At 72.2% G+C, this 230,686-nt stretch carries 178 protein-coding genes, 10 pseudogenes and 1 riboswitch (2 of these 189 cut by a window edge); of the genes and pseudogenes, 72 read left to right on the forward strand and 116 right to left on the reverse strand.

Annotation, left to right across the window (positions count from 1 at the left end):
* From AC0KTA_RS00765 to AC0KTA_RS00790, 6 genes and pseudogenes are all read right to left on the reverse strand, one after another.
* A protein-coding gene (locus AC0KTA_RS00765) for an MFS transporter (RefSeq protein ID WP_481053123.1) crosses the window boundary here: on the reverse strand, positions 1-602 show its 5' end (the start). It extends 619 nt beyond the left edge of the window; the window shows 602 of its 1,221 coding nt (coding positions 1-602); the start codon lies at positions 600-602; the stop codon falls past the left edge of the window.
* Between the two features lie 44 nt (positions 603-646).
* The gene (locus AC0KTA_RS00770) at positions 647-2,794 is read right to left on the reverse strand and encodes an RICIN domain-containing protein (RefSeq protein WP_481053124.1); all 2,148 of its coding nucleotides are present in this window, start codon (positions 2,792-2,794) and stop codon (positions 647-649) included.
* A gap of 94 nt (positions 2,795-2,888) precedes the next feature.
* Positions 2,889-4,935, reverse strand: a pseudogene (locus AC0KTA_RS00775) (beta-galactosidase).
* 65 nt (positions 4,936-5,000) lie between these two features.
* On the reverse strand, positions 5,001-6,341 hold the full coding sequence (locus AC0KTA_RS00780; protein WP_481053125.1) for an ABC transporter substrate-binding protein: 1,341 nt from the start codon (positions 6,339-6,341) through the stop codon (positions 5,001-5,003).
* Between the two features lie 89 nt (positions 6,342-6,430).
* Positions 6,431-7,372 carry a carbohydrate ABC transporter permease gene (locus AC0KTA_RS00785; RefSeq protein ID WP_481053126.1) on the reverse strand — a complete coding sequence of 314 codons (942 nt, stop codon included), beginning with the start codon at positions 7,370-7,372 and terminating at the stop codon, positions 6,431-6,433.
* A gap of 5 nt (positions 7,373-7,377) precedes the next feature.
* Positions 7,378-8,301 carry a carbohydrate ABC transporter permease gene (locus AC0KTA_RS00790; RefSeq protein ID WP_481053127.1) on the reverse strand — a complete coding sequence of 308 codons (924 nt, stop codon included), beginning with the start codon at positions 8,299-8,301 and terminating at the stop codon, positions 7,378-7,380.
* 238 nt (positions 8,302-8,539) lie between these two features.
* Here AC0KTA_RS00790 and AC0KTA_RS00795 point away from each other — a divergent pair, with 238 nt between their 5' ends.
* The 3 genes from AC0KTA_RS00795 to AC0KTA_RS00805 all read left to right on the forward strand — a co-directional run bounded on the left by AC0KTA_RS00795 (position 8,540) and on the right by AC0KTA_RS00805 (position 13,147).
* Complete coding sequence (locus tag AC0KTA_RS00795; RefSeq protein ID WP_481053128.1) at positions 8,540-9,622, forward strand: LacI family DNA-binding transcriptional regulator; 1,083 nt, start codon at positions 8,540-8,542, stop codon at positions 9,620-9,622.
* Positions 9,623-9,822: 200 nt separating this feature from the next.
* Positions 9,823-11,343, forward strand: coding sequence for an ABC transporter substrate-binding protein (locus AC0KTA_RS00800; protein WP_481053129.1), 1,521 nt, complete (start codon positions 9,823-9,825; stop codon positions 11,341-11,343).
* Between the two features lie 28 nt (positions 11,344-11,371).
* A complete protein-coding gene (locus AC0KTA_RS00805; protein WP_481053130.1) occupies positions 11,372-13,147 on the forward strand; it encodes an ABC transporter permease subunit in 1,776 nt (591 codons plus the stop codon).
* Between the two features lie 23 nt (positions 13,148-13,170).
* On the opposite strand, the gene AC0KTA_RS00810 is transcribed toward AC0KTA_RS00805, so the two are convergent.
* The 6 genes from AC0KTA_RS00810 to AC0KTA_RS00835 form a co-directional block, all read right to left on the reverse strand.
* Positions 13,171-16,446, reverse strand: coding sequence for an alginate lyase family protein (locus tag AC0KTA_RS00810; protein ID WP_481053131.1), 3,276 nt, complete (start codon positions 16,444-16,446; stop codon positions 13,171-13,173).
* Positions 16,443-17,948, reverse strand: a complete 1,506-nt coding sequence (locus AC0KTA_RS00815) for a glycosyl hydrolase family 28 protein (protein ID WP_481056722.1) — start codon at positions 17,946-17,948, stop codon at positions 16,443-16,445. The genes AC0KTA_RS00810 and AC0KTA_RS00815 overlap by 4 nt, the downstream gene beginning before the upstream one ends.
* Positions 17,949-18,032: 84 nt before the next feature.
* Positions 18,033-19,637 carry a glycoside hydrolase family 43 protein gene (locus AC0KTA_RS00820; protein ID WP_481053132.1) on the reverse strand — a complete coding sequence of 535 codons (1,605 nt, stop codon included), beginning with the start codon at positions 19,635-19,637 and terminating at the stop codon, positions 18,033-18,035.
* Between the two features lie 45 nt (positions 19,638-19,682).
* The gene (locus AC0KTA_RS00825) at positions 19,683-20,594 is read right to left on the reverse strand and encodes a carbohydrate ABC transporter permease (RefSeq protein ID WP_481053133.1); all 912 of its coding nucleotides are present in this window, start codon (positions 20,592-20,594) and stop codon (positions 19,683-19,685) included.
* 7 nt (positions 20,595-20,601) lie between these two features.
* Entirely contained in the window at positions 20,602-21,591 is a 990-nt protein-coding gene (locus tag AC0KTA_RS00830; RefSeq protein WP_481053134.1) for a carbohydrate ABC transporter permease, read from the reverse strand.
* Entirely contained in the window at positions 21,588-22,886 is a 1,299-nt protein-coding gene (locus AC0KTA_RS00835; protein ID WP_481053135.1) for an extracellular solute-binding protein, read from the reverse strand. Before AC0KTA_RS00835 ends, AC0KTA_RS00830 begins: the two co-directional genes overlap by 4 nt.
* Before the next feature lie 214 nt (positions 22,887-23,100).
* On the opposite strand from AC0KTA_RS00835, the gene AC0KTA_RS00840 reads away from it, so the two are divergent.
* Together AC0KTA_RS00840 and AC0KTA_RS00845 are read left to right on the forward strand one after the other, a co-directional pair.
* Positions 23,101-24,159, forward strand: coding sequence for a LacI family DNA-binding transcriptional regulator (locus AC0KTA_RS00840; protein ID WP_481053136.1), 1,059 nt, complete (start codon positions 23,101-23,103; stop codon positions 24,157-24,159).
* Entirely contained in the window at positions 24,156-25,067 is a 912-nt protein-coding gene (locus AC0KTA_RS00845) for an alpha/beta fold hydrolase (protein WP_481053137.1), read from the forward strand. Before AC0KTA_RS00840 ends, AC0KTA_RS00845 begins: the two co-directional genes overlap by 4 nt.
* A gap of 28 nt (positions 25,068-25,095) precedes the next feature.
* On the opposite strand, the gene AC0KTA_RS00850 is transcribed toward AC0KTA_RS00845, so the two are convergent.
* From AC0KTA_RS00850 to AC0KTA_RS00865, 4 genes and pseudogenes are all read right to left on the reverse strand, one after another.
* On the reverse strand, positions 25,096-26,778 hold the full coding sequence (locus AC0KTA_RS00850; RefSeq protein ID WP_481053138.1) for an RNA polymerase sigma factor: 1,683 nt from the start codon (positions 26,776-26,778) through the stop codon (positions 25,096-25,098).
* A 58-nt stretch (positions 26,779-26,836) separates the two neighbouring features.
* The gene (locus tag AC0KTA_RS00855) at positions 26,837-28,096 is read right to left on the reverse strand and encodes an alginate lyase family protein (protein ID WP_481053139.1); all 1,260 of its coding nucleotides are present in this window, start codon (positions 28,094-28,096) and stop codon (positions 26,837-26,839) included.
* Positions 28,097-28,173: 77 nt separating this feature from the next.
* Positions 28,174-29,085, reverse strand: a complete 912-nt coding sequence (locus AC0KTA_RS00860) for an arabinan endo-1,5-alpha-L-arabinosidase (protein WP_481056723.1) — start codon at positions 29,083-29,085, stop codon at positions 28,174-28,176.
* Positions 29,086-29,353: 268 nt separating this feature from the next.
* A pseudogene (locus tag AC0KTA_RS00865) lies at positions 29,354-30,055 on the reverse strand (lytic polysaccharide monooxygenase auxiliary activity family 9 protein); the annotation flags it as partial.
* Positions 30,056-30,262: 207 nt separating this feature from the next.
* Between AC0KTA_RS00865 and AC0KTA_RS00870 the strand changes: the two are divergent.
* Both AC0KTA_RS00870 and AC0KTA_RS00875 read left to right on the forward strand, forming a co-directional pair.
* A complete protein-coding gene (locus AC0KTA_RS00870) occupies positions 30,263-32,203 on the forward strand; it encodes a helix-turn-helix domain-containing protein (protein WP_481053140.1) in 1,941 nt (646 codons plus the stop codon).
* 171 nt (positions 32,204-32,374) lie between these two features.
* The gene (locus AC0KTA_RS00875; RefSeq protein WP_481053141.1) at positions 32,375-32,908 is read left to right on the forward strand and encodes a peptidase inhibitor family I36 protein; all 534 of its coding nucleotides are present in this window, start codon (positions 32,375-32,377) and stop codon (positions 32,906-32,908) included.
* Positions 32,909-32,986: 78 nt separating this feature from the next.
* On the opposite strand, the gene AC0KTA_RS00880 is transcribed toward AC0KTA_RS00875, so the two are convergent.
* Both AC0KTA_RS00880 and AC0KTA_RS00885 read right to left on the reverse strand, forming a co-directional pair.
* Positions 32,987-35,494, reverse strand: coding sequence for an alpha-L-arabinofuranosidase C-terminal domain-containing protein (locus AC0KTA_RS00880; RefSeq protein ID WP_481053142.1), 2,508 nt, complete (start codon positions 35,492-35,494; stop codon positions 32,987-32,989).
* Between the two features lie 158 nt (positions 35,495-35,652).
* A complete protein-coding gene (locus AC0KTA_RS00885; protein WP_481053143.1) occupies positions 35,653-36,678 on the reverse strand; it encodes a LacI family DNA-binding transcriptional regulator in 1,026 nt (341 codons plus the stop codon).
* A gap of 184 nt (positions 36,679-36,862) precedes the next feature.
* Here AC0KTA_RS00885 and AC0KTA_RS00890 point away from each other — a divergent pair, with 184 nt between their 5' ends.
* Genes AC0KTA_RS00890 through AC0KTA_RS00910 form a run of 5 tightly spaced genes read left to right on the forward strand, consistent with a single transcriptional unit; the run spans position 36,863 to position 41,379 of the window.
* Entirely contained in the window at positions 36,863-37,876 is a 1,014-nt protein-coding gene (locus tag AC0KTA_RS00890) for an ABC transporter substrate-binding protein (RefSeq protein ID WP_481053144.1), read from the forward strand.
* 20 nt (positions 37,877-37,896) lie between these two features.
* Entirely contained in the window at positions 37,897-38,727 is an 831-nt protein-coding gene (locus AC0KTA_RS00895) for an ABC transporter permease (RefSeq protein ID WP_481053145.1), read from the forward strand.
* On the forward strand, positions 38,724-39,518 hold the full coding sequence (locus AC0KTA_RS00900; RefSeq protein ID WP_481053146.1) for an ABC transporter ATP-binding protein: 795 nt from the start codon (positions 38,724-38,726) through the stop codon (positions 39,516-39,518). The genes AC0KTA_RS00895 and AC0KTA_RS00900 overlap by 4 nt, the downstream gene beginning before the upstream one ends.
* Entirely contained in the window at positions 39,515-40,312 is a 798-nt protein-coding gene (locus AC0KTA_RS00905) for an ABC transporter permease (protein WP_481053147.1), read from the forward strand. The genes AC0KTA_RS00900 and AC0KTA_RS00905 overlap by 4 nt, the downstream gene beginning before the upstream one ends.
* A complete protein-coding gene (locus AC0KTA_RS00910; RefSeq protein WP_481053148.1) occupies positions 40,309-41,379 on the forward strand; it encodes an amidohydrolase family protein in 1,071 nt (356 codons plus the stop codon). Before AC0KTA_RS00905 ends, AC0KTA_RS00910 begins: the two co-directional genes overlap by 4 nt.
* Before the next feature lie 21 nt (positions 41,380-41,400).
* Here AC0KTA_RS00910 and AC0KTA_RS00915 read toward each other — a convergent pair whose 3' ends face one another.
* The 8 genes from AC0KTA_RS00915 to AC0KTA_RS00950 all read right to left on the reverse strand — a co-directional run bounded on the left by AC0KTA_RS00915 (position 41,401) and on the right by AC0KTA_RS00950 (position 51,358).
* The gene (locus tag AC0KTA_RS00915; RefSeq protein ID WP_481053149.1) at positions 41,401-42,477 is read right to left on the reverse strand and encodes a rhamnogalacturonan acetylesterase; all 1,077 of its coding nucleotides are present in this window, start codon (positions 42,475-42,477) and stop codon (positions 41,401-41,403) included.
* 93 nt (positions 42,478-42,570) lie between these two features.
* Positions 42,571-45,294: an exo-rhamnogalacturonan lyase family protein gene (locus AC0KTA_RS00920; RefSeq protein WP_481056724.1), complete on the reverse strand. Its 2,724-nt coding sequence runs from the start codon at positions 45,292-45,294 to the stop codon at positions 42,571-42,573.
* A 74-nt stretch (positions 45,295-45,368) separates the two neighbouring features.
* A complete protein-coding gene (locus AC0KTA_RS00925) occupies positions 45,369-45,956 on the reverse strand; it encodes a hypothetical protein (protein WP_481053150.1) in 588 nt (195 codons plus the stop codon).
* Between the two features lie 5 nt (positions 45,957-45,961).
* Positions 45,962-46,822 carry a carbohydrate ABC transporter permease gene (locus tag AC0KTA_RS00930; RefSeq protein ID WP_481053151.1) on the reverse strand — a complete coding sequence of 287 codons (861 nt, stop codon included), beginning with the start codon at positions 46,820-46,822 and terminating at the stop codon, positions 45,962-45,964.
* Entirely contained in the window at positions 46,819-47,814 is a 996-nt protein-coding gene (locus AC0KTA_RS00935; RefSeq protein ID WP_481053152.1) for a carbohydrate ABC transporter permease, read from the reverse strand. The genes AC0KTA_RS00930 and AC0KTA_RS00935 overlap by 4 nt, the downstream gene beginning before the upstream one ends.
* On the reverse strand, positions 47,814-49,109 hold the full coding sequence (locus tag AC0KTA_RS00940; RefSeq protein ID WP_481053153.1) for an ABC transporter substrate-binding protein: 1,296 nt from the start codon (positions 49,107-49,109) through the stop codon (positions 47,814-47,816). The genes AC0KTA_RS00935 and AC0KTA_RS00940 overlap by 1 nt, the downstream gene beginning before the upstream one ends.
* A gap of 274 nt (positions 49,110-49,383) precedes the next feature.
* Positions 49,384-49,701 (reverse strand): L-rhamnose mutarotase, encoded by a 318-nt coding sequence (locus AC0KTA_RS00945; RefSeq protein WP_481053154.1) that lies wholly within the window; start codon positions 49,699-49,701, stop codon positions 49,384-49,386.
* A 235-nt stretch (positions 49,702-49,936) separates the two neighbouring features.
* Positions 49,937-51,358 carry an aldehyde dehydrogenase family protein gene (locus AC0KTA_RS00950; RefSeq protein WP_481053155.1) on the reverse strand — a complete coding sequence of 474 codons (1,422 nt, stop codon included), beginning with the start codon at positions 51,356-51,358 and terminating at the stop codon, positions 49,937-49,939.
* Positions 51,359-51,770: 412 nt separating this feature from the next.
* Here AC0KTA_RS00950 and AC0KTA_RS00955 point away from each other — a divergent pair, with 412 nt between their 5' ends.
* On the forward strand, positions 51,771-52,733 hold the full coding sequence (locus AC0KTA_RS00955) for a pectate lyase family protein (protein WP_481053156.1): 963 nt from the start codon (positions 51,771-51,773) through the stop codon (positions 52,731-52,733).
* 104 nt (positions 52,734-52,837) lie between these two features.
* Entirely contained in the window at positions 52,838-53,638 is an 801-nt protein-coding gene (locus tag AC0KTA_RS00960; protein ID WP_481053157.1) for a pectate lyase, read from the forward strand.
* Positions 53,639-53,702: 64 nt separating this feature from the next.
* On the opposite strand, the gene AC0KTA_RS00965 is transcribed toward AC0KTA_RS00960, so the two are convergent.
* Positions 53,703-55,217 carry an alpha/beta hydrolase gene (locus tag AC0KTA_RS00965; RefSeq protein WP_481053158.1) on the reverse strand — a complete coding sequence of 505 codons (1,515 nt, stop codon included), beginning with the start codon at positions 55,215-55,217 and terminating at the stop codon, positions 53,703-53,705.
* Between the two features lie 7 nt (positions 55,218-55,224).
* Complete coding sequence (locus tag AC0KTA_RS00970) at positions 55,225-55,677, reverse strand: DUF4190 domain-containing protein (protein ID WP_481053159.1); 453 nt, start codon at positions 55,675-55,677, stop codon at positions 55,225-55,227.
* 144 nt (positions 55,678-55,821) lie between these two features.
* Here AC0KTA_RS00970 and AC0KTA_RS00975 point away from each other — a divergent pair, with 144 nt between their 5' ends.
* The 3 genes from AC0KTA_RS00975 (at position 55,822) to AC0KTA_RS00985 (ending at position 58,437) form a co-directional block, all read left to right on the forward strand.
* Positions 55,822-57,108: a sensor histidine kinase gene (locus AC0KTA_RS00975; RefSeq protein WP_481053160.1), complete on the forward strand. Its 1,287-nt coding sequence runs from the start codon at positions 55,822-55,824 to the stop codon at positions 57,106-57,108.
* Positions 57,105-57,854 carry a response regulator transcription factor gene (locus AC0KTA_RS00980; RefSeq protein WP_481053161.1) on the forward strand — a complete coding sequence of 250 codons (750 nt, stop codon included), beginning with the start codon at positions 57,105-57,107 and terminating at the stop codon, positions 57,852-57,854. The genes AC0KTA_RS00975 and AC0KTA_RS00980 overlap by 4 nt, the downstream gene beginning before the upstream one ends.
* A 79-nt stretch (positions 57,855-57,933) precedes the next feature.
* Entirely contained in the window at positions 57,934-58,437 is a 504-nt protein-coding gene (locus AC0KTA_RS00985) for a GNAT family N-acetyltransferase (protein ID WP_481053162.1), read from the forward strand.
* A gap of 28 nt (positions 58,438-58,465) precedes the next feature.
* On the opposite strand, the gene AC0KTA_RS00990 is transcribed toward AC0KTA_RS00985, so the two are convergent.
* The 13 genes from AC0KTA_RS00990 to AC0KTA_RS01050 form a co-directional block, all read right to left on the reverse strand.
* Positions 58,466-59,752 carry a pectate lyase family protein gene (locus tag AC0KTA_RS00990; protein WP_481053163.1) on the reverse strand — a complete coding sequence of 429 codons (1,287 nt, stop codon included), beginning with the start codon at positions 59,750-59,752 and terminating at the stop codon, positions 58,466-58,468.
* A 2-nt stretch (positions 59,753-59,754) separates the two neighbouring features.
* Positions 59,755-60,555, reverse strand: a complete 801-nt coding sequence (locus AC0KTA_RS00995) for a rhamnogalacturonan acetylesterase (RefSeq protein WP_481056725.1) — start codon at positions 60,553-60,555, stop codon at positions 59,755-59,757.
* 68 nt (positions 60,556-60,623) lie between these two features.
* Positions 60,624-61,967 (reverse strand): ABC transporter substrate-binding protein, encoded by a 1,344-nt coding sequence (locus AC0KTA_RS01000; RefSeq protein WP_481053164.1) that lies wholly within the window; start codon positions 61,965-61,967, stop codon positions 60,624-60,626.
* 94 nt (positions 61,968-62,061) lie between these two features.
* The gene (locus AC0KTA_RS01005) at positions 62,062-64,107 is read right to left on the reverse strand and encodes a pectinesterase family protein (RefSeq protein WP_481053165.1); all 2,046 of its coding nucleotides are present in this window, start codon (positions 64,105-64,107) and stop codon (positions 62,062-62,064) included.
* 59 nt (positions 64,108-64,166) lie between these two features.
* Positions 64,167-65,750: a glycoside hydrolase family 43 protein gene (locus tag AC0KTA_RS01010; RefSeq protein ID WP_481053166.1), complete on the reverse strand. Its 1,584-nt coding sequence runs from the start codon at positions 65,748-65,750 to the stop codon at positions 64,167-64,169.
* On the reverse strand, positions 65,747-66,589 hold the full coding sequence (locus AC0KTA_RS01015; protein WP_481053167.1) for a DUF6807 domain-containing protein: 843 nt from the start codon (positions 66,587-66,589) through the stop codon (positions 65,747-65,749). Before AC0KTA_RS01015 ends, AC0KTA_RS01010 begins: the two co-directional genes overlap by 4 nt.
* Complete coding sequence (locus tag AC0KTA_RS01020) at positions 66,586-67,755, reverse strand: Gfo/Idh/MocA family protein (RefSeq protein ID WP_481053168.1); 1,170 nt, start codon at positions 67,753-67,755, stop codon at positions 66,586-66,588. The genes AC0KTA_RS01015 and AC0KTA_RS01020 overlap by 4 nt, the downstream gene beginning before the upstream one ends.
* On the reverse strand, positions 67,752-69,086 hold the full coding sequence (locus tag AC0KTA_RS01025) for a pectate lyase family protein (RefSeq protein ID WP_481053169.1): 1,335 nt from the start codon (positions 69,084-69,086) through the stop codon (positions 67,752-67,754). Before AC0KTA_RS01025 ends, AC0KTA_RS01020 begins: the two co-directional genes overlap by 4 nt.
* A 5-nt stretch (positions 69,087-69,091) precedes the next feature.
* Positions 69,092-70,000: a carbohydrate ABC transporter permease gene (locus tag AC0KTA_RS01030; RefSeq protein WP_481053170.1), complete on the reverse strand. Its 909-nt coding sequence runs from the start codon at positions 69,998-70,000 to the stop codon at positions 69,092-69,094.
* Entirely contained in the window at positions 69,997-70,938 is a 942-nt protein-coding gene (locus AC0KTA_RS01035; protein WP_481053171.1) for a carbohydrate ABC transporter permease, read from the reverse strand. Before AC0KTA_RS01035 ends, AC0KTA_RS01030 begins: the two co-directional genes overlap by 4 nt.
* Positions 70,939-71,044: 106 nt before the next feature.
* Positions 71,045-72,802, reverse strand: a complete 1,758-nt coding sequence (gene araD / locus AC0KTA_RS01040) for an L-arabinonate dehydratase (protein WP_481056726.1) — start codon at positions 72,800-72,802, stop codon at positions 71,045-71,047.
* A gap of 65 nt (positions 72,803-72,867) precedes the next feature.
* Positions 72,868-73,773, reverse strand: a complete 906-nt coding sequence (locus AC0KTA_RS01045) for a dihydrodipicolinate synthase family protein (RefSeq protein ID WP_481053172.1) — start codon at positions 73,771-73,773, stop codon at positions 72,868-72,870.
* A complete protein-coding gene (locus tag AC0KTA_RS01050; protein WP_481053173.1) occupies positions 73,770-74,426 on the reverse strand; it encodes a GntR family transcriptional regulator in 657 nt (218 codons plus the stop codon). The genes AC0KTA_RS01045 and AC0KTA_RS01050 overlap by 4 nt, the downstream gene beginning before the upstream one ends.
* 201 nt (positions 74,427-74,627) lie before the next feature.
* Between AC0KTA_RS01050 and AC0KTA_RS01055 the strand changes: the two genes are divergently transcribed.
* The gene (locus AC0KTA_RS01055) at positions 74,628-76,169 is read left to right on the forward strand and encodes a phosphatase PAP2 family protein (protein WP_481053174.1); all 1,542 of its coding nucleotides are present in this window, start codon (positions 74,628-74,630) and stop codon (positions 76,167-76,169) included.
* 34 nt (positions 76,170-76,203) lie between these two features.
* Here AC0KTA_RS01055 and pdxR read toward each other — a convergent pair whose 3' ends face one another.
* Complete coding sequence (gene pdxR / locus AC0KTA_RS01060; RefSeq protein ID WP_481053175.1) at positions 76,204-77,781, reverse strand: MocR-like pyridoxine biosynthesis transcription factor PdxR; 1,578 nt, start codon at positions 77,779-77,781, stop codon at positions 76,204-76,206.
* 28 nt (positions 77,782-77,809) lie between these two features.
* Between pdxR and AC0KTA_RS01065 the strand changes: the two genes are divergently transcribed.
* Both AC0KTA_RS01065 and AC0KTA_RS01070 read left to right on the forward strand, forming a co-directional pair.
* A complete protein-coding gene (locus tag AC0KTA_RS01065) occupies positions 77,810-78,409 on the forward strand; it encodes a LysE family translocator (protein ID WP_481053176.1) in 600 nt (199 codons plus the stop codon).
* A 261-nt stretch (positions 78,410-78,670) separates the two neighbouring features.
* Positions 78,671-78,997: pseudogene (locus tag AC0KTA_RS01070) on the forward strand (B3/B4 domain-containing protein); the annotation flags it as partial.
* Between the two features lie 203 nt (positions 78,998-79,200).
* Here AC0KTA_RS01070 and AC0KTA_RS01075 read toward each other — a convergent pair.
* Positions 79,201-80,556, reverse strand: a complete 1,356-nt coding sequence (locus tag AC0KTA_RS01075) for a cytochrome P450 (RefSeq protein WP_481053177.1) — start codon at positions 80,554-80,556, stop codon at positions 79,201-79,203.
* A 229-nt stretch (positions 80,557-80,785) separates the two neighbouring features.
* Here AC0KTA_RS01075 and AC0KTA_RS01080 point away from each other — a divergent pair, with 229 nt between their 5' ends.
* Positions 80,786-81,811: a 7-epi-alpha-eudesmol synthase gene (locus tag AC0KTA_RS01080; RefSeq protein ID WP_481053178.1), complete on the forward strand. Its 1,026-nt coding sequence runs from the start codon at positions 80,786-80,788 to the stop codon at positions 81,809-81,811.
* Positions 81,812-81,887: 76 nt separating this feature from the next.
* On the opposite strand, the gene AC0KTA_RS01085 is transcribed toward AC0KTA_RS01080, so the two are convergent.
* The 14 genes and pseudogenes from AC0KTA_RS01085 to AC0KTA_RS01150 form a co-directional block, all read right to left on the reverse strand.
* Positions 81,888-83,171, reverse strand: coding sequence for a cytochrome P450 (locus AC0KTA_RS01085; RefSeq protein ID WP_481053179.1), 1,284 nt, complete (start codon positions 83,169-83,171; stop codon positions 81,888-81,890).
* A complete protein-coding gene (locus tag AC0KTA_RS01090) occupies positions 83,168-83,788 on the reverse strand; it encodes a GTP-binding protein (RefSeq protein WP_481053180.1) in 621 nt (206 codons plus the stop codon). Before AC0KTA_RS01090 ends, AC0KTA_RS01085 begins: the two co-directional genes overlap by 4 nt.
* The gene (locus AC0KTA_RS01095; protein WP_481053181.1) at positions 83,769-84,143 is read right to left on the reverse strand and encodes a DUF742 domain-containing protein; all 375 of its coding nucleotides are present in this window, start codon (positions 84,141-84,143) and stop codon (positions 83,769-83,771) included. Before AC0KTA_RS01095 ends, AC0KTA_RS01090 begins: the two co-directional genes overlap by 20 nt.
* Complete coding sequence (locus AC0KTA_RS01100; protein ID WP_164317178.1) at positions 84,140-84,550, reverse strand: roadblock/LC7 domain-containing protein; 411 nt, start codon at positions 84,548-84,550, stop codon at positions 84,140-84,142. The genes AC0KTA_RS01095 and AC0KTA_RS01100 overlap by 4 nt, the downstream gene beginning before the upstream one ends.
* 4 nt (positions 84,551-84,554) lie before the next feature.
* Positions 84,555-86,135, reverse strand: coding sequence for a sensor histidine kinase (locus tag AC0KTA_RS01105; protein ID WP_481053182.1), 1,581 nt, complete (start codon positions 86,133-86,135; stop codon positions 84,555-84,557).
* 489 nt (positions 86,136-86,624) lie between these two features.
* Positions 86,625-87,704: a LacI family DNA-binding transcriptional regulator gene (locus AC0KTA_RS01110; protein WP_481053183.1), complete on the reverse strand. Its 1,080-nt coding sequence runs from the start codon at positions 87,702-87,704 to the stop codon at positions 86,625-86,627.
* Positions 87,705-87,920: 216 nt separating this feature from the next.
* A complete protein-coding gene (locus AC0KTA_RS01115; RefSeq protein WP_481053184.1) occupies positions 87,921-88,772 on the reverse strand; it encodes an ROK family protein in 852 nt (283 codons plus the stop codon).
* Positions 88,773-89,095: 323 nt separating this feature from the next.
* Positions 89,096-90,766 (reverse strand): annotated as a pseudogene (locus AC0KTA_RS01120) (class I mannose-6-phosphate isomerase); the annotation flags it as partial.
* Between the two features lie 26 nt (positions 90,767-90,792).
* A complete protein-coding gene (locus AC0KTA_RS01125; protein WP_481053185.1) occupies positions 90,793-94,008 on the reverse strand; it encodes a glycoside hydrolase family 38 N-terminal domain-containing protein in 3,216 nt (1,071 codons plus the stop codon).
* A gap of 26 nt (positions 94,009-94,034) precedes the next feature.
* Entirely contained in the window at positions 94,035-94,847 is an 813-nt protein-coding gene (locus AC0KTA_RS01130; RefSeq protein ID WP_481053186.1) for a carbohydrate ABC transporter permease, read from the reverse strand.
* Positions 94,848-94,862: 15 nt separating this feature from the next.
* The gene (locus tag AC0KTA_RS01135) at positions 94,863-95,840 is read right to left on the reverse strand and encodes a carbohydrate ABC transporter permease (protein ID WP_481053187.1); all 978 of its coding nucleotides are present in this window, start codon (positions 95,838-95,840) and stop codon (positions 94,863-94,865) included.
* Complete coding sequence (locus AC0KTA_RS01140; protein ID WP_481053188.1) at positions 95,837-97,147, reverse strand: ABC transporter substrate-binding protein; 1,311 nt, start codon at positions 97,145-97,147, stop codon at positions 95,837-95,839. The genes AC0KTA_RS01135 and AC0KTA_RS01140 overlap by 4 nt, the downstream gene beginning before the upstream one ends.
* Positions 97,148-97,697: 550 nt before the next feature.
* On the reverse strand, positions 97,698-98,246 hold the full coding sequence (locus AC0KTA_RS01145) for a GNAT family N-acetyltransferase (RefSeq protein ID WP_481053189.1): 549 nt from the start codon (positions 98,244-98,246) through the stop codon (positions 97,698-97,700).
* 379 nt (positions 98,247-98,625) lie between these two features.
* Positions 98,626-99,081, reverse strand: a complete 456-nt coding sequence (locus tag AC0KTA_RS01150) for a glycine-rich domain-containing protein (protein WP_481053190.1) — start codon at positions 99,079-99,081, stop codon at positions 98,626-98,628.
* A 535-nt stretch (positions 99,082-99,616) separates the two neighbouring features.
* On the opposite strand from AC0KTA_RS01150, the pseudogene AC0KTA_RS01155 reads away from it, so the two are divergent.
* Together AC0KTA_RS01155 and AC0KTA_RS01160 are read left to right on the forward strand one after the other, a co-directional pair.
* Positions 99,617-100,079, forward strand: a pseudogene (locus tag AC0KTA_RS01155) (transposase); the annotation flags it as partial.
* A gap of 44 nt (positions 100,080-100,123) precedes the next feature.
* Positions 100,124-101,005, forward strand: a complete 882-nt coding sequence (locus AC0KTA_RS01160; protein WP_481053191.1) for an IS5 family transposase — start codon at positions 100,124-100,126, stop codon at positions 101,003-101,005.
* A gap of 650 nt (positions 101,006-101,655) precedes the next feature.
* On the opposite strand, the pseudogene AC0KTA_RS01165 reads toward AC0KTA_RS01160, so the two are convergent.
* Positions 101,656-102,593, reverse strand: a pseudogene (locus AC0KTA_RS01165) (IS701 family transposase); the annotation flags it as partial.
* A gap of 457 nt (positions 102,594-103,050) precedes the next feature.
* Complete coding sequence (locus tag AC0KTA_RS01170; protein ID WP_481056727.1) at positions 103,051-103,650, reverse strand: DUF2637 domain-containing protein; 600 nt, start codon at positions 103,648-103,650, stop codon at positions 103,051-103,053.
* Between the two features lie 287 nt (positions 103,651-103,937).
* On the opposite strand from AC0KTA_RS01170, the gene AC0KTA_RS01175 reads away from it, so the two are divergent.
* Both AC0KTA_RS01175 and AC0KTA_RS01180 read left to right on the forward strand, forming a co-directional pair.
* Complete coding sequence (locus AC0KTA_RS01175; RefSeq protein WP_481053192.1) at positions 103,938-104,570, forward strand: LysE family transporter; 633 nt, start codon at positions 103,938-103,940, stop codon at positions 104,568-104,570.
* Between the two features lie 260 nt (positions 104,571-104,830).
* Positions 104,831-105,457: a histidine phosphatase family protein gene (locus AC0KTA_RS01180; protein WP_481053193.1), complete on the forward strand. Its 627-nt coding sequence runs from the start codon at positions 104,831-104,833 to the stop codon at positions 105,455-105,457.
* Positions 105,458-105,493: 36 nt separating this feature from the next.
* On the opposite strand, the gene AC0KTA_RS01185 is transcribed toward AC0KTA_RS01180, so the two are convergent.
* Positions 105,494-106,510, reverse strand: a complete 1,017-nt coding sequence (locus tag AC0KTA_RS01185) for a cation diffusion facilitator family transporter (protein ID WP_481053194.1) — start codon at positions 106,508-106,510, stop codon at positions 105,494-105,496.
* 257 nt (positions 106,511-106,767) lie between these two features.
* Between AC0KTA_RS01185 and AC0KTA_RS01190 the strand changes: the two genes are divergently transcribed.
* Positions 106,768-107,823, forward strand: a complete 1,056-nt coding sequence (locus AC0KTA_RS01190) for a P-loop nucleotide/nucleoside kinase family protein (RefSeq protein ID WP_481053195.1) — start codon at positions 106,768-106,770, stop codon at positions 107,821-107,823.
* On the opposite strand, the pseudogene AC0KTA_RS01195 reads toward AC0KTA_RS01190, so the two are convergent.
* A pseudogene (locus AC0KTA_RS01195) lies at positions 107,712-108,518 on the reverse strand (glycoside hydrolase family 16 protein); the annotation flags it as partial. The gene AC0KTA_RS01190 and the pseudogene AC0KTA_RS01195 overlap by 112 nt on opposite strands.
* Before the next feature lie 455 nt (positions 108,519-108,973).
* On the opposite strand from AC0KTA_RS01195, the gene AC0KTA_RS01200 reads away from it, so the two are divergent.
* From AC0KTA_RS01200 to AC0KTA_RS01210, 3 genes are read left to right on the forward strand one after another with little or no spacing between them, the layout of a single operon-like run.
* The gene (locus AC0KTA_RS01200; RefSeq protein WP_481053196.1) at positions 108,974-109,846 is read left to right on the forward strand and encodes a GntR family transcriptional regulator; all 873 of its coding nucleotides are present in this window, start codon (positions 108,974-108,976) and stop codon (positions 109,844-109,846) included.
* A gap of 40 nt (positions 109,847-109,886) precedes the next feature.
* A complete protein-coding gene (locus tag AC0KTA_RS01205) occupies positions 109,887-110,696 on the forward strand; it encodes an SAM-dependent methyltransferase (protein ID WP_481053197.1) in 810 nt (269 codons plus the stop codon).
* Between the two features lie 54 nt (positions 110,697-110,750).
* The gene (locus AC0KTA_RS01210) at positions 110,751-111,026 is read left to right on the forward strand and encodes a hypothetical protein (protein ID WP_481053198.1); all 276 of its coding nucleotides are present in this window, start codon (positions 110,751-110,753) and stop codon (positions 111,024-111,026) included.
* A gap of 23 nt (positions 111,027-111,049) precedes the next feature.
* On the opposite strand, the gene AC0KTA_RS01215 is transcribed toward AC0KTA_RS01210, so the two are convergent.
* Positions 111,050-112,432, reverse strand: a complete 1,383-nt coding sequence (locus AC0KTA_RS01215; protein WP_481053199.1) for a helix-turn-helix domain-containing protein — start codon at positions 112,430-112,432, stop codon at positions 111,050-111,052.
* A 284-nt stretch (positions 112,433-112,716) separates the two neighbouring features.
* Between AC0KTA_RS01215 and AC0KTA_RS01220 the strand changes: the two genes are divergently transcribed.
* On the forward strand, positions 112,717-114,066 hold the full coding sequence (locus tag AC0KTA_RS01220; protein WP_481053200.1) for a M64 family metallopeptidase: 1,350 nt from the start codon (positions 112,717-112,719) through the stop codon (positions 114,064-114,066).
* A 64-nt stretch (positions 114,067-114,130) separates the two neighbouring features.
* On the opposite strand, the gene secD is transcribed toward AC0KTA_RS01220, so the two are convergent.
* Together secD and AC0KTA_RS01230 are read right to left on the reverse strand one after the other, a co-directional pair.
* Positions 114,131-116,512 carry a protein translocase subunit SecD gene (gene secD / locus AC0KTA_RS01225; protein ID WP_481053201.1) on the reverse strand — a complete coding sequence of 794 codons (2,382 nt, stop codon included), beginning with the start codon at positions 116,510-116,512 and terminating at the stop codon, positions 114,131-114,133.
* Between the two features lie 185 nt (positions 116,513-116,697).
* Positions 116,698-117,147, reverse strand: coding sequence for a hypothetical protein (locus AC0KTA_RS01230; RefSeq protein WP_481053202.1), 450 nt, complete (start codon positions 117,145-117,147; stop codon positions 116,698-116,700).
* A 329-nt stretch (positions 117,148-117,476) separates the two neighbouring features.
* Between AC0KTA_RS01230 and AC0KTA_RS01235 the strand changes: the two genes are divergently transcribed.
* Together AC0KTA_RS01235 and AC0KTA_RS01240 are read left to right on the forward strand one after the other, a co-directional pair.
* On the forward strand, positions 117,477-118,046 hold the full coding sequence (locus AC0KTA_RS01235) for a helix-turn-helix domain-containing protein (RefSeq protein ID WP_481056728.1): 570 nt from the start codon (positions 117,477-117,479) through the stop codon (positions 118,044-118,046).
* 69 nt (positions 118,047-118,115) lie between these two features.
* Positions 118,116-118,910 carry an NUDIX domain-containing protein gene (locus AC0KTA_RS01240; protein WP_481053203.1) on the forward strand — a complete coding sequence of 265 codons (795 nt, stop codon included), beginning with the start codon at positions 118,116-118,118 and terminating at the stop codon, positions 118,908-118,910.
* On the opposite strand, the gene AC0KTA_RS01245 is transcribed toward AC0KTA_RS01240, so the two are convergent.
* The 4 genes from AC0KTA_RS01245 to AC0KTA_RS01260 all read right to left on the reverse strand — a co-directional run bounded on the left by AC0KTA_RS01245 (position 118,882) and on the right by AC0KTA_RS01260 (position 123,247).
* A complete protein-coding gene (locus AC0KTA_RS01245) occupies positions 118,882-119,487 on the reverse strand; it encodes a ClpP family protease (RefSeq protein ID WP_481053204.1) in 606 nt (201 codons plus the stop codon). The two genes, AC0KTA_RS01240 and AC0KTA_RS01245, sit on opposite strands and share 29 nt — an antisense overlap.
* A gap of 44 nt (positions 119,488-119,531) precedes the next feature.
* Positions 119,532-120,179 (reverse strand): ATP-dependent Clp protease proteolytic subunit, encoded by a 648-nt coding sequence (locus tag AC0KTA_RS01250; protein WP_481053205.1) that lies wholly within the window; start codon positions 120,177-120,179, stop codon positions 119,532-119,534.
* Positions 120,180-120,350: 171 nt separating this feature from the next.
* The gene (locus AC0KTA_RS01255; protein WP_481056729.1) at positions 120,351-122,246 is read right to left on the reverse strand and encodes a protein-arginine deiminase domain-containing protein; all 1,896 of its coding nucleotides are present in this window, start codon (positions 122,244-122,246) and stop codon (positions 120,351-120,353) included.
* Positions 122,247-122,452: 206 nt separating this feature from the next.
* On the reverse strand, positions 122,453-123,247 hold the full coding sequence (locus tag AC0KTA_RS01260) for an SAM-dependent methyltransferase (protein ID WP_481053206.1): 795 nt from the start codon (positions 123,245-123,247) through the stop codon (positions 122,453-122,455).
* Between the two features lie 249 nt (positions 123,248-123,496).
* Between AC0KTA_RS01260 and AC0KTA_RS01265 the strand changes: the two genes are divergently transcribed.
* Both AC0KTA_RS01265 and AC0KTA_RS01270 read left to right on the forward strand, forming a co-directional pair.
* Positions 123,497-124,075: a phosphoesterase gene (locus tag AC0KTA_RS01265; RefSeq protein WP_481053207.1), complete on the forward strand. Its 579-nt coding sequence runs from the start codon at positions 123,497-123,499 to the stop codon at positions 124,073-124,075.
* Positions 124,072-125,643, forward strand: a complete 1,572-nt coding sequence (locus AC0KTA_RS01270; RefSeq protein WP_481053208.1) for an alkaline phosphatase D family protein — start codon at positions 124,072-124,074, stop codon at positions 125,641-125,643. The genes AC0KTA_RS01265 and AC0KTA_RS01270 overlap by 4 nt, the downstream gene beginning before the upstream one ends.
* 64 nt (positions 125,644-125,707) lie before the next feature.
* On the opposite strand, the gene AC0KTA_RS01275 is transcribed toward AC0KTA_RS01270, so the two are convergent.
* Entirely contained in the window at positions 125,708-126,265 is a 558-nt protein-coding gene (locus AC0KTA_RS01275; protein WP_481053209.1) for a TetR/AcrR family transcriptional regulator, read from the reverse strand.
* A 114-nt stretch (positions 126,266-126,379) separates the two neighbouring features.
* Between AC0KTA_RS01275 and AC0KTA_RS01280 the strand changes: the two genes are divergently transcribed.
* Positions 126,380-127,051 (forward strand): molybdopterin-dependent oxidoreductase, encoded by a 672-nt coding sequence (locus tag AC0KTA_RS01280; RefSeq protein ID WP_481053210.1) that lies wholly within the window; start codon positions 126,380-126,382, stop codon positions 127,049-127,051.
* A 25-nt stretch (positions 127,052-127,076) separates the two neighbouring features.
* On the opposite strand, the gene AC0KTA_RS01285 is transcribed toward AC0KTA_RS01280, so the two are convergent.
* Genes AC0KTA_RS01285 through AC0KTA_RS01295 form a run of 3 tightly spaced genes read right to left on the reverse strand, consistent with a single transcriptional unit; the run spans position 127,077 to position 130,789 of the window.
* Entirely contained in the window at positions 127,077-127,742 is a 666-nt protein-coding gene (locus AC0KTA_RS01285; protein ID WP_481053211.1) for a hypothetical protein, read from the reverse strand.
* 57 nt (positions 127,743-127,799) lie between these two features.
* Entirely contained in the window at positions 127,800-128,477 is a 678-nt protein-coding gene (locus tag AC0KTA_RS01290) for a response regulator (RefSeq protein WP_481053212.1), read from the reverse strand.
* Positions 128,474-130,789 carry a sensor histidine kinase gene (locus tag AC0KTA_RS01295; RefSeq protein WP_481053213.1) on the reverse strand — a complete coding sequence of 772 codons (2,316 nt, stop codon included), beginning with the start codon at positions 130,787-130,789 and terminating at the stop codon, positions 128,474-128,476. Before AC0KTA_RS01295 ends, AC0KTA_RS01290 begins: the two co-directional genes overlap by 4 nt.
* A 122-nt stretch (positions 130,790-130,911) precedes the next feature.
* Between AC0KTA_RS01295 and AC0KTA_RS01300 the strand changes: the two genes are divergently transcribed.
* On the forward strand, positions 130,912-133,818 hold the full coding sequence (locus AC0KTA_RS01300; protein ID WP_481053214.1) for a carbohydrate-binding protein: 2,907 nt from the start codon (positions 130,912-130,914) through the stop codon (positions 133,816-133,818).
* 149 nt (positions 133,819-133,967) lie between these two features.
* Positions 133,968-134,654 (forward strand): S1 family peptidase, encoded by a 687-nt coding sequence (locus AC0KTA_RS01305; RefSeq protein WP_481053215.1) that lies wholly within the window; start codon positions 133,968-133,970, stop codon positions 134,652-134,654.
* Positions 134,655-134,749: 95 nt separating this feature from the next.
* On the opposite strand, the gene AC0KTA_RS01310 is transcribed toward AC0KTA_RS01305, so the two are convergent.
* Complete coding sequence (locus AC0KTA_RS01310; protein ID WP_481053216.1) at positions 134,750-136,261, reverse strand: LVIVD repeat-containing protein; 1,512 nt, start codon at positions 136,259-136,261, stop codon at positions 134,750-134,752.
* A gap of 217 nt (positions 136,262-136,478) precedes the next feature.
* On the opposite strand from AC0KTA_RS01310, the gene AC0KTA_RS01315 reads away from it, so the two are divergent.
* Together AC0KTA_RS01315 and AC0KTA_RS01320 are read left to right on the forward strand one after the other, a co-directional pair.
* On the forward strand, positions 136,479-137,171 hold the full coding sequence (locus AC0KTA_RS01315) for a DUF305 domain-containing protein (protein ID WP_481056730.1): 693 nt from the start codon (positions 136,479-136,481) through the stop codon (positions 137,169-137,171).
* Positions 137,172-137,191: 20 nt separating this feature from the next.
* Positions 137,192-137,662 (forward strand): hypothetical protein, encoded by a 471-nt coding sequence (locus AC0KTA_RS01320; protein WP_481053217.1) that lies wholly within the window; start codon positions 137,192-137,194, stop codon positions 137,660-137,662.
* A 441-nt stretch (positions 137,663-138,103) separates the two neighbouring features.
* Here the strand turns inward: AC0KTA_RS01320 and AC0KTA_RS01325 are convergent, their stop codons facing one another.
* Positions 138,104-138,901 (reverse strand): SAM-dependent methyltransferase, encoded by a 798-nt coding sequence (locus tag AC0KTA_RS01325; protein ID WP_481053218.1) that lies wholly within the window; start codon positions 138,899-138,901, stop codon positions 138,104-138,106.
* Positions 138,902-139,173: 272 nt separating this feature from the next.
* Here AC0KTA_RS01325 and AC0KTA_RS01330 point away from each other — a divergent pair, with 272 nt between their 5' ends.
* Positions 139,174-140,424, forward strand: coding sequence for an MFS transporter (locus AC0KTA_RS01330; RefSeq protein WP_481053219.1), 1,251 nt, complete (start codon positions 139,174-139,176; stop codon positions 140,422-140,424).
* Between the two features lie 104 nt (positions 140,425-140,528).
* On the opposite strand, the gene AC0KTA_RS01335 is transcribed toward AC0KTA_RS01330, so the two are convergent.
* From AC0KTA_RS01335 to AC0KTA_RS01350, 4 genes are all read right to left on the reverse strand, one after another.
* Positions 140,529-141,440, reverse strand: coding sequence for a LysR family transcriptional regulator (locus AC0KTA_RS01335; RefSeq protein ID WP_481053220.1), 912 nt, complete (start codon positions 141,438-141,440; stop codon positions 140,529-140,531).
* 145 nt (positions 141,441-141,585) lie between these two features.
* Positions 141,586-142,512, reverse strand: a complete 927-nt coding sequence (locus AC0KTA_RS01340; RefSeq protein ID WP_481053221.1) for an SDR family oxidoreductase — start codon at positions 142,510-142,512, stop codon at positions 141,586-141,588.
* A 180-nt stretch (positions 142,513-142,692) separates the two neighbouring features.
* Complete coding sequence (locus AC0KTA_RS01345; protein ID WP_481056731.1) at positions 142,693-143,613, reverse strand: NADP-dependent oxidoreductase; 921 nt, start codon at positions 143,611-143,613, stop codon at positions 142,693-142,695.
* A 300-nt stretch (positions 143,614-143,913) separates the two neighbouring features.
* A complete protein-coding gene (locus tag AC0KTA_RS01350; protein ID WP_481053222.1) occupies positions 143,914-145,245 on the reverse strand; it encodes a DUF6214 family protein in 1,332 nt (443 codons plus the stop codon).
* 225 nt (positions 145,246-145,470) lie between these two features.
* Here AC0KTA_RS01350 and AC0KTA_RS01355 point away from each other — a divergent pair, with 225 nt between their 5' ends.
* Positions 145,471-146,847, forward strand: coding sequence for an FAD-dependent oxidoreductase (locus tag AC0KTA_RS01355; RefSeq protein WP_481053223.1), 1,377 nt, complete (start codon positions 145,471-145,473; stop codon positions 146,845-146,847).
* A gap of 10 nt (positions 146,848-146,857) precedes the next feature.
* Positions 146,858-147,241 (forward strand): annotated as a pseudogene (locus AC0KTA_RS01360) (solute carrier family 23 protein); the annotation flags it as partial.
* Here AC0KTA_RS01360 and AC0KTA_RS01365 read toward each other — a convergent pair.
* Positions 147,164-147,517 (reverse strand): ArsR/SmtB family transcription factor, encoded by a 354-nt coding sequence (locus tag AC0KTA_RS01365; protein ID WP_481053224.1) that lies wholly within the window; start codon positions 147,515-147,517, stop codon positions 147,164-147,166. The pseudogene AC0KTA_RS01360 and the gene AC0KTA_RS01365 sit on opposite strands and share 78 nt — an antisense overlap.
* A gap of 190 nt (positions 147,518-147,707) precedes the next feature.
* Here AC0KTA_RS01365 and AC0KTA_RS01370 point away from each other — a divergent pair, with 190 nt between their 5' ends.
* Entirely contained in the window at positions 147,708-148,790 is a 1,083-nt protein-coding gene (locus AC0KTA_RS01370; protein ID WP_481053225.1) for an NADH:flavin oxidoreductase/NADH oxidase, read from the forward strand.
* Positions 148,791-148,950: 160 nt separating this feature from the next.
* Here the strand turns inward: AC0KTA_RS01370 and AC0KTA_RS01375 are convergent, their stop codons facing one another.
* Positions 148,951-149,418: a hypothetical protein gene (locus AC0KTA_RS01375; RefSeq protein ID WP_481053226.1), complete on the reverse strand. Its 468-nt coding sequence runs from the start codon at positions 149,416-149,418 to the stop codon at positions 148,951-148,953.
* Between the two features lie 212 nt (positions 149,419-149,630).
* Here AC0KTA_RS01375 and AC0KTA_RS01380 point away from each other — a divergent pair, with 212 nt between their 5' ends.
* A complete protein-coding gene (locus tag AC0KTA_RS01380; RefSeq protein WP_481053227.1) occupies positions 149,631-150,710 on the forward strand; it encodes a serine hydrolase domain-containing protein in 1,080 nt (359 codons plus the stop codon).
* A gap of 387 nt (positions 150,711-151,097) precedes the next feature.
* On the opposite strand, the gene AC0KTA_RS01385 is transcribed toward AC0KTA_RS01380, so the two are convergent.
* Positions 151,098-154,316, reverse strand: a complete 3,219-nt coding sequence (locus tag AC0KTA_RS01385; RefSeq protein ID WP_481053228.1) for an amidohydrolase family protein — start codon at positions 154,314-154,316, stop codon at positions 151,098-151,100.
* A gap of 334 nt (positions 154,317-154,650) precedes the next feature.
* Here AC0KTA_RS01385 and AC0KTA_RS01390 point away from each other — a divergent pair, with 334 nt between their 5' ends.
* From AC0KTA_RS01390 to AC0KTA_RS01405, 4 genes are all read left to right on the forward strand, one after another.
* Positions 154,651-155,949: a phosphatase PAP2 family protein gene (locus tag AC0KTA_RS01390; protein ID WP_481053229.1), complete on the forward strand. Its 1,299-nt coding sequence runs from the start codon at positions 154,651-154,653 to the stop codon at positions 155,947-155,949.
* 140 nt (positions 155,950-156,089) lie between these two features.
* The gene (locus tag AC0KTA_RS01395) at positions 156,090-156,284 is read left to right on the forward strand and encodes a hypothetical protein (RefSeq protein ID WP_481053230.1); all 195 of its coding nucleotides are present in this window, start codon (positions 156,090-156,092) and stop codon (positions 156,282-156,284) included.
* A gap of 207 nt (positions 156,285-156,491) precedes the next feature.
* Complete coding sequence (locus AC0KTA_RS01400; protein ID WP_481053231.1) at positions 156,492-159,335, forward strand: ATP-binding protein; 2,844 nt, start codon at positions 156,492-156,494, stop codon at positions 159,333-159,335.
* Between the two features lie 187 nt (positions 159,336-159,522).
* Positions 159,523-160,449 carry an AfsR/SARP family transcriptional regulator gene (locus tag AC0KTA_RS01405; RefSeq protein WP_481053232.1) on the forward strand — a complete coding sequence of 309 codons (927 nt, stop codon included), beginning with the start codon at positions 159,523-159,525 and terminating at the stop codon, positions 160,447-160,449.
* A 470-nt stretch (positions 160,450-160,919) separates the two neighbouring features.
* On the opposite strand, the gene AC0KTA_RS01410 is transcribed toward AC0KTA_RS01405, so the two are convergent.
* From AC0KTA_RS01410 to AC0KTA_RS01445, 8 genes are all read right to left on the reverse strand, one after another.
* Positions 160,920-162,272, reverse strand: coding sequence for a hypothetical protein (locus AC0KTA_RS01410; protein WP_481053233.1), 1,353 nt, complete (start codon positions 162,270-162,272; stop codon positions 160,920-160,922).
* 76 nt (positions 162,273-162,348) lie between these two features.
* Entirely contained in the window at positions 162,349-163,410 is a 1,062-nt protein-coding gene (locus tag AC0KTA_RS01415) for a caspase family protein (protein WP_481053234.1), read from the reverse strand.
* A 92-nt stretch (positions 163,411-163,502) separates the two neighbouring features.
* Positions 163,503-165,008, reverse strand: coding sequence for a hypothetical protein (locus AC0KTA_RS01420; protein WP_481053235.1), 1,506 nt, complete (start codon positions 165,006-165,008; stop codon positions 163,503-163,505).
* A 195-nt stretch (positions 165,009-165,203) separates the two neighbouring features.
* The gene (locus AC0KTA_RS01425) at positions 165,204-166,349 is read right to left on the reverse strand and encodes a serine hydrolase domain-containing protein (protein ID WP_481053236.1); all 1,146 of its coding nucleotides are present in this window, start codon (positions 166,347-166,349) and stop codon (positions 165,204-165,206) included.
* Between the two features lie 123 nt (positions 166,350-166,472).
* Entirely contained in the window at positions 166,473-167,033 is a 561-nt protein-coding gene (locus AC0KTA_RS01430; RefSeq protein WP_481053237.1) for a hypothetical protein, read from the reverse strand.
* A 98-nt stretch (positions 167,034-167,131) separates the two neighbouring features.
* Positions 167,132-167,950, reverse strand: coding sequence for a transporter substrate-binding domain-containing protein (locus tag AC0KTA_RS01435; RefSeq protein WP_481053238.1), 819 nt, complete (start codon positions 167,948-167,950; stop codon positions 167,132-167,134).
* A gap of 23 nt (positions 167,951-167,973) precedes the next feature.
* On the reverse strand, positions 167,974-169,596 hold the full coding sequence (locus tag AC0KTA_RS01440) for a M81 family metallopeptidase (protein ID WP_481053239.1): 1,623 nt from the start codon (positions 169,594-169,596) through the stop codon (positions 167,974-167,976).
* Positions 169,593-170,867, reverse strand: a complete 1,275-nt coding sequence (locus tag AC0KTA_RS01445) for an ROK family protein (RefSeq protein ID WP_481053240.1) — start codon at positions 170,865-170,867, stop codon at positions 169,593-169,595. The genes AC0KTA_RS01440 and AC0KTA_RS01445 overlap by 4 nt, the downstream gene beginning before the upstream one ends.
* A gap of 241 nt (positions 170,868-171,108) precedes the next feature.
* On the opposite strand from AC0KTA_RS01445, the gene AC0KTA_RS01450 reads away from it, so the two are divergent.
* The 9 genes from AC0KTA_RS01450 to AC0KTA_RS01490 all read left to right on the forward strand — a co-directional run bounded on the left by AC0KTA_RS01450 (position 171,109) and on the right by AC0KTA_RS01490 (position 182,114).
* Positions 171,109-172,947 (forward strand): peptide ABC transporter substrate-binding protein, encoded by a 1,839-nt coding sequence (locus AC0KTA_RS01450; RefSeq protein ID WP_481053241.1) that lies wholly within the window; start codon positions 171,109-171,111, stop codon positions 172,945-172,947.
* Entirely contained in the window at positions 172,944-173,903 is a 960-nt protein-coding gene (locus AC0KTA_RS01455; RefSeq protein WP_481053242.1) for an ABC transporter permease, read from the forward strand. The genes AC0KTA_RS01450 and AC0KTA_RS01455 overlap by 4 nt, the downstream gene beginning before the upstream one ends.
* The gene (locus tag AC0KTA_RS01460; RefSeq protein WP_481053243.1) at positions 173,900-174,805 is read left to right on the forward strand and encodes an ABC transporter permease; all 906 of its coding nucleotides are present in this window, start codon (positions 173,900-173,902) and stop codon (positions 174,803-174,805) included. The genes AC0KTA_RS01455 and AC0KTA_RS01460 overlap by 4 nt, the downstream gene beginning before the upstream one ends.
* A gap of 50 nt (positions 174,806-174,855) precedes the next feature.
* Positions 174,856-176,934, forward strand: coding sequence for an ABC transporter ATP-binding protein (locus AC0KTA_RS01465; protein WP_481056732.1), 2,079 nt, complete (start codon positions 174,856-174,858; stop codon positions 176,932-176,934).
* On the forward strand, positions 176,931-177,923 hold the full coding sequence (mmuM, locus tag AC0KTA_RS01470) for a homocysteine S-methyltransferase (protein WP_481053244.1): 993 nt from the start codon (positions 176,931-176,933) through the stop codon (positions 177,921-177,923). The genes AC0KTA_RS01465 and mmuM overlap by 4 nt, the downstream gene beginning before the upstream one ends.
* 131 nt (positions 177,924-178,054) lie before the next feature.
* Positions 178,055-179,140, forward strand: coding sequence for a WD40/YVTN/BNR-like repeat-containing protein (locus AC0KTA_RS01475; RefSeq protein WP_481053245.1), 1,086 nt, complete (start codon positions 178,055-178,057; stop codon positions 179,138-179,140).
* 131 nt (positions 179,141-179,271) lie between these two features.
* Complete coding sequence (locus AC0KTA_RS01480) at positions 179,272-179,949, forward strand: uracil-DNA glycosylase (protein WP_481053246.1); 678 nt, start codon at positions 179,272-179,274, stop codon at positions 179,947-179,949.
* Positions 179,946-180,920, forward strand: coding sequence for an N-acetylglucosamine kinase (locus AC0KTA_RS01485; RefSeq protein WP_481053247.1), 975 nt, complete (start codon positions 179,946-179,948; stop codon positions 180,918-180,920). Before AC0KTA_RS01480 ends, AC0KTA_RS01485 begins: the two co-directional genes overlap by 4 nt.
* Positions 180,921-181,169: 249 nt before the next feature.
* Positions 181,170-182,114: a sirohydrochlorin chelatase gene (locus AC0KTA_RS01490; RefSeq protein ID WP_481053248.1), complete on the forward strand. Its 945-nt coding sequence runs from the start codon at positions 181,170-181,172 to the stop codon at positions 182,112-182,114.
* A gap of 98 nt (positions 182,115-182,212) precedes the next feature.
* Here the strand turns inward: AC0KTA_RS01490 and AC0KTA_RS01495 are convergent, their stop codons facing one another.
* From AC0KTA_RS01495 to AC0KTA_RS01505, 3 genes are all read right to left on the reverse strand, one after another.
* A complete protein-coding gene (locus AC0KTA_RS01495) occupies positions 182,213-183,253 on the reverse strand; it encodes a lactonase family protein (protein WP_481053249.1) in 1,041 nt (346 codons plus the stop codon).
* Positions 183,254-183,477: 224 nt separating this feature from the next.
* Positions 183,478-184,986: an FUSC family protein gene (locus tag AC0KTA_RS01500; protein ID WP_481056733.1), complete on the reverse strand. Its 1,509-nt coding sequence runs from the start codon at positions 184,984-184,986 to the stop codon at positions 183,478-183,480.
* Between the two features lie 249 nt (positions 184,987-185,235).
* Positions 185,236-185,931: a L,D-transpeptidase family protein gene (locus tag AC0KTA_RS01505; RefSeq protein ID WP_481056734.1), complete on the reverse strand. Its 696-nt coding sequence runs from the start codon at positions 185,929-185,931 to the stop codon at positions 185,236-185,238.
* 237 nt (positions 185,932-186,168) lie between these two features.
* On the opposite strand from AC0KTA_RS01505, the gene AC0KTA_RS01510 reads away from it, so the two are divergent.
* Positions 186,169-186,675, forward strand: coding sequence for an Lrp/AsnC family transcriptional regulator (locus tag AC0KTA_RS01510; RefSeq protein WP_481053250.1), 507 nt, complete (start codon positions 186,169-186,171; stop codon positions 186,673-186,675).
* A 17-nt stretch (positions 186,676-186,692) separates the two neighbouring features.
* Entirely contained in the window at positions 186,693-187,388 is a 696-nt protein-coding gene (locus AC0KTA_RS01515) for an HAD family hydrolase (protein WP_481053251.1), read from the forward strand.
* Between the two features lie 6 nt (positions 187,389-187,394).
* Here the strand turns inward: AC0KTA_RS01515 and AC0KTA_RS01520 are convergent, their stop codons facing one another.
* The 6 genes and pseudogenes from AC0KTA_RS01520 to AC0KTA_RS01545 form a co-directional block, all read right to left on the reverse strand.
* The gene (locus AC0KTA_RS01520; protein WP_481053252.1) at positions 187,395-189,161 is read right to left on the reverse strand and encodes a complex I subunit 5 family protein; all 1,767 of its coding nucleotides are present in this window, start codon (positions 189,159-189,161) and stop codon (positions 187,395-187,397) included.
* Positions 189,158-189,505 carry a sodium:proton antiporter gene (locus tag AC0KTA_RS01525; protein WP_481056735.1) on the reverse strand — a complete coding sequence of 116 codons (348 nt, stop codon included), beginning with the start codon at positions 189,503-189,505 and terminating at the stop codon, positions 189,158-189,160. The genes AC0KTA_RS01520 and AC0KTA_RS01525 overlap by 4 nt, the downstream gene beginning before the upstream one ends.
* 10 nt (positions 189,506-189,515) lie before the next feature.
* Positions 189,516-190,304 (reverse strand): MnhB domain-containing protein, encoded by a 789-nt coding sequence (locus AC0KTA_RS01530; protein ID WP_481053253.1) that lies wholly within the window; start codon positions 190,302-190,304, stop codon positions 189,516-189,518.
* A 92-nt stretch (positions 190,305-190,396) separates the two neighbouring features.
* Positions 190,397-190,654: pseudogene (locus tag AC0KTA_RS01535) on the reverse strand (hydrogenase subunit MbhD domain-containing protein); the annotation flags it as partial.
* A complete protein-coding gene (locus AC0KTA_RS01540) occupies positions 190,647-191,180 on the reverse strand; it encodes an MrpF/PhaF family protein (protein ID WP_481053254.1) in 534 nt (177 codons plus the stop codon). The gene AC0KTA_RS01540 and the pseudogene AC0KTA_RS01535, both read right to left, overlap by 8 nt.
* Complete coding sequence (locus tag AC0KTA_RS01545; RefSeq protein ID WP_481053255.1) at positions 191,177-191,359, reverse strand: hypothetical protein; 183 nt, start codon at positions 191,357-191,359, stop codon at positions 191,177-191,179. Before AC0KTA_RS01545 ends, AC0KTA_RS01540 begins: the two co-directional genes overlap by 4 nt.
* Before the next feature lie 306 nt (positions 191,360-191,665).
* Between AC0KTA_RS01545 and AC0KTA_RS01550 the strand changes: the two genes are divergently transcribed.
* Both AC0KTA_RS01550 and AC0KTA_RS01555 read left to right on the forward strand, forming a co-directional pair.
* On the forward strand, positions 191,666-191,914 hold the full coding sequence (locus AC0KTA_RS01550; RefSeq protein ID WP_481053256.1) for a hypothetical protein: 249 nt from the start codon (positions 191,666-191,668) through the stop codon (positions 191,912-191,914).
* Positions 191,915-191,969: 55 nt separating this feature from the next.
* Positions 191,970-192,338 carry a hypothetical protein gene (locus AC0KTA_RS01555; protein ID WP_481053257.1) on the forward strand — a complete coding sequence of 123 codons (369 nt, stop codon included), beginning with the start codon at positions 191,970-191,972 and terminating at the stop codon, positions 192,336-192,338.
* 30 nt (positions 192,339-192,368) lie between these two features.
* Here the strand turns inward: AC0KTA_RS01555 and AC0KTA_RS01560 are convergent, their stop codons facing one another.
* On the reverse strand, positions 192,369-192,578 hold the full coding sequence (locus AC0KTA_RS01560) for a hypothetical protein (RefSeq protein WP_481053258.1): 210 nt from the start codon (positions 192,576-192,578) through the stop codon (positions 192,369-192,371).
* 240 nt (positions 192,579-192,818) lie between these two features.
* On the reverse strand, positions 192,819-193,430 hold the full coding sequence (locus AC0KTA_RS01565) for a DUF1707 SHOCT-like domain-containing protein (RefSeq protein WP_481053259.1): 612 nt from the start codon (positions 193,428-193,430) through the stop codon (positions 192,819-192,821).
* A gap of 153 nt (positions 193,431-193,583) precedes the next feature.
* On the opposite strand from AC0KTA_RS01565, the gene AC0KTA_RS01570 reads away from it, so the two are divergent.
* Positions 193,584-194,804 carry a hypothetical protein gene (locus AC0KTA_RS01570; RefSeq protein WP_481053260.1) on the forward strand — a complete coding sequence of 407 codons (1,221 nt, stop codon included), beginning with the start codon at positions 193,584-193,586 and terminating at the stop codon, positions 194,802-194,804.
* A gap of 30 nt (positions 194,805-194,834) precedes the next feature.
* Here the strand turns inward: AC0KTA_RS01570 and AC0KTA_RS01575 are convergent, their stop codons facing one another.
* The 6 genes from AC0KTA_RS01575 to AC0KTA_RS01600 form a co-directional block, all read right to left on the reverse strand.
* The gene (locus tag AC0KTA_RS01575; RefSeq protein WP_481053261.1) at positions 194,835-197,597 is read right to left on the reverse strand and encodes a discoidin domain-containing protein; all 2,763 of its coding nucleotides are present in this window, start codon (positions 197,595-197,597) and stop codon (positions 194,835-194,837) included.
* A 113-nt stretch (positions 197,598-197,710) separates the two neighbouring features.
* Positions 197,711-198,502 (reverse strand): enoyl-CoA hydratase, encoded by a 792-nt coding sequence (locus AC0KTA_RS01580; RefSeq protein WP_481053262.1) that lies wholly within the window; start codon positions 198,500-198,502, stop codon positions 197,711-197,713.
* Positions 198,499-199,491 carry a 3-hydroxyisobutyrate dehydrogenase gene (gene mmsB, locus AC0KTA_RS01585; RefSeq protein WP_481053263.1) on the reverse strand — a complete coding sequence of 331 codons (993 nt, stop codon included), beginning with the start codon at positions 199,489-199,491 and terminating at the stop codon, positions 198,499-198,501. The genes AC0KTA_RS01580 and mmsB overlap by 4 nt, the downstream gene beginning before the upstream one ends.
* A complete protein-coding gene (locus tag AC0KTA_RS01590) occupies positions 199,488-200,573 on the reverse strand; it encodes an enoyl-CoA hydratase/isomerase family protein (protein ID WP_481053264.1) in 1,086 nt (361 codons plus the stop codon). The genes mmsB and AC0KTA_RS01590 overlap by 4 nt, the downstream gene beginning before the upstream one ends.
* On the reverse strand, positions 200,570-201,718 hold the full coding sequence (locus AC0KTA_RS01595; RefSeq protein ID WP_481053265.1) for an acyl-CoA dehydrogenase family protein: 1,149 nt from the start codon (positions 201,716-201,718) through the stop codon (positions 200,570-200,572). The genes AC0KTA_RS01590 and AC0KTA_RS01595 overlap by 4 nt, the downstream gene beginning before the upstream one ends.
* 8 nt (positions 201,719-201,726) lie before the next feature.
* Positions 201,727-203,226 (reverse strand): CoA-acylating methylmalonate-semialdehyde dehydrogenase, encoded by a 1,500-nt coding sequence (locus tag AC0KTA_RS01600; protein ID WP_481053266.1) that lies wholly within the window; start codon positions 203,224-203,226, stop codon positions 201,727-201,729.
* Positions 203,227-203,479: 253 nt separating this feature from the next.
* Positions 203,480-203,658, reverse strand: a riboswitch (cobalamin riboswitch).
* Between the two features lie 136 nt (positions 203,659-203,794).
* Here AC0KTA_RS01600 and AC0KTA_RS01605 point away from each other — a divergent pair.
* The 7 genes and pseudogenes from AC0KTA_RS01605 to AC0KTA_RS01635 all read left to right on the forward strand — a co-directional run bounded on the left by AC0KTA_RS01605 (position 203,795) and on the right by AC0KTA_RS01635 (position 211,430).
* Positions 203,795-205,471: a serine/threonine-protein kinase gene (locus AC0KTA_RS01605; protein ID WP_481053267.1), complete on the forward strand. Its 1,677-nt coding sequence runs from the start codon at positions 203,795-203,797 to the stop codon at positions 205,469-205,471.
* Positions 205,472-205,775: 304 nt separating this feature from the next.
* Positions 205,776-206,551: pseudogene (locus AC0KTA_RS01610) on the forward strand (polysaccharide deacetylase family protein).
* Positions 206,552-206,744: 193 nt separating this feature from the next.
* Positions 206,745-206,864 (forward strand): keywimysin-related RiPP, encoded by a 120-nt coding sequence (locus AC0KTA_RS01615; RefSeq protein ID WP_481053268.1) that lies wholly within the window; start codon positions 206,745-206,747, stop codon positions 206,862-206,864.
* Positions 206,865-206,927: 63 nt separating this feature from the next.
* Positions 206,928-208,952 carry an asparagine synthase-related protein gene (locus tag AC0KTA_RS01620; RefSeq protein WP_481053269.1) on the forward strand — a complete coding sequence of 675 codons (2,025 nt, stop codon included), beginning with the start codon at positions 206,928-206,930 and terminating at the stop codon, positions 208,950-208,952.
* Positions 208,946-209,215, forward strand: a complete 270-nt coding sequence (locus AC0KTA_RS01625; protein WP_481053270.1) for a lasso peptide biosynthesis PqqD family chaperone — start codon at positions 208,946-208,948, stop codon at positions 209,213-209,215. The genes AC0KTA_RS01620 and AC0KTA_RS01625 overlap by 7 nt, the downstream gene beginning before the upstream one ends.
* Positions 209,212-209,628 (forward strand): lasso peptide biosynthesis B2 protein, encoded by a 417-nt coding sequence (locus tag AC0KTA_RS01630; RefSeq protein WP_481053271.1) that lies wholly within the window; start codon positions 209,212-209,214, stop codon positions 209,626-209,628. Before AC0KTA_RS01625 ends, AC0KTA_RS01630 begins: the two co-directional genes overlap by 4 nt.
* Positions 209,625-211,430: an ABC transporter ATP-binding protein gene (locus tag AC0KTA_RS01635; RefSeq protein WP_481053272.1), complete on the forward strand. Its 1,806-nt coding sequence runs from the start codon at positions 209,625-209,627 to the stop codon at positions 211,428-211,430. Before AC0KTA_RS01630 ends, AC0KTA_RS01635 begins: the two co-directional genes overlap by 4 nt.
* Positions 211,431-211,484: 54 nt before the next feature.
* On the opposite strand, the gene AC0KTA_RS01640 is transcribed toward AC0KTA_RS01635, so the two are convergent.
* From AC0KTA_RS01640 to tsaD, 5 genes are all read right to left on the reverse strand, one after another.
* Positions 211,485-214,805 carry a CHAT domain-containing protein gene (locus AC0KTA_RS01640; protein WP_481053273.1) on the reverse strand — a complete coding sequence of 1,107 codons (3,321 nt, stop codon included), beginning with the start codon at positions 214,803-214,805 and terminating at the stop codon, positions 211,485-211,487.
* 46 nt (positions 214,806-214,851) lie between these two features.
* Entirely contained in the window at positions 214,852-215,340 is a 489-nt protein-coding gene (locus AC0KTA_RS01645) for a hypothetical protein (protein WP_481053274.1), read from the reverse strand.
* A gap of 89 nt (positions 215,341-215,429) precedes the next feature.
* The gene (alaS, locus tag AC0KTA_RS01650) at positions 215,430-218,090 is read right to left on the reverse strand and encodes an alanine--tRNA ligase (protein WP_481053275.1); all 2,661 of its coding nucleotides are present in this window, start codon (positions 218,088-218,090) and stop codon (positions 215,430-215,432) included.
* A gap of 69 nt (positions 218,091-218,159) precedes the next feature.
* The gene (locus AC0KTA_RS01655) at positions 218,160-218,735 is read right to left on the reverse strand and encodes an N-acetyltransferase family protein (protein ID WP_481053276.1); all 576 of its coding nucleotides are present in this window, start codon (positions 218,733-218,735) and stop codon (positions 218,160-218,162) included.
* Complete coding sequence (tsaD, locus tag AC0KTA_RS01660; RefSeq protein ID WP_481053277.1) at positions 218,735-219,799, reverse strand: tRNA (adenosine(37)-N6)-threonylcarbamoyltransferase complex transferase subunit TsaD; 1,065 nt, start codon at positions 219,797-219,799, stop codon at positions 218,735-218,737. Before tsaD ends, AC0KTA_RS01655 begins: the two co-directional genes overlap by 1 nt.
* Before the next feature lie 193 nt (positions 219,800-219,992).
* Here tsaD and AC0KTA_RS01665 point away from each other — a divergent pair, with 193 nt between their 5' ends.
* Positions 219,993-220,550 (forward strand): pyridoxamine 5'-phosphate oxidase family protein, encoded by a 558-nt coding sequence (locus AC0KTA_RS01665; RefSeq protein WP_481053278.1) that lies wholly within the window; start codon positions 219,993-219,995, stop codon positions 220,548-220,550.
* 16 nt (positions 220,551-220,566) lie between these two features.
* Here the strand turns inward: AC0KTA_RS01665 and AC0KTA_RS01670 are convergent, their stop codons facing one another.
* From AC0KTA_RS01670 to AC0KTA_RS01680, 3 genes are read right to left on the reverse strand one after another with little or no spacing between them, the layout of a single operon-like run.
* Entirely contained in the window at positions 220,567-221,136 is a 570-nt protein-coding gene (locus AC0KTA_RS01670) for a TetR/AcrR family transcriptional regulator (RefSeq protein ID WP_481053279.1), read from the reverse strand.
* Between the two features lie 30 nt (positions 221,137-221,166).
* On the reverse strand, positions 221,167-222,576 hold the full coding sequence (locus AC0KTA_RS01675; protein WP_481053280.1) for an amidase: 1,410 nt from the start codon (positions 222,574-222,576) through the stop codon (positions 221,167-221,169).
* Positions 222,563-222,772, reverse strand: coding sequence for a hypothetical protein (locus AC0KTA_RS01680; protein ID WP_481053281.1), 210 nt, complete (start codon positions 222,770-222,772; stop codon positions 222,563-222,565). The genes AC0KTA_RS01675 and AC0KTA_RS01680 overlap by 14 nt, the downstream gene beginning before the upstream one ends.
* A 168-nt stretch (positions 222,773-222,940) precedes the next feature.
* On the opposite strand from AC0KTA_RS01680, the gene AC0KTA_RS01685 reads away from it, so the two are divergent.
* Both AC0KTA_RS01685 and AC0KTA_RS01690 read left to right on the forward strand, forming a co-directional pair.
* A complete protein-coding gene (locus AC0KTA_RS01685; RefSeq protein ID WP_481053282.1) occupies positions 222,941-223,852 on the forward strand; it encodes an MBL fold metallo-hydrolase in 912 nt (303 codons plus the stop codon).
* Between the two features lie 97 nt (positions 223,853-223,949).
* Positions 223,950-225,047 carry a chitinase gene (locus AC0KTA_RS01690; RefSeq protein ID WP_481053283.1) on the forward strand — a complete coding sequence of 366 codons (1,098 nt, stop codon included), beginning with the start codon at positions 223,950-223,952 and terminating at the stop codon, positions 225,045-225,047.
* A gap of 58 nt (positions 225,048-225,105) precedes the next feature.
* Here AC0KTA_RS01690 and AC0KTA_RS01695 read toward each other — a convergent pair whose 3' ends face one another.
* Together AC0KTA_RS01695 and AC0KTA_RS01700 are read right to left on the reverse strand one after the other, a co-directional pair.
* Positions 225,106-227,910 (reverse strand): tetratricopeptide repeat protein, encoded by a 2,805-nt coding sequence (locus AC0KTA_RS01695; protein WP_481053284.1) that lies wholly within the window; start codon positions 227,908-227,910, stop codon positions 225,106-225,108.
* 144 nt (positions 227,911-228,054) lie between these two features.
* A protein-coding gene (locus tag AC0KTA_RS01700) for an NACHT domain-containing protein (protein WP_481053285.1) crosses the window boundary here: on the reverse strand, positions 228,055-230,686 show its 3' portion. The gene runs 296 nt beyond the window's last position; the window shows 2,632 of its 2,928 coding nt (coding positions 297-2,928); its start codon lies beyond the right edge, outside the window; its stop codon occupies positions 228,055-228,057.

Consider the following 230,686-nt stretch of genomic DNA (forward strand, 5'->3'; position numbering starts at 1 on the left):
GTGTCGGCGTCGGCGTCGGCCTCGTGCGGTGCCCGGTCGCGTACGCCTCGCAGGCACAGCAGCAGCGGGAGATTGGCCAGCGCGAACCCGAGGAAGACCGCCGGGTAGTGCTCGGCGCCGATCGCGCCGATCAGTGCGGGGCCGAGGATCGCGCCCACGCCGAAGTGCGCGTTGAGGATGTTGAGCATCGCGGTCGAGCGGTGGCCGAAGCCGACGGCGAACAATTGGTTGAGGCCGTAGTCGATGCCGCCGAAGCCGAGTCCGGCGAGCAGTGCCATGGCGAGGCCGACGGGCCAGTTCGGTGCCAGGGCGAAGCCGGCCGCGCCCACCCCCATCAGGACGTACGAGCTGCCGAGAACCTTCCGGTTGCCGAGCCTGCCGTACAGCCGGTCGAAGAGCAGTACCCCGGCGACCCCGCCGACGAAGTGGGCGCTGAGCCCGAGTCCGGCCGCGGAGGGCGAGAGCCCGAACTCCTCGCGGAACGCCGGGATCGCGGGCCCGTACAGCGCCTGGAGCGCGCCGATGAGGACGAAGCCCGCACACGACGCGACCACGGCGGCCGGGCTGAACAGCGGCGCGTGCGCCCCCTCTCGGGAGGGCACCCCCTCTCGGGAGGGCGCAGCGCGCCGCAGGGTCGGACGGTCGGTCACCTGGAGTCCGGGTCCGCGGGACGGCCCGTCACGTCGACCACCCGCCAGCGCTGGTGGGCGCCGGAGTTCGGGGTCCACGTCGTGACGGCGGCTCCGTCGTGGGTGGCCTCGCCGCCGACCTCCAGGAGCCTTCCGGTGGCCGCGTTGACGAGGGTCCAGGTGCCGTCGCCCGTCGTCGACATGATCCACTGGGTGGCGGCGTCGTGGCGGCCCCGGTCGGGTTCCAGGACCGGGGCGCCGTCCCGGACGGCCAGACGCTTGCCGTCCGCAGGGTTGGTGAAGACGTACCGGCGCCGGTCGGCGGTGTCGCCGCCGCTGATCCGGCGCAGCTGCCACCGCTGACCGGCCCCGGCCGCCTCGGTCTTCGCGGCCTTCGCGGCCTTCGCGGCCTTCGCGGCCTTCGCGGCCTTCGCAGTCTTCGTGGCCTCCGTGGACCCCGTGGCCTTGATGACCAGGCCCTTGCCGTCCTCGGCCACGCCGAGCGCCTTGCCGCTCTGGACGCCGGTCAGCTCGTACGTGTGGCCCTCGCGCAGCAGGGACGCGTCCTGCGCGACGCCGGACACGCCCTCGACGACGAAGGACGTCACCGATTGCGCGGGCACGGTGAAGGTGGCCCGTGCGCCGCTCACCTTGATCGCGTCGTGCCGTTCGAGCTTGCCTTCGGCGCTGGTCACCACCGGAGTGACGGTGGCCTGCGGGCTGATGCGGCCGAACTTGGACAGGTCGACCGTGACCGTGCGCGCCGAGGTGGCGCTGTTGACGTGGACGACGGTTGCCCCGTTGCCCTTCCGCGAGACGGCCGCGGCGCTGGAGTTGTCGTCGACCTTGATCAGGCGGTCGCCCGGCTTGATGTAGTGGGTGAAGTTGCGGGCCGTGTCGAACTTCGTGTTCGTACGGATCGGGCAGGTGGCGAGGGTGTCCTTCGAGGTGCAGCTGAAGGGGAGCTGGATGCTGCCCCAGTTGCCGCCCTTGGCGGACTCGCCGCCGGGCTTCATGTTGTCGTAGTCCTCGACGGGCTGCCAGAACACCCAGGCGCGGGGCTCGAGTTCCCGCAGGTCGTCGACCATGTGCTGGGCCAGACCGAGACCGGGCCGCATGTCGTCGAAGTCCTGGCCGTCGCCCCAGTCGCCCTCGACCTCGCTCATCCACAGCGGCTTGTCCGCCGCCTTGGCCAGGTCGCGTACGGTCGTGCGGCCGCCGGTGCCGTAGGTGTGGACGTTCATCTGGCCGACGAGGTCACGGACGTCGGAGGGGTAGCTGTTCCAGTTCTGCGCGAAGATGCCCGGGTTGGTCTCGTCCATCGCGGAGATCTTCGCGTGGGTCTTCGACTTCTTCAGGGCGGGGGCGAGCGCGCGGATCACCTTCTGCTGGAGGCCGGGGCCCATGTGCGCCCCTTCCTGGCGGCCCCCGACGGGTTGGCCGTCGGGGCCGAGGCGGGTGCTCCAGTAGCTGGTGTTGGGCTCGTTGAACGGGTCGACGGTGTCGACCTTGATGCCGTGCGCCTTCTCGAGGCGCTTGGTGGCGCCCGCGACATAGGCGGCGAAGTCGTCGACGGAGCCCGTCTTGAGCTGGTCGGCGGAGGCGTCGAAGCCGCCGGAGACATATCCGCTCCCGGTCATGAACCAGGGCGGTGAGTTGCTGAACGTCTCCCAGTGGTCGATGTCGTTCTTGATCCGGTCGACCCACCAGCGCTGGGTGGCGTCGGCGTCGGGGTTCCAGTCGGCCTTGTCCTTTGGGTCCCACCAGTCGGTGTCGTCGCGGGTGGTGCCCTCCGGCGCCTTCCACCAGCCCTCGACCGCTCCCCCGGGACGCAGGTAGTCCTTCACGTCCGGGGCGTTGCCGCCGCCGATGTTGTAGCGGGCGATGTTCAGGGCGAGGCCGCCGTCGTCGAAGAGGAGACGGGCCAGCTTCTGGCGTATCTCCTCGGGATAGTCGCCGGTGGCATTGGCGAACCAGGCGAGGCTCGTGCCCCAGCCCTGGAACTCCTGCTGCCGGTAGGAGGGGTCGGGCCGGACGGTGACGGCGGCGGCCTCACCGGCCGCCGTGGCTGTCGGTGGTGGGGCGGTGAGCAGGGCCGCCCCGGTGGCCAGGGCGGTGATGCCGACGGCTCCCAGGAGCCGTCGCGTGCGGGCGCGGTGTGTCATGGTGCGCTCCCAACTGGTCTGTGGTCGATGCGGCGCCGTGCAGGAGAGTGCGCTGTACGGAAAGCAGGAGAGTGCGCTCTACGGGAAGGGGGTGTCAGCGTGCGGGCTGGCGCAGGACGGCGACGTCCCGGGGCGGCAGGGCGAAGCCGTTCTCGGTGACTGCCGGGCCTATCAGGAGTTCCCCGCTGAGTCCGGGCAGCGGCACCGTCTCGTCGGTGCGGTTGACCAGGAACAGATAGCGGCCGTCGGCGCCTCGGCGCACGGCGAGCTCGACACGGCCGCGGGCCACGGCGGGCAGTTCGCTGTCGACACCGGCGGCGGCGAGGAGTTCGGGGAGCAGCACGGTCAGGCCGTCCGCCCCGAGGCGGGTGGAGACGTACGCTGCCGAGCCCCGGCCCGCGGCGCGGCGCGTGACGGCGGGGCGGGCGGCGTAGGCGCCGGTGCGGTACCGGGCGAGGACCTCGACGGCCGGGCCGGTGACGGTGATCCGGTCGGTCCACACCGTGCCGGTGGTGGCGTTGTCGAGGGCGACCGTCTCGTCGGCGGCCAGCGGTCCGAACTCCTCGATGCGGATGCCGAGCAGTTCGCGCAGGGCTCCGGGATAGCCGCCGAGCCAGATGTGGTCGTTCTCGTCGACGACACCGGAGAAGTAGGTGGTGACGAGGTGGCCGCCGCCTTCGACGTAGCGCGTGAGGTCCTTGGCGAGGGCCTCGGGGATCACGTGCAGGACGGGCGCGATCAGGAGGTCGTACGCGTCGAGTCCGGTCCGGGTGGTGACGACGTCGGCCCGGATGCCGAGGGCGAGGAGGGCGGAGTACCAGTCGAGGGCCTCCTGGCGGTAGTCGAGGCGGGAGGTCGGGTGGGAGTCCTGTTCGCTCGCCCACCACGACTCCCAGTCGAACAGGACCGCGACGCGGGCCGGTTCGCGCCCCGCCCCCGCGACGGGCGCCAGCGCCTGAAGGGTCCGCCCGAGGCCGGTGACGGCGCGGAAGACCTCGCTGTCGGGTCCGGCGTGCGGCACCATCGCCGAGTGGTACTTCTCGGCGCCGGCCGCCGACTGCCGCCACTGGAAGAAGCACACGGCGTCGGCGCCGTGCGCGACGTGCAGGAGCGAGTCGCGGGCGAGGTCGCCGGGCCGCTTGGCCAGGTTGACGGGCTGCCAGTTGACGGCGCTGGTGGAGTGCTCCATCAGGAACCACGGGCGGTGGCCCGCGATGCCGCTGGTGAGATTGGCGGAGAAGGACAGCTCGTCGCGGTCCTGGGGGCCGGGGTGGACGTAGTGGTCGTTGGAGACGAAGTCGATCTCGTCCGCCCAGTCCGGGTAGTTCATGCCCTTGGTGTTGCCCATCACCATGAAGTTCGTGGTGACGGGGACGTCGGGCGTGAGCTCCCGCAGGACGTCCCGTTCCGCGCGCAGGTACTCCTTCAGCGCGTCCGAGGAGAAGCGCTTGAAGTCCAGCTGCTGGGTGGGGTTGGGGTGGGAGGCGGCGAGCCGGGGCGGCAGGATCTGCTCCCAGTCGCTGTAGCGCTGGGACCAGAAGGCGGTGCCCCAGGCGTGGTTGAGGGCGTCGAGCGTGCCGTGACGGGCCCGCAGCCAGTCGCGGAAGGCGCGGGCCGCGTCGTCGGAGTAGTCGTAGATGTTGTGGCAGCCCAGCTCGTTGGAGACGTGCCAGGCCACGAGGGCCGGGTGGTCGGCATAGCGCTCGACCAGCTTCCGCACCAGGCGCAGCGCGTGGGTGCGGAAGACGGGCGAGGTGGGGCCGCCAGTGCTGGCGCGCCCCCGGCCACACCGTCGCCCCGGAGGCGGTCACCGGAAGGATCTCCGGGTGGGCCGTGGTGAGCCAGGGCGGCGGGGAGGCGGTGGCGGTGGCCAGGTCGGCCCCGATGCCGCCCGCGTGCAGCAGGTCCATCAGCTCGTCGAGCCAGCCGAAGTCCCAGGCGTCCTCGGCGGGTTGGACGCGGGCCCAGGAGAAGATCCCCACGGAGACGGTGTTCACCCCGGCCTCGCGCATCAGCCGGACGTCCTCGTCCCAGACGTCGCGCGGCCACTGCTCGGGGTTGTAGTCCGCGCCGTAGGCGATGCGCGGGGTGCCGTCGCTGCCCGGTGCGTACGGGAAACGGGACGGGGGGCGAGAGGTCATGCACGTCCTTCCAGTGCCATGAAATTCCGGGGCCATGAAATAAGAGGGAGCGAAGTGGACGAGGGCTACTTCTGGACGGTGAAGCCCTGCTCCGTGCCGTACTTGACGGAGGCGTCCTGCCACGCCTTCAGGCCCCGCGACAGCGGCGTACCGGAGACGTAGGCCTTGCCGACGGTGTCGTTGAAGATCGAGTTGGCGTACACCTGGTACGGCAGGTACTTCCAGTCGGTGGGGACGTTCTTGGCGGATTCGGCGAAGACCTTGTTGGCCTTCTGGCCGCCGAAGTACGGGAACGGGGTGTCCTGGAACGCCTTGGAGTTCAGGTCCTTGGTGGTCGCCGGGAAGGCGCCGCCCTTGATGCGGGTCTGCACGCCCTCACCGGAGTTGGCGTACTCGACGAAGGCGTAGGCGAGTTCCTTGTTCTTGCCGAGCGCGGGCAGGGCGAGGGAGCTGCCGCCGTTCTCCGCGCTCGCGTGGGCGCCCTTGGTCCACTGCGGCAGCGGGGCGACGCGCCAGTCACCGGACGCGTTCTTCACGCCGGACGCGAAGTTGGCGGGCATCCAGGCGCCGATGGGCAGGGTGGCGATGGTGCCGTCGCCCAGGCCCTTGTACCAGCCGTCGCTCCAGCCCACGACGGGTGCGACGAGCTTCTCGTCGATGAGCTGCTGCCAGGTGTCGGTGTACTTCTTGGCCCCGGCGTCGGTGAAGTCGATCCCGACCTTGGTGCCGTCGACCTTGTACGGGTGCGAGCCGGCCTGCCACAGCAGGCTGGTCGTCATTCCCGCGTCACCGACGTCGCTCGCGATGTACGCCTTCGGGTTCGCCTTGTGCAGCTTGCGGCCGGCCTCGACGTACTCGTCCCACGTCGTCGGCACGGCGATCTTGTACTTGTCGAAGACCTTCTTGTTGTAGAACAGCGCCATCGGGCCGGAGTCCATGGGCAGGCCGTAGATGCCGTCGCCGGACTTGACGGAGTTCCACGGGCCCGGCGAGTAGGCGCGGGCGAGCTTGTCGGCGCCGTACGCCTTGAGGTCGGTGATGTCCTTGGTCAGGGCGTACTGGCCGAGCGCGTAGTACTCGATCTGCGCGACGTCGGGGACGCCCTTCTTCGCGGAGATGGCGTTCTGCAGGGCCTTGTACTGGTCGTTGTTGGTGCCGGCGTTGACCAGCTTGACGTCGACCTTCGGGTACTTCTTCTCGAAGTCGGCCTCGACCTGCTTCAGGGTGGGCTCCCACGCCCACACCGTGACGGTGCCGCCCTTCTTCAGCGCGGCCTTGATGTCGGCCGCACTCACCTTGTCCTGGCTGGAGTTGTCGTCGTCGGAGCCGCCGCACGCGGTCGCCCCGAGGGCGAGGGCGCAGACGAGGCCGAGGCCGCGCAGCAGGCGGCGGGGGTGCTTGGGCATGGCGATGCTTCCACTTCTTCGTGGTGGTGCTCGGGAATTCTTCGTGGTGGCGCTCGGGAACGGGACGGGTGACGGCCTGCCGCGTGGGCCTACTCCTTGACGCTTCCGGCGGCGAGTCCGGACTGCCAGTACTTCTGCAGCAGCAGGAAGGCGGCGATCAACGGCACGATGGTGACCAGGGAGCCGGTGATGACCAGGTTGAAGACGGCTTCGCCGCCGGCCGTGGACGCCTGCTTGTTCCAGGCGTCGAGGCCGAGGGTCAGCGGATACCAGTCGGGGTCCTTCAGCATGATCAGCGGCAGGAAGTAGTTGTTCCAGGTCGCGACCGTGGTGAAGAGGAGCACCGTGACAGTGCCGGGTGCGAGCAGCGGCAGGGCGACCTGGAAGAAGGTGCGCAGTTCGCTCGCGCCGTCGATGCGGGCGGCCTCCATCAGCTCGGTGGGGATCGCCTCGGTCGCGAACACCCACATCAGGTACAGGCCGAACGGCGAGATCAGGGACGGGACGATGATCGCCCACGGGGTGTCGGTCAGGCCCAGCTTGCTGAACATCAGGAACGTCGGGACCGCGAGCGCCGTGGTGGGCACCGCGACCGCCCCGATGACGACCGCGAACACGCCCCGCTTGCCGGGGAAGTCGTACTTGGCGAGCGCGTACCCGCCGAGGACCGCCAGGAAGGTGGCCCCGCCCGCGCCCACCACCACGTACAGCAGCGTGTTGAGGAGCCAGCGGACGAACACACCGTCCTGGTACGTGAACGTCTCGCTGATGTTGTCCCACAGCGCGAAGTCCCCGTCGAACCACAGGCCGAACGAACTGGCCAGGCCGCCCTGGGTCTTGGTGGCGCTGATCAGCAGCCACAGCAGCGGTACGAGGCTGTACAGCACGAAGACGCCGGTGAGGACGGTCAGCAGGACGCTGCGCCTGGGGCGGCTCGGCGTGTGGCGGCGCGGTGTCCGCAGGCGCGGGGCGGCGGTGTGCGGCTTCGTCGCGGGCCGGGAGGCGGCGGCGGTGCCGATCGGTCCAGTCATCGGGCTCACGCTCCCTTGCGCATGCCGCGCAGCTGGACGATGTAGGCGACGATCATGGTGATCACGCCCATGACGATGGCGACCGTCGCGGAGTAGTTGTGCTGCTGTCCGGAGAAGGACAGTGAGTACGTGTAGTAGTTGGGGGTGTAGTCGGTGGTGATCGCGTTGGGCGCGAGCTTCTGCAGGATGGCCGGTTCGTTGAACAGCTGGAAGCTGCCGATGATCGAGAAGATCGTGGCGATGACGAGGGCACCGCGGATCGCCGGGAGTTTGATGGCCGTGATGACGCGCCACTGTCCTGCGCCGTCGATCTGCGCGGCCTCATACAGGGAGTGCGGGACGACGCGCAGCGCCGAGTAGAAGATCAGCATGTTGTAGCCGACGAACTCCCAGGTGACGATGTTGCCGATCGACGCGAGGACCAGATCCGGTGAGAGCGGGTCGGGCAGCGAGACACCCAGGCCGTCGTTGATGTCACCGACGAGCCCGAAGCGGCTGCCGTACATGAAGCCCCACATCAGCGAGGCCACCACGGCGGGCACCGCATAGGGCAGGAAGATCGAGATCCGGAAGAAGTCCTTGCCGTAGAGGCGGCCGCTGTCCAGGGCGAGGGCGACGAGGAGCGCGATGCCCAGCATGATCGGCACCTGGACCGCCAGGAACAGCGCGACCCGCTCCAGCGAGGCCCAGAACTGGTCGTCCTTGAGGGCCTGTTGGTAGTTGTCGAGGCCCACGAACGTGGTGCCGCCGATGAGCCGGTCGCGGAAGAGGCTGAGATAGACCGAGTACGCGAGGGGCGCCATGAAGACCAGGGCGAAGACCGCCACGAAGGGGCCGATGAACCCCCATCCCGTCCAGGAGCGGGCCCGCCGCCACGGCGGTCGGGAGGGGCGCCGTCCTGTGGCCGCCGGTGGTTGAAGCGTCGTCATGTCGTTCCTCGCTCGTCCATCTCGGGACCGGCGTGCGCCGTGCGCGGTGCGTTGCGCCATGGGCGGTGCGCCGTCGAGATGTTTGCGTAAACATCGTGCGCCGTAAGGACCCTGGGGTGTTATGTTTGCGTAAACATCCCGGTGGCGGAATGTCTACACTCCTCCGATGACGGTGGTCAAGGGTCCCGTGGACCGTGACGGAAAACGCGGGCCACCGCAGAGAACTGCGGCTCATGCGATGAGGGAGACGGTGGAAGCAGCGGACAAGTCGCCGACGGGCGCGGCGCGCACACGTGGCAGGGCGCGGGCCGCACGCCGTTCCCAGAGCGCGTCCATGGCGGACGTCGCCCGCCTCGCCGGGGTCTCCTCCCAGACCGTCTCCCGTGTGTCCAACGGCTATTCGGGCGTCACGGAAGAGACGCGGCGGCAGGTGCTCGCCGCCATGAAGGAGCTCGGGTACCGGCCCAACAGCGCCGCCCGCGCCCTCAAGCGCGGGGAGTTCCGCACCATCGGCGTCATCACCTTCAGCCTCTCCAGCACGGGCAATGTGCGCACCCTGGAGGCGATCGCCACGTCCGCGGCGCAGGAGGGGTACGCGGTCACGCTGCTGCCCGTGGCGGTGCCGACCCAGGACGAGGTGCGCGGCGCCTTCTCCCGGCTCGGGGAACTCGCCGTCGACGCCGTCATCGTCATCATGGAAGTACATCTCCTCGACGCGGCGCGGCTTTCGCTGCCGCCCCACGTCCAGGTCGTCGTGGCGGACTCGGACGCCGGCGACCGCTACACCGTGGTCGACACCGACCAGGCGGGCGGCACCCGCACCGCGGTGGAGCACCTGCTCGGCCTCGGCCACCGCACGGTGTGGCACCTGGCAGGACCCGAGGAGTCCTTCGCCGCACAGCGCCGCGCCGACGCCTGGCGCTCGACGCTCACGGAGGCCGGGCGCGTCCCGCCGCCGCTGGTGCGCGGCGACTGGTCGGCGGAGTCCGGCTACCGGGCCGGGCTCCGCCTGGCCGAACACGCGGACTGCACCGCGGTGTTCGCCGCCAACGACCAGATGGCGCTCGGACTGCTGCGGGCACTGCACGAGCGCGGCCGGAGAGTGCCCGACGACGTGAGCGTCATCGGCTTCGACGACATCCCCGAGTCCGGCTCATTCCTGCCGCCCCTGACCACCGTGCACCAGGACTTCGCCGAGGTGGGCCGCCGCTGCGTGCAGGGGGTCCTGCGCCAGGTGCGGCAGGGCGCGGCCGAGCGGGGTACGACGCTGGTGCCGACGCGGCTGGTGGTGCGGGAGAGCACGGCGCCGCTTGTGCGGTAGGGGTGGAGGGTGCGGGCGGGCGGGGCCGGGAGCCACGCACCTCGTGTCCGCCGGGTCCCTCGCGTCCGCCGGGTCCAGTAGTTGAGATTTCACCCACCCGGCTGAAGTTCGGTAAGCCTTGCCTTATACGCTGTCGCCACCTTCGCTGCCGTACACGTCAGGCCGGGGGTATCTCCATGCCCCACGACAGGACCACACGCATGCGCACCCCTTCCCGCGCCCTCCTTGCGGCGCTCGCCCTCACCCCTGTGCTGACCGGCTGCTTCGTCTCGAGCGAGAGCGGCGGCTCGGGCAGCGAAGCGGGAAATGGGGGCCGCCTGCGGGTCGCCCTCGCCGTACCGCCGGTGCAGGCGCTCTCCCCGTACAGCAACGACGCCACCGTGCTCAGCAAGCTGTCCGTCGCCGAAGGCCTCACCGCCCTCGACAAGGACGGCGCCGCGGCGCCCGCGCTCGCGAAGTCCTGGAAGCAGAACACCGCCACCACCTGGACCTTCGAGCTGCGCAAGGCCTTGTTCCAGGACGGCACCGAGGTCACCGCCACGTCCGTCGTCAACGCCCTCGACCAGGCGGGCAAGGCCAGCACCAGGCCCCGCGTCCTCAGCGACGTGACCCTGACCGCCGAGGCCAAGGACGCCGACACCGTCACGATCACCACCAAGAGCGCCGACCCGGTGCTGCCGCTGCGCCTGGCCAGCCCCGCGCTCGCCGTCCTCTCCCCGAAGGCGTACGCGAAGGACGGCGCCGTCAGCCCGGTCGGCACCGGCACCGGACCATTCGAGATCACCCGGCTGACCGGCAAGACGAAGGCGGCCCTCGATCGATTCGACGGCTACTGGGGCGGCAGGGCGAAGGCCTCCGGCGTCGACGTCGACTGGATCGCGGACGGCACCGCCCGGGCCAACGCCCTGCGCGGCGGCGACGTCGACATCGCCGAGTGGATCCCCACCGCCCAGGCGAAGCTGCTCGACCGGGACACCCGTCACGAGGTGCCCTCCGTCCGCACCGACAGCCTCGTCCTGAACACCGGCAGCGGCCTCTTCACCGACGCGTCCCTGCGCGCCGCCACCCGCGAGGCCGTCGACGGGTCCGCGCTCACCGACTCCGTCTTCGGGGGGTACGCGGAATCCGCGCAGGGCCTGTTCGGGCCCGCCGTCCCGTGGGCCGCCGACCAGCGCGTCAAGGTGACGGGCCGCGCGAAGGCCGCGACTCCCGCACAGGTCACGGCCAGGGCCGAGGGCAGGACGCTGCGCCTGGCCACCTACACCAACCGCGCCGAACTGCCCGAGGCCGCGACCGTTCTCCAGCAGAAGCTGGAGAAGGCCGGGTTCAAGGTGAAGCAGGACGTACGCGAGTACACGCAGATGGAGGCCGACCTCCTCGCGGGCCGGTACGACGCGCTCGTCTTCTCCCGGGTCACGCTCCTCGACACGGGTGACGCGGTCGCCTACCTCGCCGGCGACTACACGAGCGACGGCGTCTACAACATCGCGGGCCTGAAGGACGCCGCGGTCGACAAGGCCATCAGGGCCGCCGCCGAAGAGGGCGGCACGAAGCAGCGGCAGCAGAAGATCATGCGGGCGGAGGCGGAGATCCTGCGCACCGACGCCGTCGTGCCGCTGGTCCACGAGGAGGCCGTGCAGGGCATCGCCACCGATGTCGAGGGAGTACGCCTCGATCCCCGCGAGCGCTCCCTGATCGACGTCGACACCCGCCTCAAGTGACGGCGGCCACGGACGGAAACACCACGGGATGAGCATCACTGACGGCCGCGCCCCCGTCCGCCTCCACCGGTGGCGGGCCGGGGCCGGCCGCACCGTCGCCGGGGCCGCGCTGCTGACGGCCGTCGCCCTGCTGCCCTGGCTCTCCGGCACCGACCCGGCGCGGACGGTGCTGCGGGCACGCTCCGCCGATCAGGACCCGACGCCCGAGCAGTTGGCCGCCGTACGGGAGCAACTGGGCCTGGACGAGGGGCCCCTCACGCATCTCACGCACTGGCTGGGCGGCCTGCCCCGCGGTGACGCGGGCACCTCCTGGGTGTCGGGCGAACCGGTGCTCCCCCACGTGACGGCCGCCCTCGGCGTCTCGGTCACGCTCATGCTGGCCGCGCTCCTGGTCACCGTCCTGGTGGCCGGCCTGGTCTGTGCCCGCACGGTCTTCCTGGGGTCCCGGCGGCGGCTGCGGCACGGACGGGCGGGCACCGGGGCCGCTGTCCTTGCCGCCCTTCCCAAGTTCCTGCTCGCCTCACTGCTGGCCACGGTGTGCGGGGTGTGGCTCGGCTGGTTCCCTTCGAGCGGCTGGGAGGGGCCGCAGTCGATGGTGCTGCCCGCGCTCGCACTCGGTGTCCCCTCCGGGGCGATGATCGGCGGGCTCCTCGACCAGTCGCTGCCCGCCGCCTTCCACGAGCCCTGGGCACGGACGTGGTACGCCGCCGGGTTCCCGCCCGGCCACACCGCCCGGCACGCCCTGCGCCGGGCGCTGCCCGGCGTGCTTCCCCAGTTCCTGCCGACCGTCGTGGCACTGGTCGGCGGCGCGGTCGCCGTGGAGAAGATCTTCAACATCCCCGGACTCGGCCGACTCGCCCTGGACGCCGCCGTCGCCCAGGACCTCCCGCCCCTCCAGACCACCGCGCTCGCCCTCGTCCTGCTCGGCACGGCCGCCGGTCTCCTCGTACGAGCCCTGCGGCACGCGCTGCTCGGCCGCGCGCTCCGGGACGGCGCCCTGCCCGCCCTGCATCGGCCCGCACTCCCCCGACCGCGCGCCCTGCGCCGGATCGCCGGGTGCTGCGCCCTGGCCCTGGTCGCCCTCGTCGTGGCGGGGCTGCTGCGCGACCCCTTGCAGGTGGACACGGCCGCGCGGCTGCTTCCGCCCTCCGCCGCGCATCCGCTGGGCACGGACTCGCTGGGCCGCGACCTGCTGGCCCGGCTCGGCCACGGGGCGCTGCGCACGGCGGGCGTGGCGCTCGTGGTGACGGCGGTCAGTGCCGTCACCGGTCTGCTGCTCGGCATGGTGCCGCAGGCGAGCGCGGGTCTGACGGAAGTGGTCTCGACGCTGCCCGCCGTCCTCGCGGGACTGCTGGTGACGGGGGTCACCGGTCCTTCGGTCTGGGGCGCGGCGTGCGCGGTGTGCGCGGTCGGCTGGAGCCCGTACGCCGCCCAGACCGCGGCGCTGCTCGAACAGGAACGGGCCGGCGGCCACATCGCCGCGTCCGTCTCCCTGGGCGCCGGTCGACTGCACCTGCTGCGCCGCCACCTGCTGCCCGCCGTACTCCCGGCCGTGCTCCGCAACGCCCTGCTCCGCCTGCCCACCACCGTTCTCGTCCTGGCCTCCCTCGGCTTCCTGGGCCTCGGCGAACAGCCGCCGACCCCGGAGTGGGGACGGCTCCTCTCGGAGAACCAGGCCTACGCCGAACTGGCGCCCTGGACCGTGCTCGGCCCGGCCTGCGCGCTCGTCCTGCTCTCCGTCCTGGCGGTGCTGGGCAGTGCGCCGGGGCGGGCGAAGACGCGGGGGAAGACCGCGCGTCGCTGACCCGCCGGGGCGTGCCGTATTGATCAGCGTGGCGCCGCTTCTGTGACCCTCACGTGGTCGAAGCGCGTGGTGCTGAGTGCCCGCGGGTCGCCCGAGCAGACCACGAGGCCCACGTGGAACGAGGCCTCGCCGAAGCCGGGGACGGTGCCCTCGGCGAGCGGGGTCCAGCTGTCGCCGTCGGTGGAGACGGCCGCGGCGAAGACGGTTCCGGTGCGCTTCAGCCGGAGCCACAGCGGGAGTTGGGGTGCCTCGCCCGCTGTCCCCGCTGACCGCGTGGTCCCCGTGCTCCGCGTGTTCCCCGTGCTTCCCGTGAAGACGGAGGCGCCCGCGACCGTCGGGCGGAGCATGAGCCGCGGCCCGGCGCCGCCGGTGAGGATCACCCCGGCCGCCTGGTCGAAAGGGGAGAGGGACTTGGCCATCAGGAGCCCCACCCGGTCTGCCGCCGCCGCGCCCGACCGGGACACGACACGGGCCACGATCTCGCAGGTGTCACCGCCGACCGACTGCCGCGCGAACTGCCCGGTCATGCCCTGCCCGTTGACATTCAGGTCGGTGCCCGCGCCGCGCACGGTGAAGGTTCCGCCTCCGTACGAGGTGATCCCGGGCCTCAGCACGAACACCACGCCGTACGTGCCGAGGTCCCGCTCGTCGAGGACGACCTCGCCGAGATCGCCGTACGTCCACGGAGCGGGCGGCGGCGTCTCGACCGCCACCTTCAGGGCGCCCTCCCCCTCCCCGGACGCGTTGGCCGCGGTCACGGTGACCGCGAACCGGCCCACCGGCTTCGGCATGCTCGCGGTCACCCGGGGCGAACGCGGGCCGCGGCCCGAGCAGTTGGTCTTCGCGACCCGGTAATGGTAGGTCGCCGCGGGAGTTCCGGCGGCGTCGGCGTACCGCAGCCGCGTCCCGAAGCCGACCGGGGCCACGCCGGTGGGGATCGTCTCGTACGGGCCTTCGGCTCGGGCGGCGCGCAGCACGGTGTAGCGGGCCGACAGGTCGGGGTCGGTCCAGGTGAGCTCGACGGCGTCGGGGCCCGGCCGCGCGCGCAGACCGGTGGCGGTGGCGACGGGGCGCGGCACCGCCCACACCGTGCCGGTGGCGTCGCGCACGCTGACGTTGTCGAAGGCGGCGGTCCCGGTCTCGGCATACGAAGCGAGCATGGCATCCGTGGAATCCGCATCCGTGGGATCCGTGGCATCCGTGGCATCCACGCCCAGGCACGAGGAGAGGACGAGTCCGGCATACACGCCGCGTCCCAACTCGACCTTCCCTGCCCCGACTTCGGTCCACGTCTCGCCGTCCGGGGAGAGGAATCCGGTGCAGCGACTGCCGCGTCGCTCGACGCGCACCCAGTACGGCGCCCGCAGCCGGTATCCGTCACCCGCGCCCTCCACGTACGGCGCTTCGAGGGGCGTCGCGGACGCGGGCAACGTGCCGAGGTCGGAGATCGGGAAGCCCGCGTCCGTCGTGATGGCCCGCTGCTGGGTGGGCGGCACCGGTGTGCTGCCGGTCGCCGTGGTCTCTTCCTCCGGCACGTCGCGCACCGTCCACACCCCGCTCCAGGTGTGCAGCGGCAGCCCTTGGATCAGCATCGACGCGTGCGCGGCCCCGGCGGTGAGCGCGCCGCGCACCATGACGCCGACCTTGGAGTACTGCGAGCTGAGCGGCCACACCACGCGCGCGGTGACCGTGCCGTCGCCGCGCAGCGGCACGTACGCGAAGTGGCAGGCGTCCGCGGTGGAACCGATGTCGTCGCCGCCCGCCTCGACGGCGAACCGCTCGCCGTCGAAGACCGCCGAGCCGATGCCGCGCACCGCCCCGATGTCCCGTGCCGCCCACGGCTCGGGCAGCCCCGCCGTCGCGGCGGCGACGGCCGAGACCGGGCCGTCGGAGCAGGACACCGTGTAGTGGTAGGTGCGGCCCGCGCGGACGCTCCGGTCGGTGTGCGTGGCGGCCCGGACCGCGTCGGCGATCGTCTCGTACGGGCCTTCGGGGTCGGTGGCCCGGTGCACACGGCAGGTCAGCGCGCCGGTGGGCGGCAGCCAGGTGAGGGTGACGGCGCGGGCGGTTCCGCGCGCCGCGAGGGCGGCGGGCGCCGTCAGCGGGGTGGCCGGGTGCGGCGTGGCGCCGGCGTAGGTGAAGGTCCCGAAGGACGGCAGGTCGTCGTTGCTGCCCTCGATGACGCGGGCCCCGCCGCTGCCGCGGAAGAGCGCCGCCTTCGTGTACGGCGCGTCGAGCCCGCGGACGCCCGCGTAGTGCGCGTACGCCATCTCGTAGATCGGCGGGAACGCGCCGCGCACCTTCGCGGAGACGGTCGTCTTGAGGTATTTGCCGGTCCGGTCCAGGTCGGGGGTGAAGTCGACGTCGTGGCCCAGGTTGTAGCGGGCCGCGTACTCGACGTTGGCGAGGATGCGGTGGTCCAGGTGGCCGTACAGGTCGACGCCCTGGTTCCAGGCGACCTGGGCGGCGTCCAGGGTGAGGCCGACGGCGAGCTGTTCGTGGCCCTGGTCGCGGCCGGACTCCTGGCCCTGTCCGGCGGCGGTGACGACGCGGTGCGGCACGCTGCCGTTGCCGGCGCCCGACACCGCGTACCGCAGCGCGTCCTCGAAGAGCACGCGCTCCTCGCAGAAGACGCCGATGGCGAGGATCGTCTGGAGGGCCGTCAGGTCCCAGTTGCCGTTGGCGTACGGCATGTAGCCGGAGACCGCCGGGTACCAGACACGCAGGAAGGACTCCTCGCAGCGCGCGATGTCCGCGGCCGCCCAGCCGTCGTAGCCGCTGTGGCGGAGCAGTTCGGCGGCGTTGGCGAACTTGAAGCCCTGCAGGCCCGCGCCGAGCGGGCCGTCGGCGCCGGTGACGGCGGTGAGCGACGCCGACCAGGCGTCGAGGATGTCACGGGCCTTGTCGGCGTGGGCGCGTTCGCCGGTGACGCACCACATGAGGGCGTTCTGGTAGGCGGCGGCCGAGTCGGCGACGGCTTCGTTCATGTGGTTGCTGGGGCCGCGGCCCCACGAGGTGATCTGTCCGGTGTTGCGGACCGGGTACGCGGCCGAGGAGCGGGCGTGGGCCGCGAGGGCGAGGTACCCCTCGTACTGCGGGGACCGCTTGGCGGCGACCGCGGCCTGCATGCGGGCCACGTCGTCGGAGGTGTGCAGGAGGCCGGGGTGGGCGAAGGAGAACTCCTCTGCTCCACCGGGCGGTTGGGCGCGGGCGAGGGAGGCGCCGAGGGTGCCCGTCCCGGCTGCGGCGAGCAGCGACGTGGACGTCCGGAGCAGGGTCCGGCGGCTGAGGGGTGTCACGACGCGGCCTCAGCGGTGGTGCGGAACTTCAGGTTCGTGACGTGCTCGTTGGCGTGCAGCGGGACGAAGTCCCCCGTCAGGTACCAGCCGGGCTTCTGCATGGAGTCGGCGATGACCTTGCCGTTGACGACGAGGTTCTCGAAGGTGACGTCCTTGATGGCGTGGTCGGCGTCGTAACCGAGCAGCAGGCAGGTGTCGAGGGCCTTGCCGGTGTAGCTGAGGTCCTTGACGTACACGTCCTCGATGCCGCGCCCGACCGAGGTGTTGTACTTCGTGTTGTACATGACCCGCAGGTGGATGAGCTGGCCCTGCCGGAAGTCCTCGACGCGTACGCCGTCCACTCGCACGTGCCGGATCAGGTTGGAGTCGCCCGCGTTGAGGGCGATGCAGCCCTGGTAGCCCATTTGGGGTTCGCGGTGGTCGCAGATGTCGAGGTTGGCGAAGGTGAGGTTCTCCAGGACCTCGGGGGCGTCGGTGTTGCCGTGGGTGCCGACGTTGATGGGGTGGGCGACGTCGGCCCAGAGGGTGGAGTTCTTGACGGTGATGTCGCGGGTGTCGCCGTAGTACTCCCAGCGGTGGGTGTAGAGGGCGATGCAGTCGTCGGCGTTGCGCATGAAGACGCCGTCGATCGTGACGCCGGTGGAGGAGAAGACGTCGATGCCGTCGCCCCATCCCTTGGAGCTGAAGGAGCCCATGCCGCCGCGGATGGTGACGTCGTGGGACTCCCCGACGGTGACGGCGTAGCCGTCCGGGTTGAGCATGGTGACCGCGCCGATGGAGATGTCGCGGGATCCCTCGACGGTGACGCCGCCGCCGGGCGCCGCCCAGATGACGCCGCGCCCGGTGAGCCGCGCGTCGTGCACGTCCTTGAAGACGACGCGCGACTTCAGCACCGCGCCGCCGTGCAGGTACACGGTCTTCCCCGACGGGACGGTCACCGTGCCGTCGGCGGTGGTGTGCACGCCGGGGCCGAAGTAGAGGACGTCGGGGTCGTCCTTGTCCGGGCGGTGCGTCTCCAGGGGACGGGCGAACAGGTGCAGGCAGTCGAAGATGTCGTCGTTGATCTGTACGACGACGTTGCGGGGCCGGTCCAGGGTGAACCGGAGGGTGTCGGCGACGACCTCGGGCTCGATGCCGTACGAGTCGGGACGGACGCGCACCTTCTCCGTGCCGCCCTTGATGTACGTCACCTCGACGTCCACCGTGCCCGCGAAGTCGAAGAAGGCGAGGGTCGACTTCTGCTGCCGGCCGCCGCCCGTGGTGGTGTCGACCAGGTTGAGGGTGGCGAGATACGTGCCGAGCTTCCGCCAGGTGCCGCCGGGGGTGCGGACCTTGACGGCGAAGCTGTCGGTCTTGACGGGGGCTCCGGCAGGAACGGGGTGGACGACGAGCGGCTCGGCGCCCTCCGCGTGCGCGGTGTTCACGCCGAGGGCACCGGTCGCACAGGCGGAGAGGGCGACCGCTCCGGCGGCCTGGAGGGTGCTGCGGCGGGACAGGTTCATGCTCACGTACGGCTCCTTGTCTGCGGGAACGTCTGCGGGAACGTCTGCGTGCACTGCGGCTCGGAGTGGGTCACCGGTCGCGGGTCACTCGTCGAGGTCCCGCAGCTCGAACCAGTCGAAGTCGGCGGGTGCGCGCGTCCCGCCCAGGTCCTGCGCGCACACCCCGACGTACGCGCCCGTGAACCGCAGCCGGTCGCCGTAGTCGTCGGACAGGCGGGTCGCGTCGAGCACTGGGCCGACCTGCTGCCAGGACCGTCCGTCCGGGGAGGCCGACAGCAGCAGTCCGGGTCCGTCGAAGCGGGCCCGCAGGTGTACCGACGGCCAGTCGTCGACGTCCAGTTCGGCCTCGGGCAGCTCGCCGTAGGTGCCGTCGTCGGTGAACACGACGCCGAGGGTGCGGCCCCGGCCCTCGGTGTGGGTCAGGCGCAGGTAGTAGTGGGTCGTCGTGTCGTACCAGCAGATCAGGCCCGCCGCCTGGCTGAAGTGGGCGGGGCGGAAGTCGACGACGGTCGTCGCCTCGCAGCGCACCGAGGTGAGGCGGCGGGCGAGCAGGCTCTGGTCGAAGCGGGAGTGGAGGCTCTGCCGGCCGCGCAGCCGCAGGTGGCCGGGGCGTTCGGTGAGCGTCAGCCAGTCGGGGCGGGCGGGGGTGCGCAGCGTGTTCCAGCGAGGGTCGAGGCGCGGGGCGTCGAAGTCGTCGCGGGCGGGCGGCGTGCGGGGTTCGGCGGCGACGGCCGCGCGGGGCGCGCGGGGAGCCGGGACGTCGGTGTCGGGCAGGTGTCCGCCGCCCGCAAGCCGCGGCCGGCCGTCGTCGGTCCACGTCACCCGCTGCAGGCAGGTCTCGCGGCCGAGCACACAGCGCGGGTCGCCGTCGGGCGTGCGCACGGGGCGGGAGGCGAGATGCGCCAGGTACCACTCGCCGTCAGGCGTCTCCACCAGCTCCCCGTGCCCGGCCTTCTGCAACGGCCACGCGGGATCATGACGGGTCGTCAACAGCGGGCCGTGGGCGTCGAGTTCATAGGGTCCGGCGAGGTCGCGCGAGCGGGCCGTCAGGATGCCGTGGTGCCAGCCGGTGCCGCCCTCGGCAATCATCAGGTGGTACCAGCCGTCCCTGCGGTAGAGGTTCGGGCCCTCGATGAGGGTGTCGTGCGTGAGGATCGTGCGGGGCTGTCCGATCAGGTCCTGCTTGTCGGCGTCGTACTCCTGGAGCAGGATGCCCGCGAAGGAAGGATGCGCCTCGCGGTGGTCCCACTGGATGTTGAGGAGCCAGTGGCGCCCGTCCTCGTCGTGGAAGAACGACGGGTCGAAACCGGAGGAGTTCAAGAAGACCGGCGCCGACCAGGGGCCCTCGATGCGCTCGGCGGTCGTCAGGTAGTTGTCGACGTCCTTGTACGGGCGCCCGACCGTGCGGACGATGCTGTAGACGAGCCAGTACCGGCCGTCGTGGTACGAGAGCGACGGCGCCCACACCCCGGCCGAGTCGGCGACGCCCCGCAGGTCGAGCAGGTCGGTGCGGTCGAGGATGTGCCCGGCGTGCTCCCAGTGCACCAGGTCCGTGGAGCGGTGCACGGGGACGCCGGGGAACCATTCGAAGGTGGACGTCGCGAGGTAGTACGTGTCGCCGACGCGCAGGATGCTGGGGTCCGGGTGGAATCCGGGCAGCACGGGATTGCGGATGGGGCCCGCGGACAAGGCAGGTCCTTTCGTACGGAGAAGGTGTTGCCGAACGGGAAAATGTCAGCCCTTGACCGCGCCCTGCATCACACCGGCCACGATGTGCCGGGACAGCAGCACGAAGACGAGCAGGAGCGGCAGCACTCCGATCGCCGCGCCGGACAGGATCAGCGTGTAGTCGAGCGCGTAGCCGCTGGCCAGCGAGGACAGGGCGGTCTGTACGGTCGGGGTGACCGAAGGGTCGAGGACGATCAGCGGCCACATGAAGTCGTTCCAGGTGGCCATGAAGGTGAACATGGCGAGCACGGCGGCCTGCGGGCGGATCGCGGGCAGGGCCACGTGCCAGAAGGTGCCGAGCGTCGAGCAGCCGTCGACGCGGGCCGCCTCGACGAGTTCGTACGGGACGGACTCCTCGCAGGCCTGGCGCATCCAGAACACGGCGAACGCCGACACCAGCGCGGGCACGACGACCGCCTGGAGCGTGGCGATCCAGCCGAGCTTCCCCATCAGCATGTACAGCGGGATCATGCCGAGCTGGGTGGGCAGCATCGCCGTCACCACGACGGCGACGAAGAGCAGATTGCGCCCCTTGAACGGCAGCTTGGCGAAGGCGAAGCCCGCGAGCGAGGCGAGCAGCACGCAGCACACCGTCACCGTGGTGGAGATGACGAAGGAGTTGCGCAGCGCGAGCCAGAAGTCGACGGTGTCGAAGACGCGCCCGATGTTGTGGAAGAGGTTGCCGCCCGGCGTCAGGGTCAGGGCCGAGTCGCCGATCGCGGAGTTGTCGCGGGTGGGCAGGACGAAGGAGTAGTAGAGGGGGAAGAGCGAGGCGGCCATGACGCCGACGAGGGCGGCGTACACGAGGTACGGCTTCTTGCGCTCGCGGGGTCGGCGGTTCTTGTCCTCGCGGGTGCGGCGGTTGTTGTGACCGCCGGTGCGGCCGGTGTCTGCGGGTGTCGCCGTCGGTACGGTCATGGCGTCGTCAGTCCTTCGATGCGATGCGCCGCGACAGCGCGTAGTTGATGCCGGAGACGATCGCGATCAGCAGGAACATCACCCAGGCGAGCGTGGCGGCGTAGCCCGCGTTGAACTCGCGGAACCCCTTCTCGTAGAGGTACATCATCAGCGTCTGGAACTGCCGGTCGCTGCCGCCGGTGCCCTCCGTGGTCTGCGGGTCGAAGAGCTGGGGTTCGGTGAAGGTCTGCATGCCGCCGATCGTCGACGTGATGACCGCGAAGATGATGGTGGGGCGGATGCCGGGCACGGTGATCGACCAGAAGATGCGCCGCCTGGACGCGCCGTCGAGCATGGCGGCCTCGGTCAGTTCGCGGGGGACGCTCTGCATCGCGGCGAGGAAGATCAGCGCGAAGTAGCCCGCCCAGCGCCAGATGATGACGGTGGAGATGGCGAGGATCGCGGACCAGCGGTTGGCCTGCCAGTTGACGCGGTCGATGCCGAGCAGGCCGAGGGCGTCGTTGACGAGCCCGGTGTTGAAGCCGTAGAGCTGCGCGAAGACGAGCGAGACGGCGACGACGGAGATGACGTGCGGCAGCACCACGCCGGCCCGCCACCAGGCGTTGCCGCTGAGCTTGCGGTTGAACAGGTTCGCCAGCCACAGGGCGACGAACAGCTGGACGCCGGTGCCGAGGACGAGCAGGAGCGAGGTGTTGAGCAGGGCGTTCCAGAAGTACTCGTCGGCGAACAGCGTCCGGTAGTTGTCGAATCCCGTCCAGCCCTGATCCCCGTCGATGATCGCCCAGTCGTGGAACGAGATCCAGCCGGTGTACAGCAGCGGCCACGCCGCGAAGACACCGAAGATCACGAAGAACGGGGCGATGAAGAGGTACGGCGTCCAGCGCTGGTCGAAGCGGGAAAGACGGCTGCGCCAGCCACTGCGGGTGCGGCGCGGTGGCCGCCGCACGGCCGAGGGGTCAGGTGCCCCGGCCGTGCGGGGCAGTTCGGTGAGGCTCATTCGCCCGCGACCTTCTCGGCGTCGTCGACCGCCTGGTCCCACGCGTCCTCGGGATCCTGCTTGCCCTGCTCGACGCGGAGCAGCGCGTTCATGAACGCCGTCGCGACATCGCTGTCCTTGGTGCCGCGGTAGATCGGCTTCATGGCGTCCGCGGCCTTGGCGAAGATCTCGCCGGTGGGGGCGTTCGAGAAATACGGGTCCTTCTTGGCCTGCACCGCCTTGTCGTTGTAGACGGACGGGTGGCTGGAGAGGTAGCCCTTGTTCAGGAAGAGCTTCTTCTGGACCTTCGACGACGTCAGCCAGCGGGCGAGCTCCACGGCCTCCTCGGCGTGCTTGCTCTGCTTCGGTACGAGGAGGTAGGAGCCGCCCCAGTTGCCGCCCTGCGGGGCCGGGGCGACGGACCACTTGCCCGCGTTGGCCGGTCCCGAGGCCTCCTTCGTGCGGTCGACCTTCCACGCCGGGCAGACCGCCGTCGCCGCCTTTCCGGTCTTGAGAGCATTGGCCATTTCCGGGGTGAAGGGCGGATATCCGCCGCTGACCTTCTTCTCGGACATGGCGGCCGCGGTCAGGAAGTCCCGTTTCAGGTCGGTGTTCTTGTCGGCGATGAAGGAGTCGTCGGATTCCGCGAAGAACGTCTCCTTGTGCTGGTTTCCCATGCCGACCCAAATATCGCCGGTGTTCGCGGTGAACGACGCGTCCCGCACCTTCGCGGTGAACTTCTCGCCGGTGGTAGTGAACGCCTCCCAGGTGGGCCAGAGCGCGCCCACCTTCTCCGGGTCTGTCGGCAGGCCCGCCTTCTTGAACAGGTCGGTGCGGTAGCAGATGCCGAGGCCGCCGATGTCGGTGCGCATTCCCATGACGTACTTGCCGTCGTCCACGGTGCCGTAGTCGTACGCCCACTGCGCCCACGGGTCGTCGGTGTTGTTCACGCCGTGCTCGGCGAGGTTGAGGAAGCGCTGGTGGCTGGGCTTGAACTTGCCGATGGTGTCGTCGCCGAGGCCCACCACGTCGGCGGCGCCCCGGTTGGCGGCGAGCTGGGTGACGAGCTTCCTCGGCAGGTCGTCGACGAGGACTTCCTTGACCTTGATGCCGGGATGCGTCTTCTCGTACTCCTCGTAGAGGTCGCGGTAGCCGTAGTCGACCTGGGTGGTGACGGTCAGCGTGATGTCGCCGTCGCCCGAGCCGGAGGTGCCGCCTCCGCAGGCCGTGGCGAGCAGGGCGACGGCGCTCGCCGCGGCCGCGACGGACATTCCTCGGCGCGCACGCCGACTCCCCTGAATGGCACGGTGATTCATGCCCCTACCCCTCTGCCGGTTCTGCCGGTTCCGCCGGTCCGCCGTCTCGTTCGGCATTTCGAAAGTTTTCGCCTCACGCAGCAGCGGTGAATACCGAGGACTTCACGGTTCGTTGAGGCGGCCTTAATGTAGGAACCGGTTGCTACGCGGTCAATGTTTTCTGCGCGTAAGCGACGGCATTCGAAACTTTCGCTCTCACGGTGGCAGGTGACGCATGACCTCGACGCTCCGTACGCCAGGCGCGAGTTCGGCCGGCGGGCCGACCCTCGCGGTCGTCGCGCGTGCGGCCGGGGTGTCCGTGCCGACCGCCTCCAAGGTGGTCAACGGCCGCGAGGACGTGGCTCCCGAGACCCGGCGCCGCGTCACCGAGGTCCTCGACCGGCTCGGCTACGTCCGCAGGCGCCGCGTCGAACCGGCCGGGGCGTCCGGGCTCGTCGACCTCGTCGTCCACTCGCTCGACAGCTCCTGGTCGGGCGCGGTCCTGCACGGGGTGGAGGCGGCGGCGCACGAGTCGGGCCTCGAGGTCGTGGTGTCGGCGGGCCTGACCCGGACGCGCGGCGGCCGGCCCGAGCGCGGCTGGCTCGACAAGCTCACCGCGCGCGGCTCCTCCGGAGTGCTGTTCAACCTGGCGGAACTCACGCCGTCGCAGTACGCGTGGCTGGAGCAGCACCGCATCCCGTTCGTGATGATCGACCCGGTGGCCGACCCGCCGCCGGGCGTGGTGTCGGTGGGCGCGGCGAACTGGCAGGGCGGGGTGAGCGCGACCGAGCATCTGCTGGCCCTCGGGCACGAGCGCGTGGCGGTCATCGGCGGCTACCGGCACAAGATGTGCAGCAGCGCCCGGGTGGCCGGCTACCGCTGGGCGCTGACGACGGCGGGCCTGCGCCCCCGCTCGGCGTACGTCCGCCACGCCGACTTCGACGAGACCCGCGCCCGGCGCCGCATGCTGGAACTCCTCGATCTGCCCGAACCCCCGACGGCGGTGTTCGTGTGCTCGGACAAGATGGCGCTGGGTGCGTACGAGGCGCTCGCGGAGCGGGGGTTGCGGGTTCCGCACGATGTGAGCGTGGTCGGTTTCGACGACCTCCCGGAGGCGCGCTGGGCCGCTCCGGCGCTCACGACGGTCCGCCAGCCGCTGTCGGAGATGGCCTCGACGGCGCTGCGGCTCCTGGTGCGGCTCATGGACGGCGAACGGCCCGAGGGCACGCGGACGGAGCTGTCGACGCGGCTTGTTGTGCGGGGCAGTACGGCGGCACCGGCGGGCGCCGCGTGACGCACCCCGACGGCCCGGTCCCTCGCCCCGGCCGTCAGGCCCCGCTCCCCGGCCGCTCGGTCCTCCTCCCCGACCGCCGGGTTCCTCTCCCCGGCCGCTCGGTCCCCCTCCACCACCGCGACCGCCCCGGCACCGCCCCCGCCCTGCTCCTGGTGCACGGCTGGGGCGGCGACGGGCAGGACTGGGCGCCCACCTTCCCGTACTGGACCCACCGTGTGATCGTCCCCGACCTGCGCGGCCACGGCCTGTCCCCCAAGCCCGCCACGGGATACGGGCCCCGGGACTTCGCCGCCGACCTCGTACGGGTGCTGCGCGCCGCGGACGCGGGACCGGTGGTCGCCGTCGGGCACTCGATGGGCGGTCAGGCCGTCACCGCGCTGGCCGTCGAACATCCCGGTCTCGTACGGGGGTTGGTGGTCGTCGACCCCGCGTACGCCGCCGACGAGGCGGAGGCGGCGCGGCTTCCCGGCGAACAGGAGGCGCTGCGCCGGGAGGGCGCCGCGTGGGCGGTGCGGTTCGTCGGGGAGGCGTTCGGGCCCGGCGCGTCCGGGCCCGGGGGCGGGCTATGGGAGGCGCGTCGGCGGCAGGAGCGGCTGATGGCCGGGATGAACACGCGGGTGCTGTTGGAGTGCCGGGACGGCATGTATCTGGCCCGGGACGCCTTCGGGCTGCGGCCCGCCACCCGGGCCTACCTCGCGCGGCGCCGGTGCCCCGTGCTTGGGGTGTACTCGTCCCGGGACGGCGCCGACTTCGAGCGCTCCGCGTGCGCGGACGGCCGCTCGCGTGTCGAACTGTGGCGGGAGTGCGGGCACTTCCTGCACCAGGAGCGCCCCGGGGAGCTGGTGGCGCTCGTCGAGGAGTGGGCGCAGGGGCTCGGGCAGGACGGCACTTCCTTCGAGAACGAGTGACGCCCACCCCCGGTCCGGCCACCGTTTCTCAGCGTGCCGAGCCGCCTGGCTCCGGCTCCAGGTCCTGTGGCACGGGTGCCGCGTCGGTGCCCGTGTCGCGGACCCGGCCGTAGCGGACGATGCCCCGTGCCGGGTCCGGCGCGTGCAGCAGGTCCTCGGTGACGTATTCCCGGTCGACCGGCATGACGGCGAGGTTGTAGTCGGCGCCGCGCTCGTTCTGGCGCAGGGTGACGGTGCCGTCGAGGTAGTAGTACTCGTTCTGCCACATCTGCTGGGCGCCGGGCGGCAGTTGGATGAACCCGGTCTCCTTGGAGCCCATCCAGGTGTGCGGGCGGTCGGGCGCGCCCGGCACCTGGTCGTCCATGCGGCGGCCGCCACCGGACGCGGCGTGGAAGAGCTTGCCGTCGAGGCCTGTCCAGGTCGGCATGACGAGGGGGCCCGCGCGCTCGACCGACGGCACGAGCTGCCAGCGGACCAGGACATAGCCGCGGCCGGTCAGGGTGACCGTGTCGCCGCGGTGCTCCATGACCGCCTTCGCGCCGGCCGTGCTGGTGATGCCCGACTCGGGGCGCCGGGGCAGCGGGCCGGGGCGCGTGCCGGGGTCGGGGGCGGGCTCGGGGGCGTCGACGACGCTGCCGTAGCGGGGTGCGGAAGACTTCTCCGGTTTGCTGGATTTGCTCGGCTTTCGGGACGGGGCCGCGCGGGAGACCGGCGGCCGCGGGCTGGGCGACGCCGTACTCGCTGTGGGGGTGGGCGCGGTGGCCCGGGGCGGCCGGGGCGCGTCCGGTTGGTCGAGGACCACATAGGCGCCCCCGGCCGCCAGGGTCGCCCCGGCCGCGGACACGACCAGCGGCTTGGCGAGAAGCCCCTTCAACAGACCGCTGCTGCCCGCCAGTTGGACCGAAGGCCCGGCGGCCACCGAGCCGCCCTTGAGCAGCGCGGCGAGCGTGAACCCGGCGGGTACGGGCACCAGAGCGAGCCCGGCGAGCAGCCGGTCGGCGGGGACCCGGTCGGCGGCCCGCCCGCCGCAGACCGGGCACCCCCGCACATGCCGGGCGATGCGCTTGCGCCACACGGACCCCGGCCTGCCGTCCCAGTCGGTGGTGCGGCGGGCCAATTCCCGGCAGCCGGGGTCGGCCTCGAGCGCGCGCACCAGGACCCGGGCGTTCTCCAGGCGCTCCTTGAGCCGCTGGACCCGCACGGCGGTGTGCTGCCGGGTGAGACCGAGTGCCGCGGCCAGCTCGGCCCTGGTCAGCCGCCCGGTGACTTCCTGCCACCACAGGGCGAGGATCTCCCTGTCGTCCTCGTCGAGCCAGCGCGTGGCTTCGGCCACCTCCCTGCGCTGACCTTCCAGGCCGAGTCGCAGGACGGTCTCCCCGACGAAGTCGGCCGCCGGGTCGGCCTGCTCCCGTGCCGCGGTGGCGGCGGGCGGCGGGGTCTGCCGGGCGCGGGCCCGGCCGCGGTCGCGGATCCGGCGCATCGCGATGGCCACCAGCCAGGAGCGGAACGCGGCGGGGTCGCGCAGCTCCGCGATCCCGCGCAGGGCGTCGAGCACCGTCTCCTGCACGACGTCGTCGACGTCCAGATGCCCGTCGAGAGCCCGGCCCACGATGTTGTACAGCAGCGGCAGGTGCGCGGCGAGGAGCTCGTCGCGGGCCGCGCGGTCGCCGTCGACGGCGGCCTGGACGAGGCCGCTCGGCGTTGTGCTCACTGACTCCTGCCCCTGCTTCACGTCACGTGCCGCACTTGCCCCGCTTGCCGCACTTGCTTCACTTCGCGAACGCGAGGGTGCCGAAGCCGAGCTGATCGTAGCCGCCGCTGTTGGGGCCGTAGTCGCCGCCTCCACCCTCCGCGCGGCCCTTCTCCGCGATGGCGGTGATGTACGGCACGGACAGGCGCCGGCGGCGCGCGTAGTGGTAGTGGAGCATGTCCCACACCGGGCGGGTCTGGCCGCGCCCGGTGCCGGAGACAACCGTGTGCTCCCGGTAGGCGCAGTTCTGCCCCGTCCCCCAGGTGTACTTGGTGAAGGGCACGTTCTGGCCGAGGTTGTACTTGGCGACGTACTGGGCGGCCTTCATGAAGCGGTTGGAGTCGTAGCCGTACAGGTCGTCGCCCTGGTTCCAGGCCATCTCGCAGATCGCGCCCATCTGCCCCATGCCCATGACGGTGTGGCCCTGGTCGCGCCCCGACTCCTGCCACTGGCCGAGGCCCTGGTCGTCGTACAGGAAGGGCACGGCCTTCTTGATGGAGCCGTTTCCGGCGCCGTTCTTGAAGTACGCCACGGCCTGGTCGTACTTGGCGGTGTCGTCGCAGAGGATGCCGATGGCCATGACGGAGGCCATGTTGCACAGGTCCCAGTTCGCCCAGTAGTTGGTGATGCAGGCGTCGTTGTGCTCCTTCAGGAACTGGTTGTTCATCGGGTAGAAGACGTCGAGCATCATCTTCTGGAAGCGGGCCAGGTCGAAGCCCGCGTAGCCGCGCATCAGCTCGGCGGCGTTGGCGAACTGCCAGCCGTAGATCCCGGCCGCGAGGAACCGGTCGGCGTTGCCCGTGACCGTCTTGAGCGTGCCCGACCAGGCGTTGAGGATCGCGACGGCCGTGTCGGCGTGGGCGGCGGCGCCGGTGACCTTCCAGCGCAGGGCGTTCTGGTAGGCGGCGTGGATGTCGCGGTAGAGGGTGCCGTAGTTCTGGCCCTCGCCGCCCCGGATGATCGTGTCCCTGGGGCTGGGCTTCCAGGTGGCGGCGGAGTGGCCGTTGGCGGTGAGCCGGTCGTAGCCGGACAGCCAGGGCTGGCTCTTGGCGGCGACCCGCACCTTGGCGCGGTTGAGGTCTCCGGCGTTGTGCAGCATGCCGGGGTGGGCGAAGGTGCGCTTGACCTTCGCCTTGGCCTCGGGGGTGGCCGCGGCGCCCGCCTCGCCGCCGGAGAGGGCGGCCAGCGTGCCGCCCGCTCCGGCCGCGACGGCGAGGCCGCCGCCGATCCCGAGGAGGGTGCGGCGGCTCATGGCGCGGTGCTTGTTGCCGTGGCTCATGGGGGGCTCCTGAGTGGTTGGGGGGAAGGAGTCGTTCAGGAGTCGTGGGAAGCGCTTGCGGATAACAGAAATCTTGCTCAGCGGGCGACGGGCCACCCGGTGCTCCAGTCGAGGAGGTTGACGCCCAGCTTGGCCGTGCCGCCCGCCTGGCCGTCGTAGTAGTGGTAGACGAGCAGGTCGCCGTCCGTGTCCTTCATCACGGACTGGCCGCCGGGGCCGATGAAGCGGCCGTGCGACTCCAGGACCGGGGTGCCGCCGTTGTTCGTCATGGCGACGCCGTTCTTGTCGCGGTACGGACCCGTGGGCTTGGCGGCCCGACCCACCTTGATCTTGTACGTGGAGGCGGTGCCCGCACAGCAGGTGTCGTACGACGCGAACAGGTAGTACGAGCCGCCGCGCTTGACGACGTACGGAGCCTCGACGGCCTTGGTGCCGGTGGGCCGGGACGCGAGCGAGTGCCGGGTGGTGTCGCCCGCGTACTGCTTGCCGGTGGCCGGGTCGACGCGGATCATCTTGATGCCGGTCCACCAGCTGCCGAACGACAGCCACCAGGTGCCGTCGTCGTCGACGAAGAGGTTCGGGTCGATGGCGTTGTAGTCGCTGGCGGAGTCCGAGGTGTAGACGATGCCGCGGTCGGTCCAGCTGCCCGGCTCGCCCGTGGTGGAGGTCGCGAGCCCGATCGCGGACGTGTTGGAGCCGAACCGGGAGACCGAGTAGTACAGCAGGTATCTGCCGCCGTGGAAGGAGATGTCGGGCGCCCAGGCTTCGGGCACGGACGAGTACCGCGACCACCAGCCGGGACGGTTGGTGAACGCGTCCGCGCCGCCCTTGAAGGCGATCCGGTCACCGGACGCGCGGTGCCCGATGCCGCCGCCGGTGGCGTACAGCAGGTACTTGCCCGCCGACGTACGGATCATCGTCGGGTCGTGCACGCTTGTGTCGCCCGTGACGGTGCCGGGGTTGGGGTAGGCGGACGCCGTCGACGGCATGAGGGCGAGCAGGGCGGCGGCGGGCACGACGGCCGCCGCTGTGCGGCGTCGGAAGGGTGACCGGGTACGGCTGGTGCGGCTCACGTGGTACTCCTCGGCTGGCGCGAGAGTGGGGACGGACCGGGCCCCGGGCCGGTGTCCCGCCGACCGGAGGCCCACTGGACAGTCGCCACCGCTGCCGCCCGGGTTGCCGCCCCGTTTCCTCCCACTTGTGGTCGGACACGAAGGTGCCGCCCGGGCGGCACAAGGGCTAGCCCTTTGGTACCTCCACTTCGCCGTTGCCGCCGTCGAACTCCACGTCGGCACAGCTGTAGAAGGTCTCCTTGCTGTCGGAGCGCTCCCAGACGGTGTAGATGATGTGGCGGCCCGACTTGCCTTCCGGCAGCTTGCCGGTCCAGACGTAGGCGCCGTCCTCGGTGCCGACGCTGCCTTCGAGCGGCGGGTCGGTCACCGTGTTGAACGGCTGGTCCTCGATGTCGTTCCAGGTGAGCAGCTTGTTCGGGTCGTACGTGTCCGCGGTGACGTACTGGCGGAACGAACCCGGGTGTGCCGCCCAGGCGTTGTAGCGGAACTGCATCTGCGCGCCGGCCGTCAGATGCGTGAACGGCCAGTCGTCACGCGCCAGGTTGAAGCCGGTGAAGTCGTACGGCCCGCCCGTGCCGCCGCTGCACTGCTCGCCGTCCGGGATGAAGCCCTCGGTGCGCCCCGCCCCGTCGGAGCGGAGCACGGCGAACCAGTTGTAGAACGGAGTGGCCCCGCTCTTGTCGAGCGCCGCCTTGCAGGCCGGGTTGGTGGGCTTGATCTCGCCGGTGCTGCTGAGGCTGTGCTTCCAGCACAGGTAGGTGCGGCTGCCGGGCTTGAGGGGCGCGCCGTGCGCTTCCGCGCTGCCCGCGAAGGCGTAGAGGCTCAGCCCCGGCAGGGCGGCGAGCAGGGTGATCAGGACGCGTCGTCTCCGTGTGCTCGAGGTCATTACGGATGTCCCTTCGGCTCGAATGGGGGGAACATGACGGAGGACAGGGCCGAGAAGTGGGAGCGCTCCCATACGTAACTGACCGTACTGCCGGGGCAGTTGAGTGTTAAGGGCCCGCGTAGCCGAAGGTGAGCAGGGCGAGCCCGGGTGAGCGCTTCGTGCTCGCGACACAGCTGTGGGAGGGAAGCGATGCTCACGTTGGGCAGCATGTGCGGCGAACCCGACTTCTGTCTCCGTCTCGTCTCGGGGAGCCGGGCTGCCGCCGACCGGCCGGTGGACGGGGTGCGCGTCCTCACGGGCGGCGACTGGAGCGGGGGCGGTGCGGAGAGCGGGCAGCGGTTCGGCGACGTACGAGACGTCCTGGTGGTGATCGCCGTGCCCGGGCAGCCCGCCGGCGCACGAACGGCCGAGGCCGCCGGCGAGCGATTACTGCGCGAGCTGTCGCGGCAGCGGGCCGCCGGTCTCGTGGTGGCCGCCGAGCGGCACGGGGCGAGTGCCGTGCCGCTGGAGATCCGCACCGCGGCCGCCCGCCTCGATGTGGCGCTGCTGACCACGACGAAGTCGCTCCAGGCCTGGCGGGAGCTGAGCCCCGCCCTGCGTGCGTACCACTACCGGCACGCCGAGCGGCACGCGGACCAGCTCACCGCGCTCCTGAACCGGCTTCCGGAGCGGCTCGCCGACGCGGACGCGGGCGCGCTGCAGCGGGTCACCGACTGGCTGGCGGCCGCCCTGGAGGCCGAGGTCCTGGTCAGCGACCCGCAGCGAGGCATCCTCGCCGCCTCCCCGGAGACCGCGCCCGGCACCCTCGCTCCCCTGCTCGCCCAGCAGGCCGCGCACCCGTCGCCCGCCACGACGGCCGCGGGCCCGGCGGCCTCCAGGACGGCAGCGGAATCGCCGCCGCACTCCCGGCTCGTCCCGCTGGCCACCCCAGGGGCCGACGCGGTCCTTTCGGTGGCCGCGCGCCACCCGTTCGACGACTTCGGCACCGACCTGGTGCGGCACGCGGCCAAGGCCCTCGGCCTGATCGACCAGGCCCGCCTCCAGGACCGGGTCGCCGACGCCGGGCGTGCCGTACGACTGAGCGCCCTCCAGCTGCTCCTGGTCGGCGAGGAGAGCGCCGCCCAGCGGGTCATGGCACCGATCGCGCCGGGGCTCCTCGCGGCGGAGCACGTGCGCGTGTACGTCATCGACTGCGCGGGCGAGGACCGGGAGGTCACGCTCAGGCAGTGCGAGAGCGCCGTCGCCGACCGGGTGCTGCTCGCCCGGTGCCCGGCCTTCAACCACCTGATCGCGGTGGCCCCTTCGCATCGGGCGCACGACGCCGACCGCGACGTGCGCGAGGCGCTGCGCCGGATCGTCGCGGCCCGGCCCCGGCACGCGATGAGCGGCAGCCGCGAACACCCGTCGGCCGACGTCGCGGACGCCTACACCGAGGCGGCCGCGGCCCTGGCGACGGCCCGGCGGTCGCCCGGACGCGTGACGCTCGCCGAGGAGCGGGCCACCCTCGTGGACGTCCTGCCCCCGCGGACCGCGCGCCGCTGGGCGGGAACCCTCCTGCGCCCGGTCCTCAGCCTTCCGACGGGCCGCCGCGATCAGCTCCTGCACACGCTCGACCTCGGCCTGGAGTTCCAGAACAAGGCCGCGGGCCGCCTTCTCGGCATTCACCGGAACACGGTGGCGCACCGCGTCAACACCGCCTTCGACCTGCTCGGCCTCGACCGCGGCCGCGTCCTGACCCAGGTGGTCGCCTCCACGGCCCTCAAGATCGTCCTCAAGTACGGGCACGACGACGTCTCGGCCGATCCGGCCGCCGACTTCCACGCGATGGTGTCCGGGCCCGAGGTGCGGGCCTGGGCCGAGTCCTTCCTCGGGCCGCTGGCGGCCGACCGCCGCGATCTCCTGCGCACGCTGCGCAGCTGGCTGGAGAACGACACCCATACGGAACGGACGGCCGCCGCGCTCGGCCTGTCGCCCGTGACGGTGCGCGGCCATCTGCGGGCCGCCGCGCCGCTGATCCAGCGCGAGTTGACGGCGGGCCTCGACGGGCCCGACCGGCCGGACGAGGACGATCACGTACTGGGCGGGGTGCGTCCGCTCGCGTTCGCCCTGCACGCGAGGGGCGATCTGAAGCTGCCTGTGCACGGGTGAGCGGGCGCGCACGTCCCGTTGTGCACGGCTTCCGCGCCGCGACGGCCCCCTGTGCGCCGTTGCGGCGCGGGGCCGGGAGGTTGTGCACGCGTGACATGGCGCGCGGCGCCCGGACCTCTTAGCGTGCTGCCCCTTACAGCCCAACTTTCTTCCACAGACGGGGGTTGTCCCATGACGTCCATCCACCTCACCAAGAGAGCCGGACTCGTCAAGAGAGCCGGAGCGCCCATTGCCGCGCTCTTCCTCGGCGCCGCGTTCGCTTCACCCGCGTACGCCTCCCAAGACGCCGCGGCAGCGGACGGCCGGGCGGATCAGACCTGTGTGGTCACCTTGCACAAAACGTCGGAGGTCACGTCCGTGGACTGCTTCGGCAGCCACCGCGAGGCGTTGTCCGCCACGTCCGCCACCGCCAACCCCATTCTCTCCGTGTCGTTCCAGCACCCGGGCTTCGACGGGGCGGACATGATCATCACTGGCGGGGACGGCCCGTGCGACGACGACACAGGCGTGGAGTACGAGCTCGACGACATCGACTCGGTCTCCTCGGAGTGGGACGACCGGGTGTCGTCCTTCATCGGCGACTCCAATTGCCAGGCGAACTACTACGAGCACCCCAACCACCGCGGAGCGCGCACCAGCTACCACAGCAGCATGGAGGACATGGGCGCGATGGAGGACGAGGCCTCGTCCATCAGGTGGCGCTGAGCACCGGAGGATGCGGGGTGCGTGAGGGGGACGCACCCCGCATCCCCGGTCAGCGCACTTTGCCGGTCACTCGGCCGGTCACTCGGTCTTGATCCTCATGAAGGTCACCGAGTGCGCCGGGAAGGTGTACGAGAAGGTGTCGTCGACCCCGTCGAACGTCGACGTCACCGGTTTGACCGGCTGGGTCTCCTTGGTGTTCTCGGCGGCCGGGTCCGCGGCCAGGGTGGTCACCCGTGCCTTGGGCGCGACTCCGGTCGCCCCGCCGAGGCCGACCTTCGTACGGGCCTCGGACGCCTGGGCGTTGACGACCTTGACGATGAGGTCGCCGGTGGCCTTGTCGCGGGTGACGACCTGGCGGAACGGCTCGGCCTGCTTGTCGTCGGTGAACTCGCCCCACTTCTTGCCGTCGAGGAAGAGCGTCACCTGCCGGCCGCGCACCTTGACCTCCAGGTCGTAACTGCGGCCCGCCTCGATCTTCGTGTTGTCCTGGATCACCGTCTGCTTGGCGCCGTCGACGGTCTTCTCCACGGCGGACTGGGTGTTGTTCCAGCCGCCCAGGTTCCACCAGTAGTGGTTGCCGGTGTCCTTGACGCCGAAGGCGACCATGAAGCCCTCCTTGCCGGACTTCTTGGTGGCCTTCACCTTCAGGTCGTAGTTCTGCCAGGCCTTGTCGCCCGCGGTGACCAGGGTGTTCTCGGCGGCCTCGTCGGACTGGACGTACGCCCCGTCCTGGACCGCCCAGGAGCCGCGGCCCGCCGCCTTGGTCCACTGTCCGTCACCGGACGAGAAGTCGTCCGTCAGCAAGGTCTTGCCGTCGGCGCCGGTGACCTTCACGTCGTCGTACGCGGCGCTGGTCGCCCACGTGGACAGGCCGACGCCGCCGGTGATGGGGCCGGAGGACGAGCCCGGTGTGGCGGAGGCCTTGGACGGGACCACCTCGTCACCGGCGTTGGTCATGAACAGCTTCTGCACCTCGTAGTTGGCCGAGCCCCACGACTTGGTGTTGTCGAACCAGATCATGTCGGGCTTCCACTGCACGTCGTCCTCATGCGCGAACAGCGGGGCGTACGAGGCGAGCTTCACGACGTCGGCGTTGCGTTCGAGGCCGGTCATGAACGCCGCTTCCGCAAGGGCGTTGGAGAACTTGTTGCCCTGTGAGGCGTATTCACCGAGGAAGACCTTAGGGCCCTTGCGGTCGTAGGAGTCGTAGCGCCCGTTGTTCTCCAGGAACCACTGCGGGCTGTTGTAGTAGTGCTCGTCGACCATGGCGACGTTCGCCTCGCGGTTGAGCTGCCAGGCCCGGTCGAAGGTCGCACCCGCGTCGTCGGGACCGGAGTTGGAGATCACCGTGATGTCGGGGTACTTCGCCTCGATGGCGGCCCTGAACTGCTTGAAGCGGGCGAAGAACTCGTCCGGCAGGTTCTCCTCGTTGCCGACTTCCAGGTGCGTGAGGCCGAACGGCTTGGGGTGGCCCATCTCGGCGCGCTTCTTGCCCCACGTGCTGGTGACGGGGCCGTTGGCGAACTCGATGAGGTCGAGGGTGTCCTGGATGTGGCGCTTGAGCAGGGCCGGGTCGTCCGTGACCTTGTTCTGGCCGCAGCCGGTGACCAGGGCGGGCACGACGGGCAGCGCCATCGCGCCGATGTCCTCGGCGAACTGGAAGTACTCGTAGTAGCCGAGCCCGTAACTCTGGTTGTAGCCCCAGAAGTTGGAGTTGACGGCACGCTGCTCGACCGGGCCGACGGTGTCCTTCCACTGGTAGGAGCGCTTGCGCTGCCAGTTGGACTGCTCGTCGTACCCCTCGTGGCTGCCGGTGTTGACCAGGCAGCCGCCGGGGAAGCGCAGAAAGCCGGGCTTCAGGGCCTCGACCTTCTCCGCGAGATCCTTGCGCAGGCCGTTCGCCCGGCCCTTGTAGGTGTCGCGGGGGAAGAGCGAGACCATGTCGAGGGCGGCGGCACGGTCGGCCGCGACCGTGAGGCGGCCCGTGGTGGACGTGCGGTTGGCGGTGAACGTAGCCGTGTACTTGGCCCAGCCGCCGCGCGCGGTGACCCGCCGGGCGGTGGCCAGATCGCCCGCCGCGTCGCGCAGGGAGACCGTCAGGGTCGCGGCCTGGTCGGCGCGGGCCCACACGGAGAAGTCGTACCGCTTGCCCTTCTCCACGGCGATCCCGGCGCTGTACCCGGAGTTGGTGACGGACGAACCGCCGCTCAGGGCCAGGTAGTTGCGGTTGCGCGCGTTGAGGCGGCCGCCGTCGTTCACGGCCTTGGCGGTGCCGGAGGCCTGCCAGGACGTCAGCGGCGTATAGGAGGCGTTGTCGGCCTTGTCGAACTCGAAGGAGCGGTTGCGGACCAGCTCGGCGTACAGGCCGCCGTCGGCCGCGCGGTTGATGTCCTCGTAGAACACGCCGTACATCGAGTCGTCGATCTTCGGGCCGGTGCGAGCCGCGTCGACGTCGATCGTGTAGTCGACCGGGGCCGCCCGGTCGGACCGGTCGGCCGCCGCGCCGGGGCTCACGGCGAGCGTCCCCGCAATCAGGGACCCCAACGCCCCCAGGGTGAGCCCGATTCTCCATTGTCTGCGTGCCATGTCCACCTCTGCCATGTTCGAGATTTCAGACATCGATCAGGATTACGAACGGCAACTTAGGCAGCGTGGGAGGGCACGTCAACGCATCGCACAAAGACGGGACTTGGGTTCGTGATGCCGAACAGGGGGGTTCGTGATGCCGAACGAGTGAGGCGCCGTCACCTGGTCGATGTGCGGCGGGCCGTGGTTTCCCTGGGAACGAGCCGGTGGCTGAGCGTGGTGGTCGGGGCGTCGTCCGCGTTCTCGCCCGCCGCGGACTCGACGATGTGCCGGGCGGCCATGGAGCCCATCTCGTACAGCGGAAGGCTCACCGTGGTCAGACCGACGTGCTGGGCGACCCTGAGGTCGTTGATGCCCGCGACGGAGATCTCACCGGGCACGTCGATGCCCGCCTGCCGCAGGGCGCTCAGCGCGCCGACCGCGACCTCGTCGTTGGCCGCGAGGACGGCGTCGGGCAGCGGCGGGCGCGCGGCGAGCCGCACGGCCGCGGCGTGCCCGGCCTCGAAATCGAAGCCGCCCGGCACGCAGTGCGCGCTCCCGGCGAGGCCCGCGGCGCTCATAGCGGCGAGGAATCCGTCCCGGCGCTGCTGGGTGACGGTCATGCCGGGCGGTCCCTCGATGAACGCGATCCGGCGGTGGCCGAGCGAGACGAGGTGATCGGTGACGTCGTGGGCGGCGGCGCGGTTGTCGACGGTGATCGTCGGGCAGCCGAGGTCGCGGTCGGCGAGCGACACGGCCCGGATGCCCTGCTCCCGCGCCCGGCGGACAGCCTTGACGAGGTCCGGCATCCGCGGGTCGTCGACGTAGCCGCTGCCCGCGAAGATCACTCCGGCGGCGCGGTAGTCCCGCATGGCCTGCAACCGGCCGATCTCCGTGTCGGTGCGCCGGTCGACGTTGGACAGCATGGTGACGTAACCGGCGCGCGTCGCCACGTCATCCACGCCGCGGGCGATGACGGCGAAGTACGGGTTGACGATGTCGCTCACCAGGACGCCGACCAGGCCGCTGTGGGGCGAGACCATCGCGCGCGCCAGGGCGCTCGGCGAATACTCCAGCTTCTCGGCGGCCGCCAGGACCTTGGCGCGCGTCCTGGCCGCGACGGGATGGTCGGATCCGCTCAGCACTCGCGACGCGGTGGCGACGGCCACGCCGGCCTCCCTGGCGACGTCCACCAGTGAACTCACAGCCCACCCTCACAGATCTGGGAAACGTTTTCCTCAACTTGCCACAGGTCACAGCCGATTCGCAACGCCCGCGCGCAACTAACGGGCGATTAGCCGGACTTGGGACTTGACGATTCCGCGTCCCGAGTCGCTAGCATCCCCCGAAAGGAAGACGTTTTCCTAACCAATGACCTTGGAGAAGGCCATGCGCGCCTGGAAACATCCACACGCCTGGACTCGTGCGAAACGGCTCACCACCGCCGCGGTCCTGTCCCTGGTGACCGCGACCGCCACCGCCTGCGGCGGCACGGGCACCCACACCCGAGCGGACGGAACGCTCTCGTTCACCGTGGCGATCGTTGAACCGGACCTCACGACCGTGCCGATCCTGGCGGCCCTCGACGCCCTCCGCCGCGAGGGGCACGAGGTCGATGTCGTCGAACTGGCCGAGCCCGAGCTGGCCGTCGAGGGCCTCGCCAAGGGCGACTACGCGATCTCGGCGGAGGCGACGGGCCCGGCGCTCAGCGCCATCGAGCAAGGCGCCCCCATCAAGATCATCGCCGATGCCGTCGGCAACCAGTGGGCGCTCTACGGCAGGCCCGGCATCACGTCCTGCCCTGACCTGGAAGGCCGCCCGTTCGGGATCTTCAGCCAGGGCGCGGTGGCGACCGCCATCGCCAAGGACTGGGTGGGCGCCGAGTGCGGTGCGGGCGAGCGCCCCCGCTACCTCACGATCGGCGGCTCGGACGTGCGCGCCCAGGCCCTCGCCTCGGGGGAGATCGACGCGACGCCGCTGGAGATCTCCGACGCGGTCGCCCTGGAGTCGTCGGGCACGTCCGGCCTCACCAAGGTCGTCGACTTCGCCGAGACGTTACCGGACCTGCATCCGCAGACCGTGTACGCGAACTCCTCGTTCCTCTCCGAACACCGCGCCGTGGCCCAGGCGTTCGTCACCGCCCTGGTGCGGGAGCACGCCAGGATCAACGCCGACCCCCAGCACCTCGTGGACCTGGTGGACACCTACCTGCCGGAGGAGGACCAGGAGGACGTGGCCCGCGTCGCCCGCCGGTACAGCGACGCGAAGCTCTTCGACGCGGCGGCCCTGACACGGCGGAACGTGCAGGGCACCATCGACTTCTTCGCCCGCGCCGGCGTGATCGGACGGGGCATGACCGCGCGGGACGCGGCCGACCTCAGCTTCGTGCGGGAGGCGGCATGAAGCCTCGTGCGGGAGGCGGCATGAAGCCTCGTGCGGCAGGCGGCATGAGGGCCCTGCCGACGCCCCGGGCGCCGCTGCGGCGGATCCTCGACGCCAACTGGCCCTACCAGCTCCTGACGTTCGCGGTCTTCGCCGCGGGCTGGGAGCTCTACGCCCGAGAGCGGGGCGGACTGCTCCTGCCCGGCTTCGCCGAGACGGCCCGCGCCACGGTCGACCTGCTCGGCGAGGCGGAGCTGTGGCGGGCTCTGTACGTCAGCAACCAGGCGCTGGCGCTCGGCTTCGGCATCGCCGTCGTCGCCGGTGTCCCCGCGGGGATCCTCCTGGGCCGGTTCCGGCTCGTCGAGCGGTACGCCGACGTCTACCTCAACATCCTGCTCGTCACGCCGATGGCGGCGATCATTCCGCTGCTCGTCATGTCGGTGGGGGTCGGCCTCGCCTCGCGGGTCCTGCTCGTCGCCGTCTTCTCGATCGTGATGGTGGTGGTGAACAGCCGTACCGGCGTCCGGCAGATGGACCCCTCGCTCATCGAGATGGCCCGCTCGTTCGGTGCCGGCGAGCGGCAGATCTGGGCGCGGATCCTGCTGCCCGGCGCCCTCCCGGCGATCATGACCGGTGTGCGGCTCGGCATCGGCCGTGCGGTCACCGGCATGGTCATCGTCGAACTGCTCATGGTCTCCGACGGCTTGGGCGGACTGATCCTCACCTACCGCGGCCTGCTCAAGGCGCCGCTGCTCTACGCCACCATCGTGATCATTCTGGCGGAGGCGCTCCTGCTGATCTCCGTCGCGCGGTGGGGCGAACGAAAGCTGACCCGATGGGCCCGTACGCAGACGACAGGGGGCACCCAGTGATCAAGATACGTGGATTGGGCAAGAGCTTCGCCGGACAGGACGGCAGCACCGTCGCGGCCCTGCGCGACGTCGACCTCGACGTGGGCGCGCAGGAGTTCCTGACCGTGCTCGGCCCCAGCGGCTGCGGCAAGACGACCCTGCTGAAGGCCGTCGCCGGGCTCGTCCCCTGGGACGACGGCGACATCCACGTCGACGGCGCACCGGTGCGCGGGCCTGGGCCCGACCGCAGCGTGGTCTTCCAGGACTTCGCGCTGCTGCCCTGGGCGACCGTCCTCGACAATGTCGCCTTCGGCCTGCGGATGCGCGGCGTCGGCCGGGCCGAGCGGGAGGAACGCGCGCGCTCACTGATCGCCACGGTGGGCCTGAAGGGCTTCGAGTCCAAGCTGCCCGGCGAGCTCTCCGGCGGCATGCAGCAGCGCGTGGGCATCGCCCGCGCCCTCGCCGTACAGCCCCGGGTGCTGCTCATGGACGAGCCGTTCGGCGCGGTCGACGAGCAGACCCGGCGGCTGCTCCAGGAGGAGTTGCTCGCGATCTGGGAGGAGCACCGGCCGACCGTCGTGTTCGTCACCCACAGCATGGAGGAGGCCGTGCTCCTCGGCGACCGCGTCGTCCTGATGAGCGCCCGCCCCGGGCGGATCGCCGACATCGTGCCCGTGGACCTGCCACGGCCGCGTGCCGGCGACGTCGGAACCCTCGGGAAGTCCGGCGAGTACGCCGAGATCACGGCGTACTTGTGGGACCGGCTGCGGGCCATGCACGCGGAACACCGCCCGTCCGGAGCGGCGTCGTGAACGCCCGGGGCGGCGTCGTGAAGGTCCGCAGCCGCTTCGTGAACGTCCCGGCCGCGCCGGTCGCCCTGGCCGCGGGGGCCGGGGCCTGGGAGCTCACCGGACGGCTCGCGGACGCGTCCTTCTTCCCTCCGATCACTACGGTCCTCGCCCGCCTCGCCGAGCTGACGGGCGAAGGACCGCTCCTCGACGGCCTGCGCGACAGCCTGGTGAACCTGGCCATCGGTCTTGCCGTTTCCCTCGTCGGCGGTCTCGCCGTCGGCGTGGCCATGGGCCGTTTCCGCAAGGTCGAGGCCGCGCTCGGCGTGTACGTGTACGCGCTGCTCACCGCGCCGTCGCTGGTCTTCGCGCCGGTCTTCTTCTCGCTGTTCGGGGCGGGCCGCGGCGCGATCGTCGCGGTGGTGGTGACGTACGCGATGTTCGTCGTCATCGTCAACACCGCCGCCGCGATCAGGGCCGTGCCCAAGCAATTGGTCGAGATGGCGCGCTCCTACGGCGCGGGCGAGGGGCAGGTGCTGCTGCGCGTCATGCTGCCGGCCGCCGCGCCCATGATCATGGCCGGTGTGCGGCTCGGCGTCGGCCGCGCCGTCACCGGCATGATCAACGGCGAGATGTTCATCGCCGTCGTGGGCCTCGGCCACATCGTCACCGAGGCGGGCGGGCGCTTCGACAGCGCGAGCGTCCTCGCCGTGCTCCTGGTCGTGATCGCGGTGGCGCTCGGGGCCGTCGCCCTGGTCCAGGCCGTCGACCGCAGGGTCACCCGCTGGGTTCCGAAGACGTCGAGGGGATACCGATGAACGGCAACGAGGGGACACCGATGGACGGCAGCGATGGGATACCGATGAACGGCCGCAAGATCGACGCGTACAGCCACATCCTGCCCGCGCCGTATTTCGCGCGCATGCGTGAGCTCGCCGTCGACCCGGGCGCGCTCAAGCGCTGGCTCGAACTGTCCGCGCTGCACGACGTCGACGCGCGGCTGCGGATGATGGACGAGTTCGGCGACGGCTACCAGCAGGTGCTCACCCTGTCCTCACCTCCGATCGAACTGCTCGCGGGGCCCGCCGAGTCCGCGGCCCTCGCCCGCCTCGCCAACACGTCGATGCGCGAGCTGTGCGAACGCCACCCCGACCGCTTCCCCGCGTTCGTCGCCTCGCTGCCGATGAACAACCCGGACGCGGCGATGCTCGAACTCGCCCACGCCATCGACGACTTGGGCGCACGGGGCGTGCAGGTCTTCACCAACGTCAACGGGCGGCCGCTGGACGATCCGGCGTTCCGGCCCGTCTTCGACGAGATGGCGCGGCGGGACCTGCCCATCTGGATGCATCCGACCCGCAGCGCCGCCTTCGCGGACTACGCCACCGAGGACACCTCCGCGTACGAGATCTGGTGGGCGCTCGGCTGGCCGTACGAGACCAGTGTCGCCATGGCCCGTCTCGTCTTCTCCGGCCTCCTGGAGCGGCACCCGGACATCAAGATCATCACCCATCATCTGGGGGCGATGATCCCGTACCTGGAGGGCAGGATCGGCCTCGGCTGGAGCGACCAGCTCGGCAGCCGCACCGCGGGCGAGGAGTTCGCGCGCCTGCGCCGCGAGCGGCTGCCGCGCCGACCGCTGGACTACTTCCGCCGCTTCTACGCCGACACCGCGCTGTCGGGGTCCGCCATCGGCACCCGGTGCGGCCTGGACTTCTTCGGCACCGACCACGTCCTGTTCGGCACCGACTGCCCCTTCGACCCCGAGGGCGGCCCGCTGTACATCCGCGAGACGATCCGCGTCCTCGACGAGCTCGACCTGACGGATGCCGCGCGTGCGCGGATCTACCACGGCACGATCCGTCGCCTGATGCGGCTGCCCTGACCGCCCCTAAGTATCATGCCGTCAGTTGCTGTTGTACGCCGATGAGTTGCCGCCACGCGGAACCCGCGCGAGGCCTTGGGCGCGCAGTTCCGCGTGGACCATGGCGGCGAACTCGGTGGCTCCGCGCACCGAGGTGTGCGTGTTGTCCCGTGCCTCGTCGTACAGGTAGAGCGCCTTGGACGCCTGCGGGCCGAGCTGTTCGACGCGCCGCTTGGTGAGCGCCGTGAGGTCGATCAAGGGCACGTCGAGCTGTGCGGCCAGGGCGCGCATCTGGGCGGGCAGGTCGACGCCGAGTCCGTTGACGTGGAGTGCCGTGCCGTTGTCGAGGGTGCCGTCGGCGTTGAACCAGCGGCGCACCACCGGGGTGACGAACACGGGGCGGCCGCCGCGCTCCCGGGTCCGCTCGGCCATGGCGGTCAGGTTGGCCCGGTAGACGTCGGCCGGTGTCTGCTTGTCGTTGTGCCCGAGCTGGATCAGGACCGTGTCGCCCTTGCGCAGCTCGGAGAGCAGCGCAGGGAACAGCTCCGGCTTGTCCAGGAAGGACTGGGACCCCTCCCCCGAGTCCGCATAGTTGGCGACAGAAAGACGCGCGTCGGCATACTGCGGCAGCTGCTGTCCCCAGCCCGAGTACGGCGCGGCCGGCTGGTCGCAGACGGTCGAGTCGCCCGCCAGGAACAGCTGCGGGGCCAGTGGTGCAGGCGTGACTCTCAACTCCGTGAGCAGGGGCGCGGACCCGTCGGCGTACAGGTCGAGGCCCGGGCTCCCGACGGGTCCCGTCGGCTCGCCTTCGGGTGCGCGGACGTTCACGGTGAAGGTCCGGCGCAGGGTCTGGCCCGGCGCCGTCACGGTCGGCGCGAGCAGCGTCCTGCGGGCCTCCGCCGTGATCCCGGTGCTCCCCGCCGCTGCCCCGCCGATCAGGGCCGACACACGGTACGTGCCGGGGGCGACGTCGAAATGGCAGACGATCGGCGCGGTTCCTGTGCAGGAGGCGGGCAGCGCCCGGTGCGGCCCGCGTTCGGGCGGGTCCGCGTGGGCGGGAACGGCGGCGGACAGGGCCACGGCGAGGGCGCCGAGGGCCGTGATGCGGGCACGTCTCATGGTGCGGGGTCCTTCCGGCTCGGCTGGTCGAGGAGGCTCAGGTGGTCGGGACTCCCGGCTGGTCGAGGAGGCCCGACTCGTCGGAGAGCTCGGCTAGTCGGGGAGCTTGTCGCCGATCAGGGCGAGGTTCTGGATGGCGGCGAGTCCGAACAGGGCCGTCTCGTTCGTGTTGATCCGGGGGTGCTCCCAGCCGGGTTCCAGGACGTCCGGGCCGTCCAGCTTCGTGCGTTCCCAGCTCATGGAGCGGGTGTAGCCGTCGCTGTCGTAGAACTTCCGCCAGGCCCGCGCGGCCAGCTCGTCGTCCTTCAGGCGGGCGGCCGCGTAGGCGTCCTGGCGCGAGTGGCCCTGGAACAGCAGGAGGCTGCCGAAGTCCTTGCCGTAGCGCTCCTTCTGCTCGGCCTTGGTCGCGTTGAAGAAGCGGCAGTAGTCCAGCCAGGCGGCCTTGAAGTCCGGCAGGTCGACGAGGTCGATCAGCTCGGCGCACATCTCGACCAGGCCGAACATCGCCGACAGGTGGGAGACGTCCACCTTCGGTTCGGCCGCGACCGCGAACTTCCCGGTGCTGAGGTCGTACAGGCCGCTGCCCTGCACGAAGCCGTTGGGCTGCGCGGCGATGGTCTTCATGGTGGAGCGCAGGCGTGCCTCGGCCTTCGCGGCCTTCGGGCCCTTGCGTTCCCACTCGGTGAGCCAGGCCGCGGCGAGGCCGCTCCAGTCGGTGCCGAAACCGATGGACAGGGCGTGCGGGTCGGGCTCGTACGGCTCGGTGCGGATCTTGCGGAGCGGGTCGAGGACGAGGAACGTCTCGTCCGAGTCGACGAGGGCCCGCATGAGGTCGCCGGTCCGCTCGTCGGCGGTGAGGTAGTAGTAGGCGCGGCGGTAGACGGCGGTGGAGATGCGCTGCTGCTTGGCGCTGTCCGCGAAGTGCTGGACGCCGTGCCGGGTGCCGAGCCCGGCCCACTCGCCGAGGTGGTAGACGTCGACCTCGCCGGTGTGCCGCGTCATGGCCTCGGCGAAGCGGAAGACGTCGGCGCGGCCCGAGCGCAGGTAGGCGTACCACAGCCACAGGTCGGGCGAGAGTTCGGAGTTGTCCCAGGCGTAGCCGCCGACGTCGTAGCGCCACTGGTGCCGGTCGGTGTCGTAGGTGTGCATGATGTCGCCGTAGTCCCAGAATCCGTACCAGCGGCGCTGCTCCACCTGGTCCTTGTAGTAGGTGAAGAGGACGTCGAGCTGGTCCTCGATCCTCGCCCTGGCCGGGGTGGAGCGGTCGACGGGTGCGAAGAGCCCGCCGAAGACGCGGGCGCGGGCCAGGTCCTCGGGGGCGGCGGCGAGTTGGGGCGGGGTGCGGACGGCCTCCGACTGGGCGAGGAGGGTCGCGGCCGACGGAGTCGCGGTGTTGGCCCAGAACATCAGCTCGCTGGTGCGGGCGATGCCGTAGGGGGTGCCGAAGCCGGGTTCGTGGTCCTCGTAGGTGATGTTGAGGCCTTCGAGCTGCTCGGGGTAGGTGTCCTGGCCGAGGCCATCGTGGTAGAAGCGCAGGTCCATGGGCTGGGCCTCGGGCGACCAGAGCCACAGGGTGACCTCGGCCTCGTCACCGGCGGCGCCCCTGATGTCCAGCTGGGCGGGGTGCTTCTGCCAGAAGTCGCGCAGGCCGAAGGAGAGTCCGCCGCTGACCCCGCCGACGTATCCGAAGCCGTTCGCACGGCCGCCGCCGCCCGCGGGAATCCAGCCGTGGCCCGGCTTGGTGCGCTTGCGCAGCGTGAAGCCGTCGGCGGACAGCTGGGCGAGCGTGTAGTCGCCCCAGGTGGGGACGTACTGCAGGCGGCTGGTGACCCGCTGGTCCCAGGTCGCCGGGTCGGGCAGCTTCTCGCCCCTGACCTGCGCGGCGCGCACCGCCGCCCCCGGGTCGCGGCGCAGTCCCGTGATGCCCTTGACCGCCTCTGTGAGGAAGCCCTTGCCCTCGCCCGCGATGCGGATGTGCCGGTCGTACGCGGCGTCGCGCATCGGCACGGTGAAGCGCACGCCGAGGCCGCGGACGAAGTCCTTCTTCTGGTCGCCGTCGTAGGTGAGGGTGTGCACCATCCGGAACGACTCGGCGCCCGCGTAGAAGTACAGCCGGATGCTGAAGGGCAGCCAACTGCGGCCTCCCTTGCGGTGCTTGCCGTCGATGCGGACCACCGCGCGGCCGGGCCCGTCCTGTTCGACCTTGGTCCCGGTGATGTCCCCGTCGAAGCGTTCCCACCGGGCACCGCCCGTGTCGCCGTCGTCGAGGTCGCCCTGGCGCAGCAGCACGAGTCGCCCGTCGGCGGCGATCTCGGTGCCCCCGCGGGTCACGGACCGCACGAGCCGCCGCCCGTCCTTGCCGAGGACCGCGGTGATGACGCCGGTGTCGACGGTGATCCGGCCACCGGTCTCGGTGACGGTGACCTTCTCGTCGTACGGTGCCGGGGTTCCGGGCGCGAGGGTGAACCGGTCGGCCTTCGCCGCCCCCGGACCGGCCGCGTGGGCCGTCCACTTCAGGGAGCCGTCCGGCCAGTAGGCCAGGGGCCATGTCTGTACGGGGACGCCCTTGCCGTCCTCCGTGGTGAGCGCGAAGGCCGTGTCCGCGTCATGGGTGCCCTTGGGCCAGGGCACGCCGAAGGTGGAGCCGGGCGCGGCGCCCAGGCGGCCGGGTTCGAGCCAGGTGACGGTGGCGGGTTCGGCGGCCGCGGGCCGGGGGGCCGCCTGCGCCTGGCCGCTGGTGAGCGTCCAGCTGAACTGGGCGGCGGCGCCGGCCGCGGCGGCGGCCTTGAGCAGGGATCTGCGGGGAATCGGAGACACCATCGTTCCCTTTCATGAGCATGACATTCACGGGTGGAGAGCAGGCACGCGGCACGCTCGGCGAGGTGCGCGTGTCAGGAGTGCGCGCGCCGCCGCTCCACCGCGAGCGCCGCCGCCGTGACGACGCCCAGTGCGGGTGCGGCCAGCGGTGCCGCGAACCAGGCGGAGGCCAGGACGACGGCGAACCCGCACACGATGACGAGCGACCCGGCGGGGTCCCGGACCGTACGCCGGGACGCCGCCCCGAGCAGCGACCGCCACGAGCACCCGGGCCGCCAGCACACGGCGGCGCGCATACCGCACACGACGGAGCCGAGCAGCGCGAGCACGCCGACCGCGCCGACGAACGGACCACCGGGCAGCCCCGCGCGTACGGCCGACAGATCCACCCACAGCAGGACGAGCGCCCCCACCGCGGCCACCCCCACGAGCCAGCCGCGCCGGGCGGCCGCCCTCAGGTCCGCGACGAACTCCCGCCACGTCGAGGCCTCTTGGGCGAGCCCGCGGCGCAGATGCCCGGCCCCGGCGGCGACCGCCGCGGGCAGCGTGACCACGGGCAGGGCCGCGAGAGTGATCCATACGCCCGTGAGCAGGCACTCGGCGAAGACTCCGAAGCGTTCCCAGAAGGGCTTCACAGCCGTACTCTTCACAGCCGTACTCATGGCGCTCAGCCCTTCAGTCCCGAGGTGGCCATGCCGTCGATCAGATAGCGCTGGAAGGCCAGGAAGAACGCGAGCACCGGAAGCAGCGCGATCAGCGACATGGCGATCATTCCGCCGTAGTTGGCGACGCCCTCCTGGTCGACGAACATCTTCAGGCCGAGCGACACGGTGTATTTCTCGGGCTCGTTGAGGTAGATCAGCGGGCCCATGAAGTCGTTCCAGGAGTTGATGAAGGTGAAGATCGCGCTGGTGATCAGGGCGGGGCGGCACAGGGGCAGCACGATCGACCAGTAGATCCGGAAGTGCCCGCAGCCGTCGAGGCGCGCCGCCTCGTCCAGCTCCTTCGGCAGATTCCGCATGAACTGCACCATCAGGAACACGAAGAACGCGTCGATCGCCAGGTACTTGCCGAGCAGCAACGGCGTGTACGTATTGATCATTCCGAGCTTCTGGAACAGCACGTACTGCGGGATCAGGAGCACGTGGTACGGCAGCAGCAGCGTGCCGATCATCAGCGTGAACAGCAGATTGCGGCCCGCGAACCTGATCCGGGCGAAGGCGTAGGCCGCGAGCGAGCAGGAGACGAGCACGCCGAGGACCGAACCGAGGCCGAGGAAGAGCGAGTTGGTGAAGAAGGTGGTGATCGGGATGTCGGCGATGCCGTCGGCGAGACCGGTGTAGTTGTCGGTGACCGGGTCGGTGGGGAACAGCTCCAGGCTGCCGACGACCTCGTCGTTCGGCTTGAACGATCCGCCGATCACCCACACCACGGGGTAGAGGACCACGGCCAGGACGGCGAGGGCCGCGACGTGCCAGACGAGCGAGCCGGTGCGCCGCCCGCGCCGGATGGTGGACAGCACACTCATCGGGCGGCCTCCTCGTAGTGCACCCAGCGCTTCTGCGACCAGAACAGCACCGCGGTGACCAGGGCGACCGCGAGCAGCAGCATCCACGCCATCGCCGAGGCCAGGCCCATCCGGCTGTTCTCGAAGCCCTGGATGTACAGGTAACAGGTGTAGACGAGCGTGCCGTCGGCCGGCCCGCAGGTGCCGTTCGCGCCGCCGAGGATGTACGCCGAGCCGAAGATCTGGAACGAGTGGATGGTCTCGAGCAGGACGTTGAAGAAGAGCACCGGGGAGATCATCGGCAGCGTGATGCTCCAGAACCGCCGCCAGGGGCCCGCGCCGTCGACCTCGGCCGCCTCGTAGAGCTCACGCGGCACCTGCTTCAGGCCCGCCAGGAAGATCACCATCGGTGCGCCGAACTGCCAGACGGTGAGGGCCACCAGGCTGTAGAGGATCCAGTCCGGGTCGCCGGTCCAGCCGCCCACGTCGACGCCGAACAGGGCGCGCTGGGTCCGGTCGACGATCGCCTCGTCCGAGAAGATCGCCTTCCACACGACGGCGATCGAGACGCTGGCGCCGATCAGCGACGGGGCGTAGAACGCGGCCCGGTAGAAGGCCTGTCCGCGCCGCTTCTGGCTGAGCAGCAGCGCGACGCCCAGTGCCGCGGCCAGCTTCAGCGGGGTGCCGATGACCACATACCAGAGGGTGACCTCGACGGACTTGCGCCAGCGCGGGTCGGCGAACATCTCCGAGAAGTTGTCGAGCCCGACCCACTTGGGGGCGTCGAAGAGGTTGTAGTCGGTGAACGCGAAGTACAGCGAGGCGACCATGGGCCCCGCCGTCAGGACCAGGAACCCCGCGAGCCACGGCGACATGAACAGATAGCCGGCGAGGTTCTCCCTGCGGGCCCGCTGCCTGCCGGTACGGTCCCGCGGCGCCGCCGGGCCCGCCGGCGCCCCGGTGCCCTTGGCGGCCGTCTCCCCGGCGGCTGCGTGTGTCACGGCGGTCTTCATCAGGAGCCGAGCGCCGTCTTCGCCTCGGTGAAGAACTGCTCCACCGCTTCGTCCACCGACCGCTTGCCCAGGGCCAGTTCCTCGGCGATCCGCAGGAAGGCCGCCTCGGAGACGTCCGCTCCCGCCGGGTGCGGCGTGATGGGTTCGAGCACCCGGGCGTCGACGAGCTGCTCCTCGTACGCGGCGATCTGCTGGTTGACCTCGGCGAGCACCTTGTCGGGCTCGTCGGCGGGCTTGTACGCCTCGTACTGCGCGGTGGTCGTGGGCACCCCGCGGTCGTACCCCATGATCTTGGCGACCTCCGGGTCGTGCACCATGAAGTCGATGAACTGCGCCACTTCCTTGGGGTGCTTGGTGCGCTTGGAGCCGCTGAGCATCAGCGATCCCAGGTACTGGGCGGTCCGCTTGCCGTCGGTGGTCGGGATCGGCGCGAGACCGTAGCTGCTCTTGCCCTCCGAGGTGTAGCGGACGGTGAAGTTGTCCCAGGTGAACTCGGCGGCCGCCAGTTCACCGGCGAGCGCGGACTTGGGCCGGATCTGGGCGACCTTCTTGGGGTTGGCGTAGATCCCGTCCTGCACGCCCTTGTATCCCTTGGTCCACCAGTCCTTGAGGTCGGCCTCGGTGAAGCCGAGTCCGTCCTTGGTGAAGAACGCCTTGTCGTGCTGGCGCAGATACAGGTCGTACAGGTACATGACGCCGTACAGGCCGCTGTCCCCCGGCCTGCCCCGGTCGCTGATCTTCTCCATGGCGTCGTGGAACTCGTCCCAGGTCCAGCCCATCTTCGGGGCGACGCCCGCCTTCTTGAAGACCGGCTTGTCGATGACGAGAGCCAGGGAGTTGCTGCCGACCGGTACGCCGAGCAGCTTGCCGTCGACCTCGCCGAACTTCTCCAGGCCCGCGCGGAAGCCGTCCATGCGCAGCGTGCCCGCCTTCGCCTGCTCGCGCAGGTCGAGCAGCACGTTGCGCTCGTCGTACTTGCGCAGGAAGCCGATGGCGTTCTGGAACACGTCCGGCGGATTGCCGCCGGACGCCTGGGTGTTGAACTTCTTCCAGAAGTCCAGATAGGGCTGGAAGTCCGTCTTCACCTTGATCTTCGAGTACTTCTTCTCGAAGAGCGCGATGGTCTTGTTGATGCGCTTGGCGCGGTCGTCCGATCCCCACCACGCGTATCGGATCGTGACCGTGCCGTCTCCGGATCCGGAGCCGCATCCGGCAGCGGTCAGGCCGAGTGCGGCCACCGAACCACCCGTGATCTTGAGCAGGCCACGCCGGTCAACTCTCCCAGTCGTACGCACAGTTCGACCTCCAGGCGTGAGGGGATGGGATTGAATCGTTTTAAGAAAGCGCTTGCCGGGCCAAAAATAGGAAGCGCCGTCAGGTACGTCAACGGTTCGGACAGCAATCTTTCGAAGCGCTTCACCCGCTCCGCGGCAAGATCCCTGCTCAGGGCGGCGGGAGGACTTTTCCGCACACCGGCAGATGGCACCCGGGTCCGGCAGCTGGCGGGCAGATGACGGGCCGTCGTCGGCACCCCGTCTCGCGTCAGCCGGGTCAGTCGCGTCAGCCGGGTCAGTCCAGGTGGAAGACCTCGGCGAGCGGCGCCATCGCCGCGTCGGGCGGGCCGTCGAGCGCTTCGAAGAACGGGGCCATCTCGGCCTGCCACCGCGCGTTCACGTCGGTGGCGGCCATGGCGGCGCGGGCGGCCTCGAAGTCCTCGGTCTCCAGATAGCCGACGAGGAGGCCGTCCTCGCGCAGGAACAGCGAGTAGTTCCGCCAGCCGGCGTCCGTGAGCGCCTCGCGCAGGGCGGGCCAGACGGCCTCGTGGCGCGCGCGGTACTCGTCGAGGCGGTCCTCGCGCACCTTCAGCAGAAAGCAGACGCGTCGCATCACGGTCCTGTCGGGTCGTCCGGGCTGGAGTGAATGGTTTCAGAGCTTGAGGAAAGCTAGCCAGCGCGGGCCTGAGGGGTCAACACCGCGGCGTGGAACCACCGTTGCCGCGCCTCAGCACCACCGTTGCCGCGTGTCCGCACCGCGGTTGCCGCACCGCCGTTGGCCCACCTCGACACCGCGGGTGCGCGGCGGCCCGGACGCGGCCGCCGCGCACGCGTTCATTTCTGGCGGTTCAGGCAGTGAAGTGGGCGGGCAGCAGCTCGGCGGGGACGTCCTGGAGGACCAGCGGCACCTGGAAGCGGCGTACGGATTCGGTGCCGATGGAGGTGTGCATCGCTCCGGTCGTGGCGGGCCACGGTCCGCCGTGGTGCATCGTGCGGTTCACTGCCACGCCGGTCGGCCAGCCGTTCCACACCACGCGCCCGACCTTCCGCGCGAGGACGGGCAGGAGCCCGGCCACGAGGTCGCTGTCGTCCGGCTCGGCGTGCAGCGTCGCGGTCAGCGAGCCGGGTACGTGCGCGGCGAGGGCGGGCAGTTCGTCCTCCGCGTCGTACTCCACGACCACCGAGGCGGGGCCGAAGCACTCCTCCCCCAGCTCCAGGCTCGACAGGAACTCCTTCGCGGTGGCGCGGAACAGGTGAGGCCCGTCGGGGACGGCGAGCAGCGGCTCGGCCGACCGGGACAGGCGCTCGGTACGGTCGCGGTACGCGTCCAGGATCCGCTGGTTGAGCATCGGCGCGGCGGCCACGTCCGACAGGGCTTCGGCCAGGGCCTCGGTCACCCCCTGGCCCGCGGGTACGAAGAGCAGCCCCGGGTTGGTGCACAGCTGGCCGACATAGCGGGTGGCCGACGTGGCGTAGCCGGAGACGATCGCCTCGCGGCGGGCGTCGAGCGCGGCCCGCGTGACGATGACCGGGTTGACGCTGCCGAGTTCGCCGTAGAACGGGATGGGCTCGGCCCGTGCGCACGCCGTGTCGAACAGGGCGCGCCCGCCGGCGCCCGAGCCGGTGAACGAGGCGGCCTTGATGTGCGGATCGGCGATCAGTGCCCGCCCGGCGTTCATGCCGTGCACCACGGTGAACGTCCCCTCGGGCGCGCCTTGCTCCTGCAGCGCCCGCGCCACGGCCTCGGCGGTGCGCCGGGAGGTGAGGGGGTGGCCGGGGTGCGCCTTCAGGACGACGGGGCAGCCGGCGGCCAGGGCGGAGGCGGTGTCGGATCCGGCGACGGACAGCGCGAAGGGGAAGTTGCTCGCGGCGTAGACGGCGACGGGGCCGATGGGCACCAGTGTCCGGTGGAAGCGGGGTGCCCCGCCCGCGCCCTCCTCGGTGCGCACGGCGAGGAAGTCCGGCCGCAGCACCTCGTCGGCGAGCAGCCTCAACTGGCCGGTCGTGCGCTGGAGTTCGGCGCGCATCGCCTCGACGCCGAGCGCGGTCTCGGTGTCGGCGAGCCGGACCAGGTCCTCGCCCTGGGCGTCGAGCTCGGCGGCCACGGCCCGCAGCAACTCGGCCCGGGCCGGGCGGGGCAGCGCGGCGAGCGCGGGCGCCGCCCTGTCGGCGGCGGCGCACAGGGCGGCCACTTCGACGGGGGCGGTCTCGGTGACCGGGGGTTCCAGACGTGCGCCGGACCGGGCGTCGACACCGTACAAGTCCGTCATGGGATTCCTCGCCTTTCCCCGCAACGTCCGATATCTCGAACGTTGTTCATTTCTTCGAACGTACGCCTGGGATCGTAGGCAGCCGCCGACCAGAGGGTCAATGGCCGGTCGCGAGGGCGCCGTCACCCACCCCGCAAGTGGGCCGAGTGGACAGTTGGCTCGATGTGTTCGGTGAGAGCCGTTGACGCGGAAGCGCTTCGATTCTACGGTCCGTTCAGAAACATGACCCGTATACAGCATCTCGTATATGAGGTGGGTTACTTCGGGCCGACACGAGCAGGGAATGTGCACTTCCCTGGTCCGGCGCCGACGCCGTACGGGCAGCACCGCGCAACGCCATGCGATCGCACTTCCGAACGACGTTCATCAACGTGAAACACGTTCGAGGACTCCGCGAAGGGACCCCACCCGCATGCGTACCCACCCCCACAAGCTCACCCTCGCCGCAGCGGCAGCCGCGCTCGCGGCCGGCGTCGCCGTCACCGTCCCGCAGTCCGCCGCGGCCGCCGATCCCTCCCCCGTCGGCTTCGGCGCCGGAACCACCGGCGGCGGGAGCGCCGCCCCGGTCACCGTCGGCACGCTCGCCGCCTTCAAGTCCGCCGTCAGCGGCGACACCGCCAAGGTCGTGCGCGTCAACGGGATCGTCTCGCTGTCCGGGCAGGTCGACATCGGCTCCAACACGACGGTTCTGGGCGTCGGTTCGGCCTCCGGCTTCACCGGCGGCGGACTGCGCGTCAAGGAGGAGACCAACGTCGTCGTCCGCAATCTGAACATCTCCAAGCCCGTGGCGCCCGCCGACGGCATCACGGTGCAGAAGTCCACCAAGGTGTGGATCGACCACAACTCGTTCTCCGCGGACCGCGAGCACGACAAGGACTACTACGACGGCCTGCTCGACATCAACCACGGCTCGGACCACGTCACCGTCTCGTGGAACACCTTCAAGGACCACTTCAAGGGCTCGCTCGTCGGCCACAGCGACAACAACGCGGGCGAGGACACCGGGCACTTGAAGGTGACGTACCACCACAATCACTTCAGCAACGTCCACTCGCGCATCCCCAGCCTCCGCTTCGGGACGGGGCACTTCTACAACAACTACGTGCAGGGCGCCGACACCGCCGTGCATTCGCGCATGGGCGCCCAGATGCTCGTGGAGAACAACGTCTTCCGGACGACGAAGCTGGCCGTCACCACCAGCCGCAGCAGCGACGTCGACGGCTACGCCAACCTGCGCGGCAATGACCTCGGCGGAGCCGCCACCGAGGTCTCCCAGGAGGGCTCGTTCACCAAGCCGCCGTACGGCTACAGCGCCGAACCGGCCTCCTCCGTCGCCGCCTCGGTGACCTCCGGCGCCGGCGCAGGAAAGTCCTGACGCCCGCACACCCGCCGACCGCCGACACCCCCACATCGGCCGAAGGACCGGCTCCCCCCACATCAAAGGGCCGGCTCCCCCACATCAACCGAAGGAAACGGGACATGACTTCACGCATACCCCTGCGCCGCCCAGCCGTCGGCGCGCTCGCCGCCCTCAGCCTGGCCTCCGCCGCCCTCGTCACCGGCGGTGCGTCGCCCGCGAGCGCGGCGCCCGCCTGGCCGACGCCCAACGGCAGCCAGCCCGTCACCAAGACCATCGACGTGTCCGGCCCGTACGACGGCGGGCTGAAGCGCTTCTACGGCAGCGGCGACCTCGGTGACGGTGGTCAGGGCGAGGGCCAGGACCCGATCTTCAAGCTCAAGGACGGCGCGGTCCTCAAGAACGTGATCCTCGGCGCCCCCGCCGCGGACGGCGTCCACTGCATGGGCAGCTGCACGCTGCAGAACGTGTGGTGGGAGGACGTCGGCGAGGACGCCGCCAGCTTCAAGGGCAAGTCGTCCGGCGCGACGTACACCGTGACCGGCGGCGGCGCCCGCAAGGCCTCCGACAAGGTCTTCCAGTTCAACGGCGCGGGCAAGCTGACCGTCACCGGCGGCTTCCAGGTCGCCGACTTCGGCAAGCTGGTCCGCTCCTGCGGCAACTGCTCCACGCAGTACAAGCGCACCATCGTCGTGAACAACGTCGACGTGACCGCCCCCGGCAAGTCGGTCGTCGGCATCAACCAGAACTACGGCGACACCGCCGAGCTGCGCAGCATCCGCATCCACGGCGACAGCAGCAAGAAGATCAAGCCCTGCGTCCGCTACGTGGGCAACGACAACGGCGACGAGCCGGACGAGGTCGGCAGCGGCCCCGACGGCACGTACTGCCGCTACTCGGCGTCGGACATCTCCTACGACTGACCGCCACCCCCCATCGCCGCGGGGGCGGGGCGCGGACACCCGGCAGCCGCCCCCGCCCCCGCGGCTACTTCTGTCCGGCCGGAGCCCGGCAGGTCAGGTCCTTGGCGGGGAGCCTGCCCGTGGTCAGGTAGAACGTTGCGGCCCTGTCCGCGCAGGGATTGCCGTCGGGCGCGTAGAGGACGCCGTGTCCCTCGCCGCCGGCGACGGTGAGCATCCGGGAGCCGCGCAGGGCCCGGTGCATGGCCTGACCGGAGAAGAGGGGCGTCTGGGAGTCCCACTCGTTCTGCGTGATCAGCGCACCGGCCTTGTTGTCGATCCTGGTCTGCGGCTCGCTGCCCCGCTCCCAGAAGGCACAGGGTGTGATGTTGGCCGCGAAGTCGCCGTACAGCGGATACCGGGCCTTGTCGCGGATCGCCTCGCGGCGGTACCGCTCGGGGTCGTGCGACCAGGTGCGGGTGTCGGCGCACATGAAGGACCAGGCGGCGGAGGCGAAGTTGTCGTCGGGCTCCTGGGCCTGACCGGGCGTGCCGGACGGAGCCGGGTTCCTGCCCGCGGCCGCGTCCTTCAGCCCGGCGATCCGTTCGGCGGCTTTCCGTACGTGGAAGAACGTGCTGTTGTCGGCGCGGATGTCGTCGCCGGTGAGGGCCTTCCCCTCGAAGTGGATGGGCTTGCGGTTCGCCCGCGCGATCAGGTCCCAGTAGGTCTTGCGGACCTTGGCCGGGGTGTCGCCAAGGCCGTAGGCCGTGTGCCGACGGGCGGTCCATGCGGTCCAGCGCGTGAAGGCCTGTTCGGCGGCCTTCGCCATGTCCTGGAACATGCCCTGGTAGATCCGGGTGGGGTCGGACGCGCTGTCCAGCACGATCCGGTCGGCCCGCCGGGGGAACAGCTGCATGTAGACAGCGCCGAGGTAGGTGCCGTAGGAGGCCCCCAGATAGGAGATCCTCTTCTCGCCCAGCGCTGCGCGGATGACGTCCATGTCACGGGCGCTGTTGCGGGTGGTGAGGTGCGGCAGCTTGTCACCGGCCCTGGCCCGGCACTTCTCGGCGACGGTACGGGCCCGGTCCCTGACCTTCGCGAAGGTCTCGGGCTTGTACGGGGTGTCCTGTTCGTCCGCGGTAAGACCGCAGTTGACGGGGGTGCTCCGCCCGACGCCCCGCAGGTCGAAGCCGACGAGGTCGTAGCGCCGTTTCACTTCCGCGGGGAACTTCATGACCGGGTCGACGGGCAGACGCAGTCCCGGTGCGCCGGGGCCGCCCGGATTGAGCAGCAGAACGCCGCGACGTTCCTTCGTGCTGCCCGCCTTCAGCCGGGATATCGCGAGGCCGATCGTCTTGCCGCCGGGGTCGCTGTAGTCCAGCGGCACCTTGAGGGTCGTGCACTGGAAGGTGTCGGGGCCCTTCGCGTCGCAGCGTTTCCACTGGAGCTTCTGCTGCGTGTACTGCCGCAGGGGGTCCTTGGCGGTAGAGGTGCCGGATGCCTTGGACGGGGCGAGGAGTGTGTCGGGCGCCAGCGCCGCGAGGGAAGCCGCTGAGAGGCCGGCGGTGAGCAGGGCGGCTATGTAGGGCTTTCTGTTTCGCACGGTGATGTCAGTTTCCGTTCAGGTGCTCGCGGACGCACTGCGTGTACTGGTGGAAGCTGTCGGGCTGGTAGCACTCCTGCGTCTTGTTCGCGTACCAGACCATGAAGACGGCGACCAGCCCGGACACCACGATCGCGAGGGACGACGTCACCAGGGCGGTGACGGCCTTGCCCCGGCCCACGCCGGTCCGCCTGGCCGTCATCAGCGCGGCGATGCCCAAGATCAGGCCGATCACGGCGAGCGGGCCGCCGATGAAGACGACCGAGGTGCACAGGCCGATGATGCCCAGTGTCATGGCGGCCGTGGCCAGGCTGTTCTTCGGTGCCGTCAGTCCCGGTGCCATTCCGTTCGGTGCCATTCCGTTCAGTGCCATTCCGTTCGGTGCCGTCCGGGTCCGTACGGCCTGATCCTGAGCGGACGCCGTGTGGTTCGGCGGCGTCTCGATTCCCTGGGCGTTCATCAGCCCGTCCTTCCGTCCCGTCGACTGGTGAGGCCCCGATTCTGGTTTTCGGGGGCCCACGCGCACATCGCGGGAAGGCGGGAGAATTCGCTCCCTCGATCGGGGGAGGCCGCCGGTGGGCCGTCCAGTCATACTGGCCTGGATATGTTCAGGGGAATCCGGCCGCTGTTGCGCGGCTCCACGTATTCGGGTGCGCTTTTCGCCTATTGCGGCGCGTTGGCGAGCCTTCCGTTGCTGCCTTTCGCGGCGCTGCCGGCGGTGGCGTGGTCGTCCGCCCCGGTGGGAGTGCAGTTCGCTCTGACCGTGCTGGTCTGGTCCGTACTGATCGGCGTGGTCGGGCTGGCCCGTACCACGCGGCGGGTGCTGATCGCGTGCGCCCGGCGGATGCTGGCGGTGCCGTTGCCGGATCCCGTGGGCGAGCGTCGGCGCGCGGGCTCGCCCGGTGACGGGGCGGCTTCTTCCACGGCATCGGGCGCCGACCGCCTGCGGACGCCGCTCTGGCTGCTGGCGCATGTGGTGCTGGGGTGGGCGGGGGCGCAGCTGAGCATCCTGCTGTTCATCGCGGCCCTGCTCCTTCCCGGCGGCTGGGCCGGGGCCGAGGCCGGGGTGAGTGTGAACGGCTGGACGCTGCGGGCGGAGAGCGGCTGGCCGAGCTGGGCGGCGGCGCTCGGCTGCCTGCTGCTTGCGGCGGCTCTGTGCCTGGCGGTGACGTACGCCCTGCGGTGGCTGGCGCCCAGGCTCCTTGGCCCGTCGGCGGCCGAGCGGCTGGCGCTGGCGGCCGAGCGGGAGCGGGTACTGGCCGAACGCAATCGGCTGGCCCACGAGCTGCACGACTCGATCGGGCACACCCTGACGGCCACCACCATCCAGGCAGCGGTGGCGGGCGAGGCGCTCGGCGCCGACCCGGTGGCGGCGCGCGCCGCCCTGCGCAGCATCGAGGAGTCGACCCGGGCCGCCCTTGAGGACCTGGACTATGTGCTGGGCATGCTGCGCGAGGAGAAGGCGGGCACGGCACCGGCCCGGGCCCTGGCCGACCTGCCCGAGCTGCTCGACCGGCTGCGGCACGCGGGCGCGGTGGTGGAGCCGGAGCTGTCGGGCGACTACGCGCAGGTGCAGGGGACGCTCTCCCGCGCGGCGTACCGGATCCTGCAGGAAGGGCTGACGAACGCGCTGCGGCACGGAGCGGGCGGTCCGATCCGGGTCACGGTGACGGCCGCGCCGGACTCGCTGGAGCTCGACGTGGTCAACCGGACCGGAGCCGGGAGCGGAGCAGGGAGCGGAATGAGCCCGGGTACCTTCCCGACGTCCGGGCACGGCCTGCCCGGCCTCTTCGAGCGTGTGCGGCTGCTGCACGGCGAGATCGAGGCCGGTCCGGACGGACCGGAGCACTGGCGGCTCGCGGTCCGGCTGCCGGTACGCTTGCCCGCATGATCGGCTCACAAGCGAGCGCAGCGGTCGCGACCGGCCCCGACGCGAGCGCAGCCGTCACCACTGACACCACTGGCACCGCCGGCGCCGCCGGCTGCACCACCCTCCTGATCGCGGACGACGACGAGGTGACCCGCAGCGGCCTGCGCACGCTGCTCGCCATGCAGCCCGGGATCGCCGTCGTCGGGGAGGCCGCCGACGGCATCGAAGCAGTCGAGCGGGCGCGGCAGCTGCGGCCGGACGTGGTCCTCATGGACGTACGGATGCCGCGCCGCAACGGCATCGAGGCCACCCGGCAGCTCCTCGCCGGGCCGGCCGACCCGCCGAAAGTCGTGGTGATCACCACCTTCGAGAACGACGACTACGTCACCGCCGCACTCAGCGCCGGGGCCAGCGGCTTCGTGCTCAAGCGGCTCCCCGTCCCCAAGATCGCGGAGGCTGTGCGGGTGGTCGCGGCGGGCGAGGCGATCCTCTTCCCGGCGGCCCTGCGGCAGCTGGTCACCGCCCGTCCACTGGGATCCGCCGAGGCGCTGCCGCAGGCGGCGCTGACGGGCCGGGAGGAGGAGGTGCTGCGCCTGATGGCCACCGGCCTGTCCAACCCCGACATCGCGGAGTCGTGCAGGGTGAGCCTGGAGACGGTGAAGACGCACGTCGGGAACGTGCTGACCAAACTCGGCGCGCAGAACCGGACCCACGCGGTGGTGATCGCGTACGAAACCGGCCTGGTCGTGCCCGGGGTCACGGGCTGACGCAACATCAGGTGGTCCGACCCGGCCTGCCAGTAACCCAGCCGTAGTCCGTGGTGACCCGTGGGGCAGAGTAGGGCCCATGCCCGCGTACGAGACGATGTCGTTCAACCTTGAGACCGAGCGGCTGATATTGCGGCCGTGGGCCGAGTCGGACGCCCCTGAGTTCCGTGCCCTCCTTTCCGAACGCGGCAACGGGACGCCCACAGTTGAGTACGCCCGGGAGGGCATCGCGGAGTTGCTCACCGCGACGGCGACAACGGGGATCGCCCTGCTGCCCATCCAGCGCCGCGACGAAGGCGACTTCATCGGCTATTGCGGGTTGGTCATCGGCCGCTCCACCGTGGAGGAGCCTGAAATCGCGTACGAGTTGTTCCAGCGCGCGCATGGACGTGGCTACGCCACCGAGGCGGCCCGCGCGGTGCTCGATGCCGCTGCCGCGACCGGGCGGAAGCGGCTCTGGGCGACCGTCGGCGCGTGGAACACACCGTCGTTCCGTGTCCTTGAGAAGCTCGGGTTCGAGCGGGATCACGTTTCCACGGAAGACAGCGGTGAAGTGGTGTGGCTCACACGCTCGTTGCCGTGAGGGCTCCCGGGGGCTTTCCGGTCGGCGGTCAGCACACCTTCCCGGCCCCCGCCCGGCGCCCCACCAGTCCCGGCACCGCGCGGGGATCGTCGACCCTCGCCCGCAGTTCCGGCGTCCAGCCCGCGTCCCGCTGCAAGGTCTCCTCGGGGATCTCCGCGTTGTGGACGGCGATCAGGTCGGTCGCGGCGCCGTTGACGCGGTTGTCCTCGGCGGTGACCGGTGCCTCCTTCCACTTCTTGAGGATCCGCGCGGCGCTGACCGTGTCCGGCAGCGTGAACGCGTTCTTCTCGGCGACCAGTTGGGACTGGTGGCCGATGCCGAAGGCGTACACGTAGGGCTGCTTCTCGGTCACGACGTAGTGGTTGTTGTACGTGTCGACCTGGCCGAAGCGCACGCGTGGGGCGCGCTCGACGATGCCCTCGAAGCGGTTGTGGTGCAGGGTCACCTTCAGCTTGCCCGCGTCGGTGGCGGCCGCGCTGTCGCTGTTGCCGATCATCAAAGTCTTGTCGTGGTCGCGGAAGGCGTTCCACGACACCGTGACGTGGTTGGCGCCGCGCACGATGTCGAGCAGGCCGTCGTGCCGCTGGTACAGCTCGCCGTAGTGGGAGGGCAGCGCGCTGTCGGGGTGGCGGCCGTCGGTCAGCGTGTTGTGGTCGATCCACACGTGCGTGGCCCCGGAGGCCACCACGGCGTCGTACGCGGAGTTCCAGGCGCCGCGCGCGCCGTCGGTCGGGTCCCACTGCGGGAAGCAGTCGAGCGGGGCCTCGATGGTGAGGTTGCGGACGATGACGTTGTCCACGCCCTTGATCTGCAGGCTCGCGCCGGTGATGCCCGCGTTCCTGCCGACGCCGATGATGGTGGTGTTCGCGGGTACGTTCACCTGGATCGCCTTGGCCTGCCGCGCGGCCGACGCGGCCCGCAGGTCCTCCTGTTCGCCGCTCACCGGCTTGTCGCGGCCCCACACGGCGGGGTCGTAGTCGGCGAGGTACCGCTCGAAGTCGTAGCCGTCGGCCGCGAAGGCGGCGCAGCCCGCGGCGGTGGCGGACGCGGCCTCAATGACTCCCTCGACCTTGATGATCCTCGGTGCGTCGCCGCCGGCCGCGAGGGCGGCCCTGAACTCCGCCCAGGTGGTGACGGTGACGACGTGCGCGGCGTCCGCCGCCGCCCCGCCGGTCGTCCCCGGCCCCTGCGCCGCCCAGCCGTCGTTCCGGGCGAGGACCTGGCGGGCCGGGTCGGGGGGCGCGGCGTGGGCGGGCCCGGTCGCGGGGAGGGCGAGCAGGGTGCCGGTCACGGCTGCCACCCAGGGTGTTCGCATGGTCAGGCCCCTTCCGGCCAGGTGATCCACGATTCGGGGATGTCCTCGTCGAGACGGCGTACGTCGCGTGGGGCGAGGACGCGTCGGTGCAGCAGTTCCGCGGCGACCAGGCGGGCCACCGCGATGGCGCCGGGCGGGTTGAAGTGGGTGTTGTCCTGCTCCGCCTCGGTCCAGTTGAAGTACCGCTTGGTCTCCTCGGCGCCGAGCCGCTGCCACACGGCGATCGACAGCGCCTGGATGTCCAGCAGGGGGACGTCCTCCCGCTCCGCGAGGGCGCGCATGGCCGCGGGATAGTCGCCGTGCGTGGGCTGGGCGCGGCCCGCGTCGTCGAACCTGCGCCGCTCCACGGAGGTCGCGAGCACCGGGTGGGCCTGGTAGGCCCGCGCCCCGGCGACGCACAGGCGCAGATACTCCTGGTACGTCGACCACGGCTCGGTGTAGCGGGCGGGGTCGGCGGACTTGGCGTCGTTGTGGCCGAACTGGATCAGGAGCACGTCGCCGGGCTGAATCTGCTCCAGGAGCTCCGCGAGCCGCCCCTCGTCGACGAAACTCTTCGAACTGCGGCCGTTCACCGCGTGGTTGGCGACGCCGATTCCCCGGTGCAGGAAGAAGGGCAGCGCCATGCCCCAGCCGGTCTCGGGCGCGACACCGGTGTACTTCTGCGCGGCGGTCGAGTCACCCGCGATGTGGAGCATGCGTCGGGACCCTTCGGACGAGGCCTGCGCGTCCGACGCGGCGGGCGAGGCGACGGCGGCGGGGGCCGCGGCCGCCGCGAGGGGGAGCCCCGCGAGGGCCGCGACCACCCGGCGACGGGCCGGCGCCGCCGCTGCGCGGCGATCCGGCCCTGCCGCGGCGCACTGCTGTGACCGCCTCACTGCTGCCGCTTCTTCCACTCCGCCTGAGCCTCGTTGAGCTGCTCGGCGAGGGTGTTCAGGAAGTCCTTCGCCGACATCTTGCCGAGCAGCACCTTCTGGAAGTTGGGCTCGTTGTCGGCCTTGGAGATGGTGTTCCAGTCGGGCAGGTAGTACGGCAACTGCACGATCTTGACGTCGGCGTCGTTCAGGGCCTCGGCGCCGAGCCTGGTCGGTTCGGAGTCCTGCACCCACTTGTCCTTCGCCGCTTCGGTGTTCGACGGGATGGCGCCCGCCGACTCGTTCCACTTGCTGTTGGCCTCGTGCGAGGCGGCGTACTCCATGAACTTCCAGGCGGCCGCCTTCTTCTTGCTCGACTTGAACAGGCCGAGCCCGTCGACCGGATTGGACAGCTGCACGCGCGTGCCATTCGCCGTCGTGGGGTTCGGAATGCCGCGGAACTTCCCTTCGCCCAGCGCCTTGAGGTGGTCCTGGTAGGAGCCCAGGTTGTGGCTGAGCATGCCGATGTCGCCGCTGTCCCACTGGGCGACCATCTTCTTGAAGTCGTTGTTCACGTCGGCGGACGGCGTGCTCTTCTTGTAGAGCGCGACGTACTTCTCCAGCGCCTCGACGTTCTTCGGTTCGTTGACAGTGGTCTTGTCGCCGTCCCAGAAGGACGCGATGCCGGACTGCCCGTACGTCGCGTCCAGGGCCTGGGCGATCGAGCCCTCGCCGCCGCGGATGGTGTAGCCGAACCTGTTGTTGTCCTTGTCGGTCAGTTTCTCGGCGGCCTCGTAGAACTTCGGCCAGCTGGTCGGCGCGTCCAGGCCCGCGTCCTCGAACAGGTCCGTGCGGTACCACAGCGTGCCGTTGTTGGCGGAGGTCGGCACCGTGAACAGTTGCTTGCCGCCGCCCGCCGCGCGGACGTTCTCGACCATGCTGGAGCTCAGCTTCTCCGCGAGGGGGCCGCTGTCCAGGCGCTTGTCCAGGGGTTCGAGCGCGTCCTGGGCGGCGATCCCGGCGAGCATCGCGGCGCCCACGCCGCCGACGTCCGGGAGGCCGCCGCCCTGGATGGCGGTGTCGTACTTGGACTGGACGCTCTCGGCCGGGATGCTGACGTACTTGACCTTGATGTCCGGGTTCTTCTTCTCGAAGTCGGCGATGATCTCCTTCCAAATGTCGGTGCGGACACCGCCGTTGTTGTCCCAGAAGGTGATCTGGCCCTTGCCCGACCCCTCTTCGCCCTTGTCTCCGCCGGCGCCGCTGCCGTCGTCGCCGCAGGCGGTGGCGGTGAGCGCGAGGGCGGCGGTCAGGGCGAGGCCGACGGCTGGGCGGCGGCGTCTGCTGCTGCGGGTGCTGAACATGGTCGGCTCTTTTCTGCTCGGGAACTACTCGGGCTTGTTCTGATGTGCTCGGGTGTGCTGGGCCGTGCTCGTCGGGAGAGGCGGGCGGGGAGGTTCAGCGGCTGCGCTGCGGCTGCCAGTTGTCCGCGCCGCGCAGATAGTCGGCGGGTTCGTGGTCGGCCGCGGCGGCGTCCGACATCTGCGGCCGGTCGGGGGTGACCGCCGCGCCGGGCCCGGTGTTGCGGTACTCCGCGAAGCGGGCGTCCCGCCACGAGAAGCCGCCCATGTCGGTCCACGGCGACGCCTTGACGGCGGCGGGCAGTCGCGTGTCGCGGATCAGGACCTGGCCGACGGCCGCCGGTTCGCCGCCCGGGTGCCAGGGCCGCCCGAGGTGGAAGGACCCGGCGGGCGCGTCGCTCACGACCTCGGAGCGGGTGATCAGGAAGCCGTACGGATTGCCGTTCCAGGTCGAGGCGGCGGTGATGTAGCCGTTGTTGGTGTCCGATCCGCGGCTGAGCGCCTTGATGAGGCAGCGGTCGAAGACGGCGGTCGCGCGGCCGTAGAGGAAGTCGACGTCGCCTTCGATGTACGAGTCCCGGACGTAGACGCGGGCGGGCGTGGTCAGTCGGGGGGTGTCCAGCATGAGGGTGTCCTGGTTGCCGAGGAACGCGGTGTTCTCGAAGCGCAGCCGGTCACCGGTGGTCTTGACCGCGAGCGCCTGCTCCCCGTTGATCTCGTGCGCGGCCTCGTCGAAGTCGTTGGCGAAGGTGAGGTTGCGCGCGGTGAAGTCGTCGCCCTCGACCGCCACGGTCGCGCTGCCCCACGAGCCCTGGGTGCCGCCGCCCGGCTTGGGCGCGCCGGCGGGGGTGTCGAACACGATGAGCGTGTCCGAGCGCCGCTCGCCGGTCCCGACGAGCGTGATGTGGTCGCGGTCGCGGCCCACGCGGACCTGCTCGCGGTAGGTCCCGGCGGCGAGGCGAATGGTGATCGGCCGGTCGTTGCCCGTGGGTACGGCCTCGACCGCGGCCTGCACCGTCGGGTAGTCGGCGGGCACGTTCAGGGTCGTGCGGCTGCCGATGGTCTTCTGCGGCCCGGAGAACTTCCCCACGAGGGCGGGGACGGCGGCGGCCGGGTCGAGGCGGTAGTCGTAGAAGTCGCGCGGGTCGAAGGCGGCGCCCCGCTCGTCGTGGCGTCCCGTGGTGTTCTTGAGGATCGAGCCCCGCTGCACCAACTCGGCGCTCTCGTCGGCCTGGTAGGGGTGCTGGACGTCTTTGTAGTAGCTGTTCTCGATGACCATCCTGGTCTTGCCCCGCGACCAGTTTCCGTACGTCCACACCGGGTCGCCCGGATCGGCCTGCGCCGTCAGGTGGTTGTTGTAGAGGTGCGCGTAGGCGGCGTTGTCGACGGAAGGATTGCGCTGCTTGGTGTCGGCGAACAGGTTGTGGTCGACGGTGATCTGCGTCTTGACGTTCGGTGTCCAGCCGATGCCGAACGTCTTGTTGTTGTCCTCGAAGCGGTTGTACGAGACGGTGACGTACTCGCTGTCCTTGCGGATGTCGAGCTGGCCGTCGCAGATCCGTGAGAAGCGGTTGTGGTCGACCCAGACGTGGTGGACGGAGTCCATCTGGATGCCGTCGAAATCGGTGGTCTTGCAGTCCCAGTCGCCCTCGACCGCCGAGTCCCGGATCGTCAGATTGCGGATGACGACGTTGTGGGTGCCGGGCCTGAGGTTCAGCTCGCCGTGGACGAGTTCCCCGGTGTCCCCGACGCCGATGACGGTCTTGTTCGACGTGACGTCGATGGCGGCCCCGAAGGGTTCGACGGCGATCTGGCCCGCCACGCGGATGATGTACGGCTCGTCGGCGGCCGCGTAGCGTTCCAGCGCCGCCTGGTCGGTGACGGTGACGACCTTGCCGCCCGCACCGCCCGTGGTGCCTCCTGCCAGCGAGGCGAAACCGTGCGCGGTGTCGGACCACTTGGCGGCGGCCGCTGCGGACGCGGGCGACGCGGACGACTCGACCGCCTCGGACGCCTCGGGCGCCTGGGCCGCCTGGGCCGAGGTCGTGGCCCCCAGGACGCAGGACGCCACCAGGGCGCCGACCGCCCCGACGACACGGCATCTGCGCAGCAAGCGCTTGCTCGAAAGGGAAAGGTGCGTCATCGGATGCTCCTCACAGACGTACGACGACGAGGGACGAAGTGCCAGGAACTGACGGGGCGTCAGCCAGTGATGCGGAACCGTGTGAACGTGGCCGTTCCCGGATGCCGTCCGCCGGACGGGGTGAGCGCGAACAGGCCCAGCAGGGCGCCGACCCAGCGCCACGGGGTGGCGGCGAAGACCGGACCTGAGGGCTCGAAGCCGTTGCCCGTGTCGGCGAGGAACCGGCAGCGGGCGCCCGCCCCGGCCTCGATCCGCAGCCGGGCACGGCCTCGCGGTGCCGGCCGCGGGTGTGCCGCGTCGCGCTCGTGGTCGGCGACGGCCTCGGCGAACCGGTGCACCAACTGGACCGTCCCGTCCACCCCGCGCTCCAGGCCGATCCAGGAGTACGCGTCGCCCAGGACGGCGAACCCGGCGCGCGCCCCCGGCTCCTCGGCGGACAGGGTGAGCTCCACCTCGGCGGCGCACGGGACGGCGGGCAGCCGCTGGGTGAGCACATTCGGCAGCCCGCGCAGGTCGTGCGCGTCCGCCGACTCCACGCACACCAGGCGCAGGCCGTCGCCGGAGTGGTGCGGGGCCCAGCCGTCCTGCGGGTTGGCGGTCCACTGCCACTGCCGCCCGAAGCGCCCGCCGGGAAAGTCGTCGTCGGTCGCGGGCGCGGACGGCGGCTGCCGGGGCAGGGCCGGCTTGCGGTGGACGCGGACGGGGGCGCCCGCGTCGCCGACGACCGGCCAGCCCGCGCCGTCCCAGCGCATCGGCTGGAGGTGCACCACCCGGCCGTACGCGCCGCGCTGCTGGAAGTGCACGAACCAGTCCTCGCCGGACGGGGTGCGCACCCAGCCGCCCTGGTGGGGGCCGTTGATGTCGGTCTTGCCCTGCTCCAGGACGATCCGTTCCTCGTACGGGCCGAAGAACTCGCGTGCGCGGAAGGCGCCCTGCCAGCCGGTCTCCACTCCACCGGCCGGTGCGAGGATCCAGAACCAGCCGCCGTGCCGGTACAGCTTGGGGCCCTCCAGCGTGAACCAGCCGGGGATGCGGTCCGCGTCGACGATCACCTTGCCCTCGTCGAGCAGGTCGGTCGCGTCGGGCCGCATGCGGTGCCCGGTGAGCCGGTTCTTGACGCCGGCACGGGACTTGGCCCAGGCGTGCACGAGGTAGGCCTCGCCGGTCTCCTCGTCCCACAGGGGGCAGGGGTCGATGAGGCCGCGGCCCGCCTTGACCAGGTGGGGGCGGGTCCAGGGGCCGCGGATCTCGGGCGAGTTGACCTGGTAGACGCCGTGGTCGGGGTCGCCCCAGAAGATCCAGAAACGGTCGGCGTGGTGCCGGAGCGACGGCGCCCAGACCCCGCGGTCGTGCCGGGGCCTGGCGAACTCGGCGGCGGGTTCCAGGCGCTCCAGGGCGTGGCCGACGAGCGTCCAGTTGACCAGGTCGCGCGAGTGCAGGAGCGGCAGTCCGGGGGCGCGGCCGAAGCTGGAGGCGGTGAGGTAGAAGTCGTCGCCGACGCGGATCACGTCGGGGTCGGACCAGTCGGCCGCGAGGACCGGGTTGCGGTAGGTGCCGTCACCGAGGTCGGGGCCGACGGGGCCGGGGTCGGATCCGGTGGTGCCGGTGCCGGGGTGGGTCGTCTCAGGGTCGGGGCCGGTCATGCGGTCACCGCCTTGCGTATCAGGGTCGCGGCCTCGGTCCGGTCCAGGCGGCCGTCGGCGACGACGGTGACCACGCGGCGTACGACGGTTTCGCCGGCGGGGATCGGCAGGCGCTCGGCGTGTGCGAGGGACGAGCCGACGCCCGGGTAGTCGGCGGCGCGCACGAACCACGGGTCGCGGCGGGTCTGTTCGGTGGCCCCGGCGAACACCAGGGTCCAGTCGCCGCCCGCGAGCGCGAGCCAGTCGGCGCGGCTGCCGTGTGCCGCCGCCTCGCCCTCGGCGTCCGGCGTGAACACGTCGGGCACCGCCGCCTCTTTGGGCGCTCGCCAGAAGAAGCCGCCGTACCCCGCGCCGTGGCGGCCGTTGGTGGCGGGGCTGCCGCAGGAGAGGTCCCGGCCGCTGGTGTTGGTGAGCGAGAAGGTGAAGTCGAGGGCCCAGGCGGCGCCGGTGAGTTCGGTGGCGGCGACCGTGCGGCGCTCGCGCAGGAGCTCGCGGCCCGCGGCGGTCCAGCGCAGCTCCTCGACGAACCCGTCGGAGTCGCGCAGTTGGAAGCCCACGTGCTGCTGGGTGCCGTGGTTGTCGAGCTCGGTGGGGCCCTGGTCGCGCACGAAGGTCCGGCCGCCCCAGAAGTTGTGCCCCTCGACGTCGGGAACGGCGACACCGACGCCGAGGTGGTGCGGGTGGTCCCCCGGCGCGCGTTCGGTGACGGCGGTGCCGCGCAGGGTGGTGACCGGGTGGAGATAGGGCCGGGGCGAGAGCTCGGCGGGCAGCTCGGGCCGGACGGTGTGGGTGCCGACGGGCCGGCCGGCACAGCGCAGGACGAGGGAGTCGTCGTTCACGAGGTGGTCACCTCTTCGGCGGGCGCCCAGGCGGCGCCGAGTTCGGAGTACAGGGCGAGGGTGTCGGCCGCCGTGGCGACCAGGCCGTCGATGCCGTCGACGACGCGGCGGGGCGCGCGCTCCCCCGGTGCGGCGTGCCAGGCGCTCGCGGGCAGTGGGACGGGGTCGGGTGCCTGCCGTACCGCTTCGACGACCTTCATGAAGGCGCTCGTCGCGGCGGCGGGCACCAGCAGCTCCGCGCCCCGGGTCAGGTGGTCGACGAGGTTCTCGAGGAGGTCCGTGCGGTCGTGCAGATACTCCTCGGGTCCGTGTTCGGCGCGCTGGACCAGGACGCGGTCCTGCTTGTACCAGAAGGTGATCCGGCCGCGGCCGCCGTGCACTTGGACGTACGGTTCGTCGGGTTCTTCGGCGCACAGGGTCGCCGCGACGGTGACGTGGCGACCGCGTGCGGTGGTGACGCGTACGCAGGAGGTGTCGTCGCATTCGATGGCGTTGGCGCGGAACAGCTCGGTCTCGATGCCGGTGACGTCCTCCGCCCGGGTGCTGCCGTCGAGGGCGAGCGCGGTCGCGACGGCGTGCGCGAGGGGGTTGGTCAGGACGCCGTCGACGACGTCGGCTCCGTTCATGCGGCGGCGTCCGGCCCAGGGCGCGCGGCGGTAGTACGCCTCGTCGCGGGCCCAGGCGCCGGCCGCGCCGACGCCGAGGACCTCGCCGACGGCGCCGGAGTCGACCAGGGCGCGGATCGCGGGCACGGCGTGCGAGCCGAGCGACTGGAAGCCGATCTGGCAGGCGACGCCCGCTTCGGCGGCCGCGGCGGTGATGCGGGCGAACTCCGCGTACGACGGAGCGGGCGGCTTCTCCAGGAGCAGGTGGACGCCCCGCTGGGCGGCGGCGAGCGCGAGCTCGGTGTGCGTGGGGATGGGTGTGCACACCACGGCGAGCCGTGCCCCGGTGGCGTCCAGCAGGCCCGCGAAGTCGGCGGACTGCGTGAGCGGCGCGAAGCCGTCGAGCTCGGCGGGCGTCAGGGGCTCGAGTTCGCAGATGCCGACGAGGCGTACCCGGCCTGCGCGGTGCAGGCGGCGGATGTTCTCCAGGTGCCAGCGGCCGTGGCCGCGGGCGCCGGCGAGGACGACGGGCAGAGCGGTGTCACGGAGGGACGTGGTCATCGGATCCTCCCGGCTCCCGCGCCGCGCGCGACGTCGTGGTCGGCCCGCGCGGCGCTCTGGACGGTGCCGTGCAGCGTGGGCGTCCAGCCGACGTCGGCGGTCAGGTCGCGTTCGCTGCCGGAGTTGTAGGCGCTGTTGATGGCGAGCAGATCGACCGGGTAGCCGTTGAACAGCGTGCCGGTCTGGTGCAGGGCCGTGCCGTTCCAGCTCTTCACCAGGTCCGCGGCCTCGACGTGGCCCGGCGTGGTGAACGCGTTGTTCTCGGCGTACACGGCGGACTCGGTGGAGATGCCGAGCGCGTAGCGGAAGTCGTGGGCGTCGGCGGGGACGACGTGCCGGTTGTTGTAGACGTGCACCTGGCCGAAGCGGACGCGCGGGGCGCGCTGCACGACGCCCGTGAACTCGTTGTGGTGCAGGGTGACGCGGAGCTTGCCGCGGTCGCCCGTGGCCGTGTCGCTGTTGCCGATGAGCATGGCCTTGTCGTGGTCGGCGAACCGGCTCCAGGAGACGGTCACCAGGTCGGAGCCGTTGGTGATGTCCAGGAGGCCGTCGTGGCGCAGGAAGTTGCGCCCGAAGTAGGTGGGCTCGTCCGCGTCGGGGCGGCCCTTGTCGCTGAGGGTGACGTGGTCGATCCACACGTGCGTGGCGCCGCGCAGCCAGAGGTTGTCGTAGGCGGTCTTCCAGTCGCCGAGGCCGCCGCTGTTGGGCTGCCAGACGGGGAAGCAGTCGTGGGCGTCGCGCACGTCGAGGTTGCGCACGATGACGTTGTCGGCGTCCTTGATCTGGAGCGACGCGCCCTTGAGTACGGCGCCCGAACCGAGCCCGACGAGGGTGGTGTGGGAGCCGACGGTCAGCTCGACGCGCTCGGCCTGGCGGGCGGCGGACGCCTGCCGGGCCTCCTCCTGCGGGCCCGACGGCTTGGCGGCGCCCCAGGTGCGCGGGTCGTAGGCGGCGAGGTACTTCTTCAGGGAGTACCCGTCGGTCGCGTAGTCGGCGCAGTCCAGGCGCTTGCCGCGGTCGTCGGTGTTGGCGTCGATGGTCCCGGCCACCTTGATGATCTTCGGGGTCGCGCTGCCGCCGTCGAGGGCGCGGACCAGCTCGGCCCGGGTCCGTACGGTGAACACATGGGCGTCGTCGGCCGCGGCGCCGCCGGTAGTGCCGCCCTGGGCGGCCGCCCAGCCGTCGTCGGGCGCGAGCGTGTCGCGGCTGATGTCACGGCCGATGTCGCGGCCGGGGTCACGGGGTTCTGCGGCGGCGGGCACCCCGAGGCAGGCCAACAGGGCTGCCACAGCGGCGAGTTGGGCGGCCCATCCGACGGATCGTCTACGCATGGAGGTCATCCCTTCACCGCCCCCGCGCTGAAGCCGGTGATCAGCCACTTCTGGATGAAGGCGAAAACGATCACGACGGGTACGGCGGCGACGATGCCGCCGGCCGCGAGCGCGCCCAGGTCGACGCTGTCGGCGCTCATCAGGGTGTTCAGGCCCACCGGGATCGTCTGCTTGCCCTGGTCGCTGAGGAACATCAGGGCGAACAGGAAGTGGTTCCAGCTGTGCACGAAGGCGAAGGAGCCGACGGCTATCAGGCCCGGGCGGAGCAGCGGCAGCACGACCACGCAGAAGGCACGGAAGCGCGAGCAGCCGTCGACCCAGGCCGCCTCCTCCAGGGAGGGCGGCACGTTCTTGATGAAGTTGCTGATGAGAATCATCGACAGCGGCAGCTGGAAGACGGTCTCGGCGATGATGACGCTGCCGATCGAGTTGATCATCTCCAGGTTGGCGAAGATCTCGAAGAGCGGTACGAGGAGCAGCGCGCCCGGCACGAACTGGGAGCACAGCAGGGCCAGCATGAAGCCGCGCTTGAGGCGGAAGTCGAAGCGGGCGAGGGCGTAGCCGCCGGCCAGTGCGACGACGGTGGTCATCACCAGCGTGGCGACGCCGATGAGGACGCTGTTCTGGAAGTACGTGCCGAAGCTCCGCTCGGTCCACACCTTCTCGAAGTGCTCGAAGGTGACGGGCCAGGGCACCAGGGAGGTCGAGCCGGCGGGGCGCAGCGCGAAGAGCGCGATCCAGTAGAACGGGATGAGCGTGAAGACGAGGTAGACCCCCAGCGGGAGGTAGATCTGCCAGCGCGGCACCTCGTCCCAGGAGCGCTCGCGCTTCTTCGGCCGCCGTGGGCCGCGGGTGTCGAGGGGGTTGCGCGGGGTGGAGGTCACGGTGGGCGCTTCCGCATCCTTGGTGATCACTTGCTGTCGCCTCCGAACTTGCTCAGGCGCAGATAGAGCACCGAGCAGAAGAGCAGGATCACGAACGCCACCGTGGTCAGGGCGGACGCGTAGCCGAAGTCGTGGGCTTCGACGCTGGTGGTGGCGACGTACAGCGGCAGGGTCGTCGTCTCGCCCGCGGGCCCGCCGCCGGTCAGGGTGTAGAGCAGGTCCACGTTGTTGAACTCCCACACCATGCGCAGGAGGGTGGACAGGATGATCGCGTCCTTCAGGTGCGGCAGGGTGATGTGCAGGAACTGCCGCAGCCGGTTCGCGCCGTCGACCTCGGCGGCCTCGTACAGGTCCTTCGAGACGGACTGGAGGTCGGCGAGGATGAGGATCGCGAAGAAGGGGACGCCGCGCCACAGATCGGCGACGATCGCGGCGGAGAAGACCGTTCCCGGGTCGGAGAGCCACGAGGTGCCGTACTCGCCGATGCCCAGGTCGGCGAGGTAACGGGTGATGCCGGTCTGGGAGTTGTAGAGCAGCACCCAGATCACGGAGGTCAGCACTCCGGAGACCGCCCACGGAGAGAACACCAGGGCCCGGCCCAGGGCGCGTCCCGCGAAGGTCTGGTTGACGATCAGCGCGAGCGCGAGCCCGAACAGGAGCTGGAGGCCGACCTCGACGAACACCCACTTGGCGCTGAAGGCGAGGGTGTCCCAGAACAGCGGGTCCTCGGTGAAGGCACGGGTGAAGTTGTCGAGGCCCGCGAAGCCGTTGCGCCAGGGCTTGGTGGGGTTGTAGTGCTGCAGGCTGTAGTAGAAGACGCTGATCACCGGGTAGGCGATGAAGCCCAGCATCAGCAGCGCGGCGGGCGCGATCAGCAGATAGGGAAGCCTGCGCGGGGTGGCTCCGGCGCGGCGCCGGGGGCGCTTCGCCGGCGGCGGCTTCTCCGCCACGGCTGCGGCTTGGGCCATGACTGGCTCTCCGTTCTGGGATGGTTCGGGTGAAGCGCTTCGCAGACGATGTTCGAGATTTCGTACAAAGAGAAGCCTGGGGGCGTTCGGGTGGCGGGGTGTGCGGTCAGCCCGCGTACGGGTCCGGCACCTGGCCCGGCCTGGCCAGGAACGCGAAGTCGCAGCCGGTGTCCGCCTGGGTGATCTGCTCGCTGTACAGCGCCCCGTAGCCGCGTTCGTACCGCTCGGGCGGCGGTGTCCACGCGGCCCGCCGCCGCGCCAACTCGTCTTCCGGTACGTCGAGGTGGAGGCTGCGCGCCTCGACGTCGAGGGTGACCGGGTCCCCGGTGCGCACCAGCGCGAGCGGCCCGCCGACGTACGACTCCGGCGCCACGTGCAGCACGCAGGTGCCGTAACTCGTGCCGCTCATCCGGGCGTCGGAGATCCGCACCATGTCGCGCACCCCTTGGGTGAGCAGGTGGTCGGGGATCGGCAGCATGCCGTACTCGGGCATGCCGGGGCCACCCTTGGGTCCGGCGCCGCGCAGCACGAGCACGCTGTCCGCGGTGATGCCGAGGTCCGGATCGTTGATGGTGCGCTGCATGGTTCTGTAGTCGTCGAACACGACGGCCGGGCCGGTGTGCTTCAGCAGGCGCGGGTCGGCGCTGATGTGCTTGATCACGGCGCCGTCGGGGCACAGGTTGCCGCGCAGGACGGCGAGTCCGCCCTCGGCGGCGACCGGGTTGCCGCGCGGCCGGATCACGTCGTCGTCGTGCACGAGCGCGCCCGCGAGCTGCTCGCGCAGCGTGTCGTGGGCGACCGTGGGCCGGTCCAGGTGCAGCAGGTCGGGGATGCGGGACAGGAACCCGGGCAGGCCGCCCGCGAAGTGGAAGTCCTCCATCAGGTATCTGTCGCCGCCAGGGCGGACGTTGGCGAGGACCGGGACCGTACGGGCGATGCGGTCGAAGTCGTCGAGGGTGAGCGTGACTCCGGCGCGCCCGGCCAGGGCGATGAGGTGGATGACGGCGTTGGTCGAGCCGCCCAGGCCGAGGACGGTGGTGACCGCGTCGGCGAAAGCCTCTGGTGTGAGGAGGTCGGACAGCTTCCGGTCGCGGTGGACGAGGTCGACGACGCGCAGTCCGGACGCGGCGGCCATGCGGTCGTGCCCGGAGTCCACGGCGGGGATCGAGGAGGCACCGGGCAGCGTGACCCCCAGGGCTTCGGCGGCGGCGGTGAGCGTGGAGGCGGTGCCCATCGTCATGCAGTGGCCGGGCGAGCGGGCCAGACCGCTCTCCAGTTCGGCGAGCTCGCAGTCGCCGATGAGCCCGGCCCGCTTGTCGTCCCAGTACTTCCACATGTCGGTGCCGGAGCCGAGGACCTCGCCGCGCCAGTGGCCCGGCAGCATGGGGCCCGCCGGCACGAACACGGCCGGCAGGTCGACGGAGGCCGCGCCCATGAGCAGCGCGGGCGTCGACTTGTCGCAGCCGCCGAGCAGCACCGCGCCGTCCACCGGATAGGAGCGCAGCAGTTCCTCGGTCTCCATGGCGAGGAGGTTCCGGTAGAGCATGGGGGTGGGCTTCTGGAAGGTCTCGCTCAGCGTGGCCACCGGGAACTCCAGCGGGAAGCCGCCCGCCTGCCACACCCCGCGCTTGACCGCCTGGGCGCGGTCGCGCAGGTGGACGTGGCAGGGGTTGATGTCGGACCAGGTGTTGAGGATCGCGATGACCGGCTTGCCGAGGTGCTCCTCGGGCAGATAGCCGAGCTGGCGGGTGCGGGCGCGGTGGCTGAAGGAGCGCAGGCCCGACGAGACGCTGCTGCCGTACCACTGGTGGCTGCGGAGCTGCTCCGGCGGGCGGGTCGTGGGCCCGCCGGGCGGGCGGGCTATGGACTCGCCCGGGCGGGTTATGGACTCCCCCGGCGGGCGGGACGCGGGGTTCCCCGGTGGGTGCGTCACAGCGACCACCCCGCGGCGATCGCGGCGACCTCGGCCCGCTCGGCCTCGGGCAGCAGGCGGCTGGGCGGGCGCACGTCGCGGCGGCACAGGCCGAGCGACGCGAGGGCCTCCTTGACCACGGTGACGTTGTTGGCGTGGGCGTTGGCGGCCCGCAGCTCCTCGAAGCGGCGGATCTGCGCCCACACCTTCATCGCGGCCGGATAGTCGCCGCTGCGCAGCGCTTCGATCATGGTCAGCGAAACGCGGGGGCTGACGTTGACGAGCCCGGAGGTGAAGCCGGTGGCGCCCGCGGAGAAGTACGAGGGCGCGTACGGCTCGGCGAGCCCCGCGACCCACACGAAGCGGTCCAGGCCCGCGTCCCGGGCGAACGCGGCGAACCGGGCGGCGTCCGGGACCGCGTACTTCACGCCGATCACGTTGGGGCAGTCGTCGGCCAGTTCGGCGAGCCGCGCCCCGGGCAGGAGCGCGTTGCGGAGGTAGGGGACCACGCCGAGCTCGGGCACGGCCTCGGCGATCGCCCGGTGGTAGTCGACCCAGCCCGCTTCCGACACGTACGGGTGCACGGGCTGATGGACCATCACCATCTGGGCCCCGACCTCCCGGGCGTGCCGGGCGGCGGCGACGGCGGTGGGCACGTCGTGCCCCACGCCGACGAGGATCACGGCCCGCTCCCCCGCCTCCTCCATGGTCGACTCTGTGACCAGGCGGCGCTCTTCGGGGGCGAGGGCGTAGAACTCGCCGGTGTTGCCGTTGGGTGTCAGGGTGCGCACGCCGCCGTCGAGCAGCCGGCGCAGCAGGGTCCGGTGCGCGTCCTGGTCGACGGTGCCGTCGGCGGCGAAGGGGGTCACCGGGATCGCCACCACGTCGGCGAGGGCGGCCCGCTGCGTCTCGTACGTCGTCACTTCTGACCGCCTTCTTCCTCGGCCTCGGGGAAGGCCCGGGCCACGAACGACGCGATGTGCGCGTGCAGGGCATGCGCCGCGCCGTCACCGTCACCTTCCAGGGCGAGCCGCAGGATCTCGCGGTGCTCGGCGGCCTCCCGCTCCCAGGACGGCTCGGCGGCCCAGGCAACCGCCGACACCAGAGCGGCCTGGTCCCGGACCTCGTCGAGCATCCTGCCGAGCAGCGGGTTGCCGCACGGCAGATACAGCGCGCGGTGGAACTCCCTGTTGGCGAGGGAGCGTTCGGCGGTGTCCGCGGCCTCGTCGGCGCGGGTCAGCGCCTCGTCCGCGGCGTCGAGGGACGCGCCGTGCCGCACCGTGCGCCGCAGCGCCTCCGGTTCGAGCAGCAGCCGCACGTCGTAGACCTCACGTGCCATGTCCGCGTCGACCATGCGCACCGTGACGCCCTTGTACTGGTTCATCACGACGAGCCCGGTGCCGGCCAGCGTCTTCAGCGCCTCGCGCACCGGGGTCTTGGACACCCCGAACTGCTCGGCGAGTTCGGTCTCCACCAGGGCCTGTCCCGGGCTCAGTCGCCCGGTGAGGATGCGGTGCTTGATCGCTTCCTGGACGTACTGGGTGCGGGAGGGGATCGGTATGGGCACGGAGGTCATGCACGCCTCTCGGATCTCGCGTATCACGTCTCATATATGACGTACGCCTTCAACGGGTCGAAGGTAAGAGGGCCGTGATGTTCCGTCAATGCCTACGACACAGAAGACGACGCGGAGGACAGAAAAAGAAGCCGGAGAAAGACGACCGGGAAACGGCGGATCCGACAGGAGAAAGGGCGGCCCGGCACGTATAACGGGGTCATGAGCGATCACCGTCCGGGCCGTGTCCGGCGTCTGCTGCGCTCCCTGGACCACGCCGCGTTCGACAAGGTCGCCACGCGGTCGTGGCCCGGTGCCGAGCGCGCCCTGCCCCGGCTGAGCCACAGCGCCAACCATGGGCTGCTGTGGTTCGGCGTCGCGGCCGGCATGTGGGCGGTCGGCGGCACCCGGGAGCGGCGTGCGGCCGTGCGGGGCGTGGCCTCGCTCGCCCTCGCCTCGGCGACCGTCAACACCTTCGGCAAGCGGGCCGTGCGCCGCACCCGCCCCGTGCTCGACGCGGTCCCGGTGATTCGTCATCTGCCGCGTCAGCCCATCACCAGCTCCTTCCCGTCCGGCCACGCCGCCTCCGCGGTCGCGTTCACCGTGGGCACGGCCCTGGAATCGCGCCGCTGGGGTGCGGCGCTCGCGCCCGTCGCGGCGTCGGTCGCCTTCTCCCGCGTATACACCGGCGTGCACTTCCCGAGCGACGTCCTGGCCGGCGCGGGCCTCGGGGCCGGTGCCGCCTTCGCCGTACGCGGCCTCGTCCCCTCCCGCGCGCAGCTCCCGCCGCCGGCCCGGCCGCGCGCCGACGCCCCGGCGCTGCCCGACGGCGAAGGCCTGTTCGTGGTGGTCAATCCGTCCTCCGGCGCGCAGCCTCAACTCGCCGATCCGGTACGGCAGTTGAAGATCGCCCTGCCTCGCTCCGAAGTGATCATTTACGAGCCCGACGCGGGGCCGCTGCCCGAGGTGATCGCGGAAGCGGCGCGTGACGCGGCCCGGTGCGGCGGCGTGCTCGGCGTCTGCGGCGGCGACGGCACTGTCAACGCGGCCGTGCTCCCCGCCCTGGAGTACGGCGTGCCGCTGATGGTGCTGCCCGGCGGCACCTTCAACCACTTCGCCGCCGACCTCGGCACCGAGTCCGTCGCCGAGGCCTGCGCGGCCGTGGCGCGGGGAACGGCCGTCCGCGTGGACGTCGGCCGGGTCTCCCCGGTCCCGGCCCCGCACTCCCCCGCCGGGGCGGAGGCGCACCCCGTGTACTTCCTGAACACCTTCAGCCTCGGCTCGTACCCCGACCTCGTACGGCTGCGGGAACGGTGGTCGCCGAAGATCGGCGGTCCCGCCGCCACCCTGCTCGCCGTCGGCCGGGTCCTGCGCACCACCGAGCCGCTGCGCGCCGTCGTCAACGGGCGGCCTCGCGCGATGTGGCTGCTGTTCGCGGGCAACGGCGCCTACCGCAACGTGGGCATCGCGCCGGTGCGCCGCCACGACCTCGCCGACGGCCTGCTGGACGTCCGCATCGCCCACGGCGGCCACTTCGCCCGCACCCGCCTGCTCGCCACCGCCCTCGCCGGCGGCCTCGCCCGGACCCGCTTCTACGCCTCGGCGCGCTCCCGGCACCTCGTCGTGACGGGCCTGCCCGACGGGACGCAGATGGCGTACGACGGCGAGGTGCGGGACGCGCCCACGGCCCTGCGCGTCGACAAGCTCCTCGAGGCCTTGACCGTGTACCGGCCCCTGGAGGAGCGGCCGACGCTGGACCACTGAAGCCCCGCTCTCTCTCGGCAGGCCGGCGCGGCGCTCAGCCCAGCAGCTCCCCCAGCACCGCCACGCCCTCCCGGATGTCCGACGGCGTGCTCGCCGCGTAGCCGAGGACGAGGCCCGGCCGCTCCGGGCGCTGGGCGTGCCAGGACAGCGGCTGCACCTTCACGCCGCGCTCCAGGGCCGCGGCGGCCAGCGCGGTGTCGTCGCGGCCCGACTCGAAGGTGACCATCAGGTGCAGGCCCGCGGCGGCGCCGTGGACGACGGCGCCCGGCAGCCGCGCCCCGATCGCCTCGATCATCGCGTCGCGGCGGCCGCGGTGGCGGCGGCGCAGGAACCGTAGGTGCCGCTCCAGCTCGCCGGACTCCATCAGGTGGGCGAGGACGAGTTGGGGCAGCGCCGCGTTGCCGAGGTCGGCGAACCGTTTGGCGTCGACGAGGGCGCTCCGGTAGCGGCGGGGCGCGAGCAGCCAGCCCACGCGCAGGGCGGGCGCGAGGAGCTTGGAGACGCTGCCCGCGTACGCGACGTGGTCGGCGAGAGTGGAGCGCAGGGCGGGCACGGGCGGCCGGTCGTAGCGGTGCTCGGCGTCGTAGTCGTCCTCGATGATCAGTCCGCCGTCCCGGGCCCAGCCCGCGAGCTCGCGCCGCCGTCCGCCGTCGAGGACCACGCCGGTCGGGAACTGGTGGGCCGGGGTGAGCAGCGCGACACGGGCTCCGGTGGCGCGCAGCGCGTCGACGCGGATGCCCTTCGGGTCGACGGGTACGGGCGGTGACTGGAGGCCGGAGTTGTGCAGGTGCTGTCGTATGCCCAGCGAACTGGGGTCCTCGATCGCGACGCTGGTGACGCCCTCGTCCCGGAGCACCAGCGCGAGCAGCCCGAGCGCCTGGGCGGTGCCCGCGACGATCAGGACGTCGTCCGGGTCGGCGGCGATCCCCCGGTTCCGGGCGAGCCAGCGCGCGACGGCACGGCGCAGCGCGGGGGTGCCGCGGGGGTCGCCGTAGCCGAAGTCGGACGGTACGAGTCCGGCGAGCACCGACCGCTCGGCGCGCAGCCAGGCCGCGCGCGGGAAGGCGGCCAGGTCCGGCAGGCCGGGCGAGAGGTCGATGCGGGCGGGGGCGGCGCGGAGCGCGTCGAAGATGCCGGTGCCGGGCGGGGCCGTGAACAGCCCCGGCGATCCCGGCACGCCTGGCCTCCCTGGCGCCCCTGGCATCCCAGGCAGTCCTGACGCGCCGTCATCCGTCGTCACCCGGCGCTCCGTCGGCCGCGCGAGCGGCGCAGCAAGGACGACGGTCCCGCCCCTCCCCCGCCCCGCCACGTGCCCGTCCTCGGTGAGCCGCCGGTACGCCTCGGTCACCACGCCGCGTGAGACGCCGAGTTCCCCGGCCAGGACGCGGGTGGCGGGCAGCCTGCTCCCGGCCGGCAGCAGCCCGTCCGCCACCGCGTGCCGGATCTGCCGGGCCAGCCAGTCCGCCATGCCGCCCTTCGGGGCCTCGGCGGGGTTCAACTGCAGGAAGTCGGAGGCGGCGACAGCGAGGGCGGCCGGGCCGACGGCAGCGTCCGCGGGCAGGGCGACGGCAGTTATGGACCTGTCAGAAGGAGATCCATTGGACCTGTTCATGGATCCATTGTGACGGGAGAGTCAAGCCATGGAGTTCCTGCTGACCTCGCTCGTCCTCACCGTGACGCCGGGCACCGGGGTGCTGTTCACCGTCGCGGCCGGCCTTTCGCGGGGCACCCGCGCCGGTGTCGTCGCGGCCGTGGGCTGCACCGTGGGCATCGTTCCGCACATGCTCGCCGCGATCACCGGTCTCGCCGCGCTCCTCCACACCAGCGCCCTCGCGTTCCAAACGCTCAAATACCTCGGTGTGGCGTACCTCCTCTACATGGCGTGGAAGACGCTGCGCGACAAGAGCGCCCTCGCGGCGGAGCGGGACGGCGCACCGCGCTCCGCGCGCGACGTGATCCTGTCGGCTGTACTGATCAACCTCCTCAACCCGAAGCTCACCCTGTTCTTCTTCGCCTTCCTGCCGCAGTTCGTCGCCGAGGACGAGCCGTACGCCTTCCTGCGCATGGCCGAACTCAGCGCCTACTTCATGCTGGTGACGCTGGTCGTGTTCGCCCTCTACGGAGTGTTCGCCGCCGCGGTGCGCGATCACGTCATCGGGCGGCCGCGGGTCATGGCGTGGCTGCGGCGCGTCTTCGCGGGGGCGTTCGCGGCGCTCGGCGCCAAGCTGGCCTTCCTCTGACGCCGCCGCAACCGTTCTCCCCCCTCCCGTCCCGTCTCCCATCTCCCGATCGGAACCACCGTGCACTTCCAACACGCGAGCGACCTCTGGCAGGACTTCCCCCACCTGGTCCCCGGATTGATCTTCGCGCGGGGCATCACCCCCGACGCGGCGGTCGACCGGCCCGTCGCCGAGTTCGGTGCGGCGGCCGCCGAGCGGCTGACCGCGACGCAGGAGAGCGGCCTGCCCGAAGTCCAGGCCTGGCGGCGCGCGTTCTCCGCGATGGGCCTGAAGCCCACGCAGTACCGCTGCGCGTCCGAGTCCCTCCTGCGGCGCTTCCGCAAGGAGGGCTCCCTGCCCCGCATCCACCCCCTGATCGACCTCTGCAACGCCGCGTCCCTGGCGTACGGCATCCCGGTCGGCGTCTTCGACGTGTCCCGCATCACCGGGAACCTCGAAGTCCGGTACGCCGACGGGGACGAGGCCTACGAGACGTTCTCGGGCGGGACGGAGCACCCCGACCCCCGCGAGGTGATCTTCGCCGACGACGCCCGCCGGGCCCACGCCAGGCGCTGGACCAACCGCCAGAGCGGCCACTCGGCCGTCCGGGACAGCACCTCGGACGTCCTGATCATCGCAGAGGGCCTGCACGAAACCGCTCCGGCGGACGTGGCCAAGCTGATCGGGGCGCTCGCGGAGGAGCTGCGCGCCCACTGGCCGGTCACGCCGGAGACGGCGGTGCTGACGCGGCCTCGCCGCGGTTCGTGTGGTGAGGACGGGGCCCGTCAGTCGTGTGGTGAATGCGGCGCCCGTCAGGGCTCGCGGCGCGAGGGCCGCATCAGCAGCGTGCTCGGCCGCACGGTGGCGCGGGCCTCGGGGCGGACCTCGCGGTCCGAGGCGAGGTCGAGGCGCCACATCCTGGTCAGCGTGGCGATGGCCGTGGTGAGTTCCGTCATCGCGAAGTGATCGCCGATGCACTTGTGCTTGCCCGCTCCGAAGGGGAGAAAGGCTCCCTCCGGAAGTGCGGCCCTCCATGGCTCGTCCAGCCAGCGGTCGGGGTCGAAGCGCAAGGGGTCCGGGAACAGGGAGGCGTCGCGGTGCAGGGCGTGCTGGCAGTACGCCAGTTCCGTGCCGGGCGGGATCTCCCAGTCCCCGAGGCGGACCGCGTCGAGCGTGCGACGGGTCACCAGCCACCCGGTGTGGTGCAGGCGCAGGGCCTCGGTGATGACGTTGCGGAGGTAGGGGAGGCGCGGCACGTCCTCGAAGGTCACCGCGCGGCCCGCGAGGACGTCCGTCAGCTCCTCCTGCAGGCGCGCGTCCACCTCCGGGTTGCGGGCGAGTTCGTACAGCACCCAAGAGAGGACCGACGCCGTGGTCTCCGTGCCGGCCACCGCCAGCGTCAGGACCTCCGAGCAGATCTGGTGGGCCGCCATCGGCCGGCCCGTCTCCTCGTCCTCGGCCCGCAGCAGGGTGGAGAGCATGTCCCCCGTGTCGTGGCCGGACGCGCGCAGGCCAGCCACGGCGTCGCCGATGACGGCCCGCACCGCCGCGCGGGAGGAGTTGAACCGCCAGTTGGCGGGCAGCGGCAGCCGCTCCACCCAGTCCGGCAGCATGACGCGTGCGCCGACGCCGTTCATCACCACCGACAGATCCCGCCGGAGGCGACGGAACGCCTGCTCGTCCAGGCTCGAGGCGAACACCGTCGCGGCGAGCATGTCCAGGGACAGCTTGACCATGGCCTCACGGACGTTGAGCGTCGCGCCCGGCCTCCAGGCCTCGGCCGTGCGGATCACCTCGTCGCGCATCAGGTCGACGTACCGCGCGATCTCGTCGTGCCGGAAGGCCGGCTGCAACTGGCGCCGCTTGCGGACGTGCTCGGAGCCCGCGGCGGTCACCACGCTGTCACCGCCGAGGACTTGGCCCATCTTCTCGAAGAACCGCCCCTTGTCGAGCCCGGGGGCGAGGTCCACGAGCATCGTGCGGATCAGCGCCGGGTCGTTCACCACGAGGGTGGACTGCCGTGGCTGCAGATGGATTCTCACCACCGGGCCGTAGTCCCGCAGCGAGGCGACGAAGGCCAGATTGTCACGCAGGAGGGGTATCGCGTGGCCGAGCAGCGGGAGGGCTCCCGCCGCCGTGGGGATGGGGGGCGCCGCAACGGTGGTCACGTCGGCTCAGAACTCCTGAAGCGGTAGGGACAGTTCCGCCCATCACTTCCCGTCCCGACGCCTGAGCAATCTGTGATCTGTGTGGCACGTGAGCCGAGTTGGCCAGATCACAGCATAGATCGTTTGCGGCCGGGGCAGCCTCGGAGCGCAACTCGATCAATGAGCATGCCAAGCGTCCGCTCGTGGGCGCCGGGGGGAGCCGTACGAGCACACCCCTAGGAGAACGTGAATGCCCCAGGACGTCCGGTTCGAGATCCCCTTCTCCACCCCGGTCAGCGACCATCTCGACTACGCCCGGGACCGGCATCTGCGCTGGGTGCGCGAGATGGAACTCGTGCGCAGCCAGGCCGGTTTCGACGAATACGTGACCTGGGACCTCCCTCAGGCGGCGATACGCACCTACCCGTACGCGTCGGCCGACGACATGGTCGTGCTGATGAACTGGTTCTCCCTGGCCTTCCTCTTCGACGACCAGTTCGACATGGCGCAGCCCGGCCGCGCCGATCGCATAGCGGAGGTCGCGCGGGAGCTCGCCGTCACTCCCCTGCGCCCCGCGGGCAGCGCGCCCCGCGTCGTCTGCCCGATCACGAGGGCCTGGGCGCAGGTGTGGGAGCGGTTGTCCGACGACATGTCCCTGGCCTGGCGCACCCGGTTCGCCGCGTCCTGGGGCCGGTTCCTGGTCGCGCACTCGGAGGAGATCGACCTGGCCGCAAGCGGCGTCACGCTCGAGCTCGCGGAGTACACGGCGTTCCGGCGGCGCACCGTGGGCATCCACCACAGCATCGACGCGGGTGAGCGCAGCCGGCGCTTCGAGGTGCCGGCGCAGGCCCAGGCCCACCCGGTGATGATCCGGCTGCGCGATGCCGCGGCGGACACCATCGGGTTCATGAACGACATCCACTCCTTCGAGCGCGAGGCACGGAGAGGGGACGGCCACAACCTCATCGCCGTGCTCCGCCGCACGCACGACTGCGGCTGGGAGGACGCCACGGCGGAGGCGATCCACCGGACCGAGGAGCGCCTGCGGGACTATCTGCGGCTGGAGTCCCAGGTGCCGCAGCTGTGCGACGAACTCCGGCTGAACGACGACGAACGCGCGCGTGTGGGCATGGGTGTGGAGGCCATCCGGCACTGGATCAGCGGCAACTACGAGTGGTCGCTGACCACGGGCCGCTACTCGGCGGTCAAGAACACCCCGGCGGCCGCGGCCGAGAAGCGGGGGCACGGGTCCGTCGACGACTTGCTGAGCGTCTGACCCGTACAGGGCGTACGACCCGGCGTGACGGATGACGGACGCCGGGTCGCGTGCCCCGTACACGGCGCCTCGTGGGCTACGCCTCCTGAGCCGTGAACTCCACCGGCAGGCGGTCGAGCCTGGCCTCCCAGGAGGACGCGGTGGCCGTGAGGTCCTCGGGAGCGGCGGCGAGGCGCAGCCCGTGCAGCCGGTGGATCAGGGCGTCGACCGCCGTCTCGATGATGGCCTGGCCCACGCCTTGTCCGGGGCACTCGTGGGAGCCGCCGCTGAACGCCAGATGGGCCTTGTTGCCGTGCAGGGCCGCCGTGGCGTCGGGCCGGACCTCCGGGTCGCGATTGCCGGCGGCCAGGCCGAGGACCAGCAGATCGCCCGCCTTCACCTCTTGGCCGCCGAGCTCCAGGTCGGCCGTGGCGAAGCGCCCCGGGCAGACGGCCAGCGGCGGGGTGTTCCACATGACCTCTTCGACGACCGCCGAGATGTCGAGACGGCCACTCACCAGGCCGGCCATGTGGGACGGGTGGGTCAGCAGCAGTTGGAGCACCCGGGCCAGCAGGTTGCTGGTGGTGGTGTGCGCGGCGATGAGGACGAGCCGCAGATGGCTGAGGACCTCGCCTTCGTCCAGGTCCGCACGGTGCTCGAGGAGGCCGGTGGTGAAGTCCGACCCCGGCTCGGCGCGCTTGCGCTCGGAGAGCTCACCGAGGATCTTCATGATGCGGTCGTTGTGCGCCAGCGCCTCCTCGCCGCCCTTGATCACCTGGGCGCAGGAGACGGCCAGTTGCCGTCCCTCCCCCTCCGCGAGCCCGAACAGCCTGGTCAGCACGAGCATCGGCAGATACTCGGCGTACTCGGTCACCAGGTCGGCCCGTCCGGTGGACACGAAGGCGTCGATCTGCTTGTTGGCGAAGTGCGTGACATGGCGCCGGATCCCGCGGCCCGCGATCGCCTGCAGATTGTCCGTCACGGCCGCGCGCAGTCGCCGGTGCGCCTCGCCCTCCTGGGAGACGCAGTCGGGGCGCCAGCCCACCATCTGGATCAGCGGGGACGACTCCTCGATCCGGCCCTCCTTCCAGTCCCGCCAGATCCGCGAGTCCCGCGTGAACTGCCGCGGGTTCTCGAGCACCCGACGGTTCTCCCGGTAGCCGAGGACCAGCCAGGCGGGCACGTCGCCCTCCAGCAGGACGGGGGCCACCGGGCCGTACCGCTCCCGCAACCGCTCGTAGATGTCCTGGGGATCGCGCGCAGCGTCAAAGCCGTACAGGCGGGTGAGGGAGTCGGGACCGCCGTGTGCCACGGGGCAGCCCGAGGCGGCGGCCTCCTGCGGGGCGGCGCCGGGCGGGCCGGTGGGACCGGGGGCGTTCATCGGGGCTCCAGGGTGGCGGCCGAGCGGTCCTTCAGGTGGTGTATCAGCGCGATGAGCACATCACGGCTCGACGCCCGGTCCCGGGCGTCGCACGCGACGATCGGGGTGTGCCGTGGGACGTCCAGCGCGTCCCTGACCTCGTCGATCGGGTGCTCCTTGGAGTCGGGGAAGACGTTGAGGGCGATGACGAAGGGCACGTTCTGCCGCTCCATCTCCTCGATGGCGCGGAAGCTGGACGCCAGGCGCCGCGTGTCCACCAGGACGATCGCTCCCAGGGCTCCCTTGAACAGGCCGTTCCACAGGAACCAGAAGCGTTCCTGGCCCGGCGTGCCGAAGAGGTAAAGGACCAGTTGGTCGTTGATGCCGATCCGCCCGAAGTCCAGGCTGACCGTGGTCTCCTGCTTGTCCGCGATCCCGATGAGGTGGTCGACGTCGGCGCTGGCCTGCGTCAGTGTCTCTTCGGTGGTGAGCGGCCTGATGTCGCTCACCGAGCGCACCATGGTGGTCTTGCCGGTGCCGAAGCCGCCGGCGATCATCACCTTGACCGAGCGGCTTCCGGCGGGCAGGGCGCCCGGTGTCGCCGACCGGTCCGGACGGTCAAAGCCTTTCCAGGCCACTGAGTACCTCCTCAAGGAGCGCGAGGTCCGGCCCGCGACCGGATACGGATGAAGCCGGGATGGGGTCACGGGCCTCCACCCGGCCCGCTGCCAGCAGGTCGGTCACCAGCACCGCGAGAATGTTGAACGGCAGCCCGAGGTGGGCGCCCAGCTCGGCCACCGACAGCGGGTCGCGGCACCGGCGCACGATCTCCTCGTGCTCGTGCTGCATGCCGGGCGCGGGCGCGGCACGCGAGACGATGAGCGTCGCCACGTCGAGCCCGGCGGCCGGCCCGTCCGGCCCGCTGCGGCCGCCGGTGAGGACGTAGTAGCGCTCCAGGCCGGACGGGTCGGCGGGCCGCTGGGGGCCGCTCATCCAGACTGCTCCTCCCGGCGCGGAGTGGTGCCGAGAAGCTCACCCATCCTGCGGGCCAGGTCCCTCATCTGATGGCCGAGCAGCCCTTGGTCGAGGCCTTCCTTGGCCAGTACGCCGAGGTACGTCTCCACGCCGGCCCGCACCACGAACAGGTGCCCGCCGTCGACCTCGATCATCGCGAGGCGCAACTGGCCGCCGTATGCGGGGAATTGCTCGGCGACGGGCTGGGCCAGGGCCTGGAGGCCCGCGACCACGGCGGCGAACCGGTCGACGTCGTCCGGGTCGTCGGCTCCGTACGACGTGATGGCCTTGCCGTCGCTCGACGCCACCAGGGCGAAACGGATCTCCTGGATGCTGTCCGTCAGATCACGCAGGGCCCAGCTCACGTCGGTCTCGTGCTGCGTCATGTGGCTAGTCCTTGTCTTCCGTGTCTTCCGTGCGGGGCTCGTCGGTCGCCCGTCCCGCGGTGGCGAAGGCCGCCAGGCCGGTGAAGGACGCGTCCGGCGGCACGACGGGCTTGGCCACGGCCGCCGCCGGGGCCCCTTCCGGGCGGCCCGCCAGGTCCGTGGAGGTGTCGCGCGCAGAAGTCCTGCGCCGCTTCGGCAGTCCGCCCGGAGTGGTGTCGGCGTCGGCCGCGGCGGCCGCGAAGCCGTCCTGAGGAGTCGGCTGCGGCATCGGTGCGGCACCCTCCGACGGCTCGGGCGGGGCGGCGGGCGCCGCCTGCGTGCCGGGCACGGCGGAGGCCGGCAGCGGGCTGAAGTACTTGTGGGGGACGACCACGACGACCGAGGTGCCGAGCCAGGGCGAGTCCGCGAACGTCACCCTGATCCCGTACCGGCGGCCCAGCGTGCCCACGACGCGCAGGCCGAGGTGTGCGTCCTCCGACAGGCCGCCGAGGCCGGGGCCCGCCGCCACTCCGTCGAGGGAGTCCAGGGCCTGCTGTTTCTTCTCCTCGCTGAGGCCCTTTCCGGCGTCCTGGATCTCGATGCCCACGCCGTTGGGCACTTCCTTGCCGGACACGATCACCGGCTCGGTGGGCGGCGAGTAGCGGGCCGCGTTGTCCAGGAGGTGGGCGAAGATCAGCGTGAGGTGGTCCACCAGGCCGCCGTCGACGCCCAGTTCGGGCAGCTGGCGGACCTGGACGCGGTCGAAGTCCTTGATGCGGCCGATGCCGCCGCGCACCACGCTCAGCAGACGCTGCGGCTCCTGCCACTGCCGTCCCGGCCGGTCCGTGCCGCCGAGGACGCCGATGCTGGCGGCCAGACAGTCCGCGGGGCCGATCGCCTGGTCCAGTTCCATGAGCCCCTGGGCGATCACGGGCGAGCGGCCGTGCTCGCCCTGCATCTCGTGCAGGCGGCCGCGGATCTTTCCGGTCAGTACGTGGAGCCTGCTGCCGATGCTGATGACGGCCTGCTCGGCCGACGTGCTGCGGTTGAACTCCTCCTCGACGGCGATCAGGCCGGTGCGGAGGACCTTGCGCAGCGACTTCCTGAACTCCGGTGACACCTCGGTCTCTTGGGTCAGGTCCGGCAGCACGTCGTCGATCGCCTCACCGGCGCGCAGCCCCTCCAGGGCCGTGGGCAGGAAGTCGTCGCTGAGCCGGGTGACCAGTTCCTGCTGCCGGTTCAGGCGCCACTGCCACGCCTTGACCTCGTCGGCGAGCCGGGCCTCGACGGCGGCGCGCTGGGCCCCGTGCTCGCGCTCGAGCGCGGCGACGTGCTGCTGCCACTGCTGGGTCTGCTGGATCCGGACCGCGTGCACCTCGGCGGTCGCGCGGCCCAGTTCCGCCCGCGAACGCAGCAGCAGGCGGACGCACAGCGTGGCGGTCACGGTGGCGCCGAGTCCCGCGAGCGCCAGGGGTATTCGCGTCTCACCCGAGTCGGCCACCGCGCCGGCGACCGTGCCCGCTCCCAACCCGAACGGCAGCAGCCACCAGGAGCGCCAGGCCTTTGATCCTTCGGCCGCCGCCGGTGGCGGAGTGGCAAGTTCCATCTGCATCCTCAAACCAACGCGATCGGACAGGAGACAACCAGCAACATGGCCGCGCTCGTGCATCAGAAGCGCGCCCGAGATCAGCGACGCCCTCCTTGTCACCTGCGTGTTCCCCCGTACGGAAGCGCGACGGCACGGCGTGCCGCGACGGACAGCAATCGCGTCAACACGCCACGCCGTCACGGAGCTTATCGGGTGAACGGGGATGTGGATCAACCCGGTCCGGTACTCACTACTGGGCAGTACACGGACTTTCGGCCGAGATCTTTCGGTGGCTCCTCGGGGTGCCGTTCAGCGCCGTCCACCTGTGCCACGAAGGCTCAGAGGGCCTTCCCGCCGGGGCTCTTGTCCCCTTCCGGGACCGGCGGCGGGGTGTGAGAGGCCTGATTCACCAGGGAGTGTGCGTCCGCAAGCTTGTCCATTTCCAGGCGGTCCCGAACCGGTTGGCGCTACCGTGTGCGGTTCCACTCGGGCCCGGGCAGGGCGGAATCATCTCCCGTACTCGACAAGGCCGGTGGCCGCCACCACCCGCCGCGGCGGCACCGGCTCGCCCGGCACGCCGGCAGCCGCTCGCCCCTCGCCCGCCGCACCCTCGCCCGCCGCACCCTCGCCCCTCCGCTCCCGCATCCGCTCCACCAGCAGCCTCCCCGCCGTACGCCCCAACTCGTCGCTGTCGTACGTGACGAGGGTGAGCGGCAGGCCGAGGGCGTCGGCGAGTTCGAAGTCGTCGAAGCCCGCCAGGGCGGTGTCCGTGCCGGTGGCGCGGATGGCGCGGAACGCCCCTATGGTGTTGCGGTTGTTGGAGCAGAACAGCGCCGTCGGCGGGTCGGGCAGGGCGAGGAGCCGGGCGGCGGCGCGCTCCGCCTCGGCCGGTTCGGTCTGGCCCTGGCGTACGAGGCGGGCGTCGGCCGGCAGGCCCGCGTCGGCGAGGGCCGCCCGGTAGCCGCGCAGCCGCTCCGTGCCGGTGTAGACCGCGGGCGGTGAGCCGAGGAAGCCGACGCGGCGGTGGCCGCGGGACAGCAGCCGGGCCGTCGCCTCGCGGGCGCCGCCGAAGTCGTCGACCAGGACGCAGTCGGCGTCGAAGCCGTCGGGCGGGCGGCTGGCGAGGACCACCGGGACGCCCTCGGCCGCCGCCGCGGCGAGGTGACGTTGGTCGGAGCCCGCGGGCACGGCGATGATGCCGTCGACGCGGCGCGCGACCAGGTCCGCCACCAAGTCCCGTTCGCCGTCCAGGTTCTGGCCGGTGTTGCCGATGACCGTCTTCAGGCCGTCGGCCGCCACCACGGAGTCCACGCCGAGGGCGAGCCGGGAGTAGAAGGGGTTGGCGAGGTTGGTGACGACCAGGCCGACGAGGCCCGTGCCGCGGCCCAGGCGGAGGCTGCGGGCCACTTCGTTGGGCCGGTAGCCGAGGGCGGCGGCCGCCGCGCGGACGCGGTCGCGGGTCGCGGCCAGCACGCGCGGGTCGTCGCGCAGCACGCGCGACGCCGTCATGGCGCTGACCCCGGCGCGCTCGGCGACGTCCCGGAGGGTGGGGGGCTGCCCGGCCCTGGAGTCCCGCGGTGCGGGCATGGGCTTGCGTTCCTTTCGTTCTCGCGGCGCGACGGCCTTTTCGTTCTCGCGGGGCGCGTCGGCCTGTTCGTTCTCGCGCGGGCGCGTGGGCCCTGTCGTTCTCGCGCGGCGCGTCGGCCCCTTCGTTCTCGCCGGAGGGCAAGCGGCTCGTACGTCACGTGCCCCGACCGCACGCCGGTGCGGGCGCCCGGTGGCGGCTCCCGCCACCGTGACGGCTCACCCCGCCCCCACGTACACCCCCGCCCCCACGAGCCCCGCGTCCTGACCCAGCGCGGCCGCGCACAGCGTGACCGGAGTATCCCCCAACGCGCCGCGCAGCGGGGGCTCGACCAGGTCCCAGGAGCGGGCCAGGCCGCCGCCCACCACGAGTGCCGTGGCCTCGAAGGCCCGCAGGTGCGGGGCGAGGGCCCGGCCGAGCGCGGTCAGGGCCTCGTCGAGGACGCGGGCGGCGCGCGCCTCGCCCGCCCGCGCCCGCCCGGCGATGTCGGACACCTCCGCGTCCCGGTCCCCGTACCGGGCGAGCAGCGCCCGCCGCGACACCACGTCCTCCAGCGGCCGCCCTTCGGCCTTCAGCAGGTCGACGCGGCCGAGCGGCGGCACCCCCGGCCCGTCCCGGCGCACATCCCCGTCCACGAGGAACGCCGAGCCCACACCCGTACCCAGGGTGATGCCCACGCAGCGCCGGTGCCCGCGCGTGGCGCCCGCCGACCACTCGCCGAGGGCGAAGGCGTGCGCGTCGTTGAGGAAGACGGCGCCGGAGGGGCGCGGCCACACGCCGTCGAGCAGGACCGAGCCCACGTCGATGCCGTACAGGTCGTCGAACTTCCCGACGCCTTCGAAGCGCGCGACGCCCTTGTCGTAGTCGAAGGGGCCGGGGACGGCGACGCCCCACACCGCGGCGGCGGGGGCGTCGATCTGCGTGGCGCAGCGGACCACCGTGCCGAGGACGTGCTCGGCGGTGCCGCGCGGATTCAGGGTGCGGTGCGCGCGGCGGAGCACGCGGGCCCGGCCGGCGTCGACGAGCGCCGCGGTCACGTGAGTGCCGCCGATCTCAAGGACCGCCGTCATGAGCGCCCCACGTCCGGACGAGCCACATCCGAGCGGGCTGCGTCGGGACGGACCGAGCCCGGGCGAGCCGCGTCCGGGCGAGCCGCGTCCGGGCGAGCCGCGTCGGGACGAGCCGCATCCGAGCAAGCTGCGTCTGGACGGACCACGCCCGGACGAGCCGCACCCGAACGAACCGCATCCGAACGAACCGCATCCGGACGAACCGCGCCCGGGCGAGCCGCGTCGGGACGAGCCGCATCCCGACGAACCGCGCCCGGACGGACCGCGTCCGGTTCCGCCCCCTGCGTAAGGGCCGCCGCCGTACCACCCGCGTCCGCCGTCAACCGCACCAGCGCCTTCACCACCTTCGCACCCCCGCCCCGCGCCACGATCCGGTACGCCCCGACGGCCGCCGGAACCGTCAGCGTCTCCGCGTAGGCCAGCGCGTGCCGGTGACCGGTCGCCGTCCGGATCTCCACGCCCTCCCCCTCCACGACGTTCAGGACGTGGAAGCGGCCCGCCGTGTCGTCGTCGGCGACGGCGCCCGCGTCCAGGGCGTACCGCCGTACCTCGTAGAACATCTCGTCGAGGGCGCCGATGACGTCCTCGTGCCAGCCGTCGCCGGAGCGCAGGAGGCGGGGCTCCTGGACGAGGTCGCGGGCGACGGCCTCGCCGCGGCGGCGGGTGTCGAGGTTGGCGAGGCCGTGTTCGTAGGGGAGTTGGCGGGGGCGGCCGTCGGCGTCGGGGCGCAGCCAGTCGTAGAAGCGCAGGCTGTAGAGGTAGGGGGTGGCGCTGATCTCCAGGACGAGGTTGCCCGCGCCGCTGGCGTGCGGTGTCCCGGCCGGGATCATGAAGAGGCGGCCCTGTTCGGCGGGGAACGTCAGGACGTGGTCCGCGGGGTCCATCGGCACGCCGTCCTCCGCCGCCTCCTCGACCTCCTTGCGGAACAGGTCGACGTCGGCGTCCTCGCGCAGCCCGAGGAACACGCGGGTGCGGGGGCTGCCGAGCGTCATGTAGTACGTCTCGTGCTGGGTGTAGGACCAGCCGAACCGCTCGCGCATGTACGGCTCGCGCGGGTGGCAGTGGACCGACAGGTCCCCGCCGTCGACGGTGTCCAGGTAGTCGAAGCGGATGGGGAAGGACGTGCCGAAGCGGGCGCGCACGTCCGCGCCGAGGACCTGGTCGGGGTGCAGGACGCACAGGAGCTGGAAGGGGATCTCGGCCTGGAGTCGGGGGCCGGTCCCGATGAGGACGCCCGACTCGGGGGCGATGAGTTCGTAGCCGAGGGCCGTGTTGCGGGCACCGGGGCTGAAGCCGAGCGCGCGCTGCGCCCAATGTCCGCCCCACGGCGTCGAGTTGAAGTACGGCCGGGTGCGCACGGGCCGACGGGCGAGGACGGCGAGGGTGGACCGCAGGCCGGGGCCGTCGACGTACACGGGACGGTCGGGATCCTGGACGTCGAGCCAGGCGTCGACGCGCGGGGCGAGGGCGTCGCGGTGGCGGTCGAGCATCGGCCAGTCGATGTAGAACAGCCGCCGCAGGCCGGGGGCCGCGTCGGGCAGTCCGAGGTTGCGTCCTGTGCCCGCGGCGACGGCCGCCTCCGCATGCCGCTTGGGTACGTCGGCGTACCACAGGACGTCGTGCGGGACGAGCGAGGCGCCGGGGCCGTGCACGAGCAGCAGGCCGTCCTGGGGTCTTTCCCCGCCCGGGAGTCGGTCGAAGAGGTCGCTCAGGGGGTTGGTGGCGAGCTTGCAGTAGTAGGGGTCGCCGGTGCCGTCGTCGGTGCGGCGGCGCACGTCGTGGGGGGAGGCGTAGTGCGCCTGGACGTCGAGGGTCCGTACGGGGACGGCGAGGTGCTCGGTCAGGCGGGCGGCCAGGTGGGGGAAGTCCACCGACGGTGGCCCCTCCACGGCCACGGTCGCCGGACCGTCGGGCAGGTGCGCGGCCACGGCGGACCAGCCGGCGGCCATCACGGCCCCCGGCGCCGGGCCGTAACGCGGGTCGAGCCGGTACACACGTTCTCCTTACCGCTGACAGCTCCTCAGGCGCGTACGAACAGCACCGCCGCCGTACCGAGTGCGGGCACGCCGACCGTCACCTCCCCTTCCTCCAGCGGCAGTTGATCCCCACGGTCGCCCAGATAGCCCGCCCGGTACGCGGCGCGCGCCGGGAAGCCGATCCCGACGGCGCACTCCACCCGCTCCTCGGCGAAGGACTGCAGCCGCAGCAACATCTCGCCCGCGCGGGGCGTGGTGGCGCCGACCAGGCGGACCCGGGGATCGGCCAGCCGGACGAAGGAGTGGCCGGCCGGGACCGGGGCGTCCCCCCATGCGCCCCGGGCCCGGACCGCCCGCAGTGGCCTGCTCCACGCCGCCGCCGTCCGGGTCCCGAGCCCGGTCGCCGTCGGCGCGCACGCGACGCTGTAGCGGAAGGTGAACTCGAAGCCCTGCTCGCTCGGAAAGTTCGTGTCCCACAGGTTGTTGTGGATCCAGGAGAAGACGGTGGCGGACTCGTCGTGGCCCATCGTCTTCGGGAACGGCGCGTACGGCAGGGCGACGTTGCCGAACTGCACGAGCGGCGCGTCCTGCGTGGACCAGGCGACCGCGCACCCCGCGTCCGCGAGGGTCACCCAGCGGCGCACGGCCCGCATGTGGCGCGCGGATCCACGCACCACGGGCAGGCCGGTGCCGGTGACGCCGCCGGAGGCCTCCATGCGCACGGCCGGGTCTTCGAAGGCGAAGGGGAACGCGAAGTAGGCGCTCTCCTTGCCCAGGGTGCGGTCCTTGTCGAGGCGGTTCTCGATGTCGAGGCGCGGCACGCCGCGCGGCAGGGTCAGGGTGACGCGCAGCCGGTTGGCGCCCGCGGGGCGCGTCTCGTACGTGAGCGACTCGGCGGTGGCCGTGGAGGTGCGGGCGATCAGCGCGGCGGGCGGGGCGACGGCGCGCTTCCCGAGGTGTTCAAGGCGGTCGGACGCGGTGGTGCGGCTGGAGTTGTGGTTGAAGCCTCCGGAGGTGGTGTAGCTGTCGTGGAAGTAGCCGTTGAAGCCGACGACGGGGTCCGCGCGGACGAGTTCACGACCGGTCGACTTGTCGATGACCGAGGCGACGCAGGCGTGCGCCAAGTCGACGCGGACGGCGAGGTGTTCGTTCTCCAGGAGGGTCGGCTCGGGGTGGGCGAGGGCTTTTGCGGCGGTCTCGGCGGGGTCCTCGCGTTCGGTGCCACCGGTTGGGTTCCAGCCGGTGGCGGCCTCGGCCACAGTGGTGTCGCCCGCGTCGTGGGCGGCCGTGTCGTCGGCGGCGGTGTCGTGGGCCGCCGTTTCGTGGGCCGCCGTGTCGTCGGCGGTGACGTCGAGACGTACGGAACCGGCGGCGGGCACGTCGTCCACGCGCACCACGAGGAACCGCCCGGCGTCGCGGTGGTCGTCGTTGCTCTGCGGCCGTTCCTCGTGGGCGAGCCGGGCTCCGGTGCGGGCGTCGCGCACGGCCACGGACCGCTCCAGGGGCACGCTGCTCTCCGGCAGGAAGATCCGTACGGCGTCCGTGCGCGGCCATGAGCAGGTGTTGACCACGTGGTACGTCGCCAGGGCGTCCGGCGCGGCGGCGAGCCGCTGGCCGAGGCGGGCGCTCGCCCGGTGCAGGAGCGCGATCCCGTCGTCGTGCGCGCGCATGGCCTGCCCGTACTTCCAGTGCCACTGGTGCTCTCCGGAGTGGCCGCCCTCGTCCCCGTGCGTCCACGGGTCGCCGGCGCCCCAGGTGTGCTCGTCGAAGAGCGACACCGCTTCATAGACCCCGGCGGCGTCACGCGTGTCGTCCTCGGCCCCCGTGGCGTCGAGGAGGGACGCGAACGCGCCGATGGTCTGGGCGTCGGCGACCACGGACTGGGCCGTGCGGGCCAGGGACAGCGGCCGTGCTCCCGCCCCCACTCCGTCGACCCACCAGTCGGTCCAGTCGCCTTCGAAGGTGGCGATCTCATCGCCGAGCCTGGCCTCGGCGTCGCGGAAGAAGTCCTCGTTGCGGGAGAGCCGCAGCCGGGGGTACGCCCAGGTCTCGTTCCAGCGCCGCACGGTGGCGGCGATGACGCGGCGCGGCGGCGCGTTGTCCCCGAACTTGCCCTGGACGCGCAGGTGCAGGACGTCCCAGGGGTACGGCTCACGCTTGATGTCCTCCTGGTCCATGGCCCAGCCGAAGATGCCGCCCCGGTAGGGGTAGGGGTGGCTCGCCAGGGCCGTCAGATAGGCGGGCAGCAGGTCGTCGACGTCGGCGTACGCGGTGTCGAAGCCGAGCAGCGGGCCCTCCATGTAGGCGAGGCCGTGCGGGGTGTCGGTCATCCACACCAGGACGCTGTTGCCGCTGGGCGCCCCCCAGCGGAACAGGCGCGGCAGCTTCTCCCCGCCGACCAGGTGCGGCACCGAGCGGCCCGCCCAATTGTGCGCGACGGACAGGTACTTGACCCCCGCACCGGCCAGCGCGTCCACCAGGCCCACCACCGCGCCCGGCACATCCGTCTGCATCGCGGAGGTGAAGCGCACCCCGTAACGGTCGCGTACGTCGTGGGCCGGGCGCAGCAGTTCGTGCAACTCGTCCGTGGAGCAGGTCTCGGTGTGCAGGTTGAACGGCAGCGCCGTGAGCTCGATACGCCCCTCCCCCACCCGGCGTATCAGCTCCGCGACCTGCTCCACGGGACGAGCGTCCGCCCACTGCCGGAAGGACCACAGCGACTCGACGCACCAGCGGAACCGGGACTCGTCCGGCCAGTCGTCCGTCTCCCGGGTCAGCTCCAGGCAGGAGTCGAGGAAGGACAGGTGCTCGTCGAGGACCTGTCCCTGCGGGTCGGTGTATCCGATGTCGAGGTGCGAGTGGTGCACCAGGTGGATGGTCCACCGGCGCTGCGGCGTGAGGGGTACGCCGATGCCCTCGCCGTCGCCCGGCAGGCCCACGGTGACGCGAGTGGGCGCCTCGACGGCGGGCAGCAGCAGCCGCACGGCCTGGCCGGGCCCGGCCAGGCGCTCGGCGCGCAGGACCGTGCCCGACTCCGTCCGCACCTCCAACTGGCCTGGAACGGCCGCCCCGTTGACGGGATCGACGCGCAGTGACTGGAGGAGCGTGCCGTCGTCGGCGTACCGCAGGAGGGGTTCCTCGGTGAGCCGCAGCACGCGGCCGTCGAGTGTGCCCTCGGCGCCGACCACCGAGGCGTGCAGGGCGGCGTGGATCCGGTCGTTGTCCCAGTCGGTGGTGCGGACCAGGGCGCGTGTCGTCATGCGGGTCTCTCCCGGGTGGTCGTGGGTCAGCGGGCGGAGGCGGTGATGCCGCGCAGGAACAGGCCGCGGAACACCAGGAAGAGCACGAGGGTGGGCGCGGAGACGATCAGCGCCCCGGCGAGGATGACGGGCGGGCCGGAGGAGGAGTAGGCGTTGTTGAGGGTGGTGAGGGCGGCCATCACGGGCTGGACGTCGGCGCTGCGGCTGAGGGTGATACCGAGCAGCAGGTCGTTCCAGACGGCGGTGAACTGGAAGATGAAGGCCGCGCCGAGCCCCGCCCGCATCAGGGGCACATGGATGCGCCAGAAGATCCGCCCGAAGGACGCGCCGTCGATCAGCGCCGCCTCCGTCAACTCCGGTGGCATCGTGGTCATCTGATTGCGGATCAGGAAGAACGCGAACGGGACGGCCCAGGCCACGTACACCAGCATCAAGCCGAGCCTGGTGTCGTACAGGTTGGCGTCCGCGTACAGGCCGAAGAGCGGCGCGAGGAACATCTGGAGCGGGAACAGCGTGCCCGAGTAGATCAGCCAGAACCAGAACGCGGGCCTGGGGATGGGCAGGACCACGACCGCGAAGGCCGCCATCGCGGCGACGAGCACCGCCACGAGGCCGCACACCACGGCGTACAGGAGCGAGGCCTGGAAGCTGTCCCCGATGCCCGCGTCGTCCCAGGCCGTCCGGGCGTTGTCGAGGAGGTCGAAGCCCTGGAAGGTCCAGCCGGGCTTGCCCTCGTACGCGGTCGACGGGGTCAGCGCGTTGACGACGAGCAGATACAGCGGGATCAGCCAGAGCAGCACACATCCCGCGACGAAGAGGTTGCGTACGACACGTCCCATGGCCCGCTCCCCCCCTCAGCCCCTGGCCCAGCCGGTGTCGGGCATCTGGCGGCGCAGATAGGCCCAGGACGAGGCGACGACGATGACGGAGAGGACGAGGGCGATCGCCGAGCCGTAGCCCACGTGGAAGAGCCGGAACGCCTCGCGGTACATGGTCAGGGCGAGGGTCTCCGAAGAGCGCGACGGGCCGCCCTTGGTGAGGATCCAGATCAGGTCGAACGCCTTGAGGCTGTTCACCACGGCCATGCCCACGACCACGACGGTCACCGCTCTCAGTTGGGGAAGCGTGATGTACCGGAACATCCGCCAGCCGCTCGCCCCGTCCAGTTCGGCGGCCTCGACGGTGTCCCGGGGGATGGCGCGCAGTCCGATGGCGAACAGCACGACGTTGATGCCGGTCGCCTGCCAGGTGCCGGCGACGATCAGGGCGAGGGTGTTCTGCGGCCACTCCAGGAGCCAGGTCTGCGCCCACGAGTCGAGGCCGACGCCGCGCAGGACCTGGTTGACCGCGCCGTCGGAGGTCAGCATGAAGTTCCACAGGACGGCGGTGGCGGCGGCCGAGATCGCGAACGGCAGCACGATCACCATCCGCGCGACGCCGCCGAACCGCATCCGGTGCGTGGCGACCGCGATCAGCAGACCGAGCAGGACCGGAAGCAGCAGCGTCCCGGCCACCCACATCAGGGTGTTGAGCAGCGAGCGGCCGAAGACGGGGTCGTCGGCGAGCCGCGTGTAGTTGTCGATGCCGGTGAAGCTGCTCGTGAAGCCGTTGTCCTCGAAGAAGCTGCCGTACACGCTGCGGAAGAACGGGTAGACGAGCAGGACCCCGACGAAGGCGAAGGCGGGCAGCGCCCAGGGCAGTGCGGCAAGGGGCCCGCCGAGCCGGGCGCTCGGCCGGACGGCCTGGTGGGGCGTGCGCGTGGGCACCCGGCGGCGGACGCGGCGCGCCTTGACTGGCGCGGAGGCCGGGGCGGGGGTGGCGATCTCCGTCATGTCCGCTCCGCCTCCCGCCACACCTTCCAGGCCTCGTCGGCGCGGTCTTGCATGGTGCGCAGGACCTTGCGGTACGAGGACGGGTTGAGCAGGAAGCCCGCGAGGTCGTCGACGGTAGCCTCGACGAGCTCGGGCGGGCCCTGCTCCCAGAACCGGTTGAGCAGCCACAGCCGGTCGCCGCGCACCTGCTTCGCCAGCGCGCCGACGACCGGATTGGCGGCAGGGACCTTCGGGTTGGGGCAGCCGTCGCCGAGCGCGTGCGAGAAGGCCTTCATCACGGCCGGGTGCAGCCAGTTCCTGGTCGCCTTCAACGCCTCGGCGCGGTCGGGGCCCTTGACGGTGGCCACCAGGGCGCTGGACTCGAAGACGACGGCCGGCCGGGCCTTCGGGTCGGCCATGGGCAGCACGAAGGCGCCGACGTTCTTGCCCGGTTTGCCACCCGCCGCGGTGAGCGTGGAGCCGAGCCAGGTGCCGCAGGGCAGCATGCCGACCTTGCCGTGCACGACGGCCGCCGCGGCGTCGTTGTGGTTCATGTCCATCGGCGTGAACCAGTCCTTGTCGAAGAAGGAGGCAAGGGTGCGCAGGGCGCGTTCGGCACGCGGGTCGGTGTACTTCTCGCGGCCGTTCATCAAGTCGTCGTAGAACCGCGGGTCCTGGCGGCTGAGGATCTCCTGGAACCAGATGAACGAAGGCCAGCGGCCGTCGGCGGTGCCGTGCAGCGGCGTGACCTTGTTCCGCTTCAGCCGGTCCGCGGCGGCGAGGAAGTCGCCCCAGGTCCGCGGGGGTTGGAGACCGTGCTCCGCGAAGACCTCGGGGTTGTAGAAGAACACCCAGTACGCGAGGTTCATCGGCAGGCCGTACACGCGGCCCCGGTACGTGAACACCTTGCGCAGCGACGGGTCGGCCCAGCCCTTGGCGGCGGCCGCGTCCCACTGGCGGCTCAGGTCGACGATGCCGCCGGTGCGGGCCAGGTCCTGGAGCCGGTAGCCGGACGCGTACTTCAGCATGTCCGGGGTCTTGTCGGTCCGCAGCGAGGACTTGACGACCTGCTCGAACGACTCCAGGGACGGATTGACCTCCGGTACGAGACGCAGCCCCGCGACCGACTTCATGGCCGCCCCGGCCGCAGCCATCGGCGCCGACCAGGCCACGCTGTCCCCGAACACGGCGACCCTGCCCGGCGGTTCGCCCTCGGCGGTGCCGCAGCCGGTGGCGAACGTGCCGGCCGCGGCGGCCGCAGCGGTGAGGAGGGTGCGGCGAGCCACGGTGGAGTGTGCGGGGTGTGCGGTGGGCGTGGTACCTGGCATGGGTGCCCCCACAGGTGGGTCCCGGGCGTCCGTCCCGGCCGGTGTTAGCGTTAACACGAGCGTCATGGAGCGTCGCGGCGGCGGGGGTGGTTGTCAAGGGAGCGGGGGCGAAGTGGGGGGTGGATCGGGCCAGTTGGGGGGCGGGGGTGTGCTGGGCGGGGGCGAGGGCCGACCGGGCAGGTGCGGCGGGGGGCCGCCGGGCGGGGGCGGGGCGCGCGGGTTGGGGTGCGGGGTCCTGGCAGGGCACCCATGTGACGGCGGCGCCCCTGCCTGGTGTGCCGGCACCGTCTCGGGCCGGGCCTCGGCGCGTACGTCGCCGCGAGCATCACCGCTAACCCGGGTGTCACCTGCGTCCCGTAGGGCGGGGCGTCACCAATGTCCGGGGTCGCAGAAATGAGTAGTTCTGAGAGACCACGGACCCTCGCTGAGCCGTGTCCAGTTTGCACCCGATTACGACGTTCGGAGCTTCACGGCGCCAAATCTTCAGCGGTATCTGGCGCAGTGGACCGGCAGAATCGGTGGCCTCGTGGATCCGTGCTGCCAAGCACGTTCAACCAGACAGCGTGGCCGAGGACCACACGCCGAACCACTGCTCGGCGCCGTACTCCTCGAACCGCTCCACCTCGGTGAACCCCAGCTTCGCCGCGAGGCGCATCGAGCGGTCGTTGGCAGTCTGGGTGCAGAGCACCACCGGCTCACCGGGAAGCGCGTTGGCGAACCAGTCGAGTGCCGCTGCGCACGCCTCGGCAGCGTACCCGCGGCCCCACGCTTCCGGCAGGAGCATGTAGCCGAGCTCAGCCTCACTGGCATCCGGACGGACGTGCCCCGGACGCTCTGCGTCGCGCCGATCGAGGTTGATCGAGCCGATCATCGCTCCATCGATATCGATCACGAAGACGCCAGGGCGTCGCCCGGGTACCTCTGGGACCGCGCGTTCGAGCTCGTCGCGCGGTCGAGGGCCACCGAGGTAGGTGCGCACCTCTGGCGAGGCGAACAGCTCGACGAATGCCGCACGATCCCGGGCCTCGGACTCGCGGAGCACGAGCCGTTCGGTGCGTATCGGGGCAGGTGGCCAGGCGACGGCTCCAAGGTCAGTCATGGCGGGCAACCTATCGAACGACGGCCGAACGGCACGCGCCCAAGCTCACGAACACAGCCGCAACTCCTCAAGGCATGACCGAGGGGCCAGGAACCCGCCGGAGGTGCGCTTGGGCGAACTCGCTTCGGCGGCTACAGCGCACGGTGCTCGCGGAGCTTGCCGCGCTCCTTGGGCAGTTGGTCGCCGAGGGAGAGGTCAAGGGTGGGGAACCGCTCGGCGACTTCATCGGGGGCGAGCGGCGAGATGACGGGGGTCTCCCAGGGCCTGTCCGACGGATCATCGTCACGGCAGGTCAGCCTTGATCAATGATCCGCGGGACGCGACTGCGGACTGGTTGTCCGGTCATCGCGAACTTGGCGAGTCCACTCAACTTGTCATGTCATGCCCCGCCGCCACCCGGACGGCAGCTCGACCCGCCCCCGGTGCAGTCGGCCGCGCTGGCGTCCGCGTAGACCTCGGGAGCCGCGCCATAGCCGACCGCCTGGAGGGCGGCGACGGTCTTACGGATCTTGTCGGGAGTGCCGTAGTTGTCGGCAGGCTCGTGATGGATGAACCAGCCGCCGGTCAGACGGGACGAAAAGGCGAAATTCCTGCGGGTGCGCCGTAGAGCGGCGTGCCAGACCTCATCCATGTCGCTGGTGAGCGCGTAACCAGCGTCGGGGTTGTCGGCGACGAGGGTGGCCCAGTCGGCCCAAGCCGTCACCAGCAGGCCGATGTACTCGGCGCTGAAATCGAGATGCTCCTTGGCGACGTCTGCGGCGAGGTCGGCCGCGAAATCGGAGAACTCGCCGGCCAGCAGCTCGGCGCCGCGGGACCTAGTGAGGGTGCCACTCATATACTCCTCCTCGATCTCCACTCGTGGATAACACCGACCCCTCGGTCCCCTTGATCGTCTCACCAGCAATTGTGAGCAGGGCACAACACTTGGGACCACTACGAGGCAGGCCCTACTTCTGAGTGTCAGTCCGCAAAATGTGAGATCACAATCAATGATCGCGAAAATGACCGAAAGCAATAGACTCCAGCGGGAGTTCGGCCACCCGAAGTGAGCTGCAGGGCGGCTCGCTCTCCGGCCAACCCCATCAGGCGTGGCCCTGAACCTGACGTTTGAGACGTGTCCGACGGATCTTGAGTGATGTCGATGAACCTCGCGGTCATGAGGAGCGGAGCCAGAGCCGGATCGCCGCCACGGTGACCATGCCATGGAACACGAAGGCTCTCTAGGGCCTGTCCGGTGAATCGGTGACTGGTTCATGCGCCGCCCGTTGTACGCCTCGTGGCGCGGGGCGACTTATCGAACGACGAGTGGGCACGACTGCGGCCTCATGTGCCCCGGAATGGCAAGCGTGGTGGCTGCTCGGCGCCAATCACCTCGTATCCCGGGCCGGACCCGGGCTCGGCCGATGTGGCATAGGGAAGATGAGGCCCTGGGCCGCTCCCGCGGCGGGTGGACGACGAAGATCCATGTGGCCAGCGAGGGCGGACTGAGACCATTGGCCGTACTGCTCACCCCAGGCCAGTGGGGAGACGCGCCACAGATGATCCCGGTACTGGACCGCATTCGCGTGCCACGACCAGGCGGCGGGCACCCGCGCACGCGCCCGGACCATCTGAGCGCGGACCGCGCCTACAGTTCCCGGCGCAACCGCCGGTATCTGCGCAGACGGCAGATCAAGCACACCATCCCGGAGCCGAAGAACCAGCGAGCCAACCGCCTGCGGCGGCAGCCGCGGCGGTCGGCCCAGTGGCTTCGACCACACTCAATATGCGCGGAGGCACGAAGTCGAGCGCACCGTCGGTGCTTTAAAGGCATCTCGCGCAGTGGGCACGAGGTAGGCGGGTCGGTGACGCGATGCGGTGAAGGTCGTTGCTGCGGTGTGGGGCGGGGTGACCTTACGGACGATGAATGGATGCGGCTAGAACCGCACTTGCCGCGGAATGTAGGGCGGGGAGGGCGTTGGAAGGACCACCGAGTGGTTGTCAATGGCATCCTCTTCCGGCTGCGGACGGGTATTCCATGGCGGGATTTTCCGGAGCGCTTTGGGAGTTGGAAAACGTGTTACGACCGCCATCGGCGCTGGTCAGCGGACGGCACCTGGGACGACCTCCTGCGGCTCGTGCTGGCTGACGCTGACGTGGAAGGCCGCATCGACTGGAGCGTGGTCAGCGTGGACTCGACGGTGTGCCGTGCTCATCAGCACGTTGCTGGGGCTTGTCAACGACCGCCGCGCACCACAAGGCGGCGCAGACGGCCCGCCGAACATCGCGCGGATGAGGCGATCGGCCGCTCCCGCGGCGGACTCACAACCAAGATGCATCTAGTGGCTGAGGGTGGCTGCCGCCCACTGGCCCTCCTGATCACGCCTGGCCAGTGGGGTGATGCCCCACAGCTGATCCCTGTCTTGGGCCGTGTCCGAGTCCCCCGCCCAGCTGGCGGACATCCGCGAACGCGCCCTGACCACCTGTGTGGTGACAAGGCGTATAGCTCGTTGCGTATCCGCCGCTACCTGCGGCGACGGCAGATCCCGCACACCATTCCCGAGCGCCGCGATCAACGGAACCACCGCCGTCGACGCGGCCGCCAGGGCGGTCGGCCCGCTGGCTTCGACAAGGCGCAGTACGCCCGGAGGAACGAGATCGAGCGAACGATCAACCGGCTCAAGGCATCGAGGGCCGTGGCAACGCGCTTCGACAAGAGGGCATACGTCTTCCATGGAACCGTTACCGTGGCAGCGGTCTATCTTTGGCTCCGGTCCTGACGGGCGGACGGCTTATAGGGTGCGGGCATGCCCCTAGCGATACCCACCCGCTTCGGCGGTGCTCCTGACCGTGTGGCCCTGGTACTGCCCGGAACTGGCTACTCGCCCGCCCGGCCACTGCTCCATTTCGCTCGAGCCGTACTCCTGCGCCACGGGTGGACCGTTCAGGAACTGTGGTGGAGCCCACCGGAGGACTTCCCTCGATGGGCCGAGAAGGACCAGATCGCCTGGGTGGAACGGCAGGCTGCCGAGGCCATCGATGCCGAGAACGGAGCTTGCCGTCTGCTGGTCGGGAAGTCCTTGGGGACGCTGGCCTGCGGCAGTGCATCGGAACGGTCCCTTCCAGCAGTGTGGTTGACTCCGCTGCTGACGAGCAGCCATGTTGTCGACTCGCTCCGGAGAACCACCGCCCCGACGTTTCTTATCGGCGGTTCCGCTGATGACATGTGGGACCCACAGATCGCGGACTCCCTGCCGCACGCTGTCCACGAGGTACCCGCCGCAGATCACGCTCTTGAACTCCCTGGCGATGTTGCCGGGTCCATCGACGTGCTTCAACGAGTCATGTCACGGCTCGATCAGTTTCTGAGCGAAATCCCGACGCCTCCCAGTTAGGGCCGCCTGAAGGCTTACCCGTCGGACAGGCCCTAGTCGAGCCCGGTGAAGCCCTTGGTGAGTTGGGAGGTCTCCTCGATCCGCCATCTGCGGGAGATCACTTCCACGAGTGTGCCGAGCGAGACGGAGCCGGGAGCCCAGCAGCGGAAATGGGACACCTCGCCGGTGTAGCAGTGGCGGCGCGCGACCAGCACGCTCGTGCCGGCTTCATTCTCGTCGTCGGGTGCCGTCGTGACGGACGTCGAGCCAGGCCCAGTCATACTCACGGGTGCCTTTCGTACCGTGTCCGGTCTGGCGGCGCATCCACTGCTCAGGTCGCACCTTGTTGATCAGTTTGCGGGCCTCCCACCGGCGGCCCGCTCCGTCGGTGACCTGGTACGTAGCGGCGAGACCGACTGTGTATCCGACCCCCAACGACCGGATCTCTGTGCGTAGTTCGTGCCCGCAGTGCACCTCTTCACCGGCGAACCAGCGGGCTTCGAGCCCCGTGGCGAGGGCGTTGGTGACCATGGCCCTGCTGGGGCTTCGTCGCGAAGACGATCTCCTCGGGCACCCCGGTCATCTCGCGGCGTTCCTCGTCCGCGGCCCAGTCCGCCGGGAGATACAGGAGCCGGTCGGTGATCACCTTCACGGTCGCGCTGACCGCCGCCAGGTGCACCGCTACCTGGCACAGGCCGACACCACCGATCGCACCCGAGTACTGCCGCCCGGCACCCACGCAGTCCGTGGAGGACTTCGCGTCGCCCGTCTCGTCCACCACCAGCACCACGTCCTGCCCGGCGAGATCATCGACAACCAGGCGAGCGATCTGAGCCCGGGCCCGATCGTGGTCGAACCGGGTGCGTGACAGCAGATGCTGCAGCCGGTGCGGGCCCGGATGCCTCAGCGCCTACCCGAGCGTCCAGCAGTTGCGGGTGTCCACCTCCAGCAGCAGTCCCGCGACCAACTCCACCGCAGTCGCCCGAGCTTCACGACCGTCAGCTATTGGCCTGCGCTCAAGGAGATGGAGACACGCCGCGTCCTGTCCATGGCTAGGGCCCGCCGTCGAGGCGAGGGCTGTCAAGGAGCATGAAACTGAAACGCAAGAGACATGGGGCATCCCAGATGCAGCCAAGCGACTGAAGGATGAGCCGACGGCAGACGACAGGGACGGCACTATCGGCTATTACCCCTCGGGCAACCGGGGCGGCAACCAGCCATAGCTGTCCTGGAAGGCATTCGAATAAGCCCCGAAAGAGGATTGCGGGTGCGTGTCAGTCTTCCTCAATGTCCTCGACGGCGTCCGGGTCCCGGAAGGGCGCAGGCCCTGACCCGTACCGAGGATGTGGGGTGCTCTCGGAAGGAGGGCGGAGGGGAAGCCAAGAACCCGGCCCGGTGGATGTGCTGGTCAACGTGCGAAAGGCAGACGAATGGGGCCGTACGTCGGCTACTCAACCTCCCATCTCGCCGTTACGGCTTGCGCGGACCATCGCCACCAGTTGACTCGAACGTTCGGCACCAATCCATAGCTCTTTGCGCAGGGATTCAGCCGAGACCAGCCGCTGATGCAGCTCCTGATGCCGTGTGTCCACGCGCCGGGCGCGTTCCAACAGCGGGTCTCCGTTGGGCGCATCATCCCGCTCCGACGGCTTCTCAGCAGGACGATCGGAGTCACCACGGGGGCGGTCGGCGAGAAGTTCGACCGCCAGCAACAGCGCCACCGGCGGCCAACCCGCCACCAGCACCGGCTTCCACGCCACGGCGGGTGCCGCAGCGATGTTCGCCGCGAGGGAGACGGCAATTCCGAGCAGAAACGCCAGCCACACCACGCTCCGTGCCCGGCGGTCGCCGCCACGGGGCCGCTTCAGAACACCGACCGTTGCCAACAGAAGCAGCACGTCGACCGACAACGGCCAAAGCGTCGCGCTGGTCCGGTCCGCGCCGCCCTGCAGCGCAAACTCGCGCTGATGAACGTACGAGGCGTACGCCGCAACCCCAGCCACGACCACCGCCCCAACGCGCCGAACCCACACCTCCGAACCGGCACCCATCCGCACGACGGGGCGCCTCACCGCCCCGCCCTCCCCCGCGCCGTAGGGAAGAAGCTCCCCTCGACGACAAGCTTCCCTGCCAAAAGGCCCTGGTCAGACCGTCCGCCTTCTGCGCCGCGTCCCGCCGGGGGCGCGGAAATTCGGTTGCCCGGGCCGCCGTGCCGGCAACACGATCTGCCCATGTTCACCAACATCTTCGCCGCCCCGCTGCCGACCGCCTCCGCCGACCGTCCGGCGAAGGTCCAGCAGCAGCCCGGCCGACCGTGGAGGCCCACGCTTCCTCGCCGGTGACCGGGTATCTGGTCGCGGGGCTCCTCGCCGGTTATGGCATCGCCATGCCGGTGGGCGCGGTCGCGGCCCACCTGGTGGCGCTCACCGCCCGCACCTCGCTGCGGACCGGCGCCTGCGCGGCGCTCGGGGTCGCGACCGCCGACGGTCTGTACGCCCTGGTCGCGACGGTCGCGGGCGCGGCGGCGGCACCCGTCGTCACCCCGCTCATGGGCCCACTGCGCTGGGTCTCCGCCTGCGTCCTCATCGCCTTGGCCCTGCGCTCGGCCGCGACGGCCCTCGCCCACCGCCGCCGACCGCACACGGCGGCGCAGGACGACGCGGACCCGCCGTCCCCGGCCCGGGCGTACACGAGCCTCCTCGGCATCACGCTCCTCAACCCGACCACCGTCCTCTACTTCACCGCGCTCGTCGTCGGCGGCCGGACCGACACGGAGCCCGACCGTCTCGGGCAGGCGGTGTTCACCCTGGCCGCCTTCGCCGCGTCCGCGAGCTGGCAACTGCTGCTCGCCGGGGGCGGAGCACTCCTCGGACGCGCGCTGACCGGCCGCCGGGGGCGCCTGTGTACGGCGCTGGCGTCCAGCGCGCTGATCATCGCGTTGGCGGTGCATCTGGTGGTGGCGGCAGGGTGAGTAGGGCAGGGCGTCGGCTACGCACGGCGTTGGCCACGGCAGGGCGTCGGCGGCCGTCCGCCGAGTGTGCCCGCACCCGCACCCGCACCCGCACCCGCACCCACGGAACCGTCCCCCGCCGCCCCGGCGTCCCTCCGCACACCACCATGATCACCGCCATCCGGCGGCAACCGCCCCGGACCGGTCACGACCGAGCACCGCCCGAGGGAGAAACCCACTGCCCCCGAGGGAGAAGCCCCCTGACAAGGAGAAGCCTTCCAATGACGGGACCCGCCGCCCGCCACCTCTACCTCGCCCGGCACGGCGAGGCGACCCCGGACGAGTCCGGGCTGACCGACCGCGGCCGCCGCCAGGCCGCCCTGCTCGGCGACCGCCTGCGCGGCATCCCGCTCGCGGAGGTCAGCCACGGCCCGCTCCCCCGCGCCGAGCAGACGGCCCGCCTGATCCACGCCCAACTCGACAGCGACACCACGCTGACGTCGTCCGAAGCCGCCGGGGATTACGTCCCCCATCTGCCCGCCCGCGACGAGCTGCCCGAGGACGCGGCCGAAGCCGTGCTCGACCGCCTCGCCGCGTTCCCCGCGGACGAGCGGGACCGCGGCCCCGCCCTGGCACAGGCGGCGCTCGACCGCTACACCGGCCCTGTCGCGGGCGACGAACCCCGCCACGAACTGTTGGTCACCCACAACTTCCTCATCGGCTGGCTGGTTCGCGCCGCCCTCGACGCGCCGCCGTGGCGCTGGCTCGGCCTCAATCACGCCAACGCGGGCCTCACCGTGATCCGTTACGCGCCCGGCCGCCCGGTGTCCCTGCTCCTCTACAACGACACCGGGCACCTCCCGCCCGAGCTCCGCTGGACCGGCCTGCCGCCGGAACTGCACGTCTGAGTCCGAGCCGTACGCCCCGTACGGGACCGCGTCCCGTCAGTGGGCGTGCGGCTCGCGCCGGTGCGTGGGGCCGTGCCCGTTGGCGCAGTGGGGCGTGGTGCCGGACCCGGATGGCACGGGCACGGCGGCGTGCGGGGCGTCCTCGTGGTCGATCTGCAGCGTGGTGTGCGTGAGGCCGTACGTCTCGGCGAGGAGCGCGTCGAGGTCGCGGCGTACGGCGTGGCAGTCGCCGCCGGGGTGGACCATGACGTGGGCGGACAGGGCGGGTTCGCCGGACGTGATGGTCCAGATGTGCAGGTCGTGGACCTCCGCCACGTCGGGCGCCGCGGCGAGCCGGTCGCCGATGGCGTCGGGGTCGAGGCCCGCGGGTGCCGCTTCGAGCAGGATGCGGCCGGAGTCGCGGAGCAGTCCGCAGCCCGCCTTCACCATGAGGACGACGACGAACAGCGTGGCGATGGTGTCGGCGCGGGCGAAGCCCGTGGTCATGACGACGACACCGGCGACGGCGGTGCCGATGAACGCGAACAGGTCGTTGAGGATGTGCTGGTAGGCCCCCTCGACGTTCAGCGATGCACGGTTGGCCTTGGACAGGCACCACGTCGCGGCGAGGTTGACGGCCACGCCGGTGAGCGCGGTGGCGAGGACCATCCAGCCGGTGACCTCCGGCGGGTGCAGCAGCCGCACCACGGCCTCGTACCCGAGCCAGACCGCCGCGAGCAGCAGGGTGAGGCCGTTGGCCTGGGCGGAGAGTATCTCGACGCGCTTGAGCCCGAATGTGTACGTGCCCTTGGCGGGGCGCGCGGCCAGTCGCATCGCGACGAGGGCGAGGACGATGGAGAAAGCGTCCGTGAGCATGTGGACGGCGTCCGACAGCAGCGCCAGCGAACCGGACACGAAGGCAATCGCGGTCTCCACCGAAATGAAAACGCCAATCAATACGAGTGCCAGCGAAAGCCAGCGCCGGTCGGCGTCGGCGGAGACGCCGTGGCTGTGCCCACCATGACCTCCCGCCTGGTGGTCGTGCCCGTCGTGGTGCGTGTGAGCGTGCCCCACAGGAATTTCCCCCAAAGTGTCGCGGCGGCCAACTCACGGCAGTCAAGCGCAATTTGACGAAGCCCGCAAAGGCTGCATCGGTGACCGTTTTCAATGCCGGAAATAGCGACCGCCGGGCCGTCGTCGCGGACAGCGGAATTCGCCCCCGGACAACGGCCGATTAATGACGTTTGGTTGGGCGTCCCGACATATTGCGCGGGCTCGTCGCTCCCTGACGCGACCGAACCCACGGCCGTGGGCTCCGTACCCTCTCCCGCATGGGACACGTACCTCCGGAGCTGCCCGTCCTGTGGCTGGGCGGGCCGCCCGGCGCGGGCAAGACCACCGTCGCCCGGCTGCTCGCGCGCCGTCACGGCCTGCGCTGGTACAACGCCGACGCCCGCACCTGGGAGCACCGGGACCGGGCCCTCGCGGCCGGGCACCCGGCGGCGCACCGCTTCGAGCGGCTGCCGCGCGAGCGGCGCTGGGCGGGGCCGCCCGCCAAGCTGCTGGCCATGTCGCTGCACCACGAGCGCGGGCCGATGATCGCCGACGACGTGCGGGCTCTGCCGCCGTCCCCGCTGACGCTCGTGGAGGGCACACCCGTGACGCCGTCCGTCACCGGCGTCTCGGATCGGGCGGTGTGGCTGCTGCCCACACCGGAGGTGCAGCGCGCCCGGCTGATCGAGCGGGGCCTCGCCCCGGACGGGGGCGCGCTGCGGCTGTACGAGTCCCTGCTGCGCGAGATCGAGGCGGAGGTCACGGCGTACGGCGGCCGGGCGCTGCCTGTCGACGGAACGCTCGGCCCGGCGGAAACGGCTGCCGCAGTCGCGGAGCTGTTCGGTGCGGCCCTCTCCGACGGGCCGACGGCGGCGGGCGTGGAGGAGCGGCGCGGGCTGCTGCGGTACGCGAACCGCGCGGTCGTCACGCAGCACGAGCAGTTCCAGGCGAGACCGTGGGCGCCCGGGGACGCCCTCGCGACGGTGTACGCCTTCGCCTGCGAGTGCGGGCTCGCCTCCTGCACGGCGGACGTCGAACTGGCCGTCCGCGACTTCCCCGCACCGCCCGACGCCGGGTCTCCCCCGGTCCTGGCCCCGGGTCACACAGTGGCGCCGGACCGGACGCCCACCGCCGGACCGCCGGTACCGGCTACGACGCCCCCGCCTGCGCGGGACCGTTCCGGACGTGACGCGCCATCCCATCCGACGGCCCCCACCAGCGGCTACGGCGCGGGCACCGTGTCCTCGAACGCCGTGCCCGCGTCCCGGTACGCCGCGACCCGCTGGGCCACCTGGCCCGGGGTGAGGGTCTGGTCCTTGACGTGCAGGACGTAGTCGACCTGCTGGTGGTAGGAGCGGGGCTGGGTGCCGGGCTGGCCCGCGAGGTCGATCAGCCATTGGTTGAAGTTGATGGACATGGGGCGCTCGGGCAGGTACTTGGCGTCGTGGGTGCCGAAGTGCTGGCCGTCGATGTAGTACGTGATGGTCCGGTCGTCGATGGTGAACACCAGGTCGTGCCAGCCCGCGTAGCTCTGGCGGCGCTCGGTGTGCTGGTTGACCGCCTGCCAGGGGTCGGGGTTGTACGTCTCCCAGGACGTGGTGTAGAGGATGTTGCCGGTCTCGCCCCAGCCGCCGTTGGGGAGGTACTCGAAGTCGTACTCCGCATAGTCGTCCGCCATGGGCGCCTTGAGGTCGTTGATGGTGAAGAACGTCTGGACGACGCGGTCGCCGTCGGGGCCGGAAGGCGGGGCGTCGCTGAACTTCACGCGGGCCGCGTAGGTGCCGTTCTTGAACTTGGTGGACCGGGTGAGGACTTCGGTCTGCTCGGTGCTCGCGGCCGTGCCGGCGGTCTTCGTCTCCAGGTTCATGACGGTGTTGCCGCCGGCCGAGGGGAACGTGACGTTCCGCGGGACCCAGGAGGCGCCGGGCACACCGGGGCCACCGGCGTTGGAGCGGACGCTCCAGCCGTGCGCGGAGAGGCGCGGGTCGTCGTGGGCGGTGTAGGTGAAGTCGTCGAACAGGACGGCGTCGGCGGCAGCATCGCGAGGGCCAAGATCCCCGGCCGCTCCGGAGTCGGCGCCCGCAGGGAGGGCCGTGAGGGCGGCGCAGCCGAGGGCGCAGGTGAGAGCGACGGCGGCGCGGAGGCGTGGGCGCCTGGTGGGGGCGGGCGTCACGGGCCGGGTCATGGGCTGGGTCATGGGGTGTTCCTCTCCGGAACTGTGGGGGGAATCCGGGCGCGGGGGGCCGTCGTGCCACGTGCGGGCGACGGTCCTCGACTTGACCAGTTGCCACCAACTGGTCAAGTGACCACTTGACGGTGAATGAAGGTGGCACGGCCCCACAGAGCCGTCAACCCTCGGCGCGCGAGCCGAAACCGGCTCCCAACTGACTTGACTTCCTGTGGAGTTGGTCGACTCCGATGGGGTCCGGGACTCGGTTCTCCTGGCTACACTCGCTTGACCAGCGAGGCGGCGGAGGGCGCGACATGGAGACCGACGCACCGGGGACGGTGCTCAAGCGGGAGCGTGTGCGCGACTTCGTCCTGGAACTCATCGAGTCGCGGGAGCCCGGGGACGGCATCCCGTCCGAGCGGACGCTGTGCGCCCGCCTCGGCGTGTCCCGGCCGACGCTGCGGGCCGCGGTCGACGAACTCGTGGCGGCGGGTCTTCTCGTACGCGAACACGGCCGCGGCATGTTCGTGGCGCCCGCGAAGATCACCCAGGAGCTGGTCTCCGAGCGGGCGACGCTGACGGTCCCGCAGGCGGCGGGCACCTGGTCGAGCCGGCTGCTCGAGTTCACCACCGTCGCGGCCGGGGCCCGGGTGGGGCGCAGGCTGCGGATGTCCCCGGCGGGGCGGATCGTGTACGTGGCGCGGCTGCGGCTCGTCGACGGCGTCCCGATCGCGGTCGAGCACCTGCACCTCAAGGCCGACCTCGTGCCGGGGCTTTCGGCGCGGGAGTTGGAGGCGGGCGATCTGTACGCGCACCTGCGCGAGCGGCACGGAGTGCGGGTGCACGAGGCGACGCAGACGATCGAGCCGACCGTGGTCACCCGCTCCGAGGCGCGCCTCCTCGACTTGCCCGAACTCTCACCCGCGCTGCTCTTCGAACGGCTCACCACGGACGCGTCGGGACAGCCCGTGGAGTACGTCCACTCCCTGTACCGCGGCGACCGCTACCGCATCGTCTCCCGCCTCTCCCTCGGCCCCGCGACACCGCCCGGCCCCGCGACGGGCCCGGCGTCCGATCCGGCGTCCAGGGGCCACCACCCCGGCATCCCGCCCTGCGACTTCGCCGGCGGAGACCCCGTGGCATCGTCCACCCTGGGGGACGTGCAAGATACGCAGGAGCAGCGGTGACCCCGGCCGCGACTCCTCCGACCCCGCAGTGGAGCCACGTATGACGGCAGAGCACGACCCCCTCGTGATCGACACCATCGACACCAGCAAGCCGCATCCGGCCCGGGTCTACGACTGGCTGCTCGGCGGCAAGGACAACTACCTCGTCGACCAGGAGCTGGCCCAGAAACTGCCCGCGGAGGCCCGGGGCAACGCCGCCCGCAACCGCGCCTTCATGCACCGCGCCGCCGCGTACCTCGCCCACCAGGGCATCGACCAGTTCCTGGACATCGGCACCGGCATCCCCACCGAGCCGAATCTGCACCAGATCGTGCAGGCGATCACGCCCTCGGCCCGGATCGCGTACGCGGACAACGACCCCATCGTGCTGCGCCACGCCGAGGCGCTGCTCGTGAGCACGCCGGAGGGCGCCACCACCTACATCCAGGGCGACGTGCGCGAACCGCAGGCCATCCTCGAACACGCCCGCGGCTTCCTGGACTTCGGGCGCCCCGTCGCCCTGTCCCTCATCGCGCTGATGCACTTCATCACCGACGACGAGGACCCGTACGCCCTGACCCGCACCCTGCTCGACGCGCTGCCGCCCGGCAGCTGCCTGATGTTCTCGCACGGCACCCCGGACGAGCACCCCGAGTTGGAGAAGTCCGTCTCGACCACGTACAAGCAGGGCCAGGTGCCGCTGCGGATGCGCACGCGCGCCGAGGTCGCCCGCTTCTTCGACGGCCTGGACCTGGTCGAGCCCGGCCTGGTGAGCGCCACCGACTGGTACCAGGAGGGCCCGGCTCCGGCGCGCGAGCGGAGCGGCTTCTACGTGGGCGTGGCCCGCGTCCCCGGGGCCCCGCGCGAGTGACGCCCGCGGTGCGGCCGCCGCCCCGTGGCCGCGCCGCCGCCTAGGGTGCGGGCCATGGACCTGGACGAGGACCTGCGCGAGCTGACCCGCGAGGAACTGGAAACCGAACTGCGCCGCCTCCGCGCGGCCGTCCGAACCCACCGCGACAGCACGGGACACGACCTGTGCTGGCACCATCCGCAGCTCTGGGACCTCCTCCCGGAGCGGGTCGACCCCGCCGTGGCCGTCCCGCCGTGGCCCCGCTTCATGCGCGGCTGCGTGCGCTATCGCGAATCCCTGGAAGCCCAGCTTCCGGATGCCCCGGTGGACGACCGGGAGTACGGCGGGTAGTGCCCCGACCGGCGCCCCGTCGCTCACATCGGCGGTGTCGCCGGGGCCGGGCCCAGGGTCGTGGTGCCGGGGGCCGCGCGGTGGCCGAGGCCGGTGCGGTAGGCGTCCAGGGCGGCCTCGACGCGGCCGGTGCGGCGCAGCAGGTCGCCGAGGAGGCGGCACAGGTCGGCCAGGTCGCCCGCGGCGCTGGAGCGTTCGAGGAGGGAGAGGGCGGCGCAGTAGTGCTCCTCGGCGCTGTCGGTGTCGCCGCGCTCCTCGGCGATCAGGCCGAGCAGCCGGTGGGCGCCCCCGGCGTGCACGGCGCCGCGTTCGGCGCCCAGGGTGCCGGGCTCCTCGCCGGAGGTGAGCAGCGGCCGCAGCAGCGCCTCCGCCTCCTCGGCCTTCCCGCGCCGCCGCAGGACGTCCGCGAGTTCGACCTCGACCTGCTCGGTGAAGAGCGCGGCGCGCTTGGAGGCGAGCATGTCGCGGGCCGTGCGCAGCTCGCTCTCGGCGCCCTCCAGGTCGCCGTCCTGGGCGTGGACGTAGCCGCGCATCCAGTGGCAGTGGGCGAGTTCGGTGCGGATCTGGAGGTGCCGGTAGAGCTCCTGGGCCTTGGCGAGGGACGCGTCGGCCTCCGCCGTGCGGCCTTCGGCGATGAGGGTGCGGGCGACGCCGCGGTGCATGTGGGCGACCAGCGCCGGATCGCTGACGCGCGGGGCGAGAGCGAGGGCCAGCTCGGCGGCGTGCGCGGCCCGCGCGTGCGCTCCCATGTCCATGTACGGCGCGATGGACGCCGTATAGAGGAGCAGCAGCGCGTCGGGGTCGTGCAGGCCGGAGGCGTTGAGTTCGTCGAGGGCGGTTTCCAGCAGGTAGCAGGAGTACCGCAGTTCGCCGGTGAGGAGGTGGGCGGTGGCGCGGCCGCGGATGGCGGGGACGCGCAGCGGCAGGGGCTGGTCGGCGAGGAGGCGTTCGACGGCGGCGAAGCAGTCGCGGGCGTCGGTGAGTTCGCCGGATTCGAGCAGGCAGTCGCCGAGTCCCTGCAGGGCGGCGGCCTGCTCGTCCACCAGGTCGTGCGCCACGGCTTCCTCGCCGAGGGCGCGGAAGAGGGCGGCGGCGTCCTCGGGGTCGCCGGTGGCGAGGGCGCGCCGCGCGTCAGTCAGGCGCAGCCGCAGGTCCGTGGCCAGGTGGGCGGGGCGTCCTGTGGCCAGTTCCTCGTAGCCGACGCCGAGGCGTCCGGCGAGATGGCGCAGCGCGGACTCCGACGGCCGCACCTTGCCCGACTCCAGTGTGGAGACGTACGCGGCCGTGTAGGCGGGCTCGGCCAGCTGCCGCTGGGTGAGCCCCCGTTCGGTACGCAGCCGCAGCACGCGGCGGCCGATCTCGACGGGGTCGTCGAGCCGGGCGCCCTCGGGACTGTTCTCCGCCACCTCTCCCCCTCCATAGGTCAGGTCCCGAGCTAAGTCGATGTCGGCGGTGGTGCATAGATGCCGGAGGGAAATCGGCGTCCGGTCACCCGTGTGGGGGTCGGGACCTGCGGTGCGGTGAGCGGCCGCCCCCGGCCCGTCTGGCCGCTGTCCGGCGTGAACTCACCTGGCTCGTAAGTATCTTGTGCCTCACCATTGCCGGACGCCCCCGGAGCCTCTACGTTGAGCGGCGCCTTAACCAGGCTTAACTCGCCACTTACACGGCGGACTTCGGAAGGACCCCCACCATGCGCAGACGCAAGTCCGGCATAGCCAGACGTACGCCGCTCAAGATCGCCACGGCCGCCGGGATCGCCCTGGCGGCGACGCTCGCCGCCACGGCGGGTGCCACCGCGGAGCCGGAACCCGGCCCCGCCGCCCGGGACACCCAGCACGTCGAGTCCGCCCGGGACACCCAGCACGTCGAGTACTTCACCGGCCCCGGCGGCCACCCCCGGCACACCGAGGTACCGGCCCCCGACCCGCTCTCCGCCAAGGAGCGCAAGTCCGTCGCGGACGACGGCACCGTCGTCCCGATCGTGCAGAACGGCCCCGTCGGCTCCAAGGCCGACGTCGTGTTCATCGGCGACGGCTACACCGCCGCCCAGCAGGAGGACTTCCACGCCGACGTGCGCGCGAAGTGGGCGGAGGTGTCGGCCGTCGAGCCGTACGCCTCGTACAAGAACCTCTTCAACGTGTGGGCGGTGGACGCGCACTCGCGGCAGTCGGGCGTCTCGGGCGACCCGACGAGCGACGTCCGCAAGGACACCGCTCTCGGCTCGGCGTTCTACTGCGACGGCATCGAGCGGCTGCTGTGCGTCGACACCAACAAGGTGGAGGCGTACGCGAGCAAGGCCGCCGACCCGGATCTGGTGATCGTGCTGTCCAACTCCACCAAGTACGGCGGCGCGGGCTACAACGACATCACCTCGCCGTCCGGCTACGACGGCATCGCCACCGCGTCCTCCGACCACGCCCAGTCCTCGCAGGTCGTCGTGCACGAGACGGGGCACTCGCTGGGCAAGCTGGCGGACGAGTACTGGTACGACGAGTACGGCACGTACACGGGCGCCGAGCCGTGGGAGTCGAACATCAGCAAGCTCACCGCCGCCCAGCTCACCGCGCAGAAGAAGAAGTGGTACCGCTGGATCGGCCAGTCCTCGCCGGACGGCGGCACCGTCGGCGCGTACGAGGGCGGCGGCTACTACCCGCGCGGCCTGTACCGGCCCACGGACGACTCGATCATGCGCACGCTGGGCCGGGAGTTCAACTCGCCCGGGCGTGAGGCGATGATCGCGGGCTTCCACCGGCACGCGCCCGCCGTCTCCGCGGTCACGCCCACGGACACCGAGGTGCGGCGCGGCCAGCGCGTCAAGGTGCTGGCCGCCGAGGGCGTGCGGCTGCGGTGGTCCGTCGACGGGCGGTCCGTGAAGAAGGGCGCCGACGCCCGGTCCGTCACGCCGCGGTCCCTGGGGGTGCCCGCCGACGGGCGCGCCCACACCGTCACGGTGCGGGCCACGGACCCGACGCGGGCGGTCCGCGACCCGGAGCTGCGCAAGCTCCTGACGGGTTCGGTGACGTGGCGGGTGGCGCGCTGACGCGTCGCGACCCGCCCGCACCCGGCCGGTGACCCTCCCCCCAGGGTCACCGGCCGTCGTGCGGTCAGACCACCGCGCCCGTTCCGCGCTGCCGCCGCCGGGCCTCCAACGGGCTGGCGGGCCGGTCCTGTTCCCGCCTCGTGGACCGCCCCTTCGGTGCGGCCGGTTTGCGGTTCTCCAGGAGCACGGCGACCGGCACCGCCACGGACACCGTCGACACCATGCCGAGGACGACGCCCGCGATCAGCGCCACGGAGAAGTCCGCGAGCGAGTCGCCGCCGAGCGCGGCGAGGGCGGCCAGGACGAACAGCGCGCCCATGCCCGTGTTCACGGTGCGCGGCAGCGTCCGGACGACGGCCTTGTTGGCGGTCGCCGCCAGGTCGGCGCGGGGATCGCGGCGGCGCGCCTCACGGATGCGGTCGAAGACGACCACGGTGTCGTTGACGGAGTAGCCGATCACGGTGAGCACGGCGGCCAGGAAGACGCTGTCGACCGTCTTGCCGAGCCAGGCGAACAGGCCCACCACCAGCAGGACGTCGTGGACCATGGCGACGACGGCGGCCGACGCGAAGGTCCAGCGGAACCGGGCGCTCAGATAGATCAGTTGGGCGGCCACGGCGATGCCGAGCGCGATGAGCGCCTTGTGGCGCAGCTCGTCGCCGAGGCTCGGGCCGATCTGCTCGTCGCGTTCGACGGTGGCCCGCCCGCCGCCGTGCTCGGCCAGGGCCTCCTTGATCTGCTGCTGTTCGGCGTCGCTGAGTTCACCGGTGCGTACGGTGATGTCGCCTTCGCCGGACTCCTGCACCACGGCGCGCGGGAAACCGGCGTCGGCGACGGCCTTGCGGGCCGTGTCGGCGTCCACCTGCTTGCTGGTGGAGTACTCGACGAGCCGCCCGCCGGTGAACTCGACGCCCAGGTCCAGGCCGCGCACGACGATGCCCGCGACGGCCACGGCGACCAGCAGCGCGCTGGCGCCGAGCCAGCGGCGCCGGTGGTGCACGATGCGCGGTTCGCGGCGCGCGAGCAGAGCGCGGACGCGGCCGGTGGTGGCGAGGCCGGTGAAGCGCGGGCGACGGCGTACGAAGCCGCGGCGGACGGCGGTTTCGGCGAGCACCCGCGTCACCACGAACGCCGAGACCATCGACACCAGGACGCCGATGGACAGCGTCACGCCGAAGCCCTTCACGGGACCGGTGGCGAAGTAGAAGAGCAGGCCGGCGGCGAGCAGTGTGGTGACGTTGGAGTCGACGACGGCGCTCCAGGCCTTGGCGAAGCCGGTGTGCAGCGCCTTGGGCAGGCTCTTGCCGGTCGCACCCCGCGTGCCGCGGCCCGCCGGTCCCTCGGCGCGCGGGCCGAGGTACTCCTCCCGCGCGCGTTCGAAGACCAGCACGTTGGCGTCGACCGCCATGCCGATCGCGAGGACGAACCCGGCGAGGCCCGGCAGCGTCAGCGTGGCGCCGACGGCGAGCAGGGCCGCGTACGCCATGAGTCCGTACAGGGCGAGCGCGAGGGTGGCGAGGGCGCCGAGGAGCCGGTAGACGACGGTGATGAACAAGGCCGTCAGGGCCAGGCCGATGAGGGCTGCCTGGGTGCTGGCGGCGATGGCGTCGGCGCCGAGGGTGGGGCCGACGGTGCGCTGTTCGACGACGTCGACGGGCACGGGCAGGGCGCCGCCCTTGACGAGCGCGGCCAGGTCGCGGGCCTCGTCCTCGTCGAAGCCGCCGGTGATCTGGGTGCTGCCGCCGGTGATGCCGGTCCCGCAGGCGACGTCCGCGTTCACGCCGGGCGCCGAGATGATCTTGTCGTCGAGCACGATGGCGACGCGCCGCTCGGGTGCGCCCTGGGGTGCGCACGCGGCCTTGCCGGTGACGCGGGCCCAGTCGCCGCCCGCCTTGCCGCGGAAGTCGAGCGTGACGTACCAGCCGTTCATGGACTGCTGGTCGAGGACGGCCTCGGCGTTCTTGACGCCTTCGCCGGTGAGCACGGTCGGTCCGAGCTTCAGGTGGCCGCCGGGGCGGTCGGGGTCGGGCAGGGTGCGGGAGCCGTCGGCGGCGGGCCGGGGCGGGTCCTTCCGGCCGGTCCCGGCGGTCTCGGTCTCGGCGGTCACCGGGTGCACGGAGAGCTGTGCGGTGCGGCCGATCACCTGGGAGGCCTCGCGGGGATCCTGCACTCCGGGCAGTTCGACGATGATCCTTCTGTCGCCGGACTGGGCGAGGCTCGGCTCGGACACGCCGAGGGCGTCGACGCGCTGCCGCAGGACTTCGACGGCCCTGCGGGTGGCCTCGGCGTCGGCTTCGACGGTGGGTGAGTCCTTGGTCTCCAGGACGATCTGCGTGCCGCCTCTCAGGTCGAGACCGAGACGGGGCGACTGGGTGAGGGCGAGGTACAGCGAGGCGGCGACGGCGACGAGCGCGACGATCGCCCGCCACCAGGGTGCGCGGGGCATGGGAGTTCTCCACATCCACGAGGAAGGCGTCACGAGGAGGCCATGAGGGCCTCACGGAGACGCCATGGACGCCTCACTAGGAGGCCATGACGAAGGGCGGACGGGCCCCGGCATCGGGTCCGGGCGCGGGGCATGCTCGCGCCCCGGAGGCTCCGGCCGGTCGGGCGGCGTCCGGTGAGGTGTCGTCAGCTCCGTCGTGAAGGGGGGCCGCGCGGCTCGGGCGCGGCGTGCGCGAACTGCGCGGACGGTGTGGAGGGGAACAGGCGGGCGTCCGGGCCGCCGAGGGGCCGGTGCGGTGCGCGCTCGGTGCCGGGGCCTGTGGTCCCGGGGAACGGCGGATGCGGGAGGTGCGCCTGGTGAAGGTGGGCGACGGTCGCGTGGACCGCGCGGGGGCCCGCCGGGCTCTCTGTGCCGTACGAGGCGTGGGTGCCGTGGGCCCTGACCCGCTGCTGGCTCGGGGAGTTGGTGGAGTGCGTGCCGCTCTGCTGCGCCGCGGCCGGTGTCACCCAGGGCTGGGCGGCGGCGCCGGTCGCCGTGGCGGCGGCCCGGGAGGAAGGAACGGCGAACGCCAGGACGGCTATGACGGCCGACAGCAGGGACGCGGCCAGGCGCGCCGACCGGGTGCGATACGGCACGCGGGGCCTCCTGGTCGGGTCGGTCTGCGGGTGGTCGGTTTGTCTCGGTGCGGCGGTCGCGTGGATGTCCGATAGAGGTGGGCGCCCGGGGCGCCAATCGCTTCAACGTGCGGGCGAATTGATTAGGTTCCCGACACGACCGCTCCTCGAAAGCAGCGACGCTCGCGTTCAGTTCCGGGGTTCCCCGGACTACCCGGGGCGTTCCTGCTTCGCCGCAGGCAGAACGCACTTCGCCCTCGGCAGAACCCGCTACGCCAACGGCAGAACGCCGAGCGCCGGCGGATCACCGCTCCTACCCTGAAGCCGTGAGCAGCCACGCGACGAACCCGATGAACCCGGCGGTCCCGGCCACTCCGGCCCCGCGCCCTCCGCACCCGACGGGCCGGGCCGCCCGCGTCATCCCCCTGCGCCCCGCGCCACCGACCGCGGACGCCGCGGCGCCGACGGCCGCCCCCGCCTCGCCCCCCGCCTCGGCCCCGGCCGCAGCCCCGGCCCCCAGGGAACCGCTGTGGCGCCATCTCGTCGGAGACGTCCTGCGCCGCCAACGCCGCGCCCAGGAGCGCACGCTGAAGGACGTCGCGGACGCGGCGCGGATCTCCGTGCCCTATCTCTCGGAGGTGGAGCGCGGCCGCAAGGAGGCGTCCTCCGAAGTGCTCGCCGCGGCGGCTGCCGCCCTCGGTCTCAGCCTCGCCGACCTGCTCGCGCTGACCCACGGCGAGCTGGTCGCGGCCACGCGCCGCCCGCATGCCCGGGACCGGCGGGCCACGGCACCCACCGCGCTCGCTCAGGAGCGCGCGGTGTCGGTGGTCACGGCGTCGGTGGTCACGGCCCCCCTCGCGTCCACGCACGGCGCCGCGCGGCCCGGCCCGTTCCAGGCCCGGCTCCGGCTCGCCGCCTAGGTGCCCTCGCACGGGACGGCCGGGACACCCGGTCCGTCCCCGCACGGCCCGGTCCCCCACGCGTCCGGCGTGGACCTCTTGGACGTACGCCGTATCCGCCTCGTCGAGACACCGGCGCCGCAGCCGCCGCCCGGCGAACGGCTGGCCATGGACCGCGTCTGGGACGCGGCGGTCCGAGCCAACCCGAGCCTCTTCGACGGGCCGGTGGCGGCGTGCGCGGGGCTGTCCTGGGAGGGGCCGCGGAGCCTCAGGCTCGCCTGGGCCAGGACGACGTACCGGCGCTATGCGCTGCGCCGGGTGCCCGGCGCCACCTCGTGCCTGCCTTCCTTCTTCGTCGATGTCGTGCAGCCCACCGGGGGCGGGCGGCTGCTCGTGGGACGCATGGCGCCGTCCACATCCACGCCCGGCCGCTGGCAACTGCCGGGCGGATGCGTCGAACCGCCCACCGGCGACCGGTCCCTCGATCTGGCCGCCCTGCGCCGGCACGCCGCCCGTGAGCTGGCCGAGGAGACCGGCGTCGAGACGGTGCCCGACGACCTGGCCCTGTGGGTCGTCACGCGCGACGCCCAGGGCAGCGTCGGCGTCCTGTTCCTCGCAGCGTGCCGTCCGGAGCCGGAATTGCGCGCGCGGTTCGCGGCCCTGGTGTCCGCCGAGACGGCCCGGGGCCGCGAACCGGAACTGGACCGGATCGCCCTCGTCGGCTCCCGGGCCGACCTTGCGCGCCTCCCCGGGCCGCACGCGGACTACCTGGAGCCGGTCGTGACCCGCTACGCGGAGACCGCGCGCCCCAGTTCGCGCTCGCGCGGCGGCCTCGGTCCACGGTCGCCCGGGAGCGTCAGCCCACCGTCGCGCGGCGGCGGCTGACGACCTCGTCGGCGAGCCCGTACTCCACCGCCTCCCGCGCGGTGAACACCTTGTCCCGGTCGGTGTCGGCGCGCAGCGTCGCCACGTCGTGGTGGGTGTGCCGGGCAAGGACCTCCTCCACCTGGGAGCGGATGCGGATCATCTCCTTGGCGTGCAGGCTCAGGTCCGACACGGTGCCCTGCTGGCCGCCGCTCGCGGGCTGTCCGAGCAGCACCCGGGCGTGCTCCAGGACGAACCGCCGCCCCGGGTCGCCGCCCGCGAGCAGCACGGCCGCCGTGGAGGCGGCCTGGCCGACGCAGAACGTCGAGATCGGCGCGCCGACGAACGTCATGGTGTCGTAGATCGCCATGAGTGAAGTGACGGATCCACCGGGCGAGTTGATGTAGAGCGCGATCTCGCGCTCCGGGGCGGCCGACTCCAGGTGGAGCAGCTGGGCGATGACGACGTTCGCGACGCCGTCGTCGATCTCGGTGCCGAGGAAGATGATGCGCTCGGACAGCAGCCGGCTGTAGACGTCGTACGCGCGCTCGCCCTGCGGGGTGCGTTCGACGACGGTCGGAATCGTGTACTGGCTCATGGTCATCGCCTTCGGTCCCATGGCCGTCGCGTGGTATCCCATGTCTACAGTCCCATCCGTCGCTTCGACGCGGCCGGGCGGACATCGGCGAGCGACGTGACCACGTGGTCGACCATGCCGTACTCCTTGGCCTGTTCGGCCGTGAACCAGCGGTCGCGGTCGCCGTCGCGCGCGATGGTCTCCGGGGTCTGCCCGGTGTGTTCCGCGGTGATGGCCTCGATGGACCGCTTGGTGAACTCCAGGTTCTCCGCCTGGATCGCGATGTCCGCGGTGGTGCCGCCGACACCGGCCGAGGGCTGGTGCATCATGATGCGGGCGTTCGGCAGCGCGTGGCGCTTGCCCGGGGTGCCGACGGTGAGCAGGAACTGGCCCATGCTGGCGGCGAATCCCATGGCGAGCGTGGACACGTCGTTGGGGATCAGCCGCATCGTGTCGTAGATGGCGAGGCCGGCGTGCACCGAGCCGCCGGGGCTGTTGATGTACAGGCTGATGTCGGTGCGCGGGTCCTCGGCGGACAGCAGCAGGAGCTGGGCGCAGACCCGGTTCGCGGAGACCTCGTCGACCTGGGTGCCCAGGAACACGATGCGCTGGCCGAGGAGTTGGGCGGCCAGTTGGTCGTCGAAGCGGGTGGCGGGGGTGTCCCCGTCCTCGGCGCGCGGGGGCGCCGGCCAGTCGGTGCGCGGCGGTGTCATCGCGGGGCCTCCTCGTCGTGGTGCGGTCGGTGGGACCACTCGCTTGGTGGGCCCACTCGGTCGGTGGGACCACTGTGGATCGCGACGAGGGGGATCGGCCGGTTTCTTGGCCGTCGGCAGATTCGCCCAGGGCAGAGCCCCTTCGGCAGGGGCCCTGCCCTGGGCGGTGTCTTACGCCTTGGGCCACCAGGGCGCGGTGGCGTCGCGCAGCGTGTTGGTGCCGCAGTGCACCTCGCCCATGCCGATGTGGTACGTGTACCAGTCGTCGACGTAGGACGTGGTGAAGCCGGCCTTCGCGTACACGGAGTTCACGGCCTCGGTGAAGATGTCCCGGCCGCCGACGACCGGGCCCCACTGCTGGGGCGCGAGGTAGCGCGTCGGGCTGAGCAGGACGCCGTTGACCGCGCCCGGTATGTAGGCGCTGTTCTGCCAGGCGGCCGCCTTGCCCGTGGCGCCGCCGCCGGAACCCCGCTCGGAGCGGCTGTCGTCGCCGCGCAGCTGGCTGAACTTGCGCAGCGTGTCCGGGCCCATGCGCCGCAGCTTGCGGCTGTCGCTGAGGCCGCTCTCGTCCCCGTCGCGCGCGTAGAGGCCGGGCACCTTGACGATCTCCTCGTCGGTGATGCCGGTCTCGCGCTTGAGGATGTCCAGGTTCGCCTTGATGCGGTCCGCCGCCAGCTTGTTGTCGGCGTGGAACTTGGCCTTGGCGAGGACCTGGTCGATGGTCTCCTTGGGCGCCGGGATGTCGGCGGAGCCCGGCACGGAGAACATCTTGTTGCCGCCGTGGCCGTCCCGCTTGGCCTTGCGCAGCAGCTCCACACCGGCGGCCGGGTCGGCGACGCCGATGCGCCAGCCGCGCGCGGTGTCGGCGGGCAGGAACTGGATGAACTCGTCCACGTGCCCGACCGAGAGCCACGACGTGTCCAGCAGCAGCGGCGCCTGCGCGCCCTGGGAGGACAGGAACGTACGCATCGCCTTGGCGGGCTTGGAGCCGTTGTCCTTGCGGTAGCCCTGGATGATGCGTCCGGCGGGGTAGCTCTTGCCGCCCTGGGTGTACGGCGGGATGGTCTCCAGGTTGCCCATGGAGTTGAGCGTCCACTCCTCGTTGTCGCGCACCCCGCTGACCTGGACCACGCCCACGTCCGGGCCGCGCAGCTTCTCGAACAGCTCGCGTCCGGCGTCCCGGTCCGGCTGCGCGGAGCGGATGAGGATGCGCATCGTGCGCTGCTTGCCGCCCGGGCCCGGCATGCTCGCGTAGGCGGGCTCGACGAAGTCCTGCGCCCAGACGTCGTCGTACTTGGTGAAGGTGGTCAGGGGCTTGCTGATCCCCGCTTCCTTCGTCTGCTTGGCCAGGTCCTTGACGAACTTGCGCTGGGCGCGGCCATAGGCGCCGCCGCCCTTCACCTTGGTGACGAGGACTTCCTCGGCCTTCTGCAGGTGGTGGTGGGTGAGCACGGGGGCGGTGCGCAGCACGACGTCGTCGGAGCGGGACGTGCCGCCGCCGGTGACGGTGAAGCGGACCTTGACGTCGCCGTTCCACTTCGCCGCGTCGCGCACGACGTCGGTCGCCTCGATGCCCAGCTCGACGCCGGAGCGCAGCTCCTTCGTGGTCAGCCGGTCGGTGGGCCGCAGCAGGGACCAGCGGCCGTCGCGCTTGATGAAGAGGCGGGACTTCTTGGCGCCGGTGCCGACCGCCTTGACGGTGCCGTGGCTGCCCGCCGGAGTCTTGGGCAGCGGCACGGTCTTCAGCCGGGCCAGGTCGGCGGCGTCGCGCGCGCCGTTGACCTTGGTGTCCGACGCGTCGTTGCACTTCGCCAGCTTGGCGTCCGAAAGCGGCCTGCCCCGTGCGTCCTTGACCGGGCAGCGCTTGGCGTCGTCGTCGACGTTCGGCAGCACGATCGCGCCGCGCCGCTGCGTCCAGGTGTTCTCGCCGTCCGTGTCGGTGCTGCCCTCGACGTCGACGGCGCCGTCCCGGTTCACGTCGGCCCGCAGGTCGGGCGCCTGGGGCGTGGCGGTGGTGCCGGTCTCGGCGACGGCGCTGGCACCCGTGGCCGCGAGGACCCCGGCCATGCCGGTCGCCAGGGCGATGTTTCTCCATCTGTGCGTGCGCACAGTTCCCCTCCTTGTTCCCGGCCCTCTGGTCAGGTGGGCGGGCCGTTGAACAGGAAGAGGGCTGCGGGGGCCGGGAGGTTGACGCGACGGAAGTAAAGAGACAGCGGAAGGCGGAAAGGAGCCGCAGGAAGGGACGGTGGGACGGATTCGGTGGGCGGCCGTGGTCAGGGCTTGCGCGCGACGCCGCCGAAGTCGTCGACCTCCGCGGGCGGTTCGGGGCCGTCCGGGTCGGGGCGCCACCGGGACACCGAGACCAGGCCGGGCTCCACCAGGTCGAGCCCGTCGAAGAACCGGGCGAGCTGCTCCGGGCTGCGGTTGACGCGCGGGTTGCCGCCCGACTCGTTCCACTGCCTGATCATCTCGCGCATCCGCTCGGGCCGGACCACTTCGGTGTCGTCGCAGAGCACCAGGTGGCTGCCGGAGGGCAGGGCGTCGGTCAGGCGGCCGACGACGGCGTAGACGGAGTCGTCGGTGATGTGTGCGGTGATGCCGAGCAGCATCAGGGCGACGGGTCGCGTGAAGTCCAGGGTGCGGGCGGCACGTTCGAGGATGGCTTCGGGCGTGCGCAGGTCGGCCTGGATGTAGTCCGTCGCGCCCTCCGGCGTGCTGGTGAGCAGGGCCTCGGCGTGGGCCAGCACGATCGGGTCGTGGTCGACGTACACGATGCGGGCCTCGGGGGCGCACCGCTGGGCGACTTCGTGGGTGTTGTCCGCGGTGGGCAGCCCGGTGCCGATGTCCAGAAATTGGCGGATTCCCGCCTCGGTGACGAGGTGGGTCACGGCACGCACCAGGAAGCCCCGCTGGGCCCGGGCGATGTCGGTGATCTCCGGGTTGGCCGCCCGGATCTCGTCGCCGACGCGACGGTCGACCTCGTAGCAGTCCTTGCCGCCCAGCCAGTAGTTCCAGATGCGGGCGGAGTGCGGCACGTTGCTGTTGATGAGCGATGCGTCGTACGACATGAGAACTCCCCCGGGTCGGCCCGCTGCCGCCGCACAACCTAGCCCGCGAGACACATGCGGCCCAGCCCGCGAGGCTGGGCGACGACCACAGCAGCGGCAACAGCGGCGGTTTCAGCAGCGGTGACAGCGGTGGTAGCTGCGGCCGTGACAAAAGTGGCGGTGGTAACAGAATTCGCCGGAATGCTTCTCCTGGTTCACGCGGGGCTGGTGGGCTGACCGCGCTCAACTCACCGATCACAGGAGGCGTGCGTGAATCTCGTCGTCAACGGCGACGCGGAGAGCGGGTCCGGCGGCACCGCCGACCCCGTCGCGACGGTCCGCGGCTGGAAGGTCGCCCAGGGCGCCCCCGCGCTCATCGCCTACAGTCTCGGCGGCGGCTACCCGACCGCGTCGGACCCCGGCCCGGCCCGCCGCGGCAGCCGTTTCTTCTCGGGCGGCAACAGCCCGCGCACCGCGCTGGTGCAGGACATCGACCTGCCGAGGAGCGGTCCGACCGGACGCCGCGCCGTCGACGCGGGCAAGGTGCGGTACACCCTGGCCGGCTGGCTCGGGGGCTACGCCGGGCAGGAGGACGGCGCGCGCCTCTCCGTGGAGTTCCGTGACGCCAAGGGCACCCCGGTCGCCCTCAGCGTCCTCGGCCCCGTGAGCGCGGCCGACCGCCAAAGCAAGACCGGGCTCGTGGAGCGCACGGCCGAGGCCGCCGTGCCGCCCACCGCCCGCTCCGCGCGGGTCCTGCTCGTCTTCACGCGCAGCGGCGGCGGAACCTCCAACGACGGCTACGCGGACGCCCTTTCCCTCACCCTCAGCGCCACCGGAGGCCGCCGATGACCGTCAACCGCCGTGACCTGCTCAAGTCCGCCGCGGCCGCCGGCGCGCTCAGCCTCGCCTGGCCGCTCGCCCCGGGCCTCACCCCGGCGCAGGCCCGCGAGGCCGCCGAGAATCTGGGCGCCGAGTACGACCGCGCGCCCTTCACGCTCGGCGTGGCGTCCGGCGATCCGCAGCCGCACTCCGTGGTGCTGTGGACCAGACTCGCGCCCGAACCTCTGGCGGCCGAGCAGAGACTGCCCGAGGTCGTCGAGGTCGAGTGGGTCGTCGCCAAGGACGCCCGGCTGCGCCGCGTCGTCGCCCGCGGCACCGCGCCGGCGTCGGCGACGCTCGGCCACAGCGTGCACGTCCCGGTGGGCGGCCTCGCTCCGGGACGGCACTACTGGTACGCGTTCAAGGCCCTCGGCAGGACCAGCCGCGTCGGGCGTACGAAGACGGCGCCGCGCGGCCGCGTCTCCAAGGTCACCTTCGCGGCCGCCAACTGCCAGGCGTTCCACGACGGTTACTACGCGGCCCACCGCGGTATCGCGCGCGAGAACGTCGACTTCGTCGTCCACCTCGGCGACTACATCTACGAGCACGGCCAGGTCGGCGGCGTACCGGAGAAGCACGTACGCGACCACGACGGGCCGGAGATCCTCACGCTCGCCGACTACCGCAAACGGCACGCCCTGTACAAGGGCGACAAGTCGCTGCGCGAGGCGCACGCCGCCCACCCGTGGTTCCTGACCTGGGACGACCACGAGGTCGTCAACGACTACAGCGGCACCGGCGGCGGCGCCCCGTTCATGCGGCGGCGCGCGGCCGCGTACCAGGCGTGGTTCGAGCACATGCCGCACCGCGACTCCTTCGGCGGTTCCGCCCTGCCCGACCCCGAGATCCACCGCGTGCGCCGCTGGGGCGACCTGCTGGAGCTCGCCGTCCTCGACCTGCGCTCGTACCGCTCGGCGCAGAACCTGCCGGACGGCACGATCCTGGGCGCCGAGCAGAAGGCGTGGCTGAAGAAGACCGTCGACCGCGCCCCCGACGCCTGGCACGTGTGGGCCAACTCGATCATGCTGAGCCAGCTCCGGGGGCGTCCCGGCGGCTCGTACATGTTCACCGACCAGTGGGACGGCTTCCTCGCCGAACGCAAGGAGGTCCTCGGGCACGTGCACAAGAGCGGCCTGGAGGACCTGGTCGTCATCACCGGTGACTGGCACTCGGCGTTCGTCGACGACGTCCGCACCGACTTCGACGAGCCGGGATCGCCGCTGGTGGGCACGGAGTTCACCGCGCACTCGGTGACCTCCGGCGCGTACTCCGCGGACTGGAACGCGGCCAACGGCCCGCTGATGGGCAGGGCCAATCCGCACCTGAAGTACTTCGAGGGCAACCGGTACGGCTACGACGTGTACGAGGTGACGCCGGAGCGGTTCAGCGCGCACATGCGGGTCATCGGCGACCGCCGCGACCCGCGCTCGCCCGTCAGCACGCTGACGACGTTCCATGTGGACCGGGGCAAGGCCGGGTCGTACGAGGACGAGGGCACGAAGAACTCGCCCGCGCAGTACCGCAGGGACACCGCATAGCCCCACTCAACAGCCCCGGACCCAGTGCTTTCGCCGGGTCCGGGGCACCACACGAACGCCGCCCCTACTCGAGGAGTCGGCGCTGGATGAGTTCCATGACCTCGGCCGGGGTGCGTTCGCCGTGGTCGACGGTGAGCAGGCGGTTGCCGATCCACACCGTGAAGCACAGCGTGCAGCGGACCTCGACCTCGTCGGGATCGGCACAGAACTCGCCGAACAGCCGCCGCAGGTAGGTCATCCGCCGGTTGTCGACGCGCCGCATCCGTTCCGCCACCGCGGAGTCGCGCCGCGACCAGTCACGCACCGCGAAGTCCGTGTGGATGTCCGTGAGCAGGCCGTCTCCGGAAGCGGCGACGGAGAACAGCCGCCGCAGCCTCGTGCGCGCGTCACCGCCGCCGGCCTCGACCTTCTCGATGACGCCCGTGGTCACGTCCTGTTCCCAGGCGTCGAGCATGTCCACCAGCAGGGCCTGACGGTCGGTGAAGTGCCAGTAGAAGCCGCCCCTGGTGACGCCGAGGGCTCGCGCCAACGCCTCGATCCGTACCGCCTCCACCCCGCCGGTGGTCAAGGCCCGCAGGCCTGCGGCGATCCAACTGCTGCGCGGGGTGCGCGCCACGGCCATGGTGCAGGTCACCTCTCCGTCATCTATACAGCCCTGTACGGATCAGCCTACTGTCGATATCCATACAGCCCTGTATGGATCGAGGGCCCGACACACGCACACGGGAGGATCGACATGACGCTTCCCCCAGGCCAACGTGCCGTCGACGGATTCCCGCGCTTCGGCACCCACTTGCAGCACCCGCCCCCGCCCGTCCCCGCCGACCCGGTGATCGAGATCGGCGGGGACCTGACCGAGACCGTCACCCTGACCCCGGCCGACCTGGCAGAGCTGCCACGACAAGAGCTCGGCGCCGACTTCCACTGCGTCGCGGGCTGGTCGGCGACCGACCTGCGGTGGGAAGGCGTCGCGTTCGCGGCCGTCTACCGCACGTGGGTCGAACCGCTGCCCACCACGGGCGCGCCGATCAGCCACTTCACCTTCCAAGGACTCGACGGCTATCGGTCGACCGTGCTGCTCGAGGACGCACTGGCCGACGACGTCCTCATCGCCGACCGCCTCGACGGACGACCGATCGACGGCGACCACGGCGCTCCGCTACGGCTGGTCAGCCCCAGCCAGTACGGCTTCGTCAGCACGAAGCACCTGTGCCGCATCGAGTGCCACACGTCCCGGCCCCCGGATCCCGACCGGTGGTCGCCCATCGCGGGACACCCCAGGGCAAGGGTCTGGAAGGAGGAGCGTCACCGCCGCCTTCCCGGCCGTGCGGTGCGGCCGGTCTACCGGATGCTGATCGCGCCGATCCGCAGGCTGAGCGCGCGAGGCAGTCGCACCGGGCCACGGTGACATCCGTCGCGCGGGACCGCGCCGTTCACGTTCCGTACCAGCCTGCCGACGGCGCGCCCTCCGACGGGTCGAAGGACTGGTGCAGGCCCACGAGCGCGCTCACCAGGCGGGGGTCCCAGCCCTCTTCCAGGACTTGGTACTCGTCGGCGATGCCCCGATAGACGAGGTGCGCGCGGTGGGAGTCGTCGCGCCAGGTCACCCGGCGGGGCGGGCCGAACCCGCCGTCGCCCTCGGCGAATACGGCCATGATCGTGGACACCCAGCTCAACATCAGTCCCCAGGGCCACCACACCGCCCACCAGAACAGGCGGCCCTTGCGGCCGCGCACGGCCGGGCCCACGGTGGGCTCCACGGTCCACTCGGACCGGGCGAACGGGCGGCGGCGGTAGGTGATCCTGCCGAGCGGGGCGCCGTACCCGTCGTCGACGAGGTACACGGCCCGACCCCGGCCCAGGTGCTGCTCGGTCCGGACACGGGCAAGCGGGGCCGACTCGTCCACGCTGATGTGGAAGGTGCGTACGGAGGCGTGCCATCCGCTCGCCGGGGTGCCATGGCCGTGGTCGAGCTCGTGGTCGCGGCGCAGCCAGGCGAGTTCGCCGCCGTCGCGCGACCTCTGGGGCGGCCGCCAGTTGACGATCCGCGGTGGGTCCGTGCGGTAGTCCACCCGGTACGACATGAGCTGCTGCGCCACGCTGCCCCTCTCCCCGTTTCCCCACGGTTGCGGCGGTCCCACATGCTCCCATGCGGGTCAGGAGGGGCTGTTGGGGTCCCCGGGGCTCGCGAGGCCCACTTCGTACGCGAAGATGATCGCCTGCGCGCGGTCCCGCAGGGACAGCTTGGCCAGCAGGGCGTTCATGTGCGTCTTGACGGTGGAGCGGCCGATGCCGAGGACCGCCGCGATCTCGGGGTTGCTGAGGCCACGGGCCACCTCGCGCAGGACGTCGCGCTCGCGCCCGGTGAGGGCGTCGAGGCGGCCGTCCGGACGGGCCCTCGGGCCGACCGTGCCGGTGGCGAAGGCGTCGATGAGGCGGCGGGTGATCTCGGGGGCGAGGAGCGCCTCACCGGCGGCGACGGTACGGATGGCGTCGACGAGGTCCTGGGGTTCGCAGTCCTTGAGCAGGAATCTGGACGCGCCGCCGCGCAGCGCGGAGAAGACGTACTCGTCGCGGCGGAACGTGGTGAGCACCAGGACCCGCACGGGCGGGTCCATCGCGGTCAGCAGGCGCGTCGCCGTCAGGCCGTCCATGCCCGGCATGCGGATGTCCATCAGGACCACGTCGGGGCGGCAGGCGCGGGCGAGTTCCAGCGCCTCGGCGCCGTCCGCCGCCTGTCCGGCCACGGTCAGGCCGGGTTCGGCGTCGATGACGGCCGCGAATCCGGCGCGGACGACGGCTTGGTCGTCCACGACGACCACGCGGACGGTCATGCGTCTGCCTCCTTCATGGCGGGGGTGCCGCCGGGTACGGGCGGGATGCTGCCCGGTACGGCGGGGGATGCTGGCGGTTCGGCCGAGATGCTGCCTGGTACGGCGGGGGTGCTGCCCGGGACAGCAGAGATGTCGTCGACGGCCGCAGGCACCGGCACCGGCACCGGCACCGGCACCGGCACTGGCACTGGCACGACGGGAGCCGGAACTTCCGGATCCTCCAGCGCGTCCAGAAGCTCCCGCAGGCCCGCCAGCGCCGCGCGTGCCCCGCCGGTGACCTCGGTCAGCGCCGTCCTCGCGTCGGTGGTCCCGGCGAGGCCCGCCTCCGCGTGCCGTACGAGAGCGACGGTGCGCCCGACGACGGTGGCGTGCAGGCCCGTGGCGACGCGCCGCCGCTCGTCGGCCACCGCCTCGCCGACCCGGGCCGCGACCGTGTCGAGCACGCGCCGCTCCCAGGGGCCGCCGTCGCCGCGCCGGGCGCGGGTGAGCAGGCCGAGGGCCCAGACGGGCAGCAGCCAGGGCACGGTGGCGAGGCCGAGGGCCGCGTGCAGCGCGACCGCGCCGGGGCCCGCCGACTCCCCCGGGTCCCCCGCCACCGCAAGACCGGCCGCGATGCCGCCGACGAGACCGACGGCCACGGGGGCGGGCCAGGTCGCGCGGGCCGGACCGTACGCGCCGACCGCGTGCAGCGCGGCCAGCTCCGCCGTCCATGTCAGGGGGAGCGGCCCCAGCCAGTCGAAGGGGAGCAGCCCCAGGGCGGCCGCCGCCGACCAGCCGAGCGTCGTCGTCAGCATGGCAGCGAGGGCGGCGACGGGTGCGCGCCGCCGCAGGAACAGCGGGGCCGCGTGGACGGTCAACAGAACGGCCAGGGCAGTCAGTTGGGCCGGGTTCAGGTCGGTCAGGAGTGGGTCCGATCCGGCGTGCGCCAGCAGGAGCGGCAGTGCGGTGCAGAGGACGAACGCCACCGCGTCCACGGTCAGGGCCCGAACCCGCGGCCGGGCCCCCGGAATCGGCAAGCTCGCCTCAACGGCCCATCCTCCACCGCCGGTCGGCCCGGCACTCACTTCTCCCCCCGCGCCCGCGACCCGCTCCCGCATGCTCGCGAGTCCCCGGCCCGTGCCCAGCGACGCGCCGCCGATGACCGCAGACGACGCGCCACCGACGGCCGCCGCCGACGCGCCGCCCACGTCCGAAAGTCCGGCCGACGGGCTCTCGTTGAGCACCGCGACCCTCAACTCCCCCGCGTCGTACCGCAGGCGTACCGCGACTTGCGCCCCGGCCGCGTACCGCATCGCGTTCGTCAGGGACTCCTGGACGATCCGGTACACGACCACGGAGGCATCGCCCGGCAGCGGGCGGGGACGGCCCTCGACGGTGAAGGTGACGGGGAAGCCGAGGCGCGCCAGGCCCGCGCACAGCTTCGGGACGGACTCGTGGGGTGCGCCGCCCTCGGCCGTCTCGTCGCCGACGACCGCGACGAGCCGGCCCAGCGAGTCGAGGACGTCCCGGCCGGTCGCGGCGCCCGCGGCCAGCGCCTCCGCGGCCAGTTCGGGGCGGTCGTCGGCGAGGCGCAGGGCGACGGCGCCCTGCACGGCGACGGCGGTGAGGTGGTGTCCGGCGGCGTCGTGGAGGTCGCGGGCGAGGCGCTCGCGCTCGGCGGCCGCCGCCGCACGGCGTTCGCGTTCCACCGCGGCCAGGCGGGCGAGCACCTGCGCGCGGCGGGCGGTGCGGTGCCGGCGCAGACGGCCGCACAGCACGATCACGAGGTGCAGCAACGCGCCCGCGAGAAGTGCGTCGAACAGCCTTCCCGACGCGTCGTCGTCTCCGGTACCGGGCACGGGGATCCCGTGCAGCGGGAGCACGGCGGTGGCCAGAGCGGCGGCCCCGAGCGCGCGCCGCGCGGTGCCGTGCGCGGCGGCCTGCGGGAAGGTGCTGTGCGCGGCCTGCGGGAAGGTGCCGTGCACGGTCGGCGGGACGGCGCGGTGCGCGGCCAGCGAGAACAGCGCGATCCACAGCGCGCAGGGCAGCGCGGGCGTCAGCGCCGACTGCGGAAGCAGCGCTTCCGCCGCCCCGTCGGCGAGGAGCGCCACGCCGAAGACCGGCACCGGCGCCGTCCCGCGCCACACCAGCGCGGCGGCGGCCACGGCCATGGCGAGGACGCCGACCAGCACCTGCCAGACGGCCTGCCCGCCGTCGCCGGACCCGGTCAGCGCCCCCGAGAGCACGAGGCCCAGCAGATGCCCCGTCAGCAGCACGGAGGGCACCGCCACGTCGGCGGCCCCCGGGCCTGCGCGTACCGCTCCCCGTCCCACTCTTCGACCCTACCGGCGCCTGTCTCCACCCATGGGTGGAGACGGACTGGGCCAGGTGGCCGGGGTCGACTCCCTGCCCGGGCAGGACGCCCGCGCGCCCGCGCCACGGTGTGCTGGAAGGCATGAGCATCGACCGACGCACAGCCGTCGCCGGAGGCTTCGCCGCGGGGCTCGCCCTGACGGCCACGGCCGCCGCTGCGAGGACGAAGACAACAGCGACATCGACGACATCGGCGGCAACGGCCGCGACGACGCCGCCCGACAGCGGCTGGGGCGCCTCCGAGATCACCGTGCGGGGCGAGTCCCCGACGCGCAGCACCATCCCCACGGCCAGGGACCCGAGGGCGTCCGGCGGCGCCTTCCTCTCGCTGACGACCGCCAAGTCCCCTCCGCCGCGCGGGGGTTGGTACGCCACGTACACCGTCGACGTCCCGGCCGCCGGACCGTACCGGCTGCAGGCGGTCGCGACGGTCCCGGTGGAGCAGCCGCACATCGAGGAGACGGGCTCGTATGTCCGGCTCGCCGTCAACGGCGGGCGGGCGGAGCCCGTCACCCGCTCCCAGCCGTACTGGTACGAGTCCCCGAAGGCGTGGGGCGACCTGTCCCGGCTCACCCTCGGCGAGGTCGAGCTGCGCCGGGGCGCCAACACCCTCACGTTCACGGTCGACGGGCCGACGGTCCTGGACGACTACACCGGCTACCGCTTCCTCCTGGACGAGTTCACCCTCACCCCGGTACCGGTGGCACTGAGCTCCGTACGGCTGCGGGGTCCGGCGGCGGACAACCTCGGCCACTACCGGGGCGAGGCCCTGGCGGCGCTGCGCTTCGGACTGAACGCGGCGGCGCCGCGCCCGCTGACGGTGACCTACGAGGTCCTCGACTACTTCTCCCGGCAGGTGGCCTCGGGGCGCGTGCCGGTCCCCGCGCGCTCCCGGGAGGCATCGGTGCCGCTGCCCGTGCTGCCGCCCGGCAACTTCCGGGCCGTCGCGGCGCTGACCACGGCCCCCAAGGACACGGTCACCGGGTACTTCGCGCACCTGCCCGCGCGCCGGGCGGTGGCCGGCCCGGCCAACCGCTTCGGCGTGAACGTCTTCACGCACGCCCTGGTGCCGCCTCCCCTGCTGCCCGCCCTGGCGACGGCGATGAAGGCGATGGGCGTGCGTCACGTACGCGACGGAAGTGCCTGGCCCGCCGCGCAGCGCAAGCCGGGCGGGCCGTTCGACAGCAGCCTCCACGAGGGCGTCGTCGACGTCTTCCAGAAGTGTGGGCTGAAGGTCCTGGAGGTCGTCTCGCCGCCGCCGGACTGGGCGTTGACGGAGATCTCAGTGCCGCTGCCCGCCGATCTGCGGGACGCCTATCGTTACGCCGCGCACCTGGCGGGACGCGGCAAGCGGGTCGTGGCGGACGCGTTGCAGCTCTCGAACGAGCCCGACGTGGACGCCACCGCGAGCACCGGCGACCAGCACGCCGCGTACGTCAAGGCGGCGGCGCTCGGCATCGCCGACCAGCCGGACGCGCCGCCGGTCGTGCTTCCCGGCATCGCCGGGGAGGGCGTGTTCCAGGAGCTGATGCTGCAGAACGACGTGGTGCGGTACGCCGGCGTGTGGAGCTTCCACGGCTATCCGCCGCTGGACGACACCGACCCCGACTTCCCGTCGTCGGCGGAGGACCAGGAGGGGCTGCGGGAGCGGTTCGGCGCGGCGACGCCGCTGTGGATGACGGAGTCCGGCGCCTTCCTGCCCGCCGAGCCCGGCATCGATCTGGCGTACGCGACGCAGCGCACCCAGGCGCGCTATCTCGTCCTGTCCACGGTGCAGAGCCTGGCGGCGGGCACGGACCGGCAGTTCTGGTTCTGCGGCCCGCCGTGCACCGACGAGGGCGTGTCGTTCGCCCTGCTCAGCCGGGACTTCCAGCCGCTGCCCGCGTACAGCGCGTACGCCGCCCTGACCGGGCTCCTGGGCGAGGCCAACTACTCCGCTCTGCTGGAGGAGTTGCTGCCGCACGTGGCCGGGTTCGTCTTCGGGGACGGCGCCGGGCGCACGGTGACCGTGGTGTGCGCGGCCGAGCAGCGGGACGTGGACGTGCCGGTGCCGGACGGGGCGACGCGTGTGTACGACATCATGGGCGCCGCCCGCGGCACCCCCGCGCGGTCGGCCCGCGGCACCGTGCGGGTGGCCGCGTCCCGCGACCCGCTCTACCTGGTGACCGAGGCGCCGCCGCCCCGCCGCCCCAAGCCTCCGGCCGGTGACGACCACGCCCGGCCGCGGCCGCTGTCCGCCGCGGAACACATCGTCCTGAGCCAGCGGTACGCGGCTGCCGACGCCGCGCCCAACAAGGAGGACGGCGACGCCGAACCGCCCCTCGGCTACCGGCTCGGCCCCTCGACGCGGATGGCGGTCGACGTCTACAACTTCAACGCCGGCCCGCAGACGGTGACGGTGTCCGGGCGGGCCTTCGGCGGCTGGTCGGTGGCGCCGCGCCGGGCGCGGGTGCGGGTGCCCGCGGGGGGCCGGGTCGCGGCGGAGTTCACGGTCACGGCGGGGAAGGGCGTGCGCCCCGGGGTCGACCTTCCCCTGATCTTCGAGGCGCGGCTCGGGGACGCCGACGAGAGCGCCGACGCCGCCGACACGGACACCGGCACCGGCACCGGCACCGGCCGCAACGCCGTGCCGCCCTCCGTCGCCCGGATCCAGCGCCGCAGAAGGCGCCCGGGAGGCAGGCCCGGCAAGCAGCCCGCCCTCGCCCCCGTGATCGACAAGGTCGCCCCCAAGGACGGCGCCTCGGTCACCGGCCCGACCGTCCGGCTCACCGCGCGGATCACGGACGCGGTGTCGGGCGTCGATCCGGCGCGCCTCACCGTCGACGTGGACGGCGAGCGGATCGCGCACCGCTTCGACCCGGCCGACGGCAGCCTCACGGCGACCGCGCACCTGCGTCCCGGGCGCCACACGTTGCTGATCCGCGCGTTCAACGACGCCCACGCTCCGGCGGCGCGTTCGGTGACGGTGCGGGTACGGGCAGGGGCGTGAGGCGCCGCTTCACTGAGGGGGTCCCGGCAGGCATCGGGGGATCGCCAACTCCCCTATGTGTAACGGAGGTTGCCCACATCGTCGCCGTGGCGGCCGGGCTCGGCGACAATGACGGGCGCCCCGGCCCCCCACTCCCGACAGGACGCGCTATGAGGCTCCGTACCATCCTGGCCCAGGTCCTCACCGTCGTACTCGCGACGCTCGCCCTCCTCGCGGCCCCCACCGGGGTCGCGGCCGCCGCGGGACAGACGGCGGCGGGCGTGATCCGCGGCGGCGACCAGCTCTTCAGCTCCGCCGGCGGCCGCTGCACGGTGGCCTTCAACGCCACGAACGGCACCCAGTTCTACGGGATCATGCCCGGCCACTGCGCCACCGTCGGCAGCCGCTGGTTCGCCGACCCGGCCCGGACCGTGCCCATCGGGGTCACCGAGGTGTCCGTCTTCCCCGGCAGCGACTACGCCCTCGTCCGCTACACCAACCCCGACTACTCCTACCCGAGCGTGGTCGGCGCGGGCGCGCAGTCGTACCGCATCGACCGGGCCGCGCACCCCATGGTCGGCCAGCAGGTGTGCCGGGTGGGATCCGCCACCGGCCTGCACTGCGGCATCGTGCAGTCGGTGAACAACACCATTACCTTCCCCGAGGGCGTCGTGAACGGCCTCTTCCGGACCAACCTCTGCGCGGAGCCGGGCGACATGGGCGGCCCGGCCTTCAGTGGGACCGCGGCGCTCGGGTTCAGCATCGGGGGCAGCGGCAACTGCAGTTCGGGCGGCACGACCTTCCACCAGCCGGTGGCACCCGTGCTCGAGGCACACGGCCTGCGGGTCGGGTACTGACCGCCCGCCCCCGCAGCCGAGAAGGGGGCCGTCCGGCATGCACCGGACGGCCCCCGGGCGTTCTCGCCCCGCGCGTCGGTCAGTCGTGGCGTCGGTCAGTCGTGCCAACCGAAGTACTCCGGCTGCGTCTGCACGTTGAGCTCGCGCAGTCGCACCTTCTCGGCGGGTGCGGTGCGCTTGTCCTTGAGCTTCAGTACGTCGAAGCCCTTGACCATGTCGTTCGAGTAGATATGGCCGTTGTAGTAGTACGCCGACCAGGAGCCGCCGCCGACCAGTTCATCGGCGGAGATCGGACCGCGCTCGAAGTACGCGATCTCCTGGGGCTTGGACGAGTTGGTGAAGTCCCACACGGAGACGCCGCCCCGGTACCAGGCCTGGACCATGAGGTCCTTGCCCTTGACGGGGATCAGCGAGCCGTTGTGGGCCACGCAGTTCTCGGTGTCCGCCTGGTGGCGAGGGATCTTGTAGTAGCTCTTGAAGACGAGCTTGCGGTTGTCGCCCCGGCCCTTGATGTCGTAGATGCCGTCGGCGCCGCGGTTCGGGCCGACCTCGGCGTTGCAGGTGGCGCCGCCGCCACCGCCGAGCTCGTCGGTGAACACGACCTTGTCGGCACGCTGGTTGAAGGTCGCCGAGTGCCAGAACGCGAAGTTCACGTTGTCCTGGACGCGGTCGATGACCTTCGGGCGTTCGGGGTCCTTGATGGAGAACAGGATGCCGTCACCCATGCAGGCGCCCGCCGCGAGGTCCTTGGAGGGCAGGACCGTGATGTCGTGGCAGCCGGTGGTCTTGGAGACGCCCGGGTTGGTGGGCCCGCCCGGGTTGCCGCCGCCGTCCGGGCCCTCACCCGGGAACAGCACGGGGAAGCCGACCAGCGCGGCCTTGTGCGGGGCCTTGCGCGGCACCTTGATGACGGAGATGCCGTCGTGCGGCGGCTGGCAGTCGGGGAAGGCGGCGTTCGGCGCGTACGAGGAGACGTACACGTAGACGTCGCGGCGCTCGGGGACCAGCGTGTGGGTGTGCGAGCCGCAGGCGGTCTCGACGGCGGCGACGTACCGCGGGTTCTTCTTGTCGCTGATGTCGAAGACCTTCATGCCCTCCCAGGACGACTTCTCCGTGGCGGGCTGCGTGGTGCTGGAGCAGGAGCTGTCGCTGCGCGAGGAGTCCGTCGACAGGAACAGCAGGTCTCCGGAGACCGAGACGTCGTTCTGCGAACCCGGGCACAGGACCTGCGAGACGGTCTTCGGCTTCTTCGGGTTGCTGATGTCGAAGATGCGGAAGCCGTCGTAGTTGCCGGCGAACGCGTACTTGCCCTGGAAGGCGAGGTCCGAGTTCGTGCCGGGCAGCGCGTCCTTGGGGATGTTGGTGAGGTGCTCGACGTTGTCCGAGTGGACTATCTCGTCCGGCGCGGGGATCTTGCCGTCGGCTATCGCCTCCTTGGTGTCGGCGGCGTCGCTCTTGGACACCTTCTTGGGTGCCTTGGGGGTGTCTCCCGGGTCCGGGGTCGCCCCGGCGGGCGCCGCGGTCAGCAGCGCGGCGAGCAGCCCGGCCGCGGCCGCCGCAACTCCCAGGTGTCTGCGGCGCTTTCGGGGTCTGTTCAACAGGGTCACTGCGTCCTCCCTTGTGGCCGTTCGGGACGAACGGTTCACGGACACCCGCAGTATCGTGCTCCTCATGTACAAATCAACAGATGCCAACCCAGTCGTAATGAACATTTCTGATCACTCACGCTCGTCGGCGTGCTAGGAACGGACCCAACTGCCCCGCGTGCCACAGGAGGTCGCCGTGCTCCACCGTCGTACGTCCGCCGCGTCCACCGCGTCCGTCATGCGCGCCTGTGCCGCCACCGGGCTGCTCGCGGCCGCCGTCCTCGTACTGGGCGCCTGCGACTCAGGCCCGGACTCCGGCTCGGGCTCGGGCTCGGGCAGCAAGGCCAAGTCCCCCTCCTCATCCGGGCCTTCGGTGATAGCACCGGGCAAACCGGGCGAGACGGCGGCGACGCTGTCCGCCGAGGACGCCGCGAAGAAGAGAACCGACGACGACAGCCCGAACTCCGCGGACTTCGAGTACGTCGAGAAGATGATCCCGCACCACCGCCAGGCCCTGGAGATGACCGAACTCGCCCCGAAGCGGGCGAAGTCCACGAAGGTGAAGCGCCTGGCGGAACGCATCACCGCCGCGCAGAAGCCGGAGATCGGCGCGATGGAGCGGTGGCAGAAGGCCCACGCCAAGAAGGGAAAGCCGGGCGCGAAGCCCCCGAAGCCCGGCCACGACGGTCACCACGACCACGCGGGAATGCCGGGCATGGCGACACCGGCCCAGCTCAAGCAGTTGCGCGCGGCCAAGGGCGAGGCCTTCGACGAACTGTTCCTGAAGCTGATGATCACGCACCACACCGGCGCGGTGACGATGGCCACCGACGCCCTCTCCCAGGGCAACAACCTCCTGGTCGAGGAGATGGCCAACGACGTGGTGGCGCAGCAGACGAGCGAGATCAACCGGATGCGGGGGATGAGCTAACGTGAACGCAAAGGAGAATCATGCTTGAGCTGGATGCTCCGGACGACTCTTTTGTACCCGTGATGTCCAACCGCGATTATCCGGAATCAGAAGCTACTCACAGAGGCTCCGGCCATGGGTGGAGCTGGATGTGGGTCCCCCGCCCCCTCAACTCGCAGTGGGTGCAGGGCCAGTTCAATTACTACGTCTTCAAGCACTACCGGACGGCACACGATGATCTCCGGGCTTTCGTCGGCGAAATGCTCGCTGATGACGCGAAAGGTCAGCGCTGGTCCAAAGCTGCTGTCGCCGCCCTTCGGGATGTAACCGCGCAGGAGTTCGTCCTGGTCTGCTCAAGTGTTTGGGCATTTGCATGTTTCGAGGTCCACTCAGGCACGATCGCGCAAGCAGGCACGGCCTTCTACAACGAGTGGGTCGGTTCCATGAACGCCGATGAGGAGGCCCAGTGGGCACTGGCGATGTCCGAGAAGCCGGTGGTCCTGCGACGCTGAGCCACCCCCCTCCGAGGTGGGGTGCCCCGACTGAGACTGGCCGCCGCTGTGCCGACGGCAGATCCCGCACACCATTCCGGAGAAGCGAGGACCAGGTCGGACACCGGCGCCGCCGCGGCTCGGCGGACGGGCGCCAGCCTGGCTTCAACAGCGAGAAGTACAAGGCCAGGCGGGCCGTCTGGCACCAGGGCGCCGAGCACGCCCAGCAACTGCGGCGGCTCAACCGGGTCCGGCAGTGATCTGCGCGATCAGGGCAACGCGGGCCGCGGACACTGCTGTGCCGGGGCCGAGGACGAGCACGACCTCATCTGCCTGACTGATGGTCAGGTGCGGGTGGGCCTGGGGGTGCGCGGCAGCACGCACCCCGTCGGGACCGGCGGCGCGGGGGTGGCTGTGACCGAGGCAGGCGAGGGCCCTGCGCGGGGCCCGCGCCGCCCGTCGTCACGGGATCCGCGCGACGCCACCCCAGCACATGCGATCGGTGAGGCGGCCGGTGTTCGCGTCGGGTCGCCAGCGCGGAAACGACGTGAATCCGGGTTCGACGAGCTCAAGGCCCGCAAAGAAGGCGACCGTTACCGACGGCTCACGCAGGATGTAGGGAATCGCACCGGACTTGTTGTACTCCTCCTGCGCCGCACGGTGTTCCTCGTCCGCGGCGGTGGAGTGGCTCAGGACCAGGTAGCTCCCCGACGCCAAGCGCTCCACCAGGCGACGCACCAGCGACAGGGCCTCGTCCCAGTCCACGATGTGCCCGAGGACGTCGTTGATCACGAGTCCGATGGGCCGGGTCATGTCGAGGGTCTTGGCCGCGCCTTGTAAGACCCTCTCTGTGTGGCGCATGTCCGCCAGCACATAGTCGGTGGCACCGCCCGGGTCGGTGGTGCGCAGCGCGTGGACGTGCAGCAGGACGAGCGGGTCGTGGTCTACGTAGACCACGCGGCTGTCGGGGGCGATCCGCTGGGCAATCTCGTGGGTGTTGTTGTCCGTGGGCAGCCCGGCGCCCAGGTCCAGGAACTGGCGGATCCCGGCCTCCCGGACCAGAAAGCTGACGGCCCGCCGCAGAAAGTCCCGTGACTCCTTGGCCATCGGCCCAGCCAGCGGGACCTTGGCCCGGTAGGCGTCACCGGCGCGCTTGTCGGCGGGGAAGTAGTCCTTGCCGCCCAGCCAGTAGTTCCAGATACGCGCACTGTGGGCGACGGACGTGTCTATCTCCGGGGGCAGTTCAGTTGGCTCGCTCATAACGGCTCCTCTTCCGGCTCTTCGGGATGAAATGCGCGACGCAGGCGACAGCACCGCGATGCGGGGCACCACCGCGACGGTCTTCCTCATCGCGCACTCGCGCTAAACGTCCGTTGAGGAGATCACCGTTGTTGCTGCTCGTCCGGCATCAGATCGTTGGGGTGCGGCGCGGACGAGCCTCCCCTGGCAGGGGGTTCTTGTGGCGCTGCCGTCCCAAGTCCCCCTCGATGTCCGGCTGTTAAGCGGTCGGACCTGCTCAGGAGGAGAGCGCAATGCCTCTCGCACTGCTGGCCCTCGCGATCGGTGCCTTCGGCATCGGTCTGACAGAATTCGTCATCGTCGGCCTGACGTCCGACATCTCCGCCGATCTGGGGGTCTCGATCCCTGCCGTGGGCCTGCTGGTCTCCGGGTACGCGATGAGCGTCGCGGTCGGGGCCCCGCTGCTGACCGCGGCGGGGTCGAAGATTCCTCGCAAGGCGATGCTGACCGGACTGATGGCGCTCTTCATCGCCGGCAACCTGATCTCCGCGCTCGCGCCGAGCTACGGCACCCTGATGACCGGCCGTGTCGTGGCCGCGCTCGCCCACGGAGCGTTCTTCGGCATCGGCTCGGTGGTGGCGGCGAACCTCGTCGCCCCGGCCAAGAAGGCTTCGGCGGTGGCGCTGATGTTCGCCGGGCTGACCGGGGCCCACGTGGCGGGCGTGCCGCTGGGCACCGCGCTGGGCCAGCACTTCGGCTGGCGCTCCACCTTCTGGGCCGTGACCCTGATCGGTGTGATCGGCCTGCTCGGCATCATGACGCTGGTCCCCAAGCAGCCTATGGAGGAGACCGGCGGGCTGCGCCAGGAGCTGAAGGTCTTCGCGCGGGGACAGGTCTGGCTGGCGCTCGCGATCACCGCCCTGGGCTTCGGTGCCGTCTTCGGCACCGTCACCTACATCGAGAAGATGATGACCGACGTCGCCGGGTTCTCCGAGGGCATGGTGCCCTGGCTCCTCGTCCTGCTCGGGATCGGGCTGTTCGTCGGCAACCTGTTCGGCGGCAAGTGGGCCGATCGCAAGCTGATGCCCACGCTGTACGTCTCCCTCGCCGGCATCACGGCGGTCCTCGCCCTCTTCACCTTCACCTCGCACTTCCGGATTCCGGCCGCCGCCACCCTCGTGATCTTCGGCGTCGTCGGCTTCATGCTCGTCCCGCCGATCCAGATGCGGGTGATGGACAAGGCCGAGGGCGGCGCCGCGCTGGCCTCCGCCGTCAACATCGGCGCCTTCAACATCGGCAATGCGGTTGCCGCCTGGCTCGGCGGCCTGGCCATCGACGCCGGCGCCGGTTACGCGGCCCCCAACTGGATCGGTGCTCTCCTGGCCGTCGGCGCACTGCTCCTGGCGCTGCTGTCCGGAGCGCTCGACCGCCGTCGTACGAATCGTACGAATCGCACGAAGGACCGCGCGGTTCCCGCCGGGGACGCCCCCGCCGCGGAGGCACCCGCCGCCGAGGACACCCGCACCCCCACCCTGGCCGCCTGACCCGGCCCGAAGCGACAACACGGCCATGACCCTGCGGAAGGGTCATGGCCGTGCACTTCGCTCGTACGGCAATTGCCGCGCCGAAGATGATGCAAGCACGCGACTCAGTAGGAGGCGGGACCGCCGTTGGCGTCGACGACGGCCTCCGCGGCCTCGACGAACGCCCGGATACGAGCGGTGGCCCCGGCGGCACGCCACACCACCGCGACATCGCTGAACGGCGCGTCCGGGCAGGGGATGAACACGATGTCGGGACGGGCGTAGTAGTGGCCGACCGACGCGACCAGGGGCGAGATGCCCTGGCCCGCGGCGATGAGCGCGAGCAGTTCCTGAAAGGTCGCGACGTCCTGCCCGCGCGGGATGGGCTTGCCGCTCGGCGTCTCCCGCGGGACGTGGAAGTCCCACCAGTAGGCCGGGGCGGGACCAGTGACGCCGAAGACGGTGTCACGGGCGAGATCCTCGAGCGAGAGCGACTCGCGCCGGGCGAAGGGATGGCCGGCCGGAACGGCGATCACCCTCGGCTCCGAGACAAGGGTCACGCCGACGGCGAGGTCAGGCTCATCCACCGGCAGCCGAGTGATCAGAACGTCGATGTCCCCGGCGCGCAGCGGCCCCAGCGGATCCGCGAAGTGCGTCTCGCGCATCTGCACCTCGCAACCGGGATGCCGGGACGTGAACTCGTCCATGAGGGCAGGGCCGAGCCGCCCTGCGCCCGACCCCAGAAAGCCCACCCGCAGCACGCCCTCCACGCCGCGCGCGGTCGCCATCGCCTGCTTGACGACTTCCTCCAACCGCTGCCGCACCGGTTCCAGGTCGTCCCTGAACTGCTTGCCGAGCGGTGTCAGCACAACCCGACGGCTGGTCCGCTCGAACAACGGCGCGCCGATCCGGCGCTCCAACTTCTTGATCGTCTGGCTGACCCGGCCCGGGGAGAGGCGCATGCGCTCGGCCGCCCGCCCGAAGTGCAGCTCTTCGGCCAGCACCAGGAACCCTTCGATCTCGTGCCGCTCCAGCATCGGCCCCCTCCAGGAATCGTCCTCGCCCCATGATCGCTCCGCGTCGTTCCGCGCGACGACGCGCCCCGCGGGCTGCCCGTCGCGCCGGTGCGCGGCGTCGTACGACTGTCAGCCGTACGACGCCGCGCACCGTGAGCGGTACCGGTCACCGATAGCCGGTCGCGTCCGCCGGCTTGCCCGCGTCGTCGACCTCGACCAGGTAGCGCCAGCAGTCCGGGCGCGAACCGTCGAGGTCGGTGAAGCCGTATTCCCGTGCCAGTTGCCCGCTGGACAGCGACTGGCCGTTCCAGCGCGCGACGTCGGCGTCACCGGCCAGCGCCGCGACCGCGCGTCCGACGTACGCCGGGCTCTCCGAAATGCAGAAGTGCGGCACCTTGGCCAGCGCGTCGCGCCAGTTCTCCTCGGTGACGCCGAAGCCGTCCAGCATCATCTCCGAGCGCAGCCAGCCCGGGGTGAGCGCCACCGCCGTCCCGCCGTGCGGCTTCAGCTCGTGTGCGAGCACGAACGCCATGCGCAGCACGCTGTTCTTGACCAGGTCGTAGAAGTAGGAGTTCCGGTAGTTCGCTCCGTTGTAGGCGGCTGTCCCGTCGGTCATCTCGACCACGAGCCCGCCCGGTTGCCGCACCAGCAGGGGCAGCAGGTAGTGGCTGGTGATCGCGTGGGTCTCCACACCGAGCCGGAGCAGCCGCAGTCCGTTGTCGAGGTCGTGCTCCCACACCGGTGTGTCGAACGCGAACAGCCGCTCGCCGCCCCAGACGTTGTTGACCAGCACATCGAGCCGCCCCTGTTCGGCGTCGATGCGCTCGGCCAGCGCGCGGACCTGCTCGGGCACCAAGTGGTCGGTCTGCACCGCGATGCCCTTCCCGCCCGCGGCGGTGACCAGTTCCGCGGTCTCCTCGAACGTCTCGGACCGGTCGTACTCCGAGCGTCGTTCCGGCGTGGTGCGGCCGGTGACGTAGACCGTCGCACCTGCCGCGCCGAGCTGCACCGCGATGCCGCGCCCGGCCCCCCGCGTCGCCCCCGCGACCAAAGCGATCTTTCCGTGGAGCTCCGGTGTCGATGTGTCGGACATGCATCCCCTCAAGGTCTCGGCCATCTGTACGGCCCGGTCCACGTCCGTCGTCGACGCCGACCGGTGAAACCATGGTGGACCTTAAACCCGACACCATGTGTCGCACTTCTTCGCCCGTCTCACGGACGCCGCGCGTGCAGACGCCTCGCATGCAGACGCCGCGCGTGCAACGGAGGCGACTCACCCATCGGCCACCTGAATGATCGTCTTTCCGGGGACGCGCTGCCGGGTCGAGAACGCGGCCTGCACATCAGCCAGTGAACGCACCGCTCCCACCAAGGGGTACAGGCATCGCTCACGCACGCGCCGGGCGAGGTCGGCGAGCCGGAGGCGGTCGGGTTCGACGATGAAGAAGAGCGCACGGCCGTCGTCGGGACGTACCCGTGGCGGTTCCGCGATGGTCACCAGCGTGCCGCCACGGCGCACCAGGGCCGCTGAGCGGTCGAGCACCTCCCCACCGATCACATCCAGCACCACGTCCACCGGACCGTGCTCCTCCAGCCGGTCGTGCCGCAGGTCGACGAAGTCGTCCGCGCCCAGTTCCGCCGCGGTGTCCCGGTCTCCGGAACGACCTGTGGCGATCACGTACGCACCGGCGTCATGGGCCAGCTGGACGGCCATCGAGCCGACGCCACCGGCCGCGCCATGGATCAGCACGGTCTGCCCTGCCGTCAGGCGGCCGTGGTCGAACAGTCCCTGCCACGCGGTGAGTCCGGGCAGCGGAAGCGCGGCGCCGTGCACGTAGTCGATCTCGGCGGGCAGCGGCGCCAGGTTGCGGGCCTCCACCGCCACGTACTCGGCGAGGGTGCCGTCGCGCGTCCAGTCGGTCAGCCCGAACACCCGCTGCCCCACGGTCAGCCCCGTGGTACCCAAGCCCAACTCGGCCACCACGCCGGCCACTTCATGCCCGGGGATGGCAGGCGTACGGTCGCGGCCCGCGCGGTCGGTCCAGGTGCCGGGCCAGTCCAGCTCACCGGGGGTGAACCCGGCTGCGTGCACTTTGACGACGACGTCGTTCTCGGCCGCATGCGGATAGGGCACCTCCTCCGCCGTCATCCCGTCCAGCCCGGCCTCACGGTCACGCACCCTGATCGCCCTCATCGTTCTCCTCATGCTGCCCACCCTCCGGCGATTGCTGTCATCCCTGCACCGAAGGTCGCCCAACGGGCCGCGGGGAACAACGACGAACCGCTCAACGGCCTCTTAGTCCGGCTAAAGCGTCTTGCACAAGGCCGTGAGCTGCGCATCTTCGTTGTATGGCTGGGGTGTTGAGGTTCGAGCGGGGCTGGGTGGAGACGTGCACCGGCTTGCGGACGGATCAGTTCGGACGGTTGCGCGCCGCGTGAGCGCGGCGCCAGCCCCCCACCTGCCCGCAGGTGAACCGCACGACCAGCGGAGCGCTCAGCGGCGGTGGTGACGCGGCATCAGAAGTCCCGCGTCCCGCGCGCCCGCGATGAGCCGCAGCGACTTGCGGCGGCTGTGTCCCGTCGCGCGCATCACGGCGAGCACCGGGTCCTCGCCGTCGTCCAGGGCCCCGCGGTACGCCTCCGCCGTGACGTGCCGTACGGCGCTGCCGCGGCGTGCGGACGGGCGGCCCCGGCGTGCGGCGGGCGGCTCCTGGGTGGGGGCGGCACCGTTCCGGCAGGTGGGCTCCGCGGCTCCGGGTCCGGCGCCGAGTTCGGTTCCGTGTCGCTCGGCGAGGCCGCGGACGGCGTCGTTGAGGGGGCCTTCGAGGCGGGCGGCGAGCGCCGCGAGGCTGTCCAGGGGGAGCGGGGGGCGGGCCCGCAGTTCCTCGATGGTGATCCGGCCGTCGGAGACGGAGGCGAGGACGTCGGCGCCACCGGCCCCGGCGAGGCAGCAGCCGCTGCCGGTGGTGCCCGCGCGGCCGCCGTCCGCGCCACCGCCGCTGCGGCCGTCGAAGGCCAGACGCACGTGGAAGAGGGGGCCGTCCTGGCCGGTCACCTCCGGTTCCGCCCAGTCGTCCTGGGGCCGCTCCGTCGGCTCCGGCCCGCCACGGTGGGCGACGCCCGCGTGTGAGGGCGTCCACTCGTCCTCGCCGAACGGGGGCGGCCCGCCCGGCTCCGCCCAGGAGCCCTCCCCAGGAGCGACCCACGCCTCCCGAACATCCCCCGCAGGACCGACCCGTCCGCCCCGTCCGCCCCGCGCGTCACCGTTCAGACCGGCTCGCCCGTCCCCGACGTCCGCCACCGGACCGACCCACCCCTCCCACACAGCCGCCAGTGGCCCGTCCCACCCGGCCGGAGGGAACTCCGCGGACCGCCTCCAGCCGTCGTGGTCACCGGCCGCCGCCTCGGCCCACTCCCCCTCATGGGCGGCCGGTCCAGGGTCGGCATGCTCAGGGTCGGCCGACCAACCGGGCGGCGCCGCGCCCGGAACCTCGGACGCCGGTCTCGGCACGGTCACCACGCTCTCCCCCGCCGGCCACGACACCTCGACCCAGTCCTCGACCCAGTCCTCGGCCATGGGCCACTCGACGCCACCGAGGCCCGCGTCCGCCGGGACCTCGGGACCGGCCACCCACTCCCCCGCGAAGCCCGCAGGACCCGCCGAGCCCGCAGGACCCGTCAGCCCCGCCGGTTCCACCGGCCGCAGGTCCCCCGCCCCGCCACGCGCCGCACGGTCCCCCTCTCCCGGCGCCGACTCCCGGTCGGCGGCCCGCCCGCCGCCCGACCGGTAATGATCGTTCTCGTCGCAAAATGAACCTTTCCGCACAGGCGCACGGTAGCCGTACTGTCACATTCCGCCGAAAACGGCGCGCACGGGGACGGCGGTCACGGCACCCTGTCAGCGGCACGCGGCACCGCGTCGGCCGCCGCATTCGCCAACGCGCGCGGCGGCACACCTCCCCCTGTGCGCACAGGGGTGCGATGCTGATGCCAGGCAGGCATCACCAGGCCTCAAGGCGTCCCGGGGACACCTCGCGGAAGGAGCGCCACCGTGCAGGTCGCCGTCGTGGGATCAGGTCCGAGCGGGGTCTACACCGCGCAGAGTCTGGTCCAGCAGGACCTCGTGCCGGGGGTACGGGTGGACGTGCTCGACCGGCTGCCGTGCCCGTACGGCCTGGTGCGCTACGGCGTCGCGCCGGACCACGAGAAGATCAAGTCCCTGCAGAACAACCTGCGTACGGTCCTGGAGCACGAACGCGTCCGCTTCCTCGGCGGCGTCGAGGTCGGCCCCGGCGGGCTCTCCCCCGCGCAGTTGCTCGGCATCTATCACGCCGTCGTGTACTGCGTGGGCGCCGCCACGGATCGCCGCCTCGGGGTGCCCGGCGAGGACCTGCCGGGGAGCTGTTCGGCCACCGAATTCGTGTCCTGGTACAGCGCCCACCCGGACGTGACGGCCAATGGCGCGGGGCCGCCGGATCGTTTCGTACGCGGCGTGGACTCGGCCGTGGTCATCGGCGTCGGCAACGTCGCGGTGGACGTCGCGCGGATGCTGGCGCGCGGCGCCGCCGAGCTGATGCCGACCGACATGCCGCACGAGGCGCTCGGTGTGCTCGCGCGGAGCCGGGTGCGCGACGTGCACATGGTGGGGCGGCGCGGACCGTCGCAGGCGCGGTTCACCACGAAGGAGCTGCGGGAGCTCGGTTCGCTCCCGGACGCCGAAGTGCTCGTCGATCCGGCCGAGTTGGCGCTCGACCCGGCGTACATCGATCCCTCGGGGCTGGCCGCGGCCGGCCGCCGCAACGTCGAGGTGATGCGCGGCTGGGCCGGGCGGCCCGAGCGGGGGCTCGCGCGGCGGATCCGGCTGCGGTTCTTCCTGCGCCCGGTGGCCGTACTGGAGTCGGGCGGCCGGGTCGGCGGCGTACGGTTCGAGCGGACGCTGCCCGACGGCCGGGGCGGGGTGACGGGCTCGGGGACGTACGAGGACATCACCGGCCAGCTCGTCCTGCGGTCCGTCGGCTACCGCGGCGTGCCGCTGGACGGGCTGCCGTTCGACGAGAACACGGGAACGGTGCCGCACGCCGCGGGGCGGGTGCTGCGCGACGGCGCCGTCTCGCCCGGCGAGTACGTGGCGGGCTGGATCAAGCGCGGGCCGACCGGCGTCATCGGCACCAACCGCCCTTGCGCCAAGGAGACGGCACTGTCCCTGCTCGACGACGCACCCGCCCTCGCACGGCGCGACGTGCCCGCCGATCCGCTGGCCGCGCTGCGTGCCGCGGGCGCCCGGCCCGTCGAGTGGCCCGGCTGGCAGGCGATCGAGCGCGCGGAGGCGGAGCTCGGGCGTTCCCTCGGACGCGGGTCGGTGAAGATCCCGGACTGGCCGGGGCTCCTGTCGGCGGCACGCGGCGAGACATCCGGCCAGGGGGACTGACCGCGCCCCGGCCATTCCGGCGCCGGTGCTCGGCGGCGCGGGGCTGGTGATGTTCGGGACGGTCGCGGCGAGCGGGCTGCGGACGCTGGCGCGGGTCGACTTCCGCGGCAACGACAACCTGACGGTGGTGGCGGTGTCGGTCGCGGTGGGCATGCTGCCGGTGGGTGTGCCCGGGATCGGCGACCGGTTCCCCGACTGGTTCCAGACGGGCATGGACAGCGGGATCAGCGCGGGGTGCGTCACGGCGATCGTCCTCAACGTGGTCTTCAACCACGTTCCTGGGAAGGCCGGGAAGGCCGGGAAGGCCCCCGTACGGTCACGAGTCGCCGAGGCGGTCGGCCTGCCCCGCGGACGCGGCGAGGACGCTGTCGAGGAGCCCCGGGAAGAGAGCGTCCAGGTCGGCCCGGCGCAGGACGTTGACCTTGGCCGTGCCGCGGTAGACCTGCCGGATCAGGCCCGCCTCGCGCAGCACCCGGAAGTGGTGTGTGGTCGTGGACTTGGTGATGGGCAGTTCGAAGTGCGAGCACGTCAACTCGGCGTCCTCACGGGCGAGTTCACGCACGACCAGCAGACGCAGCGGGTCCGCCAGCGCGTGCAGCACGCCCTCGAGGCGGATCTCCTCACGCGCCGGATGGACGAGCGCGCGGGCGCTCGGTGCGGCGGTCGTCATGGCGGCTCCACTCTCCCAGGGCGGTCGGGGACATCCCTCCGCGGTGCGGACGCCTCCATTGTACGAGACCCTTCGTAGTTTGACAGCTTCCGTACTACGATGCTTATCGTACGAGAGGGAGCTGCGCCGAGCGGTCCGACCGCCCGTGGCGCCTGCCCCGTACCACCCGCCGTCACGTATGGAGGCCGCCGTGAGCGCGCTGTTCGAGCCCTACACCCTGCGATCGCTGACCATCCCGAACCGGGTGTGGATGGCGCCGATGTGCCAGTACTCGGCGGAGGCGTCGGGGCCGGGGGCGGGCGTGCCGACCGACTGGCACTTCGCCCACTACGCCGCGCGCGCCACCGGCGGCACCGGCCTGATCCTGACCGAGGCGACCGCCGTCAGCCCCGAGGGCCGCATCTCCCCGGCCGACCTCGGCATCTGGAACGACACCCAGGTCGAGGCGTTCCGCCGCATCACGACCTTCCTCAAGGAGCAGGGCACGGTGCCGGGCATCCAAATTGCACACGCAGGCCGCAAAGCATCCACCGACCGGCCGTGGCAGGGCGGCGCGCCCCTCGCGCCCGGCACGGCGGAGGGCTGGCAGCCGGTCGGGCCGAGCCCGGTCGCGTTCGACGAGCGGCACAGCGTGCCGACCGAGCTGACCGCCGATCAGATCCACGAGGTGACAGGGCAGTTCGTCGACGCCGCCCGCCGCGCCCTGGACGCCGGGTTCGAGGTCGCCGAACTGCACGGCGCCCACGGCTACTTGATCGGCGAGTTCCTCTCGCCGCACTCCAACCGGCGCACCGACGCCTACGGCGGCTCGTTCGAGAACCGGGTCCGCTTCCCCCTGGAGGTCGTGGACGCGGTGCGCGCCGTGTGGCCCGAGGACAAGCCGCTGTTCTTCCGCATCTCCGCCACCGACTGGCTTCAGGAGGGCGGCTGGACGGCGGACGACACCGTGCGCTTCGCGGCACTCCTCAAGGAGCACGGCGTCGACCTGCTCGACGTGTCCACCGGCGGCAATGCGGCGGGCGTGAAGATCGCGGTCGGGCCCGGCTACCAGGTCCCGTTCGCGGCGCGCGTCCGCGCCGAGACGGGGCTGCCGGTCGCCGCGGTCGGCCTGATCACCGACGTCGAGCAGGCCGAGAAGATCCTCGCCAACGGCGAGGCGGACGCCGTCCTGCTCGGCCGCGAGCTGCTGCGCAGCCCGTCGTGGGCGCGGGACGCGGCGCGGGAGCTGGGCGCGGAGATCCGGGTGCCGCAGCAGTATCTGCGCTCCGTCTGACCGAGTCCCAACGCAGGGCGGGCACCGAGTCCCACGCGGAGCGGGCGCCGAGTCCCACGCGGGGCGGGCACCGAGTCCCACGCGGGACGGGCCCGATGCGCTCACGCTCGGGCCCGCCCTCGTCCCGCCCGGCCGCGGGCAGGTATCGGAAGTGGATCTCTCAGGGCTGGTGTGTGCTCCCCTCCGTCCCCTGCAGGGTCGTCTCTTCCTGCACGGTCGTCGTGCCCATCGCCGCCGCGCCCGCGCCGACGAGGACCGCGACGGCCGTCGCCGCGCCGACGACCATGAGCCGCAAGCGCGGCCGGCGTCGCCGCACGGGCTGCTCCGCGGCAGGTTCGGCGGGTGGCCGTGCGCCCATCGCGAGCTCCCGACGAGCGGCCACCCACCGCCGGGTGTCGTCGGCGTCGAGGCCGCACGCGACGACGAAGGCCACGAGGACGGCCTCACGGGGCAGGCGGTCCCGGCGGAGCATGGTCGCCGCCGTCGAATACGGCAGCACCTCACCCGCCGTGGCGGCCGCGCGCTCCAACTCCCGGTAGCTGAGGCCCGACCAGGCCTTGAGGCGGCGCAACTCGGCCATGAACACGGCCTCTTCGGCGGTGTGGGGCGGCGCGGGCGGTGGCGTCATGTGGGTCCCTCCGGTTCCGATGTGCGTCGCTGACCTGTGCGTACGGGAGTCGCACAAGCTCGAACAGCTCATTCGTTGTACGAGCTCGGGAGCGGCGATCAGCCTTGGCCTCACATCTTGTCGTCGCTCTGTTGGAGGCATACGTGGGTCGCCTCGGTTCCCTCGTGCTCTTACTCGTGCTCGCACTCGTCGGGTGCTCGGATGGTCACACCGTGGCCGGAACAGGGGCCGGTGACGGGAAGGCGGGAGACGCCCCGGCGAGCCGGGACCCGGCGGACCCGCACGTCGACCGTTACCTCGACCGGATGCTCCCCCGGGGGCCCGGCATCACCGTGGCAGCCGCCCGAGGGGGCGAGCTCAAGCACTGCGCGGGGCGCGGACTCGCCGACCGCGCGGCGAAGACCCCCGCGACCTGCGACACCGTGTACGACGTCATGTCGATCACGAAGCAGTTCACCGCCGCCGCGATCCTGAAGCTGGAGATGAGCGGCAAGCTCCGGGTGAGCGACCGGATCGGTACACATCTCGGCCCCGTACCCGCGGACAAGCGGGACATCACCCTGCACCAGCTCCTCACGCACACGGCGGGCCTGCCCGAGTCGCTCGGCGACGACTACGCCCCGCTGTCGCGCACGGAGTTGCTGGCCGGGGCGATGAAGGCCCGGCTGCGGTCGGCACCCGGCAAGGAGTTCCACTACTCGAATACCGGCTACAGCGTGCTCGCCGCGATCGTCGAGAAGGTCTCGGGCCACAGCTACGAACGCTTCCTGGTCGAGCGCCTGTTCCGGCCCGCCGGGATGACCCGCACCGGCTATGTGCTGCCCGCGTGGAAGCGCGAGGAGATCGCCGTCGAGTACGACCGGCACGGGCGCGCGCAGGGGCGGCCGACGGACCATCCGTGGGCGCCCGACGGGCCGTCCTGGAATCTGCGCGGCAACGGCGGGATGCTCTCCACCGCCCGGGACATGTTCCGCTGGCACCGCGCCCTCACCCGCGACAGCGTCCTGTCCGCGGCCGCGAAGCGGAAGCTGTTCGCCCCACAGGTGCGGGTGCCGGAGCTGGACGGCGCCTATGGCTACGGCTGGGTCGTCATCGACTCCGATGACGGCCGCGTCGCCTGGCACGACGGGGGCAACGACTGGTCACTGGCGACGGTGGCGGAGTTCCGCCGCGACGGGATCATGGCGTTCTGGGTGAGCAACTACGCCTACCAGAAGGGGAAGTGGAACCTGGAGAACGATCACCTGAAGCTGACTCAAGGTGTCGCTGGGCGGGTACGACGCCCCGCCTGACGACACGGGCCGCCGATGCGGGCGGGGTACGCCCTCCGCCCCTTCGCCCCCCGGCCAGCGGCCAGCGGCCAGCGGCCAGCGGCCAGCGGCCAGCGGCCAGCGGCCAGCGGCCAGCGGCCAGCGGCCAGCGGCCAGCGGCCAGCGGCCAGCGGCCAGCGGCCAGCGGCCAGCGGCCAGCGGCCAGCGGCCAGCGGCCAGCGGCCAGCGGCCAGCGGCCAGCGGCCAGCGGCCAGCGGCCAGCGGCCAGCGGCCAGCGGCCAGCGGCCAGCGGCCAGCGGCCAGCGGCCAGCGGCCAGCGGCCAGCGGCCAGCGGCCAGCGGCCAGCGGCGGCCGAGCTCGGATCGCGTGCCGCGATCCTCCTCGGCCGCCGCGCCCGCCCTTCCCGCCTCACACCCCCGGATCGCAGCACCCGTCCCGCCGCATCAGGCGGCCCACGTGCAGCCAGTCCGCGGTCGCGTGCTTGTGCCGGTCCGGCGGCGGGAACGCGGCCACCAGGTCGTCGGTCTCGTACGGGATGCCGCCGCGCAGCACCGACACGGTGCGTACCAGCGTGGCGAAGTCCGTGAACGGGTCGCCGTCCACGACCGTCAGGTCGGCGATCTTCCCGGGTGCCACGGTGCCCAGGTCGTCGGCGACGCCGAACAGCCGCGCGGGCAGCACCGTCGCGGTGCGCAGTGCCTCGACCGGGGAGAGGCCGCCGCGGTGCAGGGCGCGCAGGCCCAGGTGCAGGGAGAGGCCGACCGGCACGAGCGGCTGGTCGGTGCCGAGGGCGACGAGGCCGCCGGCGGCGAGGATCCGGCGGTAGATGTCGGTCTCCCGGCGCAGCGTGGCCAGTTGGGCAGGTGTCGGGGGGACGCCCGCCGACTTGCGCACCTGGGCGGCGTCCCACGGCGGCATCACGGCCGTGACCCGGGGGTCGTCGGCGAGGGCAGGGTCGGCGCCCAGGAGCGGCGACGAGGTGAACGGTGTGGCGATCATCGCGAAGCGTGCGCCCCGTGCGCTGTAGATCTCCACGACGTCGTTGTGGGCACGCCCGGACGCCGTCGTCGCGTGCCCGAACTCGGCTCGCTGGGTGGCCTGCAGATGGGTCGTCAGGTCCTGCCCGGACTGGATGCCGGGCGACAGGAAGTGGCTGCCCGCACGCACTCCCAGGCGTTCGTGCGCGAACCGGGCGGCCTCCTCCATCACCCAACTCGGCGCCCGCACATACGTCTTGACGAAGTCCCAGTCGAGCTGCGCGGCCCGCTCCAGGGAGCGTCGCAGTCCCGCGCGGGTGCGGTGCGCGCGGCCCATGCTGTAGGCGACGCGGCCGCCGTCGAGGAGTTCACCGGTGGTCAGCAGGCGGGGCCCGGCGAGCTGCCCGGTGGCGACCGCCTCGCGGATGCGGGCCTGTTCGTGGGCGAACCCGCCGAGCGAGACGGCCGTGGTGATCCCGTACGTGAGCTGGCCCACGGTCTGGCGGCCGCCGTAGGTGCTCTGCCAGGGGTGGGTGTGGGTGTCCCACAGGCCGGGCAGGACGGTGCGGCCGGAGGCGTCGACGCGCCGGAGTGTGCCCGTGCGGGAGGCGCGGTGCGGTTCGACGGCGGCGACGCGCCCGCCGCGTACGACGATGTCGACGTCCTCGCGGACCGTGTCGCCGGTGCCGTCCCACAGCCGCCCCGCGTGCACCACCGTGTCGGCGGGCGCGGGCCTGCGCTGGTCGAGCGGGACGCGCACGGTGCGGGCGCGGCCGCCGTCGACGCCGATGAGGCGCAGCCGGGTGCCCGACAGATACAGGAGCGTCCTGGAGTCCCCCGACCAGGTGGGGTGGTCGGCTGGCTCGGTGGTGAGGGTGCGCAGCTTGCCGCGGGGGGTGCCGTCGGGGGCGACCGGCAGCAGGCACAGCGCCGACTCGACGATCACCGCCATCCAGCGGCCGTCGGGCGACCAGACGGGCCCGGAGTCGTACCGGTCGGCGAGGGAGGTGTGGGGCGCGACGGCGTGCAGCTTGTCGGCGCCGTTGGTGGTGTCGACGACGCGGACGAGGTTGTAGCCCTCACGGAAGCGGAGGTTGAGGCGGTTGCGGTCGCACAGGGCGACGTACCGGCCGTCGGGCGACCAGCTGGGCCTGCCGGGCAGACCGCCGCCGCCGAGCGGGTCCGCGAGGACGCGTTCGGTGCCCGCGGCCAGGTCGCGCACGACGAGCCGGCCGGTCATGTCGAGGCAGGCGAGGCGCTTGCCGTCGGGCGAGAGCGCCGGGTGCACGCGGCCGCCCGTCGCGAGCGCGGTCTCCTTGCCGGTGGCGAGGTCGTGCCGGTACACACCGAGGAGTCCGTCACGGTCGTCGGCGTAGACCAGGGAACGTCCGTCGCGCGCCCACGAGGGCCCGAGGAGGTAGCCCGTGCGGTCGGCGCGGCGCAGCCGCTTCGGCGCCCGGCCGCCCGCGGTGCCCGCGAGCCAGAGAGAGTTGAGGGCAGCGAAGGCGAGGTGCCGGCCGTCGGGCGAGAGGGCGGGCAGGTGCACGCCCCGGACGGGCCGCGCGCGCTGCTCCGCGAGCCCGAGGTCGTACTCCTTGACGCGGTAGCGCGGCCGGTCCACGGTCAGGACGCCGTCGAAGGGGAGCGCCTTGGCGGCGCCCGGTTCGGCGGGGCGTACGAGGGTGAAGCGGCCGTCGACGGTGAGCAGCAGCTCGCCGTCCGGCGTCCAGCGCGGGGGTACGGGGGCGATGTCCCCGGCGACGTCCACGCGCTTGCCGTCGACCACGAGCGCGCAGGACGCTTCGGGTGCCGCGGTGGTGCGCAGGTAGGCGAGGCGGCGGCCGTCGGGAGCCGGGGCGGGCGTCATGACCTGGGCGTTCTCGGTCTCCGTGTGCTCCACGACGACCGGGCCCGCGCCGTCGGCGGGGACGGCGGCGACGGTGCGTGCCTCCAGGGCGGTGCCGGTGGGTGTCGTGACCGCCTTCGCCCGGACGAACAGGATCCGCTTCCCGTCCGGCGACCAGGCGGGATCGAAATCCTCCCAGGGCCCGTCCTGCGCCGGGCCCTCCTGCCCGGGGAGTCCGGTCACCCGGCTCAGCTCGCCGGAGCGCAGGTCGAGGACGTGGATGCGGTACGGACTGCCCGCCACGGGGTCGCCGCCGCGCTCGGAGGCGAAGGCGATCCGGGTGCCGTCGGGCGACCAGGCGGGGCCGCGGTCGTCCCAGGGCCCTTCGGTGCGCTGCCGCACGTCCGAGCCGTCGGGGCGCATGGTCCAGATGTGGAAGCCCCCGCCCTGGTACGCGCAGAACGCGACGAGCGCGCCGTCCGGGGCGAACACGGGCCGGTTGGGTTCGAGGCCGGGCGGGGTGAGCGGCACCGCCTTGCCGCCGGTGCGCGGCTGGGACCACAGCACGTGCTGCACCTCGGCGATCAGCCGGTCCCCGGCGGGCGAGAGGGTCGCCGAGCCGTTGGTGGCGCGGGTGAAGGACAGCGGCACACCGGCCAGCTCCCGCGCGGCCGCGGGTACCGTACCGGTCGCGGCCACGGCGCCGGCGGCCCCGGCCACGCCTGCGGCAACCAGCAGTTGACGGCGGGTCAGGAAGGAGAGGAAGGAAGGAGACGGAGAGGTGAGGTTCCGGTCACGGTCCATGGCAGGAACACTCGCGCACCGGGAAGCACTGGGCAACACCGCCCTCACAAGGGGTCACGGAAGTCACGGACGCCCCTGAGCTCAGGAGCGAGCGGCCTTCGCGCCATCCGTGACCAGCCAGGCCCACCCGGCCCACTCCGTTAGCATGATCCGACTCACAACGATCGCCTGATCGCCCGCCCTTCACCGGAAAGCCATGCAATCCAGCGCGAAGAGTGAGCTACGCAACTAAAACCTAACAAATCGGCCAAAACCATTGATATCTATAGCAACGCGAATCTTCTCGCGAATAAACAGCAGAAAAGAGTTCGCCGCGTGGCGTCAGCCACGGGTGATGCTGTGGGCCACGGCGGGCGTGGTAGCCCTCGGGTTCCTCATCGCGCTGGAGATCGCCGCGCGTCATTACGGCGTGCCGGGGCCGATCACCAACCAGGCGCGCGAGGTGCTGTTCGCCCCCGCGTCGGGGCCGCTGTTGTACGCCGGCATGGCGTTGATGATGGTGGTGCTCACCTGGCGGCAACGGTTCGTCGCGGCTGGTGTCGCGGTCGCGATCGACGTCCCCTTCTTCCTGGTGCGGTGGGCGACCGGCGACAAGTTGACCTTCGGCAACGGCGCGTTGTGGGTGATGCTGGGCTGTGCGGTCGTCGCCGTCACGCGCCGCACCGGCCCGGAACGCGTCCTGCTGCTGAAGGGCGTCGGCCTCGGCCTGCTCCTGGTGGCCGGCCGCAAGACCGGCGACGCCTGGCTGCTCATCACGTCGAAGACGCGCCCGACGGTGCTCGACCAGTACGTCGCGACCGCCGACCACGCGCTGGGCAACCCGTCGTGGCTCGTCGGCCGGATGGTCGACGCCACCGGCCCGGTCGGCACCCACTTCCTCGACTTCGTCTACGTCCAGCTCGCGGTGGCGGCGGTCGTCGTCACGCTGTACCAGCTGCGCAACGTGGCGGTCGAGCGCCGCTTCCCGGGCCACCATCTGGTGCGTACGTTTCTGGTCATCGGCCTGGTCGGCCCCGCCATCTACATGATCTTCCCGGTGGTCGGACCGGTCTTCGCCTACGGCACCGGGGCCTTCGGCACCGGCGGCGGGCACTGGGCGGTGGCCGACCTGTGGCCGGACACGCCGGCGCCGATCGGGGCCCCGCAGCCGATGACGTACGACGACATCACGCCGCGCAACTGCATGCCCAGCCTGCACACGGCGTGGGCCACCGCGATCTTCATCCATTCCCGCACGGCCCCCCGGGTGCTGCGCTTCGCCGGCACGTTCTGGCTGATCGCCACGCTCACCGCGACGCTGGGCTTCGGCTACCACTACGGCGTGGATCTCATCGCCGGCGTGGTGTTCACGCTCACGATCGAGGCAGCGCTGCGCTCGTTCGACCGCGGCTGGGAGAGGTCGGGAGTCCAGCTCGTCGCCTACGGCGCGACGGTCTTCGCCACGCTCCTGGTGTCCTACCGCTATCTGCCGTCGGAGATGGCCGAGCACCCGTGGGCGTTCGGACCGCTGCTCCTCCTGGCGATGGCCTCAGTGATCATCGGCTACGCACGGGTCAACCGACTGTGGGACCCCAAGGCCGCACCGGTGCGGCAACCGGAGCCGGAACGGGAACCTCAACCCGAACTGGTGTGAGGGGCGGCGGGCCCCGGTCGGCCCGCCCTAGGGACTTCCCTAGGTGCCGCACCGACGCGAGCCCCGGGGCGCCGCTTCTACTCTGGGCGGCGTCGCCATGCGTCACGGCTCACGCCCTGGGCCGGCCCCCGGGAGGCGTTGTGCGCTACGTCATCGAGGTGTACCGCTCGCACGACGGTGTGTGCGGGAGCGTCGCGTCCGAGAGCTGCGGGAGTCCCCGGCCGTTCCACGGCTGGCTGGAGCTTCTCTCGCTGCTCGAACCGCCGCTGCCGGAAGGCGCGGCGCAGGACGTGCCGCTCCAGGAGCCGCCGGGCGCCGACCGGACCACGCCGTGACGCCCTGACGCCGCCCACGCGAGGGCCACGCCGTGCCGGCCGGACCCCGCCCACACGGCCGGTAAGCGCGGGACGGAAGTCGGAATTCGCCTTGTGCGGAGCGCGTGTCGCCCCGCATCGTGGTGTTCTGGCATGCGCCCGGCACGGGTCACCGTCACACTCGCGTCACCCGGCCGGTACTGACGCGCGGGGCGGTGATGGCACCCCATGACACCCGGGGACTCAGCGCACGACCTTTTCCACTCCCCCGCGCCCGGCGACGCGTTCTGCGGCCGGGCGCGGGAACTGGCCGCACTCCAGCAGGACTTCGCGGACGTCTGCACGGGCTCTCCCCGGCTCGTGCTGCTCGAAGGGCCCGGCGGCATCGGCAAGACGGCGCTCGTACGCCGCTTCCTCGACTCGGTCCACGGCACGTGCGTGCTGCACGCGAGCGGTGAGGAGAACGAGAGCGCGCTGCCGTGCGGCGTACTCGCCCAGCTCGTCGGGCAGAGCCCGCTGCCGGTGCCGGACACCCTGGCCGGGCTCGTCCGGCTGCCCCAGTCGCTGCACGCCAACCTGCCGCCACTCGCGGCCGGCTTCGGCCTCCTCGACCTGCTCAGCGAGGTGCAGGGCAAAGGGCCCGTGGTGCTGGTCGTGGACGACGCGCACTGGGCCGACCCCGAGTCCCTGAACGCGCTCACCTTCGCGCTGCGCCGGCTGCGCCACGACCGGGTCCTCGCGATCGTCGCGCTGCGCGACCCGCAGGTGCCCGAACTGCCCGACGGCCTGCGCCGCCTGCTCACCGACACCCGCACCCGCCGCCTGGCGCTCGACGGCCTCAGCCCCGGCGAACTGTCCACGCTCAGCACCCGCCTCGGCGTCACCCGGCTCCCGCACTCGGCGTCCCTGCGCCTGCACTCCCACACGCACGGCAATCCCCTGCACGCCCGCGCCCTGCTCGACCAGGTGCCGTCGGCCGTGCTGCTCGACGTGGCCACACCGCTGCCCGCCCCGCGGTCGTACGCCATGCTGGTGCTCGCCAACCTGGCGGGCTGCGGGCCGCAGACGCAGCGCCTGGTGCAGGCGGTGAGCGTGCTCGGGCTCTCCTGCCGGCTGCGCGCCGCCGCCCGGCTCGCGCGCGTCGACCGTCCGCTGCCCGCACTCGAACGCGCCGTCAAGGCCGGTCTGCTGCGCGAGACACCCGCCGGCGTGGCCCCCGAGGTCGCCTTCCCGCACCCCCTGGTCCACGCGGCGGTCTACCAGGACATCGGCCCCGCCCAGCGCGCCGCCCTGCACACCCGGGCCGCCGAGCTCGTGGACGACGAGTACACGAAGCTGCGGCACCGCGTGCTCGCCGCCACCGGACCGGACGAGCAGCTCGCCGACGCCCTCGCGGCCTGCGCGCGCCGCGAGGCCGCCACCGGCCAATGGGCCGTCGCGGGCACCCACTTGAGGCATGCCTCGCGCGTGGCCACCAGCCCCGAGGAGCGCGACCGCCTCGCCGTCGAGGCCGTCGAGGCGCTGCTGCTCGACGGCCGGGTCCAGGAGGCCGCCGAGCTGGCGCACGGTCTGCCCGACGGCGCGGACCCGGCGCTGCGCGGCTACGTACGCGGCTATGTGGCCCGCGTCCAGGGCCGTACGGAGGCGGCCTGGACGCTCCTCGCGGACGCGTGGGAGCAGTGCGACCACGAGCGGGACCCGTCCCTCGGGGCGCGCGCCGCCGAGCAGTTGAGCTACGCCGCCGTCATGTGCGGCCGGGCGGCGGTGGCCGCGCAGTGGGCCGAGCGGGCGCAGCGGCTCTCCACCGCGCAGGGGCCGAGCCGCATGCTGCGCTTCAACCACCTCATCGCCCTGGGGCTGAGCGGGCGCGCCAAGGAGGGCATCGCCCTCGCGGCGGATCTGCCCGACCCCATGATCGTGCCGTTGAAGAGCATCGATCTGCTGCTGGCGCGCGGCCAGTTGCGGCTGTGGTCGGACGATCTGCACGGGGCCCGCCAGGACCTGCTCGGCGCGGTCTCCAACTGCCGTACGACGACGGTGCCATTGAGGCTGCTCTCGGCCTCCGCCCTGGCGCAGACCCTGCACCGGCTCGGCGAATGGGACGAGGCCCTGATCCACGCCGAGTCGGCCGCGTCCATCGCCGACGACACCGACCAGTCCTGGCTGAAGCCGGTCACGCACGGCGTCGCCGCCCAGATCCTGGCGGCGCGCGGCGCGTGGGAGCGGGCGGCGGAGCATCTGCGGACCGCCCTCGACGTGCCCGCCGGCGCGGAGACGCCCGTGGCGTTCGCGTACGCGGTGTGTGCGCGGGGCAGCCTCGCGGACGCGCGGGGCGAGCCGCAGGAGGTGGTGGACGCGCTGCGCCCGCTGCTCGGGTTCGCCGAGCAGGACGGGGTGAACGAGCCGGGGGTCGTGGACTGGCAGCCGCTCCTCGTGGACGCGCTGGTCCAGCTCGGCGAGCTGGACGAGGCGGAGGCGGTGCTCGGTCCGTTCGAGGAGCGGGCGCGGGCCCGCGGCCGGCACGCCTCGCTCGCGGCGGCCGCGCGCACCCGGGGCAACCTGGCCGCCGCGCGCCGTGACACCCAGCGCGCGCAGGCGGCGTACGCGCGTGCGCAGGACCACGCGGCGCAGGTCCCGGCGGCGTTCGGGCGGGCCCGGGTGGAGCTGGACCACGGTTCGTTCCTGCGCCGCCTCGGCCGCCGGTCCCTGGCGATCGCCCAATTACAGGCCGCGTACACGACCATGACGGCGCTCGGCGCGCTGCCCTACCGGGCGCGCTGCGTGCGGGAGTTGAACGCCTGCGGGCGCGCGGCGCCCGACCGCCCGGCCGACGAGCGGGCGGGGGACGCCGTCGGGGACGGCCTGGACGGGGCGCTCACCCCGCAGGAACTCGCGGTGGCGCGGCTCGCCGCGCAGGGCCTCACGAACCGTCAGATCGCCACCGCGCTCGCGCTGAGCGTCAAGACCATCGAATACCACCTGGGCCACACGTACGCGAAGCTCGGGATCGCCTCGCGGATCGGCCTCGTGCGGCGGTTCGGCCCGCAGCCCTCGTCGCCGTCGGCGGGCTGAGGGCACCGGAAGCGGGCTGAGGGCACCGGAAGCAGAAGCGGGCTGAGGACACCGGAGGACGGCACTCCCGGTGGGCGGGGTCACCGGGGTAATCCCCGGCACACTCCCGGAGGCGCACGGGGCTCCTTGTCGTTACGTTCGTGCCGGTAGGGCAGGGCGAACGCAAGAGCCCACTGGAGGTGGCCCGATGGATTCCATCAGCTACGGGGCGGCCGGGGAAGAGCGGCCGACGCTGCGGCTGCGACTGCTCGGCGGATTCCTCCTGACGCGGGAGCGCGGGGAATCGGTCGGCGGGGGCGGGGACTTCAGAGGGGCGCGGACGGAGGGCGGGACAGGAGCGGGCGGTCACGCCGCCGCCCCCGACCCGGACGGCCACGCCCACGCGTGCCCGGACGGTCTCGTCCACTCCTCCCTGGCCTGCCCGGACGATCCCGGGACGCTCGCCGCCCGCGGCAGCGAGCCGCTGGAGGTGCCCGCGAGCGGTCAGCAGGTGCTGGCGCGGCTCGCGCTGTGCGGCGCGGCGACCCGCTCGGCGCTCGCCGGGACGCTCTGGCCCGACGTCACCGAGGCGCGGGCCCGCGCCAGCCTGCGCACCGCCGTGTGGCGGCTCAACGGCGCGGGTCCAGCCCTCACGGACGCCCGTGACGGCGTGCTGTCGCTGAGCCGCCGGGTGCGCGTGGACATCCAGGACCTGACCGCGGCCGCCCACCACGTGCTGTCGGGGGACGCCCTGGCGGCGGCGCGGGAGCGCATGCGCGCGGCCTACCAAGTGCTGCTGTGCGGGCGCGAGTTGCTGCCCGGCTGGCAGCAGGACTGGGTGGCCTACGAACGCGAGCGGCTGCACCAGTTGCGGCTGCACGCCCTGGAGGCGCTGTCGGCCCGGCTCGTCGCACACCGGCAGTACGCGCCCGCCCTCGAAGCCGCCCTGGAGAGCACCCGCGTCGACCCGCTGCGCGAGAGCGCCCACCGCGCGGTCGTGTCCGTGCACCTCGCGGAGCACAACCTGACGGAGGCGGTACGGCAGTACGAGACCTTCCGCGAACTGCTGCTCAGGGAACTCGGCGTGGAGCCGTCCGGCCAGTTCGTGAGGATGCTGCGGCACGCGCTGGTGTGAGGCGGAGACGCCAGCTGGTGTGAGGGCGTAGGCGCCCGCTGGTGTGAGGGCCGATCCGCTTCGCGCACACCGCCCGGCCCGGCGGACACGGCACTCACAGATGACGTGACGCCGCGGTGACGGCCGCCCGGCACGATGGGACACGGCCCCGTCCAGGGTCGCGGGGAGAAGGGGGATCTCCCCTGGTTGAGCGACGCGCCGGCCGTCGTGGCCACCATCTCGGTGATCGCTCACGCCCTGGACGGGGCGCCCGCTTTGGCATGCACCGCGGTCATGCACCACGGGGCACCCCATGTCATGCGCCAGGGGCGCCCGCACCACGCCTGCCCACATCGGCGCCTGCCCACATCGGCGCCTGCCCGCATCCGAGGGCCTGCCCACATCGGAGGGGCCGGGCTCCCCCGAGCCGTCCGGCCCCTCCGCTCCTCACCCGGACAGGGGGCCCAAGGCTCCTCCCCGGTCCGGGGGTCTCAGCCAGGCTCCGCCTCCCGCAGCCTCGCGATCGCCTGGTCCACCGGCCTGTGCGGCAGTCCGGTCCTGCGGCACAGCTCGTCCCGCGGCATGTCCCGGAGCACCTCGCCGACCAACGTGCCCGACAGGTCCGCGATCTCGTGCACATAGGCCTCCACCCGGCTCACGGCGTCGGCGGCCCCCGGCCGGGGCCCGCTCGCCCCGACGGCGTCACCCGGCGCCGCGGGGCCGCCGCGCGCCCCCGCCACCAGCAGGCGCTCCTCCTCCAGCCACGTCGTCCACACCCCGCGTCCGACCAGGTGCTCGGCGACGTTCTCGGCCATCGAACCGTCCTTGATCACCCCGGGGTCGGTGCCGTCGGCCCGGATCAGGAGCCGGCAGGACGCGGCCAGCATCGGCGGGGATGCGACCCGCGCCGGCGGCCCGTCCACGAGCGTGCGCAGCGCGGCGAGGTCGGGGTGCCCGGGCACATGCGGCGTCAGCCGCCGGACGACATCGTCCAGGCGCTTCAGGTCGGGCCTGCGGTCGAGCAGCATGGCGTGTGCGCCGACGATGCCGAGGAACGGGTCGATCCGCCCCGAGTCGAGCATCGGCAACAGCTGCTTGTCCGAGGTCAGGTCGATGCCCTGGCGCAGCCCGGACATCGCCGCCTCCCGGGCCAGGCTCAGCCCTTCGTCGGCCGGGGACCAGCCAGTGCCGGCGGGCGCCATCTCCACCGAGGCGTGCTGCGGCCGCGGGCCGTGCGGGCCGTTGCTGACGAAGACGAGGGTGGTCCAACCCTCCGACACCCACAGCGCCTGGGCCAGCGGCAGCCCCTCGCCGGAGGGTTCGCGCAGCCGCAACCGGTAGCCGCCGGGCGCCAGTCGGCCGCTCCAGGCGGCCCAGCCCTGCTGCGGATCGACCTGCCAGCCGTCCTCGCCGCCGTCCACGGCCTCCCCGCTCTCGGCGGTGATCTGCAGGGCGTACGGATCGAGGCGCCAGCCGCGGCGCAGGTTCCGCAGCAGCACCATGAGCGTGGGCGCGCCCCGGCGGTGCGTGGATTCCCTGCTCCACCGCAGCGCGGCCTCGCGGTGCGCCGCGTGTGTGGTGGCGGTGCGCTCGACGGGGGCCGGGGCGGGGACGTCGGGCAGCGGCAGGCGCTCGGTGAAGGCGTCCGTGCCCACCTCGGCGAACCGGCTTGCCACGGCGCCCGCGAAGCGCTGCTCGATGCGGTAGATGCCAGGCGGCAGCGTGGTCTCGATGGTGCCCATGCCGTGCGCCACCTCGCGCAGCGCGTCGTCGGTCACGGTGATCAGGACCGACGGTGTGTCGGGGATGACGACGAACGGCACCTCGTCGCGCCGCTCAGGCATCGCCGACCGCGACTGATCAGCACGGGACTCGGCCCCGGAAGGGGACTCAGGAAGGGCCTGAGAACGGGACTCGGACTCAGAACTGGACAACGCCGCCACCTCCGGTCACTACCTCGAAAAATCCGCCGTCCGTGAGTTCGGGCGCGGTCAGGCTCTCCGGTACGGCCTTGTAGAGCCCGGGCACCAGCGCCTCGACGTGGTCCGCCCCGGCGATGTCCAGCCAACGCGGCTCGGTGATGCCCCGGCCGCGCAGCTCCACCCGGCCGCGGAACCCGGCCGGGAAGCGCAGGGTCACCGGGTACGAGCCGACGCCCTGGAGCCCCTCCGCGAAGACGATCGGTGTGCTGGTCTCTCTCAGGAACCGGGCCTCCTGCGGGACCAGTTCCTGCGTCGTGCGGTCGAGCACATGGCGGCGTACGTAGTCCGCGAGGCTGTCGGAGGTGACCTGGCCCTCGGAGGTGACGGTGCCGCCGCCCGCGCCGCGCAGCCCCTCCAGGAGGGCGGAGGTGAAGTGGCCGCGGGACTGGTCCGGGTCGGGTTCGTGCTGTTCGTAGGCCGGGTCGCCGAGCGCGGACGCGTAGCCGACGAAGGCCTCGACCTTGTCGGGGGCCTCGGTGGTGTCGGTGAACGGCGGGCCGAAGGCGGTGACGCCGCCGAACCGGGTGCGGCAGCAGTCCGCGAAGAACACGATCTCGTGGAACGGCGACGCCGATTCGTACCACGACAGATACGGGCGTACGGCGATGTGGTTGCCGAGCAGGTCGATCGCGGCGTTGGCCATGAGCAGCGCGGCGTCGCCGCCGAACGGGGCGATGCCGTGCCCGGCGAGGAACACGTACAGGCGGGTGTCGGCCCAGGCGCCGCCGTCGCGTTCGACGGCGGCGCGGACCGCGCAGTGGGCGCGGTACAGGGCGCGGTTGACGTTCTCGCGGGTCGGGACGGCGCTCATCACGTCGGCTGCGCGCTCGTCGCGTTCGGTGGCCGTGACGAGGGCGACGTTGCCCTCCGGTACGTTGCCTCCGGCCGGGTCCACGAGCCAGTCGCGGAACCGTCCCGCGTCGCCGCGCGCGCCTCGCAGGTCGCTGATCGCCGGATAGCGGTTGATGCCGACGACCACGGCGTGGTGCAGGTCGTTCATCGGGCTTCCCCCTTTGTGCGAACCCGTTGTGGACCCCTTTGTGCGAACCCGTTGGCCCCCCTGCGCGACCCCCTGCGGACCGCGCCCCGCGGTCAGTCGGCGAGCATCCGGGCGAGGCTCGCCAGGACCTCGGGGTCGTCGTCGAAGCCGCCGTGCGTGCGGGCCCCCGAGCGCAGGCCGGGGGCGCCGCCGTCGGCGGGTGACCACACGGTGCGCTGCGGATCGGCCGCGAGGAACGCCCGCAGGTCCTCGGAGTCCTGCCCGCCGAAGGCGCCGTCGGCGTCGTACCAGCGCCGCATGCCGGCGATCGGGGCGACCGCCGACTGCTTGGCGGGGCCGCGCTCCAGGACGCCGGAGACGAAGTACAGCAGCGACCTCGGGTACAGCAGGGGCACCAGGTGGTCGGCGCGTTCGGCCGCGTCGGTCATCGTGAACATCCGCAGCCGGTCGAAGAGTTCGCGCTGGTGGCGGACGACGGGCGCGAGCTGGGCGACGGTGCACGCGGGTGCCAGCAGTGCGACGTCGCGGACACGGAAGTCGGCGGGCAGCGGGTCGTCGGCGTCGGCGCGCCTGCGGACGAGGTCGGTGAGCAGGTTGCTGATGAAGACGGCACCGGCGCTGTGGCCGACGACGCTCACCTTGGGCCGGCTGCCGGAGGCCAGGAGCTGGCTGAAGCGGTCCAGGAAGTAGCGTCCCGCGCGGGCCTCGTCGGACGCGGCGAAGGTGTCGGCGGTCTGCCGCTTCATGGCGTCCCAGATCGAGGCGCCCACGTTGGCGATGTAGAACTCCCGGAGTATCTCCTCGACGACGGTCGGGTACAGGCCGTGGTCGGTGCGCAGCCGGAAGCGGCCCACGACGGCGGCGATGACGCGCACCGTCTTGCGCACCAGGAGCGCGGAGGTCACCAGGGAGCGGCGGTTGTCGGCCGCCGCGGTCTCGGCGGCCAGCTCGGCCACGGTGTCCGGTGACATGAGGGTGGCGACCGCCGCGCGCCCCCCGTCGATGTCGCGCGCGGCGGCCGGTGCGGGAGCCGAGCGCAGGACCGAGCCGACGATCTCCCGGTTGCGGTCGGCGAGTTCGGTGTCCGCCGAGAGTTCGGCGGTGATGCGGACGCGTTCGGCCTCGCCGAGCGGCGGCACCTCGGCGGGCGGGGTCAGCCGGGCGTAGGGCTCCTGTCCGGTGCGCAGCAGGGCGAGTTCGGCGGCGACGGCCCTGGCGGGCGGGGCGGTCAGGGAGCCGGCGGCGCGCTGTCCGGGCCGCTGGAGGACGATGCCGGCGGCGTAGCGGGTGACGCGGCTCAGGAGTGTCTGGAAGACGGACTCGCCGATGATCTGGGGCAGGTTGCCCTGAAGGGTCTCCAGCAGGCCGCTGCTCCACACGAAGAACACGGGCTCGGCGCCCGCCGCCTCGTACACGGGCGTGAGCCGCTCGGCCGTCGCGAACCCCACCTGGTCGTCGACGAGCCCGCCGTGGAAGTGCAGGACCACGCGTGGCCGGTCCTTCAGGCTCGCGACCAGCGCGTCGATGTCGGCGGTGCTGGTCGAGGCGAGACGTCCGCTCGTCCCGCTGTGGACGCAGCGCCTGCGGGCAGAGTGCATGTCGGAAACCTCCGGCGGATAGCCGCTCAGCAGGAGCCCCCCTCGCAGAAGTCCCCCGACTTCTACCGCTCCTGGCCCGGCCACCGTAGAACCGCCGCACCCGCCGCGTCCCCGGGGACGGGCCCAGGGATTACCCCAAGGCGGACGCGGGCGGCCGGTCCGGGGGTCCCGGGGCCGGCCGCCCGCGCCGGGAGCTCAGCCCTCGCCCAGGCACGTCCGCACGGCCGCGACCAGCCGGTCGGCGCGGGCGTCGCCGTGGCCGATCATCTTGTTGGCCACGTAGGCGAAGCCCACGCCGAACTCGTCGTCGCCGAAGGCGAACTGGCCGCCCGCGCCGTCGTTGCCGAAGCTGCGCGGGCCCAGTGTGGGGCGGAAGGCCGGGGCGTCCAGGAGGAAGCCCGAGCCCCAGCGGACGCCGGCGTCGAAGCCCAGCCAGGACGTGCCGCCGGACTGCTCGCGCACCGCGTCCGTGACGGTGTCGCGGGTGAGCAGCCGCGCGGAGCCGTCGACGCCGGTCGCGGCGGCGGCGTACAGCGTGGCCAGGCCGCGCGCCGAGGAGACCGCGCCCGCGCCGGGGATCTCCGCGCCGAGCAGGGCAGGGTCGTTCCAGCCGTGCGGGCCGTCGACGCCGGGGAAGACGAAGGCGCCGTTCATCGTGACCATGCGGGTGAGCAGCGACTCCGGGCCGGGCATCGGCGGCCTGCCCGGTGCCTCGACGAGCCGGGCGAGCGAGCCGAGTTCCTCCTCCGGCAGGCCGATCCAGGTGCGCAGGCCCAGGTCGTCGGCGACGGCCTTGCGGAAGTAGGCGCCGGGGGTGAGCCCGGTGACGCGCCGGACGACCTCGCCGAGCAGGAAGCCGAAGACGTGCGCGTGGTACTCGTACGTCTCGCCGGGCGCCCACAGCGGTTCCTGCTCCTCGATGGCGCGGATCACCGGGGTCCACTCGGTGATCTCCTCGAACGTCGGGGTGCGGTCGAGGACGGGGAGCCCGGCGCGGTGGCCGAGGACCATGCGCGGCGTGATCGTCTCCTTGCCGCCCCGCACGAACTCCGGCCAGTACCGCGCCACCGGCGCGTCCAGGTCCAGGCGCCCCTCCTGCGCGAGCAGGTGGGCGCAGACACTGACGACGCCCTTGGCGCAGGAGAAGACCGGCACGACCGTGTCCTCCTGCCACGCCCTGCCGGTGCGCTCGTCGGCGATGCCGCCCCACAGGTCCACGACCTTGCGCCCGCCGACGAACACGGTGACGGCCGCGCCGAGTTCGTCGAACTCCGCGGAGTTCCGGGCGAAGACGTCCGCGACCGCCCCGAACCGTTCGTCGGCCCATCCGCTGTGTTCCACTGCCCCACTACTCTCTTACGATGCTTTGCTCGCGCGAAGGCGCAGACCTCCGGCGGACGATGACCGGCACACGATATGTGCCACCGCCATCCATCTCCAGCGAATTAGGTTCCCGGCCTCGGCCTACAGCGCCGGCGGCGTGGGCGGGGCCGGGGCCTGGAGCGGCGGTGGTGCGGCCTCGGCCAGGACGAGGGCGCTGGAGGGGATGGCCGCGCGCATCTCCAGCAGTGCCACCAGCGCGGTGTGCAGCTGCTCGACACCCTCGTACGCCTCGTGCGCGAGGACCAGACGGGCCCGGGTCTCCAGGTTCTGCCACGCATAGCGGCGGCGCAGGTTCGCCATCTGTCGTGCGTCGGCGCGCAGAAACGTCGACCCGGCCGAGAAGCCCGCCGACAGCAGCGCGAGGATCGCCGCGGGCACCCGCGCCCCGGGCGAGGCGAGGCCCGCGGCGCCGGAGATCCCGGCGAGCACCGCGGCCGGGAAGCCGAGGCAGATGTACGTGGCGTTCCACAGCTTGCTGCGCCGCTGGGCCCGCCGCGCGCCGATCCGGGACTCGGCCGCGATCTGCCTGACCTCCTCGGCGAGGTGCCGCATGCGTGCGTCGGGGTGCCCGGCGTCACCGGCAGCGTCGGGGTGCCCGCCGTCACCGGCGGCCCCGTCGTCGGGCCGCGCTTCTCCCGTCATCACCCGTCCCCCGGAATCCCGTCCCCCTGGAATCAGAGCGGGGATCGTACCAACTGCGCGCTCTCAGGGGCGTCTTGGGTACGGTCCGGCGGCCGACGTCACTTCATCCACTCCGCCTCGTACGCCGCGTACGTCCCGTCGTGCGTCGCGAGGTGCACGAACTGGTCGACGTACTCCTTGAACTGCGCGTCGCCGCGCGGCAGGGCGTAGGCCTTCTCCGCGAAGGTGAAGGGCTTGTCGGGGTGGAGCGAGCACAGTTCGGGGTGGATCTTCGCCTGGTAGCGGGTCTCGCTGGCGTCGGTCATCATCACGTCCGCGCGGCCGTCGATGATCTCCTGGAAGATCGTGGAGTTGTCGGGGTGCACGGTGAGGGAGGCCTGCTTGATGTGTGCGCGGGCGAACTGCTCATTGGTGCCGCCGGGGTTGACGACGACCTTGGTGCCGGGCTTGTCGATGTCGGCCAGCGTCCCGTCCCCGAAGCGCGCCTTGTCCGCGCAGCGCACGATCGGCGTCTTGCCGTCCTCGCGGGTCGGTTCGCTGAAGTACACGGTGCGGGCGCGCGGCAGCGTGATGGAGACGCCGCCGACGGCGATGTCGCAGCGTCCGTCCGCCACGTCGTCGGCGATCTCCTTCCAGGTGGTGGCGGTGAACTTCGGCTTGGCGTCCAGGGACTTGGCGAGGTCCCGGGCCATCTTGATGTCGATGCCGCTGTAGCTGCCGTCGGCTTCACGGTGCGTGAAGGGGCGGTAGTCGCCGGTCGTGCACACCCGCAGGACGCCCTTCTTCGGCACGGAGTCGAGGAGGGTGCCCTTGCCGGGAGCGGGGCGGTGCCCACGGCCCGCGTCCGGCGCCGCGGGCGCGGCGGCGGTGACGGCGAGCAGGCAGACGAGGGCGGACAGGGTGGCGGCACGCTTCATGCGAGCGGTTCCTCTCTGTGGCGTCAGGCGCTGTACGGGGCGAGCGGCGGCAGGTGGGCCGCCGTCAGGGCGGGGCCCGCGCCATCTTCGTACGCGTCGTCGTCGAAGGGATACATCGGCCGCTCCACGCGGTGGTGGCCGAGCCGCGTGAGGTCCTGGTCGACGCCGCCCGGGGTGAGCGCGAGCAGCCAGTCGGCGGCCATGTCGTACAGCTCCGGCTCCAGGTAGCCGATCTTCACGACGACCAGGTCGTACGTCCTCGGGTCGATGCCGAGGCCGCCGTCGGCGGGGCCCGTGAAGTCGGCGAGGGTGTGGAACGGCTTGCGGCGCTCGACGAGGATCAGCGTGAGCCCGCCCACCCGCACGGCCGCCATGTCGACACCCCGGTCGTAGGCGCCGCCCTCGGCCCGGTCCTTCTGGTCGGTGGCGCGCTGCAGCGCCTCGACGGTGCCGGTGAGCGCGTACGGTCCGCCGTGGTACGGGTCGACCTTGCCGCCGACGGACAGCGAGACCTCCGCGCCCACGCCCGCCTCGAAGCAGCGGGCGACGGCGGCCGGGTCGGTGATGCCGGGGTGGACGGCGGTGACCTCGCCGGAGCGGATCGCGTCGTTCTCCAGGAGCGTGCCGAGCATGTACGCGAGGTCCCCGGCGCCGCCCGCCGTCGGGTTGTCGCCGGAGTCGCTGATGAGGAACGGCCGCTTCGACGAGGCCACGGCCCGCTCGACGCACTCCTCCGCGCTGCCGGTCGGGCCGACGAAGACGAAGTCGCGCCGGGCGTCCCAGTAGCGGCGGGCCAGCATCTCGGCCTCGGCGGCGGCGAGTTCGGCGTCGTCGCCGGTGACGACGACGGCGGCCTGGCAGCGCGGCTCGTCCGCCCAGGCGTAGCCCACCCACAGAGCAGCGTCGAGGATCCCGGGAAGGCGCTCGATGTCGGCCAGCGAGCCGTACAGGGACTTGGCGGGCTCCAGGCGGGTGCTGGTCTTCTCGCCCGGAAGCAGCACCGGGACCTGCACCCAGGCACGGTGCGGACGGCTGCCCTCGCGCAGGCAGCGCACGAGGTTGCGGGCGGCGCGCTCGCGGGTCTCCCAGGCGTCCTCGTGCGGGGCGAGGCGGTGCGCGGTGAGCAGGTCGACCGGCGCCGCGAAGCGGTACGAGACGTTGCCGTGCAGGTCCATGGCGGTGGAGATCATGGGGCGGCCGGTGCCGTCCGGTGTGCCGGCGAAGTCGAGGGCGGCGCGGACGGCCTCGGTCAGGTCGGCCTCCGCGTCGGTGAGGCCGACGACGCTCATGGCGCCGTGGATGTCGTACACGAGCCCGTCGAGGGGGCCCGCCCGCCGGATGCGGGTGACCAGTTCGTCCTTGAGGGTCAGATACGACTCGGCCGCCACGGGGCCGCCGGGCAGCGCGGTCGCGTGCAGCAGCGGCACCCACTCGACGAGGTCCGCGAGGTCGGAGTCCGGCCGGGTCCAGGTGTAGCGGTCGAGGAGTTCCTGGCCGCGGGTCTGCCGGAAGTCGTCGGCGGTGGAGCGGTGCGGGCAGAACGTGGAGGACTCGATGCCGATGCCGCCGATGCCGATGCGCAGGCGGCGGTGGGTGACGGCGGGCGTCCGATGCGCAGTCTGGGCGGCGGCCGGGGTCGCGGTCATGCGGATGCGCTCTCTTCCTGGACGGGGATGGCGGACGGGTGGTCGTGGCCGGTGGCGGCGGGTTCCTTGGCAGCGGGAGCGGGTGCCTGGGCGGCGGGAGCGTCCGGAGCGGGCGCGGCGGGGCCCGTCGGCAGGTGGCGGCGCAGGGCCGTGAGGCCCGCGCCGAGCAGGCCCGCGTCCGGCCCCGTCACGGTGGTGGTGATCTCCAGGTCGGCGGTGGCCACGGGCAGGCAGCGTTCGTACAGGACGCCGCGGACGGCGGCGACCAGCGGTTCGGCGGTGGCGAGGACGCCGCCGAGCGCCACGGCCTGCGGGTTGAAGAAGTTCACGACGACGGAGAGCACCGTGCCGATGTGCCGGCCCGCGGTGCGCACCAGGGTGGTGGCCTGCGGGTCGCCGTCCGCGACGAGCTGGAGGAGTTCGCCGGTGGTGGCCACCTCGACGCCCTGGCGGGCGAGTTCACGGATCAGCGCGGCGCCGCTCGCGACGGTCTCCAGGCAGCCGATGTTGCCGCAGCTGCACGGCCGGTCGCCCGCCTCCTCGACGCGTACGTGACTGATGTCGCCGGCCGCGCCGTTGGCGCCGTCGTGGGGGTGGCCCGCCGCGATGACGCCGCTGCCGATGCCGCGGCCGGCCTTGACGACGACCATGTGGTCGAGGTCGGGGCGCGCGACGCTGTGCTCGCCGACGGCCATCATCGTGGCGTCGTTCTCGACGGTCACGGGCAGGCCGAGGCGCTCCGCGAGGACGTCGCGCAGCGGGTAGCGGTGCCAGCCGGGCATCCGGGACGGGCTGAGGACGCGGCCCTCGCCGGGGCGCACGGGGCCGGGGAAGGCGACCCCGAGGGCACGGACCGTGCGGCCCGCCGCGCGTTCGCGGTCGGCGAGTTCGGTGACGCGCTCGCACAGCCAGTCCACGGCCGACTCGGGTCCGGCGGTGATGTCGTGCGGCAGGTCGGCGGTGTCGCGGACGGTGCCGTCTAGGTCGACCGCGCCGAGCCGGGCGTGGTGGCTGCCCAGGTCGGCGGCCAGCGCGATGCCGCCCTGGGCGCGCACCCGGAGCAGCCGGGGGCGGCGCCCGCCGCGCGAGGCGCCCTCGCCGGACTCGGTGAGCACGCCCGCCGCCACCAGCTCCTGGACGCGCAGCGACACCGTGGACGGCGCGAGCCCCAGCTCCCGCACCAGATCGGCCCGGGAGGAGGCCGCGCCCGACGAGACCAGACGCACGATGTGCTCCGCCGATCCGGTTTCGCCGTGTGCGTTGCTGGCCATACCGACCCCGTTCGTTCGACGAGTTGATTCGCGTACCAGCCGAACACTAGGTCGCGGCGAAGGAAGTTGACCAGACCCGCCAAGGAAAGTGCCCCAACTCCCGGCTTTTCACAGTCTTTGCCGAACGAAGCTCTTGACTTGCTTTTCTCCACAGGCCTAGCGTTCGGGCCTCCCCACCGCTCACGTGTGCGGATCCGGTTCCGGCAGTTCCTGTCCCGGCAGTTCCTGGAGGCCCACCACCATGCGCTCACTCAAGGCAGCCGCGGCCGCGGGCCTGGTGCTCGCGGCCCTGACGGGCTGCACCCACGAGGGCGGCCGCGTCGACATGGGGCCGACCGGCGGCGTCCCGGTCGAGGGCGGCACCGCGACGATGGCGCTGCCGCCCAACGCGACGCCCAACTGGATCTTCCCGATCGGCCCGCCCGGCTATGGCGCCTCGTACAACGCGGGCATCCAGTACCTGCTGTTCATGCCGGTGTACGACGCCGTGCTCGACCGGGACAAGGGCGAGCTGACCACGCACGGCCCGAGCACGCTCGGCCTTGAGCCGGCGTACTCGGACGGCAACAAGACCGTGACCATCCCCCTGCGCAAGGGCGTCAAGTGGTCCGACGGCAAGCCCGTCACGGCCCGCGACCTGGAGTTCTGGTTTAACCTCGTCAAGGCCAACAAGGCGGAGTGGGGCAGCTACTCGGTCGGCACCATGCCGGACAACGTCAAGCGGTTCGAGACGGTCGACGACCACACGGTGCGGCTGCGCCTGACCCGCGCGTACAACCCGGACTGGTTCACCGCCAACCAGCTCACGCGGATGCGCGCGCTGCCGCAGCACGCCTGGGGCGCGCGGACCGACGGCGGCCCGATCGGCGACTGGGACCGCACGAAGAAGGGCGCCAAGGAGGTCTTCGCCCGGCTCACCCGGCACGGCAAGAGCCTCGGGAAGTACGGCTCCGACCCGCTGTGGAAGACGGTCAACGGGCCCTGGAAGCTGGCGGACTGGCGGGACAGCGGCCAGGTGACCATCGTCCCCAACGAGAAGTTCACCGGACCGAAGTCCGAGCGCCCGCACCTCGACAAGGTCGTCTTCAAGCCCTTCACCACCGCCGACTCCGAGTACAACGTGCTGCGTTCGGGCGGCGTCGACTACGGCTACATCCCGCCGTCGGTCCTCGCCCAGAAGGGGAAGTTCGAGGACAAGGGCTACCGGGTGGACCCGTGGGAGGGCTGGGCGGCGACGTACATCGTCTACAACTTCAACTCCACCCACGCCGGTCCGCTGATGCGTCAGCTCTACCTCCGCCAGGCCATGCAGCACCTCGTCGACCAGAAGGCGATGAGCGACGTCATCTGGCAGGGCAGCGCCACGCCGACGCTCGGCCCGGTGCCGGTGACGCCGAAGAGCCAGTATTTGTCGAAGGCAATGGAGCGCAACCGCTACCCGTTCTCGGTGGCGAAGGCCACGTCCCTGCTCAAGGCCCACGGCTGGGAGACGAAGGACGGCACCGCCCGCTGCGTACGCCCCGGAACGGGCGCCGACGAGTGCGGCAAGGGCATCGAGCGGAACACGCCCCTGGAACTGACCCTGCTCTCCCAGTCGGGCTCCACGGAGACCACGAACATGATGCAGGAGCTCAAGTCCTCGCTCTCCAAGGCCGGCATCGACCTGACCGTGCGCCAGCAACCCCTCAACTCGGTGCTCGGCAACTCCATTCCGTGCACGGCGAAGGACCCGGGCTGCGACTGGGACATGTCCTTCTTCGGCACGGCCGGTAGCTGGTACTACCCGCTCAACCCGAGCGGCGAGCAGCTCTTCTCCACCGGCGCGTCCGCCAACTTCGGCAACTACAGCGACAAGAAGGCCGACCGGATCATCCGCGCCGTGCAGTACTCCCCCGACATGAAGGCCGTGCACGAGTACGGCGCGTATCTGGCCGAGCAGCTTCCGGTGATGTGGATGCCCAACCCCGCGTACCAGGTGTCGGTCATCCGCAACGACCTGCGCGGCATCGAGCAGAACCCGACGGTCACGTTCGCGCCGCAGGACTGGTACTACGTCAAGAAGAAGGGAGCCGACAAGTGACCGGCTTTTCCGGCTTTCTGGTCAAGCGGTTCCTCCAGGCGCTCGTCGTCCTCTTCCTGGTGTCGGTCATCGTCTTCGTGCTGCTCCACATGCTGCCCGGCGGCCCGGCACGCGCCATCCTCGGCCCGAAGGGCACACCGCAGCAGATCGAGCAGTTCAACCACCAGCAGGGATACGACCGTTCACTCCCGACGCAGTACTTCATGTACCTGAAGCGGCTGTTCACCGGCGACCTCGGGGACTCGTACAAACTCAACTCGCCCGTCTTCGAGCTGCTCAAGCAGCGGCTGCCCAAGACCCTGCTCCTGACGGTCCTTTCCACCGCGCTCGCCGTGGTCATCGCGATCCCGCTGGGCCTGCTCCAGGCGGTGCGGCGCGGCAAGGCGTCGGACTACGCGCTGACAGGGCTCGCGTTCCTGCTGTACGCCACGCCGGTGTTCTTCCTCGGCCTCATCATGATCATCCTGTTCGCGCAGGTGCTTCCCGTCTTCCCGGCGGAGGCGCCGCAGGGCGAGTCGATCGGTGAACTCCTGAAGGAATTCAGCGGGTTGGTGCTGCCGGTCGTGACGATGGCGTTCGGCATCGTGGCCATGTTCAGCCGCTACATGCGCTCGGCGGTCCTGGACAACCTCACCGAGGAATACGTCCGCACCGCCATGGCGAAGGGCCAGTCGAGCCGGCGCATCATGGTCCGCCACGTCCTGCGCAACGCGCTCATCCCGCTCGCGACGCTGCTCGGCCTGTATCTGCCGACGCTGTTCAGCGGCGCGCTCGTCGTCGAGTCGATGTTCAACTACCCGGGCATGGGGCTGCTGTTCTGGAACGCGGCTCAGGGCTCGGACTTCCCGGTGCTGCTCGGCGTGACCCTGGTCGTCGGCATCGCCACGGTCCTCGGCTCCCTCCTCACGGACGTCCTGTACGCCGTCCTCGACCCCCGGATACGGAGCGTGGCATGACCACCACGACCGCCCACCTCACCGCGCCCGGGCACGAGGAGGCCGCGCAGGCCACGCCCTCCCTCGCCCGCCGCACGCTCCGGGTCTTCACCGGCAACAAGCTCGCCCTGACGGGCGTCGTCCTGCTGGTGCTGCTGCTCCTCTTCAGCTACCTCGGCCCGCTCCTGTACGACACCGAGCAGACCCACACCGACCTGTCCCGGGCGAACCTGTCCCCCGGCACCGACGGCCATCTGCTCGGCACCACCGACCTCGGCTACGACATGGTCGGCCGCCTCATGGTCGCCGGGCAGACATCGCTCGAAATCGGCCTGGCGGCGGGCCTGTTGGCCACGCTCTTCGGCACGGTGTACGGCGCCGTCTCCGGCTACTTCGGCGGCTGGGTGGACGCCGCGATGATGCGGATCACGGACGCGGCGCTCGCCATCCCCGCGATGTTCCTGCTCGTCGTCGTCGCCGCGATCATCACGCCCAGCAAGGGCGTCCTCATCCTCATCATCGCGGCCGTCGCCTGGCTGTCCCCGGCCCGGCTCGTCCGGGGCGAGGCGCTGTCGCTGCGCAACCGCGAGTACGTCCAGGCGATGCGGATGATGGGCGGCGGGGGCGCGCGGGCCGTCTTCAAGCACATCGTGCCGAACGCGATCGGCACCGTCATCGTCAACTGCACCTTCCAGATCGCCGACGCCATCCTCTACGTCAGCTATCTGGCGTTCCTCGGCCTCAGCATCCCGCCGCCGTCGGCCGACTGGGGCTCGATGCTGTCCGCCGGCATCACGTACACGCAGAACGGCTACTGGTGGCTGATCTTCCCGCCGGGCATAGCGATCGTGCTGGTCGTCGCCGCGTTCAACTTCATCGGTGACGGGCTGCGGGACGCGTTCGAAGTGCGGCTGCGCAAGTAAAGGAACTCGCCAACATGGATGACAGAGAAGACATCGGCGGCACAGCCGACATGACCGAGGGACCGCCCACCGACCCTCCGGCCCTGGCACCCGAGCCCCTGCTCCGCATCGACGGCCTGCACGTCGACATCGCCTCGCGCGAGCGCACCGTGCACGCCCTCGACGGCATCTCACTCGACCTCGCGCCGGGCGAGGCCCTGGGCGTCGTGGGCGAGTCCGGGTGCGGAAAGACGATGACCGCGCTCAGCGTCCTCGGCCTGCTGCCGCCCGGCGGGGCGATCACCGGCGGCCGGATCCTGTTCGACGGCCAGGACCTGGCGGCGGCTTCCGCGCCCACCCTTCAGGACGTCCGCGGGAACACGGTCGGCATGGTGTTCCAGGACCCTCTGACCTCGCTCAATCCCACGATGACGATCGGCGCGCAGGTGGCCGAGCCGCTGCTCCTGCACCGGGAGGGCATCGGTCGCAAGGACGCCTGGGCGCGGGCCGAGGAGATGCTGCGGCTCGTCGGCATGCCGCAGCCGTCCGAGCGCATGAAGGCCTACCCGCACCAGTTGTCGGGCGGGATGCGCCAGCGCGTGGCGATCGCCATGGCCCTGGTGTGCGAGCCGAAGCTGCTCATCGCCGACGAGCCGACGACCGCGCTCGACGTCACGACCCAGCACCAGATCCTGGAGCTCATCGACAACCTGCGCGCCACGCTCGGCATGGCGATGATCCTCGTCACGCACGACCTGGGCGTCATCGCCAACCGCGTCGACCGCGTCGCGGTGATGTACGCGGGCAAGGTCGCCGAACAGTCCGACGTGCACGGCCTGTTCGGGCGCCCCCGGCACCGCTATACGGAGGCGCTGTTCGCGGCGCTCCCGGAGCGGGCGGCGGAGCGGGGCACGGAGCTGCACACGATTCCGGGGCTGCCGCCGGGCCTCACGGTGCGGCCCACGGGGTGCCGGTTCGCGCCGCGCTGCTTGTTCGCGACGGACGCGTGCCGGGAGCGGGAGCCGGAGCTCGTCGACGACGAGGACGCGGGCGCGGAGCACCGGTTCGCGTGCTTCCATCCCGTGCCGTACGGCGACGCGCCCGAGGAGCAGGTGGTGACGCCGCCCCCGGCCGCGAGCACCGAGCCGGGCGATGTGCTGCTCGAACTCGACGCGCTGGTCAAGGAGTTCCCGCTCGGCGGCGGCCCGTTCGCACGACGGCGGGGCACAGTCAGCGCGGTCGGCGGGGTGTCGATGGCCGTGCGCAGGGGCGAGACGTTCGGCTTGGTCGGCGAGTCCGGGTGCGGCAAGACGACGCTGGGCCGGATCGTGGCGGGCCTGGAGGCGCCGACCGCGGGCACGGTCCGCTTCGACGGCCGCGACCTGGCCGGGCTCTCGCGCGCGGAGCGGCGTGCGCACCGGCGCCGGATCCAGCTCATGTTCCAGGACTCGACGGCCGCGATGGACCCGCGCATGCGGGTCGGCGAGATCCTGCGCGAGCCGCTGGTCATCCAGGGCGTCGGCACCCGCGCCGACCAGGAGCGGCTGACCGCCGGACTTCTCGACGCCGTCGGCCTGCCGCGCGGCGCCGTGCACCGCTATCCGCACGAGTTCTCCGGCGGCCAGCGGCAACGCCTCGGCCTGGCACGGGCGTTGACGCTCTCGCCGGACCTGGTGGTGGCGGACGAGCCGGTGTCGGCCCTCGACGTGTCGGTCCAGGCGCAGATCCTCAACCTGATGCGGGAGCTCCAGCGCGACCGCGGCCTGACCTATCTGTTCATCTCGCACGACCTGGCGGTGATACGCCACCTCGCCGACACCGTCGGCGTGATGTACCTGGGCAAGCTCGTGGAGACGGGCCCGGCCGAGCAGGTCTACGCCCACCCGCTGCACCCGTACACCCGCGGCCTGCTCGACACCGTGAACGTACCCGACCCGGCCGCCGCGGCCGCCGGGGACCGTGAGCCGCTGCACGGCGAGACCCCGTCCGCGGCGAAACCCCCGTCGGGCTGCCGCTTCCGCACCCGCTGTCCGCTCGCCCAGGACGTGTGCGCGACCACCGAGCCACCGGTGAGCACACCGAACGGGGCGAGACATCAGGTTGCGTGCCACTTCCCCCTGGCCGCACCTCGGCTAGCGTCAGCAGTATGAACGACGAAGCGGGCACGGGGGCGCACGCCGACGGGGGTGCGGGTACGGACGGGCAAGTGGGTACAGGTGGGCCTGAGCGACCACCCGGCAGTTCGGGCCTGGGGGCGGCGCTGGCGCGTGGTCCCCTCGTGCTCGACGGCGGTCTGTCCAACCAGTTGGAGGACGCCGGGCACGATCTCGGCGACGCCTTGTGGTCGGCGCGGCTGCTCGCCGAGCGTCCGGACGCGGTCCGGGCGGCACACCTGGCGTACTACGAGGCGGGCGCGGACGTGGCGATCACCGCGAGCTACCAGGCGACGTTCGAGGGGTTCGCGCGACGCGGCATCGACGCGCTGAGCACGGCTGAACTCCTGCGCCTGAGCGTGCAGTTGGCCCGCGAGGCCGCCGCGCTCGCGGGGGCCGACCGGCCGCTGTGGGTGGCCGCGTCGGCCGGGCCGTACGGGGCGATGCTCGCGGACGGCTCCGAGTACCGCGGCCGCTACGGCCTGAGCGTGGCCGACCTGGAGCGCTTCCACCGCCCGCGCCTGGAGGTGCTGTCCGGCGCCGCCCCCGACGTGTTCGCCCTGGAGACGGTGCCGGACACCGACGAGGCACGGGCCCTGCTGCGCGCGGTCCGCGGACTGGGCGTACCCGCGTGGCTCTCGTACAGCATCAGCGGTGGCCGCACCCGCGCGGGCCAGCCCCTGGAGGCGGCCTTCGCGCTGGCCGCGGACGCCGACGAGGTCGTCGCGGTCGGCGTGAACTGCTGCGACCCGCGCGACGCGGACGCGGCGGTCCCGCTGGCCGCCCGCGTCACCGGCAAGCCGGTGGTGGTCTACCCGAACAGCGGCGAGACCTGGGATCCCGCGACGCGCTCGTGGCACGGCCCCGCCCGCTTCACCGCGGGCCAGGTGGACGGCTGGCGGCGCTCCGGGGCCCGGCTCATCGGGGGCTGCTGCCGGGTGGGTCCCGGCGCGATCGCGAAGGTGGCGGAGGAGGTCCACGGCTGAGCGGCGGCCGCGCCCGCCCACGGCTGCGCCGACCGCCCTGACCTGGGCAGAAGCGAGTCGGGGCGTCATTGTCAGTGGTCGGGTGCAGACTGAGCCATACCTGAGACAACGCCGTCCGAAAGGTGTCAGTCATGGCTGACGTCCTGCTCACCATTGGCACTCGCAAGGGCCTGTTCGTCGCGCGCCGCAAGCACGGCACATGGCAGTTCGACGAGAGCCCGTATTTCAACGCCCAGGCGATCTATTCGATCGCGATCGACACGCGCACGCCCGGGCCCCGCCTCCTCGTCGGCGGGGACAGCTCCCACTGGGGACCGTCGGTGTTCCACTCCGACGACCTCGGCAGGACGTGGACCGAGCCGAAGCAGGCAGCCGTCAAGTTCCCCAAGGACACCAGGGCATCGCTGGAGCGGGTGTGGCAGCTCCACCCGGCGGCGGCCGAGCCGGACGTGGTGTACGCGGGCACGGAACCCGCCGCGCTCTACCGCTCCGAGGACCGCGGCGAGAGCTTCGAGCTCGTCCGCCCCCTGTGGGACCATCCGTCGCGCTCGCAGTGGCAGCCAGGAGGCGGCGGCGAGGGCCTGCACACGATCCTCACGGACGCCCGTGATCCGGCCGCGGTGACGGTCGCGGTGTCCACGGCGGGCGTGTTCCGCACCGAGGACGGCGGCGCGAGCTGGCGGCCGTCCAACTCCGGGGTTTCGGCGGTGTTCCTGCCGGACCCGAACCCGGAGTTCGGCCAGTGCGTGCACAAGGTCGCCAAGGACGCCGCCGACCCGGACCGGCTGTATCTGCAGAACCACTGGGGCGTGTATCGAAGCGACGACGCGGGCGCCCACTGGACCGACATCGGCGAGGGCCTGCCGTCCGACTTCGGCTTCGCGGTGGTCGCCCACCCGCACCGCGGCGACACGGCGTACGTCTTCCCGATCAACGCGGACGAGGACCGCGTGCCCGCCGACCACCGGTGCCGCGTCTACCGCACGGCGGACGCAGGCAAGAGCTGGGAGCCGTTGAGCACGGGGCTGCCGCAGGGCGATCATTACGGCACGGTGCTGCGGGACGCGATGTGCACCGACGGCGCCGACCCGGCGGGCCTGTACTTCGGCAACCGCAACGGCGAGGTGTACGCGTCGGCGGACGACGGAGACACCTGGCACGAGCTGGCCACGCACCTGCCGGACGTCCTGTGCGTCCGGGCGGCGGTCCTGGGCTGATCCGAGCGGCGGCTCCCGAAGGCCGCGGGCGTCGGCAGCCCCGACGGCCACAGCCTTCGAGAGCCCCGACGGCAGCGAGCTTCGGCCATCGGTTGATCAGTGACGCATGTACGGCAGTAGAGTGACGCTCCGTGGCACCACGACCCTTGCATGAAATCGTCGAAGCCGGCTGGGCCAAGGCCCTGGAGCCGGTGGCCGAACGGATCGCCTCCATGGGCGACTTCCTGCGCGCGGAGATCGCCGCGGGACGCACCTATCTGCCCGCCGGACCGAATGTGCTGCGCGCCTTCCAGCAGCCGTTCGACGAGGTGCGCGTCCTGATCGTCGGCCAGGATCCCTACCCCACGCCCGGGCACGCGGTGGGTCTTTCGTTCTCGGTGGCGCCCGACGTCAGACCGCTGCCCGGCAGTCTCATCAACATCTATCGCGAACTGAACAGCGACCTGGGCCTGCCCCAGCCGTCCAACGGCGACCTGACGCCCTGGACCCAGCAGGGCGTGCTGCTGCTCAACAGGGCGCTCACGACGGCCCCGCGCAAGCCCGCCGCACACCGCGGCAAGGGCTGGGAGGAGGTCACCGAGCAGGCCATCCGGGCGCTCGCCGCGCGCGGCCGGCCGCTGGTGTCCATCCTGTGGGGCCGTGACGCCCGCAATCTGCGGCCGCTGCTCGGCCAGTTGCCGTCCGTGGAGTCCTCGCACCCCTCGCCGATGTCCGCGGACCGCGGCTTCTTCGGCTCGCGCCCGTTCAGCCGCGCCAACGACCTCCTGGTGCGGCAGGGCGCCGAGCCGGTGGACTGGCGGCTGCCGTGACCGAGCCGGCGGTCGTCCTCGGCGTGGACTCCGGCGGTTCGGGGCTGCGCGCCGCGCTCGGCGTCCCCGACGGACTGCGCCGTCCGGCACCGGCCCGCTCGAAGGAGCCGGTGCGCACGGGCCCGCGCGGCATCGACGCCCGGCACATGAGCGAGCAACTGACGCCCATGGTCCGGCAGTTGCTGGCCGAGGCGGGCGGCGGACGGCTCGTCGCGGTCGCCGTCGGCGCCGCCGGGATGACGTCGCTCGGCGACGACCTGCGCGCCGAACTGCCGTCCGCGCTGGCGGAGTCGTTCGGGGTACGGCGCGTGGCGCTCGCCGCCGACGCCGTCACCGCCTACGCGGGCGCGCTGGGCCAGCGGCCCGGTGTCGTCGTCGCCGCGGGCACCGGCCTCATCGCCCTGGGCACGGACCTCACCACCTGGCGGCGGACCGACGGCTGGGGGCATCTGCTGGGCGACTGCGGCAGCGGCGCCTGGATCGGGCGCGCCGGTCTTGAGGCGGCGATGCGGGCGTTCGACGGGCGCCGGGGCGGTTCGGCCGCGCTGCGCGCCCGCGCGGAGGACATGTTCGGAGAGCCCCTGTCGGACCTTCCCGGCCAGATCTATCCGCGCCCGGACCGGCCCGCCGTGCTCGCCGCGTTCGCGCCCGAAGTGGGGCGCTGCGCGGCGGACGGCGACCCCGTGGCCGTCCGCGTCCTGCGGGAGGCGGCCGGGCACATCGCCGACGCGGCGGTCGCGGCCTGCCCCGCCGACGGCGCCTGCGAAGTCGCCCTCACCGGCGGCCTGCTGAAGCTCGGTGACGTACTCCTCGGCCCGCTGGAGGCACACCTGACGGAGCGTCTCCCGCACGCCCGCCGGGTGCCGGCCGCGGGCGACCCGCTCGACGGCGCCGTCCGCATCGCCGCCGACCTGGCGGGGGACACCCTCAAGCTCCCGCACGATCCACGGCTGTTGTACGTCACGGGGTGACGTGGCCCGCACCTCACGGGGGACCACGAGCAGCACGAGGGATCACGGAGGGCACCGCCCCGCCCAGTTACGCGGAGGACACCGCCCCCAGGTATGCGACCGCGACGACGTGACTCCGCCGGTTCGTACGCGTCGTAACACGGCGCGTACACCGCGGAGTCGGGCGACCGCCAGACAAAGCGGACTTATACCGCTGACCTGCACCCTCCCCGAACAGGGAAGCCCCTCAAACCAGTAGCATGCGGCGCCATGAGCTCCCCCACTGGGCCCGCATCCGGCCTGCCCGTACGAATGCCGCGCCCCCGTCAGCCGGGCCGGCACCGCCGCCCGGAGCCCGTCGCGGCTCCCGAGGGCGCGCCCGCGCTCGTCCTCGCCGTGCCGGGCGTCCCCAGCACCACCACGCGCAGCCTCGCCGAGGAAGTCGTCTCCATCGCGCGCTCCGAGCTGCCCGGTCTGGACGCCAGAATCGGTTACGTCGACGGGACGGACGCCGACGCCGGCCCGTCGGCCGAGTTCCCCACCCTGCAGGCCGTGCTCGCGCACACCGCCGCCGAGCGCACCGCGCGCTACGAGCAGGCGCTGGCCGCCGGTGTCGAGGGCGTCCGCCGCCCCGAGGGTCCCGTCGCCGTCGTGGTGCCCCTGCTCGCGGGCCCCGACAACGCGCTGATGCGCCGCATCCGGCAGGCCGTGATGGACAGCCGTGCCGCCGCCGAGCTGACCGACGTCCTCGGCCCGCACCCGCTGCTCGCCGAGGCGCTGCACGTGCGCCTGTCCGAGGCGGGCCTGGCCCGCGCCGACCGCGCCCGCCTGTTCACGGTCGCGACCGCCGCGGACGGCATCGTCCTGGCCACGGTCGGCGGCGAGGAGGCCGTGCAGGCCGCCGGGATCACCGGCATGCTGCTCGCCGCGCGCCTCGCCGTGCCGGTGATGGCCGCCGCCCTGGACGAGGACGGCTCGGTCGCCGCGATCACCCAGCAGCTGCGCGGCTCCGGTTCGGCCCAGCTGGCCCTCGCCCCGTACCTGATCGGCCCGGAGGTCGACGCGAGCCTGCTGGACGCGGCCGCGAAGGAGGCGGGCTGCGCCGTCGCCGAGCCGCTCGGCGCGTACCCGGCGATCGGCAAGCTGGCCCTGTCCAAGTACACGACGGCGCTGGGCATCACCCCGCCGCAACCGTCCGGCGCGCCGGTGCACTGACGCGCGCCACGCGACGGCAAGACGCCGATGGGCCCGCTCCCGAGTTCGGGGCGGGCCCATCGGCGTACGCGAGAGTGTGGCCACGTCGGCCCCGAGCCTCAGCCGAACACCACACAGCTCGCCGCGGGCACGTCGATCGCGCCCGCGCGCCGCGGCAGCCCGGTTTCCGTGTCCACGGCGAACCAGGTGACGTCCCCGGAGCGCTCATTGGCAGCGTACAGAAAGCGCCCTGAGGGGTCGAGGGCCAGGTCACGGGGCCAGGCGCCGCCACAGGACACCGAGGCCGTCAGACGGGCGCTCGCGCCCGCGTCGTCGAGCGCGAACACGGAGATGGCGTCCGCGCCGCGCGTCGCGGTCCACAGGAAGCGGCCGTCGGGGGCGACGACGACCTCCGACGGATAGGCGTCGCCGTCGGGCTCGGCGGACAGCACCGGTGTTTCGGCGAGCGGCCGCAGCGTGCCGTCGGCGGGGTCCCAGGAGCACACGGTGAGGGTCGGCGTGAGCTCGTTGAGGACGTACGCGACGTGGCCGCGGGGATGGAAGGCGAGGTGCCGCGGGCCGGTGCCGGGCCGGAGCGCGACCTCGCAGTGGGGCGTGAGTCCGCCCTCGTCCGGCGCGCAGACCCGCACGGAGTCGGTGCCGAGGTCGACGCTCAGCACCCAGCGGCCGCTGGGGTCGGGCAGCACCTGGTGGGCGTGCGGGCCCTCCTGGCGCTCGGGGTCGGGTCCGGACCCCTGGTGTGCCACGACGTCCACCGGGGCGGAGGCGAGGCTTCCGTCGGCGTGCACGGGCACGGTGGTGACGCTGCCGGAGCCGTAGTTGGCGGTGTGGACGTGTCCGGCATGGACGGCGAGATGGGTGGGCGCCTCGGCCCGCACGGGCACCGGCGCGCCGAGGGGACGTACCGTGTCGCCCGCCGTGCCGAAGGCGGCGACCGCGCCGTCGGCGGTCTCGCTCACCGCGTACAGCGTGCCGCCGTCCGGCGACAGCGCGAGGTACGACGGGTCGGCCACGGCGTCCGTCGCGCCCAGCACGGTCAGCGCCCCGGTACCGCCGTCGAAGGCCGCGGTGACGATGCCCGGCCCGCCCGCGTGTGTGAAGGATCCGATGTACGCCCGCCGTGCCTGCCCGCCGCCCACTGCATGCCCCTCTCGGCTCACCCCGGGAGACCGCGTCCCGGGCGGCACCCACGGAGGCGACGCTAGCAGTTGGTCTGGACCACGGGAGTTGAAGGGGCCGCAGGTGATCAAGCGGAGGGCCCGGCTCCCAACGGCGGCGTCACGCAGAGGCGGGCGCCCAACGGCGGCCTGCGGTCAGGCACCCGACGGCAGCGTGCGGTCAGGCGCCCATCAGCGCCGTACGGTCAGGCGCCCATCAGCGGCGTGCGGGGCGAGCTGCGCACGGGCGCGGCGAGCTCGATGAGCGCGCGCTCCAGGCCGTGCAGGTGCGCGAGCGCCGCTTCGGTGCCGGGGGCGTGCTTGACGGCGGCGGGGACGTGCGGGGCGGCGAGCGCCTCCTCCGAGGCGATCAGCGCTTCGACGGCGGCCTCGACCCGCTCGCAGGCGGCGGCGAGCCGGTCGTCGTACGAGGCCTCGGGGTCGGCGGCGATGGCCGCCAGGCTGCGCGCCTGCTGTGCGCACTCGTCGAGCAGCGCGATGACCTGGTGCGCGCGGGCGCGCCGGGCGCGCAGCGGGCTCAGCGGGTGCACCAGCGGGGCGAGCGAGAGCCGGACCCGGCCGAGGATCACTTCGAGGTCGGCGATGTGCGGGGCCGGGTCGGCGGCGGCCGAGCCGGACAGGCGGGCCGCGGCCTCCCGGGTGCAGGCGTGGACGGTGCGCACGGCCCGCTCGATCCAGGCGTTGGTCGTGGCGTGGGTGGTGACGGGCAGGACGAGCAGCACGGCGAGCACCGCGCCGAGCGCCCCGGCCGCGGTCTCCAGGAGCCGCAGCGCGAGCAGCGCCGGTTCGAGGACGCCGAGCAGGCCGTAGAGACCGCCCGCCATCACGGTCACCGACAGCATCATCCAGGTGTACGAGACGGCGGCGGTATAGAAGATCCCGAAGACGCAGACGGCGACGAGCACGGCGGTCGGTACGACGGCTCCGTGCAGGGGCAGCACCACGACCGCGCCGACGGCGATGCCGATGAGCGTGCCGAGCACCCGCCGGAAGCCGCGGACGAGAGTCTCGCCGCGCGAGACGGTGTTCACGAAGATCCACCAGGTGGCGCCGATGGCCCAGTACCAGCGGTCTCCGGAGAGCGCGTGGCCGATGACGAGGGCGATGCCGCCGCCGAGGGTGGCCTGGACGGCCTGGCGTGTGGTCGCCCGCGCGAGGCCCCGGCGTTCGGCGAGGGCCGGCACCGTGGGCGGCGGCAGGCGCCGCTCGTAGCACCACAGGCCGAAGCGGACCGCCGAGGACGCGAGCAGCGCGAGCCCGATGGCCTCGTACAGGTCGGGCAGCTGTGCGGGCACCGTGTGCAGGAACTGCGCCGCGAAGAACGTCATGAACGCGAACACGCCGAGCGAGTGGCCCCGCGGCCCCCACCGGCGCGCGTACACCCCGGCGCCCATGACGGCCAGGAACGCCAGGTCCCGCGCCACCGGGTAGTCGTGCAGCACGGCGGCGAGCGCGAGCACGGGGAAGCCCACGGCGGGCAGCAGCGCGGTGGTGACCGCCTGGCCGCGCACGGTGGCGTCTGAGACGGTGAAGAGCGCGAGGAGCGCGGCGAGCCCGGCGATGATGGCCGCGACGAGCGTGTGCCCGACCAGACCGCAGACCGCGACCGCCAGCGAGATGCCGAGGACGGCACGGGTCGCGCTGCGCAGCCGCAGGCGTCCCGGATCCGGAGCCACGAACATCTTCCTCAGCACAGCTTTGCCCACCCCTCGACGGTCCCGGCAGTCATGACATGAACCACGCCGCGACGCACGACAGGGTCACGACATGAATAAGGCGCCGCGGAATCCCGCAGCGCCATCGACCGGTCCATCACATCACCTGGGTGCCCGGTGGCTCAACCGGAGCACTCGGCACAGGGCCATTGGCCCAGCACCGGGCCCGTCGGCTGGTGCGTCGGCGGGCCAACGGGCCACACCGACGCAGCCGACGGGCCAACGCCCTCAGGTCCCGGGCTTGCGGCCGTAGGTGAAGACGTCGTCGCCCTTGCGGAGCATGTTCCAGTACTTCGCGGCGTCCTTCTTCGTCATGTTCACGCAGCCGTGCGAGCCGGGCGGGGCCCAGACGCTGATGCCGACCGAGTGGAACGCCTGGCCGCCGTCGAAGAACTGGCTGTAGGGCATCGGCACGTGGTAGATGCTCGAAATGTGGTCGATGTCCCGCCAGTAGACCTTCTTCAGGCCGGTGCGGGTCTCGTGCCCGTTGCGGCCGGTGCGCACGGGGACCGGCCCGTACTTGAGGTTCTTGCCGTCCTGGATCCAGCTGAGCTGCCGCGTCAGGTCGACGCAGGCGATGCGGCCCTTGTCGACCGGGCACTTGCCCGCCTTGTTCGGGTTGGTGCCCGCCGCCTTCTGCTTGTTCATCAGACTCATGACGCCCCAGGTCACGGAGCCCGCGTAGCCGGCGTTCGGGCTGATGCCGTGCTTCGTCTGGAAGGCCTTGATGGCCTTGCAGTCGGCGGTCGACTGCCGGCCGTCCACCGGGCGGCCGAGGAACTTCTCCACCTGCTTCTGGTGCGGGCCGGTCGTCGCCGAGCACGACGCGGCCTGTGCGGTGGTGCTCCCCAGCGCCACCGTGAGCGGGGCCACCAGCGCGGTGATCCCCAGGGCGACGATTCCTCGTCTGCGTATGTCCCCCACTGTGGTCTGCTCCTCGTTCGTCTGCGTACGCGCCATACGTGTGTTGCGCGTTTCGACAGCTAGACCCCCCGAGGGGCGCACTCGTTGCAGAGGGAAGTGACACAGCTCCGTAACAGCGTGCGCCCGCGTGCGCGGCCGTCCGGTCCTGCCGGTCCAGCGGTCGGCGCCTCGCGGTGTCCGCCGGGCCATTGGTACGGTCGCGGTGATCACTTCGCGCACCCGGGAGACCCTCGCACCATGGCCGTCGACGCACTCGACACCCGCATCCTGCGGCTCCTCCTGGAGCAGCCGCGGACCAGCGTGCGGGAGTACGCGCGCATCCTCGGCATCGCGCGCGGCACCCTGCAGGCGCGCCTGGACCGCCTGGAGCGGGAGGGGGTCATCACGGGCACAGGACCGAAGCTCTCCCCCGCCGCGCTCGGCCACCCGGTCCTCGCGTTCGTGCACATCGAGGTCACGCAAGGGCACCTGGACGAGGTCGGGGACGCGCTCGCGGCCCAGCCGGAGATCATCGAGGCGTTCTCGATGACGGGCGGCGGCGATCTGCTGACCCGCGTGGTCGCGCGCGACAACGGGCACCTGGAGGACGTCATCCAGCGACTGATCCAGCTCCCGGGCGTGGTGCGCACGCGCACGGAGATGGCGCTGCGCGAACGGGTCCCGCACCGGCTGCTGCCGCTGGTGGAGTCGGTGGGCAGGGCGGCCGCGGAGAAGCAGGCGGGCGGCGCGGCCACCGAGAAGTAGTTGGCATGCTGGGGTGCATGAGCGCCCTGAACCACACCTCGGTCATCTTCGATCTCGACGGAACACTCGTGGACAGCGAGCCGAACTATTTCGACGCGGGTCGGCAGCTCCTCGCCGAGCACGGCGTCACCGACTTCACCTGGGAGGACCACGAGACGTACGTCGGCATCTCCACCCAGGAGACCCTGGCCCTCTGGAAGGAGCGGTACGGGCTGGCCGCGCCGCTCCCCGACCTGCTCGCGGAGAAGAACCGCCGCTATCTGGAACTGGCCCGCGCGTCCACCCGGGTCTATCCGGAGATGCGGAAGTTCGTGGAGCGGCTGTACGACGCCGGGGTGCCGATGGCCGTGGCGTCGGGGTCCTCGCGGGCGGCCATCGAGGCGATCCTCGCGGGCACCGGCCTGGACGCCCACCTGACGACGTTCGTCTCGGCCGACGAGGTCGACCACGGCAAGCCCGCGCCCGATGTGTTCCTCGCGGCCGCCGCGCTGCTTGGCGCCGAGCCCGCCGACTGCGTGGTCCTGGAGGACGCGGCGCCGGGCGCGCTCGCCGCCAAGGCCGCGGGCATGCGGTGCGTCGCGATCCCGTACGTCGCCGCGCAGGCGGACGACCCGGCGTTCACCTCCGCGGACCTGCTGTTGCGCGGCGGCCAGGAGGAGTTCACGGCACAGGCGGCGCTCGACTGGCTGGCGGCGGGCGCGCGGGGCGCATAGTCCCGGTCACCCCGCGAGCACTCCCGGCAGCACCAGGGCGCCCAGCAGCGCCGCCCCCACCAGCAGCCAGGCCACGTAGTCGCCGACGTGGCCCGAGTGGAGGCGGCGCAGCGGCCCGGCCACGTCCCGCGCTCCGGAGCGGCCCCGGCGGCGGACGGCGGCGACGGCGAGGAGGGTGGCCAGCACGGTCGGCAGGATGCCGAGCAGGACCCCGGCCGCCGACCAGTGCGGTGCGGGCGTCGCCTCGGTGACGTGGGGCAGGGCCTGGTCGGCGGCGTGGGCGGCGCCCGCCGCGAGCGCCGGGACCAGGCCGGTCGCCAGGGCCGCGGCGAGCAGCGCGGCCGGCACGGCGAGCATCGTGTCGGGGACCCGGCGCAGCAGGCCCTTCGTCTCGGGTTCCTCGTGCTCGCCGCTCGTCTCGTACGCGGAGTCCGTCGCGGGCCGCGGGCCGAGCCCGCCGAACGCCCGGGCGGCGACCCGCAGCACCGCTCCCCCGGTCACCGCGGAGACGCCCACGAAGACCACCGTGAGCAGGCCGCCCGCCGCTTCCTCGGTGACCGCCTTGCCGAGGCCCGAGCCGAACGGCGGGAGTCCCGTCAGGGCCAGCGCGCCCGCCACGAACAGGGTCGCGACCGCGGGCAACTCGCGGGCGCGGCCGTGCAGTTCGTGCTCGTCGATGCTGCCGTAGCGGTCGAGCAGGATGCCCGCGCAGGCGAACAGGGCGGCCTTCGCGCCCGCGTGCCCCAGGACGTACACGACGACGCCCGCCGTCGACTCCGGCGTGAGCAGCCCGAGCCCGACGAGGAACAGGCCGGTGTGGGCGACCGTCGAGTACGCCAGGAGCCGCTTCACGTGCCGCTGCTGCCAGCACATCACGGCCCCCACGACGGCCGTCAGCACGCCGAGGGTCACCAGGGCCCGCTCGGCGTCGGCCGCCGGGACGCCGCCGGGGCCCGCGAACACGGTCCAGTACACGCGCCCCGCCCCGTACACCCCCAGCTCGACCATCACCCCGGACAGCAGCATGCACACCGGCGTGGGCGCCACCGCGTGGGCGTCCGGCAGCCAGAAGTGGAAGGGCACCGCCGCGGCCTTGACCAACAGGCCCGTCAGGATCAGCACGAACGCGGCGAGAACCAGGGCGTCGGGTCCGCCGTGCGCGGCGAGGCGTTCGCCGATCGCGCGCATGCCCAGCTCGCCCGTGCGCGCGTACAGCAGGGCGATCCCCATCAACGTGGCGTACGCGCCGAGGGAGTTGACGACGCCGAAGGTGAGCGCGCCCTGGACGGCCTTGGCCTCCTCCACCCTGTAGCCCGTGAGCGCGTAGGCGACGACGCTCATCAGCTCGAAGAACACGAAGGCGTTGAAGAGGTCCCCGGTGAGGACGAAGCCGCACATGCCCGCGTCGAAGAGCAGCACCAGGGCCGGGAAGGACCCGGCGTGCCGCTCGGGCGGTTCGTCGAAGTAGCGCCAGGAGTACGCGAGTACGGCCACGACGAGGAGGGACACCAGGGCCGCGAGGCCGAGCGCGAGGCGGTCGCCGGTGAGCACGATGCCCACGCTCGCGCCGTCGCGCGGCTGCCAGCCGCCCACCCATGCGTCGACGGGTGACGAGGTGCCCACGAGGACGTACAGCGTCAGGCCCGCGGTGGCCGCCGCGAAGACACAGCCGAGGGTCTCGGCGGCGAACCGCGGCAGCCTGCGTCCGGCGGCGACCAGAACGGCCGCGCCGAGCAGGGGCAGTGCCACGATCAGGGGCAGCAGGCGGCTCATCCGCGCAGCTCGGACAGCTCGTCGGGGTCCACCGTGCCGTGCCGCTTGGCGACTTGGACGACGAGGGCGAGCAGCAGCGCGGTCACGGTGGCGCCGACCACGACGTCGGTGAGCGCGAGGGCCTGCACGACGGGGTCGACGACCGGCCGGGAGCCGGGCTTCAGGTCGGAGAAGACGGGGGCGGTGCCGCCGTCGCGGTAGCCGACGGCGAGGAGCAGGATGTAGGTGGCGGACTGGCACACGGTGAGGCAGCCCACGGCGTGGATGAGGTTGCGGCTGGTCGCGAGGCCGTGGCAGCCCACGAGGAAGACCCATGCCGCGACCAGGTACGGCAGGACGTGCATCACGGTGCGTTCACTCTCGGTTTCTCGGACTTCTCGGGGCCTTCCTCGGCTCCTTCCTCGGCTCCTCGGGGCCTTCCTCGATCTCGACGGCCTGGTCCAGGAACCGGGCGAGCAGCACCACCACCGCGCACGCGACCTCCATCCCGATGGCCGCGTTGAGGAGGGGGACGGTGCCGCCGGACGCGAGGGTGTTGAACTCGCCGTACGGGAGCAGGGTGTTGGCGAGGAACGCCGAGCCGCCGAGCATCGCGGCCGCCCCGAGGAGCACGAAGGCCGCTTCCCCGGCGGCGTCCCCGACCTCGTACCGGCCGACCGGCCGGATGCGCCGCAGGGCCCGGTAGTCCACGGCGATGTACAGCAGATGCAGCGCGGTCGCCGCGACGACGCCGCCCTGGAAGCCGCCGCCGGGGCTCAACTGGCCGTGCGCGACGACGTACAGGCCGACGACGAGGGTGACGGGCAGCGCGTAGAGCGCGTACCGGCGTACGGGCGGGGAGACCCGCGCCGGGGCGGGCTCCACGTGCCGTTCGTCGCGGGTCTGGCGCAGCAGCACGACCGTGCCGAGGACGGCACCGAACAGGATGCTCTCCTCGCCCAGGGTGTCGAAGGCGCGCAGGTCGAAGTTGACGGAGGACACCACGTTGGCGGTGTGGTGGGAGAGCGCGGCCCGGACGGCACGGTCGCCGTAGGGGTGCTCGGCGCCGCCGAAGTCCGGGAGCTCGAGGCAGGCGGCGCCGAGCAGCGCGGCCAGGCCCGCGAGGCCGAGGGCCAGGACCCACATGCGCTGCCGTCGGCTCACTCGCCCCGCTCCTTCGCCGCGGCGCCCTCGGTGCCCTCGGCGTTCTCGGCGCCCCGGGCGTCCTCGGCGGCCTCGCCGTCCCGGCCGTCGTCGCGCCGCCCGTCCCGCCCGTGCGGCCGCCGGTGCACCTTCCGTACGGCGAGGGTGAGCAGCAGCGGCGTCAGCGCCGTGCCCACGGCGAGCTGGGACAGGGCCACGTCGGGGGCCTGCAACACGGTGAACAGGGCGGCGAGGGTGAGGCCGAGCAGGGACAGCACGAGGGCCTGGCGCACCGGGTCCCGCACGGCCACCGCGGCGGTCGCGGAGGCGGCGACGAGCAGCAGCGTGATCACGATCAGGGCGTCATCCATGGGCGGCCTCCGCCGTGCCCGCGCCGCCCCGCGGGCCGGTGCCGCTGCCGTCCGGGCCGGCGTCCTCCGGGCCGGCGTCCTCGTCGTCCGCCGGACCCGCGCCCCGCAGCGCCCGCGCCGCGATCACGTTGCCCGCCACGAGCAGCGCACCGATCACCAGCAGTTTCAGCGCCGCCCTGCCCGGCCCGGCGGCCACGCACAGCGGCACCACGACGAGCGGCGTGAGGACGACGGCCGCCCAGGTGCCGACCCGGCCCGTGGGCGGGGCGGCCTTGAGGTCCTCGGCGAGCAGCCGCGCGTACACCAGGGTGCCCGCGGGCCCGAGGACCGCGAGGACGAGTGCCACGTCGACGTACGAGGAACGCTCGTAGCCCTGCGCGAGGAGCAGCGTGGCGAGGCAGACGAGGAGGGTGGCGGTGTTCTGGGCGACGACGCGGCGCCGCACCGGCCCCGTCGCCACGCCCCACAGGGTGGGCCCGACGCCCCCGGCCAACAGCACGGCCGCGGCCGCCAGCCAGCCGTTCACCGGTCTGCCACCGCCCGCCGGGCCGCCCGCGCCGCCACCGTCCCGAGCAGGCCCACACCTGCTCCGACCAGCAGTTCGAGGCCGTCGACCGGACCGATCAGGAGCAGCCACAGGGCCCCGAGCGCCAGCCACCAGCCGGCGGACTCGGCCACCGCGAGCCACCACGTTTGCCGCAACATTCCCGGTGCTTTCCGTACGTTCCGCGCTTTGCGCGTTCTCCGGACTTTCCGTCATGGAACCACCGGAGACGGCCCGGGTGCCGCCGCCACGCACGACGTGGTTCCGGCCGTTCCGGGTACCCGCGCGGCGCCCGCGAAACCGGCGCCGACTCGTGCGCCCGTCATGCGGGCTTCGTGCGGCCGTCGTGTGGCCGGATCACCGGAGCCGGTACACCGTGATCAGTACGAGGTGTCGTCACGACCGCCGCGGGTACCTGCGGACGACGCGCACCCGGAAAGAACGCCAGCCGGAACGGAGGCATGACCGTGAGCGAACCGAAACCCCCGTCGGTCGGCGAGGACGGCCAGCCGGTACCGCGGGACCTGCCCGATCAGCAGGCCTCGGACCAGGAGGATCCCTGGGACCCGGACGACGACGCGGCACGGACCGGCAACGCCCCGGACGCCGACGACGACGTGCCGGACACCGACGAGGCCGGCACCGGCAGGCGCGGCGCCCCGCACGCACACGGCCCCGGACCCGACCGGCCGGTGCCGGACGAACCCGCTGACTGACGAGCCCGCGGACTGACGAGCACGAGCACATGCGACGAGAAAGGGATGATGGGCAGTGAACGACACGGGGCTGTCCTCGGCACAGGTCACGGTGGAACTCAGTGACTGCTCCGCGCAGGACGCGGCGGCGGTCTTCGACGTCCTGCGGACCGCTTTCCCGCAGGAGTCCCCGGCCGCGAGGCATGGCGGGGCCGGCGGGGCGACGGTCTGGACGGAGACCTTCGACATCTCGGGTGCCGCCAACACGGTCCCGCCGGGCACCGCGGGCACGCTGTCACGTCCGGTGTCCGCGGACGTCCAGGGCGGCTATCTGGCGGTCGACCAGCTGCGGGCCTTCCTGGCCTCCGTGTTCGCCGTGAGCGGCGAGGGGGCGGCCTTCGGAGACCAGGAAAAGGATGTCCATCTGTGCCTGGCGAACCGCTAGGCCGCGCGCGGGCCGCTGTGCGGCACGTCGTCACAGGAGGTGGGGCAGTCCCAGGTTGTTGATGAGCGGGCCCTCGACGGTGAGGCCTTCGGTGATCAGGGACTCGGGGGCGGGCAGGATCGGCGTCGGGCTCGCCACCGAGTGCGCCACCGGCGGGGCGGCGGTGACCGCGGCGGCCGGTGCGGTGAGCGAGATCATCGCGGCGAGCGCTCCGATCACGAGGACGACGGGACGGCGCATGGAACCACCTTGTTCTCTTGCGGAGTTGTGCCCTTGAGACCTCGCTCGCGGGCCCGCCCGGGCCTTCCCGAGCGGCGAGATGGCTGCCCGCGCAGGCCCGCGGGTATGCGGGGTGTCCCTCGTACGGGGCTCCGGACCACGAGCCGAACCTCACGCTGTAGCTCCCCCGGGCCGCAGGGCCTGTGAGCCCACCCCCCCGGGGCCGCGGGCCCGTCGATTCAGCAGGAGTGCCGCTGCCGCTCAGCCGGAGTGCCGCTGCCGCCGCCGCTTCCACCAGCCGAGCTTCGGCAGGGCCGGGTACCGGACCCGTACGCTGCCCATGACGACGCGGCCCGTCAGCCGGAGGACCGTGCCGGCGGGGGCGGGCGGGTCGGTGGCCTGGTTGCGCACCATTCCGCTGTCGGACGAGGTGCCGTCGTCGATCGCCGTCCAGCCACGGGGGACGAGGACCTCGACGCTGCCCGTCTGTACGTCGACCTCCAGCGCGATCTCCCGGTGGCGGCAGACGGCCCGGGTGAAGTCGATGGTGATGGAGCCCATGTCGGCCAGAGCCTTGACGAGGGGCGGGACCACCCAGTGGCCGACCCGCTCGACGGTGCCCGCGCGGGTCTCCAGGACCAGCGGTTCCAAGGCGGGCGGCTCGGCGGCGTCCAGCAGGTCCGCGGTCAGCGGCGCCAGCTCCGCCTGCGTCTTGGCCTCGAAGGCGAGTTCCAGTCGCTTCTCGAGCTCGCCGAAGTCGATCTGCCCGTCCCCGGCGGCCTCTTGCAGCTGCTCGACGACCCGCTCCCGATCCTCGTCCGACGCCCGTCGGGCGCGGGCGGGGTGCTGTTTCGGCACACTTGGCTCGGTCATTGGCCAAGTGTATGAGCGGCAGCACGCACGGGGGCGGGTCACACCACTGGTCTGTCGGACGACCCCTAGGGGAACCCTGATGGGGATGTCCCCCTGGTGATCGGGGTGACCGCTCCATGTCCCCGCCATGTCGTCAACAGCCAAGATCCATACATGACTTCACAGCGAGTTCGGACCCGAATGCTTGCCGGTACGGCTCTCCTCGGCAGCGCGGCCGCTCTGGTCGGTCCGGCCTCGGCGGCCGACGCCGAGACGGGACGGGCGCAGGGCGGGGCCGTCGTCTCCGTCGAGCAAGTGGCCGACCTGACGGCCGATCAGGTGGCCGATGAGCTCGAGGGAAACATCGACTGGCCCACGGTCCGCCATGGTGTGACGGCCTATCGGGTCGTCTACCGCACCACGGACAGCGCGGGCGCACCCACCACCGCGAGCCAGCTCGTCGTCCTGCCCAAGAGCCGGACGCGCCACCTCTCCACGGTGTCCTGGCTGCACGGCACGACCGTGTACCGCAAGGACGTCGCCTCGGAGAACCCGGCCTCGGGCGACCGGCTGGCCGCGCTGCTGTTCGCGTCGACCGGGCGGGCGGTCTCGGCCCCCGACTACGTGGGCCTCGGCTCCGGCGAGGGGTTCCACCCCTACGGGGACCCGGGGGCCACGGTCGCCGCCTCCGTGGACGGGCTGCGCGCCGCCCGGACCCTCGCCCACCGCGAGGGCCGGGAGTTGAAGCGGAAGGTGCAGGTCAGCGGATTCTCGCAGGGCGGGCCCGCGACCATGATGGTGGGCCGGGCACTGCAACAGGAAGGCGCCGACCGCTACTTCCGCCTTGCCGCGCTCGCCCCGGTCAGCGGCCCGTTCCACCTCTCCGCCTTCGAGGCCGACGCGGCCGACGACAAGATCGAGAAGTCCGGCCTCTACCTCGCGTACTTCGCCACCGCCTGGAACAAGACGTACGGCCTCTACGACTCCCCCAGCGAGGCCTTCCGCGCCCCCTACGACCAGAAGGTGGAGCGCCTCTTCGACGGCCATCACACCACCGAGCAGATCGCGGGCGCCCTCCCGCCGGCCTCCAGGGACCTGTTCACCGAGGACTTCCTGAACAAGATCCGCAAGCCGAGCGGGGTCCTCAAGGACAAGCTCCGCCCGCTGGACCGCACCTGCGACTGGCAGCCGGACGTGCCCGTGGCGATCTATCACAGCCAGGGCGACAAGGACGTCGACTCCTCCCACTCCGAGTACTGCGCACGGCAGTTGACGAAGAACGGCGCGCCTTACGAGATCACCGACCTCGGCGGCGCGTTCGACCACAACCAATCCGTGGGGCAGGCCCTGCCGAAGATCGTGAGGTTCTTCGACAGGGCCGCGAAGGCCGGGTGAAGCGACGCCCGGACGTCGCCGTGGGCTCCGCTACTTCACCCGCTTCACCGTGAGTTCCGCGATGCCCGGGTGCTCCTTGGCCTGCGCCGCACCGCGCACGGTCACCCGCACGTACCGCGCGAGCAGCGGACCGTCGGCTGCCTCAGTGCCCTTGACGTCGTGCCAGGTGCGCCCGTCCAGGGACACCTGGATGTCGTACGACTGCGGTTTGACGGCGGTCCATGTCGGCGTGACCTCGCCGACGCGGACCGTTTCGCCGAGGTCGGCCGTCAGGGTGCCGGTCGCCGCGTCCGGGACCCAGGAGGTGGCCGTGTTGCCGTCGACCGCGGCGCCCGCGTACATGCCGGGCTCCTCCGACGACGCCTTGGCGGGCGTGCAGCGGGCCTCGTTGGCGGTGGGGGTGAGGTCGGGGCGGCGGGTCTTCAGGACGGCCGGGGCGCCCTCGCTGACGACCTGCTTGCCCTGCGGCGTGTCGAGGGTCATCGGCGCGCCGGAGGTGAGCCGCACCGTGGTCTGGTGGGCGCCGATCTCGACGTCGTACGTACGGCCCTGCCAGGTCAGCGAGCGCAGGGTGACGCCGTCGGCGAGCTGCGGGGGCAGCATCGGATCCAGGCGCAGCCGGTCCTCCCGCAACCGCATGCCGGTCAGGCCGTTGGTGAAGATCTGCAGGAAGCCGCCCTTGCCGGTGAGGAAGTCGTGCGCCGGCGAGCCCGCGAGGGGGTCCTCGGCGCCCGCCTTCTCACCGCGGGCCTCCGAGAACTGCGCGAACGGACCGCGCACGAACGGCTTGATGGAACGCTCCAGATACGTGTACGTGGAGCAGCCCGGCTCGCCGATCCCGGCGGCGTCGATGGCGTGCACCGAGTCCGTCATCGCGGGGCCGTCCGGGTCGGTGCGCTGCGCGTAGTAGTCGAGCGTGGCGGCCGCGGCCCCCTCGGGCATCGGCCACTCCAGCGGGTACATCAGCAGGACGGTGTCGGCCTGCTTGATCTTGCTGCCCTTGTAGCCGTCGTACTGCTCGAAGACCTTGCGCTTGGCGTCGTACGGAATACGGATCTTGTCGGCGATCGACTTCCATGCGGCCGGGGCCTGCTTGCCGAGGAGCTTCGCGGCGTGGGTGGCGTTGCGCAGGGCGGTGGCGGCGCCCGCGTTGGTGAACACCGCGTCGTCGACGCCGTTGCTGTACTCGTCGGGGCCCGCGGTGTCCTTGATCGAGTAGCTGCCGTCGGTGTTGCGGCTGACGCGGCCCGCCCAGAATTCGGCGATGCCCTTCATGACGGGCCAGCCGCGCTCGCGCAGCCACGTGGTGTCCTTGGTGGCGAGGTAGTACTGCCAGGTGGCCAGGGAGATGTCGGCCTGGAGGTGGATCTGGGTGCGGCAGTGCGGCGGGTCCACGCTGTGGCACTCCTTGGCCAGGTTGCCCGAACTGCCGCTGTTCCAGGGGTAGAAGAGCCCTTCGTAGCCGAACTTGCGGGCGTTGTCGCGGGCTCCCGCGCGGGTGCGGTAGCGGTAGTCGACCACGGTCTTGGCGAGGTCGGGCCGGGTGGCGAGGAGTCCGGGATACATCCAGGTCTCGGCGTCCCAGAAGATGAGGCCCGCGTAGTTGTCGCTGGTGAGACCGGCGGGGGCGATGCTGTTGGCGGCTCCCTCGCGGGTGCTGGAGAGCAGCCCGTACTGCGCGGAGCGCACCCACGTCTGGAGCTCGCGCTGCCGTCCCGCCACCTCGATGTCGCTGCGCCACAGCCGCGCCCAGGCGGCGGTGTGGGACGTGAGCAGGCCGTCCCAGCCGCGCTCCGCCGCGCGCCGCGAGGCGGCGGTGGCGGCCTTGCGCGGGGCGCGCGAGGTCAGGCCGGTGTCGATGCCCACGTACTTGGTGAGTTCGTACGACCGTCCGGATCGCACCGGCAGCGTGAGCGACTGACGGCCGGTCAGCTTCTTGGCGCCGTCCGCCCGGCGCTCCCGGACGTCGTGGCTGCCGTGTCCGGCGCGCAGGGTGGAGGCGACGGCGCCGTCGACCTTGGTGCCGTCCGTGCGGAAGGCGACGTCCATGGTCGAACCGGTGCGACCGCCGTGCCGTCGGCCCTCGGTCCGGTCTCCGCCGCCCGTCTGCTGTACGCGGCGTGCGCCGCGCCCGTCGAGGAGGTCGGTGACGGTCGCGTCCCCGCTCCAGTGCGGGCGCATCTTCAGGCGTACGGCGCCCACGTGCGGGTCGGTGCGGTCGGCGAGCACCTCGTAGACCAGGTCGGTGCGGCGGCCGTCGGCGGCGGTCCAGGTCAGGGTGGTGCGGACGAGGCCGCAGTGCAGCATGAGGCTCTGGTGGTAGGCGGAGATCCGCCCCGGTGCCGTCGAAGAGTTGAAGGTGTCGGAACCCTTGCCGCCGGTGGTGACGGTGAGCGGCGTCCAGGTGGGCAGGGCGGCGACGGCCTGCCGGTTCTCGGCGGTCTGCTTGTTGTGCGCGTACAGGCCGGACACGAAGGAGCCGTCGTAGCGCGGGGTGAACAGCGGCCAGCCGGTCTTGGCGTCGCTGTCGGCGTAGCCGGCGCCGTTGGGCGGTACGCGCTGGCCCAGGTAGCCGTTGCCGACGAAGGCGTGGGTGGTGTCCTTGGGGTCGATGCGGGTGCTGTCGAGCGTCCAGCCGTCGCCGCGGCGGCAGTCGGTGGCGTCGGTGGGGGTGGCGGAGGCGGCGTCCGCGCGCGGGGTGGCCGTCGGCGGGACCGCGGCGACGAGCACTCCGGCGAGCAGCGCCGCGGACAGTCTGACGGCGTGCGGCCGCGATACCAGGGAGTACGTCATTGTTCTCCGTCGTGGTGATGTGAGGGTCCCCGGACCATAAATTTTGTGAACGAGTCGCGTCAATGGTCGGGGCCCACACATCAACTCTCGAACGCGGAGTGGGGGATGCCGGCTCAGCGGTGCGTGAACCGCGGCGCGCGCTTCTCCGTGAACGCGCTCATGCCCTCCTTCTGGTCCGCGGTCGCGAACACCGCGTGGAACAGGCGTCGTTCGAAGCGGACGCCTTCGGTGAGGGTCGTCTCGAAGGAGCGGTTCACAGACTCCTTGGCCATCATGGCGACGGGCAGGGACATGCCCGCCACGGTCCCGGCGACGGTCAGCGACTCGCCGAGGAGGTCGGCCGCGGGGACGACACGCGACACGAGGCCGGCCCGCTCCGCCTCCTCGGCGTCCATGGTGCGGCCGGTCAGGCACAGTTCCATCGCCTTGGCCTTGCCGACCGCGCGCGTCAGCCGCTGGGAGCCGCCGATGCCGGGGATCACGCCCAGTTTGATCTCGGGCTGGCCGAACACCGCCGTGTCGGCGGCGAGCAGGATGTCGCAGAGCATGGCGAGTTCGCAGCCGCCCCCGAGGGCATAGCCGGACACGGCGGCGAGCGTCGGCGTGCGCACCTGGCCGAGCCGGTCCCAGGCCGTGAACCAGTCGGTGAGGTACATGTCCATGTAGTTCTGCGGCCGCATCTCCTTGATGTCGGCGCCCGCCGCGAACGCCTTCGCGGAGCCGGTGAGGACGATGCAGCCGATCTCCGGGTCCCGGTCGAGGGCTTCGGTCGCGGCGACGACCTCCCGCATCACCTGGAGGTTCAGGGCGTTGAGGGCCTCGGGGCGGTTCAGGGTGACGACGGCGACGCGGTCCTTGCGCTCCACGAGGATCGTCTCGTACGCGGCCGTGGTGGGGTCGGTCATGACGGCTGGCCCTTCTGGTGGTCGACGGCTTGGTCAGCGAGTTGGTCGGCGAACTGGTCCGTGAGCCGATCGGCGAGCGGATCGGCGGGCGGCCGCTGCCCGGAGCGTTCCCTGATGGCCCGGACGATCCCGGAGAAGTCCTCCGCCGCCCCGCCGTCCTCGGCGAAGGCGGCGTACAGCGCGGCGGCGCGCAGGCCCAGTTCCGCGTCGACGCCGCCCGCACGCACGGCGTTCGCGGCGAGGGCCAGGTCCTTGGCCATCAGTGGGGCCGCGAAGCCGGGGCGGTAGTCGCGGTTGGCGGGCGAGCCAGGAACCGGCCCCGGCACGGGGCAGTTGACGCTCAGCGCCCAGCACTGCCCGGACGCCGTGGACGCGACGTCGAACAGTGCCTGGTGGGACAGGCCGAGGCTCTCGCCCAGGACGAACGCCTCGCTCACGGCGATCATGGAGACGCCGAGGATCATGTTGTTGCAGATCTTCGCGGCCTGCCCGGCGCCCGCCGCGCCGCAGTGCACGGCCTTCTTGCCCATCGCGGCGAGCAGCGGCTCGGCCTGCGCGAACGCGGCGTCGTCGGCGCCGACCATGAACGTGAGGGTGCCCGCTTCGGCGCCCATGACGCCGCCCGAGACGGGCGCGTCCACGGCGTGGTGTCCCGCGGCCACGGCCGCGTCGTGCGCCGCCCGCGCGTCGGCGACGTCGATGGTCGAGCAGTCGACGAACAGCGTGCCGGGGCGGGCCGCCGCGAGCAGCCCCTCGTCCTGGTAGAGGGCGAGGACGTGGCGGCCCGCGGGCAGCATGGTGAGGACGACGTCGGCCTCGGCGGCGGCCGCGACGGCCGAGGGCGCGGACTCCACCCCCGCGGCGACGGCGGCCTCCAGGGCCTCGGGCACCAGGTCGTGGCCGACGACCCGGTGGCCGGCCTTGACGAGGTTGGCGGCCATGGGACCACCCATGTGGCCGAGTCCGACGAAGGCGATGACGGCGCTCACCAGGGCACCTCCTGTGTGAAGTGGTCGGCGGCGAGGGCGAGTTCGCGCGCGCCGAGCGGGGCGAAGTAGCGGGCGACGTCGTCGTCCGTGACGTCGGCGAGGGCGGCCGGGGACCAGCGCGGGCTGCGGTCCTTGTCGACGACCTGGGCGCGGATGCCCTCCACGAGGTCGGCGGAGGCGAGGGCGGCGCACGACACCCGGTACTCCTGCTCGAGCACGCGCTCCAGCGGGCCGAGCCGCCGTGCCCGGCGCAGCGCCGTCAGCGTGACCTTCAGGGCGGTCGGTGACTTGGCGTGCAGCGTTTCGGCGGCCTCCTTGGCGGCCTGCGTGCCGTGTCCCTCCAGGCGGTCGACGATCTCCTCGACGTTGTCCGCCGCGTAGCAGACGTCGATCCACTCGCGCTGCGCGGCGAGCACGCCGGGCGGTGCTTCGGCGACGTACCGGGCGAGGACGTCACGTACCGGATCGGTGGCGAGATCCGCGACCAGGCGCGGCAGCAGCTCGGCGGGCACGAAGTGGTCGGCGAGGCCGCACAGCAGCGCGTCGCGCGCGCCCACCGGCTGCCCGGTCAGCGCCAGGTGGGTGCCGAGTTCGCCGGGCGCGAGGCCGAGCAGGTAGGTGCCGCCCACGTCGGGGACGAAGCCGATGCCGGTCTCGGGCATGGCGATCCGCGAGCGTTCGGTGACGACGCGGACGCCGCCGTGCGCGGAGACGCCCACGCCGCCGCCCATGACGATGCCGTCCATGACGGCGACGTACGGCTTCGGGTAGCGGGCGATACGGGCGTTGAGGCGGTATTCGTCGCGCCAGAAGTCCGCGGAGGCACTGCCACCGCTCCGCGCGTCGTCGTAGATGGCGCGGATGTCGCCGCCCGCGCACAGCCCCCGCTCCCCCGCGCCGGTGAGCACGACCGTCTCGACGGCCGGGTCCGTCTCCCAGGCGGTGAGGGCCTCGTCGATGCGGCGGACCATGGCGTGGGTGAGGGCGTTCAGGGCCCGGGGCCGGTTGAGGACGATGTACGCGGCGCGGCCTTCGGTGCGCAGCAGCACCTGCGCATCGTCGTCGGTGGCGGCGGCGGTCATCGCAGCGCCTCCGTCAGGCCGCGGGCAACGATCAGGCGCATGATCTCGTTGGTTCCTTCCAGGATGCGGTGGACGCGCAGGTCGCGGACGAGCTTCTCGATGCCGTACTCGGTCAGGTAGCCGTAGCCGCCGTGCAGTTGGAGCGCGCGGTCGGCCACCGAGTGGCCGGTGTCGGTGGCGAACTGCTTCGCCATGGCGCACAATTCGGGTGCCTGCGGGTCGCCCAGGTCGAGGGCCTGCGCGGCCTGCCGGACCAGGGCGCGGGCGGCGGCCAGCTCGGTCGCCATGTCGGCGAGCCTGAACTGGAGTGCCTGTGCGTCGAGGAGCCGCGCCCCGAAGGCCTCCCGGTCGGCGAGGTGGGTGAGGCTGCGGTCGAGGGCGCTGCGGGCGCCGCCGAGGGAGCAGGCGGCGATGCCGAGGCGGCCGCCGTTGAGGCCGTTCATGGCGATGCGGAAGCCGTTGCCCGCGCCGCCGAGCAGCCGGTCGGCGGGCACCCGCACGTCGTCGAGGATCACCTGCCGGGTGGGCTGGGCGTTCCAGCCCATCTTCTTCTCGTTCGGGCCGAAGGACAGGCCGGGGTCGTCGCGTTCGACGACGAAGGCGGAGACGCCGCCGGGGCCGCTCTCGCCGGTGCGGGCCATCACGAGGTAGACGTGCGACGCGCCCGCGCCGGAGATGAACTGCTTGACGCCGTTCAGGACGTATGTGTCGCGGTCGCGCTCGGCACGGGTGCTGAGCGCGGCCGCGTCCGAGCCGGCGCCGGGCTCGGTGAGGCAGTAGCTGCCGAGCCAGTCCATGGAGGTCAGCGGCGCGAGCCAGCGGGCGCGCTGGGCCTCGTCGCCGTACCGGTCGATCATCCAGGCGACCATGTTGTGGATCGACAGATAGCCCGCGATGGACGGACAGCCGGAGGCGAGGGCCTCGAAGACGAGGACGCCGTCGGCCCGGGTGAGCCCGGAGCCGCCCGCGTCCTCGGCGACGTACATGCCGCCGAGACCGAGATCCGCGGCCTTGCGCAGCACCTCGACCGGGAAGTGCTTGTCCCGGTCCCAGGCGAGCGCGTGCGGGGCCAGGTGTTCCTGGGCGAAGTCGAGGGTCGTCTCGACGATGGCGAGCTGGTCGTCGGTGAGCAGGGTGCTGGTCATGGCGCCGGTCACCGCATCGTCGGGAGGGTGAAGGACGCGCCTTCCTTGGTCCCGGAGGGCCAGCGCGAGGTGACGGTCTTGGTGCGGGTGTAGAAGCGGATCGAGTCGGGGCCGTGCTGGTTGAGATCGCCGAATCCGGAGCGCTTCCAGCCGCCGAAGGTGTGGTACGCGACAGGGACCGGGATGGGTACGTTGACGCCGACCATGCCGGTGTCGACGCGCCGGGTGAAGTCGCGGGCGGTGTCGCCGTCGCGCGTGAAGAGCGCGACGCCGTTGCCGTACGGGTGCTCGGTGGGCAGCCGCAGCGCCTCTTCGTAGTCGGCGGCGCGTACGACGGACAGGACCGGGCCGAAGATCTCCTCCTGGTAGATCCGCATGTCGGTGGTGACGCGGTCGAAGAGGGAGGCGCCCGCGAAGAATCCGCCCTCGTGGCCGGGGAGCGTGAAGTCCCGTCCGTCGACGACGAGTTCGGCGCCCTCCTCGACGCCCAGGTCCACGCAACCGCGGACCCGGTCGACGGCGTCGCGGCTGACGAGCGGGCCGAAGTCGGCATCGGCGTCGTCGGAGCGGCCGATGCGCAGCGCGCCGATGCGGTCCCTGAGGCGGGCCACCAGGGCGTCGGCGGTGGCCTCGCCGACCGGCACGGCCACCGAGATCGCCATGCAGCGCTCGCCCGCCGAGCCGTAGCCGGCGCCGATCAGGGCGTCCACGGCCTGGTCGAGGTCGGCGTCCGGCATCACGATCATGTGGTTCTTGGCGCCGCCGAAGCACTGGGCGCGCTTGCCGTGGGCGGCGGCGGTGGCGTAGATGTGCGCGGCGACCGGCGTCGAGCCGACGAAGCCGAGCGCCTCGACGCGCGGGTCTTCCAGGAGGGTGTCGACGGCTTCCTTGCCGCCGTTGACGACGTTGAGGATGCCCGGCGGCAGGCCCGCCTCCAGGAAGAGTTCGGCGAGGCGCAGCGGGACGGACGGGTCGCGTTCGGAGGGCTTCAGGATGAAGGCGTTGCCGCAGGCGATGGCGGGCGCGGCCTTCCACAGGGGAATCATCGCGGGGAAGTTGAACGGCGTGATACCGGCGACGACGCCGATGGGGCGGCGCAGCGAGTGCACGTCGATGCCGGTCCCGGCGTTGTCGGTGAACTCGCCCTTGAGCAGGTGCGGGATGCCCGCGGCGAACTCCACGACCTCCAGGCCGCGCTGGAGGTCGCCGTGCGCGTCGGGGACGGTCTTGCCGTGCTCGGCGGACAACAGTCGCGCCAGGGACTCGCGTTCGCCGTCGACGAGCTGGAGGAACCGCAGCAGGACGCGGGCGCGGCGCTGCGGGTTCCACTCGCCCCACTCGCGCTGCGCCTGCGCCGCGTCGGCGATGGCGGCCTCGGTCTCGGCGCGGTTCGCGAGCGGGACGCGGGCCTGTACGTCGCCGGTGTTGGGGTCGTACACGTCGGCGAGCGTGCCCGAGGTGCCCGGGGTGTGCTTGCCGCCGATGAAATGGGTCAGTTCACGGACCATGGGGAGCCTGCTCTTTCGTCAGGTGCGATCCGGGGAGGGGCGCGGCCGGCCGACCGTCGGGGCATGCGGGCATGCGCGGGCATGCCGGTCCGACGGGCGGAAAAGTGGACGCGAACGGCGAAGGGGCCGTCAGACAGCGGGGGTTGTCGCTCGCATTGCCGGATCACCGGGGTCGGTTGTCGCTCGCAATGCCGGATCACCGGGTTCGTGAGTGCGCACCGGGGCCATGCGTGTCTGCTCCATCCTCGTGGACAACACGGAACACCCCGCGGCCGGTATCCTGACTCCCGGATCAGCGCCCGTTCTCCCGCCTTCCCGACGGACTTCTCCGTCAGTGGCGTTGTTGCACGCGAGAACGCACTCCCCGGTCACAGTGGCGGGACCGCGCCGGATTCACACCGGCTTCCCTGCACCGCGGGCTTCGCCACGAACATATACTTGGACGTCCTAGTAAGTCCACACCCGACTGCGCGGCCCTCCGAGGTTCAGCGACATCTTGTCCGGGGTTCACCGGACGCTTCACACTCTCTCTCCGTTGGTTCGTCCGGTCCGTTGAGCGGCCTGTCCGATGCGAGGGGACACAGTGGAGCGATTAACAGCGAGTGATCCAGAGGAAGTCGGGCGCTATCGGACCATCGCGGAGCTGGGCCGCGGCGGGATGGGGCGCGTCTTGCTGAGCAGCGCCCCGGACGGCCGACTCGTCGCGCTGAAGCAGGTGCGCAGCCAGTTCGTCGAGGACGACGGCTTCCGGGCCCGGTTCCGCCGCGAGGTGGACGCCTCCCGCAAGGTGTCCGGCGCGTACACCTCGGCGGTGATCGACGCCGACGCCGACGCGCCCGAGCCGTGGCTGACATCGGAGTTCGTCCCGGGCCCTTCGCTTCAGCAAGCGGTGACGGCCCTCGGCGCGCTGCCGGAGGAAGCGGTGCTGCGCATGGCCGCGGGGCTGGCCTCCGCCCTGCTCGACATCCACCGGGCCGGCCTTGTGCACCGGGATCTGAAGCCGTCCAATGTGCTGCTCGCCGACGACGGCCCCAGGGTGATCGACTTCGGCATCGCACGGGCGACCGACAGCGAAGGCGGCACCGAGCTGACCCACTCGGGCTGGCTGGTCGGCTCCCCCGGCTTCATGTCCCCGGAGCAGGCCCAAGGGCAGCCGCTCGGCTCGGCCAGCGATGTGTTCTCCCTGGGGACGGTGCTGGTGATGGCGTGCACGGGCAAGTGCCCGTTCGCCGGGCCGTCCACGCCGCAGACCCTGTACAACGTGGTGCACACCGACCCCGATCTCAGCGGGCTCCCGGAGAGGATCCGCCCCGTCGTCACCCGTTGCCTGGCCAAGGACCCGAGCGAGCGGCCGAGTCCGGCCCAGCTCCTCGAAGAGATCGGCCGGCTCTCGCCCTCCGCCCGTCCCTGGCCGCTCGAGGTACACGAGCTGATCGCGGCGCAGCAGGCCGAGATCGCCCGGCTTCAGGACGAGTTGGCGAGCCGCACGAGCGACCGGGAGGCCGCCGGGGCGGTCGTCATCGACTCCCCGGCCACTCCGGGACGTTCCGACTCCGCGGCCGCTCCGGGACGTCCGTCCGGCCCGGCATCGGAACCCGCGCCGTCCCGACGCGGCTGGGCCCTTGCCGCGGGAGCGGTCGTCGCACTCTCGCTGGGCGTCGCCACAGCCGTCACCGTCCTGGACCCCGGACGCGACGGCGGCGACCGCACCACGGCCGATCCCCCACGGGCCACCAAGACGGTGCAGCGGACGGCCGCGGAAGAGGAAGAGACGGCGGACCCGACCACCAAGGCACCCCCGGAGCCCGCCAGGGAACCGACCAACGAGCCGACCAAGCCTCCCGCCCCCGAGCCCTCGACGGTCACCGAGCCGTCCCGCCAGGCCCCCACGACGGCCGATGCGCGGCCGAGCACGCGGCCGGCGGCGATCGCCGACTGCGGGGGCCGGACCCTGAACAGACCCGGCGAGTTGCTGCTCGCATGCGGCGACGGAAAGGCCGGGCTCCAGGGCCTGGCGTGGTCGGACTGGGGCAGGCCCACCGCCCGCGCCACCGGGCGCGGGTGGCACGTGATCTGCGAGCCCAGCTGCGCGAACGGCAGGCAGGTCCAGTACCCGGTCACCGTGACCGTCACCGGCCTGACCGGCGGGCGTTACAAGGCCATGCAGGTCAGCGCCCCGCAATCACCCGACGACCGCCTCCGCTACTACGTGCTCGACGCGAACGGGCCGACGGAGAGATTCTGAGGCTCTGAGGCCCTGAAGACCGCGACGGTCGACCCACAGCGCGTCGCGGTGAGCACGCCCGGCAAGGTCGAGCCGGCAAGGTCGAGATGCCGGTCGAAGCGGTCAGGGCATCCGCCGCCCTCTCCGAAAGCGACCTCGGCAGCTACGCCCTGGAGTACCTCAAGAACGATTGGTACATCACCGACTGAACCCGGAATTGTCCGTGATCGGTAACAGACGCATCCCCTGGCCGCCGCCCCTCATCCTGCCAAGTGGTCGCAGAGCGACCGAGGATCGGCGAGGGACTGCGTGAAAAGGGGCGGACATGGCACGGCACGGCGGCGGGCGGGGCTGGTACGGCAAGGTGCTCGGGGCGGCGATCGGGGTGACGATGCTCGCCACCGGCGCCTCGGTGTGGACCGCGGCAGGCCGGCGCCACGGACGACCCGGCACCGAAAGAGACCGCGCCGGCCACGCCGGGCAGTGACGTCAAGCCGGTCGCGGCGACCATCGCGCACGCCTCGGACGCGGGCAAGCGCGGCGTCAACATCACCATCGACGACGGCCCCCGACCCCGTGTGGACCCCTCAAGTGCTCGACCTGCTGCGCCAGTACGGGGTGAAGGCCACGTTCTGCATGGTGGGCACGCAGGCGCAGGCCCACCCGGACCTCGTGAAGAAGGTGGTCGCGGCCGGGCACCGGCTGTGCGACCACTCGGTGTCGCACAACACCGCCATGGACAAGGATTCCCGGACCTACCAGTCGCGGCAGATAGTCGACGCCGAACGCATGATCACCAAAGCGTCCGGGGGCGTACGGCCGATGTACTACCGCGCGCCCGGCGGGGCTTTCACCCCGTACAGCCGCAAGCTCGCCGCTTCCCTGGGCATGCGCCCGCTGGGCTGGAACGTCGACAGCAAGGACTTCGAACGTCCGGGCACCGACGCCATCGTCGCCACCGTCGAGCGGGAACTACCCAACGGACCGACGCTCCTCTTCCACGACGCGGGCGGCGACCGCACCCAGACCCTGGAGGCCCTGCGCCGGCTCCTCCCCCGGCTCAAGGAGCAGGGCTACTCCTTCGGCTTCCCGGTGCGCTGAGCCCGGACGCCTTGTGCCACCGCAGGTGCGCCCCATCAGTCACAGGACTAGCCTGGAATTGCGGCTATGAGGTCGTGAGGGCATGGGCCCCGAGGTCCGCCCGCGAGGCCATGTGGGCCTGTCCCCCCACAGTTGCAGGCCTCGGGTCGGCCGGCATATCTCCGACTCGCGGTGCGGGAGGAGGTGTATCACGATGCGTGCCTACGAGCGCCCCACGCTGACGGCGGCAGGGAGCTTCTGGAAGGTCACCGGGATGGCCCTCAAGCGCTACGGCCCCCCTGACTTCCTCGGACAGCACAGCATCCTCCGCTGACGTTGCGACGTCTGACGGCGTCTGACGACGTCTGACGACGTCTGACGGAGAACGGAGCCCAAGTTGACCGGACAACCAGACGGACAACCGGTGGCGGACGGCGACGCCCGCCACCGGTCGGTCGGAGGGGCCGGACGGGCCGAACTCGCCGCAGTACCCGTGTGGTTCGTGGTGCTTCCGGACTGCGCGGCGGCCGGGGCGGCCGGGGCGCGGCTGCGCGAGTACGCGGAGTACGGGGTCCCGCACCCCTCCGGGCGGCCGTGGCTGCTCGGGGCGGGCCGGGACGGGATGGCCCTGGGGCAAGGGCGGGACGCCAAGGTCGCGTTGTTCGGGCAGCACGCCGTCACCGGGGGCGAGCTGGACCGGATCGCGGGGCGGATCGTGGCGGGCGCGGAGGCGGGGGCGTACGCGTCGGGGCTGGCCGGGAGCTTCCACCTGGTCGCGTCCGTGGGCGGGCAGGTGCGGGTGCAGGGGGCGCTGAGCGGGCTCCGGCGGGTGTACACGGCCGAGGTCGACGGCATCGCGGTGGCCGCGGACCGGGCCGACGTCCTTGCGTTCCTCACGGGAAGCGGGGCCAGGGCCGGGGCCAGCGGCGGCAGCGGCAGCGGCGGCGGCAGCGGCAGCGGCAGCGGCAGCGGCAGCGGCAGCGGCAGCGGCAGCGGCAGCGGCAGCGGGGGCGAACTCGACCGCGCACAGCTCGCGTTCCACCTCCTGGACCCCCCGCTGCTGCACCCCCTCACCGACCGCCCCGTATGGCGCGACGTGACCTTCGTGCCGCCGGACCACTGTGTGCTGCTCGACCGCGGCGGCCGGGCGCGCTCCGTCCCCCGCTGGACCCCGCCCCCGCCGGACCTCACGCTCGCCGAGGGAGCCCGCGCGGTGCGGGCGGCCCTCGAAGCGGCCGTGGCCGCCCGTACCGCGGGTCAGCAGCTCGTCAGCGGGGACCTCAGCGGCCTCGACTCCACCTCGGTGTGCTGCCTGGCGGCAGGCCGTACTCGGGTGGTGGCCCTCACCGCTGCCAGTCCCGACCCGCTCGACGACGACGTGGAGTGGGCGGTGCGCACCGCGGCGGCCGTGGGCGGCATCGAGCACCACGTCGTACCGGCCGCCGAGATGCCGTTGATCTACCACGGGCTGCCGGGCATGGACGAGCCGTTCGACGAGCCGTGCGGTGTGATCGCCGACTCGGCGCGGTGGCTGGCCCTCGCCCGCCGGGCCGCGGCACACGGCTCAGCCGTGCACCTGACCGGCTTCGGCGGCGACGAGGTGCTCGGCGCCGCCACCAGCCACCTGCGAACTCTCCTGCGCCACCGCCCCCTTGAGGCCGTCCGGCAGCTTCGGGGCTTCACCGCGTGCTACCGCTGGTCGCGCCGCGAGGTGCTGCGGCAGCTGTGCGACACCCGCTCGTACGGCCGCTGGCTGGACGCCGCGGCGGAACTGCTCACCGCTCCCGCGCCGTCCGAGGACGCGCCGACGCTCGACTGGGGGCCGGTGCCGCGGATGCCGCCGTGGGCGACCGGGGACGCCACGGACGCCGTACGCGCACTGATCCGGGACGCGGCACCGGACGCCGAGCTGCTCGCCGGGCGCCGCGGGATCCACGACGACCTGGAGGGGATCCGGAACGCGGCCCGCCCACTGCGGCCCATCGGGCAGCTCGCGGCCCGTACGGGCGTCCGGCTGGCCGCGCCGTACTACGACGACCGGGTGCTGGACGCCGCGCTCGCCGTGCGCCCCGAGGAGAAGCGCACGCCATGGCGGTACAAGCCGCTGCTCCTGGAGGGGATGCGGGGCGCCGTACCCGAGGTGAGCCTGGCCCGGCAGAGCAAGTCCGCCGGCACCTGCGACCTGGACGGGGCGCTGCGGACGCACCGGGATGAACTCCTCGCCCTGTGGGAGGACTCCAGGCTGGCCCGGCTCGGCCTGGTTGATGCCGCCGCGCTGCGCACGCTGTGCGCCCGCCCCCTTCAGGAGCACGGGCGCGACCTGCACGGCGCGCTCTACCAGGCGGTGGCCTGCGAAGTCTGGCTGCGCGCCAGGGAGCGGGCGGCCGCCACCCTCAACCGGGAGGCGAAGAGCCCATGTTGAAGCTGCGCGACGGCGTGTCCCGCGCCGACACCGACTACGGAATCGCCCTGCTCGACGAGGACACCGGGCAGTACTGGAATCTCAACGGAACAGGCGCGCTGGTGCTCCGCACGCTGCTCGACGGCGGGACGCAGGAGCTGGCCGTCGAGCGTCTGACGGACGAGTACGACGTGGACGCCGACAGCGCCCGCGCGGACGTCGGCGAACTCGTCGAGGCGCTGGACGCCGCCGGTCTCGCGAGAGTTGAGGAGGTGCCCGGGTGAGCACTCCGCAGACGATCGGGCACCGGCCGCGCTCGGTGCCGCTGCCACGCCGGCTGCTGGCCCGGCTCGCCGTGGGCTGCGCCCGCGCGCTGGCCCACCTGCCGCCCCGGCGGCTCCGGGCCGTCCTCGACCGGGTGCGGCGCGGTGCCCGGGCCGCCTCGCACGCCGATGCCGCGGCGGCCCGGGAGACGGTGACCGCGGTCAGCCTCGCCTGCACCGGGCCCGAGGGCTGCCTGACCCGCTCGCTGGCCACGGCGCTGCTGTGCCGGGCGCACGGGCAGTGGCCGGTGTGGTGCGTGGGAGCGCGGCGGCTGCCGCCGTTCGGGGCGCACGCGTGGGTGGAGGCCGAGGGCGTACCGGTCGGCGAGGACCACCCGGCGGACTACTTCCGACCGTTCTTCACCGTGCCGTGAGCGACCCTGCCATGAGCGACCGCGCCATGAGTGACCGCGCCCCGAGCGACCATGCCACGAGCGACCGCGTGAGCGACCGTGGCCTGAGCGCCATGACCCGCTCGGGCCTCCGCGAGGTCTACCGGGTGCTGCGCGGGCACCGGCGCGGGATCTGCGCCGCCGCGGCGCTGACCCTGGCCGGCTCCGCGCTCGGCCTCGCGCAGCCGCTCGTGGTGAAGGAGGTGATCCAGGCGGCGGGCGCGGGCTCGGCCGTCGCGGGCACGGTGGCGCTGCTGGTGGCGCTCTTCCTCGCCCAGGCGCTGGTGCAGGCGGTGGGGCGGTACGTGATGGTGCGCACCGGGGAGGGAGTGGTGCTGGGGGTGCGGCTCAACCTCGTCGACCGGCTGCTGCGGCTGCCGTTGCGCACCCTCGACCGGCACCGCACCGGCGACCTCATCTCCCGTACCGGCACGGACAGCACCGCGCTGCGGCTGCTCATCGCGGAGGGCTTCACCGACGCGGTGACGGGGAGCATCGGGCTGCTCGGGGTGGTCGCGCTGATGGTCTGGCTGGACTGGCTGCTCTTCCTGGTCGTCCTCGGCATGATCGTGCTCGGCGCCGCGCTGCTGACCACGGCGCTGCGCCGGATCGAGGGCGCCTCCCTCGCGGCCCAGCAGGCCACCGGCACCATGACCGCCGACCTGGAGCGAGCCCTGGTCGCGCTGCGCACGGTGCGGGCCAGCCGGGCCGAACGCCGCGAGGCGGCCAGGATCGGCGAGCAGGCCCGCGCCGCCTACGCGGCCGGAGTGCGGGTGGGGCGGCTGGACGCGGTGGTCGCCCCGGCCGTCGAACTCGCCGTCCACGGCTCGTTCCTGGCGGTGCTCCTGATCGGCGGCACCCGGGTCGCGGCGGGCGGCTCGGTCGCGGACCTGGCCGCCTTCCTGCTCTACATGCTGTATCTGGTCGAGCCGATCGGCGCCGTGTTCCAAGCGGTGAGCAACGTGCAGCAGGGCTCCGGGGCGCTGCGCCGGATCACCGAAGTCCTGGAGCTGGAAGGAGAGCCGGAATCGGGCGAGGTCCCCCGCAGGGCTCCGGCCCCCGCCGAGGGCCCGCTGCTGCAGTTCCGCGACGTGTGGTTCGGCTACGAGCCACACCGGCCGGTGCTGCGCGGGGCCACCTTCGATGTGCCGCGGCGCGGGCATGTGGCACTGGTGGGGCTCTCGGGCGCGGGCAAGTCCACCGTCTTCGCCCTCACCGAGCGGTTCTACGACCCGGACCGCGGGCTCGTCCTCTTCGACGGCCAGGACGTGCGCGACGTACAACGGCACGCACACCGCGCACGGATCGGGCTGGTCGAGCAGCACTGCCCCGTGCTGCACGGGACACTCCGGGAGAACCTGATGTACGCCGCGCCGGACGCGGACGAGAGCGAGTTGCGGCGGGCCATGGAGCTGGCACAGCTGACCGATCTTGTCGCCCGGCTGCCACGCGGCCTGGACACCGATGCCGGCGAGCAGGGCGTCGCGCTGTCCGGCGGCGAACGCCAGCGGATCGCGATCGCCCGCGCCCTGCTGGCCCGGCCCCAGCTGCTCCTGCTGGACGAGCCCACGGCGCATCTGGACGCCGTGAACGAGGCAGCGCTGCGCAGGTCGATCCGGGAGACGGCGAAGGAGTGCGCGCTGCTGGTGATCGCGCACCGGGTGTCCACCGTGCGGGAGGCGGACGTGATCGTGGTGCTGGACAGGGGGCGGGTGGTGGCGACGGGGCGCCACGGGGAACTCCTCGCCGAGAGCGCCCGGTACCGCACCCTGTCCCCCGGATAGGGCGGGGCCTTCCCGCATGCGGGCAACCGGCGGCCCCTGCCTCCTGGCGGCCGCTCACGCTCCCCATGCTGTGAACGCACCCCAGTAGAGGGGCGAGGCGAAGGGGCGCTCGTCCCCCGACGTCGCGTGGGCGGCGTACGGCCGGATCAGGTCGGCCAGATGCCGGTGGGAGTCCGTGTACCGCGCGAGCTCGTCCCACGTGAGACGACGCAGCCACCGGCGCGATCGGCGCAGCGCCGGCACCGGGGCGTGGGCGTCGGCATCGGCGTCGGCGAGGAGTTCGTAGAAGCACGTCATCAGCACGGCGGTCGCCATGTCGTCCACCTGCCACAGGCTGGTCACCGCGCAGGCGGCGCCCGCCTGGAGGAACCCGGCCGGGAGCCCGAGGAACTCGTCGGGAGCCTCGATGATGCCGTAGTGACCCGACTGGCAGGCGCTGGCCACCGTCAGTCTGCAGCCGGGCAGTTGGTGCCGCACCAGGGTGTCCATGTCCAGGCGGCCGTCGGCGAGCGCCAGCGAGCCGCCCCGGCTGTCGGATCCCGCGCTGCCGTGACAGCTCAGGTGCAGATACGACGCCTCGGCGAGATGCTCGAGCACCCAGTCCACGGTGGCATCGGCGCCCACGGCGCAGCTGGTCTTCCCCCAGGACTCGAACAGGGCCCGGATCTCTGCGAGTTCGCTGCGGCTGCCGGGCAGTGAACCGTCGGGGTCGGTGACGGCCACCAGGCGCGGCGCCGTTTCCGGTCGGCGCCCGGCTCGGGCGCGGGAAGCGGCGTACACCGCGGCGGAGGGGGCGGCGGTCAGGGTGCCGATGTCATCGAGCACGTCCTCCGTCTTCGGTCCGAGCGGCACGGCGTGCAGGGGGACCAGGCCCAGCAGGCCGGTGGGGACGACGACCGCCTCGTGTCGCGCGTCGTCCGCGAGGAGCTGCGCGAGCGGGCGCACGAGCGGCTCCAGCGCGCCGAGGCGCTCCAGGGCCGCCGGGAGCCGGCGTCGGCGCCGCAGTGTCGAGGCCTGCTGCACGAGCCACAGCCCCGCGGTCTCGTCGTCCGGGTCCACGACCAGGAGGCGGAGGAGGGTCACGCTGCTCACCTCCGGGACGTGTACGGCCCGTACGGCGCACCGCGCGTCGGGGATCGTCAGCACATAGCTGCCCCACGGTGCGTTGACCAGGTACGCGAGGGGCAGCCCGCCGGCGGCCCGGACGATGTCCCGCAGTTCCGTGGTGCGCAGGAAGTCCTCGAAGCCGGGGATCGCCCGGATCTCCTCGACCACGGTGCGCAAGGCGCGTTCGGCCTCGGCCTGGGCGCGCGCCGCGGGGGCGAGCCCGCCGGGCGGCGTGGCGGACGGTTCGGCGATCGCGGACCCGTAGCGGGCGCGCGTGTGCCGGTAGCGCTGGGCCATGACGGGATCGACGCGATCGAGCGCCTCCAGGTCGACCGCTCCCCGTCCGGCCACCACTGAGAGCTCACATGCCAGCCCCCGTTCGAGGGCTTCCACCGCGCGTTCGGGACGGCCGGCCCGCGCCAGCAGGTAGGCGGTCCAGCGGGCGAGCCGATCCACCTGTACCAGCACGCTTCGGCGGCTCGCGACCGTGACCTGGGCGTCGAAGAGCGCGTTCACGGCGGTCAGCATGTCCGCCGCGACGTCGGCCGCCTCCGTCCAGCGTTCCGCCGCGGCATAGGAGTTGACCAGTTCCCGGGCGATGTTGAGGTGGATAGAGGGTGAGACGGCGGGCGGTGTGGCGGCCAGGGCGTCGCGGCGCAGCCGGATGCTCTCGGCGCTGTCCGGTCCTTCGAGGTGGTCGCCGGCCTGGGCCAGCAGCCACAGGACGCGGCCGGTGTTGAGGAGGCCGGGGCGCGTCGCGGCCAGGTCGAGCGCCGCGGTGGCCGCCGCTCTGGCGCCGTGGGCGTCCGCGGGCTCGCGGGACAGCAGCAGGTGGGCGAGGTTGCACTGTGCCTGTGACCACAGGGTGGGATTGTCCTCAGGATCGAGGTGGTGGAGAGCGTCCCGGTAGCATCGCTCGGCTTCTCGCAGGTCCTCGGGTTCGCCGCGGCGGTACAGCAGCAGACCGAGGTTGAGCATGGAGTAGGCCCAGTTGACCGTGGAGCGCTCCGGGGACCGTTCCTCGAGGCCGGCCGTGATGCGGTCGATGCCGAGGGTGAGGTCCGCGGGGCCGCCGCCCGGCCGCTCCGCGAGCAGCAGTCCGTAGTTGGTCTGGATCCGTGCCCAGAACTCGGGGTGCTCCTGGCGGTCGAGTCGGCTCGCGCGCGCCAGCAGGTCGCGGGCGGCCTCCCAGACCTCAAGGCGGTCGCCGTCGTCGCGGAAGTAGTGCGCGTTGGCGAGGTTGTTCGCCACCTCCACCCACTGCAGGGTGCCCTCGGTCAGCCGGCTCAGCGCGTGTTCGAGGACGTGGCGGGCCTCGGCCAGGTCGGCGTCGAGCCCGGCGCGGGCGGCGACCACCAGGCGTTCGCCGAGCCTGGCGGCGAGTTCGGTCTCCCTCTCCTCCTCGCCGAGGTCGGCGGCGAGGGCCATGGCCTCGCGGGCGGCCGGAATGCACGCGGGGCCGTCCGTGTCGAAGGCCGTCACGTACAACTCCTGAAGCCGCGCGCGCAGATCGCCGCCGAACCGGCTCAGGGAGTCGAAGTAGCGCCGCACCGCCACCTCCTGCGACGTGCGGCCGTCACACAGGTCCTCCAGGAGTCGCTGCCGCCGCTCCAGCACCGACGCGAACGGCGTGCCTTCGACCGCGCGCAGTTCCTCACGGCCTGCGTCGCGCACCTTCGTGTCGTTGGTCAACTCCGGGTGTGTTCGCAGGAGTTCGTCGAGTTGGTCGGGCATGCTCGTCGCCACGGCGCGCAGCAGCTCGCTCATGCGGGTGTTGTCGTGCTGCGCCGCGAGATACCCGAGGAACGTCCGGTAGTTGTCGACCGTCGGCTCCCCTTCCGGCCGCAGCTCCCGGCATGCCGCCTCGGGGTCCGTCAGGTCCCGGCCGAGGTCGCGGGCCAGGACGACCGGCAGCAGCCTGCGCGGCAGGGGGATCGCCGGGGCGAAGCCGTCGTCGCCGAAGGCCCCGGCCCGTTCGGCCTCCTCCAGCAGCGGAATCCCGGACTTCGGTGGACCGGCGCGCAGTTCGGCGATGGAGAGCGCGAGCAGCACCGGCGCCACCGCTCCTGGGCGGAGGACAAGGAGCGGCGCGTCGACGTACGCCCGCGCCCCGCACCCGGGACAGTCCACCCACGCCACGCCCGAGCCGGGCGCCTCCAGGACGTCGGCCCGCTCACGGGCGTCGATGACGCGCCACGCCGGAGCCGTGCGTTCCTGATCGCAGTCCTCGCAGCGCCACAGGTAGGACACCCTCGCCGAGACCGCCACTTCGCCCCCGCCCTTGATCCGCCTTGAATCCGCCTTGATCCGCCGCCTACTTGCCGCTGGTGATGCGGGAGAGCAGGGCGGTGAAGACCCGTCCGAGCGCCGCGTCCCGCAGGGCACGCTTGTGGATGGTGAAACTCCACCTGCCGCGCGTGTCCCGCTTCACGACGACCTCGGTCTGCAGGAGTACGACGACGAGGACGGTGACCGAGAGCGCGACGGGTTCGATGCGGACCATCGGTGACCGCGCGTACTCGACGGCTTCGCCGACCGTGCCCGCCATGTCTTCACCCAGGGCCGCGGCGTACTCCAGCGCTGCGCGGGCCAACTCCCCTTCCGTGGCCTGCGGTTGATCCGGGCGCACATAAGCCTCCAGGTCCCCGGCGTCCAGGGCCTCCCTCAACTCGGCTTCCTTCCAGGCGAATTGTTCGGCGTCCGGAAGCAGGCCGCGTTCCTCCACCACTGCGGTGAGCGCCCGGACGGCAGCTTCGTCGGAGAGCGCCCGGATTCGCTGCTCCAACTGACCTCGACTCGACATGCCCCAATTCTGGCTCGCCCGCCGACCGTACGGGGGTAATCCCGTGATCTGTCCCAGGGAACCGGCGGCGGAGCCCGGCTCGGTTTTCGCTACGCTCCCAGTTCCTCGCGCACGACCCCGGCGAGCCCCGCCAGCGCGGCGTCGAGCTGCGCCGCCGCCACTCCGCCGCCCTGCGCCACCTCGTCCGAGCCGCCGCCCCGCCCGCCGAGCAACCGCTTGACGAGGGCCGACGCCGACAGGCCCGCCGCGCGCCCGGCCTGGTTCACGGCCACGACGAGGACCGGCTTGTCGCCGGTGAGGGCCACGGCGGCCACGCCCGGCCGCCCGGCGGACAGCCGTCCTCGTACGTCGAGGGCCAGCGTCCGGGCGGCGCCCGCGTCGCCGTCCGTCGTGGCGGTGACCACGCTCGCGCCCGCCACGTCGGCGGCACGGTCGGCCAGTTCGGCGGCGCGGTCGGCGAGGGCGGACTGGCGCAGCCGCTGGTTCTCGCGGTCGGCCGCCTTGAGCCGGTCGAGCAACTGGGCGATGCGGTCGGGCAGTTCGGCGCGCGGCGCCTGCACCTGCTCGGCGATGCGCGCCACCAGGTCACGCTCGCGGGCCAGATGGCCGAAGCCCTCGATACCGACGGCGGCCTCCAGGCGCCGCATGCCCGCACCGACGGACGACTCGGCGGTCAGCGCGACGAGGCCGACCTGCGCGGCGTGCTCGACGTGCGTGCCGCCGCACAGCTCGCGCGACCAGGCGCCGCCGATCTCGACGACCCGCACCTGCTCGCCGTACGTCTCGTCGAACAGCGCGAGCGCGCCGATCTCCTTGGCCTCGGGCAGCGTCATCCAGCGCACGTGGACCGGCAGGTCGCGGCGCAGGGCGCGGTTCGCGGCCTCCTCGACCTCGCTGCGTACGGTGGCGGACAGGCCGCCGCGCCAGGGGAAGTCGAGGCGGAGATAGCCGGGGCGGTTGTAGGAGCCGGCCTGCAGGGCGGTGGGGCCGAGGATCTCGCGCAGGGCCGCGTGCAGCACGTGGGTGCCGGAGTGGGCCTGGCGCGCGCCGAGCCGCCACTCGGGGTCGACGGCGGCGCGCACGGCGCCGCCGACGGCCAATTCGCCCGCCGTGACGCGGACTTGGTGGACGACGAGACCGGGCAGCGGGCGCTGCACGTCGAGCACGTCGGCCTCCACCGAGGCGCCGGAGAGGCCGCCGGCGTCGCTGTCCTGGCCGCCGGACTCGGCGTAGAACGGCGTGCGGTCCAGGACGACGCCGACGATGTCGCCCTGGCTGGCCACAGGCACCGGTCCCGTGGGGGCGAGGAGGGCGAGCACGCGCGAGTCGGTGGTGAGGGTGTCCCAGGCGCGCCAGTCGGTCGGGCCGTGCTCGTCGAGGACGGCCCGCAGCGCCGAAGTGTCCGCCGTTCCGCCGGACTTGCGGGCGCGGGCGTCCGCGCGGGCCCGTTCGCGCTGCTCGCGCATGAGCGCCGTGAAGCCCTCGCGGTCGACCTCTACGCCCTGCTCGGCGGCCATCTCCAGGGTGAGGTCGATGGGGAAGCCATACGTGTCGTGCAGCAGGAAGGCCTGCGTGCCGGGCAGTTGGCGCCCGCCCTCGGCCTTGACCTTCGTGACGGCCGTGTCCAGGACGGTCGTGCCCTGCTTCAGGGTGGCCCGGAAGGCGTCCTCCTCGCCCGCGGCCTGGTCGGCGACGCGGTCGTACGCCTCGGTGACCTCGGGATAGCTCAGCGCCATGCAGGTCCGGGCGACGGCTAGGAGTTCGGTCAACGACGGGTCTTCGTGGCCGAGTTGACGCATCGACCGGACCGCGCGGCGCAGGATGCGGCGCAGCACGTAGCCGCGGCCCTCGTTGCCGGGGGCGGTGCCGTCCGCGAGGAGCATCAAAGCGGTGCGGACGTGGTCGGCGACGACGCGCAGGTGCACGTCGGCGGCGGGGTCGGCGCCGTAGCGTACGTCGGCGAGTTCGGCGGCGCGGTCGAGGACGGGCCGGGTCTCGTCGATCTCGTACAGGTTGTCCACGCCCTGGAGCAGGGCGGCCATGCGCTCCAGGCCCATGCCGGTGTCGATGTTGCGGCGCGGGAGTTCGCCGAGGATCGGGAAGCCGGTCCTGCCGCTGCCCTCGCCGCGCTCGTACTGCATGAAGACGAGGTTCCAGAATTCCATGTACCGGTCCTCGTCGGCTTCCGGGCCGCCCTCGAGGCCGAAGCGCGGGCCCCGGTCGTAGTACAGCTCGGAGGAGGGGCCGCACGGGCCCGGTACGCCCATGTGCCAGAAGTTGTCCTCGTCGCCGCGCGCCACGATCCGCTCGTCGGGGAGGTCGGCGACGCGCCGCCACAGGCCGCGGGACTCGGTGTCGGAGTGGTGCACGGTCACCCAGATCTTCGCCGGGTCCAGGCCGTAGCCGCCGTCCGCGACGGGGCGGGTGCTCAGGTCCCAGGCGTAGCCGATGGCCTCTTCCTTGAAGTAGTCGCCGAAGGAGAAGTTGCCGTTCATCTGGAAGAAGGAGCCGTGCCGGCTGGTGCGGCCGACCTCCTCGATGTCCAGGGTGCGGACGCACTTCTGCACGCTGGTGGCCCGCTGCCAGGGCGGCTGCGTCTCACCGGTCAGATACGGCTTGAACGGCACCATGCCCGCGTTGACGAACAGCAGCGTGGGGTCGGGCGTGGGCAGCGGGGCGCTGGGTACGACGGTGTGGCCGCGCTCGGCGAAGAAGTCCAGGAAGCGGGTGCGGATGTCGGCGGTGCGCAAGGGGTGCTCCGGGCGGGGGCTCAAAGGGCTACGGGAGTGCAGCGGCTACGGGGCCTGCGGGGGCTGGGGCTACAGAGGCGGGAAGGTGGTGGCGGTGCGTGCGGGGTGGTGCGAGCCGAGGAAGACGGCGGTGCCGTACCCGTTCGGCGCGGGGTGGGTGACCTGCCGCCAGCCGAGCCGCTCGTAGAAGCGGACGGTGGCGTCGGCCTTCACGGAGGTGAGCAGCCAGCTGCGGCCGCCGGGCGCGTCGCGGGTGACCGCTTCGAGGAGCGTACGGCCGAGGCCGCGCCCGTGCGCGCCGGGCGTGACGGCGAGTTCGTCGACCTCCAGGCCGCCGCACAGCCACGCGGTGGTGCGGTCGGCGCCGAGCGCGGCGGTGACGTGCGGGTAGGAGCGGTTGCCGGGCAGCGGGGTGGCGGAGGTCCAGGCGGTGGCGAAGCCGACCACCCGGTCGCCGTCGAGCGCCACCGCGCCCGCGAACCCGGGCCGGTGCACGTCGTCCGCGAGGCGGGCCAGGTAGACGTCCGCCTCGGCGGGCTCCTCGTTCCACGGCGGTTCGGCGAACGCGGCGGCGTAGACCGCGCGTATGCCATCACGGTGGGCGAGCAGGCCGGGGCCGGGCAGGTGGTGGACGACGGCGGTCATCAGGCGGCCCTCGCGACGGTCGACGTGGGGTGCAGCGCGGCGTACTCCAGCGGGGCCGAGGGGTCGATGGACAGGTCGAGCGGCGCGGGCTCGGCGCCCGCGCGCAACAGCAGGTCCCCGACGGCGGCGATCATCGCGCCATTGTCGGTGCACAGGCCGAGCGAGGGCACGCGCAGGGTGAGCCCGGCCGCCTGGCAGCGCTCCTCGGCGAGCGCGCGCACCCGGGAGTTGGCTGCGACGCCACCGACCACGACGAGCGTGTCCACGCCGTGCGCGGCGCAGGCGGCGACGGCCTTGCGGGTGAGGACGTCGGCGATGGCCTCCTGGAGCGCGGCGGCGCCGTCGGCCACCGGCAGGGCGCCGTCTGCGTGTCGCTCGGCCCAGCGGGCGGCGGCGGTCTTCAGGCCGGAGAAGGAGAAGGCGTACGGGTCGTCGTCCGGCCCGGTCAGGGGGCGCGGGAAGGCCACGGCGTCCGCCGAGCCGTCGCGTGCCGCCCGGTCGACGGCCGGACCGCCGGGATAGGGCAGCCCGAAGACGCGGGCCGCCTTGTCGAAGCACTCGCCCGCCGCGTCGTCCAGGGTGTCGCCGAGATGCGTGATCGGATCGCGTGCCAGGTCGCGGACGAGCAGGAGCGAGGTGTGACCGCCGGAGACGATCAGGACCACGCACGGGTCGGGCAGCGGGCCGTGCTCCAGGGTGTCGGCGGCGACGTGTCCGGCGAGGTGGTGCACGCCGTACAGCGGGACGTCCAGGGCGTAGGCCAGGCCCTTCGCCCCGGCGAGGCCGACCTGGAGGGCGCCCGACAGGCCCGGTCCTGTCGTCACGGCGACCGCGCCGATGTCGCCGAGGCGCAGGCCCGCCCGGTCGAGGGCGCGGCGGACGACCGGGTTCAGGGCGTGCACGTGCGCGCGGGCGGCGATCTCGGGGACGACGCCGCCGAACCGGGCGTGCTCGTCCATGCTCGACGCGACGGCGTGCCCGAGCAGCCGTCCGTCGCGGACGAGGCCCGCGCCCGTCTCGTCGCAGGACGACTCGATTCCGAGCACGATCCGAGGGGCGGCCATGACTGTTCTCCCGACGCCGTTCGATGTCTCGGATTTCTTTCCGCTTGCGGTTTCAATCCGTGCCTACTGCCGACCAATAGTAGTTGCAATATATGTGCAATAAGCCTCGGCCGTTCGGCCCCGCTTCCCTCTCCCCTGTCGGCCCGGCACGCACGCCGCGCATAATCTCGGGCTGCATGGGGAGCATCGACCCATGGGTGAACAAATCGGCGCATACCCAGCAACCGGCCTGCGCTGGGGAGACTTCGCCGACGCGGCGCCCGGGCTGGCCGCGCGTGGCCAGAGGCTGTTGGAGCGCGGCGGATTCGTCTTCGCCGGGACCATCCGGGCGGACGGCACACCCCGGATCAGTCCGGTGGAGGTCCATCTCGTCGACGGGCACCTGATGCTCGTCCTGATCACCGGCACCCACAAGGTTCGGGACGTTCACCGCGATCCACGGCTCACCCTGCAGACGCCGATCACCGACCCGGCCCAACCCGGAGAGGAGTTCAAGGTACGCGGGCGGCTGAGGGAGGTGACCGACCCCGCGCCGCGGCAGACCACGGCCGACGCCATCGAGGCCACGAGCGGATGGCGCGCGCTGGATTCCTGGTCCTTCTTCTCCGTCCTCATCACCCACGCGGCCCTGCTGAGCTGGGCGGAAGACGGCGCCATGACGCTGGAGCGCTGGGACGGGGACCGAGGAGTCCGGCGACCGGAGCGCCGCCACCTCGACTTCGAGGCCTCCGGCTACCGCCGGACGCACTGAGCTCCGGCCGCCTTGTTCAGCCCGGGAGGCGGTCCAGTGCCTGCTTCACCAGGTCGCGCGCGTACGTCTCGGACAGGCCGTCCGGGCGGAACAGGATGCGGTACATGATCGGCGCGACGACGTGGTCCATGACGGTCTCGCGCTCCGGGATCCCGCCCTCGCCGCGCTCGCGGGCGCGGGCGAGGACGAGGTCGACCTGGGCGGCGGCGTAGTCGGAGCACTGCCCGGCGTTGCCGCCGTCCGGGTCGCCGAGGAGCGCGTCACGGATGTAGGCGCGGCCCGCGGTGGAGGACATCTCGTCGAGGAACTGTTCCGCCCAGGCCGTCAGGTCGGCGCGCAGGCCGCCGTGGTCCGCCGGTTCCGTGTCGGGGCGCAGCCGCTCCACGGCGACGTCCGACAGGAGTTCCTGGAGGTCGCCCCAGCGGCGGTAGATCGTCGACGGGGTGACCCCGGCCCGCGCCGCGACCAGCGGCACGGTCAGCGTCGCGCGGCCCCGCTCGGCCTCCAGCTCGCGCACGGCGGCGTGCACGGACGCCTGCACACGGGCGCTGCGCCCGCCGGGGCGGGCCATGGGCTTGGGACTCATGCCGATCACCTTAACGCTAAGTTCTAGCTTCTACGGCGCGGCGGACGCGACCTGCCCCGCCTCCGGGGCAAGTCGCCCCACGTCCGCCCGCGTCTCCTCGTACGCCCGCCCCACCCGCAGCACCGTCCGCTCCCCCAGCGGCCGCCCGATGAGCTGCATGCCGATGGGGAGCCCCGCCCGGTCCTGCCCGACGGGCACGGTCAGGGCCGGAACGCCGGTGATGTTGGCGGGAGCGGACAGCCGTACATAGCTGTCGGACACGCTCTCCACGCTCCCGTCGGCCCACTGCACGGACTGCTGCCCCGCCGGCACGGCGGTCAGCGGCACAGTGGGCGCGGCGACGACGTCGACGGTGTCCAGCATTCGCGACCAGGCGCGCCGCATCAGGGTCCGGGCGCGCTGGGCGCGCAAGTAGTCCCCGGCGAGGAGGAGTTCACCCGCCTCGAGGAGTACGCGGACGTCGGGGGCGTACAGTTCGGGCGTCGCGCGGAGCGTCCGCTCGTGGTACGAGGTGGCCTCGGGCACCATCAGGCCCCACTGGACCGCCTGCACGTAGCGGGTCATGGGGATCTCGACGTCGACGAGTTCGGCCCCGAGGTCGCGCAGTCCGTCGATGGCCTTCCGCACGGCGGACTCGACGTCGGGGGCGACGCGGTCGAAGTAGTAGTTCCGCGGGACGCCGACGCGCAGGCCGGTCAAGTCGCCCTCGTGGTACGGGAGATGGCCCTGGTGAGGCGCGGTGGTGCCCGCCGGGTCGTGGCCGGTCAGGGCGGCCAGGACGAGGGCGGCGTCCTGGACGGTGCGGGTGACGGGGCCGACGTGGTCGAGGGACCAGGACAGCGAGGTCACGCCGTGCAGCGGCACCAGGCCGTACGTCGGCTTGAGCCCCACGACGCCGTTGAGGGCGGCGGGGACCCGGATGGAGCCACCGGTGTCGGTGCCGAGCGCGAAGGTGGCCCCGCCGGCCGCGACAGCGACGGCCGAGCCGCCGCTGGAGCCGCCCGCGACCCTCCCGGCGTCCCAGGCGTTCCGCGTCTGCGGGGTCGTCAGACCGTAGGCGAACTCGTGGGTGTGGGTCTTGCCGAGCAGGACCGCGCCCGCGCCCGCGAGGCGGGCCGCGACGGCACTGTCCGCGTCCGCGACATGGTCGGCGCGCACGGCCGAACTGGCGGTCGTGGGCTGCCCCTTGACGTCGATGAGGTCCTTGAGCCCCATCGGGATTCCGTGCAGCGGGCCCCGCGTGCGGCCCGCCGCGATCTCCTGTTCCGCCCGCGCGGCCGCGGCGCGCGCCTCGTCGGCCCGCAGGGCCACGAACGCGCCGAGCCGCCCTTCGACGGCTTCGGCGCGCGCGAGCACGGAGTCGGTGAGTTCGACGGGTGACAGCTGACCGGTGCGGATCGCCGCGGCCGCGTCGGCGAGGGTCAGCTCATACGGCCGCATCGCACACCTCCGGCACCAGGGCGTGGGCGGAAGCGGGCGGCACGTCGCCGAAGTCCAGCTCGCGGAGGGTGGCGACGACGGCCTGGATGTGGTTCGCGGTGGCGGTCACGGCGTCCAGGCGGCCGGCCTCCAGCGGGAGTCCGGCACGGCGGGCCCAGCGGGCCGCCTCTTCGGGGGCGAGATCTTCGGGGGGCATGGGCCTGTTCCCTTCCAGGGAGTACGACCACAAACGCTAATCGTTTGCGTTAATCGACAGTAGCGCCTACCGTCTCCTAACGCAAAGGCATTGCTTTTACTGCCCCCTCCCCTCCCCTCCCCTCCCCGTCGCTCCGCAGCGGGCGCGACGGCCCCCGGAAGGACCTCCATGACCCCCGCGACCTGGCACCTCGGCGGCATCACCGCCCACCGCGTCGACGAAGTGCCCCTCCCGCCCGAGACGGGCCCCTGGCTGCTGCCCGACGCCACCCCGGACGTCGTCACCGGCACCCCCTGGCTGCACCCCGACTTCGCCGACGCCACCGGCACGCTCCGCCTCAGCAGCCACAGCTTCGCGATCACCCTCGGCGGCCGCCGCATCCTCGTCGACACGGGCATCGGCAACGGCAAGCAGCGCGCCAACCCCGCCTGGCACGACCTCGACACCGACTACCTGGACCGGCTCGCCCGGGCCGGTTTCCCGCCGGAGGCCGTCGACCTGGTGATCCTCACGCACCTGCACGCCGACCACGTCGGCTGGAACACCCGGACGGAGGGCGGCAGTTGGGTGCCCACCTTCCCCAACGCCCGCTACCTCAGCACCCGCACGGAGTGGGACCACTGGGCGTCCGCCGACATGGAGGAGCCCCGACGCCAGATGTTCCGCGACTCCGTCCATCCCGTCCGGGACGCGGGCCTGCTCGACCTGGTGGACGCCTCGGCCAGACCGGCCGAAGTCGCCCCGGGCCTGCGCCTGTTGCCCGCACCCGGGCACACCCCCGGCCAGGTGGCCGTCGAACTGCGCGGCGACGACCGCACCGCCCTGATCACCGGCGACGCCGTGCACCACCCGGTCCAGCTCCCCCGGCCGGACATCGGATCCTGCGTGGACATCGACCCCGCACTCGCGGAGCGCACCCGCCGCGCCCTGCTCGCCTCCGTGGCGGACACCGACACCCTGCTGCTCGGCAGCCACTTCGCGGCACCGACGGCAGGCCACGTCCACACCGAGGACGGCACCGGACACCCGCACGAGAACTCCGAGTTCCGCTTCAACTCCTCATTGGCCCAGACCTATTGACGACAGGTCTATACCTACTTACCGTCTGCCGCATCGCATCCGCATCACACCCGCACCACATCCCATCCGCAGCAAGGCCTCCCCGAGGGAGCACGCCATGATCGGTCGGACGGTACGTCTGTTGGGAGCGGCCCTCGCGCTGGCCTGCGCGGCGCAACTGCCGGCCGCCGCGGCACCGGACGCGCCCAGCGCGCCGGGTGCGTCCGGCGCGCCGGGTGCGTCCGGCGCGCCGCGCGCGGACACCTGCGCGGTGAAGTCGAAGCCCGCGGGCAAGGTGCTCCAGGGGTACTGGGAGAACTGGGACGGCGCGTCGAACGGCGTGCATCCGCCGTTCGGCTGGACGCCGATCACCGATTCCCGCATCCGCCAGCACGGCTACAACGTGATCAACGCGGCGTTCCCCGTCATCCGCTCCGACGGGACCGTCCTGTGGGAGGACGGCATGGACTCCACGGTGAAGGTCGCGACGCCCGCCGAGATGTGCCAGGCCAAGGCCGACGGCGCCACGATCCTGATGTCCATCGGCGGCGCGACGGCCGGCATCGACCTGAGCTCCAGCGCCGTCGCCGACCGCTTCGTCGAGACCGTCGTGCCGATCCTGAAGAAGTACAACTTCGACGGGATCGACATCGACATCGAGACGGGCCTCGTCGGCAGCGGCAACATCAACCAGTTGTCGCCGTCCCAGTCCAACCTCATCCGCATCATCGACGGCGTGCTCGCCAGGATGCCCGCCAACTTCGGCCTGACGATGGCCCCGGAGACGGCGTACGTCACCGGCGGCAGCGTGACGTACGGCTCCATCTGGGGCGCGTACCTGCCGGTCATCAAGAAGTACGCGGACAACGGCCGGCTGTGGTGGCTCAACATGCAGTACTACAACGGCAGCATGTACGGCTGCTCCGGCGACTCCTACTCCGCGGGCACCGTGCAGGGCTTCACCGCCCAGACGGACTGCCTCAACAAGGGCCTGGTCATCCAGGGCACGACCATCAAGGTCCCCTACGACAAGCAGGTCCCCGGCCTCCCGGCCCAGCCCGGCGCGGGCGGCGGCCACATGTCGCCGAGCCTGGTGTCGCAGGCCTGGCGGCACTACAACGGCGCGCTCAAGGGCCTGATGACCTGGTCGATCAACTGGGACGGCTCGAAGGGGTGGACGTTCGGGGACAACGTGAAGGCGCTGCAAGGGCGCTGACCGGTGGGCTCCGCCGGGACGCGGACAGAGGCGGTCGTGGTCACCGCGGCACGGGGCTTCACCAGGACCCGTTCCACTCCCCCATGCCATGTGTCGTCCCGGCAGGGCCACCCCCACGTTCCAGGTCCCCCGCCTGAAATCGCGTCAGGCGGCGGCGTACGTCGACGGCCTCGTCCGTGCGGCCCAGGGCCGTGAGAATGCGCGCGTGGATGTCGACGGCCTCGACGAGACGCGCGCCGAGCCGGCCGGGCTTCCCGGCCAGTGGCCACAGTTGCTCGACGGCCCCCTCGATCACCGTCAGGGCGTGGGGCAGCTCCCGGCTCTGGGCGAGGTGCATCCAGGCGACGGTGCACAACAGCCCGGCCAGGTCCGCCTGTTCGCGGTCCCCGCCTGCCGCCGCGAACCGCCCCCGCAGCTCGATCGCCTCGCTCCACGCGGCGAACGCCCGGTCGTGGTGCCCCGCCCGGAAGGCCTCCAGGCCGAGGCTCTCCAGCGAGGCGGTCAGGGCCGGCTCGTACTGCCGCGGGTGGCGCGCGGCGAGCCGGCGCCGGATCGCCACCGTCTCCTCGAGGACCCTGCAGGTCTCCGCCCGGTGGTTGAGGGGCGCGAGGCAGGCACCGAGATTCAGCAGGGCTGCGGAGAGTCCCTCTTCGTACGCGGCGGGGCTGACCTCGGCGAGACGGCGTAATACCGTCACGGCTTCGTGGGCGGCCTCGCGCGCCTGGACGGGCCGGGACACGTGGGTCAGGCGGCGGCTGAGATTGACGAGTGCGGAGGCCAGGGCGGCCTCATGGGTGTGCGGGTTGGTGCGGGCCAGTTCGCGCTGGATCACCACCGCCTCCTGGGCGGCGGCGCAGGCCTCCTCCCGGCGTCCGGCGTGCGACAGGCAGATGGCGAGGTTCGCCAACGCCGCGGCGAGCGGGGCCCGTTGGGCGGCGGCAGTGCCGTGGCCGGACGCGGCGGCCAGTCGGCGTCTGATCTCGACTGCTTCCTGCACGGTGTCGAGTGCCTCCGCCCAGTGGCCCTCGGTCGCCAGGTCGGCGGCGTAGTTGGACAGCGCGAGGGCCAGCGCGTCACCGTGCCTGCCGGGCTGTGCGTCGCTCAGCCCGCGCAGCAGGCGGACAGCCTGGTCCGTGGCCACCAGCGCGTCCGCGAACTGGCCGTCCTTGGCCAGATAGACGCCCACGTCGCAGAGCACGACGGCGAACGACGGCTCCCCGGTGTCGGTGTGGGCGGCGCTCATCGAACGCCGGATCGCCATCGCCCGCTGTCCGGACTTCAGCGCCTGGTCGTGCAGGCCCGCGTGGGACTGGCGCTGGGCGAGGGCGTTCAGGAGCCGCGCCTGTTCCTCCGGGTCGTGGGTGCGGCCGAGGCGGTAGTCGGCGAGGCGCTGGGCGAGGGCGGCGGCGCCGGAGTTGAGGTCGGTGTGGGAGCCGTCGGGCAGGTGGGCCTCGATCGCCTCGAGGACGTCCGGGTCCAGGTCGGCGATCTCGCTGAGCGCGGCGAGCGTCGCCCCGCCCGCCGCGACCCCGAGCTCCGGCCGTTCCAGGAGCAGGGGCCGCAGCTGTGCCTCCCGCACATGGGGCCAGCGAGCCGCCGTGGCAACCAGCGTCGCGAGGACGCGCCGTCGGCACGGCAGGGATTCGCCGTCCAGGAGGCGGCGGGGCGCGTCCAGCGCCCACGGGTCGGGCGCGAAGCCGTCGATGCCGTGCCCGGCGACGCTCAACGCGAGGAAGTCCTCGGCCAGCCGGTCGGGATAGAAGGGCTCCAGGACCGTACCGCCGCCTTCGGCGGGATAGGACAGCGCGTGGTCCTTGAGGATCTGGTCGGCGTGCTCGCTGGAGCCGACTCCGATGCGGGACAGCACGCCCAGGGCCTCGCTGTAGGTGAGCGCGCTCGTCATCGCCGCGGTGTACACGACCTGCCCGAACGCGTGCGGGGTGATGCGGACGCGCTCGTTGGCGGCCAGCGTCTCCCAGTGGGCGCGCTCGCGTGCCAGCAGGTACGCGGAGACCGCCGCCGCGCCGTCGGGCGCGGCCCGGCCCCGCCGGTGGGAGTCGACGGCGGCGAGCGCGGCCATGTGGACCGCGAGCACCTGGCGGTATTCGGGGTCGGCGCTCAGCCCTTCCGGTGGGCCGACGGCATGCGCGTCGCGTACGCCCAGAGCCTGTGCGAAGCAGTCGCGGGCGGTGCGGAAGAGGGTCTGCGGTGAGACCCCCGCGTCGTCGGCGAGGCCGGGCAGCGCCAGGTCGGACACCGGGATGTCGAAGTCGCCGAGGCGGTGGACGAGGTGCTGCCACCAGGTGCCGCGCGGCCGGGCGACCAGCAGCACACGGACGCGGCCGCCCTGGCGCACGGCGTCGAGGAGCAGCTCGATGAGATCCGCCGTGGGCCAGCGCTCCGCGTAGTCGACGACCATCAGGACGCCCGCCCCGCCGTCCGCCCGCCCCGCGATCGGCACGGAGGGGAACAGCAGGCCCGCCGTGGCGTGCCGTGCCTGGAGCACGCGCCAGCTGTCCGCGTGGCTGCTCCGCGCGAACTGCGCGGCGATCCGCGACTTTCCCTGACCTCCGGGGCCGTGCACCAGGAGCGCCGAAACCTGGTCCGGGCCGTCGCGCCACGCCGCGAGCCGGGCGAGTTCGTCGTGGCGTCCGGTGAAGTCGACGAGGGCGTACCGGGCGTCGAGCAGCCGGGCAGGCTGTTGCCGCACCCAGGTGTCGGAGATCGCCGGCCGGGTCAGCGGAAAGGCCTCCACTGAATAGAGCGTTCGTTCCACTCCCAGGCGGACAGCCCGGATCTCGCGCGCCTGGATCACTGACCCGTGGATCGTGGCGCCCTCGATCCACTGCCGATGCGCCGTCACGCCGGCCCCTGCCGTCCCACCCTGACCCTCCGTCGTTCCGGCCATGCTAATCCGGGCGTGGGCGCCTTGAGCCGGTGATCGCCCCTTCGGCCCTCGCCCTCACCCGCGACGTCGGCCGAGCCGCCGCTCACCGCAGGTGCCTCCTCATCGCTCCGGGTACAGGTGGGGATGGTGGGTTTCGATGTGGTCGCCGATCTGGGCGAACAGGTCCTGGTTGCCGAACCACAGTTCCTCGACGACGGCCAAGGACTCGCCGTCGGGGAATCGAGGCAGGTCGCGATCGAGGAGGGCGGTCAGCAACGGCCCGACGCACGAGGTGACCGACTCGTCGGGAGGAAGGATCCGGAAGGCCGTGCCGATCCGTCGGTACAGCTCGAGGACCTCCTCCGCGGGCATCCCCGCATCGCCCTGCAACCACAGCCGCAGCAGGTCGTGGGCGACTGAGGTGCCGTGCCGCGGCCCGCCGCCGTTGAACGTGGTCACCAGCGGCCCGAGTGACTCGAACAACGGCCGCAGCGCCTGCAGCGCGACGCCGTCGTTCGTTCCGGCCGAGACGTCCATCTTGTGCCAGATCTCGTTCCAGTACGTGCGGTGCCAGACGGTGTGCTCCTGCTCCGGGGGGACCCGGAAGAGCCAGTGGGCGTCCACCGGTTCGGGGGCGGCCAACTCGCCCTGCCGGATGGCCACTTCGAGGTCCCGTTCGCCGCCCTGTCTGGTACGCCGCACGCTCAGCGAGAGCGCGAGGTCGGTCCACTGCACCTCGTCGAGAGAGGACCGCCACAGCAGCACGTGCCGGTGCCACGCGCTCCCCGCGTCGCCCGACGACGGAAACAGCGCACCGGCCGTCGTCCCGCCGGTGAGCAGCAGCACGAGCACCACCAGGTTGGCGCCGTAGATGCCGTGGCGGCGGGCGACGCGTATGCGTCGCGGGAGGTACGTCGCGTACGGCTGCTCGGCGCGCAACTCCCGCTCTCCCATGGCCCGTACGACGAGGCGGGCCAGCTTCTCGCGTTCCTCCGTCGGCAGTCGTTCGACGCGGGCGCGGGCGAAGCGGAGCATCTGCCGGGAGGAGAGGGGTGCGAAGGAGAGCAGGGCGAACATCATGTCGTCGTTGAGCGGTTCGCTGCCCGTCGAGAGGACCGGGCGGTGGTCGAGGAGCCCGGACAGGAGCCGCACCGTGAGGCGGACCGCCAGATACTCCCCGAACGTCGCGTGCAGGAATTCGTACGTGGACAGCTTCTGGCCGTCGCGGATCGACTGTGCGCGCTGCACGAAGAAGAAGCGGCCCAGGGCGACTTCGGCGCGTCCCAGGGGCGCGCGGAGCCCGGAGGTCTGGGTCGGCGGCCGGCCGGTGAGCGCTGCCAGGTCCTCGTCGAGCTCGGCCGTCGACACCCACTGGCGCTTCCGGTTCAGCATCGAGAAGGCCACCAGCGAGAGCCGTTCGAGCTCCTCCTCGACCCGCTGCTCCACTTCGTGGTCGGGGACCCGGGTGTCCTTGCACACCTCGCGCCGGGCGAAGGAGCCGAGCAGCGCCTCGTACAGATCGGCCTCCTCCAGGGGGCGGTCGTCCTCGCCGCGCAGCTCGTTCCCCGCGGCCTGGTACAGGGCGAGCATCGTGAGGAGCAGCGGTTGCCCGGCCAGTGCGCGATGGGGTGCGACGGCGTCCCAGGTGAGCGGTGGCAGGCCCATGGCCTGGAAGTTCATGGCGTTGGTGAGGTTCCACTGCTCGATCCAGAGCTGGATCTGTTCCTTCCGGAAGGGTTCGAGACGCAGGGCGACGGTGCCCCGCGGACAGCGCGCCCGGTCGGCGACCGCGGTCCGGCTGGTGACGACGGCCAGGACGGGGCGGCCCTGCTCCGCTTCGCGCTCCTGGAATCGGGCGACCCGCACCAGGAAGTCGTTCTGGTGCACTCCGGTGGTCTGCAGCAGCTCGTCGAAGCCGTCGAGCAGGACGACCGGCACCGCCGCGCCCGCCGAGCGCACCAGGTCGGGCCAGGTGGCCCGCTCCCCGGTGGCCTCGCGGATCGCCTGCTCGATCTGGTCCTGGATCTCGTCGTCCGCGCGTACGTCGCGCAGCGCCACCCGCACCGGCAGGAATCCGGCCGACGGCAGCCGGGCCGCGAGGATCCGGACCAGCACGGACTTGCCTGCGCCCGGCTGGCCGAGCACCAGCAGCGGGGCGGCCGTCAGGCCTTCCGAGGTCAGCGCTCCCGCCAGGTATTCGGTGAGGTCCTGCCGTATCGGGGCGTGCGCCCACCACTCCTCGTCGGCCGGACTGCCCTGCCCGGCCACCGCCCGCACCCGGAAGTCGGGGTCGAGGTAGGCCTCGGACAACGTCGGCACCTGGATGCCCTCGTGTGCTTCCTCGGTGTCCAGGATGCGGCGGTCAAGGGCGGACCGGTGCGCCCTAGCCAGGGCCTCGGCGATGTTCACGGGCGGCCGGTGCAGGGCGGCGGTCGACGTCAGCAGCCGCTCCAGCCCGGCGAGGGCCCGGCGCAGCTCGGCGCGCGTGGCCTGGTGCTCCACCTGGCCCGACCAGAAGCCGAATTCCGGCGCCTCGAGGACGAGGCGTGCGTAGAGCGCCTCGTACGCGGCGACGGCGAGCGACGGCACCGTCAGGCGCACGGTGTCCGCAGCCTCGCCGCGCTCGCGCTCCCCCAGCCGCTCCCAGACAGCGAGGCCCTGCAGGAAGTTGTGCACGCGCGAGCCCAAGTGCCCGTACCAGCCGCTGAGTTCGGTGAGGTGATCCTCGTAGGGGAGGTGCGGCGCGGGGCGC

Source organism: Streptomyces sp. Y309 (assembly GCF_056712025.1).

Excerpts from the sequence above, each read along its gene's own strand:
- AC0KTA_RS01200 (WP_481053196.1), top strand. The coding sequence starts at position 108,974 with ATGGAGACCGACGCACCGGGGACGGTGCTCAAGCGGGAGCGTGTGCGC.
- AC0KTA_RS00785 (WP_481053126.1), bottom strand. The coding sequence starts at position 7,372 with ATGACTGGACCGATCGGCACCGCCGCCGCCTCCCGGCCCGCGACGAAG.
- AC0KTA_RS01430 (WP_481053237.1), bottom strand. The coding sequence starts at position 167,033 with ATGACGGGAGAAGCGCGGCCCGACGACGGGGCCGCCGGTGACGGCGGG.
- AC0KTA_RS00780 (WP_481053125.1), bottom strand. The coding sequence starts at position 6,341 with ATGCCCAAGCACCCCCGCCGCCTGCTGCGCGGCCTCGGCCTCGTCTGC.
- AC0KTA_RS00980 (WP_481053161.1), top strand. The coding sequence starts at position 57,105 with ATGATCGGCTCACAAGCGAGCGCAGCGGTCGCGACCGGCCCCGACGCG.
- AC0KTA_RS01465 (WP_481056732.1), top strand. The coding sequence starts at position 174,856 with ATGACCGAGGGACCGCCCACCGACCCTCCGGCCCTGGCACCCGAGCCC.
- AC0KTA_RS01180 (WP_481053193.1), top strand. The coding sequence starts at position 104,831 with ATGACGGGACCCGCCGCCCGCCACCTCTACCTCGCCCGGCACGGCGAG.
- AC0KTA_RS01305 (WP_481053215.1), top strand. The coding sequence starts at position 133,968 with ATGAGGCTCCGTACCATCCTGGCCCAGGTCCTCACCGTCGTACTCGCG.
- pdxR (WP_481053175.1), bottom strand. The coding sequence starts at position 77,781 with ATGAACAGGTCCAATGGATCTCCTTCTGACAGGTCCATAACTGCCGTC.
- AC0KTA_RS01415 (WP_481053234.1), bottom strand. The coding sequence starts at position 163,410 with ATGAACGACCTGCACCACGCCGTGGTCGTCGGCATCAACCGCTATCCG.
- AC0KTA_RS00790 (WP_481053127.1), bottom strand. The coding sequence starts at position 8,301 with ATGACGACGCTTCAACCACCGGCGGCCACAGGACGGCGCCCCTCCCGA.
- AC0KTA_RS01135 (WP_481053187.1), bottom strand. The coding sequence starts at position 95,840 with ATGACGGAGATCGCCACCCCCGCCCCGGCCTCCGCGCCAGTCAAGGCG.
- AC0KTA_RS00875 (WP_481053141.1), top strand. The coding sequence starts at position 32,375 with ATGACGTCCATCCACCTCACCAAGAGAGCCGGACTCGTCAAGAGAGCC.
- AC0KTA_RS00970 (WP_481053159.1), bottom strand. The coding sequence starts at position 55,677 with ATGAACGCCCAGGGAATCGAGACGCCGCCGAACCACACGGCGTCCGCT.
- AC0KTA_RS01105 (WP_481053182.1), bottom strand. The coding sequence starts at position 86,135 with ATGGAACTTGCCACTCCGCCACCGGCGGCGGCCGAAGGATCAAAGGCC.
- AC0KTA_RS00925 (WP_481053150.1), bottom strand. The coding sequence starts at position 45,956 with ATGAGTACGGCTGTGAAGAGTACGGCTGTGAAGCCCTTCTGGGAACGC.
- AC0KTA_RS01575 (WP_481053261.1), bottom strand. The coding sequence starts at position 197,597 with ATGACGTACTCCCTGGTATCGCGGCCGCACGCCGTCAGACTGTCCGCG.
- AC0KTA_RS00895 (WP_481053145.1), top strand. The coding sequence starts at position 37,897 with ATGAAGCCTCGTGCGGCAGGCGGCATGAGGGCCCTGCCGACGCCCCGG.
- AC0KTA_RS00915 (WP_481053149.1), bottom strand. The coding sequence starts at position 42,477 with ATGAGACGTGCCCGCATCACGGCCCTCGGCGCCCTCGCCGTGGCCCTG.
- AC0KTA_RS01330 (WP_481053219.1), top strand. The coding sequence starts at position 139,174 with ATGCCTCTCGCACTGCTGGCCCTCGCGATCGGTGCCTTCGGCATCGGT.
- AC0KTA_RS00945 (WP_481053154.1), bottom strand. The coding sequence starts at position 49,701 with ATGCGACGCGTCTGCTTTCTGCTGAAGGTGCGCGAGGACCGCCTCGAC.
- AC0KTA_RS01525 (WP_481056735.1), bottom strand. The coding sequence starts at position 189,505 with ATGCACGTCCTGCCGTACCTGGTCGCGGCATGGGTCTTCCTCGTGGGC.
- AC0KTA_RS01125 (WP_481053185.1), bottom strand. The coding sequence starts at position 94,008 with ATGACGACACGCGCCCTGGTCCGCACCACCGACTGGGACAACGACCGG.
- AC0KTA_RS01300 (WP_481053214.1), top strand. The coding sequence starts at position 130,912 with ATGAGCATCGACCGACGCACAGCCGTCGCCGGAGGCTTCGCCGCGGGG.
- AC0KTA_RS01400 (WP_481053231.1), top strand. The coding sequence starts at position 156,492 with ATGACACCCGGGGACTCAGCGCACGACCTTTTCCACTCCCCCGCGCCC.
- AC0KTA_RS01545 (WP_481053255.1), bottom strand. The coding sequence starts at position 191,359 with ATGTTGCGGCAAACGTGGTGGCTCGCGGTGGCCGAGTCCGCCGGCTGG.
- AC0KTA_RS01025 (WP_481053169.1), bottom strand. The coding sequence starts at position 69,086 with ATGCGTAGACGATCCGTCGGATGGGCCGCCCAACTCGCCGCTGTGGCA.
- AC0KTA_RS01345 (WP_481056731.1), bottom strand. The coding sequence starts at position 143,613 with ATGAGGGCGATCAGGGTGCGTGACCGTGAGGCCGGGCTGGACGGGATG.
- AC0KTA_RS01190 (WP_481053195.1), top strand. The coding sequence starts at position 106,768 with ATGGGACACGTACCTCCGGAGCTGCCCGTCCTGTGGCTGGGCGGGCCG.
- AC0KTA_RS01280 (WP_481053210.1), top strand. The coding sequence starts at position 126,380 with ATGACGCTTCCCCCAGGCCAACGTGCCGTCGACGGATTCCCGCGCTTC.
- AC0KTA_RS01235 (WP_481056728.1), top strand. The coding sequence starts at position 117,477 with ATGAACCCGGCGGTCCCGGCCACTCCGGCCCCGCGCCCTCCGCACCCG.
- AC0KTA_RS01615 (WP_481053268.1), top strand. The coding sequence starts at position 206,745 with ATGCGTGCCTACGAGCGCCCCACGCTGACGGCGGCAGGGAGCTTCTGG.
- AC0KTA_RS01140 (WP_481053188.1), bottom strand. The coding sequence starts at position 97,147 with ATGCCAGGTACCACGCCCACCGCACACCCCGCACACTCCACCGTGGCT.
- AC0KTA_RS01445 (WP_481053240.1), bottom strand. The coding sequence starts at position 170,867 with ATGGCCAGCAACGCACACGGCGAAACCGGATCGGCGGAGCACATCGTG.
- AC0KTA_RS01390 (WP_481053229.1), top strand. The coding sequence starts at position 154,651 with ATGCTGTGGGCCACGGCGGGCGTGGTAGCCCTCGGGTTCCTCATCGCG.
- AC0KTA_RS00800 (WP_481053129.1), top strand. The coding sequence starts at position 9,823 with ATGCGCACCCCTTCCCGCGCCCTCCTTGCGGCGCTCGCCCTCACCCCT.
- AC0KTA_RS01055 (WP_481053174.1), top strand. The coding sequence starts at position 74,628 with ATGAGCGATCACCGTCCGGGCCGTGTCCGGCGTCTGCTGCGCTCCCTG.
- AC0KTA_RS01375 (WP_481053226.1), bottom strand. The coding sequence starts at position 149,418 with ATGACGCCACCGCCCGCGCCGCCCCACACCGCCGAAGAGGCCGTGTTC.
- AC0KTA_RS01220 (WP_481053200.1), top strand. The coding sequence starts at position 112,717 with ATGCGCAGACGCAAGTCCGGCATAGCCAGACGTACGCCGCTCAAGATC.
- AC0KTA_RS01440 (WP_481053239.1), bottom strand. The coding sequence starts at position 169,596 with ATGACCGCGACCCCGGCCGCCGCCCAGACTGCGCATCGGACGCCCGCC.
- AC0KTA_RS00955 (WP_481053156.1), top strand. The coding sequence starts at position 51,771 with ATGCGTACCCACCCCCACAAGCTCACCCTCGCCGCAGCGGCAGCCGCG.
- AC0KTA_RS01475 (WP_481053245.1), top strand. The coding sequence starts at position 178,055 with ATGGCTGACGTCCTGCTCACCATTGGCACTCGCAAGGGCCTGTTCGTC.
- AC0KTA_RS00770 (WP_481053124.1), bottom strand. The coding sequence starts at position 2,794 with ATGACACACCGCGCCCGCACGCGACGGCTCCTGGGAGCCGTCGGCATC.
- AC0KTA_RS01580 (WP_481053262.1), bottom strand. The coding sequence starts at position 198,502 with ATGACCGACCCCACCACGGCCGCGTACGAGACGATCCTCGTGGAGCGC.
- AC0KTA_RS00975 (WP_481053160.1), top strand. The coding sequence starts at position 55,822 with ATGTTCAGGGGAATCCGGCCGCTGTTGCGCGGCTCCACGTATTCGGGT.
- AC0KTA_RS01655 (WP_481053276.1), bottom strand. The coding sequence starts at position 218,735 with ATGACCGCCGTCGTCCACCACCTGCCCGGCCCCGGCCTGCTCGCCCAC.
- AC0KTA_RS01205 (WP_481053197.1), top strand. The coding sequence starts at position 109,887 with ATGACGGCAGAGCACGACCCCCTCGTGATCGACACCATCGACACCAGC.
- AC0KTA_RS01420 (WP_481053235.1), bottom strand. The coding sequence starts at position 165,008 with ATGCACTCTGCCCGCAGGCGCTGCGTCCACAGCGGGACGAGCGGACGT.
- AC0KTA_RS01560 (WP_481053258.1), bottom strand. The coding sequence starts at position 192,578 with ATGCGCCGTCCCGTCGTCCTCGTGATCGGAGCGCTCGCCGCGATGATC.
- AC0KTA_RS00825 (WP_481053133.1), bottom strand. The coding sequence starts at position 20,594 with ATGACCGTACCGACGGCGACACCCGCAGACACCGGCCGCACCGGCGGT.
- AC0KTA_RS01210 (WP_481053198.1), top strand. The coding sequence starts at position 110,751 with ATGGACCTGGACGAGGACCTGCGCGAGCTGACCCGCGAGGAACTGGAA.
- AC0KTA_RS01275 (WP_481053209.1), bottom strand. The coding sequence starts at position 126,265 with ATGGCCGTGGCGCGCACCCCGCGCAGCAGTTGGATCGCCGCAGGCCTG.
- AC0KTA_RS00950 (WP_481053155.1), bottom strand. The coding sequence starts at position 51,358 with ATGACGGACTTGTACGGTGTCGACGCCCGGTCCGGCGCACGTCTGGAA.
- AC0KTA_RS01515 (WP_481053251.1), top strand. The coding sequence starts at position 186,693 with ATGAGCGCCCTGAACCACACCTCGGTCATCTTCGATCTCGACGGAACA.
- AC0KTA_RS01250 (WP_481053205.1), bottom strand. The coding sequence starts at position 120,179 with ATGACACCGCCGCGCACCGACTGGCCGGCGCCCCCGCGCGCCGAGGAC.
- AC0KTA_RS01490 (WP_481053248.1), top strand. The coding sequence starts at position 181,170 with ATGAGCTCCCCCACTGGGCCCGCATCCGGCCTGCCCGTACGAATGCCG.
- mmuM (WP_481053244.1), top strand. The coding sequence starts at position 176,931 with ATGAACGACGAAGCGGGCACGGGGGCGCACGCCGACGGGGGTGCGGGT.
- AC0KTA_RS01100 (WP_164317178.1), bottom strand. The coding sequence starts at position 84,550 with ATGACGCAGCACGAGACCGACGTGAGCTGGGCCCTGCGTGATCTGACG.
- AC0KTA_RS01095 (WP_481053181.1), bottom strand. The coding sequence starts at position 84,143 with ATGAGCGGCCCCCAGCGGCCCGCCGACCCGTCCGGCCTGGAGCGCTAC.
- AC0KTA_RS00935 (WP_481053152.1), bottom strand. The coding sequence starts at position 47,814 with ATGAAGACCGCCGTGACACACGCAGCCGCCGGGGAGACGGCCGCCAAG.
- AC0KTA_RS01460 (WP_481053243.1), top strand. The coding sequence starts at position 173,900 with ATGACCACCACGACCGCCCACCTCACCGCGCCCGGGCACGAGGAGGCC.
- AC0KTA_RS01065 (WP_481053176.1), top strand. The coding sequence starts at position 77,810 with ATGGAGTTCCTGCTGACCTCGCTCGTCCTCACCGTGACGCCGGGCACC.
- AC0KTA_RS01590 (WP_481053264.1), bottom strand. The coding sequence starts at position 200,573 with ATGACCGCCGCCGCCACCGACGACGATGCGCAGGTGCTGCTGCGCACC.
- AC0KTA_RS01520 (WP_481053252.1), bottom strand. The coding sequence starts at position 189,161 with ATGAGCCGCCTGCTGCCCCTGATCGTGGCACTGCCCCTGCTCGGCGCG.
- AC0KTA_RS00930 (WP_481053151.1), bottom strand. The coding sequence starts at position 46,822 with ATGAGTGTGCTGTCCACCATCCGGCGCGGGCGGCGCACCGGCTCGCTC.
- AC0KTA_RS01565 (WP_481053259.1), bottom strand. The coding sequence starts at position 193,430 with ATGACCGAGCCAAGTGTGCCGAAACAGCACCCCGCCCGCGCCCGACGG.
- AC0KTA_RS00870 (WP_481053140.1), top strand. The coding sequence starts at position 30,263 with ATGTGCGGCGAACCCGACTTCTGTCTCCGTCTCGTCTCGGGGAGCCGG.
- AC0KTA_RS01600 (WP_481053266.1), bottom strand. The coding sequence starts at position 203,226 with ATGGTCCGTGAACTGACCCATTTCATCGGCGGCAAGCACACCCCGGGC.
- AC0KTA_RS01000 (WP_481053164.1), bottom strand. The coding sequence starts at position 61,967 with ATGTTCAGCACCCGCAGCAGCAGACGCCGCCGCCCAGCCGTCGGCCTC.
- AC0KTA_RS00830 (WP_481053134.1), bottom strand. The coding sequence starts at position 21,591 with ATGAGCCTCACCGAACTGCCCCGCACGGCCGGGGCACCTGACCCCTCG.
- AC0KTA_RS01150 (WP_481053190.1), bottom strand. The coding sequence starts at position 99,081 with ATGAGTGGCACCCTCACTAGGTCCCGCGGCGCCGAGCTGCTGGCCGGC.
- AC0KTA_RS01145 (WP_481053189.1), bottom strand. The coding sequence starts at position 98,246 with ATGACTGACCTTGGAGCCGTCGCCTGGCCACCTGCCCCGATACGCACC.
- AC0KTA_RS00985 (WP_481053162.1), top strand. The coding sequence starts at position 57,934 with ATGCCCGCGTACGAGACGATGTCGTTCAACCTTGAGACCGAGCGGCTG.
- AC0KTA_RS01005 (WP_481053165.1), bottom strand. The coding sequence starts at position 64,107 with ATGACGCACCTTTCCCTTTCGAGCAAGCGCTTGCTGCGCAGATGCCGT.
- AC0KTA_RS01625 (WP_481053270.1), top strand. The coding sequence starts at position 208,946 with ATGTTGAAGCTGCGCGACGGCGTGTCCCGCGCCGACACCGACTACGGA.
- AC0KTA_RS01365 (WP_481053224.1), bottom strand. The coding sequence starts at position 147,517 with ATGACGACCGCCGCACCGAGCGCCCGCGCGCTCGTCCATCCGGCGCGT.
- AC0KTA_RS01335 (WP_481053220.1), bottom strand. The coding sequence starts at position 141,440 with ATGCTGGAGCGGCACGAGATCGAAGGGTTCCTGGTGCTGGCCGAAGAG.
- AC0KTA_RS00990 (WP_481053163.1), bottom strand. The coding sequence starts at position 59,752 with ATGCGAACACCCTGGGTGGCAGCCGTGACCGGCACCCTGCTCGCCCTC.
- AC0KTA_RS01665 (WP_481053278.1), top strand. The coding sequence starts at position 219,993 with ATGGGTGAACAAATCGGCGCATACCCAGCAACCGGCCTGCGCTGGGGA.
- AC0KTA_RS01085 (WP_481053179.1), bottom strand. The coding sequence starts at position 83,171 with ATGAACGCCCCCGGTCCCACCGGCCCGCCCGGCGCCGCCCCGCAGGAG.
- AC0KTA_RS01510 (WP_481053250.1), top strand. The coding sequence starts at position 186,169 with ATGGCCGTCGACGCACTCGACACCCGCATCCTGCGGCTCCTCCTGGAG.
- AC0KTA_RS01050 (WP_481053173.1), bottom strand. The coding sequence starts at position 74,426 with ATGACCTCCGTGCCCATACCGATCCCCTCCCGCACCCAGTACGTCCAG.
- AC0KTA_RS01080 (WP_481053178.1), top strand. The coding sequence starts at position 80,786 with ATGCCCCAGGACGTCCGGTTCGAGATCCCCTTCTCCACCCCGGTCAGC.
- AC0KTA_RS01385 (WP_481053228.1), bottom strand. The coding sequence starts at position 154,316 with ATGGACCGTGACCGGAACCTCACCTCTCCGTCTCCTTCCTTCCTCTCC.
- AC0KTA_RS01320 (WP_481053217.1), top strand. The coding sequence starts at position 137,192 with ATGCTTGAGCTGGATGCTCCGGACGACTCTTTTGTACCCGTGATGTCC.
- AC0KTA_RS01170 (WP_481056727.1), bottom strand. The coding sequence starts at position 103,650 with ATGGGTGCCGGTTCGGAGGTGTGGGTTCGGCGCGTTGGGGCGGTGGTC.
- AC0KTA_RS01290 (WP_481053212.1), bottom strand. The coding sequence starts at position 128,477 with ATGACCGTCCGCGTGGTCGTCGTGGACGACCAAGCCGTCGTCCGCGCC.
- AC0KTA_RS01115 (WP_481053184.1), bottom strand. The coding sequence starts at position 88,772 with ATGACGGCGGTCCTTGAGATCGGCGGCACTCACGTGACCGCGGCGCTC.
- AC0KTA_RS01130 (WP_481053186.1), bottom strand. The coding sequence starts at position 94,847 with ATGGGACGTGTCGTACGCAACCTCTTCGTCGCGGGATGTGTGCTGCTC.
- AC0KTA_RS01315 (WP_481056730.1), top strand. The coding sequence starts at position 136,479 with ATGCGCGCCTGTGCCGCCACCGGGCTGCTCGCGGCCGCCGTCCTCGTA.
- AC0KTA_RS01435 (WP_481053238.1), bottom strand. The coding sequence starts at position 167,950 with ATGAAGCGTGCCGCCACCCTGTCCGCCCTCGTCTGCCTGCTCGCCGTC.
- AC0KTA_RS00880 (WP_481053142.1), bottom strand. The coding sequence starts at position 35,494 with ATGGCACGCAGACAATGGAGAATCGGGCTCACCCTGGGGGCGTTGGGG.
- AC0KTA_RS01645 (WP_481053274.1), bottom strand. The coding sequence starts at position 215,340 with ATGTCGAGTCGAGGTCAGTTGGAGCAGCGAATCCGGGCGCTCTCCGAC.
- AC0KTA_RS01605 (WP_481053267.1), top strand. The coding sequence starts at position 203,795 with ATGCGAGGGGACACAGTGGAGCGATTAACAGCGAGTGATCCAGAGGAA.
- AC0KTA_RS01680 (WP_481053281.1), bottom strand. The coding sequence starts at position 222,772 with ATGCCCCCCGAAGATCTCGCCCCCGAAGAGGCGGCCCGCTGGGCCCGC.
- tsaD (WP_481053277.1), bottom strand. The coding sequence starts at position 219,799 with ATGGCCGCCCCTCGGATCGTGCTCGGAATCGAGTCGTCCTGCGACGAG.
- AC0KTA_RS00795 (WP_481053128.1), top strand. The coding sequence starts at position 8,540 with ATGAGGGAGACGGTGGAAGCAGCGGACAAGTCGCCGACGGGCGCGGCG.
- AC0KTA_RS00835 (WP_481053135.1), bottom strand. The coding sequence starts at position 22,886 with ATGAATCACCGTGCCATTCAGGGGAGTCGGCGTGCGCGCCGAGGAATG.
- AC0KTA_RS00805 (WP_481053130.1), top strand. The coding sequence starts at position 11,372 with ATGAGCATCACTGACGGCCGCGCCCCCGTCCGCCTCCACCGGTGGCGG.
- AC0KTA_RS01595 (WP_481053265.1), bottom strand. The coding sequence starts at position 201,718 with ATGACCAGCACCCTGCTCACCGACGACCAGCTCGCCATCGTCGAGACG.
- AC0KTA_RS01450 (WP_481053241.1), top strand. The coding sequence starts at position 171,109 with ATGCGCTCACTCAAGGCAGCCGCGGCCGCGGGCCTGGTGCTCGCGGCC.
- AC0KTA_RS01245 (WP_481053204.1), bottom strand. The coding sequence starts at position 119,487 with ATGAGCCAGTACACGATTCCGACCGTCGTCGAACGCACCCCGCAGGGC.
- AC0KTA_RS01690 (WP_481053283.1), top strand. The coding sequence starts at position 223,950 with ATGATCGGTCGGACGGTACGTCTGTTGGGAGCGGCCCTCGCGCTGGCC.
- AC0KTA_RS00960 (WP_481053157.1), top strand. The coding sequence starts at position 52,838 with ATGACTTCACGCATACCCCTGCGCCGCCCAGCCGTCGGCGCGCTCGCC.
- AC0KTA_RS00910 (WP_481053148.1), top strand. The coding sequence starts at position 40,309 with ATGAACGGCAACGAGGGGACACCGATGGACGGCAGCGATGGGATACCG.
- AC0KTA_RS01675 (WP_481053280.1), bottom strand. The coding sequence starts at position 222,576 with ATGCGGCCGTATGAGCTGACCCTCGCCGACGCGGCCGCGGCGATCCGC.
- AC0KTA_RS01270 (WP_481053208.1), top strand. The coding sequence starts at position 124,072 with ATGACCGTCAACCGCCGTGACCTGCTCAAGTCCGCCGCGGCCGCCGGC.
- AC0KTA_RS00840 (WP_481053136.1), top strand. The coding sequence starts at position 23,101 with ATGACCTCGACGCTCCGTACGCCAGGCGCGAGTTCGGCCGGCGGGCCG.
- AC0KTA_RS01035 (WP_481053171.1), bottom strand. The coding sequence starts at position 70,938 with ATGGCCCAAGCCGCAGCCGTGGCGGAGAAGCCGCCGCCGGCGAAGCGC.
- AC0KTA_RS01340 (WP_481053221.1), bottom strand. The coding sequence starts at position 142,512 with ATGTCCGACACATCGACACCGGAGCTCCACGGAAAGATCGCTTTGGTC.
- AC0KTA_RS01410 (WP_481053233.1), bottom strand. The coding sequence starts at position 162,272 with ATGCCTGAGCGGCGCGACGAGGTGCCGTTCGTCGTCATCCCCGACACA.
- AC0KTA_RS00890 (WP_481053144.1), top strand. The coding sequence starts at position 36,863 with ATGCGCGCCTGGAAACATCCACACGCCTGGACTCGTGCGAAACGGCTC.
- secD (WP_481053201.1), bottom strand. The coding sequence starts at position 116,512 with ATGCCCCGCGCACCCTGGTGGCGGGCGATCGTCGCGCTCGTCGCCGTC.
- AC0KTA_RS01325 (WP_481053218.1), bottom strand. The coding sequence starts at position 138,901 with ATGAGCGAGCCAACTGAACTGCCCCCGGAGATAGACACGTCCGTCGCC.
- AC0KTA_RS00855 (WP_481053139.1), bottom strand. The coding sequence starts at position 28,096 with ATGAGCCACGGCAACAAGCACCGCGCCATGAGCCGCCGCACCCTCCTC.
- AC0KTA_RS01010 (WP_481053166.1), bottom strand. The coding sequence starts at position 65,750 with ATGACCGGCCCCGACCCTGAGACGACCCACCCCGGCACCGGCACCACC.
- AC0KTA_RS00815 (WP_481056722.1), bottom strand. The coding sequence starts at position 17,948 with ATGAACCTGTCCCGCCGCAGCACCCTCCAGGCCGCCGGAGCGGTCGCC.
- AC0KTA_RS01570 (WP_481053260.1), top strand. The coding sequence starts at position 193,584 with ATGACTTCACAGCGAGTTCGGACCCGAATGCTTGCCGGTACGGCTCTC.
- AC0KTA_RS01110 (WP_481053183.1), bottom strand. The coding sequence starts at position 87,704 with ATGCCCGCACCGCGGGACTCCAGGGCCGGGCAGCCCCCCACCCTCCGG.
- AC0KTA_RS01255 (WP_481056729.1), bottom strand. The coding sequence starts at position 122,246 with ATGGCCGGGGTCCTCGCGGCCACGGGTGCCAGCGCCGTCGCCGAGACC.
- AC0KTA_RS00860 (WP_481056723.1), bottom strand. The coding sequence starts at position 29,085 with ATGCCGTCGACGGCGTCCGCCTACCCCAACCCCGGCACCGTCACGGGC.
- AC0KTA_RS01405 (WP_481053232.1), top strand. The coding sequence starts at position 159,523 with ATGGATTCCATCAGCTACGGGGCGGCCGGGGAAGAGCGGCCGACGCTG.
- AC0KTA_RS01260 (WP_481053206.1), bottom strand. The coding sequence starts at position 123,247 with ATGTCGTACGACGCATCGCTCATCAACAGCAACGTGCCGCACTCCGCC.
- AC0KTA_RS01685 (WP_481053282.1), top strand. The coding sequence starts at position 222,941 with ATGACCCCCGCGACCTGGCACCTCGGCGGCATCACCGCCCACCGCGTC.
- AC0KTA_RS01020 (WP_481053168.1), bottom strand. The coding sequence starts at position 67,755 with ATGACCACGTCCCTCCGTGACACCGCTCTGCCCGTCGTCCTCGCCGGC.
- AC0KTA_RS01670 (WP_481053279.1), bottom strand. The coding sequence starts at position 221,136 with ATGAGTCCCAAGCCCATGGCCCGCCCCGGCGGGCGCAGCGCCCGTGTG.